Source organism: Olivibacter jilunii (genome assembly GCF_900607235.1).
In the GTDB taxonomy this organism is placed as follows: Bacteria; Bacteroidota; Bacteroidia; order Sphingobacteriales; family Sphingobacteriaceae; genus Olivibacter; species Olivibacter oleidegradans.
In genome coordinates, this window is the sequence record NZ_LR027852.1 from 57,672 (window position 1) to 288,357 (window position 230,686).

Below are 230,686 nucleotides of genomic sequence, written 5' to 3' on the forward strand. Positions count from 1 at the left end.
GGTGAAAGTAATTTTCCGGTGATGTTCGCCGGGCATACTGAGGTACAACGACCGCATTCGGTACAAGTATACGCATCCAGTAAATTTTTCCAGGTGAGATCCGTAATGTCTTTTACACCAAAGCGTGCAGGTTGATCACTTACCGGCGGCGCATAGGAAGGATCGAGCATCGCTTTAACTTCGTGCGTCACAGCGTCCATATTTGTAAATTGACCCTTCGGTTTTAGGTTGGAAAAGTAAGTATTCGGGAAGGCCAATACAATATGTAAATGCTTTGAATAGGGAAGATAATTCAAGAAAACCAATACACCCACGATGTGAAACCACCAGCAACTGCGCTCAATGACCCGAAGCGAATCCGGATTTTCAGGCAATAAAGGAAGCAGCAGAGAACTCATCGGGAAAGAGCCGGTGATCGATGTGCTATGAATTTGCAATTGCAATTTATAATCAGCGGCATTCATAGACAAGAATGCCGTCATTAAAGCTATCTCTGCAAGCAAAATAAGATTGGCATCGGTTCTTGGCCAACGGGTCATCTCCACTCCGAAGAAACGTTTTACATGTATAATGTTTCTTCGGATTAAGAAGATCACGCAGCCGAGTAGTACAGAGAGAGCCAACCACTCGAAGCATGCTATCAGTAAATTGTACAGAGCGCCCAAACCGGAAAAAGCACGATGGGTGCCCGCTAAGCCGTCAATAACGATCTCCAACATTTCTATATTGATGATGATAAAACCTAAGTAAACAAAAAGATGCAATACGAAGGGAATGGGGCGCTTGGCCATTTTGCTTTGGCCGAAGGCAACACGAAGCATGGTTCGCCATCGCACACCAGGCTGATCACTCCTATCTGTCGGTTTTCCTAACTTGATATTCCGGATAATCTTGCGCGCGTTATAAGTTACTAAAGCAATTGCCGTCAATAAAATGATCGCAAAGATAATTTGGCCTATCATAACAATATGGTTTTTTACGAAGTTACATAAAACTATTTATTATGCTTGCATAATAAATAAAATTTAGAAAAGATTTAAATTGCCAGATATGATGCTAAAGGTGTTGCTTAGTACGCGATAAAAGAGGTCATGATTTTTTAAAACCACTCATGCAATACGGTACGATTTTGTAAAAAAACCAGGTACATGTCATGTTTTTTGCCTTTTTTATTTATTTTCCTCAAGTAATTCATTCGATTATGGTTAAAAGACTACTCCTGCTTAAATTATCTGTTTTTATCAGCTGTGCGGTAACGGCGCAGCAGTCTACCGAATCTATTCAGGTTACAGATATGCTTAACATACAACGTATCAATCAGCTTGAAATTTCGCCAGATAAAAAACTGATCCTGTTTAATGTTCAAAAAATAAAGGGGCGAGAAAGTGACGTAGATAATTATGAATATGATAACCAGCTTTGGATGGCGAACAGGGAAGAACAATATAAGCTAAGGCAACTTACCTATAGTGAGCAGAATCCAAGTCAGCCTTCTTTCAGCCCGAAGGGAAGCGATATTCTTTTTGTTAGGACGATAAAAGGTAAACCGCAGCTGTTTTTAATGTCGTTATCCGGAGGAGAGCCGATGCAGCTTACCGATTTTAAATATGGTGCAAGCTCACCAAAATGGAGCCCTGACGGAAAGAAAATAGTATTTAGTGCCACCTTGAAATTGGAAGAGCTCCTGCAGGATTCGCTATTAAATCCGAAGCAACAATTGCCTTTATGGTTGAGTGAAAAACCCGGTTATCGAGATAATCATTATCTCGGAAAGTCGGATGCAAAAGCTAATCCAAATGGAAATCTTGCAGAAGTCAGGGCCTATCTGGCTCAGAATGAAAGGGAATATAAGGCAAAAGTAATCAATAAGCTACAGTTTCAGGGAGAAGCTGCTACCTCGAGTGAAATGCGCTTTACCCATTTATTCGTCATTGCGGTTTCAGATGGTGCACCGCAGACCGCGCCAAGGGCAATCACGACGGGTTTTAACAGTTATAGTGATCCTTATTTTTGCAACAACGACCAAATCGTCGTTAATGGGAGGCTTTCGGATACAATATTTCCGGATCGTGCATTAGAAAGCGCTGTCTATAAAATAAGCTTGAGTAGTCCTCTTCCTCAAAAAATATTGGGAAAAAAAGAGCTGTCTTATAGAATCAACACGGTATCTCCATTCGGGAGCTATCTGATATATAGCGAATCCATGGTCGCTACACCGAATGTACCAAGTGTGCATGTGATGGATTTAACGGAATCTAAACACTTGTATCCAATTGACTTGGATCGAAATATGGGAAACTTCAAATGGGCTGAAAAAGAAGATCAGGTTTATTTTACCGCTCAAAGCAACGGAGGGATTCCACTTTATCGATTTTCATTAAGGGGAGCCAAGCTGGAGAAATTATCGAGTGAACATGTAGGAATTGAAGACTACGTGATTGGAAAAAAAGTATTAGTTTATACCAAGACGAGTGTAAACAACCCGTGCGAACTGGAAATAGCCGATATGGATATGAAGCAAACCCAGAGAATCAGTTCTTTCAATGCAAGCTGGTTGAAGAACAGGAAACTCAGTTTGCCGGAAAAGCATGTTTTCAAGAACGAGGAGGGAATGGAAGTGGAGTATTGGGTAATGAAGCCCATTGGTTTTCAAGAGGGGAAGAAATATCCTTTATTGCTGGAGATTCATGGTGGACCGAGTGCCATGTGGGGACCGGGCGAGAATAGTATGTGGCATGAATATCAGTTTTTCTGTGCAAAAGGTTATGGTATTGTCTATTGTAATCCGCGAGGATCGGGAGGGTATGGTGAAAGGTTCCTTCGGGCAAATATGGATAATTGGGGAAAGGGACCTGCCAAAGATGTTTTGGAGGCTTTGGATCGAACAGTAGCGGAAGGTTGGGCTGATACGAGTAGACTGTTGCTGACAGGCGGTTCTTATGCCGGTTATCTGGTAAGTTGGATTATTGGGCACGACCAACGTTTTAAGGCAGCGTGTAGTCAACGAGGTGTGTATGATCTAAAGACCTTTTTTGGAGAAGGAAACGCGTGGCGGCTGGTGCCGAACTATTTCGGTGGTTATCCTTGGGAAGAGAAAACCAGACAAACGATCGAACGGGAATCGCCTATTAATTATGTGTCAAATATAAAAACTCCGTATATCATCTTTCACGGTGAGAATGATCTACGTACGGGTGTTATACAGAGCGAAATGCTATATAAAAGCTTAAAGATATTAGGAAGGCCGGTTGAATATGTGAGGCATCCCGGTGCTACCCACGAAATTACACGTAGTGGAGATAATAGGCAACGTATAGACCAGATGTTGCGTACTTACGAGTTTTTTGAGCGTTTTATTAACTGATTTTGTCCTTAGCTTTACCGCCCTCAGACGACATAGTAAAAAAGAGGGCGGTAAAGCTAAGGATTTTATATAACCAGGATGGTTTGTAAAAATAATTTTTGAAAGAATAGGCCGTACAATTGTTCTAAATTTATTATATTAAATTCAGCTTTGGAAAAAATAACGCCACCTTGGCAAAGGTAGAGAGATGAATGGTGACAAACAATCCCTGTTTTTCGGTATTTTTATTCTCTTTCATTAAAACCGATTTCCCATTTCCAAAGTTCAGAAGCCGGGACGCAAAATGCAAAAATATTCGACCAAATAACTATCTAATACGACAAAATGAGGTTGTATTGATATGCGTATTGGTTTGGTTCGTCACTTCGAGAATTGTGTAACAAAAAAGCCTCAGTGTTATCTGAGGCTTTCTGTGGTACCAACTGGATTCGAACCAGTGACACAAGGATTTTCAGTCCTTTGCTCTACCAACTGAGCTATGGTACCGTCAAACGTTGGTTTTTTTATTTCCGTTCGTTTGTTTTGGGACTGCAAATGTAGTGTCTTTTTTGAATTCACCAAAGTTTTCTTAAAAAAAAGATGCGTTTTTTTTAAGAATATGGTGCATAGGCCTGATTCACAGCTACAAAATTTTAAATGTAATTTAGGCTTACTTGAGTAGCCCCTTTTCTTTTAGATCTTCAAATATAATCTTATCAACCTCGGAAACTCTTGGCTTGTCATTGTACGATAGCCAAACGACTTCTTCAATTTCAGCCGACGCTTGCAAAATACCGTGAAAGGATGCTGTGTAGCAGCGCATGTTAACCATAATTCCTACTGGATGATCATGAGCTTGGGCGGAGAATTCTCCATAAAATCTGATCGATTCAGGAATTATAGTCACTGTCAACTCTTCTGCGATCTCTCTAATTAGAGCTTCTATATCTGATTCGCCTGCCTCACGCTTACCGCCGGGAAGATAATAGGTGTCTTTCCCTCTGCTGCGTGTCGATAGGATTCGGCCGTCTTTAATTTCAATGAGTGCAAGTTTGTCGATCATTCCCTTTATTATGATTGATAGCCTAAGGCATGTTTGCTCATGGCGATATTAAGTGTTATGTTTAGTGTTTTGTTCAATTTCGGAAAGCGTTAATTCATTCTTTCTTTGAGCCCAAAAGCCAATGATTATCAAAATCATTCCTGTCATAATCGATACATCCGCCATATTAAAAATACCTGTTTTAATGAAAAGGTAATCAATGTGCATAAAATCCGTGACCGATCCATAGAGAATTCTGTCGTAAAGATTGCCTATTCCGCCACCAAGCGCAAAGGCAATACCTACCGATAGCCAGGCTGAGTTTTTGTCTTGCTGTATTAAGTAATAAAGGCCGAATAGTAAAATTAGGGCAGGAAGTATGGATAGAAATATGATTTTTACGATTCCGGGCAGGTTGTTGCCCAAGCTTAAAAAAGCACCGCTATTTTCTACTTTAGTTAAGACAAAATACCTGTCGACAATCTTAATCTCTTCATAGTAATCAATTTTTTCACGAACGATGCGTTTTGATACTTGATCGCAGCCCACATTTATTAGTACCAATAGTAGGAGTAATATAGTTCTCATCTTCTCAATAACCTGTTGACCCTTTTTTTTTCGAAGTTCGGGCAATACCGATTTGCAAGATAATACTAAAACTTCCATTTAGCAAGACCATTCGTAGAAGAGAAGTATATTAGTTTAGGCGATGGTTGCGCTTTTATTGATACCATCTGGCAGCCTTTGCCTGCCAGATGGTTAGTAAATGACTTTGGCTAGGCGTTTAAACCGCCATCAATGGTAAGTGAAGTGCCGGTGATATACTTGCTTTCTTCACTTGCCAAGAACGCCACTAAATTGGCAATATCACTCCCGGTACCATAATCTGATAAAGCCATTCTGCTTCGTAAAAAATCTGCCAACTCGGTGTTTGCAGGATTCATATCTGTATCAATTGGACCTGGTTGCACAACATTAACGGTGATGTTTTTTGGTCCTAGGTCCCGAGCCAGCCCTCTAGTAAAACCGGTTAATGCAGATTTACTCATTGTATAAAGTGTTGTTTGTGCACTCAGTGCATTCTCCGCCATATTGCTTCCAATATTAATAATCCGACCACCGTTGGGCATACTTTTTACTGTTTCCAATGCTGCTATAAACAAGGCCCGAACGTTAATATTCATAATTTGTTCATAATCTTCCAATGTATGCTCTTCAAAGGGCCTACCAATATAAATACCGGCATTGTTAACAAGAATATCAATAGGACCAAAGGCAGATACAACCTGTTGAATAGCGCTTTGTATTGCCTGCGGATCCGCGCTATCTGCTTGTATGGCATTCACTTGTTTGCCCGCTTTTTGAAGCCTATCACGGAGCTGTTCAGCTTTTTCCGGCGATTTTGCATAGGTAAATGAAACATGCGCTCCTTCTGTAGCGAGTTTTTCTACAATGGCGGCACCAATTCCTCTGCTGCCACCTGTAACCAAGACTATCTTGTTTTTCAATCTTTCCATTGGTAATTTTTTTTACCAAAAGTAGGTTCTTAACTTTATATTTGTAAGTACAGATTAAATTGTTAGGTACTAACAAAAACGTAAGAAATGAGAAAAGAAACATCTACCAATGCTTTGAATGAGAAGCAAATTAATGATACTTGCGGTATGGCATATTCATTATCTATTATTGGAGGCAGGTGGAAACCGGCCATACTTTGTCGACTTGCTTATGGGAAAATGCGTTATAGTGATCTGAAGAACTCAATTGACGGCATTTCTGAGCGAATGTTGGTGGCTCAACTCCGAGAGTTGGAAAAGGATTATATTGTAAAACGTAATGTCTATGCTGTGGTGCCACCTCGCGTTGAGTACGAATTGACAGACCTTGGCCTAACGATGCGGCCTATGTTGCAGGCAATGTCCGACTGGGGGAATATGCATCGTAAAACAACGGTCAGAAAAAAGGATGACACTGCTGTTGCTTAGTGTTTTAGAAGAGCGGGCAGATTATTGGGCAATAAAGACTGGAATATCGACGCGGTGTCTGAGCCTATTAACGGTTTCCCCATAAATAAAGTCCTTAAGACCGCGATGCCCATGGCTACCTACGATCAGGAGGTCTGCTTGGTAATAGTTGCATACCTTGGCAATGAATTTCACCCGGTTTTTATGGCCCACCTCAAAGCTTGTTTCAAAGCCTTGGTCTTTAAAAAGCTGAATATAACGGGACATTCTTGCTTCGTCGTGACGTTTCTCGTAATCATCTGTGTCTTCTTCCATCATTCGGGAAGATGCGCTTTCCGCCACATGGATTAGAATAAACTGCGTGCCGGGTTTGGCAAGCTTAAGTGCATATGAAACCACTAAGGGATCAGATGAAGAATAGTCTAGTGCTAGCGCGATACGGTTGAAAGCGGGTGTTTCCAATACAGAATCTTGAAAAGGCGGATGGACTTCCATATTCACTTTTTTCTTAAGTTTAATTATAGGGTAAAGGACCGTTAGTAGCAACAGTACAAATAATCCCACGCCACCTATAATCAGTAGTGCCGTCAGCCAAGGGTTGTTAAATACTTTAATCCAGTTTGTGATTTCTTCGTATACCAACTGAAAGTTTAGGAAGGATATAATGACTGCGATTGTCCATGCAATTATTTTAAGACCCGTTGAAATAGCAAAGACCCCCATCCGTTTCCGATCGCTGACAAAATGGATAAGCGGAATAACTGCAAAAGCTAACTGCATGCTTAATAAAACCTGACTAAAAACAAGCATTGGTCCCACTTCGTCATCACCGGCAATATAAATTACTAGAATAGCAGGAACAATGGCCAATAAGCGTGTCAACATGCGTCGTAAAGCTGGGCTAATACGCAAGCGTAGATAGCCCTCCATCACAATTTGCCCAGCCAATGTTCCGGTAACAGTTGAGCTTTGACCGGCCAGAATCAGTGCGACGGCAAATAGTCTGGGGGCCCATTCACTGCCCAATGTTGGTGCTAATAATTTATGCGCGTCCTGTAATTCGGCAACGTTATTCATGCCGTTTTTGTGAAACACGGAAGCAGCCAGAATCAAGATCGCGGCATTGACGAAAAACGCAAGATTGAGGGCAATTGCCGTGTCCCAAAAATTATACTTCAGTGCTTTTCTAATAGAAGATTCATCTCGATTGATTTTGCGGGTTTGCACAAGAGCAGAATGCAGATAAAGATTATGAGGCATTACCGTTGCACCGATAATCCCGATACTAATATAGAGCGCGGCTGTGTTCGGGATGGATGGTATAAAACCGCTGGCGATAGAGGCCATATCCGGTTGCGCCAAAATCATTTCAACGAGAAAACACATGCCAATCATGAAAATCAAACCAATAATGAACATTTCCATCTTTCGCATTCCTAAGCGTTGAAGATAAAGTAGCAGAAAAGTGTCCAGGAAACTAATAGCAACACCCCATAAGAGATCCAATCCAAACAAAAGATTCAGTCCGATTGCCATACCTAACACTTCTGCTAAATCACAGGCAGCAATAGCTATCTCGGCAAGAATGTACAAAATGAAATTCATTTTTTTCGGATAGGTCTCCCGATTACACTGGGCTAAATCCTTGCCCCAAACTATGCCGAGTCGTGCCGTTAAGCTTTGTAACACCAGTGCCATCATGTTACTCATTAATAAGACCCAAATTAGTGTATAGCCAAACTGGCTACCTCCTGCTAGATCTGTCGCCCAGTTTCCCGGGTCCATATAGCCTACGCTTATTAGATAAGCAGGGCCAAAGAAACTCAAGATCTTTTTAAATCGCGACCCTTTTATATCGGTCTCAACGCTTTGATGTACTTCCTCTAACGATTTGTGTTGGTTGTTCAATGTTTTCGTCTAATAAAAATGTAATTCCTATCCTCAAACAGACAATATATTCAGAATGTTTTTAGTGTTGCTTAACTAAAAAGTTTTGCTTGGCTAACTTATGAATTTTATAGTAGAAAATCAATAGCCGTTCGCAAGTTCGTATACTGCTGCCTGATCGGTCTGTTTTCTTGAATTGTAGAATGGCCGTATCTCTTCATACGTCTTTGTTTGATAAAAATTTAAATTTTTCAATCAATTTGCAATGGTCACTGTTTTAATAAAGAAAGAAAGGAGTTTGTTATGACGATTACTGTTCGAGAGCCTGGTACCAAGGCATTTATAAATATTAATGCGTATCCTGAAGAATACCAAGACTCAACGGCGTGGCGGATACAATACCCAGGAATTAAACCCTTCCTAATGATCAAGCGAGACGGTGAATGGATAATGGTCGATCACGAAGCAATTAATATTGAAGTAGCCGAAGCTGTAATTGAGGCAATGAAACAAGTTGACAATTAATGTTTCGATTTGGTATCGCTTTTGCTAAATAGCAGTAAAAATAAAGCTATGATTAAAAGAATTTTGACTTACGTACTTGTCAGCGGCATATTTTGGAGCTGCAATAACGGAACAAAAGGCACCGGGGATATAAATACTACCGACACTACGACTGAGGAGTATGTACCAATCGATGCCACATCTGATACGGCGGATATGCATAACGCACAAAACTCATTGGATGTTATTGGAATTTATAAGGGTGTGCTACCCTGCGCCGATTGTGAAGGGATAAATACCGAGTTGGAATTGAAAGCAGACAGCACTTACACATTAAAAAATAGCTACTTGGGTAAAGGAGACAGTCAGTCCTTCGAAGAAGATGGCCGCTATGTTTGGATTGATGGGAGCACGATTGAGTTAAAAGGAGGCAGGGATGCACCTGGTAAGTACTTTGTAGGTGAAAACACCCTTACACAGCTCGATATGAACGGTGATAAAATAACCGGGGCGCTGGCTGACAAATACATTTTACGAAAATAAAGACCGTATACGGAAATTGAAGAACGTGTCGCAATGACACGTTTTTCAATCTTGTTCACTACCGTTCTTAGCAGACAGTCCTTTTTTTCGTTTATTTTTTTACGCAATCGGTTGATCCCCCTTTTCATTTTCTATCTTCTTTTATTTCGCGTAGTTTGCCATCAAAATCAATTATGATATGCAAGTAAAACGCGTCGTGCTTCTCTTTAGCAGTTTGTTAATTATCATTTATCAAAGTCTCGGACAAACCAAGCCCATTCCGGAAAACATTGTGAAAATACCGATTGGCGGAAATTCTTGGCAAACGGGTACGACTTCCGGAAAGGATAATCTAATTTCGAAAGCGGGTATCAAACAATGGGACGACCCGAAGAAAGGCTTCAAGACATTCGTACGGCTAGAAAAAGTAGGTACCTTAACAATTTGGTTAGATGCGAAAATTAATGAACCCAGTGCCTTGCAGGTTACGGTTGCAGGAGAGACGAAAACCGTAAATCTGAAGGCCCAGCATAAAAAAATGGTTTACCTGGGCGACTGGGTCATCCGTGATACAGGATATACAGTCATTAACATACATGGTCGACCAGTTAATTTGAGTAATATAGAATATTTAGGAATCCATGGCACTGCGGTTAATGATCGTGTTCATTTTGTCAAAAATGATGAAGGAAATTTTTTCTATTGGGGCAGACGTGGGCCCTCTACGCATCTGAATTATCAATTGCCTGAAAAGGATATCATGTATTATTATAATGAAGTAACAGTACCGGAAGGTAATGACCTTATTGGGTCTTATTTTATGGCCAATGGCTTTAGCGGTGGTTATTTTGGTATGCAGGTTAACTCAAAAAGTGAAAGACGTATTCTATTTTCCGTATGGAGCCCTTTCCAAACAGACGATCCGAAAACCATTCCACCGGATCATCAAATAAAACTATTAAAAAAAGGTGAAAGAGTACATACGGGTGAATTCGGTAATGAAGGAGCCGGTGGACAAAGTTATTATAAATTTAACTGGATAGCTGGTAACACTTATAGGTTTTTGTTAAAAGGCGAACCAGTAGCTAATAATTATACAAATTATACGGCGTGGTTCTACGCACCTGAAGTTGCTGAATGGAAATTAATTGCTAGTTTTAGTAGACCTCAAACATCAAGCTGGCTTAAAGGCTTTCATTCTTTCTTAGAGAATTTTTCACCTGAGGAGGGAATTTTCGAAAGAAAGGTTTATTTCGGAAACCAGTGGGTCATTGATAAAGAAGGGCGTTGGTATGAGGTGAAAAGAGCTAAATTTTCTGCTGATAATACAGCCCGCGTCGGATATCGGATGGATTACAGTGGTGGAAGTGAGCACGATAAATTTTTTCTGGATAATTTTGGTTTTTTTAGTCATTATACCCCCATTGGAGCACAATTTAGCAGATCGACGAACGGCGGCAAACCAACGATCGATTTCAATAAATTGCCATAAAAGGGAGAGGAAAGACTGATTATTATTAATATTTTAGGGAGCGCATAGATCTACAAAGATCTATGCGCTCTGATTGTTAACGATCTGTTAGTAACCTGGGTTTTGCGTTAGTTCGCCGTTTAGTACAATCTGACTGCTTGGTATAGGATAAAGATAGTAGTTGGGATCTTTTATAACAAGCATTCGATCCAATGCCAGGCCCGTTCTACAGAAATCGAACCAAGCTTCACCTTCAAACATGAGCTCGCGCTCTTTTTCTTCTTGCACCGCTGTGATGAAATTCTCTATACTGCCAAAAGAATTTATTGGGGGAGGGGTTAGGCCGGCCCGTTTTTGTACCTCTTGATAAGAATGATAGGCAGCATCGCTGACTGTGCCATCCACTCTCGCTTGTGCTTCAGCATGTATCAGAAAAATTTCAGCAATTCGAATAACCGGCAGATTTTGTGTCGCGGGACTTGCCTTGGGGAATTTGCCAATATAATAACGATCGCGCGATCCGAATTTGACCGTGAAGTCCCTTCTTTTATCTCCCTCGGCATATTTCTCATATACAGTAGTTCCCCTTGCATAAAAGAGCATACTTGGATTATCGTTGCTAACCGAGGCCAAGGGATTGGTTGCTTGATCATCAAATTGTAATTCGAAAATGGATTCTTGCGTATTCTCCGTTGTCCATATGGACGCGAAATCAGGTATCAGCGTGAAACGTTGACTATTAATAACTCCTTGCGCGAGGCTCGCAGCTTGGGAGTAATCACCTGTAATCTGACCGTTGTATAATTGCACTTTAGCGAGCAAAGCCTTCGCTGCAAGGCTCGTTGCTCGGCCTTTGGATGTGGCATCATCGCCATAACTGTCCGGAAGTGTGGCTGCGTCCTGTAGATCGGTAATAATTTGTTGATAAACTTGATCAATGGGTGTGCGTGGAATCGCTATGTTTTCCTCTTCTGTTGTGGCAGTTGTCTTTAAAGGTACAGCGCCGAATGCCCTTACTAGGAAAAAGTAATTGAGCGCCCGAACAAATTTAGCCTCTCCGACAAATTGCTGTCTCTTTTCAGTTGAGATGCTGCTCTCGGGCATTTCAGGAACCCTGGCTATAATATTGTTGGCTGCATTGATAGTGGTATAGGTTGCTTGCCACATATTATTGGTCCAAGGGTTGTTTACTTGGATATTATTTGTTCGGAAATTTTCGTATTCGGGATAGACCGAAGCATGACTTACATGACCTGCGGAAAATTCGGGAACGATAATGATGGACTGGCCAAAAGAAAAGGAGTTTAGCATTGTCCGGTACATGCCAATTACGGCTGAATTAGCGTTTGTTTCTGAATTAAAATACTCATCGGGTGTAATCTGGCTAATCGGTTCTTTATCAAGGAAGTCGTTACAAGCCGACAAGGAGGCTGCTAGCAACGTTATTATAACGATATTAAAGAATGTCTTCATTGTTTTCAAGTCTATTTTGAACTATTAAAAAGTTAAGTTTACACCAGCTGTAAATATGCGAGGCTGAGGATAACTGCCATAATCATAACCGTAAATGAGGCCGGTGTTAGCACCGCCATGACTGGATCCTACTTCCGGGTCGTATCCCCGATAATTGGTGAAAACGTAGGCATTTTGGACCGTTACGTAAACCCGCAGTCGACTTAAGTTGATATTTTCAATCATTTTAGTTGGGAAAGTATACCCTAGGGTGATGTTTCTCAATCTAAAGAAAGATCCATCTTGCACAAAACGGTCGGAAATAGCACCGTTATTCAGATCGCCTGGACTTGGTCGTGGAACATCCGTGATATCTCCAGGGTTCCTCCACCGACGGGTCCAATCGGTAAAGCCATTACTACTTGCGTTATACCCCTCTAAACCGGTTGCTAAATTATAGTTGAACACATCGTTTCCGTAGGAGAATTGTCCCATGATACTTAAATCAAAATTCTTGTACTGGAAAGTGTTCGTTATACCACCAAAGAAATCGGGATTTGGATCACCAATAATTTGTCGATCATCCGGATTAGTAGGCGTGGTTGGGTCGCCATTTTGGTCTTCAAAATCAATCAGTCCGGTTTCGGGGTTGACACCGATCATTTTCCATCCATAAAAGGTTCCGAGGGGAAGTCCCGGTTGTGCAATATTTAACTCACCTACTCCTCCAAGAATCCTGTTAACAGGTAAAGACACCACCTTGTTGCGGTTGAACGTCATGTTGAGTGTGGTATTCCATTTAAATTCCCCCACAAGGTTTTGCGTTGACAGCTCAAATTCAAACCCTTTATTTTGGATTTCGCCGAAATTGGTGAATCTGTTTTGAAAGCCCGAATTTGTGAGAACAGGTATTCCGATCAGCAAATCAGAGGTGTTTTTCAAATAGTAGTCTGCCAATAAGGAAATTCGATTACCGAAGAGACCTAAATCCAAGCCGATATCCCATTGTTTGGTGGTTTCCCATTTTAAGTTTTTATCTCCCAAAACATTAGGTATGAACCCAGGTAGGCCTAAATAATTCTGTCCACCTGTATAAAGCGAATAACTAGCATAGTTGCCGATATTCTGATTACCGGTAATCCCCCAGCTCGCCCTTAGTTTTAAATTGCTAATTGCTTTGATATCTTTAATAAAATCCTCGTCCGACAACCTCCATGCAGCGGCAAACGAAGGAAAATACCCCCACCGGTTATTTTCTCCAAATCTAGAGGAGCCGTCAGCGCGGAAATTTGCTGTAAATAAATATTTCCCTTTAAAACCATAATTTACCCGAGCGAATCCTGATGCAATAGCCCATTCTTCAGGATATGAATTAGCTCCCGTTATAACACCTCCTGAAGAAATGTACTCAATATCGTTTGAAGGAAAATTAGAGCGTTGTGCATCAACAAATTCCAATCGCGACTCTTGAACAGAAAAACCTGCCAGCGCATTAATACTGTGATCGCCGAAGGATTTGTCAAAACTTAATGTTGTTTCATTAATCCATAGTTGATCACGGGTGTTTCGTCTGGCACCTATTCCTCCCTGACTAGCAAAAGAACGCAATCCCTGCGGAGGCATAAAAAAAGTTTCATCAATAAAACTTAAATCGGTGCCGAAACTTGTTTTAAGTGCCAGTTCCGGTATAAAGCGATATTCAGCCGAAGCGTTTGCCAACACCCTAAATGTCTGTGCATTGTTGGTGGGAAGTTCTAGCATGGCTACTGGATTTTCCCGAGAAGTGCTTACTTCATCGAAGGCGTAGCTGCCATCCGGATTATAAACCGGAATATTTGGTGGCGCTACAATGCCGTTTTTTGTGGCTCCCTCTTTTGAGTTTTCTTCCTGAACGCGATCATTAATAGCCCTGGTTAGATTAATAGAAGTAGAGAAACGTAATTTTTCACTATGTTGATGGTCAAGATTAAGGCGGGCACTTAAACGGTTAAAATTTGAGTTTAACAGCACCCCGCCCTGTTTCATATAGCCGATTGAAGTATAATATTGTGTTTTTTCGCTGCCTCCGCTCGCTGACAATTCATAGTTACGTGTGGCGGCCGTACGGAAGATAGCATCTTGCCAGTCGGTGTTAATGTTGGGGTTTGCTAAGATCTGATCCGGGATGGCCGTGACGGTAGAATCCATTTCCATCCGATACTTATAATAATCCCGCATGTAATCTTGGTACTGTGCTGTGTTCATCATATCGTACCAACGTTCCTTCGGTACTTCAGAAAAACCTTCATACATATTGAAATTAAATGTACTTGTGCCCGCCTGTCCTTTTTTTGTGGTTATTAGTACAACACCGTTAGCCGCGCGTGCACCATATATAGAGGATGAGGCAGCATCTTTAAGTACTTCAACAGATTGTACATCCGACGGATTAATAGATGAAAGAATATTAATCCCCTGTGTACCGCCGCCAAAATTAAAATTCGTTCCACCTGTAAAATTTGTGGTACTATTTACGGGAATTCCATCTACTACATAAAGCGGGTCGGAGCTTGCATTGATTGAGGTCGTTCCGCGTACACGAATATTGAGGCCACCTCCAGGTGATCCCGATTTTTGCGTAACCTGAACACCGCCGGCTTTACCTTGAATAGCCTGTGTTACACTAGGCAATACATCATTTTCAATTTGATCACTTCCGATACTTGATACAGAGCTGGTTAATTTAGAGCGATCCATTGTTCCGTAACCGACAGCAACTACCTCCACTTCTTTTAAAGCTTGAGCCTCCTCACTAAGTGTTGTATTGACTACTTTTCTGTTGTTTACAAACTCCTCTTTCGTATCGTAGCCTAAAGAACTAAATACGAGTACAACATTGCCTGGTGCGGCTACACTGTATTTGCCCTGCTCATCCGTAATAACGCCTTCTTTTTTGCCTTTAATAGTTACGCTAACGCCCGGGATGGGGCCTTTTGTATCCCTTACAACACCGGTAATTTTTTCTTGTGTACTATCTGTTTTTGCAGTGTCCGGTTTTACTTGTGTGCTGTCACGGCGAAGCGAATCATTGGCTATCTTGTTTGTATCCGGTGTAACGTTAGCGGCAGGTTGAGACGAACTGGCCACAGGTTTTTCTATCAGTTGCAACTCGATATTAATCTCCTGCATTTTATTGACAGGTTCTTCTTTTGTTTGGTAACCGGAAGAGGCGAAAATTAACACGCCTATCGCTGGACTGTTGATAACATATTTTCCATCCTGGCCCGTTAGTACGCTGTCCCTTGAACCTTTAGGTTTTACAGAAACGTTAGCCAAAGGTTTGCCGGAAGAATCTGTGACCACGCCCTGTATCCGGATAGTATCGAGAACCGGTTTTTTCGTCGTGTCTTGCATGGTCGTGTCCTGATAGGAAAGAAGCAGATCCGATTTATTGCTTGCATGTGTGGTTTTTACGGTAGCGCCTTTTGAGTAATAGCCAAGGAGGATTAGGCTTAAGATAAATACAATTTGGGTGTAACGACTTCGTTTCATTCTTTGCTTTTTTACTATAATTGATTGTCTCGTCAGCAAGTGACGGGTTATCTTAACTGACGATCAAAAAGCTTAACAAAAGATGATTTAATAAAGTTTGCGGTATTGTTATACAGATTTTGTAACTATTATATTGATAATCAAAGGATTGCTGTGTGGAAAATCCGCTTTTTGTGGACTTTGGTACACATAATGTTGAAAAATTAAAAAAAAGTAAGGCTGTTCGATGGGCGAACAGCCTTAACTTAACCAATTATAAACCTAAATTATGAGAAGGATCTTTATATAAAAACCAATGTGATGGTTGTCTATTACTTCAAACAAAGATAGCCAAGAGAACAAAAAAATTCTAAAATATAGTGTTAAATTTATGTTAATATAAGGTCAAAAATGATGTAAATAAACTGTATACCAATTGGGTATATAGTTAAAAACGCAAAAAACAAATGAATATTGTGTGACTCTAGGCTATTTATTTCCTTGATAAAAACAATTTCTGCAACGAGGTTCGTAACTCTCCTTTTCTCCTATGAGCACTCTGGTATTGCCGGTCGAAATTCTATAGGAATAGTTGGCGGGGGCTCCGCAACATACGCACACGGCATGAACCTTGGTAACATGTTCGGCAATAGCCATTAGGTTTGGAATTGGGCCAAAGGGTCTACCCATATAATCCATGTCTAGCCCGGCGACAATAACCCTTATTCCTTTATTTGCCAGTATGTTACATACTTCGGGAAGATTGTCGTCAAAAAACTGCGCTTCATCGATGCCAACTACTTGAGTTTGTGTTCCCAATAATAAAATAGCAGAAGACATTTCCACAACCGTGGATTGAATACTATTCTTATCGTGTGAGACAATTTCCGTTGTCGCGTAACGCGTATCAACAGTTGGCTTAAAAATCTCAACTTCCAACTTTGCTATTTGTGCCCTTCTCAATCTTCTAATCAGTTCCTCGGTTTTTCCGGAGAACATAGAACCACATATCACTTCTATACTTCCTTTCGGGCCTGTTTTGTTTATGAAATTATGCTCACTGAACAGCATGGATTGTTGTTTTTATTCTTTAACACTAAAATCACCTTAGAAAAAGGGATGCTAATATCGGCATTTATTTCTGGTTTTGCCGCTTGGCTTCGCTATAAGAAAGCATGGTTGCTTAATAATAACCAATAGAGCAAGATAGCTCTTGCCAATCCATGCTATTTTATCTAAGTTTGACTAATATTCTTCAACATTTAGGATAAATAAGCGTTAATACATATTATGGTAACACAGAAAAGCATTTTTGAAAAGATAGGTGGTCTGTTGCAGGATTTGACTGAACAGTATGAGTTTCTAAAGGAAAATCCAAAGGAACAACAAGGTATTCATTTGGAACTTTTTGAGGCAAATATGACTTATCTAATGGGGCATGTAACGATATTAAAAAAACTCACCTCTTTGGATACCACAGAAAGTTATGCTAGCAATGTACAGGAGACAGGGCTCGATGCGAAAAAAGAGGAAAAGGCGGAGATTTCGATGCCTGAAATAAGTGCAGCGCAAGCAGTAGACGAAAAGGTAACCTTAAGGGAGGAAGAAGGCGAACAAACGTCTGCATTGAATTATGTAGATCAACAAGAAGTGAAAGAGACCTATTTTACGCCTGCCACAGCAAGTGAAGACGAAAAAGCCGAGGAATTTAAATTAGAGGATAAGCGCGATAAAAAAGAGGAGGAAAGAAGAGAACAGGGGGAATCAGGAGAACGGATCGATTATCCTATAAATGACAGAAAACAACCAGAAGATACGGCTGAAGAAACAGCGGTTGTAAAAAGCAGCGAAGAAGATGATCAACAAATTCATACTGAGCGTATGCTGGAGAAGGACCCTGATGAAGAAGAGAAGGAAGAAGTAGATAGAACCGGTGTAGGATTTATGGGGGAAAACGAAGTAGAAAAGGAAAAAACAGAGAAAGAGACTATGTCGGCGGGAGAAGGGGAGCCCGTATCAAAACAGGTTATAGAGGAGGCCAAATCAGTTGTTATTCCGAATGATCAAAACAAGGCTGAGCCAAAACAAGAAGAACCAAAGCGTCCAATGACCTTAAACGAATTGTTCTCTGCTCAACGTAAGCAAGAGCAAGGTATATTGAATGAACAGCAAGCGTCCGGTAATTTTGCCAAACAAGAATCCCCGACTACCACTAAACGGATTACGGATATAAAATCAGCTGTTAGTTTGAATGACAAGCTGCTATTTATCAAAGACTTGTTCAATGGTTATAGTTTAGCTTATACAGAGGCGATTGAGCTCTTAAGCCGTTATGATAATTTTGCCGATGCGGATACCTTCCTGCAGAGTAATTATGCTCAAAAGAATAACTGGGCAAATAAACAAGCCACAGTAGATAAATTATATGCCATATTGCGGCAAAGATTCGCTTAATAGTGTTTGACACGATTGTTCAATGAGATAATCCAGGTATCTTCGAGTGCCTGGATTTTTTATTAAACAACTCCTTTTCTGTTCGAGTCAAATTTCAGTAGGATAAAGAGCAGCAGGGTGAAACTCAGTAGAGAAGAGCCTCCATAGCTAAGGAAAGGTAGCGGGATACCAATGACAGGTACAATCCCTATTGTCATACCGATATTGATAAAAAAATGAAAAAAGAAAATGGAGGCAACACCATAGCCATATATTCTGGCAAATGCGGATCGCTGTCGTTCTGCCAGCTGGGTTATCCTCAGTAGTAAGGTCATATACAGCAATACAATAACCATTGAACCAACAAAACCCCATTCTTCACCTACTGTGCAAAAAATAAAATCCGTACTTTGTTCGGGAACGAAGTTATATTTTGTCTGGGTTCCCTGTAAATATCCCTTTCCAAAAAGCTGCCCCGACCCGATGGCTATTTTGGATTGATTCAGGTTGTAACCCTGTCCTCGGGGATCATCTACTTTTCCGAGAATTACATCAATCCGATTGCGTTGGTGCGACTGTAAAACATGTTCGTAAGCAAAATCAACCAGCAATACAAAAACAGCAGAGGCTATAAAAGCAATTACAATTGACTGAATTACTTTACGGCTTCTTTTAAACATATAGATTGACAATGCCGCTAATATAGCGAGTACGCCAATGATATACCACTGGGAGAAAAGTAGCGTAAGAATAAAGAGAATGATACAGATAAATGCGAATGCGAGGAATTGACCCGAGACATAGCCTTCACGATAAAAAACAAGCGTAAGTGCAAAGAAGGTAAGTGCAGAGCCCGTGTCCGGTTGAAGCATGATGAGAAGTACCGGTACAAAAAGGATGAGTGCCCCAAATACCAAAGTTTTAAGATTTGGCATTTTATTGCTATGTGAACTTAAATACCTTGCCAATAGTAAGCAAGAGCCCAATTTAGCAAATTCTGAAGGTTGCAACCTAAAGGTGCCGATTGGAATCCAAGCTTGGTTACCGCCCACGTTGCGTCCTACGATTAAAACGATGACCAAGAGAAGAAGAGTAATCCCGTACAGAATTGGGGATATATAATTGTAAAATTTACCATCGATAATCATCACTGCACAAGCAACTAACAAACACACTAAAATGTAAATGAACTGTTTACCATAATTGGTGCTCAGGCTTATTAAGCTGGCGTGTTGTGGGTCAAAGACGGCAGCACGAATATTAAACCAGCCGATAATACAAAGGGTCAACCAGATGAATACTGTTATCCAATCAATAGAGCCACCGTATATTTTTTTTGTTTGATTCATGAATGTTATCTTCCTTCGCTGTTTTTGTATTCGATGCGCCTTTTCAATTCATTAATAACTGCCACTTCATTATGTTTAACATAGCTTTCGCGCTTTCTTGATTGCGGTTTATTGCCGTTTGCTTTACTGATAACCGGTTCCGTAGTATTTTTAGGAGGCTCGGGCACGATTAAATTGCTTTCTTTCAATACTCTTTCTTGTACAGCTTTAGACATGCTGATGGTATCTTTTAGGTATTTTTCAACCATCATACTTGCTATTGGCGCTGCATAGGTTGCACCATAGCCTACATTTTCTACGAAAACAGCAATGGCAATTTTTGGATTTACCCTTGGAGCAAAAGCAAAGAAAACGGAGTGGTGTTTACCGTGAGGGTTTTGAGCTGTACCGGTTTTTCCACACATTTCTATATCCGGGATTCGAATATTGGCATTATATTTAACGACGCGGCTCATTCCTTCTATAACCGGCTCAAAGTATTTCTGGTCGATGCCAACAGGTATTTTCTCAATAAACTCCTTCTTTACTACTTTTTTTTCTCCGATGGATTTTATCAGGTGCGGTCGAAAGTAATACCCTCGGTTGGCAACGATTGCCATGATATTGGCCATTTGTAAAGTGGTAATTTCAACCTCTCCTTGTCCAATGGAGTTTGAGATATTGTATCCTGAACCCCATTTATCGTTTCCATAACGTTTGGAATAGAAGTCGGCCGTCGGAAGAAGTCCCTTTTTCTCATTTGGAAGATCGACGCCCAATTCCTGGGCGACACCAAATTTCATGATAGCATCTCGCCAAAGTGAATAGGCTTTAGTTGACTTCATTTTTCGTTGATCAATCATTCTTGCATATACATGGCCAAAATAAGTATTGCAAGAGCCTTGAATAGCTGCAGGAAGATCGATCGTGCCATGAACGTGGGTACAGCGCATAAAGCCTCTACCTCCTCCATAACTGTAACCACCGGGACAATTCCATCGGGTATGCTCATCGATCATGCCTGCCTGTTGCGCTACGAGTGCACTTACAACCTTAAACACTGATCCTGGAGGATATTGAGCCTGAATGGGGCGAATGAACATAGGTTTATTGGGATCATTCAGCAACTTCATGTAATTATTACCCCGTTCCCTCCCCACCATTAGATTCGGATCGTAGCTTGGGGTACTGGCAAAGGCCAAAATTTCTCCTGTTGAGGGTTCTATGGCAACTACCGAGCCACGCTTATTCTTCATGAACTTTTCAGCAAGTTTTTGCAATTCTAAATCAAGAGAAGAGACAAGGCCTTCTCCTGCGACCGCGAGGGTGTCGTACTTTCCATCCATAAAGTGTCCCTTTGGACGATTAAAGGCGTCAACCATTAAATTCTGTACTCCGCGTTGGCCTCTTAATAGTTCTTCATAAGCACGCTCCACCCCGCTTACTCCGATGTAATCACCAGGACGGTAAAAGTTATTGGATCGCTCAATATCTTTTTCCGTAACTTCATTGATATAGCCCAGAAATTGAGCGGCAACCGAATCCGGATAGCTTCGTACCGTTCGATTTTGAACGTAGAATCCCCTGAATTGGAATAATTTCTCCTGTAGTCTGGCGTACGTTTGCGCTGATAATTGTTTTTCAAATATGGATGCACGATAGGGAGAAAAGTTGACAGCTTTTTGATAACGCTTATCAAAGCCTTCTTTGTCAATACCGATCAGCTCGCAAAGTGCCAAGGTGTCAAAAGGCTTGACCTCTCTTGGAGTGACCATTAGATCGTAAACCGGTTCGTTTTGAACCAATATTTTGCCATTTCGATCTAAAATAACGCCTCTAGCGGGATAGATAACAACTTTTCTTAATACGTTATTGTTTGCAGAGAGTATATACGAATCGTCGATGATTTGTAGATAAAAAAGTCGACAAGCCAATAAAAAGGCAGCTATTATAAAGATTCCTTGAACGACGTACTTTCTTTCAAAAAAACTGTTATTCATGTGCTAGTAGAATATTGGCTTTTCAATGAAGGATACACCATATTAGCGTCTACTTCTTTGATAGAAAAGTAAAGAAAAAAGTAAAATTAATAGTACCGTAAATATACAACTTAAAACAGCACGAACGAGTGTATAATGAAAGTTGCTGAAGGTGAACGCTTCCAATAGTGTTAAAACGAAATGATGCGAAAGAGACAATACGAGACAATAAATGAAAAACCATCTAAAAGACATCTCACTGATGCTAGGGGTGGCGAATGTTTCGTGATTTTCCAATTGAACGGTGATGCTGATAAAAGTTGTACGTAAGAAGGCGAGTGCTACACACGCTGCCGCGTTTACACCCAACGTGTCATAAAAGCCGTCTACAATAAGACCGGTAAAAAAACAGATAACAAATAATAACCATTTAGGCATACCCAAAGGCAACATGAGTAAGAAAAGAATATACGGATAGGGTGTAGCCAAATTGTAGTATCCCATGTTCTTGAAAAGGAATACCTGCATAGTTATTAAAACTATAAATCGGATGATATTTAACAGTAAAATCCTACTCATTTGTTGCTATCGTGTCTCCTTCTAATTGCCGTTTTTCGCTTGCGAACTGATCTTTGATGATATAAACATATTGCAGTGTATTAAAATCGTTATTCAGCTTCACCTCAATATCCAAAAAACTGTCACCGCTTTTGCCCGTTTTTATCACTCTTCCGATAGAAATACCGGGAGGAAATAAAGAATAGCCGGAAGTTACTACCTCTTCACCAGGGCGCACTTTTACATGATTGGGAATGTCTTTTAAAATTGCTTTGCGCGAATCGAAATTTTCTGTGCCCCAAACCAAAGAGCCGAATGCGTTACTATTCGCTAAACTAGCGCTTACTCTCGTGTCAGCATGTAGTAGCGACTGAATGGTAGCAAAATGAGGAGAGACATTCAACACAATCCCGACAATGCCATGTGAAGAAATTACGCCCATTCCTTTAACGATTCCTTCTTCGCTACCCCGATTGATCGTTAGGTAATTGTTCTTCTGATGGATGCTATTATTGATAACCCTGGCTACGATGTAGGTATATTGTGTTTGACCTAGTGAATCCAATACAGAATCTTGTTCAATCAACTTGCTGTATAATGAGCTTTTTAATTGACTTCGTAAGTACGCGTTCTCCTCGGATAAGTCTTTATTGGTTTGTTTTAAATTTAAATATTGCGTGAAATTATCAATCTTTTGATAGATACCACCAATTACGGTATTAGAGGAGTTTAATGCACTGGCCCGCTGAAAGCCGTTGTTTTTTACAATAAGTGCAACGGCGGCGCTGAAAAAAAGGATAAACAAAAAGAAGTTATTATACTTACTAATGAATATCCAAAGGTTGCGCATATGTTGTTTTGGAATTTATAATAAGATGGCGTACCAAAAATAAATGAATGTACGCCATAGATGATCGATGCTATTATTGCATTAAAAATTTATAACCGCCGATGTTTTTAAGCGCGATGCCCGTGCCGCGTACTACAGCTCTTAGTGGATCTTCTGCTACATGGACAGGTAATTTGGTTTTGGCCTGAACGCGCTTATCCAAACCTCGGAGTAAGGCGCCGCCCCCTGTTAAATAAATGCCGGTTTGGTAAATGTCTGCAGACAATTCCGGTGGTGTAATCTCTAAGGCCTTTAAAATAGCCTCTTCAATTTTAGAAATAGACTTGTCTAAGCAATGGGCAATTTCTGTATAGGACACGGTTATCTGCTTGGGGACTCCGGTCATTAAATCGCGACCTTGAACGGCAAAATCAGGAGGTGGGTCTTGTAATTCCGGAAGCGCGGCTCCGACTTCTATTTTGATCTTTTCGGCAGTTCGTTCTCCGATCATGATATTATGCTGTCTGCGAATATACTGTACAATATCTGAATCGAAGTTATCACCGGCAACCCGAATAGATTGATCGCATACGATCCCTGAAAGAGCTATGACGGCAATTTCTGTTGTACCACCACCGATATCAATAATCATATTGCCCATTGGCTCCTCTACATCGATGCCAATTCCGACTGCGGCAGCCATAGGTTCGTGAATTAAATATACCTCTTTAGCTCCGGCAATCTCGGCTGAATCCCTTACGGCTCGTTTCTCTACTTCGGTAATGCCCGAAGGGATACAGATCACCATTCTTAAGGATGGGAAAAACCAACCTTTACCGTTGTTGATCATTTTTATCATGCCTCTGATCATATATTCAGCAGCATTGAAATCGGCTATTACACCGTCTTTTAATGGTCTTACTGTCCGTATATTGTCGTGGGTCTTACCCTCCATTTGCATGGCTTGCCTACCGATAGCAATCACCTTGTTCGTGGTGCGATCGAAAGCCACAATACTGGGCTCATCTACTACCACCTTGTCATTATGTATTATTAGGGTATTTGCCGTACCTAAATCTATGGCAACTTCTTGAGTAAACCAGTTAAATAGCCCCATTCGCTAATCTTTTAAATGTTTCTTGAATATAGTCCGCAAAATTAAAACAAAAATATCACAATATGAACCCGATATGCTACAATAGCGAGAAAAAAAAACAACGGTTCGGAAAGCTCTATTGAGGGTTAGCGAACGAACAATTCGGGAATATTCAGTAATGGGTTATTGTAAGCTTCTACAACTTTTTTGTTATTTTACTATATTTACTTCATTAACGATCTAAACCCTATTTCATGACCAGATTTTTTTTATCGATCTGCCTTTTGTTTCAGTTTTTTTCGGGAACAGCAGAGGATTTTTCTTTTGGACTGATAAGCGATACAGAAAGAGCCGTAAAGAGCTATCAACTGGATAGTATCTCAAATGCTGTTGTTCTTAACGAATATGGAACAGCGATGTTTGTTTTTGATGATCAGCGCGGTGAGTTGAATATCGCTTTCACACACCATGTAAGGTTAAAAATATTTAATAAAGATGATCCTAGTCAGGCAAATATCCAGATTCCTTTGCGTATAAGCGACGATAAAGCAGAATATCTGGAAGATCTTAAAGCAGTAACCTATAATTTTCGCGATGGTAGAAAAACAGAAACTTGGTTGAATACTAAAAATACGTATCAAGAAGAGTTAAGCAAATATGTCAAATTAACGAAGTTTAGCATGCCCGATATTCAAGATGGTAGCATTATTGAATACAGTTATCGGATCATGTCTCCTTTGATATATAACTTTAGAACCTGGCGATTTCAGGCAGACATTCCTAAAATCAGAAGTGAATTTGAAGCGATTATACCTGCCACATATACATATAATGTTATCATGAGAGGGCCGTATAAATTGAAAGAGCAAAAGTCTTCCATACTTCGGGAGGGATTCCGCTTGCCCGGTTGGCCGATTGACTGTTCGCGGATGGTCTATATCATGGAGAATATTCCGGCTTTTATCGAAGAAGACTATATGACGGCAGCGTCTAATTTTAAATCGGCCATTTATTTTGAACTGGCTACTGTTTATTTACGAAATGGTTCTAAACATCATTATACAAAGGAATGGAAAAATGTGGATAGGGAGCTGTTGACTGATAGAAGCTTGGGAGCGCAGATAAAACAAGAAGCAATATTCGAAAAACTGTTGGCGAATATAATATCCGCTGACATAAATGATCTTGCAAAAGCGAAGGCTATTTATACCTACATAAAAAATCAAATTAAATGGAATGCCTATTATGGCGTTTTCAGTGAACTTGGAATAAAAAGGGCTTTAGAACGACATGAGGGAAACATAGCTGATATAAATCTTGCACTGGTTGCCGCTCTGTCGGCTGCCGGACTGGATGCCAATGCAGTTATCCTTTCGACCAGAGAGCATGGAATAGTAAATAAGCTTAACCCGGTTATTTCGGAATTCAATTATGTTATTAGCCAATTAAATGTCGACGGAGAAAGTTATTTATTAGATGCGTCTGATCCTTTTTTACCTTTTGGTATGCTGCCGTTGCGCTGCCTAAACGATCAAGGACGAGTGTTGCCATTGGACAAACCCTCATACTGGATTGATATTAAGTCCAATATGAAACGTCATACGAATTATGTACTAACCGGCGAGCTATCGGATGATGGGATTTTGAGAGGCAAAATAAAAGTAGCGAGTTTTAATTACGCGGCCTATCTTAAAAGAAAAGAGATCGCTAGTTATCCAAATATTGATCAGTTTATTGAAAAGAAAAAGGAAGAAAGTGTAGGAATGGAAATCGTCGAAGCTAACGTAGCAGGTATTGATTCCACGGATGTTGGACTGATAGAAAATTATCAGGTAACTATTAAATTGTTTGATAGCTTGCCATCCGAAAATGCTTATTTCAATCCGTTCATTTTGAATAAGATAAGCAAAAATCCATTCACTCTTTCCGAAAGGACTTATCCCGTGGATTTTGGAAATTCATCAGAAGAGAGTTATGAATTGGATATCGCCTTACCTACAGTTTATGATTTAGTCTCGAAGCCCGCGGATGTCAATATAGTGCTCGCTGAAAGAGGAGGGCAGTTTTTTAACCGCATAAAGTTGGAAAATAATCGTTTGCGTTGTGAGCAAGTGCTGCGATTCAACAAAATGATTTTTGCACCTGATGAATATTTGAGTTTAAAGGAGTTTTTTAGTCGAATTATTCAACTGGAAAAGACGGATATCGTTCTAAAAAAGCGTATTTAATAAGAAGATCTTTAAGAAACCTTGTTTATGTTAAACAGATACTATGCGTGCATACTGTTTTTATTTTCAGTTGTACAAAGCATCGCACAAGACCGTTTCCCTGTGGATGAGATCCCCCAAAAGTTGACGGAGCGGGCAAATGCCGTTGTAAGGGATCAACAATGGACGGTCAATATACGATCATCCGATGACGTTATTTTACATGTTAAGCAAGTACTGACAATCCTCAACAGGGCTGGTTTGGAACATGCGAGGCTAGCAATACTATACGATAAAAGCACACAGATTAAATCGATTAGCGGCATACTTCAGGATCATAGCGGTGAAGTAATAAAAAAAATAAGCGTAAAAGATTTCATAGACGAGAGTGCGGTTAGTCATTTTTCCTTGTTTGAAGATAATCGTGTTAAACATTTTCTTCCAAATGCAATGCAGTATCCTTTTACAGTAAGTTATGAGTATGAACTGAAATTAAAACAAAACCTTGTTATTCCCGATTGGGTTCCTAAACCTTCCCGGGACTTATCCATTGAGCAAAGCAGTTATACGTTACGCTGTGGGTTATCGGACGGAATCAATATAAAGGAAATCAATTTTGAAGGGCAGAAACTGGAAGAGAAGAATGATAAGCAAAGAATCTATACATGGACAGTTCGGGGTATTCCGGCAAGTAAAAATGAGCCTCTCTCACCACCGAAAGAAAAGTACCAAATACGAGTGAAGGTTGCGGCTGAACAGTTTTATTATTATAGCAAGAAGGGTGCGTATAGTAATTGGGAAGAGTTAGGTGGATGGGTTTTTACCAATTTGTTAGCTGAACGACAAAAACCAACTCCGCAAATGGTCGGAAAAGTTCACGCTTTAACAATGAATATTCATGATGATATTGACAAAGTGAGGGTTTTATATAGGTATCTTCAAGAAAAAATGAGGTATGTAAGTGTTCAAATCGGAATAGGAGGATTTCAGCCTATGGCAGCCAGTCAGGTGGAGCAGTTGGGGTATGGCGATTGTAAGGCACTGGTCAACTATATGCAATCTCTTTTATCCATTGTTAATATACCATCTTACTATTGTGTTGTTAACGCTGGCGATATAAAACGCGATATGGATGAAAACTTTGCCAGCATGGACCAAGGGAATCATGTGATATTAGCAGTGCCCCTAAAAAAGGACACAATATGGTTGGAATGTACAAGCCAAAAAACGCCCTTTGGTTTTCTCGGCAGTTTTACAGACGATAGGATCGTTTTCGCTTGCACCGAGAAAGGTGGGAAACTAATGCGTACACCAAAGGTGTCTACAGAGGAAAGTTTACAAAAGAGGCATGGGCAGTTTCGTTTAAGTGAAGGGGGAGATATCGACGGCTTATTGTCCACCTCTTTCTATGGTAATCAGTTCGATAACCAACTAGCTATGTTAGGACTTCCGTTACAGGAGCAGGATAAAAGGCTAAAAGAACTGTATGCGGTGGATAATATCACTTTTAAAGATATAAACTATAAAGAAGACAACAGACTTAGTCCGCAGCTAATCGAACAGTTAAGCATTGTAATCCAAAAATATGCCCCTAAAAGTGGGACGAGAATCTACTTAATTCCAAATGTTTTTAACCGTAAGTCGTCCATTCCGATAACTCATGAACGAAAGATGCCATTTTTTATAAATCGTGGGTATAGAGATGTCGATTCGTTGGTCTTTGCCTTGCCTGAAAGTTATGTTATTGATCTAAAGCCAGCTGATGTGCAGCTTGATACGGAATTTGGTTCGTTTTCAATGAAGCTATACTTAAAGGGAAACAATTTGGTATTCTACAGGCAGTTAATACTCAGGGAGGGGCTGTTTGCGCCTGAAAAATACGCTACATTTGCGCAGTTCATAAATACCATCTACCAGACAGATTTAAGTAAAGTGGTATTTCTGAGGCGCTTATAAAAAAGACTAGCAATTGTTAGGTGCTAGTCTTTTTATTGTTGAAGCATTAATGCTTTAATGTTTAAAGTGTCGGATACCGGTTGTTACCATTGATATCCCTTTTTTATTAGCCATGTCAATAGAGTCCTTGTCCTTGATCGATCCACCCGGTTGAAGTACAGTTGCAATACCTGCCTCTGCGGCTATTTCCACACAATCGGGGAAAGGGAAAAAGGCGTCGGAGGCCATAGCCGCTCCATGTAAATCAAAACCAAATGATTTAGCCTTGTCAATAGCCTGCTTTAATGCATCTACACGAGACGTCTGACCAACCCCGCTAGCCAAGAGTTGGTTGTTTTTTGCGAATACGATGGTATTCGATTTGGTATGCTTTACGATTTTATTGGCGAAAAACAAGTTTGCGTAATCTTCTTCGGAAGGCGCGCGGTCAGTTACTGTTGTCATCCCTTCTTTGTTTTCAATAACCAGGTCCTTGTCTTGCTCGATGATGCCATTTAAAAGACTCTTAAATTGATTTTTAGGCAAATCAATATCATTTCTTTGAAGTAGAATCCGATTTTTTCGGCTCACTAATATCCGAAGTGCCTCTTCCGTGAACGAAGGCGCTATCAGCACTTCGAAAAATAATTTATTGATTTCTTCCGCTGCGTCCTGTTCGATCGGGCGGTTGCAAATCAGTACGCCACCGAAAGCGGAAATAGGATCACACGCTAAAGCATCTTTCCAGGCAGCTAGTATATTGTTTCTGCTGGCTACACCACAAGCATTTGTATGCTTTAAAATAGCAAAGGTAGGTTCTTCAAATTCGTCTATCAAAGCAACAGCTGCATCGATATCTACTAAATTGTTATAAGACAGTTCTTTTCCGTTTAATTTCCTGAACAGCGCATCGAGATCTCCATAAAAAGCTCCCTTTTGATGCGGGTTCTCCCCATAGCGCAATACTGTCTTTTTCTGCTCACTGTATTTGAACACTTCTAAAGGTTCTTCTCTATTGAAGTAGTTAAAAATTGCCGTATCGTAATGAGAAGATATATTGAAAGCTTTTTTAGCGAATGATTTCCGTTGCGCTAAAGAAGTGTAACCCTCGTTTTCCTTTAATATCTCCGCTAGTTCTCGATAGTCGTTTTTAGAAGATATGATAACGACGTCATTATAATTTTTGGCGGCGGCGCGAATTAAAGAAATACCACCGATATCGATTTTTTCTATGATTTCCTCTTCTGTTGCACCTGATGCAACAGTTTCTTCAAATGGATATAAATCGACAATTACTAAATCGATCTCTGGAATTTCATAAGTTTCAAGGGCCTCCTTATCTTCTTTTAGAGACCTTCTGCTTAAGATACCTCCAAAAACCTTCGGGTGCAAGGTTTTTACCCGTCCTCCGAGGATGGAAGGGTATCCGGTTAAATCTTCTACCGGTGTGACCGGAATATTAAGGTCACGAATAAATTTTTCAGTTCCTCCGGTTGAGTAAAAGTGCACTCCATAACTATGTAATAGTTTAACGAGAGGCTCCAAATTGTCCTTATAGTAAACAGAAATTAATGCGTTTTTGATTTTAACGGGATGACTCATTATTGATGCTTTAAAAAATGCAAAGTTAGCATTTTATATTGATTAGTTGCGACTCTCTTCTGAGTGCTTCCGAAGGGACTGCCATCCCGGGGTTATAAGTTCAGTGCCTTAATGATTTCCTCTGTTTTTTTTTCGCCATCCCAATATTTTTTAAGTTTTTTATCACCCCCATAAACAAAAGTTGCGGGATATTGGGTCGGTTTAAATCTGCCAATAAACTCATAATTTTTGTCATGCAAGAGCGTCACGTTTTTTTTATTTCGTAGCTGCCCTCCGTACATGGACATAAAAGCATTGATTAAATTTTTTTCCTGCATGGCCACCATGTAGAGATTGATATTCTTTATGCTATTATAGTTTTTGCCAAGCGCCAAGACTTCTTGCTGACAATGGCTGCAGCCGGGATCGAAAAAGAGAATAACGATGTTTTTCCCGTTGGAAGCAAGATTATTACGGGTGAAAGGAGCATCCTTATCAACAGTATAGAAGGTGAACTCAGGGATTTCTTTTGGAACCTGGTTGGTTTTTTGAGCGCAGGCGCTTGCGAAACAGAAAACGAAAGCTACGATAAGGTTAGCAGCGCAGGAATGGATATTGCTTTTCATATATAATATTATAATAAATTCAATGACAGCGTCTGTTTACATTCAAAAGCTTATGGTGTATGTTGGACTTATTGATTGCACCCATACGAATACATACTAATTTGAAGGGTAAAAATAAGTATTATGGTGGAAACCCGTAGAAGGTTGAACCAATTTTACGCTGAGATGTTGACCAAAAACTAAATAAATGCTGTATAATAATTAACTTTGCGGCAAAATACTTAGATAAAATTTAGCGATCCTTCGCAATAAGTAGAATCGGCGAGATTGATCGGTAAAGCGCATCGTATAAAAACAAAATACTTTATGAAAAAACGCATAGCTATTTTCGCGTCCGGCTCCGGCTCTAATGCTCAAAAGATCATGGAGCATTTTAAGTATAGCCACGACGCGGAAGTTTCTTTAATATTGACTAATAATCCCGAAGCTTACGTATTACAACGTGCCGATAACTTTGAAGTTCCCTCTCACGTATTTGACCGTCACGAGTTCTATAATACCGATAATATAGTTGAGTTGTTAAACCGGATGCAAATAGATTTAATTGTTCTTGCCGGTTTCTTATGGTTAGTTCCGGAAAATCTACTTAAATCGTTTCCGAATAAAATTATTAATATACATCCTGCCCTACTACCTGCCTACGGTGGAAAGGGAATGTATGGAGATCGTGTACATAAGGCTGTATTGGAAAATAAGGAGGAGGAGTCGGGCATCACTATCCATTATGTAAACGAACGCTTTGATGAGGGCGAGATCATTTATCAAGCGCGTTTCAAAATAGAAAAAGATGACAATTTAGAAATGGTAAAATTTAAGGGACAACAGTTGGAGCATCAATATTTCCCTAAAGTTATTGAAAACCTCTTGAAAAGAGTTGAGGGGCATAAGATAACTGATTAATTAGTCTTTTTCCCCGTTAAGGTTTCTCTTGCTGATGTTTCGGGTAAATCAGCGATTCGTGATAAGGTTATTTATTATAGAAAAACCTATACTATCTACCGATTTTGCCGCGTTTGCAAGTACCACAACGGCAACTTTCTTGCCTGGAACGAAAGCTAAAAAGCTACTGCTTCCAAAGGTTCCCCCATTTTGCCAGAAAATTTCCTGAAAGTTTTCAATATTAATATGCCATGACAAGCCGAGATCCTGAGTTTCCGAAACCAGCCAAGACGGTTTATGTGTCAACGCAATGGCTTTACCTAGTACAGTATTCGGGATGTTTATGTTGCTTTCGGCAAATTTAAGCAAATCCCTTATTGTGGATTTTAACGATCCCGCTCCGCTCAGAGCCAAAAAATGCCAATGCGGAGTCAGTTCTCCCTTATTATTATAAGTCGGAATAAATTTCGGTAATTTATCTCCACTCGGAAATTCGGTTGTGTTTTCTAATTCCAATGGGTCACAGATCGTTTTTTCTATTAATTCATTGTACGAAGAATTCTTTTTATAAGCCAATAAGTCTCCGATAATCCCGTATCCAAGATTGCTGTATTCATAAACGGAATCGGGTTTGTTTATTTGGCTATAACTCTTAAGATAGGAAAATAACGCTTTACGATCGTAATCTTTATAGGGGTCTAAGGGTTCGCTTGGAACTATATTGTCCGGTAAGCGTGGTAAACCGGATGTATGGGTCGCTAAATTTTGAAAGGTGATCTTCTCGAGTTCTTTGTTTTGAGCGATACTATCCGGGAGATACTTAACAATTGGATCATTTAGGTGGATACTATCTGTCAACGTTGCATTTGCTAGAAGGGTGGCAGTAAAAGCTTTGCTGATGGATCCAATTTCAAATAAAGTTTCCTGATCAGGGAGTGTTTTATTACCTCGTGTGGTTTCGCCGTAATAATAGTAACCCGCTTTACCATTATGAATAATACCGATGGCTAGACCACAAGTACTGGGGTCGTTCGTATACTGAAGCGCAAGTGAATCGACTAAATTATCAATGGTGCTTTCCATTGTTTTTGATTCGTCTGCTAGCCTATGTCCTGTTGTATCCTCTATGGGATCTTCTTTTTTCACAGATGGTATTGTATCTCTTTCATTGACGGATTCCTCAAAGGGTTGGAAAAGGAATGTTTCTATTTTTTCATTAGAATCAACCCGCAAAATGAGCTTCAAGGTCTTTTTAGAAAAGACGAGTTTAAAATGCTCGAGGTCATTCTCATTTTTTATAAATGAAGAAGTTTCTATAGTACCTAGTGGGTAAAGTTGCTTAATTAGCAGCGAGTCGAGCTGGGCTTTCGACACGGTCGTCTTTGCGTGCTGGTTCCACTGTTGATAAATGGAGTCAGCCTGATGTTTGTTGAAATAGTTTTTGAATCTGTTTACTATTTTACTGCTGTTTTCTTCTTGGGCTGAGCACAGATGACAAACAAAAAGAAAGAAAATAGCGATCAGCGAATATCGAAACATTAATGGTGAGTTTGAAAATATTTTAAATGTCTAAAACCTGTTTGAGTCTTGAATAGCCTGATTTACTTACATTTACCTTCATGTTGTTGTTTAGTATTGCGATGTGGCTTTCCTTTTCAAAAGGTTCAAGTCGCACAATGCTATCCACGCGTACTATATAAGAACGATGAATTCTTACAAATATGTTAGGATCGAGCTCTTTTTCGAAAAAAGCCATTGTTTTATTCTTTAAATAGGCTCCTGTTGTGGTATGTAGGCGTACATAGTCATCATCCGCTTCCAGACAAATCAAACTATCGGTGTTGATTACGTTGATTTTACTGCCGGTTTTTACTACAATGCGTTCCAAAGAAGGGGAGGGGCTCATGGTCTCCAGCATCTTTTTTGTTTGCTCCTGTTCAGTTGTGCTCTTTAAATTACGTTGCTGGAGAAATTTATTCATGGCCTGATCGAAACGCGGCTTGCTGATTGGTTTAAGCAGATAATCTATTGCATATTTTTCAAATGCTTTAATTGCGTATTCATCAAAAGCTGTTGTAAAAATGACAGGCGGTTGCTGGTCAATCAGCTCAAGCATTTCAAAACCATTGATTTTTGGCATTTGGATATCCAAAAAAACCAAGTCTGGCTGATATTGCATAATCGCTTTTGCTCCTTCAAACCCATCATTACATTCTGCAACGATTTGTACTTCCTTATAGTCGGCTAAATATTCACTTATTATGCTTCGCGCAAGTGGTTCATCGTCTATCAAAACAGCTTTAATCATTGTTGTGGTATTTTTATATTGCTTGTAAAGATATGCGCTGTATGATGAGTTTGCAACAAATCTGTGCGTCCAAACAATAAAAATAATCTCCGCTGTACACCACGTAGTCCAAAACCAGTACCCTTATGGGGGTTGCTGCTTTCTTTATCAAAAGGGTTTTGAATGGCCACCAATAAGTGGTTTTCATCTTTTTTTGCCCAAATGGCAATTTTTACCTGGCCCGTAGTGTCATACAAACCATATTTAATGGCATTTTCTACGAGAGGCTGTAAAATCATAGCAGGTAAGAGGCATTCTTCGCAGTCCTCCATAAGTATATCCGTATCTAGCCGATGGCCAAAGCGGACTTTCTCTATTTCTAGATAGAGTTTCAAATGTTCAATCTCGTCTTTCAGCGGAATAAGTTGTTGATCGTCTTTTCGAAGAGTTCCACGCAAAAAGTCAGATAATTGAAAAGTCATGTTTCTTGCCTCTTCGGGTTTTCGTCCAATAAGCGCAATGATGGAATTTAAACTATTAAAAAGAAAATGCGGTTGAAGCTGCTGTCGGAGATTATAGAGTTCCGCTTCGCGAGCCAGTTTCTCAGCATCTGCTTTTCGCTGTTCATTTTCCTTTTGATCATGTAGTGTGTTCCAAAGCACCTGCATAATTGCTACCCATGCGATTATCAAGCTATTGGTGCAATAGCGTATAGGAAGGGATAAATCAAGGAACGCTAAATAAGATTTGTCGCTTATAATATATTGCATCACATAGCGATTGATGGTTAGGCTGATCGCGGCCAAGCATAATCCCCAAATTATAATGTAAAAATAACGTTCCTTGCGAGGCTGATAATAATTTAAATTATTAGCAATGATATAACACGCCGCTGCGATGGTTGTGGCGCTGATTAAACTGTCAAGGAGCGTGAGTTCAACGTTAAAATCAAACCAAAGCAATAAGCCGGTTTGTATAATAAGCGTACCTACCCAAACGGATACACAGCTGACTGCAATGAGCTTTTGCTTTGACGTGATGAGCGGGGTTGACGCCATTGGATAAATGCTTAAAATGATAATGATTAGATACTTTTGATTGTAATACCGCCAAAAATTGAGGTGCCTTTTATAATCAAATTCTTGCGATTATCTACAGCTACATTATTAATAAATCGCTTGTCTTCCACTCCTCCAAAAATAGCCGTCATTTCCGGGTTTACTTTCCAGTGAGCAGGAACGAGAATGGTTGTACCTCCGAAAATCTGTACGACTTCCAAAATGACAGGATGTTGAATATCTGCTTGGATTAAATTAATATCGGCTCCTCCCATGATATTGACGATGTCTCCGCCTTTGAAATTCTTTGAATAAATATTCTTTTTTACCTGTCCGAAGATAGAAACGGAGTCGATATAATCTTCGTTAACTTTGCTCGATGACTGTTCAGCCTGTTCATAAAATGCATCAGGTTCGGCTTTCGGGGCCGAACCTTCTTGATTTTCATCTTCTGTTGAAATATCCGCTTCGCTGCTCACCCTTCTATCCCAATCAAGATCAGATTGATGTGGTGGGCTGTAATTCGAGAAAGGGCTTGTTTCTTTTGATGGTTCTCCGTAAGGACCCTTTTGGGGGTCAACGGGAGGGGGAGAGGAAAAGCGGCCCCTGTTTCTGCCTGCAATTAGCCAACAACCAAGGAGTATGATAAAAGCGGGCCAAAAAAACCTACCAAGACTTACATCGAACATCCGTTCTGTTAGGAAGAAACAACCGATAAGAATCAATATAAAAGATGAGGGCTTTTTGAAGTTATTTCGGGCTCCCAGTACCAAGCCGATAACAATTAACCACATAGGCCACGAGAATAGCCAGTTAGGAAAATCGAATATAAAGCCAAGTGTTTTTGATAACATGGAAAAACCGATGATAATAATAATAAGTCCTACCCACACTCTGCCGGAGTTTGACCTATGTTGAGGAGCTTTATAGTTATTCATATGTATAGTATTTATTGATGATCGTATGAGAAAAATCATGTATATTGCTGTTCTCTGCATAACATAGATTGTTCATACTTTATCTTTTTTTTGTAAATATAAATGAATATTTCACTTTAGTTTCATCAGAACTTGGCGGATGCACACAGTTTGTCGGTAAAAGACCTAATTTTATCGGTAAATGAGAAGAGAGATTCTTGAAAGCTGTCAAAGATGCCATGGCTTGGTTTTTGCTCCAATCTTTGACTGTTAAGATACGCTAATATGAACAAAATATACTTTTTCTTACTTGCTATTCTATTAAGCATTCAAGCTGAGGCCTCTAACTATCCGGAGGTGCTGTTCGAAAACAGTTTGATGCCAAAGAGTTACTACTATTCACAGTCGTCCTTTGCCGGTAACAGTTGGATCAACCACATGAATGGCCATCTACCGGTAGTGGATAGTGTTTTTTTTACTCCGGGAAATTCGCTTATGTTGAATTATATTTCCGGAAATGAGGGTGAGTGGAAATCGGTTATCCACTATAGCAGCGATTATGGTCATTTACCCAAAAACAACGACTTATTGATTTTTAAGATTTTTGTTTCAAGTGCTACTGCGAAAACAGAATTACCTAATATACAACTCGCTCAAGGTGAAAATATCTCCGAAGAGGTTAAAATTCAATCTTTTATAAAGAACTATCAGGATAATGCGTGGTTGTCGGTTGAAATTCCTTTGAAAGGCATCGGGAATTTAGACAACCAAGCACCGATAAGCAGTATAATTTTTAAGCAGGGAACGAATATGGATGGCAAGGAACATCGGTTATTTATTGATCAAATTGAATTCTTGCCTACTAAAACCCCCGATATGAAGCTTACCGGCAAGGCTGTACTCTCATCTGTAGAGGCTCATGAAAGACACGTTGATATTATGTGGCAGTTACCCCTCACGCCCAGTATTCGCTACATCAAAATATACCGATCTGAAGATAACCAAAACTTTGTCCCGGTTGCCGTTAGACCAATCTCATTTAACAAGTATACTGACTTCGTTCCGCGCACAAATGTGTCTTATTATTACAAAATCGCTTGGGTTGATTATCAGTATCGGGAATCACCCTTTTCGGAAATTAAAACAGCTGAAACTAAATTGGCGGGAGATGAAGACCTGTTAAATTCAATTGAGAAATCGCATATCGCCTATTTCACAAATGAAACGGAGTTCAATAGCGGCATGCATAAAATTTCTCCGTTGGTTAGTGATGCCAGTATTTCTGTGAAAGGGACGGGGATTGGCATTTTGGCTCAAGTAATTGGTGTAGAACGAAAATTTATTCCGCGGCAACTACTGTTGGATCGTTTAAAGAAAATCGTTAAATTTTTGGGAAGGGCAACTACTTATCATGGCGCTTTTCCGGAATTGCTTAACGGGAGATCCGGTAAGCCTATCATGACTGATTCTTGTGAAATAGCGGCCAATATTGAGTCTACGGCTTATTTAATGCAAGGTTTGCTGGTTGCTCGAAATTATTTTGATAAGGAGAGTGCTGACGAGAGTGAATTGAGAGACGCTATTTCCTCTCTATGGAACGGGGTGGATTGGACGAAATTTGTGAAGGAAGGAAATGGCTATCATCTATACAGTGTCTGGTCTCCTGCCTGCTCATTTACTAAGTCGGCGCCAATAGGAGGGTACAACGGTAGCTTGATCGCTTATCTATTAGCAATCGCTTCACCAAGTCACGCAATTACTCCCGCCTCCTATAAGCTTGGATTTAAACAGCCACTGAAGTATGTTGGTCCTGCTATTGGTAGATTGTCGACCTCTGTTAGTGATACGTTACTTTTTGGGAAAAATGGGGAAAAACCCGAGCTTTATAATCGTGAATCATTCATGATCGACAGTACCTATTACGGAATCCGATTGGTGGCGGGATCCGTACAAACTTCACTGATCGAACAGCAACTGCCTTTTTTGGCTATCAATCCGAGGAGCCCTATTGATAGCACGGTCAATTATTTTGATAATCAATGTGATTTGTCAATGATTTACTATCGGGCAGCTTTGGACAGCGGTGAACAGTTTGTGAGCATAACAAATTTACTGTGGCCTTATGTTGGGAAGGATTCGGCTTTTGTAAATCGTTTTAATCCTTCCGCAGCCATTGCGACTTATCCATATACACCCACGATCGCTATGGAAGCGCTCAAAAATTATTACAGAAACTTGGGAAGTTTTTTATGGACAGAATATGGGTTTAGGGATGAATTTAATTTTAAAGATAACTGGGTTTCCGGAAATTTTGACCCTATTCACCAAGGAATTGTTCCCATTATGTTGGAAAATGCACGCACCGGTTTAATATGGAATCTTTTTATGAAGGATCCGGATATTAAATTGCTTGTTGAAAAGATACGATAATGATTACAGTAGCCTTCTATAGTCGTGTATAGAAGGCAATCTGCGCTATATGATTTAGCAGATTTGGTTGGGTATTTCTTTTCGAAAATTGATTCATATAGCCTATTTCTAAATCATATTTTGGTGAAAATCGATAGCCGAAAGCTGCATAGGCTCTGTTTTGATCAAATAGGCTCCCGTTAACATTATCCTTATTTTGAATGTTAAAGAACAATTCGTTTTGAAGTGCGAGGAACCATCCCTTATTAAAGGGTTGTTGTAAAGGGCTATTGATAGGAATAATTCCCCTAATAAAATATCTCGCCCTCTGAGTAAAAACGCTTTCATCAGGACGCTTTAAAAAACGTTGCTCAAGTCTGAATCGATGTTGAACAGGGATATTTAGAAGCCTACCGGTGATGATATATTGCTCCCAAATTCTGTGTTCCGTTAATCGCGGCTGATCACCTGTTAATTTGTGTGTCACAAGAGTCGTTGCATACCCCGCTGAAGCGGTTTGATTGGCGCTGACGTAATAATTCACTCCAGGCCGGATTAAGATAAGTGAGTTTTCGTTCCAGTTCTTCCCTGCCCGAAATTGAATATCGTTATTCATTCCCCACTTGGCATTGAATTTAATATTATTAAACCATGCGTACCAGTTTCCGAATTGATTGTCCTGTGCTTTAATTGATGTTTGGGGAATCAGAAGGCATATTATAGCCATCAAGCCAAAGAGTGTGTTAACGAATTTGGATGCTGTTCTTTTCATCGAATGGTTAGTGTTTATATAGTGATTTGAAGGGCTTAAAATAAGAAAAAATCAATAAAATTTATAATTTGCCAGCTAAAGCAAGTACTGTTATCAATTATAAGCATATGTCAAGTACTATTTCAAGGAAACGTTTAAGAGCTATTATTGGAGGGTCTATCGGTAATTTAGTTGAATGGTACGATTGGTACGCCTATTCTGCATTTACCATTTATTTTTCTGCTTCTTTTTTTCCAGGAGACAACCGTACCCTGCAACTTTTAAATACAGCAGCTATATTTGCTGTTGGATTTCTAATGAGGCCGCTAGGCGGATATGTATTTGGCTTTATCGGGGACCGGTTTGGTCGGAAAAAATCAATGACTTTATCTGTTTTATTAATGTCTCTCGGTTCATTGATTATTGCCTGTTCGCCTACCTATAACCAGATTGGCGTGATTGCTCCTATTGTGTTGTTAATTGCAAGATTATTGCAGGGGTTGAGTGTAGGTGGAGAATATGGTGTATCGGCTACTTACCTTTCCGAGATGGCTACACCCGATAGGCGTGGTTTCTATTCGAGCTTTCAATATGTAACACTCATTGGAGGACAGTTAATCGCCTTGGGAATCCAGTTACTTTTACAGAAGCTTTTACTGAGCGAAGAGGATCTGTTTATGTGGGGATGGCGGATACCGTTTTTTATCGGAGCAGTTTTGGCGGTGGTGGCCCTGTATTTGAGACAGCATCTGGATGAAACGAGAGCTTTTAAACAACAGGAACTACTACAGGAAAAAAAGGTTCTTTACAGCTATTAATACAGCACCCTAAGGAGATATTGACGGTCATTGGTTTGACGTTAGGGGGAACCTTGGCTTTTTATACTTACTCCACGTACATGCAAAAGTTTCTTGTTAATACCGTTGGGCTTGTTAATGCAGATGCTACTTTAATCACGTTTCTTGCTTTATTGATTTTCGCGGGACTGCAACCGATTTTCGGTTTACTATCGGATAAAATCGGAAGAAAACCCCTGTTACTCGCTTTCGGTGCGCTGGGAACTCTTTTTACGGTGCCTTTATTGAATGCTTTACAATATGTCGAAGATAAATGGCAGGCTTTTTGGTTGATACTGCTAGCATTGATAATAGTTAGTGGGTATACGAGCATAAATGCTATTGTCAAAGCAGAGCTCTTTCCGGCAAAAATTAGGGCCTTGGGAGTTGGTTTACCTTATGCGTTAACTGTTGCAGTGTTTGGCGGATCAGCAGAATACATTGCCTTATGGTTTAAAAATATAGGACACGAAAATTACTTTTATTGGTATATCACGATATGCATTGCCTGCTCGTTATTCGTATATCTGGGAATGCAAGACACAATGCGCCGATCTCAATTAAATAATGAGCCGAATGGTTGATACAGAAGCGCAATACCAACTCCATAGGAAGGATTGGCTCAGATGTTAACAAGTTTAAATATGAACAAAGCTTTTACAACACTATTCTTAGGACTACTTTTGTTTTGCCTCTCAAGCTGCGAGCACGATAAAGTCTGTAACATAATGGACTATATCTATATCTTTCCCGAGCAGACCATTGAAGAGGTAGCCTATATAAAGGTATATACCAATGAACGCGATTTTACGGAAGGACAACATGCCGTTGAACCTGATAGCCTGTCGAAGAGTCAACTGGTTTTACCCACGGACCAAACCTCGATTCCCTTCATCGATATTCGGTATGCTGATGGAACTAACAGCTGGTCAAATCAGGCTGAGCTGGGGCGTTTGGCCCAAAAGTCTATTGAAAGCGCCGGCTGTAAGGCAATTTTTTCATATGCTGACAATACAACGCTGAAAAATACGATTAATAGTTCGGCCGTCTATCTGCATTTAGCCCTTCAACAACTTAATCAGAATGGCGGAGAGAAAACTTGGTTGATTGACCGTATCTACGATGAGGATAAATTGGATGTAACAGAAAGACCGGAATGGCAGTGTGTAAAAGGGTTAAAATTCACATTTTATAAGGGTGGAAAAGGGGCAAAAGTGAAAATTGATGCTCCAGTGGCAGAAGGTGTGTGTGGCGTCTTTGAAGAGCTTTTCGGAGAGAAATCAGAAGTGTTTGCCACCTATTCGCTAGAAGGGTCAAATCAAAAAGAATTGAGAATTACGGTTCCTGCTGTATCGGATGCATTAAAAGAGCAGCTAACTTTTCAAGTTCTTGAATCAGACTACGATTCTCTCAACATAAGTTTAACGAATGGTAGCTCTCAAATAGGATATGCTACTCTCATTCCTTCCAATCATGATTAAATTAAGGGTGTCCTATATTCCTAGGCTAATGAAGTGTAGCTGGCTTTTACTCGTTCTACTGATTAGCAATGTGGTGCAAGCCCAAACGTTGCAAGACTATGAAATGCAGGTGCGAGATATTGAACGTTTTGGTAACAGTTATTTTGCAGCGTATACCAATTTATTTTCTTCTAATTTTGGTTTTTCCCTCAATCAGGGCTGGCAAGGCGGGGCTATACCGAAGCAGGCAGGTCATTTGTCTTTTAGTTTAGTAGGATCCACCGCTATTATTCCTATCAATGACGGGAATCGTTATATTCGCATGGATCAATTATATCAAAGCGCAAACATAATCGCTGCCCCTTTAACCCCTGGTATGTTCACAGATGCCAAAGGAGGTGCTATCAGTGTTTTTCTATTAGACCCTGCCACAAACAATAGATTAGTTAATCCAGTTACGGGTGATTATCTGAGCGCAAATTTCAATATGATTGATGGGATCGGCACCGGCGTAGGAGTCACTCCCTTCGTTATGCCGCAACTGAGTGTGGGGCTCGGAAAAAGTACCGAATTGTCTTTGAGAGTAATGCCGTTTGCGATAGGATTAAATGAGGGTAAAGTGGATGTATCTGCATGGGGCGGGGCTATCCGACATAATATTTCTCAATGGTTTACTGACGATGAAGATCCTAACTTTACCGTTAACTTACTGCTTTCATATATGCGAAACAAGACGAGTTTTACACCGAACGGAGAACGTTTTTTAACCTTTAATAATGACTATTTTAGTACAGCGGGCACTTCCTTGGAGTTATCACATCACACTAAAACACAACAGGCTTTAGCTTTTTTTAACTATCGAGTAAACTCTTTTGTAGAGATTTATGGACATGGGGGAGTCGTTCATCAAACAAGTGATTTGGGAACTAATGGTGTTTTCAAACTGAAAATAAATGATGCGTATGTCCGGGATGTGGTGGAAGAAACAGGCTATGAATATAGAGACCTATTTAAATCGAGTATTAATGAAACCGTAGCAGCGGGTGGCTTTGGCCTTTTGCTAGGGAGCGGTTTTGTTAAAGCAGAGGTTCAATATACCTATGCCAATACACATATTGCGTCTTTAGCGTTGAGGGCCACCCTACTAAAAGGAGACTAAGAAATAAGCTGTTTTTACTGCATTGCCATCTAATATAAATAGGAGAGGAATTAAAAGTGAAAGAATGTTGAAAATCGCTTTTAATTTAACGGATTAATGTTTACCTTTGTTGTCCCAAATTTTGACAATAGAAAGGGGGTATAAAGAGCATGATTATCGTAAATGTAAAAGATGGCGAATCGTTAGATAAAGCCTTGAAGCGTTTTAAGAAAAAATTTGAAAAAACTGGAGTGTTAAGAGAGCTTCGTGCGCGCCAAGCATACGAAAAAAAATCTGTTACCCGCCGTACTCAAATTAAAAAAGCGATCTACAAACAATCATTGAACCAAGATACGGTTTAGAAAGTAGATGTCAATTATATAGGCCGTTCACAACAAGGTTCTGTGAACGGCTTTTTTGTTTAGTTTTCATCCCATCCTATACGATCTTCCTGAGGCCAGTGTGCGGTTTCTTGGTCTGCCAATTCCAGAAGTTCAAAAAATGTGTCCATATGAGCGGTGAAAGCTCGTAGTTCATGGTAATACCAGGGAGTGCCATTTGCAAATAAATGCTCGAGATATCCCATATAAATTCTCCGGAAATTTCGGCTAAGAAATTTAGGATGAAAAGATTCAAAATAGGACAGGAGTTCCTTTTCAAGTGTTTCTGTAAACATGACGGGCCCATATGAATGATTTCCATTGCTCTCTTCCAGATGACTCCAAAATTTTTCGAGATATTGTATCAGGTTATTGGTGAAGGTGTCGTCATCTAAAGACGGTACTTCTTGAATTGGGTTGGGTAAAGTGATTCCGTTGATTTGCGCAGTAGGGTTTAGGTTTGTTTCCTGATCACCTTTTGTTTGGATATCATCGGTTGATTTGTTGTATTTAAAGTTTAGATCTGCAATTAAGAAAATTGCTTCGACTGCTTTTTCCAGGTATTCGTAAATCGCAACAGATTCATACAATAATTCGGTACCATCGAAGATACTTTCGTTGGTATAAGCATACGTTAGCAGGTCATCCAAAATTTCTCGCCACTCATTGAGGTTACGATATAAAAAGAATTCTTCCAAAAAAAATCCGATATCGTTTATTTCCCGATTTTCCAGCTTCCTGAAATGTGCAGCGCCGCTATTTATTCTTTTTTCAATATCGATACGGTCTGTTGCCCAAGATGATTTTTGGTAAAGGGGATGGGTGTCCGGAATTCTTAGCTGAGGTATAGGTTGATGATACAGTACCCATAGCACCTCAATGACTGAAATTAGTTGTCGACAGTTATAAGCATAGTCTTCAGAATTGACATAAAACTTTCCGTTGAAATCTGATTTTCTTGTTGTAGCGGCATGAAGAAAAAAAAGGATGTCTTTCCTGAAAGTTTCCACCTCTGTTTCAAAATAGCAGAAGTTTTCGATAAAAGATAAGGGAGTTTGGATAGCATCTTCCGTTAGGTAACGAAAGTTGCTTGTTCGGATTGCTTCGTGAAGATTTTCCATAAATTAAAGTTTAAAAAAATTGTATTGATGGTTATTCATAATTGCGTACCTTAGAGGTATTCAAATATAGTATATTTTTATGTTATAAAAAATATTTTTTGATATTATGATAGATCACTTAGATAGAGCGGAATTAGGGCCTTTATTTAAAGAGGCACGATTGTTAAAAAAGATGACTTTAGAGCAGTTTTATGGTGGAATTGCCAAACATGTCAATAATTTTTCGTCGATTGAAAACGGTGGTAGGGTTGTAGGAAAACGGTTAGCAAAAGATATTATTGACTATCATAATATAAGTTTGAAGTGGCTTGAAAAGAAAGAGGGCGCGCCATTTTTATCAAATATACCCTATAAGCATAGACAAGGAGGGAAAGAAGTTCGCTCGGCAAATGAATCGTTAGAGAGAGAAGTACCTTTTTATAATATTCAGCCCGATATGGTATTTAACGGAGCGGATGTTTTTCAGGAAGTGCCCGAATTTTATGTCAATTTTCGTCCTTTTAATGATTGTACAGCCTATCTACCAATATACGGTGATAGCATGAACCCGAAATTTACCGGCGGGGATATAATCATCGTTAAGGAAGTGTCAAACTTGGAAGTGATCCTTTGGGGGGAAGCCTATCTGGTTGTTACCAATGAGCAAGCCAATAAATTGGTTACCGTAAAATTGCTGTTTCCGCACTCAGATCATACTAAGCTCGTATTGCGAGCGGCCAATCCGGAATATGCAGGAGACACCATTGTTGATAAGAAAGCCATTGTCAAACTTTTCATTGTAAAAGGTAAAGTGGCTAGGAAACAGCTATAATATGATCTGTTTTTACGATATTTAAGAACTGAAATGCAAAGCGGTATAAGCAGTTTTAAAGTAGGGTGTCCGTTTCGGATGAAATATTGGTAGAAACAAGTCAACACCAAAAAAAGAAGATATGTATGTAGAACGATTTATGTCCTTTCTGCGGTTTGAGAAACATTATTCCGAACATACGCTAAAGGCCTATGAAAAAGATGTCCGTAGTTATCTGCAGTTTTGGGTTGCCGAACAGATATCATTTGAGGAAGTGGGGCACAAGCAATTGCGGTACTATTTATCGATACTGATGGACAGCGGCCTAGAGGCGTCTTCCATTAATAGGATATTATCCTCATTACGTACCTATTATAAATTCTTACAAAGGGAAAGTCTTTACGGAGCAAATCCTACCTTATTGGTTAAAGCCTTAAAAAAGCCGAAAAAGTTACCTGTCGTTATCCAAGAAGATAAATTGAACCAGTTACTGGATCACGATCATATCTTTCAGGACAATTTTGAAGGACAACGGGATCGGCTCATTATCGAATTGCTTTTTGGAACCGGGATGCGTTTGACTGAATTGATACAATTACAGGAGAAAGATATCGACTATTATAATCAGACGATCCGCATTTTAGGCAAGCGAAATAAAGAAAGGATAGTGCCTATGCTGCCTCATTTAAAACTTTTAATCGAACAATATTTAAAATTAAAAAAAATTGAAAATTTAGATAACAATTCCTTAACTTTAGTCGTTACTATAAAAGGTAAACAAGCTTATCCAAAGCTTATTTATCAAGTAGTAATTCGTTATTTGTCACTGATAACCTCTCAGCAAAAAAAGAGCCCCCATGTGCTAAGGCATAGCTTCGCAACAGCGTTATTAAATAAAGGGGCAGATTTAAATGCTATTAAAGAGTTATTAGGTCATGCAAATCTAGTCGCAACACAGGTATATACGCACAATTCTGTGGAACGATTGAAATCTATTTACAAACAAGCTCATCCCAAAGCTTAAAAAAGGAGGATTTATGAACATTACCACGCAATCTATTCAATTTAAAGCAGACAGAAAATTGGTAGACTTTATTCAACGTCGTGTAGACAAGCTGGATCAGTTTTTTGATCAGATCATAGCAGGTGAATGTTATCTGAAGCTGGAAAACGTGGAAGACGAAGCTAATAAAATTACGGAGTTTAAGTTAAATATCCCAGGGAATCAGCTTTTTGCTAAAGGGCAGGCCAAAAGCTTTGAAGAAGCGACGGATTTGGCGATAGAGTCATTGCGTAGGCAAATAAATAAACACAAAACAAAGACAAGAACTAAAGTGACACATCATAAAGAAGTGCTGGCTGAAGTGCAGGAAGAAGAGCTCGGCTAGTCGTATTCAATTTTTATTGGAAGAATCCCTTAAGGAGAAAGTCCTTGAGGGATTTTTTTCGTTCATTACAACTGTAGCGAAGGGAAGTTGTCTGAAAGCGGAAAAATTTGGAAAAATATTTCCCTGATAATTAAGCTATTTGGTCAGGCGGGCATTTTTTTAGCATAAATATTTTCACTTTTTTTTTGAATTAATACTTTCTTGTCTATCTTTGCAGTCCCAAAGGGAACACAGGGGGTCAGATCAAGAAAAGAGGGTTCCAAAAAGGGTAGAAAGTTCTTAATAGTATTGCCTCCTTAGCTCAGCTGGTAGAGCAACTGACTTGTAATCAGTAGGTCGCTGGTTCGATCCCGGCAGGGGGCTCTAAGTTGGGGGGATTCCAGAGCGGTCAAATGGGACGGACTGTAAATCCGTTGCTTCGGCTTCGAAGGTTCGAATCCTTCTCCCCCCACCATTTAGATGTTGTTTGGTGTTTGTACTCATCGATCGGATTTTCTGATAAAATAGATGTTGTAATGACATACATCCGATAAAATCATCATAAATAAGCGGAAGTAGCTCAATTGGTAGAGCGATAGCCTTCCAAGCTATAGGTTGCGGGTTCGAGACCCGTCTTCCGCTCTTGAATCAAAGAGTTAAAACCGGTATCGGCTTTAGCTTTTTGTTGTTCAAACAAGCCGATGTAGCTCAGCGGTAGAGCACTTCCTTGGTAAGGAAGAGGTCATGGGTTCAAGTCCCATCATTGGCTCGTAAGTGTAAATAAAAAAGAACCAAAATAAAAATTAACTTACTAATACGCATAAAAAATGGCAAAAGAGAAATTTGACCGCAGTAAACCACACTTAAATATTGGTACAATCGGTCACGTTGACCACGGTAAAACCACTACAACTGCTGCTATTACTAAAGTTTTGGCAGATAAAGGTTTGTCAGAAGCTCGTTCATTTGATTCAATTGACTCGGCTCCTGAAGAAAAAGAGCGTGGTATTACAATCAACACCGCTCACGTAGAGTATCAAACTGCAAGCCGTCACTATGCTCACGTTGACTGTCCAGGTCACGCTGACTATGTAAAGAACATGGTTACAGGTGCTGCACAAATGGACGGTGCGATCATCGTTGTTGCTGCAACTGACGGTCCTATGCCTCAAACTCGCGAGCACATTCTATTAGCTCGTCAGGTAGGTGTACCTGCTCTTGTAGTATTTATGAATAAAACTGACTTAGTTGATGACCCTGAGTTGTTGGATTTGGTAGAGATGGAAGTTCGTGAACTATTGTCATTCTATGAATATCCAGGTGATGATATCCCCGTAATCAAAGGTTCTGCATTAGGTGCATTGAACGGTGAAGCTCAGTGGGTAGACAAAATCATGGAGTTAATGGATGCAGTTGATAACTACATTCCTATTCCTCCACGTTTGACAGACTTACCTTTCTTGATGCCTATCGAGGATGTGTTCTCAATCACAGGTCGTGGTACCGTTGCAACAGGACGTATCGAGCGTGGTGTAATCAATACCGGTGATCCAGTTGAGATCTTAGGTATGGGTGCTGAAAACTTGAAATCTACTGTAACAGGGGTGGAAATGTTCCGTAAAATCCTTGACTACGGTGAGGCTGGTGATAACGTAGGTTTATTATTACGTGGTATTGAAAAAACTGATATCCGTCGTGGTATGGTTATCTGTAAACCAGGTAGTGTAACTCCTCACACTGAATTCAAGGCAGAGGTTTACGTATTGTCAAAAGCAGAAGGTGGACGTCACACGCCATTCTTTAACAAATACCGTCCTCAGTTCTATTTCCGTACAACAGACGTTACTGGAGAAATTACGCTTCAAGAAGGTGTGGAAATGGTTATGCCTGGTGATAACGTTACAATCAACGTAAAATTGATTAACGCAATTGCTATGGAAAAAGGTCTACGTTTTGCTATCCGCGAAGGTGGTAGAACAGTAGGTGCTGGTCAGGTAACTGAAATTATCGCTTAATTAAGCATATAGGCATTAGCTAATTGGTGAAAAGCCAATTAGCTAATCGTTTTACGGGCATAGTTCAATGGTAGAATAGAGGTCTCCAAAACCTTTGATCAGGGTTCGAATCCTTGTGCCCGTGCTAAATAACAGTCGGTTTCGTTGGCGTAAAAATGTTAACAGTGAACCGTTAGCTAAAGTCTAAAGAACATATCTCTATCATACAATGGCAAATGTACTTGATTTTATAAAAGACTCCTATCATGAGATGACTCAGAAGGTGTCTTGGCCAACATGGTCGGAGTTGCAGAATTCAGCGGTGGTGGTGCTTGTTGCGTCAATCATCATAGCACTGATTGTACTAGCAATGGATCAATCATCAAGTGCAATATTGAAACTTTTTTACGGTACGACGGCCTAAAATCAAGGAGGATTATAGAATGGCAGATCAGCAATTGAAATGGTATGTTGTACGCGCGGTAAGCGGTAAAGAGAAGAAAGTAAAGCAATATATTGAGGCTGAGATTAATCGCTTAGGAATAAATCATTTGGTTCCTCAGGTTTTAATCCCGATGGAGAAATATTTTCAGATGCGCGAGGGAAAGAAGATCGCCAAAGAAAGAAATTATTATCCGGGATATGTTTTACTCGAAGCAGCTTTAGATGGAGAATTGGAGCATGTTATAAAGAATATCAATAGTGTCATCGGATTTTTAGGTGACAAAGCTGGTAATGCCATTCCGCTGAGACAAGCTGAGGTTAACCGCATACTGGGAACAGTAGATGAAATGAGTGAGCAGGGCGAGATGATGAATGTTCCTTACTATGTGGGAGAGTCTGTTAAAGTAACGGATGGACCATTTAATGGTTTCTCCGGAGAGATAGAAGAGGTGAACGAAGAGAAGAAGAAGTTGAAGGTGATGGTGAAAGTCTTTGGTAGAAAGACACCGCTGGAACTAAATTATATGCAAGTTGAAAAGGAGTAATCTTCTATTACTCGATCCCAACGAATATTTTTCGCCTTAATACAACAAAGTTCAGATTTTACAAAAAAATATTTTGTTATTCTCTGAATTTTGTTGTATTTTTGCGCACTCTAAAAAAGTGTAAGGGCTTCTCGTAATTTAGTCCACTTGAGTGAGAAAAAAACAAATGTTACGTTATATTGCTTCCAACTTACTAACAAACATTTAGTAATTTAAATTAAATCGAAAAATGGCAAAAGAAGTCAGTGCGTTAGTGAAATTACAGGTGAAGGGTGGCGCAGCTAATCCATCACCCCCTGTGGGACCTGCTTTAGGTGCAAAAGGGGTGAACATCATGGAATTTTGCAAGCAGTTCAATGCACGTACCCAAGACAAGCCAGGCAAAGTATTACCGGTTGTAATTACTGTGTATGCTGACAAGTCTTTCGATTTTATCATCAAGACTCCACCGGTTGCTGTTCAACTTATTGAAGTAGCAGGCATAAAGGGAGGCTCGGGCGAACCTAACCGTAAAAAGGTAGGTAAAGTTACTTGGGAACAAGTTGAAGCTATCGCCAAAGATAAAATGAGCGACTTAAACGCTTTTACAGTAGAGTCGGCCATGAAAATGGTGGCTGGTACAGCACGTAGTATGGGTATCACTGTAAGTGGTGATGCACCCTGGAACAATTAATTAACAGAAATCAGTTTAAGAAAGTGGCTAGATTAACAAAAAATCAAAAGGCGGCACTATCCAAAATTGAAGCTGGTAAAGCGTATACTTTGCAGGAGGCAGCAGCACTTGTAAAGGAGATTACCACTACCAAGTTTGATGCGTCCGTGGATATCGATGTTCGTTTGGGCGTAGATCCACGTAAAGCAAATCAGATGGTTCGTGGTATAGCTACCTTGCCTCATGGAACCGGTAAGACCGTACGTGTTTTAGTTTTGTGTACTCCGGATAAGGAGGAAGAAGCTAAAGCAGCGGGTGCGGATTATGTAGGTTTAGATGAGTATATCAGCAAAATTGAGGGTGGATGGACCGATGTTGATATCATTATTACCATGCCTAGCGTGATGGCTAAAGTAGGTAGATTGGGTCGTATTTTAGGCCCTAGAAACCTAATGCCTAACCCTAAGTCAGGAACGGTTACCCAAGATGTGGGTAAAGCAGTTACTGAAGTAAAAGGCGGTAAGATTGATTTCAAGGTTGACAAGACCGGTATCATTCATGCTTCAGTTGGTAAAGTGTCATTTGATGCAGACAAGATTTATGATAATGCGTTGGAAGTAATCCAAACAATTTCAAAATTGAAGCCGTCTGCAGCGAAAGGAACATATTTTAAGAGTATCCACCTCTCTTCAACAATGAGTCCGGGTATTCAAGTGGAAACTAAATCAGTAGCGGGGATTTAATCATGAGAAAAGAAGAAAAACAAGAAATTGTTCAAGCTTTAACTGATCAGATCAAATCTTACGGTAATTTCTATATTACTGATACTGCTGATTTGACTGTTGCAAAAGTTAACAATATCCGTCGCAAATGCTTTGAAAGAGGTATCAAAATTCAAGTAGCTAAGAATTCATTGATCGTTAAAGCTTTAGAAGCAGCCGGAGTTGATTCAGAAGAACTAAAAGGGGTGCTAAAAGGTGCTTCTACTATCCTTTTCTCTGAAACAGGTAATGCTCCTGCGAAATTGATCAAAGAACTCCGTAAAGAGGGTGATAAGCCGATCTTGAAGGGAGCTTATATTGATGCTTCGGTATTTGTTGGAGATGCCCAATTAGATTCGTTAGTTGCTCTGAAATCGAAAGAAGAGCTTATCGGCGATATCATTGGATTGCTTCAATCACCTGCTAAGAATGTTGTTTCTGCTCTTAAGTCGGGTGGAAGTACAATCGCAGGTTTGGTGAAAACTTTACAGGAAAGAGGTTAACGGAACCATTAAAACCGTTCAAGTAACAATAGTTTAATAGAAAAAAGTAAATTCAAAAATTTAAAATAAAATGGCAGATTTAAAAGCGTTTGCTGAGCAGTTAGTAAACTTAACAGTAAAAGAAGTTAACGAGTTAGCTCAAATCTTAAAAGATGAGTATGGTATTGAGCCAGCTGCTGCAGCTGTAGCTGTTGCTGGCCCTGCTGCAGGTGGTGATGCTCCTGCTGCTGCTGAAGAGAAAACATCTTTTGATGTAATCTTGAAAGAAGCCGGTGGTCAGAAATTGGCTGTTGTTAAATTAGTGAAAGATTTAACTGGTTTAGGCCTTAAAGAAGCTAAAGATTTAGTTGACGGCGCTCCTAAAGAATTAAAAGCTGGTGTTGCTAAAGATGAAGCTGAAGCTTTGAAAAAACAACTGGAAGAAGCAGGAGCTGTTGTTGAGATTAAGTAATTCTCATCTAAAGAGATCCTAAATGGTTTTAGACTCCGGTATTTCTACTGGGGTCTATTGCCGTTTATATTATCCCAAAAATACTGTTGGACTGTACAGAACCATCTTTCGGTTAAAACATGTCGCGTGAAGTTTAATTTAAACTAAAATATAATTCCCTTGGCAAACAAAGATATTCGTAACGAAAGAGTAAACTTTGCAACCAGCAAAAGAGTCATCGACTATCCCGACTTTCTGGATGTGCAATTGCAGTCTTTCAAGGAGTTTTTCCAATTGGAAACAACTTCTGATAACCGCCACCAGGAAGGGCTGTTCAAAGTTTTTTCTGAAAACTTCCCTATTTCTGATTCAAGAAACATTTTTGTGCTTGAATTTTTGGATTATTTCATCGATCCGCCACGTTATGATATTCAGGAATGTATCGAACGCGGCTTAACTTATAGCGTTCCGCTAAAAGCTAAGTTACGTTTATCATGTAATGATGAAGAACACGAAGATTTCGAAACCATAGTACAAGATGTGTATTTGGGAACTATCCCTTATATGACACCCAAAGGTACTTTCGTTATCAATGGCGCAGAGCGGGTAATCGTATCGCAACTTCACCGTTCGCCCGGTGTATTCTTTGGCCAAAGCCGCCATACCAATGGCACCAAACTATACTCTGCGAGGGTGATTCCTTTCAAAGGGTCTTGGATCGAATTTGCTACTGATGTTAATAATGTCATGTACGCTTATATCGACCGTAAAAAGAAATTCCCGGTAACGACTCTTTTGCGTGCTATTGGTTATGACTCGGATAAAGATATCCTTGAGTTATTCGAATTGGCCGACGAAGTCAAAGTTAGCAAATCCGGCTTGAAGAAATTAGTTGGCCGTAAATTGGCTGCTAGAGTTCTGAAAAGATGGGTTGAAGACTTTGTAGATGAAGATACCGGAGAAGTTGTATCGATTGATCGTAACGAAATTATCCTGGAACGTGAAACGATTCTGGAAGACGATCATATCGACATGATTATAGATGCCGGTGTTAAGTCTATCATTCTCACTAAAGAAGATAGCTCAAATAACGCTGATTATTCTATCATCTATAACACTTTACAGAAAGATACTTCCAACTCAGAGAAAGAAGCGGTAGAGCACATTTACCGTCAGTTAAGAAATGCGGAACCACCTGATGAAGAAACAGCTCGTGGTATTATTGAGCGCTTATTCTTCTCTGATAAACGATATGACTTGGGTGATGTGGGACGTTACCGCATTAACCGTAAATTGCAATTGGATACGCCTGATGAGATCAAAGTATTAACGAAGCAAGATATCATTGCCATTGTTAAGTACTTGATAAATCTGATCAATTCGAAGGCGGAAGTGGATGATATTGATCACTTGTCTAATCGACGTGTGCGCACCGTAGGCGAGCAGTTATATGCCCAATTTGGGGTAGGACTTTCTCGTATGGCACGTACAATTCGCGAGCGAATGAATATTCGAGATAACGAGGTGTTTACTCCAACTGATTTGATCAATGCACGTACTTTATCGTCTGTTATCAATTCATTCTTCGGAACCAACCAGTTATCGCAGTTTATGGATCAAACCAATCCATTAGCTGAAATCACACATAAGCGTCGTCTTTCTGCCCTCGGACCGGGGGGGCTTTCGCGAGAGCGTGCCGGTTTTGAGGTTCGTGACGTTCACTATACGCACTACGGCCGCCTATGTACGATTGAAACACCGGAAGGTCCGAACATCGGTTTGATTTCTTCCTTATGTGTACACGCAAAAATCAATAACCTCGGTTTTATCGAAACTCCTTATCGAAAAGTTCAAGATGGTAGGGTAGTGGTGGAAGAGCCCGTCGTTTATTTATCGGCAGAGGACGAAGATGGCAAAACCATCGCACAGGCCAATGCAGAATATGACGAAAAAGGTAATTTCACTACACCGAAAGTGAAAGCCCGCTTCGAAGGTGACTTCCCAATCATCGAACCGGAACGTTTAGATTTAATGGACATTGCACCGAACCAAATTACTTCGATTGCAGCTTCATTGATTCCGTTCTTGGAACACGATGATGCGAACCGTGCATTAATGGGATCAAACATGCAACGTCAAGCAGTTCCATTATTGCGTCCACAAGCGCCTATTGTGGGTACTGGATTGGAAGGCCGTGTAGCGAGTGACTCCCGTACCTTAATTAATGCGGAAGGCAACGGAGTGGTTGAGTACGTTGATGCGAACGAGATAAAAATTCGCTATGATCGGAACGAAGATGAGAAATTAGTTTCTTTCGACGATGATATTAAAACATATCGCTTAATCAAGTTCAAGAAAACAAACCAGAGCACCTGTATTAACTTGAAGCCTATTGTTCGTAAAGGACAACGTGTGGTTGAAGGACAAGTGTTATGCGAGGGCTATGCGACCGAAAACGGTGAACTCGCTTTGGGGCGTAACCTGAAAGTTGCTTTCATGCCATGGCAAGGATATAACTTCGAGGATGCGATCGTTATTTCTGAACGAGTGGTAAGCCAAGATATATTCACTTCTTTACATATCGAAGAATTTGAATTGGAGGTGCGTGATACTAAACGCGGGGAAGAAGAGCTTACTTCTGATATTCCCAACGTTTCTGAAGAAGCAACCAAAGATTTAGATGAAAACGGTATTATCCGTATTGGGGCAGAAGTGCGCGAAGGAGATATTCTGATTGGTAAAATTACACCTAAGGGTGAATCCGATCCTTCTCCCGAAGAAAAGCTCTTACGTGCAATCTTTGGTGATAAAGCAGGCGATGTAAAAGATGCATCTTTAAAAACACCTCCGTCAATCCGTGGGGTGGTAATTGATACAAAGCTCTTTTCGCGTGCTAAAAAAGCTGACAAGAAAGAGGAAAAAGCTGCTTTGGAACGTTTGGATCTTAATCATGAGCGTGCCGTTCGTCAATTAAGAGAACGCCTGATCGATAAATTATTTGCTATTGTAAATGGCAAAACATCACAAGGTGTGTATAACGTATACAAAGAGCTTTTGATTCCTAAGGGAGCTAAATTTACGCAGAAGATGTTGGCTGAACTTGACTTTGCTAATATCAACCCTTCTAAATGGACCACAGACGACGACAAGAACGAGCTGGTAAAACAGGCTTTACACTTCTATAATATCAAATTGAATGAGGAGCTTGGAGCTTATCGTCGTGATAAATTTGCCATTACAGTAGGTGATGAACTACCATCCGGTATTGTGCAGATGGCTAAAGTTTACGTCGCGAAGAAACGCAAGCTTAAAGTAGGTGATAAGATGGCGGGTCGTCACGGAAATAAGGGTATCGTAGCGCGTATTGTACGTGATGAGGATATGCCTTTCTTAGAAGACGGAACACCTGTAGATATTGTATTAAACCCACTTGGGGTACCTTCTCGTATGAACCTTGGACAGATTTATGAAACCGTTCTTGGTTGGGCAGGACAAAAACTAGGTGTGAAGTTTGCAACACCGATATTTGATGGAGCTTCCACTGAAGAAGTGGAGGAGTGGGTCGCTAAAGCCGGTTTACCTGCTTCCGGAAGAACCTATTTATATAATGGTTTAACGGGTGAGCGATTTGACCAGCCAACTACTGTTGGTGTAATTTACATGCTTAAATTAGGTCACATGGTAGACGACAAGATGCACGCACGTTCTATTGGACCATACTCCCTTATTACGCAGCAACCGCTTGGTGGTAAAGCGCAATTTGGTGGCCAACGTTTTGGTGAGATGGAGGTATGGGCGCTGGAAGCATTTGGTGCATCCAACATTCTACAAGAGATTCTTACTGTTAAGTCAGATGATGTTATCGGTAGAGCCAAGACCTACGAAGCAATCGTTAAAGGCGATAATTTGCCTACGCCATCTGTACCTGAATCATTCAATGTATTGGTACATGAGCTTCGCGGCTTAGGTTTAGATATCACGTTAGAATAGAGTTTTAAATTTTAAGTTGTGCGTCCTAAGTATTTGTACGTACAACTTATTACGTATAACTCATAACTAAAAAGAGCTATGTCTTACAAGAAAGATAATAAAATAAAAAGCAACTTCACCTCGATTACGATCAGCTTGTCGTCTCCAGAAGCTATTTTGGAGCGTTCCAGCGGTGAAGTATTAAAACCGGAAACCATTAACTACCGTACTTATAAGCCGGAGCGTGATGGTCTGTTTTGTGAGCGTATCTTCGGTCCTGTAAAGGATTACGAATGCCATTGCGGTAAGTATAAGCGTATTCGTTATAAAGGTATCGTCTGCGATCGATGTGGCGTAGAAGTTACTGAAAAGAAGGTGCGTAGAGAGCGCATGGGACATATTAATTTGGTTGTTCCGGTAGCTCATATCTGGTATTTTCGTTCACTTCCAAATAAGATTGGATATTTACTAGGTTTGCCAACTAAGAAGTTGGATATGATTATCTACTATGAGCGATATGTCGTAATCCAGCCTGGTATAAAGGAAGAAGATGGCATCCAGTACATGGATTTCTTAACGGAGGAAGAGTATCTGGATATATTGGATACTTTACCAAAGGAGAATCAATATCTTGACGATAAGGATCCTCAGAAGTTTGTGGCGAAGATGGGGGCTGAAGCGTTGGAAGAATTATTGCAACGAATTGATTTAGATCAATTGTCATATGATTTACGTCACCAAGCCGCTAATGAGACTTCGCAACAACGTAAAAATGAAGCATTAAAACGCCTTCAAGTAGTTGAAGCTTTCCGCGGGTCACGCGAGCGTATTGAAAATCGTCCGGAGTGGATGATTGTTAAAATCGTTCCGGTTATTCCTCCCGAGTTACGTCCTTTAGTTCCTTTGGAAGGTGGGCGCTTTGCTACGTCAGATTTGAACGACTTATATCGCCGTGTTATTATTAGAAATAACCGTTTAAAACGTTTGATCGAAATCAAAGCACCTGAAGTAATTTTACGTAACGAAAAGCGTATGCTTCAGGAAGCTGTGGATTCATTATTCGATAACTCCCGTAAAGTGAATGCCGTGAAGACGGAAGGTAACCGTGCACTAAAATCACTTTCCGATATCCTAAAAGGTAAACAAGGGCGTTTCCGTCAGAACTTATTAGGTAAGCGTGTTGACTATTCGGCACGTTCCGTTATTGTGGTTGGACCAAACCTGAAACTGCATGAGTGCGGATTGCCTAAAGATATGGCTGCTGAATTATACAAACCGTTTATTATCCGTAAAATGATTGAACGCGGGGTTGTAAAAACAGTGAAATCAGCCAAAAAAATCGTTGACCGTAAAGATCCGATTGTTTGGGATATTTTGGAAAACGTATTGAAAGGACACCCTGTTCTTCTTAACCGTGCACCTACGTTGCACCGTTTAGGTATCCAGGCTTTTCAGCCGAAATTAGTGGAAGGAAAGGCGATTCAGCTTCACCCCTTAGTGTGTACAGCGTTCAACGCCGACTTTGACGGTGACCAGATGGCGGTGCATTTGCCTTTAGGAAATGCAGCTATTTTGGAGGCTCAAATACTAATGTTAGCCGCTCATAACATCTTGAACCCGGCGAATGGTACACCGATTACCGTACCTTCTCAGGACATGGTTTTGGGACTTTATTACATTACAAAGGGACGTAGAACAGATGATTCGCGTGTGGTAAAAGGCCAGGATATGACCTTCTACTCGCCGGAAGAAGTTATCATTGCTTATAACGAGAAGAAAATTGATTTACACGCCTTTATTAAGGTTAAAACTAATGTAAAGGATAAAGATGGTAATATCGTTAAGCAATTAATTGATACAACCGTTGGTAGGGTTTTATTCAATCAAGTAGTTCCGGAAGAGGTAGGTTATATCAATGAGCTACTTACGAAGAAGTCTTTACGTGATATCATCGGCGATGTGGTGAAAACCACTGGTATGGCCAGAGCAGCGAAGTTCTTGGATGATATTAAAGAACTTGGTTTCCAAATGGCGTTCCGTGGAGGTTTATCATTTAACTTACAAGATCTTAATATTCCGGATGCGAAAGCTGGTTTAATTGAGCAAGCAACACGTGAAGTAGAAGAAGTGATGAATAACTATAATATGGGATTCATTACCAATAACGAACGTTATAACCAAATTATCGATATCTGGACGCGTATTAACAACCGTTTGACTGCCAATGTGATGGATATTTTATCCAATGATAACCAAGGCTTTAATTCGGTTTATATGATGCTGGATTCAGGTGCCCGTGGTTCTAAGGAGCAGATTCGTCAGCTCTGTGGAATGCGGGGATTGATGGCGAAACCACAAAAATCCGGTTCGTCAGGAGGTGAAATTATCGAAAACCCAATTTTATCCAACTTTAAGGAAGGTTTATCGGTACTCGAGTACTTTATCTCAACGCACGGTGCTCGTAAAGGTCTTGCGGATACAGCATTAAAGACAGCTGACGCCGGGTACTTAACTCGTCGTTTGCACGATGTCGCGCAAGATATGATCGTTACCGAGGAGGATTGTGGTACATTGAGAGGTATTTTCACTACTGCTCTGAAAGATAACGAAGACATCGTTGAACCTTTATATGACCGTATACTAGGACGTACTTCGCTGCACGATGTGTATGATCCGGTAAGCAATGAACTATTGGTTAGTGCTGATCAAGATATTACGGAAGAGATTGCAGAGAAGATAGAGCGTTCTTCAGTAGAAGGTATAGAAATTCGTTCGGTATTAACTTGCGAAAGCAAGCGCGGTGTTTGTGCCTTGTGTTATGGACGTAACCTTGCGTCGGGTAAACGTGTTCAAATGGGAGAAGCGGTTGGTGTTATCGCCGCTCAGTCTATCGGTGAGCCAGGTACACAGCTTACACTTCGTACGTTCCACGTGGGTGGTACGGCTTCTAACATTGCTGCTGAGTCGCAAATCGTTGCTAAATTTGACGGTATCGTTGAATTCGAGAATATGCGTTCGGTAGAGCGCGAAACGGAAGAAGGTAAATTGCACATCGTATTGGGCCGCTCAGGTGAATTCCGCATTCTTGATCCGGAATCTAAGAAGGTACTGATGACCAATAACATTCCTTACGGTTCGTTCCTATACATTGCCGATGGTGATAAGGTAACGAAGGGCGATAGAATCTGTTCTTGGGATCCGTACAACGCGGTTATTATTTCTGAATTTGCAGGTACGGTTGAATTTGATGCGATCATAGAAGGTGTTACCTATCGTGAAGAGTCTGATGAACAAACCGGACACCGCGAGAAAGTAATCATCGATACGCGTGATAAAACGAAGAACCCGGCGATCAAAATTTTGGATAATGCAGGTGATGTAATCCGTACCTACAACTTACCGGTTGGTGCCCACATTGCTGTGGATAATGCCGGTAAAGCAAAAGTGGGGGAAATTATCGCGAAAATTCCTCGTTCAGCTGGGAAGACCCGCGATATTACGGGGGGTCTACCGCGTGTAACTGAATTGTTTGAAGCAAGAAACCCTTCTAATCCAGCTGTCGTAACAGAAATCGACGGGGTAGTAACGTTAGGGGGAGTTAAACGTGGTAACCGTGAAATTCAAATAGAATCACGTGATGGCCAAGTGAAGAAATACTTAGTGCCACTTTCTAAACACATTTTAGTACAAGATAATGACTTCGTGAAGGCAGGTATGCCGCTTTCTGACGGCTCTATTTCGCCGTCTGATATTTTAGCGATAAAGGGGCCAGCTGCTGTACAAGAGTATTTAGTAAACGGTATTCAGGAAGTTTACCGTCTGCAAGGTGTGAAAATTAATGATAAACACTTTGAGACAATTGTACATCAAATGATGCAAAAGGTCATGATCGAAGACCCAGGCGATACCCGCTTCTTGGAAAAGGATGCTGTTAACAAATGGGATTTTATCGAAGAGAACGACAGTATGTACGATAAGAAAGTGGTAACTGATCCAGGTGATTCAAATGTACTGAAAGCTGGTCAGATCGTGTCTCTACGTAAACTGCGAGAAGAGAATTCTAGTTTGAAACGTCGAGATCTAAAACTGGTACAGGTGCGTGATGCAATTGCTGCTACTTCCAGTCCAATGCTTCAAGGTATTACACGTGCATCATTGGGAACCAAATCGTTTATATCGGCAGCGTCTTTCCAGGAAACTACCAAAGTGTTAAACGAAGCGGCTATTAGTGGTAAACGCGATGATTTACTAGGATTGAAAGAGAATGTTATTGTCGGACACTTAATCCCTTCGGGTACCGGTTTACGTAATTATGACCGTATCATCGTTGGATCTAAAGAGGAATATGATCAGTTGTTGGCTTCTAAAGAAGAAGTTTAATAGTTGTTTATTCACTTTATATTATAAAACCCCGAAGGCTAGTGTTCTTCGGGGTTTTTTGTTTCCTATTTATTATCTTTACCGCTAGATATCATTTAGACATACATGCTTACCATTAAATCAATATGGAAGAACAGGATAATCAATTGAACATAGAACTTACCGAAGATATCGCCGAAGGCATATATTCAAATCTAGCAATCATAACGCACTCCCATACAGAATTTGTTGTCGACTTCATTCGCGTAATGCCAGGAATTCCAAAAGCGAAAGTAAAGTCGAGAATCGTCTTAACACCTGAGCATGCGAAACGATTAATGAAGGCTTTTCAAGATAATATCGCGAAGTATGAAGCCATGAATGGCAAAATTGATACGCATGAGGAACCCCCATTTCCAATGAACTTCGGAGGTCCAACAGCGCAAGCTTAAGCTTGGTTATGAGTTGTTCGTTGATGGTATTGATTTTAGCCTTGTGATATTTTTATGAAACGCATGGCGGAATCTGACCAACAGCCAATAATGAATAACGAATTGCAAGTACATGAAAAATCTAAATTTTAAGGATAAGTGGATATTGGTTACCGGCGCCTCATCGGGATTGGGAGAGGAGATGGCGAGGCAGTTAGCTGTTCAACATGGCGCGAATTTAATTTTGCTAGCTCGTCGTAAAGAGCGGTTGGAACAATTGAAGATTACCATAGAAAGTGAAACGGAATCAAGTGTTGATATTGTTGTTGCAGATTTATCCCAACCCGAGCAGATTGAAGAAATTCTGGAAACAATTATAAGCCGACGAGACTTGTATGCAGCTATCTTAAATGCGGGCGTTACCTATTTGGGGAAACACTTGGCGCTGCCAAAGGAACAATTTAACCAAATGATCCAAATCAATATCATTAGCGTTACCTATATGACAACCCAATTGGTCGCGTACTTTGAGAAAAAAAAATCTGTCGGTGGTATCATGATCGTCTCCAGTATGGCAGCAATTTTCCCAACGCCCTTCCAGGCAGCTTATGCAGGTACTAAGGGGTTTCTACTTAACTTCGCTTCGGCTCTTTCACAGGAGCTAGATAATAAAGAATTGTCGCTTACGATATTTTTACCGGGAGGTATTGCTACGGAAATGACGGCAGGCGACGGCTTTAATGAACTTCGCGGTTATCTGATGCCGGTACAACAGGTTGCAAAAGAAGGATTGCTGGCTTTCAAAAAAAGAAAATCGACTTATATTCCCGGATTTCTCAATCGTTTAAGTAGCAAATTGTCTTTTTTACTCCGGAAGGAGTTTATTATTAAGCAGACGGGTAAGACCTATAAGAAATCGTTGGATAGACATTCGGAGTTGTGAGTTGCCCGTTGTGGGTTATGAGCTTTTTAATTTACAAAACTCACAACTCGTAACCAACAACTCACAACTTTTATTTAAACCATTCCATCACCTCGTCCTTCGTAGGCATGGCAGATTCAATTTTCATTTTTTTCCGTAATCCGCCTAAATCATTGAAGACTTTGTTTGGATTGGCTGCTTTTAACGACTCAATGGTGATAAGTCCCATTTTCTGCAATGCAGGAACCCAAACAGCTGGAATTCCTTGAGCCTCGTAATCAGTCACAGAAGCGGTTTTGATAACTTTTTCAGGTCGCATCTGTGGGAAAAACAACACATCTTGTATACTTGCCTGATTTGTCATCAGCATTGCTAATCGATCAATACCAATACCGATTCCTGAGGTAGGAGGCATGCCATATTCCAACGCTCTTAGAAAGTCGTAATCAATAAACATCGCCTCATCATCACCCCGCTCCATTAACTTCAACTGATCCTCAAAACGCTTAAGCTGGTCTATTGGATCATTAAGTTCGGAATAAGCATTCGCTAATTCCTTTCCATTTACCATGAGTTCAAAACGTTCAACAAGTCCTTCCTTGCTGCGATGTTTCTTCGTTAAAGGACTCATCTCTACCGGATAATCAATAATAAATGTGGGTTGAATATAATGATGCTCACATTTTTCACCAAATATCTCGTCAATAAGCTTTCCCTTACCCATGCTTTCATCTACCGGGATATGAAGCTGCTTGCATACATCCCGTAATCCCACCTCATCTAAGCCTGAAACGTCAAAGCCTGTATGCTCTTTTATTGCATCATATATGCTGATCCGTTTATAGGGAGCTGCAAAGTTAATTTCCTTATCGCCAACCGTTATGGTGGTCTTTCCGTTTGTAGCTAGCGCCACCTTCTCGAAGAGCTGCTCTGTGATGTCCATCATCCATAGGTAATCTTTGTATGCCACATAGAATTCGAGTACCGTAAATTCAGGATTATGGGTTCGGTCCATTCCTTCATTGCGAAAGTTTCTGCTGAATTCATACACCCAATCGTAGCCGCCAACGATTAAGCGCTTTAAATACAGCTCATTGGCTATCCGTAAATATAACGGGATGTCAAGTGCGTTATGATGCGTAATAAACGGTCTTGCAGCAGCACCGCCCGGTATACTTTGTAATACCGGTGTGTCTACTTCAATGGCTCCCTGTTCATCCAAAAATTGCCTTATGGCAGATTTGATTTTAGTTACTTTGGTGAACGTTTCCCGAACGTGCGGATTTACTACTAAATCAACGTAACGTTGTCTATAGCGAAATTCAGGATCGGTTACGGCATCGAACACTTTTCCATCTGCTTCCTTAACTATCGGCAGAGGTTTCAGCGATTTTGCTAGCAATGTCAATTCAGTTGCATGGATGGATATTGTTCCGGTCTGCGTTGTAAAAACGTGTCCCTTTACACCAACGAAATCTCCAATATCCAATAATTTTTTAAAAACGGTGTTATATAATGTTTTATCCTCGGTGGGGCAAAGCTCATCTCTTGTCAGATAAACCTGAATACGACCTGTCGAATCTTGAAGTTCAAAGAAAGAAGCACTTCCCATCACTCGCCTACTCATCATACGACCTGCAATACTAATATTTTTATAATTCAGCTTGTCGCGATCATAATTTTCATGGATGTCCCGTGCGTTAGCATTAATGTCAAATGCCTCTGCAGGATAAGGTTCTATTCCTAATTGGATCAATTGATCTAAAGCCTGTCGGCGCAATACTTCCTGTTCTGATAAAATGCTGCTCATTTAGTTAAAATATGTACTCACTTGAAGGAGAAAGAACATGGGCTTCTGTATACTGATTTACGAAATAACCTCGGTTCTGATTTTTCGCAAACTTAGATAAAATTGGCCTGATATGCAAAGGAGTAAGGCGTAAAAAGGAGTGTATTTTAGCGGTTTTTAGTTATTTATCAATACGTGTGCTGTAGCGTTTTGTTGTTTTTATCGTTATACCGATGTATGGTTAAAAAGAACTACGAGACGGAATTGACAGCAGCTACAAGCTAATTTGAAAATAAAAAGGTGTATCAGGGAAATCCTTTGTGTACCAAAAATAAGAACATCTTTTTTAGCAGGTTTGCGTATTTTTGAATAAGCTTTGTTTATTTGCTAATTAAATAGATGGGGCTTTCCAATTAGTAGTATTGCTGTAGTGAATTACCGTTTAGGATTTTTAAGTAAAAAGAAGACATTAACACTAGAAAGTGCCTTGGATGCTTGTGTCCAAACGGATGCGGAACGGGCTAAAGAATTTATCTACAAAAAGTACTATGGATACGTGTTAGCAGTAGTGGCAAGGTATATAAAAAGCGAATACGATGCGGAAGAGCTGGTAAATGAAACATTTATTAAAGCGTTTAAAAATCTGCCTCGATTCAACAGAGTAGGTGAAGGAAATGTTCTTGAAAAATCATTTAGAGGTTGGCTAGCAAGAATAGCAGCAAATTTATCCATTGACTTATTACGATCTCAAAAAAATATGGTGGCAATGGAGGATGTAGGTGAGCAAGAAGTTAAACCGGTTTTGGTTAATGCTTCCGACAAGCTCTTTGCAGAAGATATCCTAAAGCTTTTAGAGAGATTACCCGAAATTCAACGGATCATTTTCAACTTATACGAAATCGAAGGATATGCACATGAAGAGATTGGAAAAATGTTAAATATACCTGACAGTACATCCAGAACATACTTAACCCGGGCAAAACAGCGGTTACGGAAGCTTTATATTGAGGAGTTCGCCATAGGAAAACAATAAAGTATAGAATTTACTATGAAAGAAAAAGATAATAAGGAACTGATCGATCGTATGGCTGAAGTCTTGCGAGAGCATTCAGCGCCTTATAGAGAAGGGGCATGGGAACGATTTGCAAGCACGCAAAAGCAAGGAAGAAAGGTTGTACCAATTTGGTACCTTGGGGGCGTGGCAGCTGCCGTTTTATTGGGGGTGGCGCTTTTTATGAATAGAAATAATGTTGACAAGCAAATTCCACCTGCAATAACTTATACACAAAATAACGGATCTGGGGAATCTAAAGGAGATTCTTTGCTGCAACAAGCCTCTCCGGTGATTACTGGGGAGACAAGTGCTGAGCATAATAACAAACGTAATGGGAGCCTACTGGCCCAGTCATCTAACAGAGGTTCTGAAGGAAAAAGCGCATCTACTTTCGCAGAAGTATTTAATAAGGAACAACCGACCAAAATTGATAATCGCATAGCGCAATTTGATCAAAAGAAAAATGAAGCTTTATCTTCTAATGGCTCTAGTATCGAAAGAGAGGAGCCGAATTCGGAGCAAGTGCAACAAAAAGGCAAAATTATCGAAGATACATCTAAAGAAAAGGAAGAAGCATTAATTAGCATGTTGAGGGAGAACAGCTCGTCGTCGAATTCTTCTGAACGTGCATTGATGAATAATGCCGACTATTCCGGAAATAAGCGCTGGAATGTAGGCGTTGTGTTTGCGCCCTCGCTAACAGAAGAACGTTTCAATATGGGAGGGGGGGTAACCGTAGCGTATAACATATCCAAAAAAGTATCTATTGGTTCTGGTGTTTCTTTGGTTGATTTAGGATTCCATCAGTCGTCACCCAACGCATCGAACGGAACCATGAATTCGCCCGTTTCAGCTTCACTAAGCGACGCATCTCCGACACTAAATGCAAAATCGCTTGAAACCAAAGAGCTAACGTCGATAAATACTAATTTGTTAGCTTTGGACATCCCAATTGATATTAAATATCAGGTGAGTAAACAATTTTATGCCAGTGCGGGTATTTCCTTTTTTGCGGTATTAAATGAAGATCGGACCAATAACTTTTTGACTCGGACACCAACAAATAGGACAATTCAAAACACGGAAGGCTATGCTTTCAGCCAGCCGGAATTCCAAGTGAATAACGTCAGTGAAAAAGCGGAAGAGACACCATTTCAAGGGAATGGCTATTCCGGGTTTCTCAACTTTTCAGTGGGAAGAAAAATGCCTATTTCGAGAAAAGTGGGTATCGCCGTTGAACCGTTTTTCAAGATTCCAATCGGTAGCTTATCCAATCAAAATATGAATCTTCGTTATGGCGGCATTCGTGTAATTACCAGTTTTTAGTAACTTAGGTGAGTTGATCGCGCATAAGGCTTATGAAGGTTTACTATATTATCCCGGCAAGCAGTAAAGTGCAAGCAATGGCTTTATGGCCTTTTGTCATTGCGAATACATCGCTGCGAAATCGAGGGGTTTCTATGCAGTTGTTAAGACATGAAAAAATTCATCTGAGGCAACAATTGGAATTGTTGATTTTACCCTTTTACATTTGGTATATTGGTGAGTGGCTGGTAAGATGGTGGATTTGTAAGGATCCGAATCGTGCTTATCGAACTATTTGTTTTGAGCGCGAAGCATATATTAACGATGAGCAAAAAAATTATCTGAAGGTTAGGAAGGCTTGGAGTTTCTTAAAATATCTAAAATAAAAAGGACATCTATTGATGTCCTTTTTATTTTAGATAACGATACTGTTCATTAATAAAGTGTGAATTCTACTCGACGATTAGCTTGTCGTCCTTCTGCTGTCGCATTCGTCGCAATTGGTTGAGTTGGTCCATAACCGGTTGCTTCAATACGTGATGGATTAGCTCCTTTACTTACTAAGTAAGCTTTAACAGCTTCCGCACGTTCTTTTGACAAACGCATATTCAATTTCATTGAACCTGTGTTATCGGTATGTCCTGCCAATTTAAGACTGAAATTCTTCTCTACTAATAACCTGGCCACCTTATCTAAGCTTGGATAAGATGTAGGACGAATCGTTGCTTTACTTAGATCAAACTCTAAGTTTTTAATAGCTTCATCTACTACCCGACGATCTTCTTCCGTTACGGTGATTTGTTGTACTACTTTTTTAGCTTCAGGAAGCGGGCAGCCCGATCCATCTACTTTTGCATCAGCTGCGGTGCCTGGGCACTTATCAAATTTATTCGCAACACCATCACCGTCATCATCTGCTAAATCAGTTGTTAATTGAGCTTTTAACGCTTCATTTTCCTCTTTTTGTGCTTTCAAAGCTGTCGCTAATTCGTCATAACTTGCCTGATATTCTTTACGCATATCGACTACAGGATTACGATTGCCTAGGAATGGTTTTGTAGCATCTCCCAAAGCGAATTCAAGACCGGCATGTACATAAGAGAACATATCTACTTTGTTGGTGCTTAAACCATCAAGCGTACCGGTATTTGCCAGATTGACTTGGTAACCTAAATCTATATTGATCCCATTAGCTACACCGAATTTGAAACCTAAGCCTGCAGGAATAAACGCTTTGGTGGTTGAGCCAAGCTCTTGTTCCACACCGCCCATTGTTATTGTTGGATTGTAATTGAGTGCTCCCAATCCTACTGTCAAATAAGGTTTAATTACACCCTGTTGATGTCTCCAACTAATATTCGCCAATGTAATGTCGGCACTTAAAGCGGCCGACCACGGAAGCTTAGTGGAAAATTTATCATTACTTCCTTCGGCGCTACCACTTAATTTTCCTCCTAAATATTCAGCTCTCAGTCCGAATGCAGGTGTAATTTGCTTTTTTACATAAAAATTATAACCCAATTGACTTTCTGATGAACCGAAGTCCTTTCTTAATCCGATAATGTTCCATTGATTAATCACCCCGGCTCCAACACCGATTGACCAGGTTCTAAATTCGCTCTCAGGAGCAAATGGCTTAACATCATTTACCTGGGTGGTTTGAGCAAATGCAGGCGCAGAAGCTAAAAGTGCTAAAGCGACTAAAGAGTTTGTTTTTTTTAGTCTAAAGTTCTTGATCATAAAATTTAATTTCGTGTCTAAATTGTTTTCTGAAATTTGATGCTGTATTACCAAAAATTAGACCATTTTCTGCTTGGTTGATGTAACGGATTGATTATTAGATGCTTTTATTTGGAAGGAGGAGCGGGAAATGTGCTAAAAAAAGGACGATTTCTCGCTCTTTTTCACACATTTCCTCAAAAAGATACAGTTATCGTAAACGATCTGCCGACTTGATAAGTTTGGTATCGTGATTAATGCCTTTAAGCGCTAAGAGTAGAAAAATAATATAGGGAGGGATAAGTAACGCACCGATACCGATATTATTTAGTTCGAGACTTTTGTTAACTGCTTCAACAGCACTATTAGCAGACAGAAACAGCCAAAAAGCAAAGAGAATGACCAATAAAAGAGTAACTAAGATCAGACTTACCTGTTTTTTTCTGTTTTTATATTTTAAAATGGTGATCAGCGGTAATACCGCCAATAAAATTGTTGCGATTGCCTGAAGGATAAAAGTGAAAGACGTGCTCAACTGATTACGGCCCCCGGTGTTATTTAAAACCCCTGTTACTTTTAATGCCATGGCAATCCCGCTGTTGTCAGAAAATTGTGCATATGGGAATAAAAATAAGACTAGGATAGTCACCGAAGCCAACAATAGCCAAACAGTTTGTATACGTTGTATCATGTAAAAAATATATATTGCTACAAAGATAATATATTCGTATCAACGCGCAAGGTATAAGTACACCTTGGATATGGAGAAAGTCTTTCTTATGGATGTCAAAAATCTACCTACTTTTATCTAAGTTTGCAGGTAGTGAAATCAGCAACGAAAAGATATTTTGTAGAACTTGCTTTCCATGGGGGAGCTTACCATGGCTGGCAAATACAGGAAAATGCAATTAGCGTGCAGGAGGTACTTAATAAAGCTTTGGGTACCCTATTACGGGTGCCAGTTAATACGGTTGGCTGCGGAAGAACGGATACCGGTGTACACGCAAAGCAGCTCTTTGCACACTTTGACGATGCGGTTGGTGCGATTGAAGGCAATGAAGAACGCATTGTGACAGGTTTGAACGCGCTATTACCGACAGATATTGCGGTAAAGCAACTTTTTGTTGTTGCTCCTAATGCGCACGCTCGTTTTGATGCGATCAAACGATCTTACGAGTATCATATACACTTCGGTAAGAATCCATTCCTGCATGGCTTTTCTTGGCAATTAAGGGATCGACCGGATGTGGAAGCGATGAACGAGGCCGCGCGACACATGATGAAATATAAGGATTTCAGCTGTTTCAGTAAATCACATACACAAGTTTTTACCAATAACTGTCAGCTTACGAAGGCAGAATGGCAATGGCTTGATGGAGGGCGTCTGGTTTTTTATATATCGGCTGATCGGTTTTTGAGGAATATGGTAAGGGCAATAGTTGGTACTTTAATGGAAATTGGAAACGGAAAACGCGATTTAAATTATATTCACGAAGTCATCAATAGCAAGAACAGAAGCATGGCAGGTGTTTCGGTGCCTGCTTGTGGATTATATCTTACCGAGGTTTTGTATCCCTGGGACGAAAAATAAAGTAAAAAGTTCCTTTAAAACGGACGGTGTATCAATAATTAAAAAGCTGTAGGCTGATATCTGAGGGCTGAACGCAGCGAATGTAAAAATGAGTGAAGCAAAGATAACAGGTAGAACATATGACACCCAACTGTTACGCAGACTGGGAAAATATTTAAGACCCTATCGAACCTATTTTGTTTGGTCGGTTATACTCACCCTTATTGTAGCAGGTATCTCTCCTCTTTTACCGATGTTGGTAGAATATACCCTTGATCAGTTTATTTTAAAGAACAACTATCAGGGACTGAATATCATGACCTTAATCATGTTCGGTTTGCTGATTTTTCAAACCGCTATCAGATATTATCACACCTTGCTGACCAATTCGTTGGGACAGTCTGTTATTCGCGATCTCCGAATTGAGACCTTTAATCATATCACGGATCTTCGGCTGAAGTATTTCGATAAGACTCCAATTGGTAGACTGATAACTCGTACAATATCGGACTTGGAAACCATTGCCGATATATTTTCTGAGGGATTAATACAAATCATTGGTGATATTTTGCAGTTGATTGTGATCATAGGTGTCATGTTCTATACTGATTGGGAGTTGACACTCATTGTATTAATACCGATGCCGTTGATGGTTATTGCTACTCATTTCTTTCAAGAAGCCATGAAGTCTGCCTTTCAGGATGTGAGGCATTGGGTATCCAATTTGAATACCTTCTTGCAAGAGCATATTTCAGGTGTCAGCATTATCCAATTCTTTGCTCGTGAGAAACAAGAAATGGATAAGTTTAAAGCGATTAACGCGGAACATCGAAATGCCCATATTCGTTCTAATTGGTATTTTTCCATTTTTTTTCCGGTTATCGAGATTATCATGGCCATCGCCTTGGGATTACTTGTTTGGTATGGTTCTAAATCTATTTTGGCAGGGCGTATCTCACCCGGTGTTGTGGTTGCCTTTATTATGTATATCAATATGATTTTTCGGCCTATCCGAGAATTAGTTGATAAATTTAACACACTCCAAATGGGAATGGTAGGGGCAGAGCGTATCTTTACTGTTTTAGATACGGATGAAAAGACTCCAAACGATGGAATTTTAAAACCGGAAAAAATAAAGGGAGATATCACCTTCGATCATGTTTGGTTTACCTATGACGATTATATTGAAACGAACAAGAAATTAAACTTACCGGATCCGATCGTTGACGATCACAGCGTAAAATGGGTGCTCAAGGATGTGAGCTTTACCGTAAAGGCCGGTGAAACGCTGGCCTTAGTCGGCGCAACCGGTGCGGGTAAGTCTTCCACCATCAATATTCTTAGTAGGTTTTATGAGATCAGTAAAGGATCGATCCGATTAGACGGTGTCGATATCCGGTCGTATGACATTAACTATCTGCGTAAAACAATTGCAACCGTCCTGCAGGACGTTTTTCTTTTTTCCGATACGGTAGCTAATAATATAAGTCTTTACGATGCAAGCATTACTCGGGAGGCCATGATAGAGGCAGCAAAGAGGGTGGGAGCACATGAATTTATTGAGCGCCTACCTGGCGGTTATGACTATCAGGTTAGGGAACGAGGATCCACTCTGTCGGCAGGGCAAGCCCAGTTAATATCCTTTATAAGAGCTTTGGTCCACGATCCCAAGATCCTCGTGCTTGACGAAGCGACTTCCTCCGTAGATACTGAAACAGAGTTGCTGATTCAGGCCGCTATTGACAAGCTGATGAAAAATCGAACCTCCATTGTCATTGCTCATCGTTTGTCTACTATTCAGAAAGCCGACAAAATCATTGTGCTCGACCATGGTGAAATAAAGGAGATAGGCAATCACCAGGAACTCCTTCATCTAAATGGCTATTATAAGCGCTTATATGATTTGCAGTTCCACTCTGCGGGCATTTAATGTGGCTGTTGGTAATTCGTTGCCGGTTATTCGTTGTTCGCCGGGATACCCTGCGGCTGGTTGCAGTGTACATAAATCTAGGGCCCTTGCAATCGAAACAAGTATCTTTAAGGATCGCAGCTTATAGCTTACAGCCTAAAGCTTACAGCCCAAAGCTTATGGCTTAAAACTTATAACCTAAAACGTACAATTGGCTGAAAGCTATTTTAAATCTCTTTCCCTTATTTTAAAATGAATTTAGTAAGTTTGCCATACAAAAATTCGACCAATGAGTGTACTTGTAAATAAAGATTCAAAAGTTATAGTTCAGGGCTTTACCGGCACTGAAGGTTCGTTCCATGCGTCACAAATGATCGAGTATGGTACCAATGTAGTAGGTGGTGTAACTCCTGGAAAAGGAGGGCAGACTCATTTAGACCGCCCTGTGTTTAATACGGTTCAAGACGCGGTAGATACTACGGGTGCTAACGTATCCATTATTTTCGTCCCCCCCGCGTTTGCTGCGGATGCAATCATGGAAGCTGCGAGTGCAGGAGTGGAAGTTATCGTTTGTATTACAGAAGGTATTCCTACAAAAGATATGATCCAGGTGAAGGAATATCTAAAAGATAAAAAATCTCGTTTAATCGGACCGAATTGTCCAGGTATTATTACTGCTGATGAAGCGAAAATCGGCATCATGCCTGGTTTTATCTTCAAAAAAGGTAATGTCGGAGTTGTTTCCAAATCGGGTACTTTAACATATGAAGCAGTAGACCAAACGGTAAAAGCCGGATTAGGAATTACAACAGCTATTGGTATTGGTGGAGACCCTATTATCGGCACCACTACAAAGGAGGCAGTAGAGTTATTGATGAACGATCCCGAGACAGAGGGTATTATTATGATTGGCGAAATCGGCGGCGGAATGGAAGCTGAAGCAGCCCGTTGGATCAAAGAGCATGGCACTAAACCAGTGGTTGGTTTCATTGCCGGACAGACTGCGCCTCCGGGACGCAGAATGGGACATGCCGGAGCGATCGTCGGTGGAGCTGACGACACCGCAGCAGCGAAAATGAAGATCATGCGTGAATGCGGAATCCGTGTAGTAGAATCTCCTGCCGAAATCGGTGTTGCTATCGCTGAAGAATTAGCGAAAGTACAAGCCTAAGCTTCATTAAAAAGATCATTGATATGGAAGCTGCAGGTTAAATGTTAAATTACGATCAGCTGACAACATAAATATAAAGCCCGAAAAAAAATCGGGCTTTTTTCGTATATTGTATTAATAGCTGAACAATATGAGGAACATTAGTGTTTTATTGCTGTGTTTAGGTTTGTTTTTTCAAGCCTGTGCACAAAACGCGTCGCGCGAAAATAAATCAACTCAAAAAAAAGTACAAATGGAATCAAAAGAGCAAATAGATACGACTATTAAGTCGGCCGGTAATTATAATAAATTAAGTGCAGAAGAAGCTTGGGTCATAGAACAAAAAGGTACAGAAAGACCTTTTACAGGTGCTTTACTAGACAATAAGGCTAAAGGCGTGTATGTTTGCCGCAAATGCAATGCACCCCTTTATCGCTCTGAAGATAAATTTGAATCGCATTGCGGGTGGCCGAGTTTTGATGATGAGATAAAAGGTGCCGTTAAACGGATTCCTGATCCGGATGGCATGCGAACGGAGATTGTGTGTGCTAATTGTGGCGGGCATCTTGGGCATGTGTTTTTAGGAGAAGGATTTACAACAAAAAATACCAGACATTGTGTCAACTCCATCTCTATGAAGTTTGTTCCGTTAGAAAAGTAACGGAAAGTATATCGTAAGCTCCAGACGATTGAGCAGTCCAACAAATAATTGTATGGGATAGTTATGATCTCGGAAAACACTACATTTAACTGGTCGAACAATAGTATTGTGCATTGCCTTGTTATTGGCCACTTGTAAGGCCATAAGCCATTAAATCGTTTTAGTACTGCTCTTTTCAAATATATTCTTTATTTTAGCCATCTTAACATCAGGCTAACATAAATACTTTAAAATGAATAAGAATATTTCTCGGTTCGTATGTAGTGCATTATTGAGTTTACCTTTGCTTGTAAGTGCACAAGAGAGAAAATTAGTTGATTATGTCGATCCTTTTATTGGCACAGGAGGACATGGCCACACTTTTCCCGGAGCAACTGTTCCATTTGGCATGGTACAATTGAGTCCGGACAACGGCCAGGCAGGTTGGGATTGGTGTAGCGGCTATCACTATAGCGAGAATCACATTGCGGGTTTTAGTCACACACATTTAAGTGGAACAGGTATTGGCGATTGGTTAGATATATCAGTAATGCCTTTACTATACCCCTTAAAAGATGAAACTGCAGACATCAGGGCGACCTTCAATCATCGTAACGAAAAAGCTTCGCCCGGGTATTACGAAGTTGAACTTGATAATAAGATAAAGGCAGCATTGACAGCTACAGAGAGGGTAGGATATCATCGTTATCAGTTCCCGAATCAGAGTATTCCTGTTTTGCGACTGGATTTGGGATTTCACCTCAATTGGGATTCACCCACTGAAACCTATGTGAAGGTTTTGGATGATTCCACATTGGTTGGTTACCGTTATTCTACCGGCTGGGCTAAGGTACAACGTGTATATTTTGCGCTAAGAACTTCTCAACCATTTAAGGAGGCTATCTTAGCGGGTCACGGCGTGCAGTCGGCACAAATTAAAGCGGCCAAAACCGAAGAAAAAGGAAAAGGAATCAGTGCTCAATTAGTATTTGATGAGCAGCAAAAGAATATTGAAATCAAGGTAGCCCTGTCTATGACGGACGAGAACAAGGCACTCCAGGCTCTCGGCGAGATAGGCGATTGGAACTTTGCGCGCGTAAAAAATGAAGCTGCCGATAAATGGGAACACGAGCTGCAAAAAGTGCAGGTTTCTTCTTCTGATGAAAAGTTAAAGCGTGTATTTTATACTGCACTTTATCATACCTGTATAGCTCCCTCTCTATTTTCGGATGCTGACGGGGCCTATAAAAATGCAAGTGGCAACGTACTAAAAATGACAAATAACAATCAAAGGTATACCGTTTATTCGTTGTGGGACACATTCAGAGCACTTAATCCGCTATTTACTATTACCCAACCTGAGAAGTATACGGCCCTGCTTAATAGTATGCTTGCTTTCTATGATGAAAACGGCTTGTTACCGGTTTGGGATTTAAGTACCTGGGAAACGAATACCATGACGGGATATCATGCTATACCCGTCATTGCGGATGCCATATTAAAAGATTGGCCCGGCATTGATAAAGAAAAAGCATACAAAGCGATGCTAGCCTCTGCCTTTCAAACGGGCCGGGGTGTACCTGAATATATTAAGTATGGATATATGCCACAGGATAAAATGGGGCACAGTGCAAGCGTAACGTTAGAATACGGTTATGATGATTGGTGTATTGCCCAGGTGGCGAAGAAACTTGGAAAGGAAGAAGACTACCGGAAATTCAGCAAGCGGGCCCAGGCTTATCAGCATATTTTTGATAAAAATACAGGCTTTATGCGAGCCAAAAACAGCAATGGTAAATTTGTGGTTCCTTTTGATCCTTACTTGTCAGAGCACGATGAAGTGAAAGCGCAGTATGTAGAAGGAAATGCTTGGCAACACTCGTTCTTTGTTCCGCACGATGTGCGCGGCTTGGCTAATTTATATGGCAGCCATAGTAAATTAAGTCAAAAATTAGATTCGCTGTTTTCGGTTAAATCGGAATTAACGGGAGGAAATACATCACCGGATGTGAGTGGTATGATTGGTCAGTATGCCCATGGTAATGAACCCAGTCATCATATAGCATACATGTATAGTTTCTTGGGAGAGCCTTGGAAGACGCAAGAACGGGTGCGGCAGATTGTCGACTCGATGTATCACGATCAACCGGACGGTTACGCAGGAAATGAAGACTGCGGGCAAATGAGTGCTTGGGCTGTATGGAGCATTGCCGGTATTTATCCAGCCAACCCTGCTAGCAGTGAATATGTAATAGGCAGCCCAGCTGCCGATGAGGTGATTTTTAGGCCCGGAGGAGGCAAAGAATTGTGTTTTAAAGCTATTAACAACAGTAAGAGAAATATATATGTGCAGGAAGTAAGATTTAATGGTAAAAAATACGATAAGACTTATTTTACACATGCTGATATAATAAATGGTGGGGAAATTGAGTTTATAATGGGAGAGAAGCCGAACAAGAAGTGGGGAAAGAAGAAGGATAGTTGGCCACAATCGGCAATAGATAGCGAATAATGAGATATTTTTGTGATATAGTTAAGCAGGCACTGATTTTCAGTGCCTGTTTATTTTTACTGGCGTCATGTACACCACGCTTGCACGAACGAGGAGGCGCTTCTTACTACGCTGATAAATTTAAGGGGAGACGCACGGCCAGTGGTGAGAAATTCAGACAATATAAGTTGACCGCAGCCCATAAGACGCTGCCTTTTGGTACAAAAGTTAAAGTAAAAAACCTAGACAACGGGCGAACTGTAAAAGTACGGATTAACGATAGAGGACCGTTCGTTTCGGGAAGGATTATCGATTTATCGAAAAAAGCAGCTCGTCGATTGGGAATCATTCAGTCGGGAACGGCGAAGGTCGAGATAAGTTATAAGAAAAAACGAAAATGAATTAGCTAATTAGTTAATTGGCTAATTAGCTAATGGGGTTAAAGAGGGGCTAAAGGCCGTCAATTGCCAAAAGGTATCTTAATTCCTAAATTAACACCTAAGCCGCCAATATTGATGTAAGAACGCAGTTCATCGGCCGGTTTATTAGAGTCAAATCCCTCCCATCCGGCAACATTGTCGCCTGCTGTGATGGTTTTATGATAGTTTACTAATTTACTACTTTCACTGGCGGCGTCTTTGCTAAGCGTACCGCTTGTTAACGGTTGCCCGCTCATAACAACATTGTATTCGCCGCTTAATTCATGTAATTCTTTCTTTTTACCTCCTACCGAAATGTTCCGATATTCAAGTTCAGCATATATACTGATGCGGTCGTTCAACATCCAGTCAAAGCCGACGGCGCTCTGAAAGCCTACTGTAGGATTTGCTTTGATCCGGTCAACCCGTTTTACATTATGTAAGGTCATTATTGCATTAGGAGGTAAACCGGATGTCATATGCATGCTTTCTGCCACGCTTCCTGTTTGGTCGTTTGCTGTCGTAGTAATTTCAAGATGTCCACCTATAGGAATAATTACGCCCGCCTTCATGTAAGGTTTTACACTGCTATTAGTGGGAATATGAGCTACTAATGCCGGCGCAACATCAAATGCCTTGACCTTGCCGCTATTATGCAAATTTAGTACTTCATTGCCGCCTAGGCTGCCTCTTTGACGCATCATATCTTGTGAACGACTGTTGTAATAATTCAGCCCCACTTCAACACCTAATATTCGACTAAAGCGATACCCGGGAGTTAAGCCGACCCGCCAGCCTTCGCCGAAAGAGCCTGTAATAGTACTTTCCGATACCGTTTGTTGCGTTGGTGGATTCCCTGGAATGATATTAAACACTCTATCTCTTGCCGGTTGACCACCGATGGCAGGAAATTCAACAGGGGTTACTTTTAAGAAGTAGGCGCCGCCAGCTTTGATATAGAAACCTTTGTTGTAATCATCTTGAGCTTTTGCAGAGTAGAAAAACGAACCGGCAAGTATGCTTGCCATTAAAATCATCTTCTTCATAATGTAAAGTTTAAATAGGTGTTCTTCAATTGGTTTATCGTTTTTATTATGCTTGCATAATAATTACAAACGAAAGTAATAAAGGTTTGTAGTAATTGCAAATTTTTTGATGCGTATCTGTACGTACAAAAAACTGACCTTACCCTTTAATTCGGAAAAACAACAATTGAAATCGGAAGCTTAAGAAAGTGTACCGGATTGATTTTTTATACTTTCAAGGGAGCAGCAGAATGCGCTCCCTTGAAAGTTCTAAGTTTATAATGTGTTAGCTGTTACTTTTACAAAGTGTTTCAAATGTAAAATTTTTATTTTTTTTGTGCAACAAAAATGTAATAAAAAAATGGCTTAAATTGATAAGTGTACTGAAGTCAAATTCAAAAGTAAAAACTCAAAAGATACAGCAAGCGTCTGCGTTGCTAATCGTATTAACTTTAACTTATTTAAGTGTATCTGTAAGGAAACTAATAATTTCAGTTGATTGGCTTGGTTCAAACCAATGTGTGTTACTATCTTTTTTGAACCAGGTGATCTGCCGTTTAGCAAATTGGCGTGTATGTTGTTTTATTTTATCGACAGCCGCCTCTAACGTATACTTACCATCTAAATAATCAAAGAGCTCTGCATAACCTACCGTAAGTAGTGGAGGCCGTTTTTTATACGGGATAAGCATTTTTACTTCTTCCAGTAAGCCTTGTTGCATCATCAGGTCTACGCGCTTATTAATACGATTGTATAGGACGCTCCTTTCCGTGTTGAGCCCAATCTTTAATATCTGAAAAGGTCTTGGATTAGATTTGTCTCTTCTAAAAAAAGAAAAAGGTTTACCGGTGCTTTCGTACACCTCTAGTGCACGTATAATACGCTGAGGATTATGTATATCAACCTCTTGATAATAATCCGGATCCTTACGTTTCAATTCTTCCTGTATGAATGTCAGACCCTTCTCTTTATATTGTTCGTTTAAACTTTCGCGAATCCCCGGTAGTGGGCGAGGAAGTTCATCTAGTCCCTCACATACGGCATTTATAAACAATCCACTTCCTCCCACCATCACCACTACATTTTTATAGCTGAATAAGTCATCCAATTTGGCCAAGGCTTCTCGTTCAAAATCCCCTGCACTATAATCATCCAATATACTAAGCGAATCAATAAAAAAATGAGGAGCAGCCTGAAGTTCCATTTTACTCGGTTTTGCTGTCCCAATCGCCATTTCACGATAAAATTGTCTTGAGTCGGCAGAAATAATAGCGGTGTCGTATGCTTTTGCTACTTCAATAGCTAAAGCCGTTTTACCGATTGCCGTAGGACCTACTATGGTGATGAGTGTCTTTATGATCGTTAAGTCGTTAAATTGTAGAGTAGTTGAGTGGTTAAATTGTCGAGTTAAGCTTTTATAAAAGCCTTACTATGGCGGTTACTATTCAACATCTATACTACTTGACTATTTACTAATTAGTAGTCGTCCTCATAATTCTCGTTGTCCGAAAATTCGCCGGAAAAATCATCTTTTTCTTCGGAGCCGTCTTGGGTTTCTTCGTCGTCCATCAGATCTAGATCCATATCCTCGGCTTCATCAATTCCGTATTCGGTTTCGTTGAGGAAGTCGTAATCTTCTTTGTCCTCTTTTTTCAAAGCCGAAGCTTCAGTAGGAATAACAGCGGCACCAAATGGTTTCGGAGCTAGGCCAACAGTTTTTACCGTGAGTGGATACGTTTTTCCGTTCTCTTCCTTTAATATTTTAATCAATTGAACGTGGAAATCAAAGGGCCTGTCAAAGTTGTAAGTATAGTAAAACTTTTGATGCGGATCGTCAATAAATTTATTCAATTTGGAATTTTCCATTAGCGCTATTCCGCGCTCTTCCTTGCGTTTACTTGGCAAGTAGGCAATCTCTTCACCTTTCATCCACTGATCGTTACTAATGTAAAAAGAAGAGGAGACTTCCGGGTTATATCCCGTGGATTGATGAATTGCATGATGCAAATCTAATAAGGTATGCGTTGAGAGCACATCAATTTCGCGGATAATATCGTCGTAATCTTCAAAAGTAACTCGAAACCTATAAATAGCCATGACAGAAAATCCTGTTTTTGTTTTAAAATGCTAATATCACTAAAAAAGTAAAAATTCAAAAGTAAAAAGTAAAAACCCCGAAGGGCTCATTGATGCCTTAAAAAAACAAACAAAACCTCAATAATTAAAAAACTTGCCTCTCGTAGGGAGAGTGAAAAAGTGAAAACCTTGCTGATGGCTCCAGGAGAAAAGGCCATTTTTTGGAGCACGAAGGAGTCGCAGTCCCATATTATGACGACTGTATGATAAGGCCGAGTTCCTTTCCTTTCTTTTCCATATAGGCAAGCGCCTCTTCCCGGTTATTTTTTATGTCGCCTTCCAAGATTGCTTCGCGAATTGCCTTTTTTATAATACCTACTTCCGGCCCCGGACGAAGGTTGAACGATCTCATAATATCCTCGCCACTCACCGGTGGTTGCCAGTTTCGTATCTGATCACGTTCCTCCACATCTTTAATACGTTGTTTTACCAGCTCAAAATTGTCTCGATACTTTTTGCGTTTGTATTCATTTTTGGTTGTTACATCCGCATGGCAGAGCTTCATTAAACTGTCAATGTCGTCCCCTGCTTCAAAAAGTAAACGTCTTACCGCAGAATCCGTTACGACATCTTTTGCCAGTACAATGGGACGAAGGTGGAGTAGCACTAATTTTTGCACAAACTTCATTCTGTCATTAAGAGGAAGCTTCAGATCAGCAAATATTTTCGGAACCATTCGAGCCCCTCGATCTTCATGGCCATGGAATGTCCATCCCTGTTTTTTGTCGAAACGCTTAGTGGCGGGTTTTGCAATATCATGCAGAATCGCGGCCCATCGCAACCATAAGTCGTCCGTCACTTCGGCGATGTTATCCAAGACCTCCAATGTATGATAAAAATTATCTTTATGTCCTTTGCCGTCAATAATTTCAACGCCATAAAGCTGGGTCATAAGGGGGAAAATGAGTTCCAGCAGACCGGTGTCGAAAAGATAATTAAAGCCAATACTCGGTTTTTTTGAGCAGATGATTTTATTGAGCTCATCGGTAATACGCTCCTTCGATATGATCTTGATACGCTCGCGCTGCGATTTAATCGCATTAAAGGTTGGAGAACTGATTTTAAATTGTAGCTGACTGGCAAAACGTATAGCCCGCATCATCCGTAGCGGATCGTCAGAAAAAGTAGCCTCCGGTTCCAAAGGTGTGCGAATGGTTCTGATCTGAATATCCTTCACGCCGTTAAAAGGATCTAACAATTCGCCAAAATTTTGTTTGTTCAGGCTTAAGGCCATTGCATTAACCGTAAAGTCGCGCCTCTTTTGGTCGTCTTCCAAGGATCCATTTTCCACAATCGGTTTGCGTGAGTCTCTACGATAAGATTCTTTCCTTGCACCCACAAATTCAATATCGATCTGATCATAGCGCAACATGGCTGTTCCAAAATTTTTAAAAACGGACACTTTGGTATTTAGGTGCTTGCCCACCTTTTCGGCAAATTCGATACCACTTCCAATAACCAGGATGTCAATGTCATTTTTGAAGGGTCTTTTCATCAATCGATCGCGCACGTATCCGCCAATTACATAAATTTCTGTATTGTATTGGTTGGCCAAATTGCTCAGCGTTTCAAAAACGGGAAGTTGCAAGTACTCTTTCATCAGTGGGGCAAAAATACGAAAAATTAGCTATTAGCCTTTAGGTTTAGTCATTAGGTATTAGCTTTTAGCCTGTCAGCTTACAGCTAAAAGCTAGTTGCTAACGTCTTATAAAGCTAAATGCACCGCTAGCATCCAACTTCATAATCGTTGACGCTTGCTTCGGGGTTAGGTCATCCTGTTCAAACTCAACAATATAATCGACGCCATTCTTTATTTCATCACTTATTTCTAGGAAATTTTTAGGGGATGGTTCGCCACTGATGTTCGCAGAGGTAGAAACAATGGGCTTCCGGAAACGTTGGATCAGTTGTTCGCAAAAGCGATGTTTCGCAATTCGGATTCCAATACTGCCATCTTCAGCCACCAAGTTTGGGGCAAGATTTTTCGCGCCATCATAGATAATGGTTAAGGGTTTTTCAGTGTATTCAATTAATTGATAAGCCACGTCAGGGATTTCCTGAACATAGCTGGCTAGTTTATGCTCATTATCAAGTAAAATGATCAAGCTTTTATCTTTCGAGCGTCCCTTTAGCTGATAAACCTTATCCACCGCCTCCGGGTTGGTGGCATCGCAGCCAATGCCCCAAATGGTATCGGTAGGGTAGAGGATAACGCCGCCGGATTTTAATACTTGAAGTGCTTGGTTAATATCATTGTTCATCATATACTCTTGTATAAATTGAATAAATCTTCCGCAAGGTTTTTTGGATTAAAACGTTGTACATACTCGTTGCCTTCCTTAATCATCGTCGATCTTAACACGTTATTCGTATTAATATCATTTATGGCAGATCCCATTCCCTCTACATCATCCGGATCAACATATCGGCTATTTGGCCCCCCTGCTTCCTCTAGGCAAGAACCCCTAGCTGCTATAACAGGTATCCCACTATGTAGGGCTTCAATTATAGGTATCCCGAAACCTTCGAAACGCGACGGATAGATAAAAATATGCGCCATTTGATAAATAGCCGGCAAATCGTCAAAGGGTACAGAATGCAATAAAAGAACCCGTTTTTGTAAGTTTCTCTTTGCAATTTCGTGTTGAATAAGCTGTAAATAAGCGGTCTCTTTGCCGATGACGACAAGATGAATATTGGTTGGAATACGGTCTAAAGCTCTGATCGTGAGTAATAGATTCTTTCGCGTTTCGATCGTGCCAACTTGTAATAAATAGGTTGTCGGTAGCTGATATTTCTTTTGCACGGCTCGCTTTTCCTCCTCATCCACTGTTTGGCTAAACTGCGGGTGACAGCTCTGGTACACAACTTCTATTTTTTGCGCTGCAATACCTAGAAATTCCATCAAATCCCGTTTCGTTTGTTCACTAATCGCAACGATCTTGTCCGCCTTTCGGCATGCTTTTTTTATTTTATAGGTATAGATACTCCGATCGATGGGTTTGAAATAATGAGGGTAGCGGATAAAGATCAAATCGTGCACGGTTAAAACCCATTTGGTTTTCCCTTTTTTAGAGCCAAAAGGTAATTCGTGGCTTAATCCATGATAAATGTCCAGATTATATTGATGTGCCAGCGAGTTTAGCGTAAATGTACGCCATAGAGAAGAAAACTTTTTGGCAAGCCCTTTCGAAGGGAGCACTTCCTGAACATGTAAGCCTTCAGCTTTGTATAAAACCGAAGGCTTACTATTAAATAAGAAATAGTGATTTTCAGAATAGAAACGGCACATGCCATCAATTAGAGATCGACTATAGTTGCCTAATCCCGTTTTATTATGAAAAGCCCGCTTCGCGTCATATCCTATTCTCATTTTATCAACAGCAGATTCGTTAGCTATACTGCTACGTTATGATCTCTTAAGGCGTTATTTAAAGAGGTCTTCTTATCCGTTGACTCCTTGCGTTGTCCGATAATAAGCGCACATGGTACTTGATATTCGCCTGCAGGGAATTTCTTTGTATAAGATCCGGGAATTACCACTGAGCGTGCAGGTACCACGCCTTTATACTCTTTCGGAATTTCGCCGGTCACATCAATAATTTTCGTAGATGCGGTCAGCACGACGTTTGCACCCAATACGGCTTCCTCTTCCACACGTACACCTTCTACCACAATGGCTCGTGAGCCCAAGAAACAATTGTCTTCAATAATAACCGGTGCAGCTTGTACCGGCTCTAACACGCCGCCGATACCGACGCCACCACTTAAGTGTACATTTTTCCCAATCTGTGCACAAGATCCTACAGTAGCCCAAGTATCCACCATGGTACCCTCATCTACGTAAGCACCAATGTTAACATAAGAAGGCATCATAATAACTCCTTTTGCTAAAAAGGCGCCATAACGGGCCAAACCGTGCGGTACTACCCGAACACCCGCTTCTTTATAGTTTGTTTTCAACTTCATTTTATCGTGGAAAACAAAAGGGCCCACGTGAATTTCGTTCATTTGACGGATGGGAAAGTATAAAATAACGGCCTTTTTAATCCAATCGTTAATATGCCATCTTCCCGCAACCTTTTCAGCAACACGCAAAGTTCCCTCATCCAAGTGAAGAATAGTGGTCTCAATCGCTTCTCTATATTCTTTAAATTCTATTAGGTGCCTTTCTTCCCAGGCTTCTTCAATTAGTTTTTTTAATTCTGCAGTCATTTCAATAAAAAAGTTTAACAAAGAAAGTAAAATTTATTGATATAGCGATAGGAAGCTTTAGGCGATTGGATGACTACTTACCTCAAGCACAAGCATAACATAAAACTTAAACCTTAAAACGTACAAATCATGCCTGGCTTTTCGCTTTTTAGGTGTTGTTATGTTGGTAAAATAGGTTTAAAGAAGGGCTTTTTGCAGATATCTTTACCTTATGGCACAGGTAAAAACCTTTCTTCACGAATATTTTGAGAATTTCCCTGGCCACAGGGTCAACCGGAATAAAAATCATCTGTTAATTACTAAAAGATCGAAAGCAGGATGAGACAACAATACCTACTTCAACTTTATTTGCCAATTTTAAATGCGTTTATCTGCAATTCTGACCGGATTTTTTAATTTTGAGTGTAGCTAATTAGGGAAGACTACAATACGATCAATATAGATGTAACACCAGGCAATAATGAAAAAAACGAATGCTGTTAGAAGAGCTGTAATGAGAAATCTTACCAAAGATATTGGGAAATCCCATGCTGTAGTAGATAAAAAAAAGGATGTTGTCATAAAAAAGATATTAATTACGAGGCCTAATCACCGGTTAGGAAATCTTTTGATAATTACACCCCTCGTTCAGGAAGTTATCAATGTTTTTCCGGATAGTAAAGTAGACCTTTTTGTGAAAGGCGGAGTGTCACCTTCAATTTTTAAGAACTATAAAAATATTGATAGAATAATTCAGCTTCCTAAAAAACCTTTCAGCGATTTATTCAAATACCTAAAAGGCTGGGCCCTTTTAAGAGCCAGAAAATACGATCTTGTGATCAACTCAACTGCGGGTTCTTCATCAGGTAGACTATCAACACTGTTTGCTCGTTCACGCTATAAGTTTTTTGGTGACTTTAGTGAAGAAATACAAGTTAGATACTCCGATTATAGACACTTGGCTAAAAATTCAATTTATAACCTAAGAGACTATTTATCAAAGTTAGGCTATAACGAAAATTCCGCCACCATTCCGAATCTCGATCTCAAATTAGACCAAACTGAAATTGCTTTGGGGAAAGAAAAATTGGAGAATTTAACGCGCAACCACAGGGATACTATTTGTCTTTTTACCAACGCAACGGGTGAAAAATGTTATCCTGAAGAGTGGTGGGCGAAATTTTATGAGATATTACAGCGAAATTTTCCGAATTATAATATTATTGAGTTGTTACCCGTTGAAAATATATCGAAGCTAAATTTTAAGATTCCTCATTTTTACAGTACGGATATTCGTGAAATGGGAGGCTTCATTGCAAATGTTGCACTCTTCATTGCAGCTGATAGCGGGGTAATGCATTTAGCAAGTGCTTCAGGCATACCTACGATTGGCTTGTTTTCTGTAAGTGATGAAGACGTCTATGCGCCATATAACGGCAAGAGTTTTGCAGTTAATACCAATCATATTGATAATGAAAAAATTATGCAGTTAATCTACAACGCTTTGAACAAAGATTAAACGGTGAAATAAGTGAAATGAAGGTGTTTTTTGCAGAAGATTTTTCTCAGTATAACGAGGAAATTATCCTTACTTTAAAAAAATTTAAAACAAGCGGGACAATCATTGGTAACGGAAATAGAAACGTTGTTAAAATTTTTGAAATTAGCGGGTTACTATTCAACTTTAAATCCTTCAAACAGCATAACATTATCAACCGACATGTTTATAAATTTTACCGAAAGTCTAAGGCAAGAAGGTCTTTTGAATACGCACAGTTACTTTTAGATAAAAATTTTTGCACGCCTAAACCTGTAGCCTATATCGAAAATCATGATTTCATTGGTTTAACTTCAAGTTATTACATAAGTGAACACCTCGAAAATACTTTTACTTTGGCGGACGTTCTTTTTAACAGAGATTTTCCCGGACGAACGGAGATTATTAAGGAATATACTGCATTAATCTATGCTCTACATGAAAACGGTATTCAGTTTATTGATAATACGGCCGGGAATTTTCTGATCAGACAAGAAAATGGCACCTATCGTTTTTATATGGTTGATTTGAATAGAATAAACGTTTATGCTCGTATCAAGATACCTAAAAGACTTAAAAATTTCGGAAAACTCACCCTTGATCTCACCTTTGATAAAGAAATTCTGAGGATTATCAGTGAGGAATATGCATCTTTGTCGGGACTGTCTTCGGAATACTGTTTCAGGGAAATAAGTAGAGCATTAAATAAAATGTTGATTAAACGCAAAGTAAAGAAAGTCCTGAAATTGTACAAATATCTCATCAGGATTTAATGTTTAACGGCTATTCTGAATACCATGGTCACGTCAGGTTAATATAGCAGTCAGTTATTGAAATAAAAAAACCATTTCAGACATTAACCTAAAACTTTATTAAATGAAATCAATGCTTGAAGATTTAAAACAGTTTGACACAGAATTATTCCTAGCAATCAACGGAAAGCACAATGCTTTCTTTGATACGATAATGTATTGGGCAAGTGATAAATTGTTCTGGATTCCGTTTTACGCTGTGATAGTGTTTTTTTTAGTTAGAATTTATAAGAAATTCACCATTTATATTCTACTCGCAATTACGGTAACTATTACTTTGTGTGATCAGACTGCTTCCGGACTTTTGAAAAATCTGGTGAAACGTTTTCGACCTTCTCACGAACCAACTTTAGCCGGCCTGGTTCATTTAAGCGAAGCGGGTCCAGGTGGTAAATATGGTTTTGTATCATCTCACAGTGCCAATGCATTTGGGCTTGTAACGTTTCTCTTCTTCTTACTGCCTGCAAAATATAATTGGTTGAAGATCATTTTATTGTTCTGGGCTTTGCTGGTTTCTTATAGCAGAATTTACAATGGCGTTCATTATCCGTTTGATATTCTTGGTGGTGCGTTAGTGGGTGTGCTCTCAGGTAGTCTTGTTTGGATTATATTTAGAGCTATTTTTAAAAAAAGCGATTTTAATAAGGATTAGGGGGGATTAGCGTATCAAATTTAAATGCCTTGCTTCTAAACAAGCTTTAACATATAGATGCAGGGTGTTTATATTATAAGAACGTTTATTTTAACTTCTTTCTTTCTTTTCATTAAGTTTTCGTTTTTTAAGGCATTCAAGCTTTCCCTAAGGGGAAGGTCCGCGAAAGAAAAGAAGCAAAGAGACGACCGTAGGGAGTCCATGAACACCTTTGAAAATAATGAAGTAGTGAATAAAATCGCCGCTTCCTGCCTACCGCAGGCAGGCAAAATTTACAGGAATGGTAGTGCCTCCCACTGCATGATGTAAATTTTGGAGGCGGCATTTTAGTAGAACGATGGACTTTTACTTTTAACCAAGCGTACCATATCTTCAGCCCTAAATATAGCCCCGTGAGTTGGTAAAACGGCCTTGGAGGATACCGAGGCAACGAGCCGCAAAGCATTTGCATGTCTGTTCATGTGGCAATATCTAAGCGGATTGAGGAAGTGAAACGGCTCCAATACGCGCCAGCGATGCTTTGCAATCAGTTGCAAGGTAGCCTGCACAGCCTTGGGTTTTGTTCAACTTTTTGCCAAGAAAAAGTTGATTAAGAAAAACGTTCTTTTTAAAAGTAACAAGAAAAAGCTCCATTTTGAGCTTTCCCCTTAAAAGGGTACATTTGTAAATTATGGCCAAAGAGTTAGAGAAGCTCCGCATTGATAAATATTTATGGGCGATCCGCATTTTTAAAACACGAAGTTTAGCAACAGAGGCCTGTAAAGCTGGTCGGGTGAAGTTAAACGGTCAAAATATTAAGCCTTCCTATGTCGTAAAAGTGGGTGAAACCTATCACATTCAAAAAGGTATTGAAAAAAAGGTAGTCAAAGTGCTTGATTTGTTAGATAAGCGTGTGGATGCAAAAACGGCGGTTACTTTTTATGAAGATTTAACGCCTGTAGAAGAAACATATGGTTATAAATCGATGTTCCACGCGCCGGTTTTAAAACGCGATCGGGGGACTGGTCGCCCTACTAAGAAAGATAGGAGAGAGATTGACGACTTGAAAGACGAATGGTTTGCTGAGGAAGACTAAACTTTTCGAACAAAATGTGGAGATATAGAATGTATCGTGGCAGGATTTTTGTATAGTAATATGGATTTTCAGAAGGTAAATGTTTTGCTTATTAATAGTTGAGTCACCTGCTCAATTAGCAAAAATAAGCGTGTTGAACGCAGTATTTATCGTTTATAAAAAAGCTTTTGATAGCAGTGTAGCAAATTGGCCGCATTTTCGTTTAGTACTTTAGCAAGAGCATTATACGTTAGATTATGGAGAAAAAAAAACCGACATCATCCCTAATAATATCAACATACAATTGGCCGGAGGCTTTAAGTTTGTCGCTTAAAAGCGTATTGACACAAAAGGTTTTACCGAATGAAGTCATTATCGCGGATGATGGCTCTACAGAAGAAACTAAATGCATTATCGACTCATTCAAAAGTATCTTCCCAGTTCCATTGAAACATGTCTGGCATGAGGATAAGGGGTTTAGATTAGCAGAAATTCGTAATAAAGCTATTTTGGCCGCGAGTGGAGATTATATTATACAGACGGATGGAGACATTGTTATGCACCCAAGTTTCGTAGCTGATCATCTAAGATTTGCAAAACGGAATACCTTGGTTCGAGCAAGTAGAATTTATATAAATAAAGGTAAATCGAATTCGATGTTAAGAAATGGAAGTTCCGCAATTAATGCTTTCAGTAGAGGGATAACTAATTTCTTTAGCGCCGTGAGAATCCCGTTTCTATGGCGTCTTTTCGAATATCGTTATAAAAACAAAGGTGATGAGATTTACGAAATTCACGGTTGCAATATGGCCTTTTGGAAGAGCGATGCGTTAGCCGTTAATGGATATAATGAATCATTTTGTGGTTGGGGTCCCGAAGATAAAGAATTTGTGGCGAGATTGCTTAACAGAGGTGTGAGAAAAAGATTTTTGAAATTAGGTGCCGTTGCTTTCCACATTCACCATAAGGAAAATTCCAAGCAATTTTTAGTTGCTAATGAGAACGCCTTTAAGCAGACAAGAGAAACAAAGCAGATATGGTGCGATACGGGGATTTTTTCTAATAGAATCTTAGACCTAGAGAAATCTTTCGTTTTCGATAATGCTTAAGGACGTTCGCGTTGCACTTGTTATTTCTACTTATAATTGGCCTGAGGCCCTTCACCAGGTGCTTGTGTCTGTCAGAAACCAATATATACTACCTGATGAAGTTCTTATAGCAGATGATGGGTCGGATAGTCGGACGAAAAACCTAATTAGTTCTTTTAAGCAAGAGTTTCCGGTTCCTATCAGACATTTCTGGCATCCAGATGAAGGATTCAGAAAAGCCATAATCATGAATGCAGCTATCGCTTCTTCCTCTTCTGATTATATTGTGCAAATTGATGGTGACATTATAGTACATCCAAATTTTATTAAGGATCATATCGAAGAAGCGGAAAAGGGCTGTTATATTAAAGGAAGCCGTGTGCTACTATCTTCTCTGAAAACAAGTCGAATTTTAGCTAGCAAAGAAAAAAGAGTAACTATAAAGCCATACTCGTGTGGTATAACCAATAGATTAAATGCTTGTCGACTACCCTCGTTATCTAAGCTTTTTATCAAAAAACACAAGCGATCTCACGATCTTAGAGGCTGTAACTGCGCCTATTGGAAAAAAGATTTTGTTGCTATAAACGGCTATAACAACGAGCTACAAGGCTGGGGTCATGAAGACATTGAGTTAGCTGCTAGGTTTATTAACTTGGGGTTATTGCAGAAAACCGTTAAGTTAAAAGCGATTTGTTATCATCTTGATCATCCCTATAACCCTCGATTAAGCGAACAGGCAAATTATCTAAAATACAAGGAAGTGGTAAAGGAAGGAAATATTAGATGCAAAGATGGACTTGAGGGAGCTGTATTAAATTTAGAGGTATAGAATTCTTTTTACTATCATAATGAAATAGCTGCAATAATGATGATAGCTATCAAAAGTAACTTAATAATTTTCCAACGATTTAACCTAAACCATGATGGTGAGGCCTTTTTAAAGCTCATGTCTATCCTTCTAGAAAATCCGTTAAGATGCCCCATACGTAGATTGCCCCACAATTGACCAATTTCGTAAATGTTTTTAATTGCCATTAGGCGCCAAGCTATATCAAAATTAATTGTTTTCGTGTCCTTTATTGTCCTGATGAAATTAGTGATAAACTCACTTAACACTATGGCTAGCATAAAGATTAGGATTATTTTTAAAAAGCCACAGATTGACGCTGGAATTGCCAGCAAAAGTAATAAGAGTAACGTCTCTGAAGAATTGGTGAAATCAATGTAGGTATAAGGTCTTATAGCAGGAAGATTTGCTATTTCTGCAGCGCCTATGCCATATCGAATCATTCGTCCAGTTTGCATTTTTCCGCTATTCCACCAAGGGTGGACAACAATGGCATCTGGAACCGAAATGTACTCATCGTTATTTACCAAGCTATTTCGGACAAGAAATTCGATATCTTCCCCTCCCTTTTTTAGGTTCTTATCAAACATAGGTGAAGTAAGTTTTTCCCTATTGAGCATTATGTTAGCTGTCGGAGCCCATTTCATTCTTGTCTTTTGTCTGGCGATATTGAAGTGGGCTGTGGATCCGTTTATCGTTAATGCCTTAGTCGCACTATTGAAAGGAGGAGGGAAGTCTGTTACACCAATAAACCCAATTGCGTTCGCATTTTTCTCGATTACATTTGTGTACGCATATAATAATTTTTCGTCAGGAACAATATCATCATCTAAGAGTAGTATCCATTTACTGTTTCCAGCTTGAATTCCTTTGTTTCTTGTTGCGGAAAAGCCTAAGTTTACATCGTTTATTATTAAATGGATTCGTCCTTGTTTTGATAACTCATTTATTTTTGATGGTATTGTAGCGTTTGGATTGTCAGCGACGATATAGATATGTATGTCATATTTTTCAGGTTTTTTAAGATCGATGATTGGTATTAAAATGTGTTCGTCCAATCTAAACGAAGGTATAACTACGTCGATCGCATGGGAGTTGTTCATATGGACAAATATACAAGTCTTATAATGGTTTTGTCGGTCTTTAAATCCACATTGTTGTGATATATTAACATTTTTTCTCTCAAAGTGACAAATTAAGAATGGTGAAAAAATTAGATCTAGGGGAAGTGATTATGTCAGGATATTATCGCCTAAGCATCGTAATAGTAACCTATAATGCAGAAAAACACATTACCAAATGTTTGCAAAGTATTGTAGATTATGGTGGAAGCAATTTACAGCTAATCTTAGTTGACGGGGGCAGTACCGACGAAACAATGGCTAGAGTGGGGGCTTTTGAAAATCATATAGATATAATGATCAGCGAACCTGATCAGGGAATTTATGATGCAATGAACAAAGCTCTAACCCTTCTAAAGGGAACCTGGGTGCTGTTTTTAGGAGCGGATGATAGACTCCTTCCTACGTTTCCTTCATTTGTGGAGAGTTTTGCAGATAAACGAAGTATATATTATGGAAATTGCATAAGCGATTTCGAGGTTTTAGGGGGAGTGTTTACAAAATATAAATTAGCTAAACGAAACCCTTGCCATCAAGCCATCGCTTACCCGTGTATTGTTTTTCACAAATACAAATACGATTTGAAATATAAGGTTTTTGCAGATTATTTGTTAAATATGCAATGTTGGGGCGACGGAACGTTTAAAAAAAGATATTTACCAATTGAGGTGTCCTATTATAATATGGATGGTTATTCTTCTTATACTCATGACGAGGATTTTAGAAGGGATAAGCCAAGGCTGGTAAAACAATATTTAGGTGTTTTAGTTTACCTGAGATATTGTTTAAAAAAATTGAGAGAGAGAAATAAAATTGACTCTAAGTTTTTCTGATAATATACCCCTTTTTGTTAATAGATTGAACTATATGGTGTGCGAGATTAAAATATAGGTAGATGAAGATACTTTTTGATCATCAGATTTTTTCACTTCAGAATTATGGCGGGATTTCCCGTTATTTTTCAGCACTTTCACAGGGTCTGAAATCTAACGAAGGGATTTCTAGTCATATAAAGTTACTTTACAGTAGGAATCACTACTTAGAGGCGAAGAATTCTGTGCTTAGTAAAACAATGGGTGAGTTGTTTTTAAAGAAGCAAAAGAAGATATATAAATGGAATGAGAAATATTCAAAATATTTGATAGGTAAAAATGATTTTGATGTTTTTCATCCTACTTACTATAATCCGTATTTCCTTGATAGTTTAAAAAGACCCTATGTTATTACGGTTCACGATATGATTCACGAATTGTTTCCTGAGTTTTTCGCCCCAAATGATGAAACCGTGCTTGTGAAAAAAAAAGCTATAAATAAGGCTAACCACATTATCGCCATCTCGGAATCAACTAAGAGAGATCTTCAACTGCTATTGAATATTCCAGAAGACAAGATCACTGTAATTCATCATAGTTTATTTGATAAGTTGGTCATTCATTCTGAACCCCAAGAACAGGGGAAAAGCAAGCATTCGGTTCCATATGTGCTATATGTGGGTTCTCGGGATGGTTATAAAAACTTTTATAAGTTTATTACTGCCACCGCTAATATTTTAAAAGGATATGATATTGCCTTACTTTGTGTTGGTGGCGGGAGTTTCGGTATAGCTGAAGTAGAACTGATTAATCGTCTTAATCTTGCTCAATACGTAAAGCAGGTGGATGCTCATGAAGAGGAGTTGAAGTTATATTATGCCAATGCTGTATGTTTTGTATACCCTTCGTTATATGAGGGATTTGGTTTGCCGATTCTGGAAGCTTTTAATAATAAATGTCCAGTAGTTTGTAGTAACACAAGTTGTTTTCCTGAAACCGCGGGAGATAGTGCTGTTTATTTTAATCCAAAGGATATAGATGATATTGCAGCGGCCGTGAATTTAGTTCTTACAGATGAAAAATTAAGATCAAATTTAATAGAGAACGGATTGAAAAGACTGCAAATGTTCTCTTTAACGAACTGTTTGCAAAAAACAATGGATTGTTATAATAAATTAATACAATAGTTTTAAATTTTTGGAAATGAATCGAATACTTTATTTCTTTCCTCACAATTTGATGAATGATAATATGGGGTGTATTAAAAGGGCGTGGATGTTGCTAGAATATTTTAAGGAGCGGCAATTTCAAGTTGATCTCGTATATAGTGATGATTTTTGGGAAGGCCCGGAAGATGAGGTACAATTGAAGGAATTAAAGGATAGAGGATCATTTAGAAATATTATTAAACTCAATAAGAAGCCTACTGTTACCGATATTAGAACCTATTTGAAATTTAAACTACTGAGAGTTTTTCAACGAACGAATAAAATATCGTTGCCAGATTTTACAACCACGTATAATAGATTCCAGTTCGAAATGCTAATAAAGTCTACTGAATATGACTATATTATTATAAACTACGCCTATTGGGCTAATTTTGTTAAGAAAGCGAAAAGATGGAAAGGACCAAGGCTTATTATTGATACACATGATTTTCTAACTTCACAAATTCAACATAATTCTCAAATAGATATAGGGAATACCTTTAAGGAGGAAATTGAGAGGCTCCAACACTTTCATGAAATTTGGGTCGTTTCTGTCGAAGAGCAATATTTATTTAGCCAATTTTGTGGAAATAAAGTGAGGCTTATACCGATTAGTTTTCCAGATAACTGTCAATATAACAATAGAAGTATAATATATGACCTAATTTATGTGGCTAGTGATAATAACCACAATATAGAATCGGCGAAGTGGTTTTTTGAAAAAGTATTTCCGTTATTGTCCCAAGGAATAAAAATTTGTGTAATTGGAAAAATAGTAGACCATATTCCTATCGATTGTAACATTCATAAAGTGAGGTTTGCAGGTGAGTTAGACAGTTTTTATAAAGAGTCGCGTTTAGCAATTTGTCCAATGCTTAGTGGTACGGGGGTCAAAGTTAAGGTATTGGAAGCCCTTTCCTTCGGACTGCCAGTCGTGGCTACACCGAGAGGTACGGATGGTCTTTTAAATAAAGTAGGTAACGGTTGTATGGTAGCAGAAACGCCTCGGGAATTTGCAGAAAGTATTAAGTCGCTTATTGAAAATCGAGATATGTATGTTGAAACTCGTGAAAAGGCGATTAATTTTTTTCGAGCAAACTACGCTAATCAGGCCTTTTTCGAACTGATGGATCATCAATTAATGAAAGTTTCTTAAGCAGATTTTATGTTTAACATCGATAGAAAAAAACATACGGCGGAGATTATTATTCCTTTATATAAGGAAGTTCCTTCGAATGATGACCTGTTATCTATTCGACAATGCTTCAATGTACTTTCTAATTACCCCATTGTTGTAGTAAAACCCGCAGGACTCCAATTAGATTATTATCCTTTTCATTTCGATCGCGTAGAAAATTTTGAGGCAAAATATTTTCAAGGGATAGCTGGTTACAATTCCCTCATGCTTTCCGAAGATTTTTACGTTAAGTTCTTACAGAGCTCGTATATTTTAATTTACCAAACAGATGCTTTTGTGTTTAGTGATCAACTTGACTATTGGTGCAAGCAAAACTATGACTATATTGGAGCGCCTTGGCTTTATAGAGACTATGTCGATAAAGCCAAGTTTATCAAAGAATCTATAAGAGGCTGGGCGCACAGGAGATTTAACATTAAAGACGCCGTAAGCGGACTGCCTGCAGAACTTCAATTCCACAACGTAGTGGGGAACGGAGGATTCTCTTTAAGAAAGGTCGAATTGTTCCATAGAATCTGCAAAAAATACAAATTTCTGATTGACTACTATCTTCAACATCCGGAGAAACAGTTTAATGAAGACGTGTTCTGGTCGATAGAAATAAACCGAAAAAAAAGACATTTAAGAGTTCCTGACTATAAAAAAGCATTAACTTTTTCTATAGAAAGTTATCCAGTACTAGCGTGGTCGTTGGTCAATCAGAAATTGCCTTTTGGATGTCATGGATGGGATAAGTGCCGGGACTTCTGGAAACCTATTTTTAAAAATCAAGGATATGATATATAGTCTGATGATCAATTGGTTTTTTATCTAATTCGAGCTCTGTATGGGCTACCTCTTTAACACTGAACCTATTTACATTTTTCTGTTTTGATATAAGATTTTTATGAATAACATTATTAAGGTTGGCTTTTTAGTTTCATATGACTTCAAATATTTGTATCGTTCTATTCCCTTGGTTTACGAAGCAGCAGATGCGGTATATTTAGCAATTGACGAAAATAATAGAACATGGTCAGGAGATGATTTTGTAGTTCCGAAAGAGTTTTTTGAATGGTTAAAAACTTTTGATATCGATAACAAAATTGTCATTTACAAAGATGATTTTTATGATCCCCATTTGTCGCCCATGGAAAACGATACACGTGAGCGAAATATGCTTGGAGAATTTATGGGAGAAGGTGGATGGCATATACAGATAGATGCTGATGAGTATTTTATTAATTTTGCTGGTTTTAAAGAGTTTTTGCTTAAAGAAATTAAGAATTATTTAATCGATCGGACTTTTACCGTTTGTGTATATGTTCAAGTATTAACGATTTATAAAGAACTTGAGGATGGATTTCTTGTAATAGATTCGGACGAGTATTTACCTGTAGCAACAAGGTATCCGAAATATGAACAAGCCAGAAGAACAGGGGAGGATAAGTTATTTGTAAGTTATAAAATGGTTCATCAAAGTTGGGGACGAGAAGAAACAGATTTACTTAAAAAGCTAAAAAGTTGGTCTCACAAAGACGATTTTAACGTAGATAGTTATTTTCGGTTATGGCAGGCATGCGATAAGTACAATTTTGTATATTACAATAATTTCCACCCCTTGATTCCAACTATATGGTCAAAGTTAAAATATTTACCGTCCCACACTATTGATCATTTAGTTTGTGACACTAGCAATGATCAGGAAGGGATACATGTTAAGTATTCTCCTACAGAGAAGGCTTTGGAAAAAGGGAAATCCCGTAAGGTTAAATGGTTAAATAAACTTGGAATACTAAAAAAACTCACCTGAGAGTGCCTCATTTATCAAAAAAAGGATTAGATAAGCCCGACATCTAGTATGTTTTATTAAAATACGTCCATTTCGTTGCATTATATATCCTTTTATAGAAAAAAGCTCGCTTGACGAGCTTGGTGTTGCTTGTGAATCTTTTCCATTTATTCAAACGATTTTGCCACGTTAAATAATCAGTCATAAGTAATAGATTACGGGCCATATCATGAGCATTTAAGGTTGATAAGGCGATTTCCCTAAGTCGTTCTCCGTCTTTGGGATCGTATTTCTCCATTTCCCGTATTAATTCTGTTTCTTTGTACTGCCTATTCAAATACCGACCAGAACAGTTCTTTGTTATATATTTCCAAAATTTTTCGGGACGTAAATAACCGTCTGCTCTATTTCCATTGTATCCTCTATTATCATATATTAGACAAGGTCTTCCACATGCCATGGCATCATAGATGGATCTTCCAATTCCTACGACTAAATCAAAGCGGTTAATTACTTTTTCCACTTCAATAATTGGATTTTTATGCTTATTATAGGAAGAAAAGTCTAAACCCTTAGACGCACAGATCTCCTTTAATGCGATGTTCGCTTTTTCACTTTGACATAATGAAAGTACTCTTTTTAACTTTTGGTTTGGCGAACTTGTTGGCTTCTTAGTTTGTATATCTATCCCATTTAATATCACCTCATTTTGATAACCTAATTCATTTAGATGTAATGATACCTCCTCGGAAATCGCCACATGAAAATCTGCAAGAGGAGAGGGTTGCTCAAGCTCAGGTAACACGCCATGACAGATTTGTATGATTGGAGCTCTCGAAAACAGTTCTCTTACAGTAGTGTTATGATTAGCAAAAATTAGATCGTATTTCTTTTTTGACATAAAAGGAACTTTTAACTCTCCTTCTATTTTGTCAGATATCAATCCCTTATCAAAAGTGAAATATTCTACCTCTATACCCAGTAACTCACTCAGCGCTTTAATTAAATCGTATGTATAAAGTTCAGACCCGCCTACGCCTTCCAAATGATTTGTTGCTACTAAGACTTTTTTTACTTCTTTTCCCATAAACTTTTGTTGGTATTAATAGGAAGTGTACTGCTGTTGCTATATCATGACTTAAGATAAAAACGAAGGAATATGTTCTATGATACAGTTTTAATGTAACTTTTTTGTTGTTTAGTTTGTTGTGGTTATGTATAATCGGATCAAATTATGCGTACTGTTCTAAATTATTTGTCTCTCTTTCTTCAAAAAAAGAGGGCGTTCGCACGATTTAAGAGATTCTAGTTGTGCCCTTTGCATGCTGACTTATAACAGTAAATGGTTATAATAATGATTTGAACGGATTGGACGATGAAGATATATCGCTAGCTGCCAGATTGGTTAAATACAGCGTATTAAAAAAAGTGTAAAGCTTAAAGCTGTTTGCTATTATTTAGATTACAAAATTAATGTAAGAAATAATGAACGAGGCAGTTACGCGGTTTATCTAATCGTTGTTGAGAATGGAATTGATGCTTGGCAAAATGGAATGGTAGTTTGTATCGTTGCAATAAAACGTGGTTATATTTTTAATAATTGCACATGCATTATAAATTTACCAAAACGCCTAAGAGAAAGCAGTTAACTTATATCCCAGGCGTTTTGTATTGAGAGCTTATCTCAAATTAACAACTACATCCCATGAGCCATAACCATTATTTGCATAGTCTATCCTCCAATATCCGTTTGCATCTTTTATGGCGAGGTCTGCTTTCCCATCTCCGTCATAGTCAGCGGGCGCTGGCACTGCATCGATTGAATTGCCATAGTTCGGAAATTTTAGGTCAAAAGAACCAAAACCTGTTGCGGCATAATCTATCCACCAATAACCATTGGTATCTTTGATTGCAAGGTCTGCTTTACCATCACCGTCGTAATCGGCTGGCGCTGGTATAGCATTTGAATATCCATAATTCGGTAACGAAACGTTAAAAGAACCAAATCCGTTTGCGGCATAATCTATCCACCAATATCCGTTTTTATCTTTAATAGCCAAATCTGCTTTGCCGTCACCATCGTAATCCGCTGGGACAGGAATGGCATCTGTCGAATTTCCGTAACCGGCGAATACAGCATCGATTGAACCGTAACCATTATTGGCATAATCTATCCGCCAATAGCCATTATCATCTTTGATTGCTAAGTCTGCTTTGCCGTCACCATCGTAGTCGGCTGGTACAGGTAAAGCTTTGGGAGAGTTTCCATAATTTGGCAAAGCTATATCAATGGAACCAAATCCATTGGCTGTATAGTCTATCCGCCAATAGCCGTTCGAATCCTTAATGGCTAAATCAGTTTTGCCATCCCCATCATAGTCAGCAGGTACTGGTACGGCCTCAATAGAATTGCCATAGTTGGCTAAAACCACATCCCAAACACCGAATCCGTTTTTTGCGTAGTCTATTCTCCAGTATCCGCTCGCGTCTTTGATAGATATATCCATTTTTCCATCTCCATCATAATCTGCTGGTACGGAAATTGAACCTGCGGGATAAGGTGTTTCTATATCGCCTGCGGAAATCGTTCCATACGTCTTACTTGCATAATAATACGAAGACCATTTTGGCGTTGTTCCGCTATAAGTATCCCAATAACGCCATTTGAGCTTCACAACTCCGGCCTTGTTATTTGGTTGCAGCTTTGCTGTTTTAGCAAACTCCTTACTCCAATAAGTACCGGTAGCTTGTGTAAAATCAGAGGTAGTTACAAAAATACTATCAGAAATTGCGGTTTCGAAGCCGTTGGCATCTAAAACATAGATCGCTTGCGCTTTAACTTGTGTGGAACCATCGTATCGTTGGAATTGCATGACGGTATTGAATGGAGTTTCGCCACTGTTGGACTCATACTTGATTTTCCCATCATGAAGATATATGTTTTGAACTCCCCACATCCCAATTTTTATATCTATCACTTGGCTCTTTGCCACATTGATTAAGGTAACAAAGGCTAATAACGTATATAGCAGCTTTTTCATTTTATTTCTTATCTAGGTTTTTGTCACGGTTATAAACATCAAGAACATCTTCATACTTAAGCTCACGATCGTAGTCCCCAGGTAGCTTAAACGCTTGGGTTTCTTTATTAAACACAATGGAAGAAACGTCCAAATGCATTTTTTCTGCTAGAAACTGCCGTAGGGTCTCAATTTGGGCTTTTTCTTTTGTCTCTTGTTGAACTGCATTATCCTTGTTACAGGCTGCGAAGGATAGGCTGAGCAGTACCATGGGCACTACTAATGATTTTTTGAAATACTTCATAAACATAAATATAAGTTTAGGAGGCAAGGCCTCGTTGAACGGCCGCAAAGCAAGTGATTAAAATCGGCTAAATCAAAAAAATTACACAGAATGCCATTTTATGAGGACGAAATTTGGTTTTGATTATATGAAATTAATTTTATGCTTGGTAGAGATAAACTCAAATTTGTTTTTATAAATTTGTTGCTCTCAAATTGCTGATTAGCTTCATGCGATTACCGGTGTTCTTGCTCAATATCCACCAACTCAAGAATCTATTCTTTCAGCACTCGCCCTTCTTCTTTGATAGTTAAGTTCCTTACCCTTATTTGGAGATCGATAATCGAAACAGATAAATAACCATTAATCCAGAGAACCTACCATAAAGACGATTGTCTTTATCATGGATCATATTGACTTTGTAACAAGGACTTTTGTATTCAACTTGCTCCCGGTCGTCTTTATCGTATTTCCGTATGGCTTTGTGCCAATTCCGATCGGGATGGTATTAAAGACGCGCGGAATTAAAGCAAACCGATATGACTTTGTTTCTAAGTCATACGGGTTTATAATAATGTCGGTCGACATTGTGTTGATGTCCGTTGCATTTATTATAAAATCAGACGGGTTTATAGTAAAGCCGTTTGTCTTTACTATAAAGACAGGTGGAATTGAGTTACTCCTGGTTGGAGTCAAGTTAATTCCGTATATCTTTAATATAAAGTTGTTTGGAATTGTGTTAAAGTTGATCACCTTTATAGTAAAGACAACTTACTTTGTTTTAAATGCAGTTGGATTTACTACCATGCTGTTCATGTTTGTTTCAATGTCAGTTGGAATTGGTTTAAAGTTGCTTGTATTTGCTGTGATGCTGTTGAAATAATACTAAAGTACGATGAAGATATTTATATTTTGCTCAGCGAAATAGCAAACGATTTTGGCAGACACGGTGCCGGATTTATTGCTATTTCTGCCAATTAAAAAGTTCAACCTACCTGGCTAGCAACTTTAACATATTTTAACAGCTGTAGCAGCCGTCTATAAACTGATGCACATCCTTACTATATTCGAGTCCGATAGTAGTCCGATAGGTATTGCTTAAAAAGCCGTGTTTTGGGCTTTTTTACGTACTGTATAGGGATATCACTGGGATATAGGGGGAATAGGACACGGATAGAGCACGGCTCAAGGTCGGATCAAGGACGCCTTTATGTAACGATTTAGCCTAAAGCCTATAGCTTATAGCCTACTGCCTTCTACTTTTGGCACGATATTTACATATAAGACATTGCTTATTGATAAATGAAAACAATTATGTACAAGAAAGTGTTTAGTTTGCCCCTTGCAGTTCTAGCCATAGCGCTACTTGCAAGTGCTTGTGTGGGCAACAAAAAGTATACAGCTTTGCAAAGCGATTATACCGAGTTGCAAACGAAGTATAAGGACTTGGATTTAAAGTTCCTGAATAGTCAGCATGAATTGACGAATGCCAAATCTCGCGTAACGGATCTAGAAGAACAGATCGCGCAGTACAAGTCGAATGTAAATTCGCTACAGGCGGCTTTGGATAAATGTTTAACCAACAGCGGCCAGGGCAATGCCAACATCGCCAAGTTAGTGGATGAAATTAATGCTTCTAACAAATACATCCAGCATTTGGTGAATACCAAGGCTAAAAGCGACTCGCTTAATATGGTGTTGACCAATAATCTGACGCGCTCCTTGAGCCGTGAAGAGATGCAGGATGTGGATGTTCAAGTGTTAAAAGGTGTGGTTTATATCTCGCTTTCGGATAACATGCTCTATAAATCGGGTAGTTATGAAATTTCTCCGGCTGCCGGCGAAACATTAGGTAAAATTGCTAAGATTATCATGGATTACAAGGAGTATGAAGTGTTAATTGAAGGTAATACGGACAATGTACCAATTTCGCAGAAGAACATCCGGAACAACTGGGATTTAAGTGCGCTGCGTGCTTCATCGGTGGTACAGGCCTTGCAAAACGACTACGGGGTAGATCCTAAGCGACTTACTGCTGGTGGACGTGGAGAATATAACCCAATTGCAAGCAATGATACGGAGGCTGGAAGAACGCGCAACAGACGTACCCAGATCATCATTACACCTAAGTTGGATCAATTTATGGAGCTGATTGATAAGGCGCCTGAAAGCTCGCAAGATGGCGATACAACAGTTACCGAGCAAGATACTACTACTTATTAAGCAAAAAAAGCTAAAAGAAAACCCCGGGCTGCATGCAGTGCCGGGGTTTTTTGTATTTGGATTTGTTTTTCCATGCCACGCCGTAAGCAGCCCTCGGGGAGAGGGCCGCAGGCGTGTGCCAAACAAACACAGAACAAAAACTTTTAAGCGAAAAGCCGTAAGCTAATCACCTAAGATCTTTTGAAGGCACAGCGCTTCGTTTAAAGCAGTGCCTATATGTTTAAGAACAATAAATCTTTCCCTCTCTATCTTTCTAGTCTGCGATTATATGTGTAAAGCCTAGAGGCTAAAGCGCCATAACGCAAAATAGAAGAAGCCTTTGTGATTTTTCCGATAACTGAGCCCTGCGTTTAGGAACAGGTTTAAGAAATTTAGGCTTCTTATCAGTACGTTGCAAGATAATAATTTTTTTTGTTAAAGAAAAAAATATCGAAATATTTTGTGTAATCCAAATAATAGGAATATCGAAAATTAGACTTTTTTCAAACGATAGAAAAGGTCTGAATAGTTAAATTATTCAGACCTTTTTAATGCTTAATTATTAAAAGGTTTTATCAGCAACGTCCCACCACAAACGGGTCCCGCCATTATCTTGCCCGCCTAGCATCTCAACAGCCTCGGCTACTGCCGCACTATTACTGTTATATTCACGTTGCGGATAGGGCATCCGTCTAACGCCGGGAATAGTAGGTATCGTTCCACCACTATAATTTACTACAACAGGAAATAGAATAGGATAACTGGTGCGCCGATATTCAGCCCAGGCTTCATCACCGTCCGGAAATATAGCAATCCACTTCTGGGTGATGATGCGTTCCAGCTTAGTCGCGCTGGTAGCAGCATCATCCCATTTGATTGTAATTTTACTCAGGTAAGGAGAAGAAGCAGCAACGTCATTTTCCCCGCTCTTAACAGCCTTCGGATCTACGTAAGGCATAGCCATGCTTGTTGCATCATTCTTATAAGCGCTTGCTTGAGCGGTTAAATTATACATCTCAAAAGACCGGTCGATGCCTGTCTCATAATTGGTTTTCGCATCTCCTGCATTGCTCCAACCTCTCAATGCCGCTTCGGCTTTCAAAAACCAGCTTTCGGGAGCTACCATTAATTGCATCTTCATAGCTTGTGGTTGCAATTTGGAGTAATTGTCGTACCGGCTTTTGGCATCAATGTTAATACCGGAACGGATCCCCTTATATTGTCCGGCGACAGCGGGATCCGTTGCGGTAAGGAATAGTTTGGGTAGACGAGGGTCGTTGTAACCGCGTAAAATAGATTCAAATGGAGCACCCAGTCGGGTATCACTCCAACTACTGGTGATGATGTTTAAGGGATGGTCTACACTTAAGGTGATGTAGCAGTTATCGACTACATTTTCCAATAAACCGCCATTTACAGGGTCCAGGGCTTTCTCGCCCTCGGTTTTAGCTAATGTAGGATTGACATAAGCGATGCGTAAAGCCAGTCGCAAACGCAATGTATTGGCAAATTTAAGCCAATGGCTATACCGTTTCGAGGTATAGGCAAGGTCGGCCTTCTGCATGGCCGGAGAATCCTCGTTGTTTTGAATCGTTTTAAGGATGTCAATCGCTTTATTTAAGTCCTCAAAAAATAGGGTATAGGCTTGTTCCTGCGAGTCATAAGAGATTCCGCCATCATCGTTGATCACATTATACTTACTATAAATAATCGGGCCGACCTTATCGCTAGTACGATGCATGGCCGCTACCTTTAGCACAAGGGAAAAAGCGTAAATATCCTGTAAATTTTGATCTTCTTTCGTCAATTCGATCACACGATATACCGGATTCATCGCTTTAATATAACGCTGCACCCAAATAGCCTGATACCAACCTTGCACTAGGCTATAGGTTAGATTATTGGCATTACCCACAAAAGGCGCCTGCGCACCAAAGTAACCGCCATAGGCGTCGCTGCACAAATTATTGGCTAGTTGGTATTCGCCCACATCCTCCGGAATAATGTCGCGTTGTGCCTGTGCTAGAAAGGATGCTATTAAAGCATAATCGGCGTTTGCCTGATCATCTGTAACGCCCACAGGGCTGGTGTTGATCTCTTCGAATTTGTCTGTACAACTCTGACCGACGGCTAATCCGATGAACGCAATGAAAAGTATGCTGTATTTTTTAAATTTATTGATCGTGTCCATAATGTTGTCAATTAGAAAGATGCTTTTAATGTTAAACCGAAACTTCTGGTAGTGGGTAAGCCAAAAATATCATAACCCTGGCCTCCGACACCGGTGGTTGTGTTAAGCTCCGGATCATATGGAGCATCGTTTTTAAAGAAAAACAGGTTCCTTCCGGAAAGACTGAGCGAAGCTTGTTGAACCGCGCGCCATTTGATCGGCAATTTATAACTGATAGAAAGCTCGCGTAGGCGAATATTGGTGGCATCGTAAATTTGCCCTTCAATAATTCCATCCCGGTTACCGATTGCACCATAATAAGCCTGTGCTGGTAATAGACCTTGCCACGGCGTGCCATCGGCTTGTACCGCCGGAACATCTACACCGCCCCGATCACGGGCATCAGCGCTTTCTTGGCTCACACCGAAAGAATTTAAATAACCTTGAGTAATGCTGATAACCTGGCCACCAAAACGGCCATCGATGGTAAGGCTCAGCGAGAAGTCTCCATAGCTTACCGTATTGTTCCATCCAATGATAGATTTGGGATTATTATTGCCAAGGTAGCCATCGGGCCCGCCTTGAGGTCTTCCGTTTTCGTCCACGATAAGAGTACCATTCGCATCACGTAAGAATGTGCGTCCCCAAAAGTCACCGAAAGATCCACCCAGGCGCAGAACATTGAAATTGCCACCAATACTATAGCGTTCGCCAAGGCCGGGCGCCAACTCCAATATTTTGTTGCGGTTTGCCGTAAAGTTCACGCCCGTATTCCATGTGAAACGCTCGGTTTTGATCGCGTCAACACCTAAGGCAAGCTCAATCCCTTTGTTTTCGACATTTCCGGCATTGAGAAACACGGTAGTATATACCGCGCCGACGGGGCCGTCATAAGAGAAATATTGATTCTTTGTATTGGTCTTATATAGTGCTAAATCTATGTTAACGCGGTCGTTAAAGAAGCGACCTTCATAACCAAGTTCAAAACTTCTGCTAATTTCGGGTTTAAGCGGAAGCCCTTTATACGGGCCAGAAACATTGGCCGTCAGTGTTCCGGTGGCTAGCGTATTTACCGGAAATGTTGAAAAGGCGGCTACATCGTTACCAACCTGTGCGTAAGAGAAGCGTAATTTACTATAATTGATAAAAGTTGGAAGTGTCATCAGTTCGGAAAGGATGGTGGTTAACCCGGCCGACCAATAAAAATACCCTTTGCTTTTGTTGGGCGTGAAAGCCAATGTTGAGGACCAGTCGTTCCGTGCGGTGAGATCGACGTAAACCTTCTCTTTGTAACCGATGTTGGCTGAGCCAAATAACGACTGAACCTGTCTTTTGTTGGCAGTTTCTGTTAGACTGGTGATGGGCGAATTTCGGTAGATATTACTTAATAGGAAAACATTGGCAATAGCTAATCGACGCTGATCCAATATCCAACCGCTTTCGCGTACATCATTAATGGACGTACCTGCCGTAAATGTCAGATTCCAATCGTCGAACTGCTTGTTTCCGTTGACTAATAAATCTCCATATAAGGCGGTACTTTCTCCTTCTTCGCGTTGATATCGACCATTATCATTCAGCACGCCCGCAATGGTTTCTCCGGAAATGACGCCTTGGGTACCGGCATAGGTTCGGCGTTGCCACTTATCCCAACGCTTGTTAAGGGTCCCTCGTGCCGTGACATTCAGCCAATCAGTTATATTGTAACGCAGTTGCGCCTGGCCGATAATGTTGTTGCGGTTCTGATCAGTCGGATTTCGATGCAATACCCAGAACGGGTTCTGCTGATGGTGCGTACCCGTAAGACCAGCATCGGCATTGATATTCCACCAGTCCTGTAAATATAGATTTCTTGACGACGAAAAGTATTCGAAGGTTTTATATTTTTCGAAATCCTGCCCGCGAGGAAACATATATAGGCCACTTAAGGGACTGAAATACAAACCGGAGGCAGGGCGATTATGTATCTTCTGATAGGAGTACATTAAGCTTCCATCGAAGGACAATTTATTGTCGAAGAAGTTGGATGTATTGCGAAGCGATACGGTATGCTGATCGAATGTGTTGGTTGGAAGTACCCCTTTATTCGTGGTGTTGCCATAAGAGAAATAATTCTGCATCTTTTCCGTGCCGCCACTAAAACTAACTGAATTAATAAAGGTGGTCCCTGTATCGAAGAAATCTTTTACAGGGTCTGAAAAGGAGCCTGCTTCACCCCAACTTTCTTCACTATCGGGCGTCGACTGGCCATATTTATATTGTAGCTTGGGTAAGTAAAAAGGTTTATCAATTGTCACGCCGGAGGATATATCCAGTCGCATACGCCCGGCCGCTCCTTTTTTAGTGGTAATCATAATGGCTCCGTTGGCTCCCTGACTGCCATAGAGTGCAGAAGCAGAGGCGCCTTTTAACACGTTGATACTAGCGATATCATCTGCATTCAGGGTACTGAGAATGTCGCCTTTGTCTGTTCCGCCACCAAAAGGCCCCTCAGAGCCACTGCCCGAAGTATTGGTAATCGGCAAACCGTCTACTACATAAAGCGGTTGATTACTGCGGTTCGATTTCATACCTCTTAAGACAATATTAACAGAACCGCCCATCCCGGACGAGCTGCGGTTAATCTGAAGTCCCGAAATTCTGCCGGTTAAGTTATTCATCGGGTTTACATCTTTAACACGCGTCAGTTCATCGCCCTTCACAGTCTGGGTAGAGTAAGTCAAGCTTTTAGCTTTGCGTTCAATCCCCAAAGCGGTAACTACCACCTCGTTCAGTTTATTGTCTGACGCAACCAAACGTATATTAAGAGGGGTGTTGTTATTGGCTGCGACGGTAACAGTTTGCGATTCGTAACCCAAAAATGAAACTTCAAGCGATAAGTTGTTTAAACTGGTTTGTAAATTGAATCGGCCCTCTTCGTCGGTGGAAGTGCCGATATTCGTTCCTTTTACTTTGATGGATACGCCAGGTAACGGTTGGCCATCCGTCTGATCGGATACTTTTCCGATGATACTTCTTGTCTGCGCTCCCAATAAGAGCCATTGACTAAAGAACATTAAGCATAGCAAAACTTTCTTCATGTTAAGTGATTTTGGTTATAAATTGTTGTTTAAGAACGGGTTGTGTTACATTAGGTTGGCCTGCAAATGCTTTCAAAAAGCACAATAATATCCCAGCGCACATTTTTTTGTTTCACAAATGTGATCGCCTGCTTCACAGCATCGAGTCCGTAAATAAATTGATAGGGTAAGTGCTTTACGATCGATTACACGATTAAGTTATTGAGAATAACAGAAAACCTCTAAGGATCTATTGCACAATAATGTTTAATAAACGAGGGATTAAGCTGGTTGATGGCTTACATTCTGTTCTCTGTTGCTATCAATAAAATGTATTGATCGGTTGCTTGTATTGTTCTTGTGTTTGTATTAGTCTGACTTTAATTGAATTTAGTCTCTCATAATTGTAACATTTCTGTGAATATAGATAATATTTTTAACAAAGCAATAGTATTTCAAAAAAAAAGTTTTTGATGGGTTCTTATTTATACCAAGTATAAAATGAAACATACTTTTGTGAAATAAAATAGAAGTTTAGCAGCTCGTGCCCACCTAACTTAAGCTTTCAAGTTTGCTGTGTAGACAGAAAACAAGCCCTATCCGGCTCTTCAAAAAAATAGCTGATTTCAGGGGCAGCCGATAGTGGCAAATTCGCTAGTTTTGTTCACATCCCATTAGAAATATGACAAACGACGAATTAAGAGCAATAGAGTCCGCCGCAAGGGCTAAAGATTCGGAACAACTCAAGGCGATAACCGAACAGGCTACAAGTGCTAAAGATTTTCAAGATTATGCACTTGGATCTGCCGTCACTCAGTTGATTAAATCGAGTCAATACGAAATAATCGACCTTTTTATTCGGAAAGGTTTGATCGAAACGGATCTTTATCTATACGACAAATTTGACAATAGTATTATTAACACATTCTTACGCATCGATAGTCTGCAATTGCAGGACTTAGCTGGTTATTTAGCTTGGTTTGAAACTTTTGCCACCCGGATCGATGAAATTGACGAAGAAGTAGGGGGGATTACTTTACTCAACTATGCGATTGAGGTGAATGCGCCCGTCTCCTTATTGAAAATATTAGTGGGTCAAGGGGCAGACATTCATCGGAAAGATAAATACGACCAAACGCTTCTTTACAAGATATGTAATTACGGGATGAAACCCGAAGCCTATCGAAGAGAGCTTGTAACATGGTTGATAGCAGAAGGCCTAGATATAAATGCTGCCAATGTTGAGGGGAATACACCCCTTCATGTTGCTGTTCGTTTGCGGAATATAGAGGTGATAAAAGCGTTGTTGGAAGCCGGTGCCTACCCCAATGTTGAAAATAAGCAGGGAGAGAGCGCCTTTTTTCATGCCGCTGTTTTTCAATTCGACGCAAAAATAATGGAGTTGTTTTTACATTATCAGACCCCGGATTTTTATGCTTTAACCAAACAAAAAGAGAATCTCTTAAATGGTTTTTTGCGCGCCATGGTATATGAGAATGATGATAATTATAAAATATTGGATATGTTGTTAGATCATGGAGGCGACCTTAAGGAGCCGTCGGACTATTACCATCGGCCAAAAACAGGAATTGACTGGGCTTTAGAGAAGTCATACAACTTACTGGAGCGCTTGGTACACAGAGGTGCTCTCGATCTCGACTATCGCGATAATGAAGGCAACACGTTATTGCATAAGGTATGTATGTTTAACTTGAATTATGATGAACCAAAGGCAAAAGAACTGTACCGAAAGGTGAAATTTCTATTACAACAAGGTGTAGATGCCAAATTAGAAAATATAGCCGATAAAAAAGCGGTAGATTATGCGTTGGGTGACAATCTGAAATCAAAAACAGTAGAATTATTATTAGCACAAGAATAAGTTGTATTATGTCTCAATCATTTATCATTGCCTGTGAAGGAGGTAAAAGGAAGATTGCTGAAATCCTTTTGGAAAAACAACAAGTTGATGTGGGTTATACTGACGAAAAAGGCCGTACAGCATTACATTATGCGGCGCATCGCGGTTATTTGGATCTAGTGAAGCAATTAGTTGAATCAGGTGCGGATCTGAATTATGAAGACCATCAGGGAGAAACGCCCCTGTACTTTGCCTTGTTGCAAAAACAGAAACAAACGGCCTTGTTTTTAATGAACCAGGGAGCTGATATACGAATAAACGACTTTCTGGGTAACAGCTTATTGCATATTGCCGCAAGAACCGGACAACAGGAGGTGGCCGAAAAATTGATCGCTGACGGACTCGATATTAACGCTTTAAACAATGAGGCAGAATCACCTTTATTGATTGCTGTGCAATATAAGTACCCGCCGATGGTGCAATTACTATTAGATAATGGAGCTGAAGCAAATGTAAGTGATAAGCAGGGAAATACGGCGTTAAATTTGGCTGTTGAACAGAACTCGGTACCGATCGTTAATAAGCTTTTAGACAATGGAGCGGCTGTCAATATAGTGAATGATCAGAGCGAAGGCCCTCTCCTTTTAGCAACGAAATTAGGTAACCGTTTAATTACGCAACGTTTAGTAGAACAGGGTGCTGATATTTTTGCCGAATCGGCCGAAGGTATATCGCCGGTATGGTACGTGTGTGGCAGTAATCAAAAGGAGCTATTGGCGCTATTTCTATCCAAAGGATTGTCTCCCGATTATGCAAGGCCGGTCGATTCTTTCGATGGCCGAGACGGGGATTATATTCGGAAATTGATTGCGCGAACCGGTACGCGTACTTTTATATTAGGCTTTGAACCGCATTATGCAGGCGAGACTTTGTTACAGACGGCCGCGAAATCCGGTTATCTTTCTTTAGTAAAACAACTGTTAGAGGCGGGAGCAGCGATTGATAAGCAAGACGCCGCAGGCAATACCGCGTTGCATTATGCAGCGGCTTATGGTAAGAAAGATGTTGTCCGGTTTTTGTTAACGCATGGCGCAACCACAGATTTAGCCAACGCGTTGGAGCAAAAGCCTATCGATTATGCTAATATGCAAGGTTTCAACGAGATAACCGCCCTATTAATCGATTTTGGTGCTCAATCAAATGATATAGTTGACGGGCCGATGCAGGCAGAAATGCCAAAGGTAGCCGTACAGGCGGGTATGGATATGGCACAAAAGAAACAGGCACTTTTTGATTTGAAGGATTTATTAGATGCAGGTATAATCAATCAAGAGGAATTTGATGCCGAGAAAAATAAAATTCTACAATCCTGAACTTGTTGAAATATAAAATAAGATAACTATGTTGATTTATCGAGGTTGGGGAATCTTAGCCATTTTAATACCCATTGTATGTATAATGATTGGCATATCGCTTTTTGGCGAAGCAGGAAATTCGACTTTACGTGGGTTTCTTTACAGTTTGTTAGTTTCCGGTATTATAATCGTTCCCTTGGGGCTTTATCTTAAACGTAAAGGTAGAAAGCACGATTTATATTTTATTCCGTTATTTGTTTGGGGAATCGTTTGGATCACTGTTGCGTTTGGGTTTTTACTCGGAAAAGGTCTTTTGTAAGTGAGTTTACCAAGCAATAGGTTAGCTTGTGTTTTATTGTCAATTTGGCTAAGTTTGTCTAGTAATGGTCAAACAGCTATGGTTTTCTGTTCTCTTTGTTGTTTTCATTAGCCTCGCACACGGTCAAACGCAGGATAGCACAAATTATTACGTCCAGTTCTCGTCCACGAATTCGATTAATAAAACAAATGACAAAAGCGCATTTCTATTGAACAACGCACTCCGTTTTTCCATCGCAAAAGAGCGGATTAAACTAAATTTCAACAATAACTGGCTCTATGGACGCCAGGATGGGAGCCAGTCAAATAACGATTTTTCAAGCTCACTTGATTTTAATATTTATCGGAAAGATCTTCGGTTTTTCTATTGGGGTTTAGCGAATTACAATACGAGCTTTTCTTTAAAGATTAGAAACCAACTATTGGCGGGAGCCGGCGTTGCTTATAACCTGATTGACAAAAACGAAGTTTTTCTTAACATAAGCGACGGCTTTCTCTATGACGCAAGCAGTATTCTTGAAAATGAGTTACCTATAGATTATCAAACGGTACGAAACTCTTTTAGACTCCTTTACAAATTTGTCTTTAAAGAGCTTATCATCATTCAGGGCAGTAATTTCTACCAACCTTCGCTCACCGATGCGGCAGACTTTAATATTAAATTAAACAACGATATTGCATTTAAACTAAATAAATGGCTTAGTTTAAAAGGCTCTTTGGTATATAACCGTATTAATCGTACAGATCGAGAAAACCTATTATTTACCTATGGAGTTGCTTTTGAAAAGTATTTTTAAGCTTTCGGTAGTTGCCCGAGCTACTTCACAAAAACGACGATAATGAAAACTTTTTTGGCACGTTATTACTTCTGTAAAAGAAGTAATTTGTCTTGCGAATGAAACCTTCCACTAATATGGCAGGGAAGCATAGGTCTAATTCATTAATTATTTTACGCTGATGAAGAAAGCAGTTGTATTTGGTGCCACCGGCCTTATAGGCTCGTATCTTTTAAAGGAATTACTCAATAGTACAGATTATGAAGTCGTAACGGTTGTTGTTCGGAGAAAATTGACTATTCATCATCCTAAGTTGAAACTGTTAATAGGCGACTATCATAGCTTACCTAGTCTGAAAGAAGATATTAAAGCCGATGAAGTTTATATAACCTTGGGAACTACGAAAAATAAAACACCTGATCAAAGGGTATATTACGAGATAGACCACGACTATCCGGTGCTGGCTGCAAAAATAGCCAAAGAACAAGGTGCAACAGCCGTTTTTTTAGTGACGGCCGTCGGTGCGAATCCTAGCTCCGGTGTGTTTTATTTAAGGACGAAGGGGGAAGTGGAAAGGGATCTCACAGCACAAGGGTTCGATCATACACATATTTTCAGACCTTCCATGTTAATGGGAAATCGGGACGAGAATAGGCCATTGGAAAAATTTTTTATGGCCATATGGTGGTTTATTGGACCGCTGTTAATAGGGAAGGGGCTTGAAAAATATCGAGGTATTGCCGGAGAGCGTGTGGCTAATGCCATGATAAAAGCTGCACAAAATCAAAACGAAAAAGTAAAAATTTATCATTGGCGAGAAATGCAGGATCTTTTAAAATGAGCCGAATTCGCTGCTTATGAAAAGAGCTCACATTTTGTTGCTATCAATAATTTTTTTTCCTTTGTGCAAAAGGAACCGGCATGAAAAAGGCGGAAGCAACTCGATTCAGTATTCTACGAAAAGCCTTTGAACTCATATACACGAAGGGATATCAAACAACGAGCATTGATGATATTCTTGCAACAACAAAAGTAACGAAAGGAGCCTTCTATTACCATTTCAAGAATAAAGATGAAATGGGACTGGCCATTATCAATGAAATTCTTAAACCTAATTTTGCCAAAAATTTCATTGATCCTTTAAAAAACGATCAGGACCCTATAGAACTCATATATAATATGATGTACCACCTCTTGATGGAAAACGAATTTCTAAAAGTAGAATATGGTTGCCCTGCCGCTAATCTAACGCAAGAAATGGCCCCTTGGAATGAGCGTTTTGCGAAAGCACTTGACGAACTCGTCAATCAATGGAATAAGTCTTTAATCGCAACGATCGAAAAAGGAAAGAAAGACGGACGTATACGACAGAACGTGGACGCAAAACAGGTTACTTTTTTTGTTATGTCGGGTTATTGGGGTATCCGTAATTTCGGCAAACTTGAAAATAATCGATCGGTATATGTTTCTTATTTAAAGGAACTTAAGAATTACTTGAACTCGCTGAGATAATTTTTTTATCTAAAAACATACTGAGTAGTATGTTTTGTTATATCTTTGCTTCGTTAATTAAAAAACGATGTACGTTACACTTATTTTTCTTCATTCTCTTTTCAGGTGGTTGGTGCTAGTCAGTCTAGTCGTCGCTATTGTTCGTGCCTATCTAGGTGTTAATCAGCTTAAGCCCTTTTCAAAAACGGATAATGCAATTAGGCATTGGACGGCCACCATTGCACACATACAGCTGGTGCTTGGAATTATCCTTTATACCAAAAGCCCTATTATAAAATATTTCTGGAAGGAAACCGAGGAGACCTCGTCGAATTGGGACGTAGCATTTTTTGCCCTGTTCCATGCCTTCTTGATGTTTAGCGCGGTGGTTGTCCTTACTGTTGGCTCTTCTTTAGCTAAGCGTAAATCGGAAGATGGAGAAAAGTTTAGGACCATGCTGATATGGTTTTCAATAGCCTTGTTTATTATTTTTATAGCCATTCCATGGCCATTTTCACCTTTATCTAGCAGACCTTATTTTAGATAATATGATACACTTGAAACAATCAAAAGTTGCTACGCTCCGTCTGATAGGTGTAGCCGAGGGAATATCGTTATTAATCCTCGTTTTTGTCGCGGTACCGATGAAATACTATTTCGATAACCCTTCTTTAACTAAATTAATGGGCCCTATTCATGGTGCGCTGTTTTTGCTATTTGTTTTTAATGCGCTTAGTGTAGGAATAGAGCAAAAATGGAAATTTAGAACCACCACATGGCAGGTTCTACTGGCTTGTATCGTGCCCTTTGGGACGTTCTATATCGATCGAAAGATTCTTCGGAAATTAGATTAAAAAAGTAAATGTGTCATTGTTGTTAAAAAACGGTGACAGCAATACGAAATAGTAGCGCTTTATCTCACCTTTACGTTACAAAGAAGCTTACATTTAATCTGTTCTTTATTCGTCTGAGCATAAAAAATATAGATTAGAAAAAATTAATTTCATATTATCAAAATGTTAAGCCAAATTTGCAAATGTTTTTTTGAGAGGAGATGCAACCTTTAATTCAAATGGAATACCCGGCAACCATTACCTGGAAACAGGCGATGCAAAGTTGGGCTTTTAAAAGCTGGCTGATCGCTGGCCATCTTTTGTTTATTGTACTTTTATTTGTGCTGCCCCAATTCTTTGATCATATCGAGCTGAGAGATGGAGTGCCTTTATATGATCCGTTGCTGAACCTTTTACCTACCATGGATTTATCAACGCCCATATTTGTATGTATATGGGGGATGGCAGCGTTGCTTTTGTATCGGTGTTTTTCTAGCCCTGCCATTATGATTACCGCATTATATGGCTTCTTGCTGGTTGTATTTATGCGGATGCTGACCATTTCGTTGGTCGCATTAGACCCTCCCACCGGATTAATTCCTCTAGTGGATCCGTTAAGCAATATTGCCTATGGAAAGGCCGGTTTTATTACCAAAGATCTTTTTTTTTCCGGTCATACCTCCACGATGTTTCTTATCTTTTTATGTTTACCAAATCGAGTGGATAAGCTATTAGCTTTAATAGCCACGCTATTGGTCGGAAGCATGGTGCTGATTCAGCATGTGCATTACAGTATCGATGTGCTGGCGGCTCCTTTATTTACCTGGTGTTGTTTTTGGTTGGGACGCGAAATCGCATTAAGCGGATGGTATAAGGCAGCCCATTTAGCTTTAGCAAAAGAAAAAGTGGGTGTGCGTGTGGTGACTACTGAGCTTCGTAAGCTATAATTTCTCTTCCAATAGCGTTAATTTCATCGTCCGCTTCAAAACGAGGTAGCTCGGTTTCCGAATCCAATTTAATCCAGCTATTCTCCGTGTCTTTCATGATTTTCATATATTCGACACCATCTTTATAAACGGTATAGATGTCCTCTTCTTCCGGGAAGATCGCATAATCAATCTCATTGAGAGTAATGTCAAAAGGCTCTTTCGTTTGCATAGTCATCTTTTGTTACAAAGTTAAGGAAATTCTATTATAGTAAATAAGGTAGATAGTTTGGGTTAGACTTATTGCACTTTACATGGAGTCATGCTCATTTTAAAAGAACGTTTATTTTATACATCCCACTTGCTGCGCCCATTGGGCCAAGGTGCTTTGGCTTGTCTATTCCGTTGCAACCCGTGGTCAGATGCCCATCCGTGAATCGGAGCCACCCTCTTGCGCAATGGCGTGCCCTTCGTTCGTCGATTCACTGATTACCGTCTGCTTCGCATAATAATGGTGAGGGGCATCTTTGACTGCCGGTTGCTGCCTCCATAGACTAGGCCATTATCGTCCTTTGGAACGATTTTGCAACGGGCTATAGCGCAGGGCATAACGGCCTTCCAGGGTGAGCGTAAAGAAAATTCGGTTAGCAGGGCGTGCTAAAGTGTTATGCGAAAAAGCGAAGGGAAGGAATTGTGAATAGGGGCGGCTCCGCAGAACAGAGGGATAGGAACCGAATTTTTAGTGAGCACTGGATAGCCTTGATTGTTTGGTTCTTTATGATCAAGCATAAAGAACATATATTAAAAAAGTTGAATAAAATAAACGTTCTTTTTATTATTACGCTCGATTGGATCATATGTTGAAAAAACTTTTTATAGTTAAACCTGTTGTGCTGAAAATAGTCTTATCGGTTGTAAATAATGATTATATGAGAAAAGTTTTTATACTAATCACGATGTTAACCATCGTCGTTGCTGCCTGTACAGCGAAAAAGGGGATGACGTCCAAAAAAGATGCATTGAACGGAACATGGGAATTGGACTATATCAGCGGTCCTCGCATTGCATTTGAAGGCTTGTATCCCAATAAAAAACCCTTTATAAAAATTGAAGTAGACAGTAACCGCGTGAGTGGCAATACCAGTTGCAATAACTTTTTCGGAAAACTGAATCGTGATGGTCATAATATAAGCTTTAAAGAAGGTTTAGGAATGACGAAAATGTTTTGCGAAGGGCTGGGAGAGCCGACCTTCATCAGTACGCTCGAAAAGGTAAATCGTTATGATATTACCGATGAAGGTAAAACGCTTCATTTTATTATGGGAGATATTGCTATGATGCGGTTCAGGCGGATTGACTAAATGCTGAAATCGGACCTCTGTTAAAGGTTTGTTTCTTACCCTGAAATTTTGTACTTTGGACTATCACTTTTATTAACTAAGTTTTTATTAAAAAAATAAACGATTCAGTATGGGAAAAGGAGATAAAAAAACCAAAAGAGGGAAGATCACGATGGGTTCATTCGGAAAAACGAGACCTCATAAGCAAAAAAAAATCGCAGCAGCAACGGCGGTTGTAGAAGAAAAGGCCACAGTAAGTGCTAAAAATAAAAAGGGTTGATATTCATCAACCCTTCCTTATAACCTATTTAAACGTTAATTATTTCTTTTCCTTTTTATAAGCAGCATTTAAGCCGTCTACCACTTCTTTGGTGATTTCAAGGCTCTCATCTGCGAACAGTACACCCGGGTTTCCTTTGGCATAAGTTAATACAAATTTATAGCCTTTCTCTTTCGCATGCGATTTAAGGTAATCGGCTACCTTGTTGTATAACTTTTCTTGTTCTTGGGCTTCATCATTGGCAAATGACTGATTCGCATTCTGGTTGAATTTGCCGAGCTCTTCCTGCTTACGTGCCAAACGTTCTTCTGTACTTTGGCGCTGTTCTGCACTCATGGTAGCAGCGTTTTTTTGGTACTCAGCCACTTCACGTTGAAAAGCATTGCCTTTCGCTTGTAGCTCGCTCTGTGTCTTTTTTGCTTTTTCCTGAAGCTTGGCTTGCATATCTTTAAAGTACTCATAATTGGCTAATAGCGAATCAGAGTTTACATATACGATCTGTCCTTCAGTGGCTGCGGCAGCAGTGCTGTCTTTGCCGGACTTAGCCGCCGGTTTATTTGCATTGTTATTACATGATACTGCAGCCACAGCCAGCATCAAGCCTAATGAAATTTTTGCTATAGAAGCGAATGGTTTGTTCATCTTATGTCTTTATTGTTTAATTTCTATGCAATCAAAACGCAAACCTAACATAAAAATCATATACTAAGCAATTTTTTTTTAAATGCGCGCGGGAATCATGCATATTGAGAAACCGATTTTATGAGGTGTATGTCAGCAAAAAATTGACTGGATAGGAAAGGAATTGTAGGCGTTCCCATCCTATTCTCTGTGTTTTTTTATCTAGAAAAAAAGAACATTAAATAGCTATTATATAAGGAGTAAATTACTCAAAGTCGGTAAAATTTCGTATTTTTGTGTTTTTGGAACTAAACTATACATGAGCGAAGAAAACAAAAACAAATCCAACTATTCCGCAGATAATATACAGGTATTAGAGGGCTTAGAAGCCGTAAGAAAAAGACCGTCAATGTATATCGGAGACGTTGGCGTGAAAGGTTTGCACCACTTGGTGTATGAAGTAGTTGATAACTCCATTGATGAAGCGCTAGCCGGTTACTGTACAGACATTCATGTAATCATTCATAAAGATAACTCCATAACAGTGGAGGATAACGGACGGGGTATCCCAACCGGAATCAATAAAAAAGAGAACAAATCAGCCTTGGAAATGGTCATGACTATGCTCCATGCCGGTGGTAAGTTCGATAAGGACACCTATAAGGTTTCCGGTGGTTTACATGGTGTTGGTGTTTCCTGTGTGAATGCACTCTCTACCTTGTTGATAGCTGAAGTACATCGGGAAGGTAAAATATTTAAACAAGAGTATGCGCAGGGAAAACCTCTGTATGATGTAAAAGTAATTGGTGAAACCGATCGTACCGGAACGAATGTTACTTTCCATCCGGATCCAAGTATTTTTACCATGACTACCACGTATAGTTATGATACGCTTGCCGGTAGATTGCGTGAGTTGGCTTATTTAAACAAAGGAATCAGACTTACCCTACTTGACGAACGCGAGGAGCAAGAAGATGGAGCATTACGTCATGAAGAGTTTTATTCTGAAGGTGGCCTGAGCGAGTTTGTTAAATTTTTGGATGGTAACCGTCAGCCTCTAATTCCTGACCCCATTCATGTGGAAGGAATAAAACAGGGTATACCGGTAGAGTTAGCTTTGCAATATAATGATACCTATTCCGAAAACGTGCACTCCTACGTGAACAATATCAATACCATTGAAGGGGGTACTCATGTTGCCGGATTTAGGAGAGGCTTAACCCGTACTTTGAAAGCTTATGCAGATAAATCGGGCCTGTTAAAGAACCTAAAGGTAGAAATTACAGGTGATGATTTTCGAGAAGGCTTAACGGCTGTTATTTCTGTAAAGGTCGCTGAGCCGCAGTTTGAAGGACAAACAAAAACCAAACTCGGGAACAACGAAGTAATGGGCGCCGTAGATGTCGCTGTAGGCGAGATTTTGGGTACTTACCTGGAAGAAAATCCACGCGAAGCAAAGGCAATTGTACAGAAGGTTATCATCGCGGCTCAAGCTCGCGCCGCTGCACGCAAAGCCCGTGATATGGTGCAGCGCAAAACGGTAATGGGAGGTAGCGGTTTGCCGGGTAAGTTGGCCGATTGCGCAAACAATGATCCTGCTAAATGTGAAATATACCTCGTAGAGGGAGACTCGGCGGGAGGAACCGCAAAACAGGGGAGAAACAGGGAATTTCAGGCAATCCTGCCTTTGCGTGGTAAAATCCTCAACGTAGAAAAAGCGATGGAGCATAAAATCTACGAGAACGAGGAAATTAAGAATATGTTTACCGCCCTAGGGGTGAGTATCGGTACTCCTGAAGATGCGAAGGCGCTGAATCTGGAAAAACTTCGTTATCATCGAATCATTATCATGACGGATGCCGATGTGGACGGTTCGCATATTACAACGTTGATTTTGACCTTCTATTTCCGTTATATGAAGGAATTAATAGAGCGAGGTTATGTCTACATTGCTACTCCTCCGTTGTACTTAGTAAAAAAAGGTAAAGAACATGAGTACGCGTGGAATGAAAATCAACGACTGGCAGCTATTCAACGGTTGAAAGGTGCCGGTAAAGAGGATAGCGTACATGTTCAGCGGTATAAAGGTTTGGGAGAGATGAACGCAGAGCAGTTGTGGGATACTACCATGAACCCCGAAACCCGCACCTTACGTCAGGTGAGTATAGAAAATGCGGCGGAGTGCGACCGTGTCTTTTCCATGTTAATGGGCGATGAAGTGGCACCTCGTCGGGAGTTTATTGAGCGTAACGCTAAATATGCGAAGATAGACGTGTAATAAAGGGCATAAGGTGATAGGGTATAGGGTGTAAGGCTTTCCTTAAACCTTATACCTTTCTACCTTCTCCCTCATCGAAGGAAATTAACCAAGCCTATTACTAAATCGCTGTTTAACGGGAGGTTTGGATTTGAATAAGTCTTCAAGTTAGCTTCTTTATTTGCAGGTGCTGTTTTTAGTGTATGGTTCATGTTTTTTATAAGTAAGAGCGTGGCTTTGGGATTCGCTGCTTTTAACTTTTCGGCGTGGCTGGTCGGTACTTGCAAATCCGTAGTGCCTCCCACAATCAGGATTGGTATTTTTAACTTCCTGATTTCTTCTTCGGGATTGATTTTGAAAGACGAAATAAGGAAGGGTTGTATAGCCGGGGCAAATAAACTATTGAGCTCGGTCGGAACATTATTTGTCATTTTTCCCTGTTTCAGCAGGTTGATAATTGACGTAGCTTCTTTAACTAAGGAAGGTTGTGTTAATAATTGATTTTCTAACACAGTAGCAAGATTTTCTCCCGGGCCGCATAAAGAAACAACGGCGTCCGGATTCAGCTGCTCCGATGCAATAATGCCGATGTTTGAACCTTCGCTATGACCTATAATAAACAGCTTTTGAAATTTTTTTTGATTTTTGAGAAATGTTCCAAGAATCACCGCGTCATCTACAAAGTCGTTAAACACCAAGTTATTTTGGCTTGTCTGAAAGTTTACACTTTCGCCGATCAAACGCTTATCGTATCGGAAACTGGCGATGCCGTTATCCGCTAACGCTTCCGCTAATAATAAGTAACTGTTGGCTTTCACACCATAAAGGTTGTTGCCATTGCGATCCGTAGGACCGCTACCCGCAATGATTAAAGCGACGGGAGTACCCGCTTGCGGATTTTTTGGTGTCATAAGAGTTCCGCTGATAATACCTCCATTTACTTTGATTTTTAACGCCTCTTCGGGGAAATTAGCCGGGCTCCTATTGGTGTTGGCCCTGATTTTGGGTTGTTGTTGCATTAAAAAAGCCGAAATATCTCCGCTCGTGTTAAAATGGAATGTTAAGGGAACAATATAATCTTTAAAAGTGGCTTGCAGTATCAACGAGTTGTTATTATTAGTAATGCTATCGAGTGGTTCTACCTGCTCAAAAGCACCAAATTGCTGGTTAATACCCTTCCATATCTTCGATAATGTTGCTGGGTTAACCTTCGCTTTAAAATCAGCTGAAGTAAGATCAAGTGCTTCCTTGTAGTTGGAATCAACCATGAGCGAGATGAATTTTGCCGCCTTATTGCCGTTTGTGTTTTGCGCTTTTCCGCTATAAATGCTCAAGAATAATAAGGTAAAGAGAATAAAAAGGTAACGCATAAAATGAAAAATTTTCCTTAAGATATAAAAATTATACGACTATCGGCTTTTCTCCCTAAAATAGGGATTACCTTCAGTGAACTCCCTTTGGTCGGTTTCGCCTTTAACATACAGATGAAGGTGTTTATATTAATTTGATCTCTCTTTACCTTGATGCAAAGAGAGGCAAACATCAAGGCTTTGTAGACTACCTTGCACCTGATGGCAAAGCATCACTGGCGCGTATTGGAGCCGTTTCACTTCCTCAATCCGCTTGGATACTACAATATGAGCAGAGGAGCAAATGCTTTGCTGCTCGTTGCGTCGGTATCCTCCAAGGCCATGTAAGTACTTCGGGACGGTTTTGCAAGGGGTTGGGAAGAACGGCCTCACAGCGTGAGCGTTAAAAAGATTTAGGATAGCCAAGGCAAAAAAATCATGTGAAAAAGTGAAGCGTGGCTTGGAGGGAGGAGCGGCTCCACATGATTTGAGCGATGGACCTAAATCTTTAGCGAAGGATGTGCAGCCTTGAACTTTTGGTTCTTTTCTTTCAAAGAGAAAAGAACAAATATTTTATAAAAAAACTGACTAAAAAATCCTTCCTTTTCTAAAAGCAAACACCTGTTGCTTTTAGGAGTTATATCCGACAGTTATAAAAATTATATGGTACTTGCTAGCGAAAATAGCTCATTGCTGAAAGCCGATCTCCATTTCCAAATAAGCGAATTTTATAGTAGGTTTGCACCTCTTTATATGTATACAATAGTATACTAAATGTTATTTATACCATGAGCATAGCGAAGACATACAACCCCAAAGAAACCGAAGATAAATGGTATGCCTATTGGCTGGAAAAGAAGTTTTTCCGTTCTATACCGGATGGTAGAGAACCCTATACGATTGTCATGCCTCCTCCTAACGTCACGGGCGTATTGCACATGGGACATATGCTAAATAATACGATTCAGGATGTATTAATTCGCCGTGCCCGGATGCAGGGTAAAAATGCCTGTTGGGTGCCCGGTACCGATCATGCGTCTATCGCAACCGAGGCAAAGGTAGTCGCTATGCTTAAAGAGCGCGGAATCAATAAAAGCGATATCACACGTGAAGAATTCTTGAAATACGCTTGGGAATGGAAGGAAAAATACGGCGGAATTATTCTCGATCAATTGCGAAAGCTGGGAGCCTCGTGCGATTGGGACCGGACGCGCTTCACTATGGAACCCGACTTGAGCGATGCGGTAATTGATACATTTATTCACCTTTATAAGAAGGGGTATATCTACCGAGGTATCCGCATGATTAACTGGGATCCGCAGGGTAAAACCGCTGTCTCAGATGAAGAAGTAATTCGCAAAGAGGTAAACCAGAAGCTGTATTATATCCAGTATCAAGTTGTAGACACCAACGAAGAACGAACAACGAATAACCAACAACGATCGTACATCACCATCGCAACAACCCGGCCGGAAACGATTATGGCTGACACGGCCGTTTGTATCAATCCGAATGACGAACGCTATCAGCATTTAAAAGGAAAGAAAGTACTGGTTCCTATAATAAACAGGGAAATACCCATCATTGAGGATGAGTATGTTGAGATGGAATTTGGTACAGGTTGTTTAAAAGTAACGCCGGCACATGATCTGAACGACTATGAGCTGGGCCTGAAGCATAAATTAGAGGTTGTCGACATCTTAAATGACGATGGAACGCTAAATGAAAAAGCGCAGATATTAGTAGGAGAGGATCGCTTTATCGCCCGTAAAAAAATTGCTAAAATGCTGGAAGAAGCAGGGCAATTGGAAAAGGTTGAAGATTATAAGTCGCAGGTTGGCTTTTCAGAGCGGACCGATGCAGCTATTGAACCAAAGCTATCTATGCAATGGTTTTGTAAGATGGAGCACCTTGCAAAGCCGGCACTGGATTACGTGCTTAGTGGTGAGGTTAAACTAATTCCTGACAAATTTATCAATAGCTATCGCCATTGGATGGAGCATGTTAAAGATTGGAATATATCGAGGCAACTCTGGTGGGGCCAACGAATCCCGGCTTGGTACAATGAAAATCAAGATTGGGTTGTAGCTAAAACTGAAGAGGAAGCGATAGTCGAGTTTGAGCGCTTGGGAAAAAGCACAAAGGGCATTTATCAGGAGGAGGACGTGCTAGATACTTGGTTTTCGTCAGGCTTATGGCCTATATCCGTTTTTGACGGATTTAAAGAGCCAAACGGAGCCGATATCAATTATTATTATCCTACAAATGATTTGGTAACAGCGCCTGAAATATTGTTTTTCTGGGTAGCGCGTATGATGATTGCAGGGCACGAATTTCGAGGAAAGGCACCATTTAAAAATGTCTACCTTACCGGTATCGTGCGCGACAAACTTGGACGGAAAATGTCTAAATCATTGGGGAATTCGCCGGATCCGATTGAGTTGATGGATCAATATGGTACGGATGGCGTGCGTGTTGGAATGTTGTTGTCGTCTCCTGCAGGTAATGACCTCATGTTTGATGTGGCCTACTGCGAGCAGGGCCGAAATTTTGCCAACAAGATTTGGAATGCCTTCCGATTAGTTAAAGGCTGGGAAACGGTTAACAAACCGGCAACAAAAGCAGAGCTTAAAACCGTGGAATGGTTTGAGAGCCGCTTTAGTGAAGCTGTGATCGAAGTAGAGGAGCATTTCGCCGCCTATAGACTTTCTGATGCGCTCATGACCATTTACAAGCTTATATGGGATGATTTCTGCTCCTGGTATCTTGAACTGGTAAAGCCGGCTTATCAACAGCCTATTGCTAAAGATCTATTGACCTTTACGATCGACTTTTTTGAGCAGGTATTGGCCCTTGCTCATCCTTTTATGCCATTTATCACGGAGGAGCTATGGCACGATGAATTGTTTGGAAGTCGGAGTGCGTTGGATTGCTGTATTGTGGCAGCCTATCCTAAGGCTTCAAAGATCGATCGGGAGCTTCTAAATGACTTTCAGGTGGTTCAGCAAGTTGTTTCTGAAATACGTAACGTGCGAAACACGAAACAAATTTCTCCTAAAGAGACACTTCCACTTGCTATCAAAGTGAATACCGATATTGCTTACGAAAACTATTTAGATAGTATCAGAAAATTGGCGAACATCAGCGACGTAAGCTTCGTTTCGGAGCAACAAGTGGGGACGGCAGCATTTATAGCAGGCAAGGATGAGTTTTTTGTAAGCATAGCTCAAAATATTGATGTGAAGGCCGAGCGTGAGCGAATAACAAATGAAATCACGTATTTACAAGGTTTCCTGAAATCGGTGAACGCAAAACTATCAAACGAGCGATTTGTACAAAACGCGAAGCCGGAGATCGTGCAGAATGAGCGTAATAAGCAAGCAGATGCACTTGCGAAGATTAAAATTTTAGAAGAAAGTTTGGCGTCACTTTAATGTTACTATTCCGTTTTCGATAGCTCAAAGCTTTTATTATCTTCGTGAGGATATTAAATTATAAAAACTTAAAGTTATTAACATGAAAAGAATTCTCAGTCTAGCACTTATCGGCTTTGTTCTAGCATCTTGCGGTGGTGCTTCCAAAAAGGAAGAGAAAGCGGCCGATCAGGACCCGAATTTAATCACTTGCGAGGGCATCGGTAAAGTAAAATTAAGCTATAGCCATGCGGATCTTGAAAAGGAATTTGGCGCCGATAAATTGGCTGATACAACGAAGGAAGTAGAAGGTAAGAAAGTGAGCGTTACTAAAGTATTCAAAGATACACCTGAAGAAGTAACAGTATTTTGGGCAGAAACGACTGCTCCTTTTACCAAGGCGGTGAAATTGAGCGTATCGGATGAAATGGGACCCTATCAATTGGAAGAAGGTATTCGAGTAGGTTCCACATTAAAAGATATGGTAAAAGCAAATAACTTTTTGCCGGTTACGTTTACTAACTTTTATGCTAATGTGGATGGTTTTGCTCGTATTGAGAGCTTCAATGACGGTGATTTAGGTCAGAAGTATCCTTGTTTAGGGGGTGTATTGGATATAGATAGAACCGATAACCTGGAAGTTACATTGCTGGATGAATTTAAAAAGGAGAATCCGGTCAAATCTAATCATAAGGCCATGAACTTTATCTATGCTAATGTGGTAGAATTAAGTGTTTCTGCCAAATAGATAGATCGCGATATATAATAGACATATCTTTGTTAAGCCGTTTGTTTACAAAAACAACGGCTTATTTTATTTCGTGGTAGAAAGGAATGTCTTCCAAGAAACGGTAACTTTCCTTTTCATGGTCAATGAGACAGTAATAGTGTTCTAAGCCGTTGCTCACAACCAGGTAAGGAACTTTATGAACCATATTGTATCGTGCGATCTGTTCGAATACGGCCTGCGTGATTTTTATTGAAGGAGCCTTTAGCTCTGCTATTAATAGGCGTTTACCCGAGGGATTAAAAACTACGATATCGGTGCGTTTCTGCAGTGAGTTTAATTTTAGTCCGCCTTCACTTTGAATCAATGCTTTAGGGAAACCCTTAGCTTGTATAAGATGTTGAATCCAATGTTGCCGTACCCATTCTTCGGGCGTTAATAAGAGATGTTTTTTTCTTAACTCATCATAAATGAACAGGCGATGTTCATCTTTGCTGAGTTTTAGCGGATAGGAGGGGAGATTAAGTGGAATGGGGCTTAACATAATGACCGTGTTTGCGGATGTCTTAAAGATACAAAGCTAGGGAGATTTTTTTAATTAGTTATAAGTTGTACGTTATATAGTTAGTAGGGAGTAGTTAATAGGGAGTAGTTAATAGGGAGTAGTTAATAGGGAGTAGTTAATAGGGAGTAGTTAGTAGGGAGTAGGAAGTATGACAGGTTCACAGCTAACAGGTTCCCTTGTTCACTAATAAGGGAGTTAGTAGGGAGTAGGAAGTAGTTAGTAGGAAGTATGACAGGTTCACAGCTAACAGGTTCCCTTGTTCACTAATAAGGGAGTTAGTAGTTAGTAGGGAGTAGTTAGTAGGGAGTAGTTAGTAGGGAGTATGACAGGTTCACTGCTAACAGGTTCCCTTGTTCACTAATAAGGGAGTTAGTAGTTAGTAGGGATTAGTTAATAGGGAAGTAGTTAGTAGGGAGTAGTTAGTAGGGGAGTAGGAAGTAGTTAGTAGGAAGTATGACAGGTTCACAGCTAACAGGTTCCCTTGTTCACTAATAAGGGAGTTAGTAGTTAGTAGTTAGTAGTTAGTAGGGAGTAGGAAGTAGTTAGTAGGAAGTATGACAGGTTCACTGCTAACAGGTTCCCTTGTTCACTAATAAGGGAGTTAGTAGTTAGTAGGGATTAGTTAATAGGGAAGTAGTTAGTAGGGAGTAGTTAGTAGGAAGTATGACAGGTTCACTGCTAACAGGTTCCCTTGTTCACTAATAAGGGAGTTAGTAGTTAGTAGTTAGTAGGAAGTATGACAGGTTCACTGCTAACAGGTTCCCTTGTTCACTAATAGCAGTCGCAGCGGCCGTAGCAAAAGCCTATGCTTATAGCTTACTGCTTATAGCTTAAAGCTTACCGCTGACAGTTGTCAAACCTTAAAAATTATTGTTATTTTGCAGCGTGGTCTAGCCTATACCTAGGCTAATTGATAGTTCCCTGTTAGCCCATTAGATTAATAAAAGAATATGAGTGCATCTAACATTTTAGCCGATATCAATAAGAGAAAGCTGAAACCGATTTATCTTTTGCATGGAGAAGAAGCATACTACATTGACTTGATAGTCCATGCTTTAGAGAATAAGGTGCTGAGTGAAGCTGAAAAGGGTTTTAATCAAACGATTCTATATGGAAAGGATACAGACTGGGTTACGATCTTGAATACAGCTAAACGATATCCGATGATGAGCGACTATCAAGTTGTCATTATAAAAGAGGCTCAGAATTTAAAATGGGATAAGGCAGATGAGTTTTTTCAAGCTTATGTGGAGAAACCTTTAACAACTACCGTATTAGCTTTTGCGTACAAATATAGCAAGTTTGATAAGCGGAAAAAGATATATAAGGCCATTGAAAAGAGCGGGGTTGTGCTTGAATCCGCTAAGATTTATGATAATAAATTAGCACCCTGGATTGATGAGTATGTAAAGGAGCGTGGGATGAAGATCCATCCACAAGCTGCAGCGATGATGGGTGAATATTTAGGTACAGAGCTTTCGAAAGTAGCAAATGAGTTAGACAAGATGATGCTCAATGTGCCAAAGGATAGGGAAATAGGTGTTACAGACGTTCAAAATAATATCGGGATAAGTAAAGATTTTAATATTTTCGAACTGAATACCGCCCTGGGAAAAAAGGATGTCTTAAAGGTAAATCAGATCATCGATTATTTTTCTGCTAATCCGAAATCCAATCCGATTCCCGTCGTGATGGGATCGCTATACGGTTATTTTTCAAAAATCTTGAAATTTCATTATTTGCCTGATAAAAGCCAGCAAAGCGCTGCCAAAGAATTAGGGGTTCATCCCTTTTTTGTGAAAGATTATGAGTTGGCAGCCCGGAATTATCCGATTATGAAACTGTTTCATATTATCGGCTATCTTCGGGAGTACGATTTAAAGTCGAAGGGAGTAGATGCCTTTAATCTCGAAGCCGAAGATTTGCTGAAGGAAATGATGTTTAAGGTTTTACATTAATAAGGCTCCATCAAGAAATAAATAGATGAAAAAAGAAAGAAAACGACCGCAAGGAGAAATTAGGGATAGAGAGCGGACTAAATTAAAGCTCTTAAGTGCAGTGGGTCAAATAATACGGACGGAAGGCTACCAAGGCTTGGGCGTTAATAAGATCGCTCAAATAGCCGGTGTAAACAAAAAATTGATTTATAGGTATTTTGATAGTGTCGACAACTTGGTGGAGAAATATGTTCGGGAAAAAGATTATTGGGTCAGTTTTGTTGATAAAATAAATGTTGCAGATTCGTTCCAGCAAGATTTTGGGCAAGTGGCTTTGCCAAATTTGTTGACACAGCAACTCGATTTTTTTTTCGGAGCAGACGAACTGCAAAATATCGTACTTTGGGAAATCAGTAAACAAAGCTCGTTAATGCGCGAAATCGCTAATGCCAGAGAAGAGTTGGGCAGTGACCTTTTTCGGTTAACGGATCCATTATTCAGTGACACAACGGTAGATTTAAGGGGAATTGTTGCGCTACAGGTTGCCGGTATTTATTATTTGGTACTACATGCGAAAAACAACGGAAGCACCTTTTGCGAAATTGATGTGAATACGTTAGAAGGACGGGAACGTATAAAACAGGCTGTGACTAAAATTAGTAGCTGGGCATTTGACGAAGCTAAGAAATGTAAAAACAGAAAATAAACAGAAGGGTGTCTGAAAGTTTTTCGGACACCCTATTTATTTATTTCAACATGCTTTCGCGTTGCTTCTTTATTTCCTCACTATTGATATACTCATCATAGGACATAAGTTTATCAATAACACCTTTGGGGGTCAGTTCAATAATTCTGTTGGCTACCGTTTGTGTTAACTCATGGTCGCGCGAAGTAAATAGTATCGGTCCTCTGAAATCTTTCATCCCATTATTTAAAGCTGTAATAGACTCCAAGTCGAGGTGATTAGTGGGTTCGTCAAAAAGTAAAAAATTCGCCTTTTGTAGCATCATTCGCGAGAACATGCAACGCATTTTTTCTCCTCCGGATAGTACGGAGCATTTTTTCAGCACTTCTTCTCCACTAAATAACATTTTCCCAAGGAAGCCCCGTACAAATTGGTCATCCTGATCTGTTGAAGAGTATTCCCTCAGCCAATCAATAAGGTTTTCATTTTTCCCTTCAAAATAGGCAGCGTTATCCATAGGAATATCAGCTGTACTGATGGTGACCCCCCATTTAAACGCGCCTTTATAATCTTTATCCCTTCCGGTAAGTACTTCGTAGAAGGCGGTAGTTGCTAAGCTGTTTTCGGATAATATGGCAATCTTATCACCTTTGTTCATCATAAAAGATACCTTATCGAATAAGACTTCACCATTCGATACCTTGCCTAAGTTTTCTACCTGTAGAATTTGATCGCCTGGTTCTCTGTTCATTTCATTGAACATAATGGCTGGGTATTTTCGACTAGAAGGCTTGATTTCATCTAAATTGATCTTATCCAAGGCCTTTTTTCTACTTGTTGCCTGTTTTGATTTAGAAGCATTTGCACTAAATCTGCGAATAAATTCCTGCAGTTCTTTAACTTTATCCTCCAGCTTTTTATTCTGTTCTGCGCGTTGTTTTAAGGCCAGCTGACTTGATTCATACCAGAAAGTATAGTTACCGGTATAGATCGTCATTTTACTAAAATCAATATCGACAATATGCGTACATACTGCATCCAAAAAGTGACGGTCGTGCGATACGACTAAAACTAAACCTTGATAATCTGCCAAAAAGTTTTCTAACCAAGCGATTGTATCGATATCTAAGTCGTTGGTAGGTTCGTCCAATACCAGTATGTCCGGATTTCCAAATAGTGCCTGCGCCAATAGCACCCTTACTTTTTGGTTACCATCTAAATCCTTTACCAGTTTATAATGTAGATCTTCTGAAATACCTAGATTGCTAAGTAGGGTAGCGGCATTATTTTCGGCACTCCAGCCATCCATTTCAGCAAATAAGTTCTCCAGCTCGCCTGCTCTTTCTCCGTCTGCATCGGTAAAATCTTCCTTGGCATAAATGGCGTCCTTTTCCTTCATGATGTTGTAGAGCTCTTTATGCCCCATCATAACCGTCTCTATAACGGAAAATTCATCAAAAGCATAGTGGTTCTGACTAAGAACGGCCATACGCTCTCCCGGCGTGATACTGACAGATCCGGTTGTTGGATCTACATCACCGGTAATAATTTTTAAAAAGGTCGATTTGCCGGCACCATTTGCGCCGATTATACCGTAACAGTTGCCCTGTGTAAATTTTAAATTAACTTCGTCAAATAAAACGCGTTTACCAAAGCGTAAAGAAAGATTTGAAACACTAATCATAGGGGGCAAAGATAGCGAATTGAAAGCGTAATGTGAAGAGGATAAGCTTAAAGGTGTACTCTATGATAATATTATCGCTGCACGGAATGACGAAAGAACAATTTCTGTTGGAAATATCCAAAAATGTGTCGAAGATGAAAGCCACAGTACTGGCACAGCTCGCCATATCAGATCATTATACCATGTCCGACCTCTTGTCGCTTTGTTATCATCCGCAGAAAGCCATTGCTTTTCGAGCGGCCTGGATACTGGAATTTGTCGAAAACAAATCGCCTGACCGATTTATCCCTTTATTAGTCGAGTTTATTGAGCAACTTACGCATCAACATAATGCAAGTTGTCAGCGGCATTTTACGAAGATTTTGATGAATTATACCAATAGAAAAGCTAAAACGATTCGTAAAGAAGCTTTCAGTCACTTGACAACAACACATAAAGAACAAGTGGTAGAGCGTGTATTCGAGTGGCTGATCAAATCTGAAACACCGGTTGCGGTAAGGGTCAACTGCATCGAAATACTTTATAACCTCGTTCCTTTATTTCCGTGGATTAAAGATGAGCTAAACGCGCAAATTACTTTTTATTTAAAAGATGGTAGCGCTGCGATGCAGAGTAGAGGAAAAAAATTACTGATGAAATTGCTGGAAGCATCTTGAAAAAAACTAAGATCTTTTTTCGATATCCTTATTTCAGTAGATTGACCTTATATAAATCTGTCCGTCTATCCTTCATGGTTTTTACCGTACCGTATTCATGCAGTTCTTTTAGTGCATAGAGATCCACGTCGGTTAATAAAACCATCTCTGCATTTGGTGTCGCTTCGGCTTTTACGCCATTGGTAGGGAAGGCAAAATCCGACGGAGTGAAGACGGCCGACTGCGCATATTGTATGTCCATATTGTTCACTTTTGGTAAATTGCCAACGGATCCGGCAATGGCCACATAACATTCGTTTTCGATCGCCCGTGCTTGTGCGCAGTTTCTTACCCGTGTATAGCCATTTTGTGTGTCGGTTAAAAACGGAACAAATAGGATTTTCATCCCCTGATCGGCCATGATCCTGCTTAGTTCAGGAAATTCGACGTCATAGCATATCTGAATGCCTATTTTACCGCAGTCTGTATCAAATACTTGTACTTTGTCTCCACCGTACATGCCGTAATATTTGAGCTCGTTAGGTGTAATATGGACTTTGTTGTAGGCGTCGACTTTACCGCTTCGATGACATAAGTAGGTTGTATTATACAGACGATCATTGGCCGAAAGAGAAGGCATAGATCCTGCGATAATATTTACGTTATAGGAAACCGCCAAGCGCTGAATTTTCTCTTTGATTTCTTCAGTGTGTTTGGCCAACATGCGCATCGCCTCCCGTTCGGGTAAGTGGTTATAAGGCTCCATTAGGGGAGTGTTGAAAAACTCCGGAAAAAGCGCAAAGTCCGCACCATATCCGCTAACAACATCCACGAAAAATTCAATCTGATCGTAAAAGGCCTCAACATTATTAAAAAGGCGCATTTGCCACTGGATAAGACCTAAGCGAATGGTTTGCTTGGTAGGTGAAATCGAACTGGTTTTCGGTTCGTAATAGATATTATTCCATTCAAGTAAAGTAGCATATTCCAATGATTCACGGTCTTCGGGAAGATAGTTTTTTAGGATCTTTTTTACGTGAAAATCATTAGATAACTGAAAGGTTAGGGTAGGGTCATAGAGTTCTTTTTGTTTAACCTTTTCAATATACTGTTTGGGTGTAAGTGTATCCGCATGCTCATGATATTTGGGAATCCGCCCGCCGGCAATGATGCTTTTCAGGTTGAGCTGTTCACAAAGTTCTTTTCTCGCATCATATAGGCGCCTGCCCAGACGTAAATCCCTATAGTCCGGGTGAACAAACAATTCGATACCATATAAAACATCGCCTTCAGGATCATGGGTGTTAAACGTGTATTTGCCCGTAATCTCTTCGTACGAATGCGTTCTATCTGTTTTTTCAGAATCGACAATAATCGATAAAGCGCATGCAACCACATGGTCGTCCACTTCGACACACAATTGCCCTTCGGGAAAGATGCTCAACAAATGTTTGATGCTTGATTTGGGCCATATACCGCCTGCTGTGCCGTGATAGGCTTCAACCATAGAGGTTTTTAAATCATTATAATCTGAAAGTCCAAGTGGTCTTATGATGATGTTCATTAGAAAAGTAAAAAATAAAAATTCAAAAGCCTGCCTCCCGGAGGGATGGTAAAAACCCCGAAGGGCTCATTGATAACTATCTTATGTCTTGATACTTATATCTTGCATTCCAACTAGCTAAAATAACGTATTTCCTTTGGGATAGTTTGCTTTTCCCAGATGCTTGTAGGCCAGTTCGGTACATTCGCGGCCTCTTGAAGTTCGCATAATATAGCCCTCCTGAATAAGAAAAGGTTCATATACCTCTTCGATCGTCCCTTCATCTTCTCCTACTGCAGTAGCGATGGTTTTCAGTCCTACCGGCCCTCCTTTGAATTTATCGATTATGGTCAATAAAATCCGATTATCCATTTCGTCCAATCCATGCTCATCAACATTGAGCGCGTTGAGCGCGTATTGGGCAATTTCCGTATCGATATTGCCATTTCCCTTGATTTGGGCGAAGTCACGGGTTCTTCGTAGCAAGGCATTGGCAATCCGTGGGGTGCCACGGCTTCTCCTGGCGATTTCATAGGCACCTTCTTCGCTGATTGGTGTCCGTAATATCCCGGCAGACCGAAGTACGATGGTTGTTAAGAGTTTGGCATCATAATATTGCAAACGCGCATTAATGCCAAAGCGGGCGCGAAGTGGCGCTGTTAACAAGCCTGATCGGGTTGTGGCCCCCACAAGGGTAAAAGGACTGAGGGATAATTGCACAGACCGGGCATTCGGTCCGGTTTCGAGCATGATGTCAATTTTGAAATCTTCCATCGCCGAATAAAGATACTCTTCTACTAAGGGGCTCAGGCGATGGATTTCATCAATGAACAGGATATCACCCACTTCTAAATTGGTAAGTAGGCCAGCTAGATCACCGGGTTTATCTAATACCGGTCCGGAAGTAATCTTAATGCCCACGCCCATTTCATTCGCAATAATATGTGAAAGTGTTGTCTTTCCTAATCCGGGAGGGCCGTGAAGGAGTACATGGTCTAACGCCTCGCCACGAAGTTTAGCTGCTTGAACGAAAATCCGTAAATTTTCCAATATTTTGTGTTGCCCGGTAAAATCTTCAAATGCCTGGGGGCGCAACACCTTTTCTACCTCTTTCTCCGTCTTGCTGAGGTGCTCTGCATTGGGATTTAAATGTTCGTTCATGTTGGAAGCTTTTAGCCGTCAGTTTTTAGTTATCAGCTGTCTGCTTTAAGCCGGTGGCCGATAACTGACAGCTGATTGCTGATAACAAAAATACTAAAAAAATTAGAGGTTTTAGGGCCTGTTGTATTTTCTAAACCAACTGTTAACTTTCATCTGTATAACACCGAAGAAGGCCTCCCGAAAGATTTTGGTACTCATTTTTGATGTACCTTCCGTTCTATCCGTAAAAATGATCGGAACTTCCACTACTTTAAACCCATACTTCAAGGTGGTGAATTTCATTTCTATCTGGAAGGCATAGCCCACAAATTTGATCTTGTCGAGCGGTATAGTTTCGAGTACCTTGCGTTTGTAACACACAAAACCGGCGGTGGCATCACGAATGTCGGTCCCGGTAATCAATCGTACGTACCCCGAAGCAAAATAAGATATTAACACCCTTTTCATAGGCCAGTTTACCACGTTTACCCCTTTGATGTAACGTGATCCAATGGCCAGGTCGGCTCCTTCGATACATGCCTGCCGTAGGCGGATAAGGTCATCCGGATTGTGTGAAAAATCAGCGTCCATCTCGAATATATACAGATAATCTCTTTCTAGACACCAATTAAATCCATGGATGTAAGCCGTACCCAGCCCGAGCTTTCCTCTCCGCTCTTCTAAATGTAGGGAACCGTTAAACACTGCTTGTAAACCCCTTACAATATCAGCCGTTCCATCAGGCGATCCATCGTCAATAACTAAAATGTGATAAGGAAAAGAAAGCGAAAACACTTTGCGGATAATCCTTTCTATATTCTCCTTTTCGTTGTAAGTGGGTATGATAACGATGCTGTCTGACACGGCTTCTTTCCAGTTTTGGTTTTCAAATTACGAAAATAAGGAAATATTATGAGCTATCAGTTTTCGGCTATTAGATTTCAGTAATGTCTCGTTTCTGTTGCTGATAGCCTATTTCCGATAGCTCATTCCAATTATTTTACACCGTGCATCATCTTTTTTAGAATTCCTGAAATAAGAAACAGTATAAGTGCAGCTGTGCCGGAAAGCGTTACGAAAACCATGAAAAATTCATATAGATTATGAACGGTGAAGCCTACAAAAGTTGGGTAAACAATATCAATTTTCTCTTGCGCTAATATAGCCACTTGCTCTGCCGTCGGTTTTACGGCTCCGTCCAATATTCCCTGTAGGTCAATCCCTTTAGACGCGGCAAATTCGAATTTATCCCCTGTAGGAGGAATCAACGCTCCCAAAGTACCTGCTAGGGCGTAACCTGCTGCATTGCCTATAAACCACACGCCCATCAGTAGGGATGAGAAACGTTTAGGTGCGAGCTTGGAAACCAGCGATAACCCGATTGGAGAGAGGCACAATTCACCTAGTGTATGGAATAAATACATAATGAATAGCCAATGAACAGCCAGCTTGCCGGTCAATCCAATCTTGGCAACTTGAACGGCAATGATGTAGTAACCAATGGCTAGTAACAAGAGTCCGATAGCCTGTTTAACAGGAGAAATTGGCTCCAGATTACGTTTTTGCAACTTTAGCCAAAGCCAGCTGAAAGGAAGGGCAAATATGATGATGAATATGGAATTGGCGTTTTGAATAAAACTAGGCGGAAGCTGATAGCCCAAGAAGTTTAAATCAGTCTGTTTATCGGCAACGAAGGTTAGCGATGAGCCCGCTTGTTCGAAAGCTGACCAAAAGAAAATGACGAAGAATGCGATGATGTACATCACTACAATACGATCGCGCTCTATTTTGGTAATGGTTTTATCCGTTAATATCAGAAAAGCTAAGCTTAAGGCCGAAGCGTATATAAAAGGGTAGACCCAGCTTTTAATGGGATTTGGATCGAGTGAAAGGAAGTGAAAAATAATATACAGAACTACCAATACCAACAGGGATGCCACAATTGAGCCTGTCGTAAATTTTGCCTTTTCCGATTCTTCTTCCGCTTGCTTATGATCGGGATGAAAAGAAGGTTTGGCACCAACAGGCTTTCCATCGGGTGACGTTACGTATTTGTTCTTCAGGAAAAAAAACATAACGGTACCCAAAAACATCGCTAAGCCGGCCGCCAGAAATCCCCATTTAAAGGCTTCGACCACACGCACGTCACCCACCTTAACGTCACCCAGGAAAGGGCATACAGACATCCCGAGAAATGCGCCTACATTGATACCCATGTAAAAAATGGTGAAAGCGGAGTCGAGCCTGTTATCTCCTTTATTGTAGAGTTGGCCTACCATCGAGGAAATATTGGGTTTAAAAAAACCATTTCCAACGATAATAATAGCTAAAGCAGTCCACATCACAAATTTTGCAAGATCGAGATTAGATGCATAGACTGATCCGCTAAAGAATAGGCACAACTGGCCAATACCCATAATTGCTCCACCTAGTAGGATACAGTTTCTGTTTCCCAGATAACGATCTGCAATATAGCCTCCAATCATGGGAGTCAAATAACTTAGACCGAGAAAACCGCCATAAACAATTGAGGCATCTTTGTCTGAAAAAGCAAGCGCGTTAACGAGAAATAATGTAAGTAACGCCCGCATCCCGTAAAAATTAAAGCGCTCCCACATTTCCGTGGTGAACAGTACATAAAGTCCTTTGGGATGACTTTGCTGGTTTGATTGTGGTTCTTGTGATAATGTTTTCGTTTGATTCATGTTGTTGATTTGTTTAAAGGTTGATTTTAAACTTATTACAATGTTGGTTTTTTGTTTTTTGTGTGACCTTAGTGTATTTAATAAATGGCGCAAGATAGCTAGACCGCCTCATTATAACAAAATTTATCTGCTAATAATGGAAAAAAACAGAATAGAAATTCTTTCGACCCTGCGCCATCTCGATCTTATATTTATAAGTTTTTCATTATAAAATCAGTCATTTTATTATATAGGTGAATGCTGGTGTTGCCACCGTGAATTCCATGGTTTTTATTAGGATAGTAAGCTTGTTCAAAGGGCTTATTAGCTTGTATTAGCGCTTCGGAGAACATAATGCTGTTTTGAAAATGCACATTGTCATCACCGGTACCGTGGATCAAAAGGAATTTGCCCTTTAAACGATCTGCGTAATTGATAGGAGAGTTGTCGTCATATCCTTGCGGATTTTCTTGTGGGGTACGTAGGTATCGTTCGGTATAAATGCTGTCATAATAGCGCCAGGTAGTGACGGGGGCAACCGCAATAGCGAGCTTGAAAATATCGGCACCTCTGGTAATACAGAGCGATGCCATATAACCACCATAGCTCCAACCCCAAATACCGATTCTTTCAGGATCAACATAAGGCTGTTTGGATAACCATTTCGCCCCTTCAATTTGGTCTTCCGTTTCAAGTCTGCCTAAATTGAGATAGGTTGATTTCTGAAATTCTTCACCTCTGAAACCGGTTCCCCGATTATCTATACAGGCCACAATGTAGCCTTTTTGTGCTAAGTAATAGAACCATAAACTTCTGGATCCGGTCCAGGAATCGGTTACATTTTGGCTCCCCGGGCCGCCATAGACATACATTAGGACCGGATATTTTTTACTTGGATCAAAATCAACCGGCTTAACGAGATAGCCATTTAAGTTGATGCCATTTGCGGTTGAAAATTGAAAGAACTCCGAACCTTTTATGCCGTATTGGTCAGCGATTTGTTTGGCTTTCTTATTATCTTCCAACACACGTACAAGACGGCCATCCTTGTCATTTAATGTGATATAGGCGGGCGAATGGGTATCGGAATGATTTAGAATATAATAACTAAAATCGGTACTAAAGGTGGCACTATTGGTGCCTGGGGAGTTACTAAGTTGTTTTTTGTTTTTACCGGTTACATCAATGGCGTAAATATCACGCTGAAGAGGTGATTTTTCGGTCGATTGATAATAAGCGGTTCCGGTTTTTTCGTTGACACCATATAATTTGGTAACAAGCCATGCGCCTGCCGTTATTTGACGTATCTTGTTTCCGTCCATATCATAAAGATAAAGATGGTTGTACCCGTCGTGTTCGCTTGTTAATAAGAATTGCTTGCCATTTTGTAGGAAAGTGAGGTCGTCATTGACATTAATATAGTATTTGTTTTCCTCCGTGAGTACCACTTTCGAAGTGCCGGTGGTTACATCCGCAAATAGGTAGTCGAGCTTATTTTGGTGCCGATTCATGCGCAACACGCAAAGCAAATTTGGGTTTTGCGTCCATTTTATGCGAGGAATATACTGGTTTTGCTCATTCCCAACTTCAATGCGTGTTGTCTTCCCATCTGCCAATTGATAACAATGTATGCTTACAAGCGAATTTTTCTCTCCTGCTTTTGGATATTTATATTGATACTCGCGTGGATACAATTGCTCGAATATCGTCATCGAGTATACCGGCACCTCGGTTTCATTGAATTTATAATAAGCAATTTTTTTGCTGTCAGAACTCCAGAAAAAGGCCTTTGCAAAAGCAAACTCTTCTTCATACACCCAGTCAGCCCCACCGTTTATTATCTTGTTGGAAGCCCCATCTTGGGTGATTTGCACTTCTTGTAGGTTAAGCAGGTCTTTAATAAAAATATTATTATCACGTACAAAGGCTACTTTACTACCATCCGGTGAAAAAGTGGCAAACTGCTGTTTTCCTTTTGAAGACACTTCCGTAATTTTCTTTGAAGCTAGATCAAAAACATAGTAATTGGCTTTTGATGATCGGCGATAAATCGGTTCACTATCGGCAGCAATAAGCACTTTCGTTTCATCCTGATTAAAATCTGTACTGAGTGGCAGCTTTTTGCCTTTAAATATAATATCCTTTTCGGTATAGATCGCTTCGACAATTTTACCGTCGCGGTAGTTGCTTTTGGCTACATAAGCGATTTTAGTTTCCGGATTGCTTTCTATCGATACATATGTTTTTCCATCTCGAAGTGAACGTAAGCCGCTCACCGTTTTGGTATCAAAGGTGCCCTTCTGAAAAATATCCTCAAGTGTTATGTTTTTAGGAGATTGGGCAAGCGCTGTACTTCCCATAAGCATCAATATGATTAAAGGTAGTTTCATTTTATGGTATTATAAATATGTAATTTGTCTTTGCAAGGTTTAGTATGCTATTCTGAGTTCTTTGCTATAGCGGTGTTATTAATAGATATTGTTTTAATGAGACAGCAAACATGGCGTCTAAATTACAAAATATCATAGGAAATCTAATTATTGTAATAGCATTGTTGAATTTATACCAATGCAAAGCGCTTAAAGAACGCTTAGTTTTCATTCTTCAGTGGTAAGTCCTCTTCCAATATCAGGTAATCGGTTTTGATCTTCCATGCATCGTAGCTCATGTCAGGGCCATAGTGCTCAAATTGCCCCTTCAAGGATGGTGTGGCTGGTGCTAGGTGATCCATTACGATCCGATCTTTGTCCTTTTCGTACTTCATTAACATCGTAGCACGGGCATTATAACTATAAATCAACCGGGAGGCCGTAGCAAATGCAGGGTCTTTGAAAATTTTCTTACCAAATGCAACGGAAGATTCAGTAAGATGAAGTACATCAATTACTTTCTGTGTCACCTTAGGTGTTGTGCCGCGCCAACCCAATAGTAGGTAATGCTGAGGTAAACCCTTCATGGGAATTATATCATAATATTGGGCCCCGTACCAATTGTTATTGTCTAGAGAGGCTTCCTCCGGTTTATCTATAAGAGGAGATCTGTCAACGAGTGCCTTTAAACTGAGCGATCCATCTTTTGTTCGCCATTGGATTGCTCCGTAATATCTATAGGAGCCGTCATTTAATCGGATATGCCATGAAAAAATGCGGAAATTGTTTTTCGGCTCTCTTCGAATGGCTATCATCTTTAAGGTATCCAGGTTGGTATCGTCGATCGAATGCGGACTTTTTAAGTATTGGACTAAGGTTTTAATGAATATGTAATTGGCTTGCAAACGCTCCGGTTCGTTGGTTTCGTTATACATTTTGTAACCCAAGTGGTTCAAGCTATCGAGTAACACATGATTGACTTCGATCGTTTGAGCCCTTAGACCTGATATGTAAATGATTGATATAAAAAATAAAAGTAGCGGTGCCCGTTTAGCATTTAGTTGCATATTTTCAATTTCAAGCTTTACTATTATGACAATCGTTCAATTACGAGTGCACTCGCACCGCCTCCGCCATTACAAATTCCTACAACGCCGAGGTCTCCGTCTTCCTGTCGCAGAACTGATAGCAGTGTTACCAAAATACGGGCACCGGAGGCACCCAGTGGGTGCCCGAGCGACACAGCACCTCCATAAATATTAACCTTTTCGGGATCAAGTTGAAGAAGCTGATTGTTTGCGATCGATACCACAGAAAAGGCTTCATTAATCTCATAATAATCAACTTCCTTTGCCGATACCCCGGCTCGTTCTAAAGCTAGTGGAATTGCCTGTGCCGGGGCGGTAGTAAACCATTCCGGATCTTGCTGTGCGTCCGCATAGCCTAAAATACGGGCCAGCGGTTTAACACCAAGCTGTTCGGCCTTTGCTTTGCTCATGAGCACCAGTGCCGCAGCGCCATCGTTTAGTGTAGAGGCATTGGCTGCCGTAACGGTGCCTTCCTTCTGAAAAACGGGTTTTAATGAAGGAATCTTGTCAAAAAAAACATTGTTTATTTCTTCATCGGTGTCAATAGTTGTTGAATTTCCTTTTTTATCGGTTACCTCAAGAGGTATGATCTCCTGTTTGAACTTGCCATTCCGTTCAGCTTTTTGAGCTCGTTTATAAGAACTAATAGCATATTGATCCTGTTCTTCTCGGGAAATTTTACAAGAAGAAGCACATAATTCGGCCGCTGACCCCATATGGTAATCATTATACACATCCCACAGACCATCTCTGATCAAGCCATCAATTGCCTGTTGATGGCCTAATCGATACCCTGTTCGAGCTTTATCTAGATAATAAGGTACATTGCTCATGCTCTCTGTACCGCCGGCAATGATGATATCTTGATGACCTAAAGCTATGTTCTGAGCAGCGAGCATTACTGCTTTTGTTCCGGATGCACAGACTTTGTTGACCGTTGTTGCAGGAATATTTCCCAGTCCAGCCAATTTAATGACCTGGGTAGCCGGAGCCTGCCCTAGATTGGCTGATAATACATTACCGATATAAGCTTCCTGTATGTCGTCGGCTAATAGGGAGGCTCTTTTTACCGCTTCTTTTACGGCAAGTCCCCCCAATTGTGTAGCTGTAAAGCCGGCAAGACTGCCTCCGAAACTACCAATAGGCGTTCGAGCAGCAGAAACAATGTATACTTCGTTTGTCATGTGGAATGTATTGGTTATGAAGACAAGATAGTCAAAATCTAAATTTTTTGCTAGTCATCCGAACTTTTATTGGTATCATTGGTTTTTCGCCGCATTTTTTTCCGCGTGCGGAGTGCTTCGTGTAATATATACTCGATTTGACCATTGGTGCTTCGAAATTCGTCGGCGGCCCAAGCTTCTAATTCTTTCAGCATATCCGAATTGATTCGTAAAGCAAATGCCTTTTTATCTCCCATAATACATCAGTTGGCGAATGTCTCGCTACTTTTAATTATAAAGTGTTCCGGTATTGACTACCGGAGAAACGCTCTTCTCTCCACATAATACAACCAGTAGATTGCTCACCATGGCTGCTTTACGTTCCTCATCAAGTTGCACGATATCTTTAGCAGATAATCTTTCCAATGCCATTTCAACCATTCCTACAGCGCCCTCTACGATTTGCTTTCGAGCAGCTACCACTGCGGTAGCCTGTTGTCTTTGTAGCATGGCACTGGCTATTTCGGGCGCATAAGCCAAGTGTGTTATCCTTGCTTCGATAACGTCTATACCGGCCCTTTCCAGTCGTTCGTTAAGTTCTCTTTCGAGCATTTGGCTAACCTGTTGTGCGCCATCTTTTAGCGTGATAGTTGCCTCTTCGTCTTCAAAGTTATCATATGCAAATAAATTGGCCAAATGTCGTACTGCAGCTTCGCTTTGCACTTGAACGTACTGAATGTAATCGTCAACTGCAAATAACGCTTTTGCGGTATCTTTTACCATCCATACTGTAACGGCTGCTATTTCTATCGGATTTCCCAATTTATCATTTACTTTCATTTTATGCCCGTTTAGGTTGCGCGCTTTTAGTGATACTCTCTTCCTGACCGCAAACGGATTGATCCAAAAGAAACCTTCCTTTTTCACTGTTCCGATATAATCTCCGAAGAGAATCAGCACGTTTGAGTCGTTCGGATTAATAACCGTAAGACCTTTAAGGATTGCCAACGAAATCGGAATGCCAAGAGCAACCATCCAAGTGTTATTGTACACGCCGCCGGCAAAGATCGCAATTGCAATAATCAAAAGCACAACAATAGCTATATAGCCTGATACCGCAGTAGTAGATTTTTCTTCTTTCATGATTTTCATATTTTATAATGATATCACAATGATATCAAAACAAAATGATAAAATCAAAAAAGAGCTCGCGTTAACAGGATAAAATATTCATAAGAATAGACCAAAAAAAACCTTCGTTAATATAAGTCTCTTGTTAAATGTCTTGTGTTTGGCGCGCAAAATTTTATGGGCAACGCCCTATATAAAACAATTTTCTATAAGTTTGTATTAGGTTTTAAAGAAATCAAATCAAAAAAGTGTCAAAAAATAGAAGGACTCCATCTGTATATTCAAATAATCCGGCCGTTTTTAAATATGGGATGATGGTGCTCAGCGTCATCGTTATCTGCATATTTTTACCAAAACAACCGCGGTTTAGGTTTGAGTACGAAAAGGGTAAAATATGGATGCACGAAGATTTAATCGCACCCTATAATTTTGCCATCCTTAAAACGCCGAACGAGATAAGGGCAGATCGAGAACAAGTGCTTGAATCTGTATATCCCGTTTACGATAACCATACAGAAACCAAGGGGGAGGAGACTGAACGCTTTTTAGCTGAATTTGAAGGAAAGTGGAAGGGAAGTGGGCAGGAAGATCGGGAGATGGGGCTCTATAGTCAAACAGTCACGCAAATTTTAGCACATATTTATGATCGTGGAGTTATTGGACTGACTAAAAAGTTCCAAACAAAAGGAGAGCATTATAATTTTAATCTGGTAACGAATAATATAACGGAAAAAAAGAACACAGCGGAAGTATATACCAGAGAAACTGCCTTAGCCTATGCCAACAGTATCATCGATTCTAAAAGCAGTATAACTGAAAAAGATTGGTTAAAAAGCTTAGTAAGCGATTATATACAGCCCAATTACGTTTACAATGAGCGTCTTACGGATAAACTGATTGCCGAGGCTATTAATAATATATCTACTACTCGGGGGATGGTTCAACGCGGAGAGTTGATAGTAGCAAACGGCAGTATGGTGAATAACGAAGTTTTTCAGAAGGTCGAATCGTTGCGAATGGCTTATGAAGAAGAAGCAAAGATAGGTGGGGATAGAAATGTGGTGGTGATCGGGCAATTTCTAGTAGTAGGATTGGTTGTCACCTTGTTAATGGTTTTTCTTTATCTCTTTAGGATTGACGTATTTTCCAATAATCGTCTATTGTCCTTAATTTTATTGGTGGTTACCGGAATGTTGATCGTTTTATCATGGTCCCTTAAATTAAAGCTGTCAAGTTTATACTACATTCCGTTCTGCATCGTGCCGATCATCGTTCGCATTTTATTTGACACGCGTTTGGCGCTCAATATTCATCTTCTCATGGTGTTGGTATCGGGTTTCTTTGTGCCTAACAGTTTTGAATTTGCCTTTTTACAAGTAACTGCCGGGATGGTAAGTATATATAGCATTAAGACATTGATTAAAAGAGAGCAATTTCTGATTTCATCGGTGATTATTTTGCTTACCTATTTTGTAGCGTATCTTGGTATAATCTTAATCCGGGATGGTTCGATCGAAGATGTAGGTTATGCTTCGTTTGTTCCATTTATTGTCAGCGTTGGCTTGACCTTGTTAGCGTATCCGCTTATTTATGCATTTGAGCGACTATTTGGTATCACATCGGACGTAACCCTTATGGAGCTCACCAATACCAATTCTTCCCTATTGCGTGAATTATCCTATAAGGCACCGGGTACTTTTCAACATTCATTACAAGTTGCCAATTTAGCCGAAGCGGCCATTTATAAAATTGGCGGAAACGCCTTGTTGGTAAGAGCAGGTGCCCTCTATCACGACATAGGTAAAATGCAAAATCCGCAATATTTCATTGAAAATCAGACAAAGGGATATAATCCCCACGATGGGCTAACCTTTGAGCAAAGTGCTCAGATCATTATTTCACACGTAAGTAAGGGCATCGATATGGCGCATAAACACCAACTGCCGGAGTCGATCATTAGCTTCATTCGGACACATCATGGAACTACCCGTACCGATTATTTCTATAATGCTTTTATTAAAGCGCATCCTGATAAAATCGTTGACGAGCAAGTTTTCCGTTACCCCGGGCCCATTCCTTTTTCAAAAGAAACTGCCGTTTTAATGATGGCTGATTCGGTAGAGGCGGCTTCCCGGAGTATTAAGGAGCCTGATGCAGAAAATATAAGTAACTTGGTCGATAAAATTATTGATGGTAAATTAGCGCAAGGACAGTTGCGAAACAGTAATATAACGCTACAGGAGGTAGAGGCCATTCGAGCCATATTTAAGCGAATGCTGATGAGTATTTACCATGTGCGGGTAGATTACGATGTGAAAAAGACTAGAGAAGTTGAATAAGTCGCTCGCAAGCAAACTTGGTAATAGCCATTAAACACAAAAACCCGACTTCATCGGGTTTGCTATTGTTTGGCGGTGAGGGCGGGATTCGAACCCGCGGTACCGTTTCCAGTACGACAGTTTAGCAAACTGTTCCTTTCGGCCTCTCAGGCACCTCACCTCCCTTTTGGGATTGCAAACCTAATACAAAAAATTATTATTTCAAATTTTCTGAATACCAAATCCAAACATTTTTTTTATCAATATGCTATCATTTTGGAGGTCAAGCTGATAAAAAAGGAAAAAGGAATGGCGCCGTGCTTTCAAAGTCAGGGGGAAAGCACTTTACTATCGTCTGTTGATCATATCCGACAACCAACTTGTTTACTTAACCTACATTTCGGTATAAAATTTATAATACAATTCTATTAGTTAACTAATTATATTGATAGAACGTTTCGCAGTAAATTTGTTTGTATTAATAAAGTTATTATGTCAATAAAGAAAATATTTATTACAGGTGCTACAGGCTATATTGGAGGATCAATAGCTAAGTTATTAGTAGATAAGGGATATAAGGTTTCGGGGTTGGTAAGAAAGGAAAGCGACACAGAGAAGCTAAAAGAGCTTGGCATAAATCCCGTATTGGGCACGCTACAAGATGCACCGCTGTTAAGAGAAGAGAGTAAAAAAGCAGATGCAATTATCCATGCTGCCGATGCTGATGATCCTTATGTCATCGATACTTTTTTACAGGCGCTTAAAGGAACGGATAAAACATTTATCCATACTTCTGGATCCAGTATATTGGGAAATAAGGAAAATGGAGAAAAAAGTAACTTCATATACACAGAAGATATTCCGTTGGATGCGCGCTTTGAAAAGGTACATCGCGTAATTATCAACAATCATATTATTAAATCGGCACAACAAAGAATTCGTAGTATTGTGATTGTACCAACTATGATCTATGGAGAGGGGTTGGGGCTAAAGAAAGAAAGTATACAGATCCCCATGTTGCTAAAGTTATCAAAAGAAAGAGGTGCCGGCGTTCACATTGAAAGTGGCGAGAATATTTGGTCTAATGTACATATTGAGGATTTGGCAGAACTTTATCTGAAAGTGCTTGAAAAAGCAAAAGCAGGCTCTTACTTCTATGCAGAAAATGGAGAGTCCTCATTGCGAGATATTGCGCTTTCTATTAGTAAGAGAATAGGTAGGGAGGGGCAGCTGAGTTCTATTAGTATAGATGAAGCTGTATCCCACTTTGGATCAGAAGGCGCTTACTTCGCGTTAGGATCAAATAGTAGATGCAGTTCCGATAAAGCTAGACAGTTATTGGGATGGACGCCAAACTATTCTTCGATACACGATTTTATTTAAAGGTTGAATGGGCTATTTTCTTCATTATTGTACAAAATGATTTGGTATCATCAGTAAATAAATTATTTTTGTGGCACATTCAGGGAAATTAGCTCAGTTGGTTCAGAGCACTGCCTCGACAAGGCAGGGGTCACAGGTTCGAGCCCTGTATTTCCCACTTATTATTATTTATCGTTCTCTTCTTTGTATCCTTCTTTCACTGAAAGTTATTGAACACATTTTTTGACTGCTATGCATGAATATGTTTTTTGCGATAGACTAGAAAAAGTGCTTTAATAAATGTTAAATAGACATCAAAAATAGTCGTTTCTATAAATTTAGCCTACCTTTGTGGCAACTAATCAAGAGAATGCATATGGATATAAGCCTTTCCCCAATTTATAAAAGCCTTTCGTTCGTTTTATTTTTATTAGCTCCCTTTATCGCTTTGGCCCAAGATACAGAAGGGAATCTCTTTCCTGATGGAACAAAAATTCCTAAATGGTTTTCTGATACTTCCAAGGTTCCGTTAGAAAAGTTGGGAAAGCCCTATGTGATCACAGATTTTGGTGTTTCTGCGGATAGCACGATTGTACAAACGAAAGCTATTCAGCAGGTGATAGATCGAGCAGCAGAAAACGGTGGCGGTGTTATTATAGTCCCTAAAGGAACGTTCATGAGCGGTGCTTTGTTCTTTAAGCCTAAAACCCATCTGTATGTTGCTGATCGTGCTGTTTTAAAAGGCTCTGATAATATTGCCGATTACCCTAAGATTCCCTCAAGAATGGAAGGACAAAACCTCGATTATTTCGCAGCGTTGATCAACGCTTATGGAGTAAACGGCTTTACTATATCCGGAAATGGGGTGATTGATGGGAATGGACTTAGGTATTGGGAAGCATTTTGGAAAAGAAGGGAAGAAAATCCAAAATGTACTAATTTAGAAGTTTCACGGCCTAGATTGGTATTTATTTGGAAGTGCAATGATGTGCAGGTACAAGATGTCAAACTGAGAAACGCCGGTTTTTGGAGCAGCCATTATTATCAATGCCATAATGTTAAAATTTTAAATGTACGTATTACTTCTCCGCATGCGCCGGTCAAAGCACCAAGTACGGATGCCATTGATTTAGATGTTTGCACCAATGTGCTAGTCAAAGGGTGTTATTTGTCGGTTAACGATGATGCCATTGCGCTGAAAGGAGGGAAGGGGCCTTGGGCTGATCGCGATCCCGGTAATGGCGGAAACTACAATATCCTTATTGAAGATTGCGAATTCGGTTTTTGCCACGCTGCTTTAACTTGTGGAAGTGAAGCTATTCACAATAAAAATATCCTGATGCGGAATTGCAGCGTGAACGATGCTAAAAGACTGTTATGGTTGAAAATGCGACCGGATACACCGCAAAAATACGAATTTGTGACAGTGGAGAATATAAAGGGAAATGCTTATAGTCTGATTTATGTAAAGCCTTGGACGCAGTTCTTCGATCTGCAAGGTAGAAAGGATGTACCGCTGTCATATTCGGAAAATATTACCTTACGGAATATAAATTTGACTTGTGAGGTCTTTTTTGATATAGACGTAAATGAATACGATAAATTATCAAAGTTTACCTTTGAACATCTCAATATCACAGCGAAGAATGCGAGCTATAACAAGGGCTTGGTTCAAGATCTTTCCTTAATCGATGTGAAAGTAAACGGGCAGACGATACGTTAATAGATAGTAGAGAAATTTAACCTTGCTAATAATGCCGGGGACTTGGGTGCGTCCAAGTGGGATGTATTTTAATACAACACCATAACGTGTAGTAAAGCAAAATCTCTGCTAATTAATGCTTATTTATATTGGATATTTCAAAGACTTTTGTAACTTTGTAATTCAAAGTACTTTTATGAAGGAAAAAGACCTGATGGCGGAATTAAGCTCCATCCGCAGCTTAATGGAACGTTCTGCCAAATTTATATCGCTCCATGGTTTATCCGGTGTGCTAGCGGGCATTTACGCGCTTATCGGTGCATATATCGGATACCGATTAGTTTATCGGACCGATAACGGCATGACTTATGACAATTATTCCCTACACGATCAGGAAACTATTAGCAAGCTTGTGGTAGTCGCCGTCTTGGTACTCATACTGTCAATTACCACCGCGGTCGTATTGAGCGCACGAAAAGCGCAACAACGTCATCAGAAGATCTGGAATACGGCAAGTAAGGCCTTATTGCTCAACGCAGGCATACCTTTATTAACGGGGGGGCTATTAATTCTGATTTTATTATATCGAGGCTATTTCGGAGTGATCGCGCCAGCTTGTCTTATTTTCTACGGCTTGGCATTGATTTCCGGTAGCCATTATACATTTAACGATGTGAAATGGTTGGGTATACTGCAAGTGATTTTAGGTCTTTTTGCAGCAATGATGCCTGGATATGGGTTATTATTCTGGGCAGGTGGCTTTGGGGTCCTTCATATAATTTATGGTTCGGTAATGTATGCTAAATACGATAGGGCAGAATAGTGTTAGAACAATTTAATAAAGCATTTGAAAGTCGTATACGCTTGCAGATCATGAGCGTATTAGCAGCAAATGAAAGTTACGACTTTAGTTCGCTCAAAGACTTATTAGAAGTAACAGATGGTAATCTTGCTTCGCATTTAAAGGCGTTGGAAAAGGAAGAATACATATCCGTTAATAAAAGCTTTATTGGGCGCAAACCCAATACTCGTTATGAGGCAACGCAAAAAGGGATAGAAGCCTTTAAAAAGCATCTGGAATCACTGGAAAAGCTTATTAAACAACAAAAATAATTTTTTTATCTATTCACTTTGAAACACAAAGTACTTTTAATCTAAAAAAATGGAAAATCAAAAAGAAAAAAATGGCTTACTAACTTGGTTAAGGAGGTCTGCAACAGCAAAATTAGCAATGGTTGGTTTTCTCAGTTTGCTATTACTTATCCCTTCTTCATGGGTAACTGATCTTATCCGTGAACGGCAAGGGAGGCAGAAGGAAGTCATGGACGAAATAGCAAAAAGCTGGTCAGGTAACCAAAATGTAATCGGTCCTATTTTGGTTATACCATATACGGCATTTCAACGGATTAAAGATGATAAAGGCAATATTACTATTGAAGAAGTTAAACAACATGTATTTCTAATGCCTAATAATCTCCACGTCCACGCAGACGCTCTACCGCAGCTTCTACATCGCGGAATATTTGACGCGGTCGTTTATAATGCGAAAGTATCGATTAAAGGCGACTTTGAAGAATTGGACTTAAAAAAATTAGGTATTGATCCGCAACATTTATTATGGGATAAAGCCCAGCTTCTGGTAAATGTACGAGATGTTAAAGGGCTTAAAGAGATTCCAAAGATTAATTTGGGCGATACAACGGTTGCAATGGAACCCAGCTTTTCTGATGTACGTGTCTTCAAAAATAGTCTCGCCAGCGCTATCGATTTAAGTAAAAAGAGAAGTACCCAACGTTCTTTTAGCTTTGAACTCCAGCTTAGAGGAAGCGAAGGGTTTTCTTTAACACCTATTGGAAAGAATACCCATTTTGAATTAACCGGGAAATGGAAAGACCCTAGCTTTATCGGTAGCTATTTGCCCGAAACACGGAATATTTCTGACTCTTCTTTTGCTTCCCAATGGAACATTCCTCATTTTAATCGTCCTTTCCCTCAGCAATGGGTGGATAATGATGGCGCTCGCTTAAGCGACGCTGAATCCGGAAATAGCTGTGGGGTAAATTTCCTGTTACCGGTAGACCAGTATCAGAAAAACATGCGTTCTGCAAAATATGCCATGTTAATTATTCTGCTTACGTTTGTATCGCTGCTATTTACCGAGTTTATAACAAAAAGCTTTGTGAATATTGTGCAATATGTGTTGATTGGCTTGGCGATGGTGGTTTATTATACATTGCTTTTATCTTTTAGCGAGCAGCTTGGTTTTACATGGGCCTATATCATTGCCTCTTTGGCTACTATTATATTAATTGGTTCTTTTATTTCCACTATTCTTAAAAAGGGGAAATCTGCTATGCTGTTAACCGGTATTCTTGCGGTTTTTTATATTTTCATATATGTTATAATTCAACTGCAGGAAATGGCTTTGTTGGTGGGGAGCATTGGCTTATTTATTGTAATAGCCATGCTCATGTATGCTTCCTCCAAGATTTCTTGGGAAAATAATGATTAGCGGTGTCTAAAGGTACCATCGAACCGTTCATTTCGATCATAGTGCCTGTCTGCTAAAGGTAGGCAGGCACTATGTTTTTCAACCCCATTCCGCAAGCTAGCAACCGCGGGATGATATGAAAGAAGATGACGTTTTAGCCCTTTTAATAGTTAAGCTTATGAATTGCCGTAATGGTTCCGCCCTCTACTTTTAAACCTTTTTTAGCCGTTGCCAGATTTGCGTCAAACACATATACGAAGCTGCCTTCACTCGCTGTAGTAATGCCAATATAACCCCGTATACCGTCTAAAGGGACAAAATTGTTAATGGTAGTTACACTGGTAATGTCTTCCGGTGTCCCTGTAACCCATTTAAAGGATTTATTGCTGACATCTGCAATGGCAAATTTTCTGGCTTGTCCGTCTGTGCTATTGGGTTCGGCATATAGGGTAAGTATGAATTTATTTTCGCCTAAATAGGTCCAAGCGGCAATGTGGTAGCCACCTGAAACTTCCTCCACATTGAAAAAGTAATTTTGGTCGAACTCTTCCGTGGTACGGTTAATTCGTACAATCGCGGAAGGATTCGTTGTTGTAAGCTGCGAATTGTTTGTAGCAGCGGCAGGGGAAAACGCATACACCTCACCTAACTCGGTTTCAACCAAACCATTTAGAAAGTAATCGCCAATGTAGCTGGTGCGATTATCTCGGATAACTTTTTCCACCTTTAACTCCGGGTAAGACAATACGGCTACCCAACTACTGTCGGGAAAAGCTGTTCCGAAAGCATCACCGCAACAACCCTTGATACTCATATACGGCGCGTATATTTTATTACCAACTTGGGTTGCCCAGGTAAAATGTGCCCGTTCGCCATTTCCAGCCAGTTGAACAATGTTTACCTGCTCTTCACCAACTACACGATATTGTCTGGCATCTACGCGATACATTTGCGAAAATTCATTACCGGATCGAGGCACTTTCATGAGGAGAATGTCGTTTTGTGCCGGTGCAAAAACCTGTACGGTTTCCGATTTAAAGTCGGAGACCTTAACTAATTTGCCCAATGAGTCGAGGCGGTACGTTGTTACGGCACCTGGATTCCCTTGTCCGTATAACAAGCTAAAAAATCGGTTTCGATGAGTTACATAATAACGATACGACCCATCCTGCTCTATACCATTTCCCTGCGTGGTTATCATGCCGTTCTCTAAATCATCCGCCAGCAATAGGTAATCAGCGACGCCTTGCGTGCCTACCGGGGTAGCAGTCACGACATATTTAGACTTGCCTGTCAGCACATCGTCCCCGTCATTTACATTAAAATATTCGAGCGGTTCATCACATGCCGCCAATTGCAAGGCAGCAAAAAAGAAAAGTAAAGATTTATAGCGTGTTTTCATCGTTTGATCAGTTTTAATATTTATTAATAAAATAACGCAGTTTAACATAGAAGGCCCGGCCTGGTTTCTGTAGCGAGAAGTTGTCGTATAATCGGTTGTTAACGATGTTTTTGCATTCTAAACCGATATTATATTTTCCATTCGCTAAGGTGTAGGTTACATTTACATCCTGATTCCATTGCCGCGGAATATCACGTTTTGTCTGGGTATCCCCCTGGCTTGGCCAGGATAAATAATAAGCGTGTACATAAAGGATATTATACCCTAAACTAAGCGTATTGCCTTGTTTTCCCACATTATTAAAGAATAAGGAGGCGTCGCCATTGCCAAAAAGATAAGGCATATTGGGAATTCTATCACGGTATAGCGGACTTTCCATGGTGTATCCGTCTTCATATTTTGTATTATTGCGTAAATTCTGATAAGTCATATTTACGCCCGCCGTAAAAATATTCTTAAATGAATAACGTACTTCACCATCAACGCCCAAATTGGTGACATCTGCCAGGTTTCCTAAGAGTTGCTTCGTTTCGTTCGGATTTAAACGTGGTCTGATAAAATCTTTCGCATTGCGATAAAGTAGATTTCCGTCGAAACTAAAACGATGAACTTGGTTGATATGCGTTTGGTAGCTGAAACCAACGTTGAAATTATCACTTTTCTCGGGTTTCAAGTCAATATTACCCTCTAAATTCAGTAAATCACCGAATAACTCTTCTGCTTCAGGTAGTCGATAACTGCGTTCGTAAGACGCCTTCAATTGTAGATTTGGAAGAATAAAATAGGTGCTGGCAATGCCATATCCTATTTTATTGATACTGTTGCTCAATTGATTATAGGCCACATCTCCCCAACCACCACTTGGCTTATAACTCTGAGAATAATCAGTACGTTGGTAAAAGTGCTTAGCAAATACAGAAGTATTCCATTTTTCGTTAGCAGCAAACCGATACCCAAAGCCAAGTACATTCTTTCGTGTCTTCCGTGGTTGATCATAATTCTCATCTTCCGGAAATAATTCATCCGAGCCTTTGCGATTAAAGGTGGTTACTACATTGTTTAGGTTGAAAGAATGTTGCTCGTTCAGTCTGTAGGCTAGATTCGCCGTTACGATCCCATTGTTGTTTTTATATTTATACATGGACCGTTGCCTTTCGCTGCCCTCCCCAGGGTATTCTTTAAACTGCCCAAACCAGTTATAACGACGATATGCCGTATCGATGTTCTGTTCTTCTCCGAGATTAATATTTCCGGTAATTCGTAAATCCAAACCTTTAAGAAACAGATCCTTTTTTATGTATTTAACGCTTGGCATTACAATGTTTCCTCGCCGATGCCAAGCACCGAAAACACTTTCCATGCGGGCTCCCGTCTGCACTTCGGAGAAGTTTTTACCTAGCGTCACGCCTAATAATAATTGATCAGCGAATGACTTGTTTTCCACACCTGCATTGGCAATGACTGTCTCATTGTGATAATTATCATGAAAACGTCTTACTTTAATGTTTTGGTAAATTTGTTGGGTATACAAATCCGTTTCGGTCACGGTTACTTTGTAGTCGTTATCTGAATAGTTCTGAAATGCATTTAAGCGAAAAGTAAAACCTTTAGGTGACGTATATGCCAAATTAACGGCAGATCGATGCGTATTGAAAGAGCCATACGAATAGGAGGCGTCTAGGTAGTTCTGCTTACTGTTGTCGGTCACGATGTTTACGGCTCCTCCTAAAGCATCAGATCCCAACCAAACAGGCACGACCCCTTTATAAACTTCCACGCGTTCAGCAAGGTTGATCGGGATATTGTTTATCTGAAAGGACGACCCGAAATTATCCATCGGTATGCCATCAATAAAAAACTTTACTTGTCTTCCGGTGAAGCCGTTAAGTGAAAAATTAAAGGTCGATCCTACGCCGCCGTTTTCCCGTACACGCACACCGGATACCCGATCCAATGCATGAGATAAATCTAACGTAGTATTGTGTAATTTGCTAGCATCCAAAGATGTCACATTGTAGGCCTGTCGATTGATCTCTTGATTGGAGGTGCGACCGATTACCGTAACTTCTTCCATTTGATTAATGTCTGGAGTTAAGCTAAAATCGACAACTAGATCGCTATTATTAAGTTGTATTGTTTTTTCTGCCTTTTTGAAACCAACTACCGATACAATTAAACGATGTTTTCCATTTGCTACTCGTTGAAGCAGGTAAATACCCTGTCCGTCGGTATGTGCAGCTGGACCATTAGTGATTTGAATGGAGGCGCCTACAACAGGAGCCCCGTGTTCATCCATGATTTTTCCCGAAATGGAAGGTGCCTTTTTTTGTTGGGAATAGGTTGAGAAAAACAGGAGGCATAAGCTTCCCATTAGCAAAATTTTCTTAATTTGCATTGCTTTTAATATTGACTAAGTGTTAAAAGTTACCTGACAAAATGTTAGGAGGCTATACAGGTGCGAACTGTATGGCCTTTATTTTTGCCAAAGATAGCATCTTATTTAGAATAATTAAAAATAAATAAAATCTTTAATCAGTCGCCATCAACAGCTGGTGTTCTTTTCCCCATTTTTCTAACATTCCAAGTATTGGCTTCAACCGCTGTCCGCTTTCGGTTAATTCATATTCAACACGAGGCGGGACCTCCGCGTAGACGGTACGTTTCACCAACTTATTTTCTTCCAGCTTTCGTAGTTGTAAAGTCAACATACGCTCGGTAATGTTCGGAAGTTTCTTTTTTAGCTCACCGAAGCGTAGTTTTCCATTAATTAGATAGCAGCATATCGCTAATGTCCATTGCCCACCAATAAGGTTTGCTGCATATACTTCCATGCATTCGGAGCTTAGTGCTTGTTTATTTTCGAAATTAGTTGAGCTTTCCTTTATTTTCGTCATACTTACATTTTTGTTGGTACCAAACAATGGGATGCTAATATACCAAATCGATAGTTACCACGCTATTTTTGTGTGAAAGATATACAAGCGATATGAAAACATTAATAATCGTAATTCATTCTGATCTTAAAAATTCGGTTATCAACAAACGCTGGTTGGAAGAATTAGCAAAGTATCCCGATCGGTATGTTGTGCATGACTTACACCAGGTCTATCCGGATGAAAAACTGGATATTATAAATGAGCAGCAGTTAGTGGAGGCCTATGATAAAATCGTATTCCAATTTCCGTTTTATTGGTTCAACTGTCCACCCCTTTTTAAGAAATGGTTAGACGAAGTGTTAACTCATGGATGGGCATACGGCAAAGGTAGTAGTTATAAATTACAAGGGAAGAAGCTGGCCATGGGCATTACGGCAGGTATTGAGGCGGAAGACTATCATCCTGCCGGAAGGTATAAATATACACTGGAACAGTTAGTCGCCCCGTTTGAGATAACGTTTGAATATGTACGGGCCGATTACCGATCTTTCTTTGCCTTTTATGGAGCAGAACATCGAGCCATCCCTCAACGAGTGGAACAAAGCGCCCTCGACTATCTTGCTTTTATTGATGCTTTGTAAAGAGAATACGTTGCTAATTAATAAAGTTTAACCAAGACAGGTTTGTGCGACCTGTCTTGGTTAAGTGAATAAAAAGCAGAACCCTCTTTATTTCCAATTAAGTCTGGATGTGATATGCCTCTTAATACTGCTAGAAGGCATAACGTAGTCCTAATTGCACTTGAAAAGGATTGCCATTTAAATTAGACACACCGGTCGTGCCATTCATGTTATAGACATACTGTAATGCATCCGGGTCGAAACTCTTAATGCTGTAAATGTTCTGTTTACCTAAGTTATGTCCTACGCCCCAGTTTTTATTGAACATATTGGCAATGTTGAAAATATCCACAGACACTTCCAGCCCATGTGTTTTATAGAAACGAAACATTTTGGCGAGGCGTAAATCGAAAACCCCATAAAAGTTATTGATACCACCATTACGTTCTGCAACTTTGCCTAGGTTTTTATTAATATAATCTTTTACGCTTTGTTCAGCTTCCGGATTATTTAAGATGGCATTGATACCGTCACGAATATATTCCGGTGTATTTGGGCTATTGGGATTATAAATAAAGGCAAGATCGTTCGATGAAACGAAATCGCCGTTCATGTTGCCGGCTACAGCAAGTGAATAACGTGTACCGCCAATGCCACTAAAACGTAGACCAATCGTGATGCCATGGATACTCGGCGCCGTACCGTAGAAGACGACCTTATGGCGGAATTGGTTGTCAGAATAGGCCATGCCACTTAGGTTTCGAGGATCGTCGCGCACCATCAGCGATAGCGTGGCGGTATTAGCAACATTACCATTATATGAAGTATTGTCTTTTGTATCGTTCCAAGTGTAGGAAACATTGATTTGCCCATCCTTATAGTAGCGATAGGTTCCGTCTACAACAAAGGTATAAGAGTTTACTTTGCCATCGCTATTCATTTCCAAAACGCGCCCTAATTTAGATGTTTTTCGGCTATTTACCCAGTTGGCAGCACCGTTGTCTTCCCGGATACTTTCTGCAGGTACATAAACCCCTCTATTATCCTCCGCAGCAATCCTAAAATAAGGTTGATCAACCATATTACGATCAACGTACATATAATTGTTCCGTGCCCATGTTCCATAGGCACTGATACCTATCCGCAGTGTCGGTGTGAAAAAATGGTTGATGGAGAGGTTTGCTTTATAAACTGTTGGTACTTTAACGTCTGCGCTGTTTGTGTTAATAGTGACAAGCTTTTCTATGCTAGAGTTGTTGATTAAATCACGTCCAGGGGCAGTGTTTGGATCATTACGGTAATTGGGGAAGTTTACCGTAGGCATCAAGCTTGGATCGGTAATGTCTACACCCGCTATACGAGTACCATCAAATAACATATTGTTCAACATGGAGTAAGGATTCAGGTTGGAACCGAAAATACCCGCCCCGAAACGAATAATGTCTTTTCCTTCATCGTTTATATTCCAATTGAATTGGATACGTGGTTGAATTTGAAACGTATTGATACCGTTGTCGGTAGCAATACTCAACTCATCGTAAACGAGCTGATTGAAATTGGCTTTTCGTAAGTAGCGGGTATTATCAAATCGGATACCTGCCACCAGATCCAAGCCCGTTGCTAGTCGGGTTTCCATCTGCCCGTATATCCCCGCGGCCAAATTGTTCACTTTTGTATTTTCATGATCGGTCATATACACATCGCGTGCATAGCGATAAGGCGCTAGGTCGTTGAAATTGTCAAGTCCGGTAAAATAGAAACGACCGTTCATTTCACTCCCGTACCTGAAATTCATGTCTGTGTACATAATGTCAGCACCGAATGTATATTTTATCTTCTCTGTGTTATAATATAGATTGTTCACTAATTGGAATACATTGCCTTTAAACCATTCGGGAGCAAAACGTTGTCCACCCATTTGAATGGAGTTATAATATTTCTTATCACCGTCGATGGATTCTACATTCTCAACAATAACTCGTGGGATACTTTGGTTTTTTCCTATACCATCCACATTATGCATAACCTCGGTACTCTCATAGAAGTGTTGTACTTTCAAATCATTTGTAAGCTTCGAGTTGACGGAGCTACGTAGCGAGGCCATCAAACTATTGTTGATGTTTTTACGATTTACGTAAGATTCGAAAGCGTTGATGCCCGAATTATCACCCTCTTGCTGATTATCCATATCATAGATAAAATTGTTTCGGATGGTCAGCAAGTTTTTTTCATTTAACTGCCAATCCACCCGCGCAAATGCCGCATCGGTGGTTTTACTCTTATCAAAGGAACCAAAAAGAGCATTGGAATTAAACCCATATTTTTCTCGGGCTATACGGGTAAATTCATCCAGCGTTGGCTGTGTCACTTTGTATCGACCGATATCTGCAGGATTTTGGATGTCCGCTATATAAAGTGGACGCGAATCCGCCTGATGATCCCAAGCAACAAAGAAGTGCGCTTTATCCTTAACGATCGGTCCTCCTAAAGAGAAACCATATTGATAAGTCGAAAATTTTTGGGAACGAGGGGTCCCATTTAAGTTGTACTTACTCGATAACCAGTCGGTACGTACAAAAGTAAACGCACTTCCCGAAAGCGTGTTAGTGCCTGATTTTGTAACGGTTGTAATACTTCCACCACCACTTCTTCCATTCGTTACGTCATATTCATTCGTAACCACTTTGAACTCCCTGATCGCTTCCATAGAAATAGAATAGGCTCCACCACTATTGCCGCCCGCAATGGTACTTCGGGATGTCATACCATCTACTGTATAGTTGGTTGAAGACGCAATCTGACCAGCCAATGTATTTCCGTTGCTTACAGGAGAAAGATCGATCAAGGACGAGAAATTACGTCCGTTTACCGGTAGTTTAGTCAGTTCGGTGGCGGTTACTGCCGTGGAAGCTCCTAAAGTTTTAATCGCATTTCTCATATCGTTACCTTGTACAACCACTTCGTCTAATTGGTTGGAGCTAGCGGCTAATTTGAAATCGACTACTAGCTCATCGCCATAATTGAGTGTATAACCCGTTTTTTTCTGCTCTGTATAACCAATGTAGGTTGCTGTAACTGTATAAGGAGACCCCAAGGGTAATTGTTGAAAGGTATAATTGCCTTTTTCATTCGTCATTGTCGTTACTTTAAAACCGGTCGATTCATTTTTTACAGTGATGGATACACCGGAGACGGGACCTTCAGTTTCGGATACGGTACCTAAAATAGTAGCTTCGGTTCCTTGCGACCAAGCGTGCATCATGGGTAATAAAAATAATGCTAACCATGTAAAAAATGGGATAGATTTTGCGTTCATTTGTCTGTCTTCGAGTTTACTTGCTAATAGTGGATAATTGAAAAATTGAGATGCGGATCATCGTTATGCATTTTTACCGATTGTGTTGCCGGCAAAACTAGTATGCAAATGTTTGGACTTCGTTAAGAAATGATTAACCTTTGTTGATCTTAAAGGTAATTGAAGACAGGGACTAATAGGTGAGGGGATTGAAAAGCTATTCGAGGAGAGCGGGTCGGACACCCGATTGAAGTGGGTGGATTAATTGGGTTTGGCTCGGCAAGCTTATCGCCTATTCTATCACTGTTCGGGAACCAATAGGTTTTTAAGTAAAGATAGAAAATGTTCATTGGCAGTATAAAAATATCGATAATTAATAATGAGATAAAGAATGCCGGCATAACCATATCTGATCCGAATAGGCTTCCAAAAAGCGCCAAAATTCTTTACTGATGCAGGTGTATAATGCTCATCAAAACCGTAATACAGTTCTTCAATATTACTTAATGGAATGCGCTTGTATTCACTCCCATCTAAAATTATATCTGCGTCAGTTAGGATGATATGTCCTTCATGTTTGGCAAGCGGAGGAGTAAATGAAAAATGTCGTATGGTAAATCGTTCGTTGTAGCCCATTTGTTGGATCTCAAAATCATGTATCCATAATGCACGCCCTTCGAAAAGTAGTCGTTGGTTCATATGTCGATAAAATTACAAATTAATATAGACGCCGTTCCATCATGTTTTCAGGATGGGCTAGTGGTTTAAAACCGTACTTTTTATATAAACCGTGAGCATCCTTGGTTCCCAAAGCCCATCGTTTTATCTGCTGAAGATCCGGATGTTCCATAATCGTAGTAATCAGTTTTTTACCTAAACCGAGGCCTCGATAATTGTCGAGAATGAAAACATCCAATAGCCAGGCGAAGACGGCATAATCTGTTATGACACGTGCAAAGCCAACTTGCTTATCTGTCGAGTCCAAAAGCGTGAAGCAGAGCGAGTTTGTCACGGATCGTTCGACAGTCTCCCGAGACCGGCCCTGTGCCCAATATGAATCGTTATGTAAAAAGTTAAAAACGATCTCCATATTTATGAGTGATTTATCCGTTGATATATAATAAAGCTCGTTTTTCATCAGAATATCTTCTTTAACTTCCTAAATATAATAAATTTACGCTTTTATCATTCGGGAAAAATCAAAAAAAGGTTGGCAGGAATAAACGTAGTTTAATCCTGTCAACCTGAACTTAAAATTGGAGCAATTTATTCTTTGGGTATCTTACAACATCATTCCTCCTGAAACCTCAATGCGTTGACCATTGATCCATTTAGCATCTTCAGTACATAAAAAGGCCACTACACCGCCGATATCGTCAGGTAAACCGACTCGTCCTAAGGCAGTAACACTAGCGACATGGTCATTGATTTCTTTATTATCCCGTACACGACCGCCACCAAAGTCCGTTTCGATGGCGCCTGGTGCCACAATATTGGCGGCAATACGGCGAGGACCCAGCTCTTTCGCCAAGTACCTCGTAAGCACTTCAATTGCTCCTTTCATAGAGCCGTAAGCCGAAGAACCGGGAAAAGAAACCCGGGCCAAACCAGATGAAATATTAATAATACGGCCGCCATCGTTAATAAATGGTAAAGCCTTTTGCGTTAAAAAAAAGACCCCTTTATAGTGGATATTCAACACCTCATCAAATTGCTCTTCTGTTGTTTCTGCAAAGGGAGCATAAAGTGCGGTTCCGGCATTATTAATAAGAAAATCGAAATGTTTGTTCCCGTTCTGTTCTGTCAAATAATTGCTTACACGCAGCAGAAAATCGTCAAAGGATTTGATGTTACTGGTGTCCAATTGAAAAGCGATTGCCTTTTGGCCAAGCGATTGAATTTCTGCTACCACATTGTTTGCCTCGCTTTGATTGCTGTTATAAGTAAGAATCACATCAATTCCTTTTTTAGCAAGATTAATGGCCATATTTTTGCCTAGTCCGCGACTGCCGCCGGTTACCAAGGCAATTTTACTTTTTGTTGTCATTGTTTATCTCTTTTTATTTGATAACACAAAGATCTAGCAAAACGTGAGGAGATGTTTGCAAACATCAATCGGCTCTTTGCAAAAATCAAATAAGATAATTACGATCGGAACGTCAATGGCGCTAAGGAAGTTTGCTTCTTAAAAAAGTTGGAAAAATGTGCCACCTCTTCAAAACCTAAGCTGTACGCAATTTCTGAAATGTTCCAGTCTGTTTGTTTGAGTAGTATTTTTGCCTCTTGTGCTATACGACTGCTTATAATGTCGGTTGTTGTTCTACCTGTATGTTCTTTCAGCACCTTATTTAAGTGATTTACATGAATGGCCAGCCTCTCTGCATATTCTTTCGCGGTGCGAAACATCAAACGCTGATGGGTCGAATCAATAGGAAATTGGCGTTCCAATAATTCAATAAACAAAGAAATAATACGCGTGGCAGCGTTTTGATGAGCTTGGAGGATAGTAGCGGGTTGTAATTTCTGTCCGTAATGAATCAATTCCAATACATAATTGCGGATTAAGTCATACTTATATGCGTAATCAGACGCAATTTCTTTTTGTATTTTTTTGAATATATAAGCTATCTCTTCAGCCTCTTCGTCCGTTATTTCAAAAACGGGATAACCTCCCACTTGAAAAATGGGTAATTCGTCTAGCACAACACCCGATTTGTTTTTTATAAGGAACTCGTCTGTAAATACGCAAAAAGATCCTCCCTGCTTTTCATCCAATGGAATCCAGTGATAAGGTACTTTGGGCGTCGCGAACAGTAAAGCATTTTTCTCGACGTTAATTACTTTATCTGCATATTCGGCCCGATTCTTACCTTTAATAAAGCTGATTTTATAATAAGCCCGACGATTATAGGGCATAACTTGTTTTTGTTTTACCTGTTGAATTGTTTCGGCGATATCAAACACATTAAAATGGCCTATTTCTTTATTGATGCCTCGAGGTAAAAGCGTTTGTATTTCCCTGCCGGTAAACTTGGCAGCCTCCCGATAAAATTCATCGAGCGATGTGCTTTTAATGTTCTTTGCCATAAGAAGGGATTTGCAAAATTCAAAGATAGCAAAGAAGAAGTTGGATTGCAATTTATTCCTTTATAAAGACACCTGCCTGCCGGTAGGCAGGTAGGTATTAAGAGATAGGTGTCAAGACGCAAGTATCAAGACAAGTAGTGCAGCCTTTGCTTGGAACGTATAACTAGAGCCTATAACTGAAAGAATAGTAAATAAATTAATGTAAACTTAATACGCTTTGCGTCAGCCAAAGCCTAGTTATTTTTTAGTTTTGTTGCCCGAGTGCAATATGGCATTAATACCATGGTCAACCCACCGTTTCAGGAGGACAAAAAGCTTCAAATCTCAGAGGAAAATTATACCTCTATTTTCAATGCACATTGGAAAAAGCTCTATATTATTGCTTACCGAAGATTACAAGATGTAGCGCTGGCTAAGGATATGGTGCAGGAAGTATTTGTTTATTGCTGGCAACAACGTGCAACTATCCAAATAAATACCAGTATTGATACCTATTTGCGAACGGCATTGCAATATCAGCTGATTGCTCATTTCAGGAAAATGGATATTCAGGATCGTGCATTCAGCTATCTTTATCAAAGGATGGTAGAAGTACATGGTCAAATGCCGGACCTTTTAACGCAACACGATCTACAGGCAGCCTTGAATCGTGAATTGCATCAAATGCCGGATACCATGCGCGAAATTTTTAAGCTTCGTATTCAGGATTATAGTGTTGACGAGATTGCAAACTCACTCAACCTCGCCGAAAAAACAGTCAGAAACAATATCAGCAAAGGCCTCCATCAATTACGAAAAGCACTTGCCAAGGACTTTCCGGAAGACCTATCCGCTATTTGTTTGGTTCTTTACATTTTATTAACCTAAAGCTAATTATTTATTAATCGATTTTATCGGGACGGATGAGCCCTAAGTGCTACTTACTGGTAGAACACGGGATTTACCCTGCTCTTATTTTCGCGTGGATAAAAATGAATTCAAACGGTTAATGGATGGTTATCTTCAGGGTAAGCTGTCTACCGAGAAGCGTGAACTCCTGCAACGCTGGTATGACTCTTTTGGAGAGTCGGAAGTGGGGGTGCCCGGTATGGAAGATCAGGAGGGCATGACTGCGTTAAAAGAGGAACTCTACGGACGTATTCATGGAGCTATTCAACCGAAAAAGATGCCCCTCCGAAAAATAGCTGTTTTTCGCTGGGCGGCCATCGCAGCGCTGTTCGTACTGGCATTGGGAACTATGGTTTGGCTTTATAGCCACCAAAACGATAAATTCGGCGAAACTTCCACTCATGTTGTAAGTGCATACCATAAAATCAGAACAGGAATCAAGCAAATAAAGAAAGTCGATTTACCGGATGGTAGCATGCTCTATGTCAACGCGAATTCTACAATTCGGATTCGTGAACCTTTGTTGGCGAATAAGCGAGAAATATTTCTTGACGAAGGTGAAGCTTATTTTGAAGTTGCACGAGACAGTCTCAGGCCTTTTATTGTTCACACACCAAGTTTAAAGATGGAGGTTCTTGGTACAGCCTTTAATGTGAAATCATATAAGACCTTGGACGATGTGACGATAGAAGTGCAGCATGGAAAAGTACGTGTAAGTGATTCGCAGCGAGTTCTTGATGAACTTACTGCTTTTAAGGGACTTAATTACCGAAAGGCGAATGGACAGACAGAACGTATCGGCTTAAATAACGATGAGGTTAATGCATGGGCAAGAGGAATTGTTGTCTTACAAAAAGCGGACTTTAATGAACTTGCACAGACCTTATACAATCTTTACGGTGTGCGTTTGGAACACGGGGAGGGAAGAACCGCGAATCATCATTACAATTTAACCATACATGCAGACCGATCTTTAGAGGAAACCATGGCCATCATCTGTGGTATCCATAACACCAAATATAGGAGGAAAGATAATGTAGTAACGATATATCCTTGAAGAAAACAGGCGTCAAAGTGGCGCCTGTTTAATGATCTACGCTATGCACTAGCTTGAGACCCTACGCATAGCTCCTTAGCCCTATTTTTTAACTAAGAAATACAAACTTATGAATAAAAACGCACTGTTCATACGGGAAGTTATGCGCATTACCATTTTAATTTATACCGTTATCATCTCGTTTTCGCAACTTTTGCTTGCGGAACCTTCTAATGGGCAGGTCCTGGAGAGGTCGGTAAATATCACCTTTAAGAATAGCACATTATATGCGGCGATTCAGCACCTTCAAATGCAAAGTCAAGTCGAATTTGCCTTCGATGAGAAATTGTTAAAACTGGAAAAAATCGATGTTAAAGCGAAGCATTTTCAGGCCCGGTCTGTAGCGCATGTATTGGACGTGTTATTAGAAGGTACACCCATTACTTACGAGGAGCGAGACCCTCATACGGTAGTCTTACGCAAAAAACAACAAAATGGCACTGTCAGCGGTCGCGTAATCGACGGTGAGGGATTGCCTTTGGCGGGCGCCAATATTCGAATCTTGGAATTGAATAAAAGTGTGAGCACAAATGAAGAGGGTCATTTCTCCCTCAGTATACCTCCAGGAGCCTATACCATCCAGGCATCCTATATAGCCTATCGGCCGCAGCAAAAAGCGCAAACAATCGTGGCGGCAACCAACGTGCTGGTAAATTTTACCTTAGCAGAAGATGTGGCTGCGTTGAATGAGGTGGTCGTGGTTGGATATGGAAAGCAACGAAAAGCAAATCTAACGGGTTCTGTATCGACTATTGACAGCGAACAGTTGGAGAGACGGCCAATTGTTTCAACTTCTACCGCATTACAGGGCTTGGCACCGGGTGTCACCGTCACTTCACAAACAGGCTCGCCGGGAGGAGATGGCGGACAGATACGCATACGTGGTGTCAACTCATTCGGCGGATCTGATAGCTCACCCTTGGTTTTAATCGATGGCATAGCCGGTTCCATTGATATGGTAGATGTCAATTTAATTGAATCTATTTCTGTATTGAAAGACGCCGCATCGGCCGCTATTTATGGTTCTCGCGCTGCAAATGGTGTCATCTTAATAACTACCAAGAGGGCTGCTGACGGCAAATTCTCACTTAATTATAAAGGATATGGCGGTTGGCAAAAGGCTACACGCATACCGGAAGTGACGGATGGCTTAACATTTATGAACGTTTTTAATGAAGCTAACATGAATGATAATGGCTACGAATTGTATAGTGAAGAGGCCATTGCAGCGTTTCAAGAACAATATACGGCTGACCCTGATAATTTTAATTGGCAAAAAGCTATTCTTAATGGTTCCGGTTTTACAAATAATCATTTTGTGTCATTATCGGCTAACGCCGGTAAAATTAGGGTTATGCCTTCGATAGCTTATGTAAACCAAGATGGGATTATTAAGAACACCGGGTTTAAACGTTATGTGGTACGGAATAATATGGACATTGAGCCTAATGATAAATTATCTGTTAAATTCGACATCTCGCTCACCAATAGTAATAGACTCCAAATTGCAGATGAAGGAGATATATGGAACTACCTTGGTCGAATGCCGACCAATATCCCAATCAGGAGAAACGGGTTGTGGTCAGAAGGTTGGGTAAACAAAAATCCCGTTGCTTTTATCGAAGAAGGAGGAAATAGAAAGGGAAACACGTTGGAGCTTATCGGAAATTTCAATATCAGCTACCGACCTGTAAAATGGCTCTCTTTAACGGGGATCGCAGCCCCGCGTTATCGAACAAGAAATTCGCATGTGTTTGTAAAGAGCGTGATGACCTACAATGACGACGGTACGGAAGCGGGTGCTGCCAATACCTTTACTTCCTTGACAGAAACTGCTTATCGCTACTTCTTCGGAAATTATCAATTTCTTGCCTCAGCAAATCATTCTTGGAACAATCATAACTTTAAACTCCTGATGGGAGCATCTCGTGAAACTTATGATGAGAAATATCTGATGGGCTACCGGCGGGATTTTACGTATGATACCTACGAAGTTTTAACGGCCGGTGCTGATAACGAAACAAAAGATAATAATGGTACCCATGACCAGTGGTTGTTGGTTTCTACCTTCGGAAGGTTCAACTATGATTATAAAGATCGTTATCTTTTTGAGGCGGATTTCCGTTACGACGGGACTTCACGCTTTATAAAGCGGAATCGCTGGGCCTTCTTTCCGTCATTTTCAGCGGGATGGAGGGTTTCAGAGGAGTCATTTATGGGAGATACAAAAAGTTTCCTTGATCAACTGAAACTACGGGCCTCCTGGGGGAAACTGGGTAACCAAAACATAGGTAGCTCCTATTACCCTTTTACCGAAACACTAGCCGTGGGCAGTATTTCCATGGCGGATAAGATTTATCAGCTTGTCACTTTGAATACCATGTCGAACCCAGACTTAAGATGGGAAGAAACAACGATGACAGGTGTCGGTTTGGATGCAACCTTGTGGAAACGCTTTTCATTTACTGCCGATTGGTACAAAAAAAATACGGACGGCATTCTGCTCACTTTGTATACTTCTCAGTTAACCGGATTAAATGCTCCTTATCAAAATGCGGCGAAGGTACGCAATACGGGTTGGGAATTCAGTAGCCGCTACGATAATCAATGGGGAGATTTCAGCTTGGGGGTCGGTTTAAATATCTCCGATGTTAAAAATGAGATCATGGATATGAAAGGTCAAACCTCTGGAACTTTGCTACGTCAGCAGGAAGGCTATGCCGTTAACTCCATCTATGGATATGTCGCTGACGGCCTTTACCAGTCGCAGGAAGAGATTGATGCCGGTCCCACACAGTTCGGAACCTTACATCCCGGTGATATCCGGTACAAGGATCTTGCCGGTGCATTCGACGAGCAAGGGAATCCCATTCCTGATGGCAAAATAACCGATGATGATAAGGTCGTTATCGGTAGTACTATTCCTCGGTATACCTATGGATTCAACTTGGATTTCGGTTGGAAAGGCCTCCGATTGAATGCCTTTTTTCAAGGGGTAGCTAAGGTGGATGGGTACCTCAATTCGCACTATGTTATACCTACTGTTAATTCAAGTGCTATTAAACCTTGGCAATTGGATTATTGGACGGAAGAAAATCGAGATGCGGCTTTTCCGCGCTTGTCCATTACATCGGCAAATAATACGCAGAATTCATCTTTTTGGATGCGAAGCGCTTCCTATTTGCGGTTGAAAAACATACAACTCGGTTATACGGTGCCTAAAAATTGGCTAAAAAGCATAGGCGTGAGCGACTTGTATATCTATGTAAATGGACAAAACCTGTTTACTTCAACAAATTTTTGGCAAGGATATGATCCGGAGATTGCATATGATGCCGGTGCGGCCGATGGTGTATCCCTAGGAGGGGCAGCCTATTATCCTCAGGTTAAAGTTTATTCATTTGGTATTGATGTCAAATTCTAAAAAAATGATTGCTATTAAAAAAATATTATCGACCGCGACATTAATAAGTGTTGTACTTTTTTCGGGCTGCGAACTGGATAAGTTCCCCTTAAATGGCCCAACAACAGGCACTTTTCCGGCGACGGAAGAAGAAGCAACAATGGGCTTATATGGTGCCTATAAAGGGTTGACCTTGTTGGATGCAGCCAGTACGCCCATCTGGCATGTGATGGATAATATAACCGATATCGGCTATGCGCGTCCGGGGAATAACTATACGTCGCCGATAACTAGTTCATTAACTACTGATAATGCCTTAGCCATCAAACCTTGGGAGGCGCATTATAAAACGATTGCCCGATGCCATTCGGTACTTGACAACTTAGAAAATATAAAAGTGGAAATGCCGGAAGATAGCTACTATCAACTGGATGCAGAGTTAAGGGTGATCCGCGCTTATTGTTATTCACAACTAATTGAATTATATGGGGATGTGCCACTTGTATTACATGCACTTGGCTTAAACGATACCAATCTGCCCCGCACCGCTAAAATGGAAATTCAGCAATGGATTATCGACGAAATGACAGCGGTGGCTGATCGTCTTCCGATAGCGCAAACGCAATATGGAAATGTACGGGTTGGAAGGGTAGCCGCTTATATGTTAAAAGCACGCGTGGCCTTGTATAGCGGCCAGTATACGGTTGCTGCTGAGGCTGCGGCCAAGGCCTTGGAACTGGCAGAAGGTGTTTATGAGCTTACGCCATTTGATGCTTCTTTGGATTATTGCAACAAAACCCATGCGGAAGGTGAGCCGGCTTGCTCCAATATTTTTGGATATGCAGGCTATCAATCCAGTAAAGAATGGATTTGGGTGGCCGAGTATAACCAAACCATCAGCGGTAATACCCATAATCAAGGGTATTATATGGCTTCGCGATTAGGAAAAGGCGCAAGTTATTGGGGGCCTACACAAAACCTGATCGACTCTTTTCAGGCAATCGATGGGCTTCCCATTGATGAATCTCCTTTGTATGATCCGGCCAATCCGTTTGTCAATCGAGATCCGCGACTGGATATGTACTGCGCTCGCCCTCATGCGCGCTTAATGGGAATACAGTATGAACCGAACGCAAACTTCGCGAAAGTGAATAACTATTGGCCCGTTATAGAGGGGCAAAGCAATACACCTGCGGTAGTGAACAATACCGATGCAACGAATGCTTATCGTTCCTTTAGCGGTTATTTATGGAGAAAGCATACAGATAACGCGGATTATGTGATCAACTCAGCATCCGGCGTGTCTGATTTGAATGTTGGTATTTTTCGCTACGCTGAATTGCTGTTGATTTATGCAGAAGCTAAAATAGAAGCGAATGACATAGACGAATCCGTTTATGAGGCTATCAATAAGATCCGTTCAAGGGCACACATGCCGCCGATTGCGTCAAATTTATCACAGTCTCAATTGCGTACGGCACTTCGTTACGAACGTAAAATTGAATTGTGTAACGACGGTCTTCGCTGGTATGACATCCGACGTTGGAACTTGGCTCCTCAAATCATGAACGGTTATCTTTATCTAAATCGATCCGCCAATACGTGGACGAAAGATGTTCTTGTGGATATTGACGAAAATTACTCACCCATATATAACCATGGTAAGGCCCCCCGGTATTTTAATACCCAGGAACTTGTTTATCGCGAAAATAAAGATGAACTATGGCCCATTCCACAAGCTGAAAGGGATGCGAATAAGAGTTTGACCCAAAATCCCGGTTATTAAACGATTACTAATTTTAAAACAAATAAAATGAAAAGAATTTTTTCTATACTGCTAGCCCTAAATCTGTTTTTTTTCATAAAGGTTGCTACAGCGCAAGAAGCTTACCGTAAACCTGCCTTGGAACAGAAGGATTCCTGGTCTATGATTATGATCCCCGATCCGCAAAACTATGTGAAATGGAGCAGAAATCAACCCATACTGGATTTAATGATGGCCTGGATCGAAGAAAATATCGATACCCTAAACATTAAAATGGTGATGTGCGTTGGCGATTTAGTCGAACAGAACGATATTATCAATAGAGGTGAAGACGGTAATCAATCTGCAGAACGGCAGTGGGAAGCAATCGCAAGATCATTCGGTAAATTGGATGGCAAAGTTCCATATATTACAGCAACAGGAAATCACGACTACAGCATTGACCGGGAAGGCAAACGTTCATCACAGTTCAATAAGTTTTTTAAAATTGATAAGAATTGGATGAACAGAAAGATCATAGCACAAAATGGTACAAATGAAATAGGCGAACCGACTTTGGAAAATTCAGCTTACGAGATGCGTTCACTGAATGGGAAAGACTATTTATTCCTAACTATCGAGTTTGCGCCACGGGATACCGTGCTGACATGGGCCAAAACGATTGCCAATATGGAACAATATAAGAATCATCGTATTGTATTGATGACGCATGCTTACCTGAACAACAAAGATGAGCGAACAACGGGCAAACCAAAATGGTTTGTCTATGAGCCTTATTCCATCCATAATCGCATACAAAAATCACCAACCATTGAGCTGCCTTCTGCCAATAATGGAAAGCAGATATGGGAGAAACTGGTACAGCCGGCATCAAATATTGAGCTTGTTTTATGTGGCCATATTTCGGGCGAAGGTTATCGGGCTGATAAGAACACAGCCGGTAAGAAGGTGCATCAGATGTTGTTTGATGCCCAGTCAATGGGAGGAGGCCATCGTAATGGAAATGGTGGAGATGGTTGGTTACGTATATTGGAATTTTTTCCTGATAATAAAACCGTAAAAGTGAAGACCTTCTCGCCATTTTTTGCCGCTTCACCAACCACACGGCAATTTGCCTGGAAAACTGATAGTCGGAATGAATTTATTATCGAATTTGATTAATAAACTTAAAGGGGGCGATCCCCCCTTTCCTGCTGCCATTTTTCACCGTTTTTAAAATTAACAATAGCTTAACCTTGTAAACATACCTTTGCCATGTCAATCTTAAACTATGGTGTATCAAACGCTCGAACTTCGATGGTGGGAGGCTGTTCAAAAACAGGACGACCGATCACTGTTTAATAGACTGTACCTCAAACACTGGGAGGCGCTTTACATTATTGCGTGGAACCGAACCAAAGATGAGGACGTAGCGAAAGATATTGTACAGGACGTCTTTATTAACTTTTGGGAGCGACGTAAACACATTGTCATTCGTACCAGCGTGATTCAATATCTAACGGGTGCTTTAAAAAATCGCCTTATTGACTACTTCCAATCGGAACAGGTTAAACGGCGGGTCTTTGAATATGTGCTGCAACAGATGGGTAAGGTGATATGGCAATCCGACAATGCTGCCGCCTACCAGGAGGTAGAGGACGCTTTTGATGAAACATTAAATGCTATGCCGGAAAACATGCGGAAATCACTTCTTTTGCGTTTGGAAAATCAGAGTATTTCAGATATTGCCAAGCAGCTGAACCTTGCCGAACAAACAGTAAGCAATTTGCATACAGAAGCAGGTAAACGCTTACGAAAAAAAATGCTGCTTCGATTAAAAGGCGCTGCATTGCCCATAACCATTGTTTTTCTTCAGGCGCTTAACGATTTGTTAATAAATAAATAACAATTTATAGAAGTAATTTGAGCCCTTTTTGTAGACGTATCGATAAAAGACGAATACGTGTACGCAAATCGATTTAGAAGACTATTACGGAAATACCATACAAAAAGGGCTACTCCCGAAGAGCGTCGGTTGGTAGACGATTGGTATAATTCTTTTGATGACTCCCCACGCTTAACTCACACACAGCGGAAGATACTCCGTAATGAGTTACACACCAATATACAAAAGCAGCTATTCCTCCATGAAGATCCAATCGTTAGAAAATTGCGATGGTCACCATTCCGCAAGCTAATTGCTGCCTCAATTCTATTATGCACAACCGGAATGATTGCATGGCTCTTCATTGTCCGAAACGGGGAGAAATTGCCTTCCGAAAAACGGGAATGGGTAGAGGTAGCGGCTGCTGCGGGAAGATTAAAAAAGGTGACCTTACCTGATAGCACCGAGGTGTGGTTGAATACCGATACCAAGATCGGGTTCTTTAAGCCCTTTGAGCATGGGGAGACGCGAGAAGTAACACTTTTGGAAGGTGAAGCGTTCTTTTCTGTGAGCCCGGACAAGACCAAACCTTTTATTGTTCACGCTCAGGGCATAGAAACACGTGTATTAGGAACATCGTTTACCGTACACGCCTATAAGGAGCTGGACGAACTACGTGTATCAGTTTCAACAGGGATGGTTCAGGTAAGGCGTGTTGACGGGTATTCATTGGGAACGCTAAGCAGGGGAGAGGAAGTCGTGTATAACAAAGTTGAAGGTACCAATTTTACACGGGAGGCCGACCCCGAGGTCCGCTCCGCTTGGACATCAGGTACTACCTATTTAAGTGAAGCATCCTTTGCCGAATTAGCGCTCGCTTTTCGTCATACCTATGGCTTGCATTTGAAAGCCCATAATGCAGCCATATTTCATCAACGATACAGCATCCAATTGGATAGACATACCAGATATGATGACTTTGTAAAAGCACTTTGTGCCATTCATAAAAACCGATATAGAAAGGAGGAAAATGCAATTATAATTTATTGATAAATAGCGGTTGACAAGGCAAGTCGTCAACCGCGTGATAAAAGACAGCATACCTTCGAACCGTTGCTGTCCTTATAAATAGCAATGATATCTAAACAAAGCTACTTTTCGTGATAAAAATACGAATTAACAATCTTTTGTCATTCTTTTTTATTCGGGAGTCGTAGCGCAGATTGTAATTAATGAAAATCGATAACGAGTACTTTAAACAAGTAATGAGAATATCTTACATAATTCTACTTAATGTACTACTGATCGCTCAGAGCCTATGGGCCAATGGAGCACTTGCACAATTATTGGAGAGGGAAGTAAACCTGACTTTAACGGGCGACAATGCTTGGTCGGCCATACAAAAACTGGAAAAGCAATCGATCCGATTTGCTTATCACGCAGAACAACTTGGATTGGGTAAAATACGCGTGCCCGATCAGACATTTGAGGGGGAAACGGTAGCACATATTTTACAATATCTCTTTCATGATTCACCGGTTAAATATACAGAGGCAAATGGCTATATCATCTTAAATAAGAGACAGCAAGCAGTCAAAGTTATCGGACAGGTAACCAATAAAGATGGTATGCCCTTGGCTGACGCAACAGTTCGTGCGATGGAAGCTAATCGCGCTGTGCTTACCGATACGGAAGGACGTTTTAGCCTATCCTTAGTACCTGGTAACTATCGCTTGGAAGTTAGTCACCTAGCCTTTGAAACCGAGCGACAAAATATGGTTGTTGAACCCGAGAAAAATAGTCCGATCAGCATCGCGCTTACAGCAAAAGTGGGCGAATTAAATGAAGTGGTTGTAACAGCTTTAGGGATCAAGCGCGAAGAAAAGGCTTTAGGCTATTCCACCACAACTGTCAAAGGTCAGCAGCTAACAGAAGCCTTATCGAGTAATTGGATGGACGCCTTATCAGGCAAAGTGGCAGGTTTAAATTTAATGCGCTCTAACGCTGGTCCGGTAGGGTCAACTAAAATTATTCTTCGCGGCGAAAACAACCTTACCGGCGAAAACGAAGCACTGATCGTTGTAGATGGAGTTGTCATCAACAATGGATCCGGTCGCCGTTCGGGAAACAGCTCCGATGCAATATATGGTACAGGAAGCGATAACATGCCGGCAGACTATGGTTCTGGCTTGGACGATATTAATCCGGAAGATATCGAAAGCGTCACGGTACTCAAGGGACCGGGAGCGGCCGCACTATACGGTCAAAGAGCAGCAAATGGCGCGGTAATCATCACCACAAAGTCGGGGAGACGTAAATCGAAGGGATTGGGTGTTACGGTTAATTCTAATTTTTCAATGGAAAGTGTGAATCGCTGGCCGGATCTACAATACGAATATGGGCAAGGTCTTGGAGGGGCGGCCTACTATTCTTACGGAGCATCGGTAGATGGATCAAGTACCAGTGGAACAAGTTCCGCGTATGGACCTAAATTTGACGGGCAATCCTTTTTCCAATATGATCCTATTAAACAGGCGGTGGGAGATCAACGAACGCCTTGGGTTCCTTATAACAATATAACCGATTTCTTCGAAACAGGTAAAACATTTACAAACAGCGTTACTATCGATGGGGGCACTGATAATACCACAGCACGCTTCTCGGCAACCAATGTAAATAATTCATGGATAACGCCCAATACAGGGTATAAACGGAACACCTTTGCTTTATCGGTAAATTCTAAAGTGAGCGAAAAACTAAGCATCAGCTCAAAAATTAATTACAACAACCGTTGGAGCGATAATTTACCGGGAGCCGGTTATGGAAACCAATCGCTCATGTATTGGTTTATTTTCTGGCAACCGAGTGCTGATTTAAATTGGCTGAGAAACTATTGGGTAAATGGCCAAGAAGGATTGGCTATTAGGTATCCTTTTAGCACCTATCCGGAAAACCCTTATGCGATATCGTATGAATTTATTAATAGCAATAATCGACATACTTTTACCGGTAATGCACAGGCTTCCTATCAATTCGACAAGCGTTTCAGTGTGCAGCTTCGTACAACGTTGGATTTTTCAAATGAAAACAGGACCCAAAATCGTCCGTATGACGCGGGTTCAAAATTACCTGAAGGAAGTCATCGCACGCAGCATATTTTTTCGAAAGAATCTTCAGCTGATTTCTTATTACGTTACAACACGAATTCAAAAGGGATCGTTGATTTCGGAGCAACACTTGGTGGAAGTACACTGCAAAACGAATATCGCCGTGAATCGCTTACTTCAGATGGCTTGAGCTATCCCGGGGTTTACAATCATAATAATTCGAAATATGGGGTGGCCACTAATCAGGTAATCGATCGCTTTGAAATTAACAGCTTTTACGGATTACTGACCAGCGGGTATCGTGATTATTTGTTCCTGGATGTTACGGGGCGTATTGACTGGACAAGCACACTCGCCACCCCACAATATCCTAATAAAAGTAAAGGCTTCTTTTACCCATCTGTTAATGGAAGTTTTATCCTGTCGGAGTTTTTCAGTTTACCGCATGTCATCAGCTTTGCTAAGCTTCGTGCTTCTTATGCTGAAGTTGGATCGGGTGTACAACGCCCTTATCAAACGCAATTTGTTTACACCTCACCTAATAGCCTTATCGGTGGTTCATTAGCGAATCCTACAACCTTAACTAATCCTTTTATAGAGCCGTTACGTACGCGTTCCATTGAATTGGGTACAGACGTTCGATTGTTTGACAGCCGATTTAATGTAGATGTGGCGGTCTACAAAGGGAATACGTTTAACCAACATCTTTATCGCGTTATCGATGCCGCCTCGGGGTATCGAAATTACCTGATGAATATTGGCGAAGTAAGCAACCGTGGAATAGAAGTGGCCGTCAATACCGATCAGATCAAGAACAAAGATGGGTTTAGCTGGTCGTCAATGATTACATTTAGTGCGAACCGGAATCGTATCGAAGAATTGGCTGATAGTTCGTTGGTTTTGCAACAACGTTCAGTCGGTTCGGGTCAACTGGTAGCCCATGTAGGTGGCAGTATGGGCGATCTTTATGGGATCGGGTATCTGCGCGCGCCGGATGGTCAAGTAATTTACGATGAAAAAACTGGCTACGCTCGATTAACCAATGATGTTGTTTATCTGGGTAACACCATTCCCAAAGGGAAAATCAGTTTTGGTAATACCTTTTCATATCGAAATCTTCGGTTAAATGTGCTTTTTGATGCGCAATGGGGCGCCGTAGCACACTCCCTCACGCATTATAAGCTGGCAGAACAGGGAAAAACCAAGAATACCTTGCAGGGGCGGTATAGTGGCATTATTGGCAATGGTGTGATACAGAACCCCGATGGTAGCTATCGGCCTAACGACGTGATCGCAACCAATATTGATGAATATTACCGATCGCACTACGGCGCTGATAATGCGGAGGGAAGCACTTATCCGACCGATTTTATCAAATTTCGAGAGGCAAGGCTTGATTACACATTACCTGCCAAATTAATATCCCGTTGGGGGGTAGAGCGTGTTACGCTTGGAGTATACGGACGGAATCTCTTTGTATGGACAAAATGGCCGGCATTTGATCCTGAGTTCGGTACCTTGGATCAGGGCGATATCGTAAAAGGCTTTGAAATTGCTCAGTTCCCCTCTACCAGAACATACGGACTTAATTTGATTGTTAGCTTCTAAAATATTAAAAAATGAAGAGAAATATTATTTATGGTCTTTTGCTCCTTGTCGCTGCATTACTTAGTAGCTGCGATAAAGGCTTTGAGGAATTAAATACAGATCCTACTAAAACAACGGAAGCTTATCCTTATCAGTTTATGGCTAATGCGCTCATCAATTCGGTGAGCTATAACATGGCGCGCAACCGCACCTTTAATAATGAACTGATGCAAGTAACAGTATCACTTGGTGACGGGGATGGAAAAGTGTTTCGTTATGACTTTCGGCGAAGCTGGGCCGACTATTTATGGAATAGCCACTATACGGAGCTTACTAACTACAAAGATCTCTATCTCAAAGCACTCGAAGGGATAAACTTTAATCGTTCGTATCAAGGAATTTCGCTGCTTTTGCAAACGTGGACTTACTCTATTCTGACAGACACCTATGGAGATATTCCTTATTCGCAATCGAACTTGGGACGCGATTCCCTGATCTTGGAACCTCGTTTCGATGCGCAAAAGGACATTTATTTAGATATGTATCAGAAGCTAGATTCTGCTAATACATTGCTAAGCAGTAACGATATTATTGAAGCCATACATGACCCTGTGTACGGTGGAGATGTTAGTAAATGGCGTAAATTGTGTAATTCGCTCTACTTAAGGTTGTTGTTGCGTGCGTCGCACAAGGCGGATGTGCAGGATATGGTGATCTCAAAAATACAGGAAATCTTAACCAATAGTTCAAAATATCCTGTATTTACAAATAACGATGATTCTGCCATTTTGCGATGGACAGGCGAAGGTGCCTATCGCTCACCCTATATGAACACCAGGGCACAAGATTTTAGGGGAGTAGGAATCTGTAGTTTTTTTATTGATTTCTTGCGTGATACGAATGATCCACGCATTAATATCCCCGAATACGGAACTTCAGGCATTAATCGTTGGGGAATCGCTCCGGTTTCGGGAAATTTTGTGGGGGTGCCATCGGGCTATGCAGCAGGGACTGAAGAATATACCCGGATGTCTTATTTCTATTCTTATGACCAAAATAGTGGGGTTAACAGTTTGCAGACAGAGCCGCTGACCGGTATAATTATGAATTTTGCTGAGCTGCAGCTTATCAAGGCAGAAGTCGTGCTTAGAGGTTGGGTGGCGGGTTCTGCCGAAGAGTACTTCTATAGCGGTGCGGAAAGTAGTATTAAACTTTGGTTACCCAATTGGGATGTGTCAATACGTGCACATTTGGCTGCATCAGATGTACAATGGGACGAATCGGCCGGTTTCGAGGAAAAGATGGCACGTATTCACCAACAAAAATATTATGCTTTGTTTTTGGTAGATCTTCAGCAGTGGTTTGAATACAGGCGAACCGGTTACCCCGTGCTACCTAAAGGTGAGGGATTAGCAAATAATGGCGAAATGCCGGCCCGCTTATTTTATCCGGTATATGTTCAGTCGTCAAATCCTACTAATTACAAACTGGCTATTGCGCAGCAGGGGCCTGATGAAATCAATACAAAAGTTTGGTGGCAAAAACCATAAATGCAATGAAGAAAACGAGTTTATATTTACTTATACTATTAGTGGTTGGTATGCTGTTGTCTGCGTGTACCAAGACAAATTACCCCGGGGGTGAGGTAAGTCCTTACATCGGTATTTATGACCTCCGGAGTCTCTATAAGGATAGTCCGGTGACGCTGACCGTCGAATCATTGGGCGGTTCAAGCAAAATTGCAGGATGGGTTATTTCCGATCATCGGGAAGGGAACTTGCCTGAAGGATTATTAATCATTCAAGATAAGCGCCGTTTAAACTTCCAAAGGGGTATCAGTATCGCTCTGGGGGCTGAAGCTGCGGATTACCTTCCAGGGGATTCCGTGGTGATCGACGTGGTGGGGGCTGAGATGAATCGCGTGGATGGCATCCTTCAACTAAGTGGTATCAGTACGGAGAAGGTTACCCGTGTAGCCAGTGGTTTGACGTTACCTGCTAATGTCGTGACTATCGACCAGATTTTGCTAAAACCGAATGATTATGAAAGTACACTTGTCGCCATTGTTAAGGGTGGTTTTAACCCGATACCAAAGACGGGAGAAACAGTTGGCGGCTCAAAAACGATCAACGACGGTTTCGGTAACTTAACATTGGAGACGGATAATCAAGCGGCCTTTGCAAATCAAGAAGTTTATAAAATGGCCAATTATTATGGAATCATTTTCAACCACATTACAGATAGCGGTACTTTAGTGCCTTATCATCGTCCTCGACGCGGTGCAGATATTGTCGCTTTAAATTCAGACTATGCGATTCCGAAGGTTATCATCACCGGGTTTGCGAGCGACCCTCGAGGTACGGACGCTAACAATGAATACATCCAGTTAATGGCTACGCAGGATATCGATTTCTCGAAGACACCTTTTTCTTTGGTCACCACCAATAATGCCAATGCTTCTACACCAACAGGTTTTCCCGCCAATGGTTGGGCCACGGGAGGAGTACGGACTTATAAATTTAACTTAAGTTCAGGATTTGCTCCTAAAGGAACCTATTTTTATGTAGGTGGAACCAATAAGCGGATTAACAGCACAAACTCCACCGATATATCGAGTGCAAACTGGATTACAGCCTACGCTTATAATAGCAATCCAGGTTTTGATTTTGGTAATCCCACAACTAATCTGCTGGCCAACTCCGGAAATGCATCTGGAATTGCCGTTTTTGAGGGTACCGAGGTTACAAAGGAATCAGTCCCGGTTGATGTTATCTTTGTTGGTACCGGAGGTAGCTTGTTTAACGGAAGCAATGTAGGCTATCCTATTACAAATACCGATTGGTATGATATTATCAATCCGCTTGATATGGCAGTACAAGCTTTTTATCGAGCCGGCACGAACACAAAAGCACTTACCTACCATACGCCATCGGATGCGGGTTACTTTTATATGTTAGGTGGCAAGTATAATCTCGCCCTTGGTAGGTGGACTAAAGCACGTAGCCAAGGCAGCTTTTTAATGACAAAAGAAACACAGTTAGAAGAAATAGAAGGAGAAGAGGCCACTAAGCTATTGGATAATTAACAGTCGGTCAGGTCGGTTGGATCTGTTATGAGTCAACCGACCTGTTTTTAGCTTAAGCAGATCGTAATTTATTCTTTTTTGCGTGCTGAATAGAAAGCGAAATTTGGAAGATCATACCAAGGATAATCACGAGCATACCACTAAAACCGTAGAGATTTGGTAGAGAAGCGTTGATTAACCAAATTTCACCGATTAATGTGAAAAATATTTCGAAGACCTGCGTAGCTTCTACAGTCGCTAATGCTATCGGATCGTGCTTCACCATCTGAGTAGCTTTATAAAAACCTACTCCACCCAGAAAACCGGAGAATATGGCTGAGTAAAAAGATGCCTGCAATTGGGGTCCGGGAGCCATACCTACTTGCGAAAAGGCATAGGTGGCAAGTACTAACCACAAGGGAAGAGAACCTACCGTTAAACCCAGCACTCTTTGCATGGCATTTAGCGGCACCTGTCGGCTATCCAGTTCTATTAATAATTTGCGATTGGCAAGTGGCCAGACAATGGCTCCTACGAGCACCAAAACGAAGCTGATCATCAAGGAGCGTCCGTCATGCAATTGTATAAGTTTATCAAGTTGCATGATCAGCACGCCGAATACAACTAATAAGGAAAGTGCCAAAGCTCTAACTGGAATTTTCTTTCGATGATCGTTATAAAGAAAGGGTGCTAAAAGCACGCCTGCTAAGATGTTAATCTGAAAGGTTGCTGCAACTAGCCAACCGGGAATAAGCAAAGAAGCCAATGCCATACAGGTATATAATCCCCCAAATCCGATGCTCCCCCATTTAAAAAATAAAAGAGGATAACGCTTTATGGCCTGCCAGAAAGTTTTGAATTTCTTTGTAACCAATAACGGGAGAAGCATTACAGGAATCATAAATAAGCTTCTTAAGCAAGCTGTCCATGCCCAATGACTACCGGTATGGGCTAATAAACTATTGATGGTAAATGTAGAGGATAAAAATAGCGCGGAGATAATGCCTATTATTATTGCCAAAATTGTATTCCGTTGTGCCTTCATAGGAAGGCAAAAATACAAGTCATGCGAACAGGGCTATAGTGATTTCCTGTTAATGTCCGGTACTTTTAGGCACTGTGTATCGCTCTATACTTAAGTGGTGTGAATCCGGTGACACGCTTAAAAAAGCGGCCGAAATAAGCGGGGTCATTGAATCCTAGATCAAAAGCAATCTCTTTTACGCTGTTCGAAGTGCTCAACAGCGCCATTTTTGCTTCTGTTAAGAGCTTATCTTCGAAAAGTTCATGAACCGTTTTCCCGGTTGCTTTCCGACAAATCCTATTGAGTGTTTTCGCTGGCACATGAAGCATATTAAGGTAAAAATTAATTCCATGTGCATCGCGGTAGTGCTTTTGGATCAATTTCCGCAAATCCAAGAGGACTTTACGCTCCGGATTCGATAAAATCACCGACTTTTTCTCAGAAGCATGTTTGGTGTTCAATAGTAATAAGAGGCTAGCTGTTAAATGAAAAAGCATATTCTTACCTAGCGGTTTTTGATTCTGCTCTAACAAAAGAAGCTGAATAATATGTCTAAGAAAGCGTATTGTATCTTCATCCATATCAACAAAAGGCTGCGTACTAAATGTATCAAAAAGGCCTTTGCCTTCTTCCTGTGGATGTAAGCTGAAAAAGTATTGCATTAATTCTTCACTGATCAGAAATATCCACCCTGAGCGTTCAAATTCCGGGAATTGGTGCACCTGCCCGAGCTGAAGGAAATATATACGATTCCGTTGAAGCGGATAGGGCTTAAAATTAATAAAGTGTTCACCATCCCCTAGGGCCCAAACCAGTTCGTAATGATCATGGCGATGCGGTGTGGCAGATAGATTTTGATAGTCTTTCTGTAAGCGTTCGATCCTCAGGTAATGTTCTCGAATAAGTGTCTGTACCGGTAATTTTTTGAATTTTTGCATGCAAACTGTTCCTGTATCATTGAAGTTTGATGTCAACGAAAATATGAAAGTCGACGAGTGAAAAAAAATCGGTTAGTAAAACAAATTTGATAAAAATGCGTTATTGAGATAAGGTTTAGGTTGATTATAATACACAAAGGCTGTCGTTACTCAAAACGCAGCCTTTGTGATTTCTCGATTTCTTCTAAATCGTTATTCTCCAAGCGCGTGTACAATGGCATTCCTTTGTACGGTGTCTTTTTCTTGAAATTGTATACTACGTTTATACGTATCAAAGGTGAAAAAAACCTCACCGGGGCTCGCTGAGTCATCATCAAAAAACAATTTAAAACTGTTCGTTGAAGGTTTGTTGGGATCAAAAGACTTTTTATTCGACGAAAACGCCAAGGGCTGAATAGGAGCTGCTTTCATTTTCCGAATGCCATCTACTTTCCATAAGCTCGCTAGCGCAGTTACAAATGCGTCACTCGGCGCTCCGGCACTTTTAAAGGTGATGCTTCCTTTTTTAAAGCCATCTTTCTGATTAACAGAACCATCTTTGTTAATGCCGGCAGGAATGTTTTTACTAATCTCAACTAAAAAACTGACGGTGTCGTTTTGATAAAGCCCTTTGGCGGTATACGCAATGGACGTATCACTATCTTTTTTGTCTGTTAAGCTGAGATAGATTACAGACGGATTATCTGGATTGCTGGCTATTGGAAACAATCTAACGGTTTCAGTTTTAGTCGCGTCTGCGCTTTTAGGCTTATTGTTGCAGGAAGTAAGCAAAGTAATTGCCGAGAGCATCACAAGGGGCCAACCCAATTTGTTATATGTATTCATTATATAAGCGTTTAGAAAGGTTTTATTCTATTTTTAGAAACGTTGCAAGTTACCTTTTGTTTTTGATTCTTACCCCGTTTTTAAAGCACCTGACGTGCAAGCTTTCAACGAGTTATTTCCATGTTATAAACAAAATATAAAATAAGCTATAATAAACATGAAACAGATCTTATATAAAGATTCAATTTTATCGTTTATTAACCGTTTTTTTATCGTAAAATCATCGTATCTTTTATAGTAAATTTACGATGAAAAAACGATGATATTACGATTATTTTGGATATTTAACCATTTTCATATTCTTTTTTCTATGTCTTTATAACCTAAGTTATGGTAAAGGACTGGTTACAGTGGGTGAAATAACATGAGACCCTGTTACCTATATCCGGTACGAGGTTAAAGATTCAAGGCGGTATAGATTCGAGAAAGGTATTAACGATTTTCAGGCTTTCTTTCCGATATCATTTTATAGTTGGCAATACTTTCTTTTAGCGCGCCGATTTTTTCATTTAATTCTTGATCAAAATCTTTATCGCGTCCCAACTGGGCTCTATGGGTTGGGTCTGTTAAAGTTTCCAATTCTGCGACTCGCTTGGATATCTGATCAAGCATTTTAACCGATAGTCCTTTTTCACTTAGCGTAAGTTCTGTTAAACGGGGCAATAAGGCAATCAATAAGGTAAATACAGAAGCTAAAATGAAGTAAGCGTAGGTCTGTCCCTCTGTGTGCTTATCATCGCGAATAAGGGCATAGACGAAAATGAATATAGGAAATATTAATAAAATCCGGTTATCAATTTTTTTCATGATCGATTATCTTTAAACCTCTCTTTTTAGTACCAGCTTTTCCGTACTGATTTCGCAGATGGTATATTGCTCTTTATTATCGGTATCAAAACGTAAAATGAGTTTATCTTGCTCCAGCTGCCACGATCCCGTGTCAGATCGGGGTACATCATCGCGGCCGGGATATGAATTGACCAACTTCCCGTCTTCTTCCAGGTTGATTTTATCACGTCCTCTAGCCAGGGGCAATGAAAACCCCTCAGGTCGATAAACCATTTCATCGCCGCTGTCCTCTTCAAAAGAGTGAACCCATTTCCCTTTTAAATATTCTTTATTCATTGTCTTCAATGGCTGGTTTTGTCGCGAGTAACGAGGCGCGCGGGCCGAGCAAAGTGGCTTTCATCCTAGCGGCTTGTCCCTTTGTGAACATAAACATACTGTCGTCATCCACATAATCCATGTAGTTCATAAACATGTCGCCATTGGGAGCATTGTTACAGGAAATTTTCGGAAAAGTAGGCTTTTCATAATTAGGTCCCAATTGGTTTGGCGTATCTTCTACATAATCGGTATCTTCACAGGAATTGCTTCTTCCGTCGCCGAAGATATGGGAAAGATTCAGGTAGTGCCCTACCTCATGCGTGGTAGTCCGCCCCAAATTGAAAGGTGCTTCGGCTGTACCCATGGTACCAAAGGCCCTGAAATTAATGACAACGCCATCTGTATCACTTGGACCGCCAGGAAATTGTGCATAACCTAGGAGACCTACCTGTAGGTTGCAAACCCAAATATTTAAGTATTTGTCGGTCGGCCAGGCGTCAATGCCACCCATCTCGGTGCTTTTCACTGCATTGTCGGTGCCAAAAGAGGCCACTTCGGTCTGTGTTCTCGTAATGCCGTCAGGAGTCAGTTCAAAATCAATAAAACAATCCGCGGCCAATTCTTCCCATACGGAGGGCACTTTTCCCTTATCCGTATTCTGTCGGCGAAAATCGGCGTTTAACACCTCTATTTGACTTCTTACTTGCTCATCCGAAATATTTTCCGTTGGTGTATGATAGACGATATGCACAACGACCTGAATCTTAGCGGGAGCAGCAAACCGTAAGGTCTTGCGTCCCTCTAAAACCTTGTCGATATCACTTTCAATAAGTGCTTGCGCCCGCATATACTCAGGAAAAATATCAGCTTGGCGATGAAAAACTTCCATCGTGGCGCAGTGCCGTCTTTTTTTGTCTTGCTTCATTTTAGGTCTTTTTTTATAAAACTTTTTTTTCTCGTTTTAGTTTCAACAATAGGTTTAAATTTTTGTTAAATGCAATGAGCCAATATCTCATGTATGAAAATGCTTTCTCTGTTCCTAGACCAAATTCAACGCGTTCGTGATCGGCAAAAAGATAAAAAGATCTCATCGGTTGAGAAATCTTCCGAGATAAAAAATAGGCCGTTAACAGCGGTCAATCCATTAGATCTAAGCAACTATTTAAAACAGCATGATCTTTCCGTCGAACAATTTATCAATGATCCGAATTTTCAGGAGCGGATCATCGGACGGAACGATTTATTGAATGTCCATTATTTACGCAAGGGAGCGAAAGCAGCGCAGTCGGTTTGTCGAATTCATATTACATCGGACGTCGGACCTGCAGGTTTTGGAACCGGGTTTTTAATTGCTCCGCAAATTCTGCTAACTAATCATCATGTTTTGCCTACAACCGAATGGGCGCGATATTCCAGTGCCGAGTTTAACTATGAGGAAAACGAAACAGGTGCAGTTTTACGAACAAGTCAGTATCGTTTTGATGCTGATAAGCTGTTCTATACCAATGAAGTCCTCGATTTTACAATTGTATGGGTGGATCACAACGATAGACAGGGAGTAGCCCTTTTACAGCAATTCGGTTTTCTACCTTTACGCAGTGATTTAGGCAAAATTAAGGAGGGTGATTATGTATCCATTATTCAACACGCTGACGGTTCCCCAAAACAAGTCGTGTTACGTGAAAACAGTGTGACGGATTTATCGCTCACTCAATTTGTTCGCTACGTTGCCGATACAAAAAGTGGTTCTTCCGGAGCCCCGGTTTTTAACGACGATTGGGAAGTGGTAGCCCTTCATCATGCGGGTGTTCCCCGTTATAATACAGCAGGTCAGATTTTGAACCTTGCCGGAACGGTATGGGACAGCGCGGAAGGAGAAATGCAGATCAATTGGCAAGAGAACGAAGGCGTACGCGTCAGTAGTATTATACATGACATCAGAAGCCATGCTATTAAGCAATTTTCCTTTTTAGCTGAATTTTTTGCGCCGCTTTCTGATCTATCTATTATAGAAAAAGAGTCGGGAATCCAACCGGCCGAGTTGACCGACGAACTTTATTATCCACAGGCTAACGATGAAGAAGACAAAAAGAGATATTATCAAGAAGTTGGTGATGTGGGGGAGGCGGATTATAACCGATTACAAAGACTGTTGGAAAGTAGTCATACGAATCCCTTATCCTATCAACCGTCTAAATATGTGTATCCAAAAGTAGATATATACCCTGATGGGCTGTTAAGAAGTATCTATTCGGGCAAATCCTTCACCATAGAGGAGTTGCAATTGGCTGATCAACGTATTGATATCGAACGTAAGCTTCGGTTTATAGAATGGAGTAAAAAAGCCGGCACAATGAACCGTGAGGATTATCGGAGCGAGCTTAAGACAATCGAGAAGGCCCTGCCCTATAATTGCGAACATGTTGTTTGCCAATCTTGGTTTGATGCACGTGAACCAATGAGGGGCGATTTACATCATCTGTTTGCCTGCGAACCTCGGTGCAATAGTTTTCGAAACAATCATCCCTATTATGATTTTGAGGGATACAAACCAATACCATCGCAAATGGAAAAAGAAATGGCCACTTGCGGCTATATGGAAGATGATCAGTTTGAACCCGAAAATAACAAAGGAATTGTGGCCCGGGCTACTTTATACTTCCTGTTGCGGTATCCGAATGCAATAAGTGTTTATAAAGACGAAGATATCGTGTTATTGAAGCGATGGGCAAAAGAACAAGCCGTTACGCTTTACGAGAAACATCGTAATCGGGAGATATTTTTGTTGCAAGGCAATAGGAATCCTTTTATTGACTTTCCGGAGCTGATAGATTCTATAGACTTTCAAGTGTCTGAAAAAATACTAGCGGCAGTACCTCACACTGCGAGAGAGGTAAAAAGTAGGAACTTGGCGGCGGATGTCAAACGAGCGGTTCTAATGCGTTATGGTTACGCCAATCCGGATCCCTCCGTTGTAGAAGACACGAAGGCAATGACCGATTTTGAATTCAGTGATAATCAATATTTGATGCTCTCCGCGTCATTTAACGATATAGCCGTCAGGTATAGCACCAAGCCTCGTAAAATTACCGTCAGCGAAGTACAGGCGTGTGGCAGTATAAAAGATTGTATTGATTTAGTGTATGCAGCAATTGCTTAATAAAACTTTGAATACGATGAGGAAAACAATCTTATATTACTTCTTACTATTTGGAAGTAACGTGGCCTTTTCACAATCTTTAGACCGGTCAAACTGGTTTGAAAGGAATATCAAAATTAGGCAGTCGATGGAAACCGCCGAATTTCGGGAAGTACCCGCGCAGTTTCAGATAACTTTGCCAAAAAGTGATAGCAGCTCTTGGTTGGTGAACGTAGGTGTATCGATGAACCTCAGCAGCAAAAGTACCCGTTGGATTTCCTCGCTGATTGCCGAATACCACAAAAATACACTCACAGCGGTCGAACAACACAATATGCAAGCTGCTTATGGCTTCTCGGGATTAATAAATCGGGGAGCAAAAAAATCATGGTTTCTCAACGGCAATGCCGGTTACACCTATGATGAGATAAGTCGTAGTCATTCATTGATGGGTAATTTTCTATTTACGTTTATGGGTGATCGTGGCCCAATTAACACCTATAAATTTGCCTCTGATACCGGCAGTCGTTTTTATATTTCCCCATTTTTAGGATTCCAGATACAGGAAACTATGCAAGCCTTTGATGAGGCTAGTCAAGGGTTACTTTTGCGTCCTTTATTTACCCTTTCCGCTTACTTCGATATTATCCGAAAGAAAACGCTTACACCGGATCCTTTGCTGCGTATTGCCGTTGATTATACCGGGCGTACCGATTTAGTTAATTCGACGAATATTGACGAGGGTTATACACAGTTATTGCAAAGTGGGATTGAGTGGTTTCTGGTTGATAAACCGATTAGAGTGAGCTTGGGTGGTTCTTTCAATTACGGTTCCGATCCACTAAGGGGCTTAGCGAAGCAACAATATTGGTTATTGTCTTTAAACCTCTATAAGTGACTTGCTGGCTACTCATCGCTTAAGGCTTGCATAAAAGCGACGATATCCCGAATTTCCTGCTCGGATAAATTCAATTTTTGATCCGAAAGTGTTTGGTTGTCTAAATGAATACCAATCCCGGCACCGCCTCCGCGGTTATAAAAGTCCACTACTTCTTCTAACGTTTTATAAACCCCGTTATGCATATACGGAGCCGTTTTCGCAATATTTCTCAGTGTCGGTGTCTTGAAAGCGTAAGCGTACTGTTCGTATGGATTTAACAAATACCGACCCATATCCTTATCTAAGGTTGCATGCAGTGTATCCGGTTTTTCCGGGACACCCAACACTTCTGCCTCTGTCTTATCGAATAGAGGTGCCGGGCTTCCGTTGAAAAGTGGTATAAAATGGCAAGTAGCACATTTGGCTTTTCCCATAAACAAGTTGGCACCTATTTTTTCTGATTCATTTAATTGTTTAAGGTCGCCTTCCATATATCGATCAAACTTTGAGGTAAAAGGCGCCAAAGAACGAATATACGCCGCAAGTGCATGTTGAATCTTCCATGGATTGATCTTTCCGGAACTAGTACCGTAAGCTCGGTCAAAAAATGCTACAAACGTGCTGTCTTTCTGCAGTTCCTCAGCGGTCATGGTCAATTCACCTTTCATTTCCATTTCATTGTGTACTACATCTAACGCTTGGTCCTCCAGTGTGCCTGCTTTATGATCGTAAAAAAATGCTCGTTGAAAACCGGCATAGGTAAGGGTGGGTGTATTGCGAAGTAAGCTCTTTTTAGTGTCAATTCCCCTTGCTTTTACCAGCCCATCTGTAAAGGCCTTATCAGCATGATGGCAACTGGCGCAACTTTTCCGGTTTCCGTTTGATAGACGGACATCGTTAAAGAGAGCTTTACCAAGTGTCGCCTTTTCGTTTGAAAAATAGTCGTTTTTATTGCTGACAAACTTGTTCACGTTTAAAGCTGAGCTTCCGAAAAGACTGTTGGCATCGTCATTCAGCGCAGAAAGACTCGGTACGGTAGGCAAGCTTAATTGTTTGCGTAATTTTTGTAGAGACGCATTGAGTGGGTTCAAGTAGTCCGTAATAAAGGTCAGACGATCAAAGCCATTAAAACTATTATGGTCTTCTAAATAGGAGATTGACCGGTCGATAGCTGTTAACACGTCATCATGTTTTGTATAAAGGAAGAGGGTGTTTCGTAAACCTTCCAGAGAGGCAGCGGCTTCGGGGAGAGACTCTAAAGATAAGGGAGCGTCAAATCCGGTAATGCCTAATGCGGTGATCCGGAAAATCTCCAAGCGCATCGCATCAAATACTTGCGCACTAGTAATGGTATAATCTAACTGATATTGCTGTATCCGTTTCAGTGCTACACTTAATTTTTTGATTTCATTAATCATTTCGGCACGAGCGGCGGTATCTAATTCATTATAGAGATAATCTTCAATGACCTGAAATCCTCCTGGAGGCTCTATTAAATTTTCACCAAGTTCAATCTCCGCTATGGGAGGGCCATTCAAGGCTTTCACCGTCGTGGGAAAAAAATACTCCAAGTAATATTCAATTTTCTTGAATTGCCTTCTACATGCCAAAAAAGATCTTTTAACAGCTGTTATGTCCTTGCCTTGTTGAGCTAAGGGCATCAATGAATCATTTACAAGAACGGTAAGCTTTTGTATCTCTATTGATGCATAATCCTTACTATTTGCAGCTGTATCTGTTGCATTGGGTGAACAAAGCGTTGCCAAAAAAATGAGTGCAACAAGCAAAGTCGATAGAATAAAATGCCGATGCGCCATAAGCGATATAAAAACTAAAATACCCTTGTAGCCTTGCTACAAGGGGAAAATAGGTAGATGTGATGAATTGGTTATTTAGCAATTCCTTGTACAATGACCACTTGTCCGCCTTCTTTGTTATCTGTCAATCGGGCATCGCCCCCATCTGCATTTAAGTATTTGTCATCTTTCCACGTGTGCGGGTGAATATTGACGACAAAGGTATTGGGTTTACCGATTAGATCAGATATATCATACATAGCCCCATACTCCCAAGTGCTCAACGTTTGAACGTTATCCGGATTGTATTTTGCGTTAAAAGCTGCTTCATTTCTTCGGTGGTTCATTTGAAGCATCGGTTTCAACTCTTTTGTTGCTATGGCGTATTGCCAAATCGTTCCATCATGTTTGTTTTCTTTATAGAAAGAGTCGCCGTCCTCCTGAATGTATACGAAATTCTCCGTTACGCACAGGTTATCTGGATTTACAATGCTCTCACCTGGGTTATCGATGCCGTCAACAGCTATTTCCAATTTTCCTTTCAGCGGGTTGTCTGCGTCTAAAACCAGTTTATAAACGCGGCCCCACATGGTTTTCCCTGTTACAGGTGTCAATTTATCAGACTGACTTACGCCGGTAGCGGTAAAGTAAACCTCCCTGCCATTGGCTCCTCCACCTTTTTTATAGTCGATATCCTCTACGCGGGCAAACATAATGGCGTTTTTTTCCACGGTTTGTTGTTGTAACTGCGCACCGGTGCTGGATTTTACGTTATCGAGTTCAACAAACTCTACATCATAGCTGTTCCCTTTCTCGATATCCGTTTCAACAGTGTTATTGTCACTTCTCTTTAGTACATATAGCTTGCCATCTTCCAGGTTGCCCTGATTATTCGATACGTACATGGCCACCTGTCCATCCCCTTCATCTTCGCCAATGAGGACCACGGTTTTTCCTGAATAGGCATCTTTAGGTAATGGTACAGCATTCTCAGCGCTCCAACGACCAAAGGCAAGATTTGTACGTTGCGTGTTTTTTTTATCAATCGGCCCTAATGGGTCAATCACATGGATTAAAGATTCAGCGCCGCTTTCCCCCGCAGTGAGGAATAACGGTTTTGAAAAGCCGTGCTCTTCCGGTGTTGCCAAGGTTGCCGAACATAAACGGGTCATGCCCCCATCCGAATCTACAATGTATTCGCCTTTGATCGGTTTTAATTCGTTGTTTAAGTATACTCTTGAAACCGATTGCAGTATCTCATGATTATTGATAAGAATGTAGCCGCTTCCATCCGGATTTTTAAGCATGCCTGCACCATCAGGTTGCGCACCAAAGATAAAGTCCGGTGATTCCGGTAACACGTCATCACTGCTAATGAGCGTAGTGATTTTTAGATTGTCGAAACCCGCAAGGGTTTTTATTAAGGAAGGATTAACCGACTGATCAACAATTTCCAATTCCGGATTTGTTTCATTGTCGTTTTTGTCGTCGTCTTTACTACATCCCCCTATCAATACGGTTGAAAGCACAAAGGATGTTATACCTAATCGTAAAGCATATTTAGCGTTTATGTTTAGCATAGTCTTCAATATTGATTTGCTATAAAAATAGTTGGTCAATATGAGCTAAGATTTAAGACTATGTTAATTCTTGGTTGGTAAAAAAATGGATTCTTTTGAAGAACGTTTATTCAACTACGCGTACAATTACCGGTTCCCCGTTAGCCATACCACTTACATTACCTGCATTATATTGAATCGTATAGGTGCCTGGTTGAGTAATGCCATATCCTTTCATGATCGAAAAGCGTATACTGTCCGATGTGGAAGGCGCCACCGTACAATAGCTCTCGGCGGGAGGAGGCATCACTCTTTTCGCCATAGCACCGAGATAAGGCACTTCTGTTCCTTGTGTATTGGTAATGGTGAGAAAATTGCTTATAAAGCCTTCAAACGGTGTATGGTATTGCGTAAAACGCAAGGTATCCTTTGTGGGGTTGTATACTTTGAACACGATGGGAAGGCTATCCGATAAACGGACAACGCTATCGATTTCCAATACGGCAACCAGCGTAGTGTCTCCATCCATCAGCGATTCCGCTTGTTTGGCCCGAAGGCTTTCAGGTTCTTCGCCCTGCTTAGTTGCATTTTGTTGGCACTGAGTGAAGGTGAGCAGTAAGCCGGTCACTAATAGGGAATAACAAATACTAAATTTCTTCATCATATACCACAAAGGTAAGTTTTTTAAATTAACTACAAGTTCCTGAACTAATACGTAAACAAAGTTATGGGTTAGCGGGAATGATGGTCTAATGACAATGCAGTCAGGTAACGATGCACTACTGTTTGTTAAGAAGTGCATCGCTAATTTTAGCATTAGGCTGCTGAAATTGAAGCAGGTCCAAATTCCTCGAAGTGTATCGAATCTTTTGAGATTCCGATAGACAAAAGGTAATTATAGTGTGTTTTTATGAATGGGCCAGGACCGCAGATATAATATTGGGCCTGCCGATACAAGAAGTCCTCTGGAATCTTATTAAGGGAAACCCATCCTGGCAGGATATCTCCTGTTTTCGAGTCGCTAACAACGTCGTAAAAGATATGCTGTTGTAGCTTACCGTGTTGTGATGAGATATGATGTAGATGTTGTTTAAAAGCGTGTACTTGCTCGTTACGACATCCATGAATCCACGTTATTGGTACCGGAGACTTCCGGTCGACTAAATGTTCTAGCATGGATAGGAGGGGTGTTTGACCAATTCCGCCACTAATAAACACTTGTGGAGACGTTTCTCCTTGCTTCAAAATAAAATTCCCCGAGGGTGCTGAAAGATCAATAATAGCACCTTCTTCAATATGTTGATGCAGACGATTACTGATCATGCCATCCGGTTGTTTTGCTCCAATTTCTTTTTTAACAGATATTCGATAATAGATACCATTTGGTTTGCAGGATATACTATATTGTCTGGGCTGCAATAACCCAAGTTCAGGAAGGAATAAACGTAAACTGACGTATTGGCCTGGAAGAAAATCTGCCACTGGTCCGTTGTCAGTTGGGTAAAGATAAAAGGAGGTGATTTCTGCAGATTCCTTTATTTTTTTCTCCACTCGGAAGGGACGCCAGCCAACCCAGCCACCGCTTTTTGTTGATTTTTCTTTATATAGTTTCTGTTCGTGTCCGGACATGAGCTGTGCAAGTTCATGATATGCCTGCTCCCAAGCTTTCAATAAATCTTCTGAAGCTGCATCTCCCAGCACTTCTGAAATAGATGCAATGAGGTGTCCACCCACAATGGCATATTGTTCCGGCCTTATGTCGAGACTGGTGTGTTTCTGTCCAATGCTATCAACGACTGGCATCAGTATACCGGGATTATCGATATGCTCGGCATAGGCGAGCACAGCCATCGCAAGAGCCGTTTGTTGTTTTTTATTTTGCTGATTCCCCATATTGAATACGTGTTTCAACTCGGGATTGTGCTTAAACATCCTTTCGTAAAAGTGAGTAGTTAGTAGTACTCCATTCTCTTTAAGTACCGGTACGGTACCTTTTACAAGTGCTTTCTGTTGTTCATTCATTTTTATTTCAGTTGTTAATAAAAGACTTTAAAGTCTTTTATTTGGGTAAAAAAACTATTTATTTAATGTAAGCTGCCCTTTGATAAGTTCTGCATTGAACTGACCAATGGTCGTGTTGCGTAACATCAGCGTGATCTGATTTCGAACTTTTTTAAATTCGCCATGTAAGGGACAAGGATATTCTTCCGAACAATAAGATAGACCCATTCCACAACCTTTAAAAATCGTGTCACCTTCTACCGCTATTACAATGTCTGCTAAAGGGCGACTAAAGCCTGAGGTATCAATATAAAAGCCCCCATTAGGGCCTTTAACCGATTGAATTAGCCCTACTTTGCTTAATTTTTGCAGTATTTTCGCTAAAAAAGCTTCCGGGGAATTTACAGCATCAGCTATCTCCTTGATACCTGTACGCTGCCCTTCGTGTGATCGTTGTGCAATGTAGAACACAGCACGCATTGCATATTCTGCCGTTTTAGAAAAAATTCCCATAGCTTTCGTGTTCTTACAGTTATCCTGTGACAAATATAATGCATGTAAAATAAAAGACAAAAATATCTTTTATTATTCCGCTAACTTTTAATATAAGTTCCAACCCGTTTTGCAAGATTGTTGTTTTCTGCATTACCTGTAGGCGTATAGGTTGATGAATAAAGATCAGCATAAAAAGCAAAGATGACTGACTAATAAATGCCGAATGGTGATTACCTTTGAGTTTCATCAAATAGGCCAGTTATGCAAAAATCAGGATGTATATTGTCTACACTTTTCGTCACTATATACGTTTGGATGGCGGGGATGGGTGTAATACGTGCTCAAGACGCTCCCTATCCATTAGAACACGCTAAGCGAATATTGTTTCTCGGCAATAGTATAACTTATGGTGGAGATTATGTTTCAATATTTGAAACATCATTAAGCGTTAGCTACCCAGCTAATAATCCCGAAGTTATTAATCTGGCTTTACCAAGTGAAACGGTTTCTGGTCTTAGCGAGCCTGATCATGCTGATGGAAAATTTCCGAGGCCCTGCCTTTTTAGCCGAGTAACCAGCGTGCTTCAGAAGAGCAAACCGATCGATATTGCGTTTGCCTGTTATGGAATGAACGATGGGATATACTTGCCTTTTGACATGAATCGCTTTGAAGCGTATAAACGAGGAATGATTAGATTACGTGATTCGTTAGAAGCGGCGGGGGTTAAACGTATCATTTTTATGACACCGCCCATACATGATGATAAAGATAAGGGTTTAGGAGGCTATAATCTTGTTTTGGATAAATATGCAGAATGGTTGTTAGCTCAGCGGAAAGCGAGAGGATGGGAGGTAATTGATGTACATTTTCCAATGCGTGCTTATTTGGAAAAAAAGCGTCAGAAAGATGCTGACTTCAAACTTGCTGAAGACGGCGTGCATCCGGGCAAAGAAGGACACTGGCTAATAGCAAAGGCTCTGTTACAATATTTTCATTTACAAGGAGGATTAGTTAAAACAACCTTAAACGATTTTCTGGAAAGTCAGCCTTATATTGTTAATTTATATACGTTGATAGGTAAACGGCAGTCGTTTATGAAAGACGCATGGCTTACCTATACAGGGCACGAACGGCCCGGGATGCCCATTGGCTTGCCGATGGAGGAAGCTGCGATTCAATATGAGCAGCTGGAAAGAGAAATATTTCAATTGAAACGTAATTAGTTTAGCTGATTACTATCCGGACTCCACGAGTTTTTTGTTATAGGAAGTATTTTTCCTTATGTTTGTTTTTTACCACGGCCTATCAATTGTAGACAGTATGAAGTGGACTTACTTTATTCGGCAAAAGCTTAAAGTTGCTTTTTTGTTGTTCTGTATTATGGCATGCTCGGTGTTAATCAGGGTATTAGAGGACAAGAATGTGAAAAGTATTAGCAATGCGCTTTTGTCGATGTATGATGACCGATTGGTGCCTGCATCCGATATTTTTTATATGACGGAACATCTTTACGCCAAGAAATTCCTGATGCTTCAATTCCTTAATGATACAACACCTTCCGCTGTCAGTATAGAGCAGTTAGCGGGACGGATGAAGTACCATAATCAATTTATCGACTCACTGCTAAATAAATACGAAAAAACCTATTTGGTTGATAAGGAAAAAATGTATCTAGAGGGATTCAAAAAGCAGCTTGCACACTATATGTCCTTAGAAAATCATTTATTGGGAGTTTCTGAGATCGGTTTGCAACAACGTGTAACAAAATACCGGGAAGGTGGCGAGGATGCGCTTGATAGAACCATTGCAGGGCTTTCCGCGCTAGAAAGGCTCCAAACTCAGGTAGGTCGCGAATTAATGGCGGATGCACAGTTTGTCATATCAGGTACCCGTTTCTTTTCCACATTGCAGATTATCTTATCTATCGTAATCGGAATAATGGTAGTGGTACTTGTGTTAGCATCCAAAAGTGTGATAAAGAAAAAACAACCGTTTAATTTAAACTAGCTTTTAATCAAGATACTTCCGATCATCTTCTGAAAGATTGGAACGGTAAGGGTCAGTTAACTCTTCTGATTTTGTATTCGTGCTTGTTTGAAAGTTTTGTGATGGGGGATTCAATTTTTCAGTTTTTCTCCTGGGTCGTCCTAAAAGGAAGCCAACAATAACGCCAAAAGCAAACATACTACCCAAGATAGCAAGTTTAGGAATGTAACGGTCACCGAAAATCCAAAAGATTACTTCATCCGTGTTTTTCATTAAAATAATGGTAACCAAAACCGTTAAAATAATAATGAAGATAGTTTTTGCGCTCATAAGCTTATTTTTTGAACTAAAATAACTCTTTTCATAATAAGATCAACTAATATGCCAACTTATGGAACATGTAAGTGTTCTATTTGTTTGTTTTTCAATAGGTATAGCTTACCCCGTACGTGAATACAATATTTTTTGGGCTTGCATCATTAACATAAATAGCGCGTACACCGGCATCGAAATTTGGTAAATAGAACCGGAGAATATTTAGGTCGGCACGTAATTCTATACCTAAAGTGCGGGGAGAGAATTGATTTTGTCGCCCAAAATTTTCGAAATCGGCAAATACTCCTGCTTTAAGTCGCTTAATAAAAGCAAGTGGACTAATGTCCCAATCAGGATAAGCAATAGGAAATCGATAGTCCAAAAATAAAGTATTATGTACGTCGGTAGTGAGAAGTTGATCATATCCGCTAACCATCGGAATATCGTTAGATAAACGGTAATCACCGTTCCTTTCCTGAAAATTAAAACGTGCCTGAAGCGAATGGTTGTTTACTAAACCGGGAAAGTAAAAAGTAGATTTCATGGAAAAAAGGTTTCCCGATAAACGTCGATCAAAAACCATACTTCTATAGATGAAATTCAGGTTCTGTCCCCATTTTGGCGCAAGATCCAGCAAACTCCTTCTGCTGTTTCTGTTGAAATAGTACTGCAGAAGAAGCGGAAATCGTACCTGGGAAAAATTCGGTAAAGAAATGTTCTTTAAACTGATGTCATAACGCCAAGTATAACTGGTCCCAATGGATACACCGGTGTTATAAAGCGTGTTCAGTCGGTTAAAAGTTAAAGGGATGGTGGTTTTAAGCTCGGTATGGTGTTCTCTCCATCGGAGAGGGACGCGCTCATTGGGGTTGTTCTGAAGCCTAACACTGCTTAACTGCGCTTGATTGCGATACTCAACGGTGAATTTGGGAAACCAGCGTTTCAAGGAAGCACTGACGTAGTAGTCGGTACGACTGGTATTCTGGTCATAATTAAATCCAATTCGAGTGGAAAGCGTGTTCAGTAAGTTGTCAGACATCAGTTGCAAGCCTAGATCAAAATTGTCTATACTGGAGATGTCATCGCCCACCGGAGAAATGCTGTGAAAATTAAAAAGGTGCTGAATGTCTTTATAAGGCCTTGAGGCAAAAGTTTTCGTCGGAATGAAGGTAGACGTGTCTGTTATATTTTCTTGCTGTATAAGCGGCTTAAAATAGCTTATAAAGGAATCTCCGCTAGGGGTGATAGACTGACGGAATGCTTCCTCCAAATTTAGCTTGCTAATCATATAGCCATTTACCTGATAATTATTGAAATAAATGCTTCCTGAAGATTCATCAAAGTAAGGGTTGGTTGCGCCAAATTTGATATTGGTGATTTGTTGGGGGGCTTCTCCTGAATAAGGTAACAGATAAAGGTTGTCGATACCATTGTAATGAGCTTTGAATAAGATGCCTTGCGGAATATAGATCGGTCTTTCTAACTGTTGCTTCTGCCACTCCATCAATAGTCGGCTTTCTCCCGTTTGGAGGTTAACTTCAAGCAACGTGGCACCCTGTTGTTGAACGGCGGTAGTAATGACCTTTGTTCCGCTGCTGTCAAAAGAAGGAGTTTGGACATTGAGGTTTGCAGGCAGAGCAATCCGCCTTTCCTCTGCACCGGTCGTGCTGTTTAAGATAAGTAGCGATGCCCTGTTTTCGAGATTGATTTCTATTGTGGCAATATGCATCCCATCGGCGCTCAAAGCAGGAGAGAACAGGCGTGTTTTAAAGGTCAGTTGTTTGTATTTTTTACTGGCTAGGTCATATACATTAATGACATGAAAATTTCTTTTCAAATACCGCTTATCATAGCGAAGCTCGTCCCAGGTAATCTTGTTGCCACCATAAGAAAAATGCGGCTCGGTTTGTATTCCGGTTTTTATGACCTCTTCTATCCGGTTATCTGCTGTGATCGAAACGATCTTTGGTACACTATGGTTGCTTCTTTGTAAGGCTAGTGTGTTACCATTTGGAAGTGCTTTTGGAAACAAAAAATCAATTATTTCAGACCGACTTCCCGGAAAAGATGTGTAGGTTAATGGGTTGGTTTTTTTCAACTGATCCCGCCATAAGCTATCAAGCTCTTCCACCGTTTTCTTATGCCAGGATTCCGTGTTGTAACCCGTTAATGTCTTTAAGCTGCTACTGAAATTGTAAGGTCTAATTGGGTTCTTGGCAATCCGTGTCATCAGGTCTTCTAGAAAATTTTCACCATAGTCTCTTCGCATCTTCGTCGTCATAAAATACCCAAGTTGATAATAACCCGGAGTGATATATTTTAGCGATCCTAAGAAGTCTTTTTGATAGCTATATTTTTTACCACTTAGTGTATTTGTTCTAAATGGAAGTTCCCATGAAGGCAAGCGACCTCGACCGGCGGTGCTGAGGGTTGTCTCGATTCCTACAGCGTCGCCCTCATAGAACCAAGGTGGGAGTGTGATGCCGAAAATAGCTAGGGCTAGTTGTTCAAAAAGTGGCGCTTTTAAATACCCGGAAATCTTATCGAATTGCACCACATGACGAAGCTCATGCACGGCCAAACTATTGAGCCAATCCTGGTAATCCATTTGCTGCGGTGGGGTAGTGCTGAATTCAGAACGGCGCGGCCCGAGTTGTACAAAACCATTGGAAACCACGTCTCGATTTTGCAAAATAATCGAAATTTTTCTTGGTTTTTTACCAATTGATTTGCTGACTTTGGCTAGGACTGATTCTAAGACATAGGTTAGACGCTGGGCCTGATTCTCAAATTCAGCAGGAAAAATAACTTGGAATTCGGGTGTTTGTATTTCTCTCCACTTTACACTTGGAGGGTTTTGGTAGTCGTCGAAAATCTGTGAAAATGCCAATGATGAATAAAAAAGTGATATTGTTAATGATAATGTATTGATAAGAAGTGTTTTATATTTATTTTTTTGAGTCATTACAACAGATTGCTAAAAATATTAGTTTTTTATTGGTTGGTTAATTGTTTGATATATTTATTTTTTGTTAATATAAAGTTTAAAACTAATTGATTTTTAATTTTTTATTATTTATTAAGATGTTTGAATAAGTGCTTTATGTCTTGTGTTTTTTTACGAATTTTAGCGAACAGTAGCCTCTTTGTGTGTATTTCGTAAATGTATTTAATTTTTTTTACAACGCTACACTATCTATGGTTTTTTTTTGCGTGTCTTCTCTTCAAATGTTTGATCTCGACTCTTCCAGGTTTTCGCATCATCGAGTTGTAGGCTTCCATTTGTTGCGTGTAGTTTCTTTCATAATCTTTGAAAAGTACTATTTATTTAAAGGCATGGTAAGCTGGAAAAAAATGCTCCTATATCGAAACAAAAAAAGATCTTATGGTGTGGGTGGGCCTTCTTTTTGTGGAGTGATCAATAGGGTTAATTGCCTGTTAAGAAGTTCATATCGAGTGCTGTTTTTTTTTCGAGAAGATCGGTTCCTTTTTTTCTCGCTCTTTTCAGCTTGTTTTAAAGTTACAGAAGTTTGTAATGTAGGTGCAGGAGGGTCGTTTTTTTAAAGTATAGCTATTGACCCGAGCGTGAATTGTAATCGTTTTTTTCTTTCTTTTTCTAATACTTAGTGTAATTTATGTCTTATTTTTTTGAGTGTTTTATTCGTATTCACATTGCTTGAATATACTGGCAGCTTCAAGAATCCTCAGCAAGATAATAAGCCAGCTATAACCTTAACTAGTAAATACAAAGTCATCTCTTTTCAGCGGAGCTTTTGTTGCCTATAAAAATTGCTTGGTCTATATGATTTTTTAATTCGGTTAGCCATTTTAAATAGCTCTGCCTCCCGTAATAGAAACCCAAATCAATTTTCTCTTTGGATCCATTTGTCTATGAGCGCTAAGTGGTATTATCTAATTTCTCCATTTTTATTTTCGAGCAATAATAAAGACGTACGCGGGCTATGTTTAGTGGTCGTTTTAGGATGGCATTGCGAAAATTTTAGCAAGCCAATAAAATACACTAAGCCTTGTCCGGCACAGATGGCACATGGAGTAAAAATCTGTCGATGCTGATCTTATACCCGTCGCCTTGTTGCCTTAAAATGCATACTTGACTTTCAATAGTTAGCGCGCTTTGCAATAAAGAGACTGCTTTTTAACGCTTTTAAGGGCCGAATAAGATTTTAACCTTCTTGGTGGCCGCTTTGGGTTTTGTTTCCTTAAAAGGTCTGAAAAGGGCTTAAAATCGAGTCTGTATTTTTCGGCTAAGGTCTTTTCCTTTTTTATACTTTCAAAAAGGCATAAAAATGTTACCTTTGCGCTCCCCCATTTTGCAATTAAATATGTTGAAATTGTCGAAAATCGTTTTCTCTTTTCTATTACTTTTTACGGTAGCTACCCACAAATCATGGGCCCAATTTCATCCCCGGTATTTGTCTCTATCAGATTCTTCATCAATAAATATTAGTGAAAAGAAGCATTTCGTGATTCAACTGGAACACGAAAATGGAGGCGTATTAACGGGTAATGAACGAGCGAAGGAATCCTTAAGGGATGCCTATTATAATGCTTTTAATTTGAAAATCGGTTGGCAAACCAAGCACGGAGGCGATGTTTACCACCAGCTTTACAATTACCCCGTATATGGTGTAGGGTTGTATTCCAGTACTTTTGGACTTGATCATGTTGGAGATCCCTATGCTGTTTATGGCTTTGTTTCCATCCCCATTAAACCGCGCGTAAACCGTCGGTGGAACTTCAATTATCGCATTTCCCTTGGTCTATCCGTTAGATTTAATCCCTATAGCGAGGACGAGAATCCCTTCAATTTAATTATTGGTACAAAAAACAATGTTTTTATTGATTTTGGTGGTCAAGTTAACTATACATTGAGTCGGCATTTTCAGATCGGAGCCGGTTTGGCCTTCCATCATTTTTCCAATGGGGCATTAAAACTACCTAACACAGGTATTAATCTGCTTCCTTTCACAGCTGCCGTGACTTATGTGCCCAATGCGAAAACCTTCGATTTTCGCAAGCAATATATTGTCCCGAACCCGAAAGAAGACGAACTTCAGTTTAGCTATGCATTTGGTTTTAAACAATTGGATGAGGATAATGAGCGAAAATACTTTAAATCGACTATCGGTGTCTTTTGGAGTCGCTATTTAGGATATAAATGGCGTCTAGGACTCGGCGCTAATATTTTTTATTCTGCCTCTGCCAACGATCCGGAAGTGGCGGGCGATAAAGAAAGCTCTTTTAATGCCTTGTTTTCGGGAGGGCCGGCATTCTATATCGACCATTTGTTGACATCCAAGTTGTATTTGAATGGGAACGTAGGTTACTATTTGCATCGAAATGAATTTAACCGGGAAACAAAGCCGATGTATCTGCGGATAGGTGGCCGATATTATGTTTATAAAGACTTCTTTGCTGGTGTATCTATTAAGGCACACGCAGGTAAGGCAGATTTTATCGAGTGGACCACCGGTTATACCTTGGATCTTCGTAAAAGGAAATAAGCCATAAATTGACGTCTGTTTTAGATCAAAATCGCCATCAATGAAAATAGAACCTATTTAGGTGCTTTATAAAGAAGATAGAGGCCCACACCGAGAAAGATCAGACTGGGGATAAAAGCCGCCAAAAGAGGAGGGAGGCCTCCCTTTAGTGAGAACATATTGGCAAACTGAATAAACAGAATATAGGTAAAACTAAGCGCTATTCCGACGCCGAGACTTAAACCGATTCCACCACGTACCTTTTTGGATGATAAGGAGACTCCCATCAAAGTAAGAATGTAAGCAGAGAACGGATAAATAAAACGCTTGTACTTCTCCAGCTTGAGGTCGGTCATTCTACCGGTACCTCGTATTTTCTCTTTCTCAATATTTTCATTTAACTCCTGGGTGGTCATGGCCATAAATACGTTGTCGCGAATTTCAAAATCTCTCGGTGACATATCCAAGGTGGTGTCCTTGGATGTACCCTTTATCATTTTTTCGTTTAAGCCATTTACTATACGAATTGTATAGTTCTCAATCTTCCAATTGTTTTTGACGGAGTCCCAGGTAATCCGGTCGGCAATCAATTTTTCCTGTAATTCTTGCCCTTTAAAGGTTTCCAAAATAAAATTGTAACCTACTTTGCGGTCGTTGTCAAAATTGTCGATATAAACAAAGCTGTTTTTGTCTATCTGCATATGGGTGGAACTCTTACTGTTATTGTCGATAGGTTTTACATAAATATTCTCAAAACCTATTTTCAGTTTGTTGGTTCGCGGAATAATATAGATGTTAAAAATCAGTGTGACTAGGCAGATTATCGAGGCTGCTATAAAATAAGGTCTCAAAAAACGTCGGAAACTCATACCACCATTTAAAATTGGCACGATTTCGGTTTGATCAGCCATTTTAGCGGTAAAGAAAATAACAGCAATAAAATTGATCAACGGACTGAGGAAATTGAGATAAAATGGAATGAAGCCGGCATAGTATTCGAAAACAATCTTAGAAAGCGGCGCATGGTTTTTGAGAAAGTCATCCATGCGTTCCGAGATATCAAAGATAACAGCCACAACAGTGAAAATAGCCATCGTAAACACAAAAGTGCCAAGGTATTTTTTTATTATGTATTTATCGATGATGTTCACTTGAAAATTGAAAAATCAAAATTAAAAATTAAAAAGCTCATTGGCTAATTAGCTAGATGGGGTTTGCGCTACTCGTAACCAAGCCAATAACGGACAACCAACAACCAACAACCAACAACCAACAACCAACAACCAACAACCAATAACCAATAACCAACAACCAATAACTAACAACTACTATAACCGTTCTCCCAACTGTTTAACCATTTTGTTTTTCCATTCGTAAAACGTTCCTTCCAGAATTTTAGTACGGGCCTCCTGTACTAACCAAAGGTAGAAATGCAGGTTATGTAAAGTAGCTATCTGAGCGCCTAAAAGTTCCTTCGAGTGAATTAAATGGCGTAAATAGGCCTTACTATAGAACAGGTCGGTATGCAAATCGCTATCCGGATCTATTGGCGAGAAATCTGCCTCCCATTTCTTGTTTTTGATATTGATAATGCCATTTCTTGTAAATAACATGCCATTTCGGGCGTTGCGTGTAGGCATAACACAATCAAACATGTCAATACCCAAAGCGATATTTTCTAAAATGTTAATAGGTGTACCCACTCCCATTAGATAGCGTGGTTTGTCAAAAGGTAAGATTGCGTTTACCACCTCTGTCATCGCATACATTTCCTCGGCTGGTTCTCCTACGGATAATCCTCCAATAGCATTTCCGTCACGACCGAATGAAGCGATCGTTTCCGCCGATTTTTCCCGAAGATCTCTATATACCGATCCTTGCACAATTGGAAAAAGTGTTTGCTCGTAACCATATAAGGGATCAGTGTTATCGAATCGATCGCAGCATCTTTTTAACCAGCGATGTGTCATATCAAGCGATCTTTTTGCATAGCGATAGTCGCAAGGGTAAGGAGTGCATTCGTCGAAAGCCATGATGATGTCAGCGCCGATAATGCGTTGCGTATCCATTACATTTTCAGGTGTAAAGAGGTGCTTCGATCCGTCAATATGAGAACGAAACGTGACGCCTTCTTCTTTGATTTTCCGCACCTCGGTAAGGGAATATACCTGATAACCTCCACTATCGGTTAATATGGGCTTGTCCCAACCATTAAATTTATGTAATCCACCGGCAGCCTGTATGACATCAAGACCTGGCCTTAAATACAAATGATAGGTGTTGCCCAAAATTATTTGCGCTTGTATATCTTGTTTCAGTTCGTGTTGATGGACACCTTTTACTGAACCGGCCGTGCCGACGGGCATGAAGATAGGTGTTTGAATCGTACCATGTGCGGTGACTAATTCGCCGGCGCGAGCCTTTGAATTTTTATCAGTGGATTGTAGTGTAAATTTCATTTAAGGAATTGCCCTTAGCAAAAAATATTTAGTTTGCAAACTTAGACAAAATGCAATGATTATGCAATCTCTTCGCGCAGGTCATTTTTTGCTTGAGTTCATTTGATTGCGTATGCTACCAATTTTATCTAAGTTTGCAGCCACATACTACTATAATCAGATACTTTGGAACAATATTTACACCTTGTTTTACCGGCGTTGTTGAGCGCTTCCTTGATTATTCAACTGTACTACACATTCTTTGTTCAGGGACTTTTAGGGCGTTATCCCGTGGATGATTTAAAAAGAGATACAATATATCCCCCTTTGTCCGTTATCATTTGCGCGCGGAATGAGGAAAGTAATCTGCGTCTATATCTTTCGGAAGTATTGGAGCAAGATTATCCGCAATTCGAAGTAATTGTTGTAAATGATGGATCAAGTGATGATTCTAACTGGGTTTTAAAAGAATTTCAGGCCCGTTACCCATACCTACGTACCGTGGAGATCCGCGACCAAGGTCGAAATCGACAAGGAAAGAAATTTGCCGTCACCTTAGGCGTCAAGGGCGCTCAGTATGAACACTTGGTATTGACGGATGCCGATTGTTTTCCGCAAACTGATCAATGGCTAAAATGTATGGCCCGGCAGTTTAGGCCCGGTGTAGAGATTGTGTTGGGATATTCACCCTATACACGTGCTTCCGGTTTTTTAAATAAGTACGTCCGATTTGAAACTTACCAAACGGCATTGAATTATTTGTCGAACGCGTTAAGAAAGAATGCTTATATGGGAGTTGGAAGAAACCTTGCCTATACAAAATCCCTGTTTTTTAAAAAGAAAGGCTTCGCTTCTCATATGCATATTCCTTCAGGAGATGATGACCTCTTTGTGAATCAAAATGCTACGAAAAGTAACGTGGCCATCTGCGTAGCACAGGAGGCGCATGTTTGGAGCACACCTAAGAGCACTTACAAAGACTACCAGCGTCAGAAAAACAGACATTTCGGTGCTGGAAAAGCTTATAAGGGCAAACATAAATTGATGCTTACTTTCCAAGCTTTCAACGCGGTAGCGTTTTATTTGCTTATAATCCTTATATTGGTTTTACAGCCTCGCTTTTGGCCTCTTGCCGTAAGCGTCTATTGTTTCCGCTTACTATGCCAATTGCTCGTTAATATCCCAATCATGAAACGTTTGCAGGTAAAAGACCTCATATGGTGGTATCCGCTAATGGATCTTTTACATTTTATATACATCTCTGTCATGGGCGTTTTTGCTCTATTCAGGAAAAATGTTCAGTGGAAATAAGGCTCTAAAAAACGACGAATATGGAAAATACATCTCCCGCAATCATCTATAAATACTTCAAAGAACTAACAGCTATTCAAAAAGAGCAAATTGATCGTTTACAGGATTTATATGCCTTTTGGAATGCGCAGATTAATGTAATTTCCAGAAAAGACATCGATAGTTTGTATGAACGACATGTGCTACATTCCCTAGCTATTGCGAAATTGGTTTCTTTCAAGGCTGGAGCAACCATTCTAGATGTAGGCACGGGAGGAGGCTTTCCGGGTATACCTTTGGCTATACTGTTTCCGCAAACACAGTTTCTTCTAGTGGATTCGATTGGAAAAAAAATTAAGGTGGTGAAAGAAGTGGCGAATGCTTTGGGGCTCACGAATATACAAACGAGTCATTCACGCGCTGAGCAAACTCCGGGTAAGTTCGACTTTGTCATTTCGAGGGCAGTTACCCGCTTAGGCGAATTTTATCCATGGGTGCGGAATAAATTTAAAAAAGATTCATTACATGCCTTTCCCAATGGAATTCTGTATCTAAAAGGAGGAGATTTAACAGAAGAAATTGCCGAGTCAAAATTACATACTGAATTGTTCCCAATCGCTGACTTTTTTGATGAGGAATTTTTTGAAACGAAATATGTGGTTTATATAGAAGGTTGATTTTTAAGAGTTTCACGTGGAATGTTTGATGTTCAAGCCTTTTTTTCTATTTTAGGCTTTTACTAAAAACCTATCAATTCATGAAACTCGTTTATCAGTTGGCACTGACCCAAATTAAAGGGGTTGGAAATACCCTAGCTAAGCAATTAATCGATCATTGTGGAAGTGCAGAGGAAGTGTTCCGATCATCTAAAAAACAGCTGATGCTTATTCCCGGGATTGGAGAGCGAGTCGCTGGGAATATTCTTCATAAAGAGGTGATGAACGCAATAGAGAAGGAAGTTGCTTTCATTGATAAACATAAAATCAAGGTTTTGTTTTGGTCAGAACCGGAATACCCGGTCAAACTAAAGCAATGCATTGATGCACCGGTCTTACTATATTTTAAGGGGAATGCCAATCTTCAAACCAAAAAAGTAATAAGCATTGTAGGTACCCGTAATGCAAGCGATTATGGCAAAAGCATCTGTGAAGAATTTGTGGCATCTTTTAGACAAGAAGAGGTACTTGTCGTAAGTGGCCTAGCGCACGGCATTGATAGCTTCGCTCATGAAGCTTGTCTAAAAAACCAGATTGCCACCGTTGGGGTACTTGGGCATGGCTTGGATCGTATCTACCCCGCAATTAATCGGACCTTAGCTACTGACATGTTAAAAAATGGAGGATTATTAACAGAATATCCTTCAGGCACCAATCCAGATAGACAAAACTTTCCCTCGCGCAATCGAATTATCGCGGGATTGGCAGACGTCACGGTGGTTGTTGAGGCAACCATTAAGGGAGGGGCATTGATTACTGCGGAGATTGCGAATGCCTATAATCGTGACGTATGTGCATTTCCAGGAGATATCAAACGGCAATCTTCCTCGGGTTGTAACCATCTCATCAAAACCCATCGTGCACATCTCATCAGTTCGGCGAAAGATTTAGCTTATTTAATGAATTGGGACCTCACTAGCGAAAAAAAAGAAGAGAAGCAGCTAAGTCTTGAAATAATCCTGAACCCGGAAGAAAAACACGTATTCGATATTGTGAAAGAAAGTGGGTCGATAGGGATCGATGCGCTAGCCTATAAAACAAATCTTACACAGAGTAAGCTGGCGATTCTTCTATTAGAACTGGAAATGAAAGGGGTCTTAATCGCTTTGCCGGGAAAGATGTATAGAACTCCCTAGTCTGATAAGGACGTTTTACAATGAATTAATCAGCGTCCAATAACGCCAACCTAAAATGGCCTTTTGAATCTTATTCAATTGACCGGGATCTTTATGAACCAAACTCGGTAAGATCAATTTATTGACACCAACCAGTACTTTAAATATTCTTTTTCTGAGTCCCATACTGAATAAACAAGTTGACTGGTACATTGTTTCCAGATCAACACTTTACTTGGATATGCTTAAAGTGCAAAGGAATCTCCTTTTGACGGTATCTCAACCTGATAGCCTTTTCCAACGAGATCCGCCTCCAGTGCTTGCATACTGCTCAAATCGCCGTGTACCAAAAAAATCTTCTTCAAACTCTGATTATCGTGTGCTGAAATCGTATTCACCAGATCATGATGATCCGCATGTCCGCTTAAACAATCTGTTTGTTTGATCGATGCAAAAACGGAAAGTTCCCGACTTCTTATCTTTACAATGGAATCACCTCGAAGCAAGCGATGTCCTAAGGTCCCTTTGGCGCAGTATCCTATAAAAAGGATAGTACAATAAAAATTTTGAATATTTTCGTATAGGTGATCCTGTATTCTTCCTCCTTCCAGCATACCCGCAGATGAAACGATAATACAAGGATCGTAATAATTCGAGATATCCTTGCTTTCATCCAGGTTTTCAACATATTTTAGATTTTCAAAAGAGAATTGGTCGCCTTCTCTTGCATAAAAACGCTGTGCCTCTTCATTTAAAAGGTGGTAGTATTTTCGATAAACTTCTGTCGCATAATTGGCAAGCGGACTATCCACAAAGATCTGTACGGGAGGTAAAAGTCCTTCTGAAAAAATGCGATTAAGACTGTATACCAATGCTTGTGTCCGACCTACACTAAATGCGGGTATAATCAATTTACCGGGTGTTTTAATACAGGTCTCTTTTATTGTATTGATTAAAACTTCTGTGAAATCCTGATCGGTATGGTGGCGTCCGCCATAGGTAGACTCGCACACTAAATAATCAACTGGCGGAAGGGGTTGGGGATCCGGCAATATGGGATAGTTTTTTCGACCCAAGTCTCCTGAAAAAGCTATTTTCTTTGTCTGCCCGTTTTCCTCAATCTCTAGAATTGCCGCCGCCGCGCCTAATAGGTGCCCCACAGGAATCAGGGTTAATGTAATGTTGCCTGTTATTCGAAACGGTTTATGAAAAGGAATCGTCACAAAACGTTCGACAGCATCCATTACATGCTTTTGTAAATACAACGGCTTATTATACCTTGTAAAGGTTTTCTTTCCTCGTTTTACTTTTCTCTTTTCTTGTTTAAGAAAGATATTTACGGAATCCAGCATAAGTAATTCGCTTAGTGCTGCGGTAGGAGAGGTGCTTAGAATCTGTCCTTGAAATCCCGAACGGATAAGTGTAGGAATATTTCCCGAATGATCAATGTGCGCATGTGTTAATATAAGGACATCAATTTCGGACGGATGGAAAGGAAAGTGCTCGTTATCTTCCAAACTGACAGAAGGTTCGTAATTCAAACCGCAATCAATCAGTATTTTATAACCTTCTATTTCTAAGAGGTGCATGCTTCCCGTTACTTGTTGAGCCGCACCCCAAAACGTTAAATTCATATTTTTAGCAGTTCAGACTATCCGTTCACTTTTTCTTGTTGAAGATGGCTAAGATAACGATATAATCCTGTTTCACGTTGAATAAGTTCGCTGTGCGTACCGCATTCAATTACCCGGCCCTTTTCGATAACAATAATCTTGTTCGCTTCCCGTATGGTGGAAAGACGGTGAGCAATAATGATCGAGGTACGGTTTTTCATCAGTTCTTCTAAGGCGTTCTGAACTAAGCGTTCTGATTCGGAATCGAGCGATGAAGTGGCTTCATCCAATATAAGAATGGCGGGATCTTTCAACAGTGCCCGCGCAATGGCTATACGCTGGCGCTGCCCACCGGATAGCTTCACACCCCTTTCTCCCACCAAGGTATCATAACCTTCCGGGAAACCCATAATAAAATCGTGTGCATTGGCACGTTTGGCTGCGGCGATTACTTCTTCTGCGTCAGCCTCTAACTTACCATAGGCAATATTTTCACGTATAGATCCTCCAAAAAGCAAAACATCTTGTGGTACAATGGCTACTTGATTTCTTATATCGGTTAACCGATAACTTTCTGCTTTTTTTCCATCAAACAAAATATCGCCTTCCTGTGGTTGGTAAAATCCAAGGATAAGTGATGCCAACGTAGATTTACCGGTACCGCTTGGGCCCACTATGGCTATTTTTTCACCGGCATGGGCGCTGAAAGATATATCTTTTAGAACCGTAATTTCGCTTCTTGAGGGGTAGGCGAACTGTACATGGTGAAACGCGAGATCACCTTTTATACGTTGTTTTATCTCGTTTTCCTCTGGAATTATAGAAACGTTTTCCCTCTTTTCTTCTAACAATTCGATAACGCGCTCTGTGCTGCCTACGGCTTTTTGTACATTGGCGTACAATTCAGGAAAGCTGCCCATAGAACCTGCTACAAATAAAGAAGAGATAATATAGGTAGTAAGGTTTCCAACCGAGAGTTCGCCGGTAGCGATGAGCGAAGAGCCATACCAGATAACACTTACGACTGCACCGAAAATACAAAAAAGAATAAAGGAGGCAAATAAACCGCGATAACTTGCTCCTCGTAGGGCTAATTGCACAACGGCTTTCAGCGAATTCTGATAACGATTCGCTTCATAAGCCTCATTGACAAAAGCTTTTACATTGCTGATACCCTGGAGTGTTTCTTGAACGATGGTGTTCGATTCGGCCAGCTTGTCTTGTGCCTTCCGTGATAAATTACGGATAAATTTACCGAAAAAAACTGCGATGATGACGATAACAGGTAAAATGGATAGGTTGAGCAAGGTGAGCTTGACCGATACAATAAATAAAAAGCTTACGCCGCCAACCAAGAGAATGCTTTGTCGGATCATCTCTGCAAAGGTGGTGGTCATGGTATCCTGTATCTGTGACAGATCAGCTGATAATCGACTATTCAATTCGCCTACTCTTCTATTGGCAAAAAAATCCATCGGAAGCGTAATCAGATTAAAATAAGTATCACGCCTGATATCGGCCAAGGTCTTTTCGGCAACTTCTACAAAGAGCCGGATACGAAAGAAAGATACAAAAGATTGAAAGAACAAAATGGCGAATGCAATAAGACCGATCACTTTAATACTTGCAGGAATAAAGGCTAAACCCTGTTTTCCCTGAGCCGCATCTACCATACCGCCCATGAGCGCCGGGAATGCCAACAAGGAGATACTGGACAAAAATAGAAAAAACAAACCCAGAATAAACTTCAAACGATAAGGTCTAAGGTATCTTAAAAGTTTCTTTACGTTGCGGAGTGATGTTTTGTTGATTTTTGTTTTAGGTAGTTCATCGGTAATTCCGTTTCCACTATTTAATCGAGCACGTGCCATTAATCGAATTATCGGTTTTAAAATAACTTAACATGCAAAGGTAGTGACATAAAAGGGCATGCCTATCACTGTAAAGTCAATTTTTTTTTCGCTTAACTAATAAAAATGATACCGTTGCCAGTGCTAAAAAAGCAATGATGAGCACATTGAGATAGACACTGTTCTGTCTTTTTAAAACATTTACTTCTTCCAGGAGCTGTTCTTGGCTTTTCCGGAGTTTACTGATGGTATTGATATAGCCGGTAATGCGAGAGCCGGATTCCAATGCTTTATTTTCTACTGTTTGCTTTTCAATATCTTTGAAATCCAGTAATGCTTTGGTTTCTTTAAATATATTGTTATCCGTCTTTACAATTTCTTTGAGTATATCAATGGATGCTTGCATATCTTTCTTGGTTTTCAATCCAAAAATGCCTGATCGGGCCCGTAGGCTAGCATCAAATTCACCAAAGCGTTGGCTTCGTTGATCCAATAATCGATTTACCTTTGCCCTTTGTCTTTCATAGGCTGTGCTATCTTCTTGAAAGGACGCAAAGCAATCGTTCATGCTGAGCGTAAATACTAAAATTGTGATTAATTTGTATTTCATTTTCGTTAAAGTATATCAGGAAGTCGGAATAAACTCATACCAGATTAATCTATATGTCTTTTAGCTTATCACGTAAAGCCTATTGCCTTACCGGCTTAAACTCTATGCGAATAATGTCTCCCACCTGTAGACCGAGAAGGCCGCTAGCATTTCCTTTATTAATTGCGATTTCAAGATGATTGCTAATTCCAAAAAGACATAATTTTTCACCCTCCGGTACCTCGTTATAATGCCAGCTTAAGTGTTTTATGGATTCATTGCGACGAAAAAATAGCTCAAAATCCCGATTTTGCTGTATTTGGTTGAAAAGCTCTTTACTGATATTGGTAATAACATTTTGAAAAGAATCGACATAAATAACACTTCCTCTAATGGTGTCGCCGTCTATAATGGGTTGAATAATAACTCTTTTGACAAGCGAATTCACAGGATCTCCGATGTCTTCCATAGTTCCGCCCTTGGCTAAATGGGTTGCCGCTTTGGCGAAGATATCGGTAAGAGGAAAATGTAGAAACTTTAAATCCTGCATGATATTAAGTTCAACGGCCTTCTCCGGATCACCGTCGAGTAGCAAAGAAAATATACCGTTATCAGCCCCCACAAAGTAGTGGCCTTTATACTTGACGGCTAAATATCGTGTATCTTTATTAAAGACGGAGTCAATACCGATTAAGTGAACGGTGTCTTTTGGGAAATATCGGTATGCATTTTTTAAAACAAAGGCGGCTTGTTGTATATTGAAGGGAGCGATATCATGGGACACATCTACCAACCTGACAGTGGGGTATAAACTGATAATACTCCCTTTTAGTGCAGCTTGGTAAAAGTCTTTATGTCCTAAATCTGTGGTTAACGTAATGATGCCCATATCTAAATCTCAGTCCGCTGATAAAATCCCATTTTGCTCCGGAAGGGAGTATTTTAGTACGATTACTATTGATGCAAATACTTTTTTTTATGCACTATAATTAGTAATCTTGCGTAGGGATTTTAAGGTGCAAACCTAGCATGAATTTTTCATATTTAGTTGTGAATATTTCCAAAAATATAAAAAATCCGGTAAGCAGTTATCCGCTAGCATAAAAAGAAAGAGCGCTTAGGAAAAAGCATAAAAAACAAATAAGGCAAAATTTGAACGAATTACGAATTACATTGGAACAGGTGGATCCAGCATTGTTATGGGGCCCCCAGAACGAGCATTTTGAATTGATACGCAAGTACTTTCCGAAATTGAAATTGATAGCTCGTGGCACTGAACTGAAGGTTCTTGGCGATCCGGAAGAGATTAATATCTTTAAAAATAAGTTTGAAGCGATCATCGGACATCTGGAAAAATATAACCATATCAATTACAACGATATCGAGACGGTGTTGGGTGCGACGCCGGCTGTGGTAGAGAAGGAGAGTATCGTAGAGAAAGCAGCTGCTCCTTTTGGAGGAGAACCCATTGTATTCGGTCCCAACGGTATTGTTGTCAAAGCTCGGACCGCCAATCAGCGTAAAATGGTAGATAGTATCCTCAAAAACGACATCCTTTTTGCCATTGGTCCTGCCGGAACGGGAAAGACCTACACCGCAGTGGCCTTGGCTGTGCGGGCGTTGAGAAATAAAGAGGTGAAGCGCATTATATTAACACGTCCTGCCGTTGAAGCCGGCGAAAATCTGGGCTTCTTGCCGGGCGATCTAAAAGAAAAGGTGGATCCTTATTTGCGGCCGCTTTACGATGCGTTAGATGATATGATCCCGGCCGAAAAACTCAAGATGTACTTGGAAAATCGAACAATAGAAGTTGCGCCATTGGCATTTATGCGTGGAAGAACCTTGGACAATTGCTTTGTGATTTTGGATGAAGCTCAAAACACAACGGAAATGCAATTGAAAATGTTCTTGACCCGAATGGGCCCGACGGCTAAATTCATCGTAACGGGCGATGTGACGCAAATCGATTTACCAAAAAAGCAACAGTCGGGTTTGCATAATGCCCTAAAGCTTTTAGATGATATAGAAGGTATTGATATCATCCATTTAAGTGGGGGAGACGTGGTTAGGCATAAACTGGTGAAACGTATTCTGGAAGCTTACGGAGATATTTAGGGCAGAGTTGCCAGTTGTTAGTTGCCAGTTGCCAGTTGCGGGTTGTGAGCTGTAAGCGGTAAGCTATAGGCTGTAAATACATAGAACCTAAGACACAAGACACAAGACGGGAAGTCTTGATACTTATGTCTTGATACTTTTGTCTGCCCGTCGGGGTTTTGATTTTTTACTTTTGAATTTTTACTTTTTAATTGAATAACAGTGAATGCGATAAAGGAAACTCATTTTACTTTTCCAAAACAAACGGCTTTCTACAAAGGGAAAGTTAGGGACGTTTATACGATAGATAATCAATATTTAGCCATGGTAGTATCCGATCGGATATCTGCCTTTGACGTTGTATTACCGAGAGCGATTCCGTATAAAGGGCAAGTGCTCAATCAGATTGCCGCTAAATTTCTGAAAGCCACCGAGGATATTTTGCCGAACTGGGTAATTGACGTACCGGATCCGAGTGTTACCATTGGAAAAATCGCGGAACCCTTTAAAGTGGAGATGGTTATTCGTGGTTATTTATCCGGGCATGCTTGGCGTGAGTATGCGGCGGGGAGACGATCTGTTTGCGGGGAATCATTGCCGGAAGGATTGAAAGAGAATGATAAACTTCCGAAGCCAATTATTACGCCAACCACCAAGGCGACCGTAGGGCACGATGAAGATATTTCTCGGACCGAAATTTTAAAGCAAGGCATTGTAAGTGAGGGGGATTACGTGAAATTGGAGAAATATACCCGCGCTCTTTTCGAAAGAGGCACAGAAATTGCAGCTGCTCAAGGACTGATTTTAGTAGACACTAAATATGAATTCGGGAAAATCGGAGATCAAATCATTTTAATTGATGAAATCCACACACCTGATTCCTCACGGTATTTTTATAAAGAAGGCTATGATGAGCTGCAGAAGGAAGGAAAGCCCCAACGCCAACTTTCGAAAGAATTTGTAAGGAAGTGGCTTATTGAAAATGGCTTTCAAGGGAAAGAAGGGCAATCTGTTCCCATGATGGATGATGAACTCGTGGCATCGATATCCGAACGGTATATCGAATTGTACGAACATATTACCGGTGAAAAATTTATTCGATACGAGATACAGCATATCGAAGAACGTGTAGAAAATAATATTAATAAAGCCCTCGACAGGTTATTGGAAAGGGGATAAAACCAATAGGTATGAAGTTTACAATTGATAAACATGAGCGTTATGTAGTAATTACCCCTCATGAGGAAGTGTTGGATGGTGTTACGGCACCTAAAATTAAGTCGGAATTTGTATTGTTGAATACTGACGGACAACGGAATATTGTGTTGGATTTAACCCATGCGAAAAGCGCTGATACATCTGGCTTACGTTGTGCGCTGACAGCACATAGGCTGTGTCATGCCGCGGGGGGTGTTTTTGTAATCTGCTGCGCGAATAAGGAAATTATGCAGCTTATCGAACTGTCTAACTTGAAAGAAGTGCTAAATGTGGTGCCTTCTTCTAATGAAGCAGAAGATCTCATCTTTATGGAAGAATTGGAAAGAGAGTTTAGGGGACAAGTGGCGACCGATGAAGAATGAGATTTGAGGTAACAATTCTTGGAAGCAATTCAGCTACACCTCTGTTTGGGCGCCATCACACGGCACAGATTCTGAACTGCAACGAGATTGTCAGTTTAATCGATTGCGGTGAAGGTACCCAATTGCAGCTCCAGCGATATGGGATCAAAGCCAACCGTATCAAGTATATTTTTATTTCGCATCTACACGGGGATCATTATCTGGGGCTTGTAGGTTTGATATCTTCCATGCATTTAAATGGAAGAAAGGAAGATTTGCATGTTTTCGGCCCGGAGGGGCTTAAAGAGATAATTGATCTCCAACTTCATTATTCTGAGACTTCTCTGCGATACAAGCTCGTTGTTCAGACGACCAGTCCGCATACGGCGGAAACGATTCTGTCTGATGCGAATTTTGATGTGATGACTTTTCCTCTGAGTCATCGAATTAATTGCACTGGATTTTTATTTCGTGAAAAACAGCGGCTTCCACGTATAAACAAAGACGCCATTGCCGCATTGAACATCCCTACTCCTTATTATCCCTTATTAAAACGAGGTATTGATTATACCGATAATGAAGGTAAGGTTCACCGCGCCGCAGACCTTACCACGCCTGCTCCTGTACCGCGTAGTTACGCATTCTGTTCAGATACGGTGAATATAAAAAGCTATTGGCCTTATATCGAAAAAGTTGATCTTTTATATCATGAAGCTACCTTTTTGCATGATATGTTAGAAAGAGCCGTAGAGACCTTTCATACTACCGCCTTACAGGCCGCAGAAATTGCAAAAGCCGTAGGTGCACGAAAGCTGGTTATTGGACATTTTTCTGCAAGGTATAAAGATTTACAACCGCTTTTAGATGAAAGCCGTACCGTATTTTCCAATACAGAATTGGCTATAGAAGGTGAAACTTTTGAAATTTAGCCCTTATTTCTTTTTTGATTCTTCCTTACCGTCTTTGTCCTTTTTTCCGAACACAGAAAAATGAACATACCTACTGGGATGCTCCCGCAGGTCAATCATCAAACAATCCAGATTTTTGGATGCATTATTTAGATTGTTGTAAAGCTCCTCGTCATTCAACAGCAAACCAACGGATCCTTTGCCGTTATTGATATTGTCAACAATATGTTGTAAATCAGCCACTGCTGCATTTGCATTTTGGATAGTTTGTTGAAAATTTGCTTTAGCCACTTGATCCGTGACACTTTCCATATTCGTTAGAATAGAAGTTATGCGCTCTCCATTATTTTTAAAATTAGCGGAGATGGATTCCACATTGCTTAAAATATTCGAGAGTTTGGTACGCTGCGTGCCAACGATCGCATCTACTTGTGCAGTTGTATGTTCTAACGTATTCAAGGTGTTAGCAATACTAGCAATGCTTCTGTTAAAGTTGCGTTGGAAATCCGCATTTATTGTGTTGTTTATCGAACTCAATACCGAATCCAAAACGGCAACCACTGCCTCTGCTTTTTTTTGTACCGGTTCCACCTGTTCCAAAATATTACGCTGAATGTTTGCCCGGAGCGTATCCCCGTCTTGGGCGTAATCCTTACTGTCTCCGAGTTCAAACACAATGGCTTTACCTCCCAAAAGGTCCGTGCTGGCAATCCTAGCTATCGTATTGGCCGGAATGGCGTAATCTTGATTGATCTTAAATTCAGTCAAGATCTCTCCGTTGGGTTGGAGACTCATCTTTGACACCCGGCCGATTTGATATCCATTTACCATAACCGGTTTGGAAACGCTCAATCCGTCTACTCGGTCATAGGAAGCATAAAATTTATTTTCACTGGTAAAAACATCATTGCCTTTTAGAAAACTGTATCCAATAATTAATACAGCAATGGCTACGGTAGCTAAAATGCCTACTTTGGTTTCGTTAGATATTTTCATTCAAATAATCTTTTTAAGGCAATGAAGCTGAGATGAGCTTTTGATTTTTTACTGTAGCTCATGCAGTTTTCATTGGGTAATGGTCTTTTTCGTTTTATATTTCGTGCCGCTCAATCATGTTTAACCGGCCAGGCTTAAAGCGACGAAAATTGTACACACTCTACCATGAACAACAATCCCTACCAATTTGTTTAGTTTTCTGCCTGCCTCTTATAGCTTTTTATAGCGTTTAGTAAATTCGCTACGATTTCCGATTGACCTTGCGCAGAATTTAAATAGCGCTCTTCATCCGGATTACTGATAAAACCTACTTCGGTTAAGACCGCCGGCATACCAGCTCTTGCTAAAACGGCCAAGCTTAATTCTTTTACGCCTCTGCTGCCCCTACCTGATTTCACATATTCTCCTTCGATAAATGAAGCTAATTTAATACTTTGATCCCGATAAGCATTCTTCATAAGTGAAAAAATAATATAGCTCTCCGGATCCTTCGGGTCGAAGCCGTCATAATTTTCCTGATAGTTTTCTTCCAACAACATAGATGCATTTTCACGAATTGCGGCGTCTTGCTCAGCCAATCGACCGGATCCCGATACAAAGGTTTCCGTCCCGCGGGTAGTGGTATTGGGAGTGCTCACGGTTTTGTAGATAGGCACCCTTTTACCGTTCCTTCTACGATAACCCGTCACGATTCGTTTTTTAATCGAAGGCATGGAATTGCAATGAATGGAAATGAACAAGTCGGCCTTTTTCTCATTGGCTAATCCGATTCGCTCATAGAGAGGGATAAAAACGTCCGAAGTACGGGTATAGATCACTTTCACATCTTTTAGCTCGCTTTGAATGGAACGTCCTAGTTTTAGCGCAATCTGGAGTGCAATATCCTTTTCCACCGAGGTTCTGCCTCGTGCGCCTATATCGTGTGCTCCATGACCCGCATCAATGACAATGGTCTTGATCCGAAAATCTTGATTTTCCGTGTTTTGCTGTAGGTCGCCAAGATAAAATTCAGCAGACCGCACGTTGAAGACGATAAAAAATGTGAAAAGGATAATGGATAATAGCTTTCTATACATTAGTTTTCAATCTGTTTTTTATAGTTTTTTATTGCGTTAACTAGGTTTTCGACAATTTCGGCTTGCCCTTCAGCCGAATTCATATAGTGTTCTTCTTCCGGATTACTTATAAAGCCCATTTCCGTTAAAACCGCAGGCATTCCTGCACGGGCAAGCACTGCCAAACTTTGCTCCTTAACACCGCGATCCAATCGCCCGGCCTTAATGTACTCATTTTGAATGAAAGTTGCCAGTTTTATACTCAAATCTCGGTACTGATTTTTCATTAAGGAAAATATAATATAACTTTCAGGATCTTTTGGGTCAAATCCGTCGTAGTTTTCCTGGTAGTTTTCCTCCAATAACATGGAGGCATTCTCCCGCATGGCAACATCCTGTTCGTCCAATCGTCCGTAACCGGAAACAAAGGTTTCTACACCGCTCACGGAAGTGTTTTGCGAACTAATCGTCTTATATACCGGTACACGTCTGCCCCGCTTATTTCTAACATATCGGGAAACCACTCGTCTGCTGGTATGTGGCATGGAATTACAATGAAGTGAAATAAAAAGGTCCGCCTTATTACGATTGGCAATACCGATGCGTTCATATAATTCTATAAAACTATCATCCGTTCGGGTATAAACGACCTTTACACCCTCAATCTCTTTTTCTATCGCTTTTCCCAATTTCAGGGCAACGGCTAAGGTGATATCCTTTTCCTTTGAAAAGGAACCATGTGTGTTTCCATCCCTCCCTCCATGACCGGCATCAATGACAATTGTTTTTATTTTATAGGTGTTATCATACTTATTTGTCGAACTTTGCGTTGGTATGTGTAATGAGAGTATTAAACAAATGGTTGCCGCAAATCTTGTTACAAACGTAATCATCCAAATCCGTAATCTTGTTTAAAATATATAATGCTATAAAGTTAATCTTATTGTATTAAATTGCTAATAAATGCTTTTATTGAAAACAATTGTAGCAATCGTAAATAAAAAACTGTTAAGTGAAGGAATAGCTATTGCAAGCTGCTATTGCTTTCACTAATTTTGGGCGCCTTAATTTTTTTATACTGCAAAAATAATATTCGTTGTCAAATTTGAAGTCTGTTAGCATCTTTTTTAAAGTTATTTTATTCCTCGCAGGCACAGCGATGCCATTATGGGCATCCGGACAGCAATTTATTGTGCAGGACAGCTTAGGCAGACCGCTAAATTTAACGCAAGATTCTGTTCGCCAAGACAGCATAAAACAAGACTCAACGCGGCAAGATACGGTAAAAAAAGATGGTGAAGCAGGCGGACTCACTTCCGTGGTTTTGAGTAACGCCGAGGATTCCACTCGAACCGATCGAAAAAATAACCAACTTCATTTATATGGCAATGCGAAAATAAAGTATGAAGACATGGAGCTTACAGCTGACTACATCCGGATAGACAATAATACGCGTACGATGTTTGCCAGTGGTATGATCGATCATAATGGAAAATATAAAGGACGGCCTATTTTTAAAACGGCTACGGATCCACCCGTTACCGTCGATTCGTTAATCTTTAATTTCGATAGTAAAAAAGGTAAAACGTATGGGGTCTTTACCGAAATGGACGGCGCGTCCATTCAGGCAAAAGAAATAAAGAAGAATGAATATAATGAGCAGTTTATCAGACATGGCTTTTATAGTACCTGTAATTTGCCCTTTCCACACACGCACTTCGGTATTCAAATGAGTAAGGTTATCCTCACGGAGAACCAGGTAGTCTCAAAAAGTGCCTATATGGTGGTAGAGCAGGTCCCACTACGTTTTATCATGATCCCTTTCGGCTTTTTTCCAAAAACCAATAAAAGACAGTCGGGCATTTTGTTCCCAACTTTTGGAGAGGATTTCAGCAGGGGTTTTTTTATGCGCGATGCCGGATATTATATAGGAATAAATGATTATTGGGATGCTGAGCTACGAGGGAACCTGTACTCAAAGGGATCCTGGGAAGCTAACGCCCGTGTGCGCTATAAGAAAAACTATAAATACGATGGGGGATTTTCACTGCGCTACGCTTACACAAAAAACGGGGAAGAAAATACGCCTGGCTTTTCTCGTGCTAAAGACTTCAATATCACCTGGAACCACTCGCAAAGGCAGGAAGCTAATCCGGGTACAACTTTCAGTGCCAGTGTAAATGCCGGAACCGGTAGTTACTTTTCGAATACGGCTGCTGGCGGATCATATGATTACAATCAGATCACGCGGAATAACATGTCTTCCAGTATCGCTTACGGAAAGACTTTCGCCGATGGAAAAGTGAATTTCACTTCGTCCTTAAGCCATCGACAGGATATCAGTACCGGTGCTGTCAATCTCGAACTGCCAACTTTCAACTTAAATGTGGCTACCTTTAATCCTTTTGATTCAAAGGATCGAGTGGGAGAACAGAAGTGGTATCAGCGTATTACCATGGGCTATAGTATGCAGGGAAAAAACTCGATTAATGCGGGGGATAGTGTTCTGTTCACAAAAGAAACCTTGAAAAAAATGCAAAACGGAATACAGCATAATATTCCTATCAGCATGTCGCTCAATGTCGCCAAGTACTTTCAATTTAACACCAGCGTGAACTATACTGAACGTTGGTATTTCCAATCCATCCGTAAGTTCTATGATAATACGCCACAAGGTTATGAAGAAGTTACCGATACGGTGCAGGGCTTCAACAGAGCTTATGATTATAGCTTTTCCAGTGGATTTTCTACCAAGGTATACGGCCAAAAGAATTTTAAAGGAAAGCTGGCAGCCATTCGCCATGTAATTACACCTTCGATCAATTTTAACTATCGTCCCGACTTTTCTGAATCGAAATATGGCTTCTATCGTGAACAGCGTTATGCTGATGGTACACCCGTCTTGGATAATCAAGGTAGAATTCAAAAATATTCTATTTTCCAGAATGCAATTTACGGAACTCCTAGTGCGGGTCGATCAATGGGTATTGGTTTTTCAGTGGACAATAATATCGAAGCTAAAGTACGTAGTGAAGATGACACCACCGGGACGGGGTTTAAAAAGATCCGGATTTTACAAGGTTTGACCTTTAGTGGAAATTACAATTTTGTGGCCGATTCATTTAAGTTGTCTAATATCAGTTTTTCGGGTAGAACTGCACTTTTTGATGATAAACTGGGGCTGAATTTTAACGGTAGTTTTGATCCTTATCGCTATGAAACATACACAACGCCTGGGAGCTCAACAGTGAGTTATCGAAGGATAAATGAATATGCCATTAAAGGTGGACAGCTGGCAAGGCTTACTCAGTTTGGTTTATCGATGGACTTTAGTTTTAATCCGGCAGCTGCGAAAAGCAGAAATAACAACTTGGATGAAATGAATAAAAATAAAACCAATATGACGCCTGAACAACAACAGGAGTTGGCCCGAATCAGTTCTGATCCAAACGCTTTCGTCGATTTTAACATTCCCTGGAATATTGCGGCTTCTTTTAGTTTCCAATACAGCAAGCCTTTTGCGGAATCGCGTATAACCAGTACCATCAATCTGCATGGTGATTTTTCCATTACTCCGAAATGGAAGGTGCAATATAATACCGGTTATGATTTTCAAATGAAAAAACTTGCTTTAACCCAATTTAATATTTACCGGGATTTGCACTGTTGGGATATGTCTTTTGGCTGGGTGCCATTCGGTACTTATCGAAGCTATACTTTTAATATCCGGGTAAAAGCATCTATTTTACAAGATCTAAAATTGACCAAACGTAACGACTATTATAATAGCTTTTAGGTGTTAGCTGTTAGGATTTAGGCAATAAGCTCTAGGCTGTAAGCGATAGGCGGCTAATTAGGTGTTAGTTAGCTGGAAGTAAATATTGGTTAGTAGGGAGTGAAAGTTGTCAGTTGCAAGTCCCCTTTTTTTAATTTTGACTTTTTAATTTTTAATTTTCGAATTACGTCATGACAGCAGAGATTATAACCATAGGCGATGAAATACTGATTGGTCAAATCGTGGATACCAATTCCGCCTGGATTGCCCAACAATTAAACCATATCGGAATCGCACTGGTGCAAATCACTTCCATCGCAGATCAAGGGGATGCGATTAGGCAAGCGTTAAGTTCGGCTACCTCACGTGCCGATATTATACTATGTACAGGCGGTTTAGGCCCCACAAAGGACGATGTTACCAAGCAAACGTTGGCGACTTATTTTAATACTACCTTGGTTCGCGATGTTGACGTTCTTGCCCATGTCGAATCTATATTTAAGAAGTTCAATAGGCCAATGCTGGAAGTCAATAACAGGCAAGCAGATGTTTTGGCCAACGCCCGGGTTTTGCATAATGAAACGGGCACGGCTCCGGGTATGTGGATTGAGGAGAACGAAAAAATATACATCATTATGCCTGGGGTGCCTACCGAAATGAAGTACCTGATGCAAAACGAGGTGCTACCCAAGTTGCAAGGATTACCTAACCAGTATGCTATTTCCCATCGCTCTATATTAACTGCGGGAATCGGCGAATCTTTCCTTGCGGAGAAATTGCATTCATTTGAAGAAGATTTACCACCACATATCCATTTGGCATACTTACCTAAATTCGGACAGGTGCGTTTACGGCTAACGGGCAGTAGCTTAATGGAGCAGGCTCTCGAAAAAGAAATGGAGGCTTATAGCAGTACACTAATGGAGCTTGTAAAGCCTTATTTCGTTGGAGAAGGCGATGTCTTATTGGAACAACAGTTATTAACGCGTTTAAAAAATCATCAATTAAGCTTATCTACCGCGGAAAGTTGCACCGGTGGCTACTTAAGTCACCTGATTACTAGCCTGCCCGGGAGTAGTGCGGTTTTTAAAGGAGGCGTGGTATCTTATAGCAATGAGTTAAAGGAACAGGTTCTTGGAGTACGGGCTAGCACCTTAGCTGCCTATGGCGCTGTAAGTGAGCAAGTAGCTTTGGAAATGGCGTTAGGAGCTCAAAAAAACTTCAAAACCGATTATAGTATGGCTATTACCGGAATTGCAGGGCCGGACGGTGGAACGGATGATAAGCCGGTTGGGACTGTTTGGATTGCCGTTGCAGGCAAAGAAGGGGCCAAAGCAAAATTATTTAACTTTGGGAAAATACGGTTGCCTAATATTGAACGTTCAGCCGCAAATGCCCTGGTTATGCTTTTTTATCTGCTGAAAGAAGAACTTGTTGACTAGTTATTTGGTTGAGTAGTTAAATAGGTAAGTTGTTGATACCAGTATGATAACCGAACAAAGTGAGTTCATGAACACTTTGGAAATAAGCAGCTAGTGAATAAGCATTGAGGCCGGTACTCGCAGCCGGCAGGCAGGTGTCCTGTGCTCGCAATGGCAACTCAGCGCAATGGGAACCGGTGCAACTGATAGTTGATTTCTGAAGCCCAATAGCTTAAAAACAAATAACGAGTAACTAATGGCTGTTTTTAACGAATTTTATTCTGTTCTGTTTTATTTTTTTAGATATTGTTGTAACTTACGACGCTTAATGCAAATTAATTAGATATCACATTATGGCTAGATATAATTTACTCCTTCCGGCGATGGGCGAAAGTGTGTCTGAAGCAACTATAATAAATTGGGTAAAACAACCTGGTGATATAGTAAATGTCGACGATATCATCGTAGAAATTGCAACAGACAAGGTCGACTCTGAAGTGCCATCACCCGTAGCCGGGAAATTGATTGAGCAGCGCTTTCAACATGACGAAGTGGTTCAAGTTGGAGAAGTCCTTGCCGTTTTGGAGATGGAGGGGGATGATGAAGAATTGGCGATGAGTGCAGCCACATTAAATGAGCCTTTGATAGAAGAGAAAATTCCTTCTACTAGCACGGAAATTCCGGGGCTGCAGCAATTGGTAACGGATGATCGGGTGAAGGAAGAGGAACCGGTAGGGGATGCGGGTCGTTTTTACTCACCCTTAGTTCGCAATATTGCCCAGGAGGAAGGCATATCAACAGACGAACTTGAGCGTATTCAAGGTACGGGATTGGATGGTCGTGTCACTAAGCAAGATTTACTGGATTATCTGGCCAGGCGGGCTAGTCAAACTGATCAAGGGGGGCAGGTTTCCGATGAGGGAGTAGGTTCTCCTAATCCGCCCGAGCCTGTGAAAAATATCGAACCGGCAGCGGTGAGCGTTTCGGGAAAGGATGAGATTATTGAAATGGATAGAATGAGGCGGCTTATTGCTGAGCATATGGTTCATAGCGTACAAACAGCTCCGCATGTTTGCTCATTTGTAGAAGCAGATGTTACCAATTTGGTGAATTGGCGAAATAAGATCAAAGATAGTTTTCAACAGAGAGAAAATGAAAAGCTCACTTTTACGCCTATCTTTATCGAAGCTGTCGTAAAAGCAATTAAAGATTTTCCCATGATTAATATTTCGGTGAAAGGTACTCAGATTATTAAAAAGCATGATATCAATATCGGTATGGCGACAGCCCTGCCAAATGGCAACCTGATTGTACCTGTCATTAAAAATGCGAAGGATTTAAGTTTGGTGGGAATCACGAAATCGGTTAATGATCTGGCTTTTCGCGCTAGAAATAATAAATTAAAACCTGACGAGACCCAAGGAGGTACTTTCACCTTAACTAACATAGGTTCTTTCGGAAATGTAATGGGAACGCCTATTATTAATCAGCCACAAGTGGCTATTTTAGCTGTAGGGACGATCACGAAAAAGCCGGCAGTTATTGAAACTGAATTTGGGGATGTCATAGGCATTCGGCACATGATGTTTTTATCTTTGTCTTATGATCACCGCGTGGTGGATGGTGCCCTGGGCGGCATGTTTGTACGGCGTGTAGCGGACTATCTGGAGAAATGGGATATGAGTAGAACGGTTTGATTCGTTGCTTGTTAATCGTTGTTGGTTGTTCGTTCTAGCAGGAACAACCAGTAACCAATAACGAGTAACCGGTAATTAACAACTAGTAACAAATAACTAGTAACGAATAACTAGTAACGAATAACTAGTAACAAATAACTAGTAACAAATAACTAAATAAAGCATTAGATTTTTCTAATATTTTATTCATTCCGACAAAATTTTAATAGCTTTGATAATTGATTTGTGCAAACGGACTTAAATTTTATTAGGTTTGTTTGGCTGAAATAGAGACTATGATGTTAAGTTCAATTTTATTATTTCTCAATATAGGTGGATCTGAAATGATGCTGATTTTATTGGTGGCATTGTTTCTGTTTGGAGGTAGAAAACTTCCGGAATTGGCAAGAGGCTTAGGCAGAGGGATTCGAGAGTTTAAAGATGCTTCCGAATCTATCAAAAAAGATATTAACGATCAGATTAATAATTTCGGAAAAGATCTGGATGTTTCGGATACCGGCAGCCAACAGGAAACTACCCGGACGAAGGCGCCAACCGAACAAGTGGATGATTATAGTGATGGGGGGCATCGTCAACCCGAATACTATGGCAGTCAAACCAATTATTACGGCGGTACCTCTGCCGATCCAAGTCCATCGGGAAATTATAGTCCCATAGCTTCCCCTTCAGAGGATACTTCAGCAAAGCCTGAAGAAAATGAAAATAAAAATAAGGATCAACAAGCATAAAGCCCTACATAAGGGCTTTTTTTATATCCTCTTTCTTTCCACCTCCCTTGCTTCTTAAAGTAAAATACCTCAATTTCGCAGCAGTAAAAAACCGAGCCTAATAAAGGTAAGGTAAAACAAAATATCTATTAATCATGCTAACACACGAACAGCGTATTGCCAGCGATCTGTCTTTAAATGATAGACAGGTGCGGACTACCATTCAACTTTTGGACGAAGGGGCTACCGTTCCATTTATTTCGCGTTATCGGAAGGAATTGACAGGTAGCTTGGACGAAATACAGGTGGCAGCCATAAGAGATCGAATAGGGCAGCTACGCGATCTTGATAAGAGACGTGAAGCGATTATCAAATCACTTACCGAATTAGGCAAGCTAAGCCCCGAGCTGCAAAGCAAGCTGGAAGAAGCAGAAACGATGGCTGTATTGGAAGATATCTATTTGCCGTACAAGCCAAAACGAAAAACCAGAGCTTCTGTAGCTAGAGAGAAAGGCTTAGAACCATTGGCGGATTGGTTGCTGAAACAGGAACAAAGTAGCGTCGAAGATTTTGCTGCAACTTTTGTTAATGACGAGAAAGGCGTAAGCTCTGTAGAGGAAGCTTTAGCGGGGGCACGTGATATATTGGCGGAAACAATTGCCGAACATGCGGAAACGCGCGCTCAAATGCGTGATTTTTTCATGGAAAACGGCTCTTTTGCTTCTAGAGTAGTGCCCGGTAAGGAGGAAGAGGCCATCAAATATAAAGACTATTACGAGTGGACAGAACCTCTAAAAGCGGCCCCTTCTCATCGCATATTGGCTATGCGACGTGGAGAGAAGGAACAAATGCTGTATTTGGATGTTGAAGTACCGGATGATGAGGCAATCGCGCTTATCGATAATCGTTTCGTTAAGAATGCAAGTCCTGCCGCTTTACAAATCCGTTTAGCCGTTCAAGATAGCTTTAAGCGTTTGCTTAAACCATCTATGGAAACAGAAGTTCGTTTAATTACCCGCAAGCGCGCAGATGAGGAAGCGATTCGTGTTTTCGCCGAAAACGCCCGCCAATTATTGTTAGCGGCTCCTATGGGAAGTAAACGGACATTAGCTATTGACCCTGGTTTTCGGACGGGTTGTAAAGTCGTCTGCCTGGATGAACAAGGGAAATTGCTTACCAATACTACGGTTTATCCGCATAATGGCACTGCAAAAGAAGCTGAAGCTGCTCACCAAATCCAGCTGCTCGTAAAACAATATCAAATTGAAGCGATTGCTATTGGAAATGGTACGGCTGGTAGGGAAACGGAAGATTTTGTTCGAAAATTGCAAATACCGGATGTGATCGTCGTGATGGTCAATGAAAGCGGAGCGTCCATTTACTCAGCCTCCGAAGTAGCGCGAGAAGAGTTTCCGGATTATGATATTACCGTTAGGGGAGCCGTCTCCATTGGCCGCCGATTGATGGATCCTTTGGCAGAATTAGTGAAAATCGACCCCAAATCAATTGGCGTTGGTCAATACCAACACGACGTTGATCAAAATAAATTACAGGAATCGCTTGCAGATACCGTTATAAGCTGTGTAAATGCGGTTGGAGTGGAACTGAATACCGCTTCAAAGCAAATCTTAGCTTATGTTTCCGGATTAGGTCCGGCACTGGCCCAGAGCATTGTTGAATACCGGAATCAACATGGCGCTTTTAGAAGGCGCGCTGATTTGAAAAAAGTGCCGCGACTGGGTGAAAAAGCCTTCGAACAAGCAGCTGGGTTTTTACGTATCAGAGGAGCAGAGAATCCCTTGGATGCAAGTGCAGTTCACCCCGAACGTTATGCATTGGTAGAAGAGATGGCTAAAGACTTGGGGCATGAGGTGAACAGCTTATTAAAGGACGAGAAGCTAAGAAAAAGTATTCCCCTGAATAAATACGTGTCAGAAGAAGTCGGTCTACCAACGTTGAATGATATTTTAGCCGAGCTTTCTAAACCGGGCCTCGATCCGCGTGAAAAGTTTGAAACGTTCTCCTTTACAGAAGGCGTTAATACGGTAAATGACTTAAAAGTAGGGATGAAACTTCCGGGAATCGTTACCAATATTACCAACTTCGGGGCTTTTGTCGATATCGGTGTGCATCAAGACGGCTTAGTGCATTTAAGTCAAATGGCTAATCGCTTTATCAAGGATCCAAATGAAGTAGTAAAAGTACATCAGCAGGTAGAAGTGACGGTTATCGAAGTGGATGCAAATAGAAATCGGATTTCTTTAAGTATGAAGACCGAAGAAAAAGCACCGCAAGCTAAAAAGCACGACCGCAAGGGCGTCAAGCCGGAAAAACGTCAGTCGCCTGAAACGGATATGGCTGCTAAGCTAGCTGCACTGAAAAGCAAATTTTCTTAATAATGTTTGGAAAAACCACTACTTTCGTGTTGCATGAACATACAAAGTAGTGGTTTTTTTAAAAACTATAGCAATATCCTTTTATTGCTATTAGGCATCATTATAGGAAGCCTGGTTGGGCTTTTTTCTCCCGACTTTGTTGTTCACCTAAAACCTATCGGTGATATTTTTCTTAACCTACTTTTTACAGCAGTCATTCCGCTTATCTTTTTTGCGATTGCATCGGCCGTGGCGAGTATCGATCAAGGGCAAAAACTCGGACGTATTTTGTCGACCATGATGCTTGTCTTTTTGATGACGATTATCATTGCAGCGGTTTTCACTATCTTTTGTGTCTGGCTGTTCCCCCTAGGCAACCAACTTGCTGATACAACACATGCCAATGTATCCCTCAACAAGGGAGACCAAGAAAGTTGGGGAGAACGCGCCGTTTCTTTTGTGACGGTAAACGAATTTAACCAATTACTTTCGCGTGAGCACATGCTCGCGTTTATCATCTTCTCTTTTTTAGTGGGTATAGCTGCATTGCGATCGGGAGCCCCGGGCGAGCCGTTTCGTCGGTTCCTTTCTTCCGGCAATGAAGTAATGAAAAACCTGTTGGTTTATGTGATGAAATTGGCTCCTGTGGGTTTGGGTGCCTATTTTGCTTATCAAGTAGGTACTGTTGGGCCGCAACTGTTCGGACTGTATGCGAAGCCTATGGCTGTTTATTATGCCGGCGGACTGGTTTATTTCTTCGTTTTCTTTAGCATTTATGCATTTATAGGAGGAGGAGGCCGCGGTATTAAACTTTTCTGGCGGAATAATATTTTGCCATCGCTTACTGCAATTAGCACCTGCAGCAGTATTGCTGTGATTCCACCGAATTTGGATGCAGCCAAACGGATTGGCATACAAGAGCCTGTGGCAAATGTAGTGATACCGCTCGGGGCGTCATTGCATAAAAATGGCTCGTCCATGTCCTCCATTATTAAAATTGCGGTAGCTTTTGCGTTGATGGGTAAGCCTTTTATGGAACCGGGAACTTTATTGTTAGCGATTGGCCTAACGGTTTTGGTCAGCATCGTTGCCGGCGGCATCCCCAATGGCGGATATATTGGAGAGATGCTCATGATTTCAGCCTATCATTTACCGATCGAGGCAGTGCCGGCTGTAATGATTATTGGCACATTAGTTGACCCAATGGCTACCTTGCTGAATGCTACGGGGGATACCGTCGCGGCGATGATCGTAGATCGATGGGTCAAACAATAGGCTGTTGACTTAGGACGATGATACTTACGTCCTATACCTTAGCCCTGTATTAAAATCTGTTCACTTTGTTCATTTTCAGTCTTTTTGTTGTTGCTGGTAGTTTAATCTCTATTTTTAAGTAGACCTAAATGATTTTTGAAGATGGAATTTTCAGAAGATGTGCTTCACTATATCTGGAAGTATCGTTTGTATAAACACATTAACCTAACAACAAAAAGTGGTAAGCCGTTGATTGTTCTATCTCCCGGAATACTCAATAAAAATGCAGGACCCGATTTCGAACATAGTCGATTGATTATCGACAAAACCGAATGGGCCGGCACCATAGAGTTGCATCGAAGATCGTCTGATTGGTATGTGCATCAACACCAACAGGACGGTGCTTATAATAATGTTATTTTGCACGTTGTATACGAACATGATAAAGAAATCAGACTACCGGATGGCACCATTCCCGAGACTTTGGAATTGAAACCCATTATAAATAATGAACTATTGGCCAAATACAACGCACTCATGCAGAGTACAGCTTGGATCCCCTGTCAGCAATATATGCCCAACATTGACTCTTTCATAATAGAACAGTGGCTGGAACGATTGCTGACCGAACGTTTGCAAGAAAAATCCGATGATCTGCGTAAACTTTTGATAGAGAAGAAAGACGATTGGGAAGAAGTAACTTATGTTTTATTGGCACGGAACTTTGGTTTCAAAGTGAACGCAATGCCTTTTGAACTTTTAGCAAAAAATACTCCTTATAAGCTTATTAATAAAAACCGGCACCAGCCAAAAATGATTGAAGCACTTTTATTTGGTCAAGCCGGTTTATTAGAAAAAGACCATTTTAATGATCCTTATCCCAATGCTTTAAAACAAAATTATAGCTATTTACAACGTCAGTATTCATTAACTCCTCTTCCTGTTTCTGTATGGAAATTTCTCCGTATGCGGCCTGCTAATTTTCCGACGATTCGCTTAGCTCAATTTGCCGCATGGTGTGCTCGCGAGAAGCACTTATTTTCAAAAATCCTTACATTGAAAAGTGTTGAGCAGTTTCGGTGTCTTTTTCAGGAGTTGCCTATTCACGATTACTGGTGCGAACATTATATCTTCGATAAGATAACCAAGAAGCATAATCCAAGCCTAGGATTGAATTCTGTTGATAATATTATTGTGAACACAGTCGTAACAATTTTGGTCGGCTATGGCAAATATGTTGGAAAAGAGACGTATCTTTACCGAGCAATTGGTTTATTGGAGCAGCTTGCAGGTGAAAGAAATCGTGTCATGAACCAATTTGAAGAGTTAGGGCTTCAAGTTAAAACCGCAGCGGTTTCGCAAGCTTTGCTGCAATTGAAGCATAAATACTGCGATCGATATAGATGTTTGGATTGTGGAATCGGGTTACAAGTATTTAAACAAAACAGGACGTTATGATACAGCGCATAATGGTTTTTTTTGAACAACGCTCTTTTGGGGTATGTGCATACCTGGGAGAGAAGTTAGGTGTTTCTATCTCGAAAATTCGCCTTTTCTTTATTTACTCTTCATTTTTAGCCGTGGGATTTCCTATCATCTTTTACTTTCTAGCAGGAGTTGTACTGGATGTGCGCAATTTTGTTAAGCGCATGAGGCATCGGCTGTGGGATTTTTAAAAGACCGTTTTCGTTCCGCTTTTTCCTCTTCTTAGCTTAGTATCTTCGCTATTTCTATATAACCCTTATCAGCGGCTAGGTCAGCTGCCGTTTTTCCAAAGTCGTTTTTGATATCCACCAAAGCACCGTTCTCCAGCAGTAAGATGAGCATTTCAATATTTCCGTTCTGAGCGGCAATATGCAATGGTGTAGTTCTGGCTGCCTGTAATACGTTTACCTCTGCGCCGGCTTCCACCAGCATTTTGGCAATGTCATCAAAATTAGCGCTTATGGCAGCATGAAGCGGATAAACTTGATAACCGTTTTGCGATGCTAGATTTGGGTCAGCTCCCTTTAAGAGCAAATAACGAACAATTTCTATGTTACCGAAATGCGTAGCCATACCTAAAGCCGTAAAACCGTGTTCGGAAAATGCGTCTAACAAGCCAGGAGATTCCTCCAATAACTCATTTACCACCTCCGTTAAACCGGCGGCAGCAGCTTCCCAGATCGTGATTTCCTGAATATGCTGCAAGATAATTTTTACAATCTGACTTTTATTGTAATAGCAGGCCAATAGGAGGGGCGATATCTCATGGCTGGTTTTTTGCTGACATAGGGCCGGATTGGTATGCAGTAAATTATCTATAGCTGCAGCGTTTCCTGATTCTATATATTCTTCTAATAGCGTTAGGCTCATCTTGTTCCCCTTAAATTATTCTATTTTGCAAACCTAATATAAAAATCATTATTACAAAACTTCAAAAAGCTAAAATTATTTTCGCTAGAACGTAAGTTTTTGTTTGTGATGTAAATATAATGCGTTATTTTTGTACTGCCTTGCTTAAGGCATGTTTTTCATAGGTAGATGTAGGGTCGGATACTTGTATCCGGCCCTTTTTAAGACTTACACGGATTTTTACCTTTCATTCCGATATGTTTAATCGAAAAGGAATTCTGCTTTCAGTCATTGCAAAGTTCATGCTTTTGTACTTTGTACTAGCTGTTGTTCCTTTAGATTTCTATCATCACCACGACTTATCGCTGTCGCCAAAGCCAAAAAGCGCAACTTTTAGGATTAACCATCATACGGAGCACACGGCGAGTCTTTCTTCTTATTGTTTGATATGTAACTTACATATCAATCAAAAGTACGATGTGCCTATATTTAGTTTTAGATTCATACTCTTTGCTAAGTCGACTTATCAGTCATTCGGTCTTATACATTTTTCTCATCAACAGTCCATTCAGGACATTACCTCAAGAGGGCCTCCTTTGCTTACTTAACAGGTGCAATATAAAAGAGTACTTTCTCTATAGGTTAATTTTTTCATTATCATGACTATTGTCATGCATTCCATTTTTATGTATAAGTTCATCACCATGCTGTTTGCATGTTTAATGCTCAGCAGTTATAAAAGTTATTCGACGGAAACAATAGCCGTTGGTGGAAAAGTAATAGATGCGACAAGCAAACAGCCTTTGTCGGGTGCGACTATTACGATTCCCGATTTACGAATTTCTGTGCTCACTGATCAATCCGGTATGTTCAGTTTACGAAATGTTCCGGCGAGGGGTAGTTTTTTAATAGAGCTTAGATTTATTGGCTATGAGACGCTTACGCGTGTTATTGACCTTTCTAAAGAAAACGATTGGCAATTTGAGTTAAAGCCAACACTTATAGAAACGCAGGAGGTGGTTGTTACCGGTACCCTTTCTTCCGGTAGCAATAAAAGAAATAGTACAACAGTGAACATCCTCAATAAAGATAAGTTGCTGCTTCCATCGAGCAACATTATCGATGCAATTGCCAAAAGTCCGGGTGTATCGCAGGTAAGCACCGGCCCCTCGATTTCAAAACCCGTCATAAGGGGTTTAAGTTATAATCGCGTAGTGACCATTGACAACGGTATCAAACAGGAAGGACAGCAATGGGGCGATGAACACGGAATCGAGATTGACCAATTCAAAGCAAATCGGGTGGAAGTATTAAAAGGGGCAGCCTCTTTGATTTACGGTTCAGATGCCTTAGGAGGTGTTATTAATCTTTTGGAGCCCATTCCTGTTCCTGAAGGAGAAATAAGTGGAGAATTTCTAACAAACTACTCCACAAACAATGGTCTTGTCGGATCATCAGTTATGTTGACGGGTAATCAGAACGGTTTCGTTTGGAGAGGTAGAGGCACTTATAAAAATGCTTATTCATTTAAAACACCTGTGGGCTATTTTCCCAATTCCGGTTTTAATGAGACAGATTTCAGTGGTATGCTGGGCCTGAATAAGTCGTGGGGATATACCCACCTCAACTTTTCGAGTTTCCGGAATAATATAGGTTTTTATGAGCCTGCGTTCGATTCAGAAGGCAATTATGTGGACGAAGAAGGAAACCGCTTCTTTCATGACGACTTTAAGAGCAGGACTTTACAGTATCCTAAACAAGATATTCGCCATTACAAAATATCATTGAATAATAACTTACTCATCGGAACAGGTAACTTAAAACTGAATCTGGGTTTTCAACGAAACCAACGACGGGAGTTAGAGGACGGGCCCGACCCTTCCCTTTATTTTAATTTGGACACCTATACCGGTGATGCGCGCTATTATATTGGGCAGAAAAATGGTTGGGAACCGGTTTTTGGCTTCAGTACGGAAATTGGACATAGCGAAAACCGAGGGGAGGAATTTTTAATCCCTGCTTATGACACGTATGGCGTAGGAACCTTTGCCTATATTAAAAAGAACTGGGAAAATAGTACTTTTAATGTAGGCGTTCGTTACGATTTCCGTAAAAATATAGGAAAGCCGTTAGAGCAAAATGGAGAATCGCTGTTTCAACGTTTCAGTAATCAATTTTCTAATGTGAGCGGAGCCATCGGCTTTACGCATCAATTTACAGAGAGACTCAATTTCAAAGCCAATGCGGGTTCTGCTTTTAGAGCGCCTAATCCAGCCGAATTGGGATCAAATGGCGAACATGAGGGCACTTTCCGTTACGAAATTGGAAATCCGGATTTGCAACCAGAGAGGAGCTACCAGGTAGACGCAGAATTATCTTACGACGGGGATTTTGTGAATGCCAGCGCCACGCTATACAATAATTATATACACGACTTTATTTATGCTGCCCACCATGGCGAATTCATTGATAATTTGCCTGTTTATCAATATGGACAGGTCAATGCTAATTTGTATGGAGCGGAAGCAAGTCTGATCTTGCATCCCGTTCATTTCATCCATTTTGAGAATACTTTTGGCTATACACATGCGCAGAATACAAGCATGAACAGGCCCTTGCCATTTATTCCCGCTGGAGTATTGCGAAATGAGTTACGATATGAACCGGAGATTAAGCATTTGCAGGAACCTTTTCTTTCGGTTGGCATGGCTAACTATTTTGCACAGAATCGCGTAGATGAAGAGTTTGAGACACCTACAGCAGGTTATACCTTGGTAAATGCAAGTGTAGGAGCCACCTTTTTTGCCGGAAAGCAGCCAATCAAATTTTATGTATCGGCTAATAATTTGCTGAATAAGAAGTATTATGATGCTTTAAGCAGGTATAAACCAGGGCGATTAGATCAAAGTGATTTGAACTTAGGTGTTTATAATCCGGGCAGAAATATTACATTTGGCGTGTATCTGCCCTTTGTGCTTAAACATAGTAATTAACGATCAAATGGATAGATGGATAGAAGGAGCTCGAGAGCTTTATACGAGCTCCTTCTATGAAAATCAATTAATGATCGTGCCCCACAGCATGAAGCTCAAAGGTCAATTTTAACACATCCTCTCCGGCAAATCTGCTAGCATAATCGTCATGATTCCAGTCAATGCGTTCAATCTTTCCTTTAGTTGTATTGTCTGAGAGTTTTCGCAGTACATAAGATACATCGGTATCTGCGCCTTCATTCGCTTCGCCCAAAGTAAAATAGGCAAGAATACCGGTTGTTTCGTATTTACCGTTTACTTTGGTGCCGTCACCGTACGTTTGTTCCCTTGGTTGAAAAAGTGCCCCATTTTCGGCCTCACCCGTTTCCGGATTTAAGGTGAAATTACCACCGACTATAAAAGCTTTGTAAAAGTCGGCTACTGTTTTGCTTGTAAGAAATTCCTCCTGTACTTCCTTGCCTTCGCGATTATAGGCATAAAGTTGCAAACGATAGACTTTGTGGGGGTCTAAATGAATATGGCCACTTTTGGCAACACCAAACTGATCAAACTCGATGGCAACACTATCTTTTTCCCCGGTGATTTCTGCGAGATCATGAAAGTGATCACCATGAGCATGTCCACTAACTTCAATGAAATCCAGACGAGCGGATACAATCGCGTTGGGATCTTCCGGAATCACGGGGTCATCATCTTTACTACAGGCATTGAAAATAAGTGCAAAGGCGACAAGCAAATACGATAAGTTTCTTAATTTGTTCATAAATTGTTTTTTTATTTAAAAATATTAGTAAAAAAGAAATATAGAGTGCATAAAATAGCCCTCCCTTTAAAAAGGGCTATCTTGTTTTCAATCTTTTTAGTTCAACCGGTTTATTTACTCATGGTCGTGTCCTTCATCTACCGGATGCAATTCAAAGCTTTTATTGAAATCGTCCGATCCGCCCGCTTCACGATAGTTGGGACTGTTCCAGCTTTGTGCGGCAGGCTGCGACTTGTCCAAGCCATGTCGCAACACAAGTTGCAAATCAAAGCCCTCTGATGCCTTGTTAACCGTGAAAACACCTTTAAATCCTACTCGGTTATCAGTGTAGGTATAGTCGAGCACGTCAGCGGGTGCTCCGAGGAAAAACCACTGATGTTCATTTTCGCCGAATTCGGCCGTTGTATTTTGCCCATTTTTGAACATGGCAATATCCAATTGGTATTGCTCGCCGGCATGTAGATGCACATGTGACGGGTAAGGCCGGTCGCTACCTCTTATAAAACGTACCTGCAGGGTGTCGCCTTCGGCATGGAATTCATCATCATGATAATGGCCCTCGGTAAAT

The 230,686-nt window shown here is 40.4% G+C and carries 190 protein-coding genes and 8 tRNA genes (2 of these 198 only partly in view); 111 read left to right on the forward strand and 87 right to left on the reverse strand.

The features are described 5' to 3' along the window. Nucleotides 1–962, reverse strand: the 5' portion of a protein-coding gene (locus tag E0E36_RS16435) for a 4Fe-4S dicluster domain-containing protein (RefSeq protein ID WP_130856864.1). 334 nt of this gene lie to the left of the window's left edge; the window shows 962 of its 1,296 coding nt (coding positions 1–962); its start codon is at nucleotides 960–962; the stop codon falls past the left edge of the window. A gap of 239 nt (nucleotides 963–1,201) precedes the next feature. Here E0E36_RS16435 and E0E36_RS16440 point away from each other — a divergent pair, with 239 nt between their 5' ends. Further along, nucleotides 1,202–3,364 carry a S9 family peptidase gene (locus tag E0E36_RS16440; RefSeq protein ID WP_242627273.1) on the forward strand — a complete coding sequence of 721 codons (2,163 nt, stop codon included), beginning with the start codon at nucleotides 1,202–1,204 and terminating at the stop codon, nucleotides 3,362–3,364. A gap of 413 nt (nucleotides 3,365–3,777) precedes the next feature. Here E0E36_RS16440 and E0E36_RS16445 read toward each other — a convergent pair. The 4 genes from E0E36_RS16445 to E0E36_RS16460 all read right to left on the reverse strand — a co-directional run bounded on the left by E0E36_RS16445 (nucleotide 3,778) and on the right by E0E36_RS16460 (nucleotide 5,902). Further along, nucleotides 3,778–3,850: transfer RNA gene (locus E0E36_RS16445), tRNA-Phe, on the reverse strand. A 163-nt stretch (nucleotides 3,851–4,013) separates the two neighbouring features. Further along, nucleotides 4,014–4,406, reverse strand: a complete 393-nt coding sequence (locus E0E36_RS16450; RefSeq protein ID WP_013665638.1) for an NUDIX hydrolase — start codon at nucleotides 4,404–4,406, stop codon at nucleotides 4,014–4,016. Nucleotides 4,407–4,454: 48 nt separating this feature from the next. After that, the gene (gene lspA / locus E0E36_RS16455) at nucleotides 4,455–4,973 is read right to left on the reverse strand and encodes a signal peptidase II (protein ID WP_041388171.1); all 519 of its coding nucleotides are present in this window, start codon (nucleotides 4,971–4,973) and stop codon (nucleotides 4,455–4,457) included. 188 nt (nucleotides 4,974–5,161) lie between these two features. Continuing rightward, the gene (locus tag E0E36_RS16460) at nucleotides 5,162–5,902 is read right to left on the reverse strand and encodes an SDR family NAD(P)-dependent oxidoreductase (protein WP_013665640.1); all 741 of its coding nucleotides are present in this window, start codon (nucleotides 5,900–5,902) and stop codon (nucleotides 5,162–5,164) included. Between the two features lie 87 nt (nucleotides 5,903–5,989). Between E0E36_RS16460 and E0E36_RS16465 the strand changes: the two genes are divergently transcribed. Next, a complete protein-coding gene (locus tag E0E36_RS16465) occupies nucleotides 5,990–6,370 on the forward strand; it encodes a winged helix-turn-helix transcriptional regulator (protein ID WP_013665641.1) in 381 nt (126 codons plus the stop codon). 21 nt (nucleotides 6,371–6,391) lie between these two features. On the opposite strand, the gene E0E36_RS16470 is transcribed toward E0E36_RS16465, so the two are convergent. Further along, nucleotides 6,392–8,257 (reverse strand): Nramp family divalent metal transporter, encoded by a 1,866-nt coding sequence (locus E0E36_RS16470; RefSeq protein ID WP_130856866.1) that lies wholly within the window; start codon nucleotides 8,255–8,257, stop codon nucleotides 6,392–6,394. Between the two features lie 552 nt (nucleotides 8,258–8,809). Here E0E36_RS16470 and E0E36_RS16475 point away from each other — a divergent pair. Then, entirely contained in the window at nucleotides 8,810–9,283 is a 474-nt protein-coding gene (locus E0E36_RS16475; protein WP_130856867.1) for a copper resistance protein NlpE, read from the forward strand. A gap of 178 nt (nucleotides 9,284–9,461) precedes the next feature. Then, nucleotides 9,462–10,754 (forward strand): DUF3472 domain-containing protein, encoded by a 1,293-nt coding sequence (locus E0E36_RS16480; RefSeq protein WP_130856868.1) that lies wholly within the window; start codon nucleotides 9,462–9,464, stop codon nucleotides 10,752–10,754. 87 nt (nucleotides 10,755–10,841) lie between these two features. Here the strand turns inward: E0E36_RS16480 and E0E36_RS16485 are convergent, their stop codons facing one another. The 3 genes from E0E36_RS16485 to E0E36_RS16495 form a co-directional block, all read right to left on the reverse strand. Then, complete coding sequence (locus E0E36_RS16485) at nucleotides 10,842–12,206, reverse strand: RagB/SusD family nutrient uptake outer membrane protein (RefSeq protein ID WP_130856869.1); 1,365 nt, start codon at nucleotides 12,204–12,206, stop codon at nucleotides 10,842–10,844. Between the two features lie 24 nt (nucleotides 12,207–12,230). Beyond that, entirely contained in the window at nucleotides 12,231–15,716 is a 3,486-nt protein-coding gene (locus tag E0E36_RS16490) for a SusC/RagA family TonB-linked outer membrane protein (protein ID WP_130856870.1), read from the reverse strand. A 468-nt stretch (nucleotides 15,717–16,184) separates the two neighbouring features. Continuing rightward, the gene (locus E0E36_RS16495; protein WP_013665648.1) at nucleotides 16,185–16,766 is read right to left on the reverse strand and encodes a thymidine kinase; all 582 of its coding nucleotides are present in this window, start codon (nucleotides 16,764–16,766) and stop codon (nucleotides 16,185–16,187) included. Between the two features lie 219 nt (nucleotides 16,767–16,985). Between E0E36_RS16495 and E0E36_RS16500 the strand changes: the two genes are divergently transcribed. Beyond that, nucleotides 16,986–18,149: a hypothetical protein gene (locus E0E36_RS16500; protein WP_130856871.1), complete on the forward strand. Its 1,164-nt coding sequence runs from the start codon at nucleotides 16,986–16,988 to the stop codon at nucleotides 18,147–18,149. Nucleotides 18,150–18,211: 62 nt separating this feature from the next. Here E0E36_RS16500 and rodA read toward each other — a convergent pair whose 3' ends face one another. From rodA to E0E36_RS16525, 5 genes are all read right to left on the reverse strand, one after another. After that, complete coding sequence (gene rodA, locus E0E36_RS16505) at nucleotides 18,212–19,477, reverse strand: rod shape-determining protein RodA (protein WP_130856872.1); 1,266 nt, start codon at nucleotides 19,475–19,477, stop codon at nucleotides 18,212–18,214. 5 nt (nucleotides 19,478–19,482) lie between these two features. Then, nucleotides 19,483–21,456 carry a penicillin-binding protein 2 gene (gene mrdA / locus E0E36_RS16510; RefSeq protein ID WP_130856873.1) on the reverse strand — a complete coding sequence of 658 codons (1,974 nt, stop codon included), beginning with the start codon at nucleotides 21,454–21,456 and terminating at the stop codon, nucleotides 19,483–19,485. A gap of 42 nt (nucleotides 21,457–21,498) precedes the next feature. Beyond that, entirely contained in the window at nucleotides 21,499–21,939 is a 441-nt protein-coding gene (locus E0E36_RS16515; protein ID WP_242627275.1) for a rod shape-determining protein MreD, read from the reverse strand. Nucleotides 21,940–22,006: 67 nt separating this feature from the next. Then, entirely contained in the window at nucleotides 22,007–22,843 is an 837-nt protein-coding gene (gene mreC / locus E0E36_RS16520) for a rod shape-determining protein MreC (RefSeq protein ID WP_130856874.1), read from the reverse strand. 73 nt (nucleotides 22,844–22,916) lie between these two features. Beyond that, nucleotides 22,917–23,939: a rod shape-determining protein gene (locus E0E36_RS16525; protein WP_013665654.1), complete on the reverse strand. Its 1,023-nt coding sequence runs from the start codon at nucleotides 23,937–23,939 to the stop codon at nucleotides 22,917–22,919. Nucleotides 23,940–24,172: 233 nt separating this feature from the next. Here E0E36_RS16525 and E0E36_RS16530 point away from each other — a divergent pair, with 233 nt between their 5' ends. Further along, on the forward strand, nucleotides 24,173–26,146 hold the full coding sequence (locus tag E0E36_RS16530) for a DUF3857 domain-containing protein (RefSeq protein WP_130856875.1): 1,974 nt from the start codon (nucleotides 24,173–24,175) through the stop codon (nucleotides 26,144–26,146). Between the two features lie 27 nt (nucleotides 26,147–26,173). Continuing rightward, nucleotides 26,174–28,081, forward strand: coding sequence for a DUF3857 domain-containing protein (locus E0E36_RS16535; protein ID WP_130856876.1), 1,908 nt, complete (start codon nucleotides 26,174–26,176; stop codon nucleotides 28,079–28,081). A 54-nt stretch (nucleotides 28,082–28,135) separates the two neighbouring features. Here the strand turns inward: E0E36_RS16535 and purH are convergent, their stop codons facing one another. Next, entirely contained in the window at nucleotides 28,136–29,662 is a 1,527-nt protein-coding gene (gene purH / locus E0E36_RS16540; RefSeq protein WP_130856877.1) for a bifunctional phosphoribosylaminoimidazolecarboxamide formyltransferase/IMP cyclohydrolase, read from the reverse strand. A gap of 92 nt (nucleotides 29,663–29,754) precedes the next feature. After that, nucleotides 29,755–30,267 carry a peroxiredoxin family protein gene (locus E0E36_RS16545; RefSeq protein ID WP_013665658.1) on the reverse strand — a complete coding sequence of 171 codons (513 nt, stop codon included), beginning with the start codon at nucleotides 30,265–30,267 and terminating at the stop codon, nucleotides 29,755–29,757. Nucleotides 30,268–30,573: 306 nt separating this feature from the next. On the opposite strand from E0E36_RS16545, the gene purN reads away from it, so the two are divergent. Then, complete coding sequence (purN, locus tag E0E36_RS16550) at nucleotides 30,574–31,167, forward strand: phosphoribosylglycinamide formyltransferase (protein WP_130856878.1); 594 nt, start codon at nucleotides 30,574–30,576, stop codon at nucleotides 31,165–31,167. A 48-nt stretch (nucleotides 31,168–31,215) separates the two neighbouring features. On the opposite strand, the gene E0E36_RS16555 is transcribed toward purN, so the two are convergent. Genes E0E36_RS16555 through E0E36_RS16570 form a run of 4 tightly spaced genes read right to left on the reverse strand, consistent with a single transcriptional unit; the run spans nucleotide 31,216 to nucleotide 35,429 of the window. After that, nucleotides 31,216–32,685 carry a serine hydrolase domain-containing protein gene (locus E0E36_RS16555; protein ID WP_130856879.1) on the reverse strand — a complete coding sequence of 490 codons (1,470 nt, stop codon included), beginning with the start codon at nucleotides 32,683–32,685 and terminating at the stop codon, nucleotides 31,216–31,218. A gap of 22 nt (nucleotides 32,686–32,707) precedes the next feature. Then, nucleotides 32,708–33,454, reverse strand: coding sequence for a LytR/AlgR family response regulator transcription factor (locus E0E36_RS16560; RefSeq protein WP_013665661.1), 747 nt, complete (start codon nucleotides 33,452–33,454; stop codon nucleotides 32,708–32,710). Continuing rightward, nucleotides 33,451–34,491 carry a sensor histidine kinase gene (locus E0E36_RS16565; protein WP_130856880.1) on the reverse strand — a complete coding sequence of 347 codons (1,041 nt, stop codon included), beginning with the start codon at nucleotides 34,489–34,491 and terminating at the stop codon, nucleotides 33,451–33,453. Before E0E36_RS16565 ends, E0E36_RS16560 begins: the two co-directional genes overlap by 4 nt. A gap of 26 nt (nucleotides 34,492–34,517) precedes the next feature. Further along, nucleotides 34,518–35,429, reverse strand: coding sequence for a LiaF transmembrane domain-containing protein (locus E0E36_RS16570; protein WP_165447018.1), 912 nt, complete (start codon nucleotides 35,427–35,429; stop codon nucleotides 34,518–34,520). 264 nt (nucleotides 35,430–35,693) lie between these two features. Here E0E36_RS16570 and E0E36_RS16575 point away from each other — a divergent pair, with 264 nt between their 5' ends. Next, nucleotides 35,694–37,838, forward strand: a complete 2,145-nt coding sequence (locus E0E36_RS16575) for a glucoamylase family protein (protein ID WP_130856882.1) — start codon at nucleotides 35,694–35,696, stop codon at nucleotides 37,836–37,838. A 16-nt stretch (nucleotides 37,839–37,854) separates the two neighbouring features. On the opposite strand, the gene E0E36_RS16580 is transcribed toward E0E36_RS16575, so the two are convergent. Further along, nucleotides 37,855–38,589 (reverse strand): DUF2490 domain-containing protein, encoded by a 735-nt coding sequence (locus tag E0E36_RS16580; RefSeq protein WP_130856883.1) that lies wholly within the window; start codon nucleotides 38,587–38,589, stop codon nucleotides 37,855–37,857. Nucleotides 38,590–38,696: 107 nt separating this feature from the next. Here E0E36_RS16580 and E0E36_RS28190 point away from each other — a divergent pair, with 107 nt between their 5' ends. The 5 genes from E0E36_RS28190 to rpsU all read left to right on the forward strand — a co-directional run bounded on the left by E0E36_RS28190 (nucleotide 38,697) and on the right by rpsU (nucleotide 42,364). Continuing rightward, nucleotides 38,697–39,386: an MFS transporter gene (locus E0E36_RS28190; protein WP_256377658.1), complete on the forward strand. Its 690-nt coding sequence runs from the start codon at nucleotides 38,697–38,699 to the stop codon at nucleotides 39,384–39,386. 35 nt (nucleotides 39,387–39,421) lie between these two features. Beyond that, nucleotides 39,422–39,988, forward strand: coding sequence for an MFS transporter (locus E0E36_RS28195; RefSeq protein WP_256377673.1), 567 nt, complete (start codon nucleotides 39,422–39,424; stop codon nucleotides 39,986–39,988). Nucleotides 39,989–40,132: 144 nt separating this feature from the next. Further along, entirely contained in the window at nucleotides 40,133–40,885 is a 753-nt protein-coding gene (locus tag E0E36_RS16590) for a hypothetical protein (protein ID WP_130856885.1), read from the forward strand. 28 nt (nucleotides 40,886–40,913) lie between these two features. After that, nucleotides 40,914–42,023 carry a DUF6588 family protein gene (locus E0E36_RS16595; protein WP_130856886.1) on the forward strand — a complete coding sequence of 370 codons (1,110 nt, stop codon included), beginning with the start codon at nucleotides 40,914–40,916 and terminating at the stop codon, nucleotides 42,021–42,023. A 149-nt stretch (nucleotides 42,024–42,172) separates the two neighbouring features. Then, a complete protein-coding gene (rpsU, locus tag E0E36_RS16600) occupies nucleotides 42,173–42,364 on the forward strand; it encodes a 30S ribosomal protein S21 (RefSeq protein ID WP_013665669.1) in 192 nt (63 codons plus the stop codon). A gap of 59 nt (nucleotides 42,365–42,423) precedes the next feature. On the opposite strand, the gene E0E36_RS16605 is transcribed toward rpsU, so the two are convergent. Then, nucleotides 42,424–43,503, reverse strand: coding sequence for a hypothetical protein (locus E0E36_RS16605; protein ID WP_130856887.1), 1,080 nt, complete (start codon nucleotides 43,501–43,503; stop codon nucleotides 42,424–42,426). A gap of 106 nt (nucleotides 43,504–43,609) precedes the next feature. Between E0E36_RS16605 and E0E36_RS16610 the strand changes: the two genes are divergently transcribed. The 19 genes from E0E36_RS16610 to E0E36_RS16700 all read left to right on the forward strand — a co-directional run bounded on the left by E0E36_RS16610 (nucleotide 43,610) and on the right by E0E36_RS16700 (nucleotide 60,691). Continuing rightward, nucleotides 43,610–44,314, forward strand: coding sequence for a LexA family transcriptional regulator (locus E0E36_RS16610; RefSeq protein WP_130856888.1), 705 nt, complete (start codon nucleotides 43,610–43,612; stop codon nucleotides 44,312–44,314). 121 nt (nucleotides 44,315–44,435) lie between these two features. Continuing rightward, nucleotides 44,436–45,317, forward strand: coding sequence for a tyrosine-type recombinase/integrase (locus E0E36_RS16615; protein WP_013665672.1), 882 nt, complete (start codon nucleotides 44,436–44,438; stop codon nucleotides 45,315–45,317). 13 nt (nucleotides 45,318–45,330) lie between these two features. Further along, nucleotides 45,331–45,681, forward strand: coding sequence for a ribosome hibernation-promoting factor, HPF/YfiA family (hpf, locus tag E0E36_RS16620; RefSeq protein WP_013665673.1), 351 nt, complete (start codon nucleotides 45,331–45,333; stop codon nucleotides 45,679–45,681). Between the two features lie 290 nt (nucleotides 45,682–45,971). Beyond that, a tRNA-Thr gene (locus E0E36_RS16625) sits at nucleotides 45,972–46,044 on the forward strand. Nucleotides 46,045–46,051: 7 nt separating this feature from the next. Continuing rightward, nucleotides 46,052–46,135 (forward strand) — tRNA-Tyr (locus E0E36_RS16630). 94 nt (nucleotides 46,136–46,229) lie between these two features. Then, nucleotides 46,230–46,302 (forward strand) — tRNA-Gly (locus E0E36_RS16635). Between the two features lie 55 nt (nucleotides 46,303–46,357). Next, a tRNA-Thr gene (locus tag E0E36_RS16640) sits at nucleotides 46,358–46,429 on the forward strand. A 58-nt stretch (nucleotides 46,430–46,487) separates the two neighbouring features. Next, nucleotides 46,488–47,675, forward strand: a complete 1,188-nt coding sequence (gene tuf / locus E0E36_RS16645) for an elongation factor Tu (protein ID WP_013665674.1) — start codon at nucleotides 46,488–46,490, stop codon at nucleotides 47,673–47,675. 53 nt (nucleotides 47,676–47,728) lie between these two features. Next, nucleotides 47,729–47,799: transfer RNA gene (locus E0E36_RS16650), tRNA-Trp, on the forward strand. An 84-nt stretch (nucleotides 47,800–47,883) separates the two neighbouring features. Further along, complete coding sequence (secE, locus tag E0E36_RS16655; RefSeq protein ID WP_013665675.1) at nucleotides 47,884–48,078, forward strand: preprotein translocase subunit SecE; 195 nt, start codon at nucleotides 47,884–47,886, stop codon at nucleotides 48,076–48,078. A gap of 19 nt (nucleotides 48,079–48,097) precedes the next feature. After that, the gene (gene nusG, locus E0E36_RS16660) at nucleotides 48,098–48,643 is read left to right on the forward strand and encodes a transcription termination/antitermination protein NusG (protein WP_013665676.1); all 546 of its coding nucleotides are present in this window, start codon (nucleotides 48,098–48,100) and stop codon (nucleotides 48,641–48,643) included. 229 nt (nucleotides 48,644–48,872) lie between these two features. Next, nucleotides 48,873–49,316, forward strand: coding sequence for a 50S ribosomal protein L11 (rplK, locus tag E0E36_RS16665; RefSeq protein WP_013665677.1), 444 nt, complete (start codon nucleotides 48,873–48,875; stop codon nucleotides 49,314–49,316). Nucleotides 49,317–49,339: 23 nt separating this feature from the next. Continuing rightward, the gene (gene rplA, locus E0E36_RS16670; RefSeq protein WP_013665678.1) at nucleotides 49,340–50,038 is read left to right on the forward strand and encodes a 50S ribosomal protein L1; all 699 of its coding nucleotides are present in this window, start codon (nucleotides 49,340–49,342) and stop codon (nucleotides 50,036–50,038) included. A 2-nt stretch (nucleotides 50,039–50,040) separates the two neighbouring features. Further along, the gene (gene rplJ, locus E0E36_RS16675) at nucleotides 50,041–50,559 is read left to right on the forward strand and encodes a 50S ribosomal protein L10 (protein WP_013665679.1); all 519 of its coding nucleotides are present in this window, start codon (nucleotides 50,041–50,043) and stop codon (nucleotides 50,557–50,559) included. Between the two features lie 70 nt (nucleotides 50,560–50,629). Further along, a complete protein-coding gene (rplL, locus tag E0E36_RS16680) occupies nucleotides 50,630–51,010 on the forward strand; it encodes a 50S ribosomal protein L7/L12 (protein ID WP_130856890.1) in 381 nt (126 codons plus the stop codon). A gap of 159 nt (nucleotides 51,011–51,169) precedes the next feature. Then, nucleotides 51,170–54,979 carry a DNA-directed RNA polymerase subunit beta gene (rpoB, locus tag E0E36_RS16685; protein WP_013665681.1) on the forward strand — a complete coding sequence of 1,270 codons (3,810 nt, stop codon included), beginning with the start codon at nucleotides 51,170–51,172 and terminating at the stop codon, nucleotides 54,977–54,979. 78 nt (nucleotides 54,980–55,057) lie between these two features. Then, nucleotides 55,058–59,338 (forward strand): DNA-directed RNA polymerase subunit beta', encoded by a 4,281-nt coding sequence (gene rpoC / locus E0E36_RS16690; protein ID WP_130856891.1) that lies wholly within the window; start codon nucleotides 55,058–55,060, stop codon nucleotides 59,336–59,338. A gap of 125 nt (nucleotides 59,339–59,463) precedes the next feature. Then, on the forward strand, nucleotides 59,464–59,769 hold the full coding sequence (locus E0E36_RS16695; RefSeq protein ID WP_013665683.1) for a DUF3467 domain-containing protein: 306 nt from the start codon (nucleotides 59,464–59,466) through the stop codon (nucleotides 59,767–59,769). Nucleotides 59,770–59,881: 112 nt separating this feature from the next. After that, nucleotides 59,882–60,691 (forward strand): SDR family NAD(P)-dependent oxidoreductase, encoded by an 810-nt coding sequence (locus tag E0E36_RS16700; RefSeq protein ID WP_013665684.1) that lies wholly within the window; start codon nucleotides 59,882–59,884, stop codon nucleotides 60,689–60,691. A 70-nt stretch (nucleotides 60,692–60,761) separates the two neighbouring features. On the opposite strand, the gene lysS is transcribed toward E0E36_RS16700, so the two are convergent. Continuing rightward, a complete protein-coding gene (lysS, locus tag E0E36_RS16705) occupies nucleotides 60,762–62,480 on the reverse strand; it encodes a lysine--tRNA ligase (RefSeq protein ID WP_130856893.1) in 1,719 nt (572 codons plus the stop codon). A gap of 409 nt (nucleotides 62,481–62,889) precedes the next feature. Between lysS and E0E36_RS16710 the strand changes: the two genes are divergently transcribed. Genes E0E36_RS16710 through E0E36_RS16720 form a run of 3 tightly spaced genes read left to right on the forward strand, consistent with a single transcriptional unit; the run spans nucleotide 62,890 to nucleotide 65,204 of the window. Further along, a complete protein-coding gene (locus E0E36_RS16710; RefSeq protein ID WP_130856895.1) occupies nucleotides 62,890–63,492 on the forward strand; it encodes an RNA polymerase sigma factor in 603 nt (200 codons plus the stop codon). Nucleotides 63,493–63,507: 15 nt separating this feature from the next. After that, complete coding sequence (locus E0E36_RS16715) at nucleotides 63,508–64,839, forward strand: hypothetical protein (protein ID WP_130856896.1); 1,332 nt, start codon at nucleotides 63,508–63,510, stop codon at nucleotides 64,837–64,839. Nucleotides 64,840–64,871: 32 nt separating this feature from the next. Beyond that, on the forward strand, nucleotides 64,872–65,204 hold the full coding sequence (locus E0E36_RS16720) for a hypothetical protein (RefSeq protein WP_013665688.1): 333 nt from the start codon (nucleotides 64,872–64,874) through the stop codon (nucleotides 65,202–65,204). 49 nt (nucleotides 65,205–65,253) lie between these two features. Here the strand turns inward: E0E36_RS16720 and E0E36_RS16725 are convergent, their stop codons facing one another. Both E0E36_RS16725 and E0E36_RS16730 read right to left on the reverse strand, forming a co-directional pair. Then, nucleotides 65,254–66,558: an OmpA family protein gene (locus tag E0E36_RS16725; protein ID WP_130856898.1), complete on the reverse strand. Its 1,305-nt coding sequence runs from the start codon at nucleotides 66,556–66,558 to the stop codon at nucleotides 65,254–65,256. A 190-nt stretch (nucleotides 66,559–66,748) separates the two neighbouring features. Beyond that, nucleotides 66,749–67,228: a DUF4293 domain-containing protein gene (locus E0E36_RS16730; RefSeq protein WP_013665690.1), complete on the reverse strand. Its 480-nt coding sequence runs from the start codon at nucleotides 67,226–67,228 to the stop codon at nucleotides 66,749–66,751. Between the two features lie 132 nt (nucleotides 67,229–67,360). On the opposite strand from E0E36_RS16730, the gene truA reads away from it, so the two are divergent. The 6 genes from truA (at nucleotide 67,361) to E0E36_RS16760 (ending at nucleotide 74,698) form a co-directional block, all read left to right on the forward strand. Continuing rightward, a complete protein-coding gene (gene truA, locus E0E36_RS16735) occupies nucleotides 67,361–68,128 on the forward strand; it encodes a tRNA pseudouridine(38-40) synthase TruA (protein WP_013665691.1) in 768 nt (255 codons plus the stop codon). Between the two features lie 88 nt (nucleotides 68,129–68,216). After that, nucleotides 68,217–70,037, forward strand: a complete 1,821-nt coding sequence (locus E0E36_RS16740; RefSeq protein ID WP_130856900.1) for an ABC transporter ATP-binding protein — start codon at nucleotides 68,217–68,219, stop codon at nucleotides 70,035–70,037. Between the two features lie 268 nt (nucleotides 70,038–70,305). Further along, nucleotides 70,306–71,187, forward strand: coding sequence for a succinate--CoA ligase subunit alpha (gene sucD / locus E0E36_RS16745; protein WP_013665693.1), 882 nt, complete (start codon nucleotides 70,306–70,308; stop codon nucleotides 71,185–71,187). A gap of 232 nt (nucleotides 71,188–71,419) precedes the next feature. Further along, entirely contained in the window at nucleotides 71,420–71,827 is a 408-nt protein-coding gene (locus E0E36_RS16750; RefSeq protein WP_198140337.1) for a methionine-R-sulfoxide reductase, read from the forward strand. A gap of 232 nt (nucleotides 71,828–72,059) precedes the next feature. Further along, on the forward strand, nucleotides 72,060–74,318 hold the full coding sequence (locus E0E36_RS16755; protein WP_130856902.1) for a GH92 family glycosyl hydrolase: 2,259 nt from the start codon (nucleotides 72,060–72,062) through the stop codon (nucleotides 74,316–74,318). Beyond that, nucleotides 74,318–74,698 (forward strand): septal ring lytic transglycosylase RlpA family protein, encoded by a 381-nt coding sequence (locus tag E0E36_RS16760; RefSeq protein WP_130856903.1) that lies wholly within the window; start codon nucleotides 74,318–74,320, stop codon nucleotides 74,696–74,698. The genes E0E36_RS16755 and E0E36_RS16760 overlap by 1 nt, the downstream gene beginning before the upstream one ends. Before the next feature lie 59 nt (nucleotides 74,699–74,757). Here the strand turns inward: E0E36_RS16760 and E0E36_RS16765 are convergent, their stop codons facing one another. From E0E36_RS16765 to E0E36_RS16795, 7 genes are all read right to left on the reverse strand, one after another. Beyond that, a complete protein-coding gene (locus tag E0E36_RS16765) occupies nucleotides 74,758–75,762 on the reverse strand; it encodes an outer membrane beta-barrel protein (protein ID WP_013665697.1) in 1,005 nt (334 codons plus the stop codon). A 436-nt stretch (nucleotides 75,763–76,198) separates the two neighbouring features. Next, a complete protein-coding gene (gene miaA / locus E0E36_RS16770) occupies nucleotides 76,199–77,101 on the reverse strand; it encodes a tRNA (adenosine(37)-N6)-dimethylallyltransferase MiaA (RefSeq protein ID WP_130856905.1) in 903 nt (300 codons plus the stop codon). 116 nt (nucleotides 77,102–77,217) lie between these two features. Further along, nucleotides 77,218–77,838: an IS1096 element passenger TnpR family protein gene (locus E0E36_RS16775; RefSeq protein ID WP_130856907.1), complete on the reverse strand. Its 621-nt coding sequence runs from the start codon at nucleotides 77,836–77,838 to the stop codon at nucleotides 77,218–77,220. A 229-nt stretch (nucleotides 77,839–78,067) separates the two neighbouring features. Beyond that, nucleotides 78,068–79,477: a CCA tRNA nucleotidyltransferase gene (locus E0E36_RS16780; protein WP_130856909.1), complete on the reverse strand. Its 1,410-nt coding sequence runs from the start codon at nucleotides 79,475–79,477 to the stop codon at nucleotides 78,068–78,070. A 97-nt stretch (nucleotides 79,478–79,574) separates the two neighbouring features. After that, nucleotides 79,575–80,141, reverse strand: a complete 567-nt coding sequence (locus E0E36_RS16785) for an L-threonylcarbamoyladenylate synthase (RefSeq protein WP_013665701.1) — start codon at nucleotides 80,139–80,141, stop codon at nucleotides 79,575–79,577. After that, a complete protein-coding gene (locus E0E36_RS16790; RefSeq protein ID WP_013665702.1) occupies nucleotides 80,138–81,250 on the reverse strand; it encodes a glycosyltransferase family 4 protein in 1,113 nt (370 codons plus the stop codon). Before E0E36_RS16790 ends, E0E36_RS16785 begins: the two co-directional genes overlap by 4 nt. 23 nt (nucleotides 81,251–81,273) lie before the next feature. Then, nucleotides 81,274–82,092 (reverse strand): 2,3,4,5-tetrahydropyridine-2,6-dicarboxylate N-succinyltransferase, encoded by an 819-nt coding sequence (locus tag E0E36_RS16795; protein ID WP_013665703.1) that lies wholly within the window; start codon nucleotides 82,090–82,092, stop codon nucleotides 81,274–81,276. A gap of 460 nt (nucleotides 82,093–82,552) precedes the next feature. On the opposite strand from E0E36_RS16795, the gene E0E36_RS16800 reads away from it, so the two are divergent. From E0E36_RS16800 to E0E36_RS16825, 6 genes are all read left to right on the forward strand, one after another. Continuing rightward, nucleotides 82,553–83,590, forward strand: a complete 1,038-nt coding sequence (locus tag E0E36_RS16800) for a glycosyltransferase family 9 protein (protein WP_130856911.1) — start codon at nucleotides 82,553–82,555, stop codon at nucleotides 83,588–83,590. Nucleotides 83,591–83,607: 17 nt separating this feature from the next. Beyond that, complete coding sequence (locus E0E36_RS16805; RefSeq protein WP_130856913.1) at nucleotides 83,608–84,381, forward strand: lipopolysaccharide kinase InaA family protein; 774 nt, start codon at nucleotides 83,608–83,610, stop codon at nucleotides 84,379–84,381. A 103-nt stretch (nucleotides 84,382–84,484) separates the two neighbouring features. Then, nucleotides 84,485–85,072: a phosphatase PAP2 family protein gene (locus tag E0E36_RS16810; RefSeq protein WP_013665706.1), complete on the forward strand. Its 588-nt coding sequence runs from the start codon at nucleotides 84,485–84,487 to the stop codon at nucleotides 85,070–85,072. Between the two features lie 670 nt (nucleotides 85,073–85,742). After that, nucleotides 85,743–86,147, forward strand: coding sequence for an RNA-binding S4 domain-containing protein (locus E0E36_RS16815; RefSeq protein ID WP_013665707.1), 405 nt, complete (start codon nucleotides 85,743–85,745; stop codon nucleotides 86,145–86,147). Nucleotides 86,148–86,383: 236 nt separating this feature from the next. Next, complete coding sequence (locus E0E36_RS16820) at nucleotides 86,384–87,235, forward strand: glycosyltransferase family 2 protein (protein WP_130856915.1); 852 nt, start codon at nucleotides 86,384–86,386, stop codon at nucleotides 87,233–87,235. Beyond that, nucleotides 87,228–88,046: a glycosyltransferase family 2 protein gene (locus E0E36_RS16825; protein WP_130856917.1), complete on the forward strand. Its 819-nt coding sequence runs from the start codon at nucleotides 87,228–87,230 to the stop codon at nucleotides 88,044–88,046. The genes E0E36_RS16820 and E0E36_RS16825 overlap by 8 nt, the downstream gene beginning before the upstream one ends. Nucleotides 88,047–88,060: 14 nt before the next feature. Here the strand turns inward: E0E36_RS16825 and E0E36_RS16830 are convergent, their stop codons facing one another. Continuing rightward, nucleotides 88,061–89,167 (reverse strand): glycosyltransferase family 2 protein, encoded by a 1,107-nt coding sequence (locus E0E36_RS16830; RefSeq protein ID WP_130856919.1) that lies wholly within the window; start codon nucleotides 89,165–89,167, stop codon nucleotides 88,061–88,063. Between the two features lie 98 nt (nucleotides 89,168–89,265). Here E0E36_RS16830 and E0E36_RS16835 point away from each other — a divergent pair, with 98 nt between their 5' ends. The 5 genes from E0E36_RS16835 to E0E36_RS16855 all read left to right on the forward strand — a co-directional run bounded on the left by E0E36_RS16835 (nucleotide 89,266) and on the right by E0E36_RS16855 (nucleotide 94,195). After that, on the forward strand, nucleotides 89,266–90,018 hold the full coding sequence (locus tag E0E36_RS16835) for a glycosyltransferase family 2 protein (protein ID WP_130856920.1): 753 nt from the start codon (nucleotides 89,266–89,268) through the stop codon (nucleotides 90,016–90,018). A gap of 62 nt (nucleotides 90,019–90,080) precedes the next feature. Beyond that, nucleotides 90,081–91,184: a glycosyltransferase family 4 protein gene (locus E0E36_RS16840; protein ID WP_130856922.1), complete on the forward strand. Its 1,104-nt coding sequence runs from the start codon at nucleotides 90,081–90,083 to the stop codon at nucleotides 91,182–91,184. 16 nt (nucleotides 91,185–91,200) lie between these two features. Further along, nucleotides 91,201–92,361 (forward strand): glycosyltransferase, encoded by a 1,161-nt coding sequence (locus tag E0E36_RS16845; RefSeq protein WP_130856924.1) that lies wholly within the window; start codon nucleotides 91,201–91,203, stop codon nucleotides 92,359–92,361. 9 nt (nucleotides 92,362–92,370) lie between these two features. Next, nucleotides 92,371–93,189, forward strand: coding sequence for a DUF5672 family protein (locus E0E36_RS16850; protein WP_130856926.1), 819 nt, complete (start codon nucleotides 92,371–92,373; stop codon nucleotides 93,187–93,189). Nucleotides 93,190–93,289: 100 nt separating this feature from the next. Then, complete coding sequence (locus E0E36_RS16855; RefSeq protein WP_130856928.1) at nucleotides 93,290–94,195, forward strand: hypothetical protein; 906 nt, start codon at nucleotides 93,290–93,292, stop codon at nucleotides 94,193–94,195. A 43-nt stretch (nucleotides 94,196–94,238) separates the two neighbouring features. Here E0E36_RS16855 and E0E36_RS16860 read toward each other — a convergent pair whose 3' ends face one another. The 3 genes from E0E36_RS16860 to E0E36_RS16870 all read right to left on the reverse strand — a co-directional run bounded on the left by E0E36_RS16860 (nucleotide 94,239) and on the right by E0E36_RS16870 (nucleotide 97,498). Beyond that, nucleotides 94,239–95,261 (reverse strand): glycosyltransferase family protein, encoded by a 1,023-nt coding sequence (locus E0E36_RS16860; RefSeq protein ID WP_130856930.1) that lies wholly within the window; start codon nucleotides 95,259–95,261, stop codon nucleotides 94,239–94,241. Nucleotides 95,262–95,853: 592 nt separating this feature from the next. Further along, nucleotides 95,854–97,215, reverse strand: coding sequence for an FG-GAP repeat domain-containing protein (locus tag E0E36_RS16865; RefSeq protein ID WP_130856932.1), 1,362 nt, complete (start codon nucleotides 97,213–97,215; stop codon nucleotides 95,854–95,856). 1 nt (nucleotide 97,216) lies between these two features. Beyond that, the gene (locus E0E36_RS16870; protein ID WP_130856934.1) at nucleotides 97,217–97,498 is read right to left on the reverse strand and encodes a hypothetical protein; all 282 of its coding nucleotides are present in this window, start codon (nucleotides 97,496–97,498) and stop codon (nucleotides 97,217–97,219) included. Nucleotides 97,499–98,791: 1,293 nt separating this feature from the next. On the opposite strand from E0E36_RS16870, the gene E0E36_RS16875 reads away from it, so the two are divergent. Then, complete coding sequence (locus tag E0E36_RS16875; RefSeq protein WP_013665719.1) at nucleotides 98,792–99,700, forward strand: OmpA/MotB family protein; 909 nt, start codon at nucleotides 98,792–98,794, stop codon at nucleotides 99,698–99,700. 541 nt (nucleotides 99,701–100,241) lie between these two features. Here E0E36_RS16875 and E0E36_RS16880 read toward each other — a convergent pair. Next, a complete protein-coding gene (locus E0E36_RS16880) occupies nucleotides 100,242–101,870 on the reverse strand; it encodes a SusD/RagB family nutrient-binding outer membrane lipoprotein (RefSeq protein WP_130856936.1) in 1,629 nt (542 codons plus the stop codon). A gap of 11 nt (nucleotides 101,871–101,881) precedes the next feature. Then, nucleotides 101,882–104,929, reverse strand: a complete 3,048-nt coding sequence (locus E0E36_RS16885; protein ID WP_130856937.1) for a SusC/RagA family TonB-linked outer membrane protein — start codon at nucleotides 104,927–104,929, stop codon at nucleotides 101,882–101,884. 661 nt (nucleotides 104,930–105,590) lie between these two features. Here E0E36_RS16885 and E0E36_RS16890 point away from each other — a divergent pair. The 9 genes from E0E36_RS16890 to E0E36_RS16930 all read left to right on the forward strand — a co-directional run bounded on the left by E0E36_RS16890 (nucleotide 105,591) and on the right by E0E36_RS16930 (nucleotide 112,489). Next, nucleotides 105,591–106,790, forward strand: coding sequence for an ankyrin repeat domain-containing protein (locus tag E0E36_RS16890; RefSeq protein ID WP_130856939.1), 1,200 nt, complete (start codon nucleotides 105,591–105,593; stop codon nucleotides 106,788–106,790). A gap of 8 nt (nucleotides 106,791–106,798) precedes the next feature. Further along, nucleotides 106,799–108,142 carry an ankyrin repeat domain-containing protein gene (locus E0E36_RS16895; RefSeq protein WP_130856941.1) on the forward strand — a complete coding sequence of 448 codons (1,344 nt, stop codon included), beginning with the start codon at nucleotides 106,799–106,801 and terminating at the stop codon, nucleotides 108,140–108,142. 28 nt (nucleotides 108,143–108,170) lie between these two features. Further along, nucleotides 108,171–108,443, forward strand: a complete 273-nt coding sequence (locus E0E36_RS16900; RefSeq protein ID WP_013665724.1) for a hypothetical protein — start codon at nucleotides 108,171–108,173, stop codon at nucleotides 108,441–108,443. 64 nt (nucleotides 108,444–108,507) lie between these two features. Further along, nucleotides 108,508–109,239 (forward strand): DUF481 domain-containing protein, encoded by a 732-nt coding sequence (locus tag E0E36_RS16905; RefSeq protein ID WP_013665725.1) that lies wholly within the window; start codon nucleotides 108,508–108,510, stop codon nucleotides 109,237–109,239. Between the two features lie 160 nt (nucleotides 109,240–109,399). Beyond that, nucleotides 109,400–110,059, forward strand: a complete 660-nt coding sequence (locus E0E36_RS16910; protein ID WP_130856943.1) for an NAD(P)H-binding protein — start codon at nucleotides 109,400–109,402, stop codon at nucleotides 110,057–110,059. A gap of 80 nt (nucleotides 110,060–110,139) precedes the next feature. Then, entirely contained in the window at nucleotides 110,140–110,730 is a 591-nt protein-coding gene (locus E0E36_RS16915) for a TetR/AcrR family transcriptional regulator (protein ID WP_130856945.1), read from the forward strand. A 67-nt stretch (nucleotides 110,731–110,797) separates the two neighbouring features. Then, nucleotides 110,798–111,256: a hypothetical protein gene (locus E0E36_RS16920; protein ID WP_013665728.1), complete on the forward strand. Its 459-nt coding sequence runs from the start codon at nucleotides 110,798–110,800 to the stop codon at nucleotides 111,254–111,256. Between the two features lies 1 nt (nucleotide 111,257). Further along, entirely contained in the window at nucleotides 111,258–111,563 is a 306-nt protein-coding gene (locus E0E36_RS16925; RefSeq protein WP_130856946.1) for a DUF3817 domain-containing protein, read from the forward strand. Between the two features lie 218 nt (nucleotides 111,564–111,781). Further along, nucleotides 111,782–112,489: a phosphatase PAP2-related protein gene (locus tag E0E36_RS16930; protein WP_013665730.1), complete on the forward strand. Its 708-nt coding sequence runs from the start codon at nucleotides 111,782–111,784 to the stop codon at nucleotides 112,487–112,489. Here the strand turns inward: E0E36_RS16930 and E0E36_RS16935 are convergent. Beyond that, a complete protein-coding gene (locus E0E36_RS16935; RefSeq protein WP_013665731.1) occupies nucleotides 112,467–112,700 on the reverse strand; it encodes a hypothetical protein in 234 nt (77 codons plus the stop codon). The two genes, E0E36_RS16930 and E0E36_RS16935, sit on opposite strands and share 23 nt — an antisense overlap. 697 nt (nucleotides 112,701–113,397) lie before the next feature. Between E0E36_RS16935 and E0E36_RS16940 the strand changes: the two genes are divergently transcribed. Further along, the gene (locus E0E36_RS16940) at nucleotides 113,398–113,829 is read left to right on the forward strand and encodes an META domain-containing protein (protein ID WP_242627277.1); all 432 of its coding nucleotides are present in this window, start codon (nucleotides 113,398–113,400) and stop codon (nucleotides 113,827–113,829) included. Nucleotides 113,830–113,938: 109 nt separating this feature from the next. Then, nucleotides 113,939–114,088, forward strand: a complete 150-nt coding sequence (locus E0E36_RS16945) for a 30S ribosomal protein THX (protein ID WP_130856950.1) — start codon at nucleotides 113,939–113,941, stop codon at nucleotides 114,086–114,088. Between the two features lie 39 nt (nucleotides 114,089–114,127). Here the strand turns inward: E0E36_RS16945 and E0E36_RS16950 are convergent, their stop codons facing one another. Beyond that, nucleotides 114,128–114,730, reverse strand: a complete 603-nt coding sequence (locus tag E0E36_RS16950; protein WP_130856952.1) for an OmpH/Skp family outer membrane protein — start codon at nucleotides 114,728–114,730, stop codon at nucleotides 114,128–114,130. Between the two features lie 298 nt (nucleotides 114,731–115,028). Between E0E36_RS16950 and gyrB the strand changes: the two genes are divergently transcribed. Further along, nucleotides 115,029–116,987 carry a DNA topoisomerase (ATP-hydrolyzing) subunit B gene (gyrB, locus tag E0E36_RS16955; RefSeq protein WP_013665735.1) on the forward strand — a complete coding sequence of 653 codons (1,959 nt, stop codon included), beginning with the start codon at nucleotides 115,029–115,031 and terminating at the stop codon, nucleotides 116,985–116,987. A 71-nt stretch (nucleotides 116,988–117,058) separates the two neighbouring features. Here the strand turns inward: gyrB and E0E36_RS16960 are convergent, their stop codons facing one another. Next, the gene (locus tag E0E36_RS16960) at nucleotides 117,059–118,336 is read right to left on the reverse strand and encodes a DUF3887 domain-containing protein (RefSeq protein WP_130856953.1); all 1,278 of its coding nucleotides are present in this window, start codon (nucleotides 118,334–118,336) and stop codon (nucleotides 117,059–117,061) included. 201 nt (nucleotides 118,337–118,537) lie between these two features. Between E0E36_RS16960 and E0E36_RS28200 the strand changes: the two genes are divergently transcribed. The 3 genes from E0E36_RS28200 (at nucleotide 118,538) to E0E36_RS16970 (ending at nucleotide 122,476) form a co-directional block, all read left to right on the forward strand. Continuing rightward, nucleotides 118,538–118,663, forward strand: a complete 126-nt coding sequence (locus E0E36_RS28200; protein WP_278045570.1) for a hypothetical protein — start codon at nucleotides 118,538–118,540, stop codon at nucleotides 118,661–118,663. A gap of 440 nt (nucleotides 118,664–119,103) precedes the next feature. Beyond that, nucleotides 119,104–121,749: a valine--tRNA ligase gene (locus E0E36_RS16965; RefSeq protein ID WP_130856955.1), complete on the forward strand. Its 2,646-nt coding sequence runs from the start codon at nucleotides 119,104–119,106 to the stop codon at nucleotides 121,747–121,749. Between the two features lie 82 nt (nucleotides 121,750–121,831). Further along, complete coding sequence (locus tag E0E36_RS16970) at nucleotides 121,832–122,476, forward strand: hypothetical protein (RefSeq protein WP_013665738.1); 645 nt, start codon at nucleotides 121,832–121,834, stop codon at nucleotides 122,474–122,476. A 61-nt stretch (nucleotides 122,477–122,537) separates the two neighbouring features. Here E0E36_RS16970 and E0E36_RS16975 read toward each other — a convergent pair whose 3' ends face one another. After that, nucleotides 122,538–122,999: a type I restriction enzyme HsdR N-terminal domain-containing protein gene (locus E0E36_RS16975; RefSeq protein WP_130856957.1), complete on the reverse strand. Its 462-nt coding sequence runs from the start codon at nucleotides 122,997–122,999 to the stop codon at nucleotides 122,538–122,540. 971 nt (nucleotides 123,000–123,970) lie between these two features. On the opposite strand from E0E36_RS16975, the gene holA reads away from it, so the two are divergent. Both holA and E0E36_RS16985 read left to right on the forward strand, forming a co-directional pair. Next, nucleotides 123,971–124,978: a DNA polymerase III subunit delta gene (gene holA / locus E0E36_RS16980; protein WP_013665740.1), complete on the forward strand. Its 1,008-nt coding sequence runs from the start codon at nucleotides 123,971–123,973 to the stop codon at nucleotides 124,976–124,978. Nucleotides 124,979–125,003: 25 nt separating this feature from the next. After that, nucleotides 125,004–125,663: a TetR/AcrR family transcriptional regulator gene (locus tag E0E36_RS16985; RefSeq protein WP_013665741.1), complete on the forward strand. Its 660-nt coding sequence runs from the start codon at nucleotides 125,004–125,006 to the stop codon at nucleotides 125,661–125,663. A gap of 40 nt (nucleotides 125,664–125,703) precedes the next feature. On the opposite strand, the gene E0E36_RS16990 is transcribed toward E0E36_RS16985, so the two are convergent. After that, nucleotides 125,704–127,326, reverse strand: coding sequence for an ABC-F family ATP-binding cassette domain-containing protein (locus tag E0E36_RS16990; protein ID WP_130856959.1), 1,623 nt, complete (start codon nucleotides 127,324–127,326; stop codon nucleotides 125,704–125,706). 62 nt (nucleotides 127,327–127,388) lie between these two features. On the opposite strand from E0E36_RS16990, the gene E0E36_RS16995 reads away from it, so the two are divergent. Further along, on the forward strand, nucleotides 127,389–127,982 hold the full coding sequence (locus tag E0E36_RS16995; RefSeq protein WP_130856961.1) for a hypothetical protein: 594 nt from the start codon (nucleotides 127,389–127,391) through the stop codon (nucleotides 127,980–127,982). 28 nt (nucleotides 127,983–128,010) lie between these two features. Here E0E36_RS16995 and E0E36_RS17000 read toward each other — a convergent pair whose 3' ends face one another. The 9 genes from E0E36_RS17000 to E0E36_RS17040 all read right to left on the reverse strand — a co-directional run bounded on the left by E0E36_RS17000 (nucleotide 128,011) and on the right by E0E36_RS17040 (nucleotide 139,091). Next, a complete protein-coding gene (locus E0E36_RS17000; RefSeq protein WP_130856963.1) occupies nucleotides 128,011–129,525 on the reverse strand; it encodes a carbon-nitrogen hydrolase family protein in 1,515 nt (504 codons plus the stop codon). 117 nt (nucleotides 129,526–129,642) lie between these two features. After that, nucleotides 129,643–130,665 (reverse strand): Holliday junction branch migration DNA helicase RuvB, encoded by a 1,023-nt coding sequence (ruvB, locus tag E0E36_RS17005; protein WP_130856965.1) that lies wholly within the window; start codon nucleotides 130,663–130,665, stop codon nucleotides 129,643–129,645. A gap of 111 nt (nucleotides 130,666–130,776) precedes the next feature. Next, the gene (locus E0E36_RS17010; protein ID WP_130856966.1) at nucleotides 130,777–131,508 is read right to left on the reverse strand and encodes a polyprenol monophosphomannose synthase; all 732 of its coding nucleotides are present in this window, start codon (nucleotides 131,506–131,508) and stop codon (nucleotides 130,777–130,779) included. Nucleotides 131,509–131,639: 131 nt separating this feature from the next. Further along, entirely contained in the window at nucleotides 131,640–133,349 is a 1,710-nt protein-coding gene (locus tag E0E36_RS17015) for a peptide MFS transporter (protein WP_130856968.1), read from the reverse strand. 191 nt (nucleotides 133,350–133,540) lie between these two features. Then, a complete protein-coding gene (locus E0E36_RS17020) occupies nucleotides 133,541–135,718 on the reverse strand; it encodes a S9 family peptidase (protein WP_130856969.1) in 2,178 nt (725 codons plus the stop codon). Nucleotides 135,719–135,918: 200 nt separating this feature from the next. Next, the gene (locus tag E0E36_RS17025) at nucleotides 135,919–136,764 is read right to left on the reverse strand and encodes a hypothetical protein (protein ID WP_130856970.1); all 846 of its coding nucleotides are present in this window, start codon (nucleotides 136,762–136,764) and stop codon (nucleotides 135,919–135,921) included. A 23-nt stretch (nucleotides 136,765–136,787) separates the two neighbouring features. Further along, nucleotides 136,788–137,969, reverse strand: coding sequence for an acetyl-CoA C-acyltransferase (locus E0E36_RS17030; protein WP_130856972.1), 1,182 nt, complete (start codon nucleotides 137,967–137,969; stop codon nucleotides 136,788–136,790). A 50-nt stretch (nucleotides 137,970–138,019) separates the two neighbouring features. After that, nucleotides 138,020–138,205 carry a type II toxin-antitoxin system antitoxin gene (locus E0E36_RS17035; protein ID WP_013665751.1) on the reverse strand — a complete coding sequence of 62 codons (186 nt, stop codon included), beginning with the start codon at nucleotides 138,203–138,205 and terminating at the stop codon, nucleotides 138,020–138,022. A 31-nt stretch (nucleotides 138,206–138,236) separates the two neighbouring features. Beyond that, nucleotides 138,237–139,091, reverse strand: coding sequence for an SPFH domain-containing protein (locus tag E0E36_RS17040; protein ID WP_130856974.1), 855 nt, complete (start codon nucleotides 139,089–139,091; stop codon nucleotides 138,237–138,239). 236 nt (nucleotides 139,092–139,327) lie between these two features. Between E0E36_RS17040 and E0E36_RS17045 the strand changes: the two genes are divergently transcribed. Next, nucleotides 139,328–141,418: an HD family phosphohydrolase gene (locus E0E36_RS17045; RefSeq protein WP_130856975.1), complete on the forward strand. Its 2,091-nt coding sequence runs from the start codon at nucleotides 139,328–139,330 to the stop codon at nucleotides 141,416–141,418. Nucleotides 141,419–141,488: 70 nt separating this feature from the next. Here the strand turns inward: E0E36_RS17045 and E0E36_RS17050 are convergent. Then, a tRNA-Ser gene (locus tag E0E36_RS17050) sits at nucleotides 141,489–141,578 on the reverse strand. Nucleotides 141,579–141,889: 311 nt separating this feature from the next. On the opposite strand from E0E36_RS17050, the gene E0E36_RS17055 reads away from it, so the two are divergent. From E0E36_RS17055 to creD, 6 genes are all read left to right on the forward strand, one after another. Next, nucleotides 141,890–142,780 (forward strand): NAD-dependent epimerase/dehydratase family protein, encoded by an 891-nt coding sequence (locus E0E36_RS17055; RefSeq protein WP_130856977.1) that lies wholly within the window; start codon nucleotides 141,890–141,892, stop codon nucleotides 142,778–142,780. 82 nt (nucleotides 142,781–142,862) lie between these two features. Further along, a tRNA-Val gene (locus E0E36_RS17060) sits at nucleotides 142,863–142,937 on the forward strand. Nucleotides 142,938–143,135: 198 nt separating this feature from the next. Beyond that, on the forward strand, nucleotides 143,136–144,482 hold the full coding sequence (locus E0E36_RS17065; RefSeq protein WP_242627279.1) for a rhamnogalacturonidase: 1,347 nt from the start codon (nucleotides 143,136–143,138) through the stop codon (nucleotides 144,480–144,482). 175 nt (nucleotides 144,483–144,657) lie between these two features. Continuing rightward, nucleotides 144,658–145,284, forward strand: coding sequence for a hypothetical protein (locus E0E36_RS17070; RefSeq protein WP_242627281.1), 627 nt, complete (start codon nucleotides 144,658–144,660; stop codon nucleotides 145,282–145,284). After that, nucleotides 145,284–145,574 carry a winged helix-turn-helix domain-containing protein gene (locus E0E36_RS17075; protein WP_130856982.1) on the forward strand — a complete coding sequence of 97 codons (291 nt, stop codon included), beginning with the start codon at nucleotides 145,284–145,286 and terminating at the stop codon, nucleotides 145,572–145,574. Before E0E36_RS17070 ends, E0E36_RS17075 begins: the two co-directional genes overlap by 1 nt. A 49-nt stretch (nucleotides 145,575–145,623) precedes the next feature. Further along, nucleotides 145,624–146,973 carry a cell envelope integrity protein CreD gene (gene creD / locus E0E36_RS17080; RefSeq protein WP_013665758.1) on the forward strand — a complete coding sequence of 450 codons (1,350 nt, stop codon included), beginning with the start codon at nucleotides 145,624–145,626 and terminating at the stop codon, nucleotides 146,971–146,973. A 142-nt stretch (nucleotides 146,974–147,115) separates the two neighbouring features. Here creD and E0E36_RS17085 read toward each other — a convergent pair whose 3' ends face one another. The 3 genes from E0E36_RS17085 to E0E36_RS17095 form a co-directional block, all read right to left on the reverse strand. After that, the gene (locus E0E36_RS17085) at nucleotides 147,116–148,354 is read right to left on the reverse strand and encodes a DUF4374 domain-containing protein (RefSeq protein WP_130856984.1); all 1,239 of its coding nucleotides are present in this window, start codon (nucleotides 148,352–148,354) and stop codon (nucleotides 147,116–147,118) included. A gap of 13 nt (nucleotides 148,355–148,367) precedes the next feature. Further along, complete coding sequence (locus E0E36_RS17090; protein ID WP_130856985.1) at nucleotides 148,368–150,749, reverse strand: TonB-dependent receptor; 2,382 nt, start codon at nucleotides 150,747–150,749, stop codon at nucleotides 148,368–148,370. Between the two features lie 133 nt (nucleotides 150,750–150,882). After that, nucleotides 150,883–151,248 carry a winged helix-turn-helix transcriptional regulator gene (locus E0E36_RS17095; RefSeq protein ID WP_013665761.1) on the reverse strand — a complete coding sequence of 122 codons (366 nt, stop codon included), beginning with the start codon at nucleotides 151,246–151,248 and terminating at the stop codon, nucleotides 150,883–150,885. A 92-nt stretch (nucleotides 151,249–151,340) separates the two neighbouring features. On the opposite strand from E0E36_RS17095, the gene E0E36_RS17100 reads away from it, so the two are divergent. Beyond that, complete coding sequence (locus E0E36_RS17100) at nucleotides 151,341–151,871, forward strand: NAD(P)H-dependent oxidoreductase (protein ID WP_013665762.1); 531 nt, start codon at nucleotides 151,341–151,343, stop codon at nucleotides 151,869–151,871. Between the two features lie 130 nt (nucleotides 151,872–152,001). Here the strand turns inward: E0E36_RS17100 and E0E36_RS17105 are convergent, their stop codons facing one another. The 5 genes from E0E36_RS17105 to E0E36_RS17125 form a co-directional block, all read right to left on the reverse strand. Continuing rightward, nucleotides 152,002–155,166 carry a TonB-dependent receptor gene (locus tag E0E36_RS17105; RefSeq protein WP_130856987.1) on the reverse strand — a complete coding sequence of 1,055 codons (3,165 nt, stop codon included), beginning with the start codon at nucleotides 155,164–155,166 and terminating at the stop codon, nucleotides 152,002–152,004. A 279-nt stretch (nucleotides 155,167–155,445) separates the two neighbouring features. Further along, complete coding sequence (locus E0E36_RS17110; protein ID WP_130856989.1) at nucleotides 155,446–155,844, reverse strand: hypothetical protein; 399 nt, start codon at nucleotides 155,842–155,844, stop codon at nucleotides 155,446–155,448. Between the two features lie 19 nt (nucleotides 155,845–155,863). After that, nucleotides 155,864–156,283 (reverse strand): GNAT family N-acetyltransferase, encoded by a 420-nt coding sequence (locus E0E36_RS17115; RefSeq protein ID WP_130856991.1) that lies wholly within the window; start codon nucleotides 156,281–156,283, stop codon nucleotides 155,864–155,866. 144 nt (nucleotides 156,284–156,427) lie between these two features. Beyond that, nucleotides 156,428–157,192, reverse strand: coding sequence for an SDR family NAD(P)-dependent oxidoreductase (locus tag E0E36_RS17120; RefSeq protein WP_013665765.1), 765 nt, complete (start codon nucleotides 157,190–157,192; stop codon nucleotides 156,428–156,430). A gap of 98 nt (nucleotides 157,193–157,290) precedes the next feature. Beyond that, the gene (locus E0E36_RS17125) at nucleotides 157,291–158,232 is read right to left on the reverse strand and encodes a helix-turn-helix domain-containing protein (protein WP_130856993.1); all 942 of its coding nucleotides are present in this window, start codon (nucleotides 158,230–158,232) and stop codon (nucleotides 157,291–157,293) included. Nucleotides 158,233–158,514: 282 nt separating this feature from the next. Between E0E36_RS17125 and E0E36_RS17130 the strand changes: the two genes are divergently transcribed. The 10 genes from E0E36_RS17130 to E0E36_RS17175 all read left to right on the forward strand — a co-directional run bounded on the left by E0E36_RS17130 (nucleotide 158,515) and on the right by E0E36_RS17175 (nucleotide 175,027). Further along, a complete protein-coding gene (locus E0E36_RS17130; protein ID WP_013665767.1) occupies nucleotides 158,515–159,099 on the forward strand; it encodes an RNA polymerase sigma factor in 585 nt (194 codons plus the stop codon). A gap of 121 nt (nucleotides 159,100–159,220) precedes the next feature. Next, nucleotides 159,221–160,177, forward strand: a complete 957-nt coding sequence (locus E0E36_RS17135; protein ID WP_130856994.1) for a FecR family protein — start codon at nucleotides 159,221–159,223, stop codon at nucleotides 160,175–160,177. Nucleotides 160,178–160,286: 109 nt separating this feature from the next. After that, complete coding sequence (locus E0E36_RS17140) at nucleotides 160,287–163,640, forward strand: SusC/RagA family TonB-linked outer membrane protein (RefSeq protein ID WP_130856996.1); 3,354 nt, start codon at nucleotides 160,287–160,289, stop codon at nucleotides 163,638–163,640. A gap of 4 nt (nucleotides 163,641–163,644) precedes the next feature. After that, entirely contained in the window at nucleotides 163,645–165,405 is a 1,761-nt protein-coding gene (locus E0E36_RS17145; RefSeq protein WP_130856998.1) for a RagB/SusD family nutrient uptake outer membrane protein, read from the forward strand. A gap of 27 nt (nucleotides 165,406–165,432) precedes the next feature. Continuing rightward, a complete protein-coding gene (locus E0E36_RS17150) occupies nucleotides 165,433–166,545 on the forward strand; it encodes a metallophosphoesterase (protein WP_130856999.1) in 1,113 nt (370 codons plus the stop codon). Nucleotides 166,546–166,654: 109 nt separating this feature from the next. Continuing rightward, nucleotides 166,655–167,269 carry an RNA polymerase sigma factor gene (locus E0E36_RS17155; protein WP_013665772.1) on the forward strand — a complete coding sequence of 205 codons (615 nt, stop codon included), beginning with the start codon at nucleotides 166,655–166,657 and terminating at the stop codon, nucleotides 167,267–167,269. A gap of 57 nt (nucleotides 167,270–167,326) precedes the next feature. Beyond that, the gene (locus E0E36_RS17160) at nucleotides 167,327–168,298 is read left to right on the forward strand and encodes a FecR family protein (protein ID WP_130857001.1); all 972 of its coding nucleotides are present in this window, start codon (nucleotides 167,327–167,329) and stop codon (nucleotides 168,296–168,298) included. 215 nt (nucleotides 168,299–168,513) lie between these two features. Further along, nucleotides 168,514–171,963 (forward strand): SusC/RagA family TonB-linked outer membrane protein, encoded by a 3,450-nt coding sequence (locus E0E36_RS17165; protein WP_242627285.1) that lies wholly within the window; start codon nucleotides 168,514–168,516, stop codon nucleotides 171,961–171,963. Nucleotides 171,964–171,974: 11 nt separating this feature from the next. Continuing rightward, complete coding sequence (locus E0E36_RS17170; protein WP_013665775.1) at nucleotides 171,975–173,492, forward strand: SusD/RagB family nutrient-binding outer membrane lipoprotein; 1,518 nt, start codon at nucleotides 171,975–171,977, stop codon at nucleotides 173,490–173,492. 5 nt (nucleotides 173,493–173,497) lie between these two features. Continuing rightward, complete coding sequence (locus tag E0E36_RS17175) at nucleotides 173,498–175,027, forward strand: DUF5689 domain-containing protein (protein ID WP_130857005.1); 1,530 nt, start codon at nucleotides 173,498–173,500, stop codon at nucleotides 175,025–175,027. A 52-nt stretch (nucleotides 175,028–175,079) separates the two neighbouring features. On the opposite strand, the gene E0E36_RS17180 is transcribed toward E0E36_RS17175, so the two are convergent. From E0E36_RS17180 to E0E36_RS17205, 6 genes are all read right to left on the reverse strand, one after another. Then, the gene (locus tag E0E36_RS17180; protein ID WP_242627287.1) at nucleotides 175,080–176,051 is read right to left on the reverse strand and encodes a DMT family transporter; all 972 of its coding nucleotides are present in this window, start codon (nucleotides 176,049–176,051) and stop codon (nucleotides 175,080–175,082) included. A 65-nt stretch (nucleotides 176,052–176,116) separates the two neighbouring features. Continuing rightward, complete coding sequence (locus E0E36_RS17185; RefSeq protein ID WP_013665778.1) at nucleotides 176,117–176,968, reverse strand: helix-turn-helix domain-containing protein; 852 nt, start codon at nucleotides 176,966–176,968, stop codon at nucleotides 176,117–176,119. Nucleotides 176,969–177,160: 192 nt separating this feature from the next. Further along, nucleotides 177,161–177,793 carry a hypothetical protein gene (locus tag E0E36_RS17190; RefSeq protein WP_130857007.1) on the reverse strand — a complete coding sequence of 211 codons (633 nt, stop codon included), beginning with the start codon at nucleotides 177,791–177,793 and terminating at the stop codon, nucleotides 177,161–177,163. A gap of 432 nt (nucleotides 177,794–178,225) precedes the next feature. Then, nucleotides 178,226–178,600: a hypothetical protein gene (locus E0E36_RS17195; protein WP_130857008.1), complete on the reverse strand. Its 375-nt coding sequence runs from the start codon at nucleotides 178,598–178,600 to the stop codon at nucleotides 178,226–178,228. A gap of 12 nt (nucleotides 178,601–178,612) precedes the next feature. Then, nucleotides 178,613–178,918 carry a lipocalin-like domain-containing protein gene (locus E0E36_RS17200; RefSeq protein WP_130857010.1) on the reverse strand — a complete coding sequence of 102 codons (306 nt, stop codon included), beginning with the start codon at nucleotides 178,916–178,918 and terminating at the stop codon, nucleotides 178,613–178,615. Continuing rightward, nucleotides 178,911–179,825 carry a zinc metalloprotease gene (locus E0E36_RS17205; RefSeq protein WP_130857012.1) on the reverse strand — a complete coding sequence of 305 codons (915 nt, stop codon included), beginning with the start codon at nucleotides 179,823–179,825 and terminating at the stop codon, nucleotides 178,911–178,913. The genes E0E36_RS17200 and E0E36_RS17205 overlap by 8 nt, the downstream gene beginning before the upstream one ends. 93 nt (nucleotides 179,826–179,918) lie before the next feature. Here E0E36_RS17205 and E0E36_RS17210 point away from each other — a divergent pair, with 93 nt between their 5' ends. Together E0E36_RS17210 and E0E36_RS17215 are read left to right on the forward strand one after the other, a co-directional pair. Then, nucleotides 179,919–182,060 carry an endonuclease gene (locus tag E0E36_RS17210; RefSeq protein ID WP_130857014.1) on the forward strand — a complete coding sequence of 714 codons (2,142 nt, stop codon included), beginning with the start codon at nucleotides 179,919–179,921 and terminating at the stop codon, nucleotides 182,058–182,060. Between the two features lie 16 nt (nucleotides 182,061–182,076). After that, nucleotides 182,077–182,937, forward strand: coding sequence for a hypothetical protein (locus tag E0E36_RS17215; RefSeq protein WP_130857015.1), 861 nt, complete (start codon nucleotides 182,077–182,079; stop codon nucleotides 182,935–182,937). Nucleotides 182,938–182,945: 8 nt separating this feature from the next. Here the strand turns inward: E0E36_RS17215 and E0E36_RS17220 are convergent, their stop codons facing one another. The 5 genes from E0E36_RS17220 to E0E36_RS17240 all read right to left on the reverse strand — a co-directional run bounded on the left by E0E36_RS17220 (nucleotide 182,946) and on the right by E0E36_RS17240 (nucleotide 188,788). After that, complete coding sequence (locus E0E36_RS17220) at nucleotides 182,946–184,736, reverse strand: cytochrome-c peroxidase (protein WP_130857017.1); 1,791 nt, start codon at nucleotides 184,734–184,736, stop codon at nucleotides 182,946–182,948. Nucleotides 184,737–184,807: 71 nt separating this feature from the next. Continuing rightward, the gene (locus E0E36_RS17225) at nucleotides 184,808–186,295 is read right to left on the reverse strand and encodes an alkaline phosphatase PhoX (protein ID WP_207303776.1); all 1,488 of its coding nucleotides are present in this window, start codon (nucleotides 186,293–186,295) and stop codon (nucleotides 184,808–184,810) included. Nucleotides 186,296–186,401: 106 nt separating this feature from the next. Next, a complete protein-coding gene (locus E0E36_RS17230; RefSeq protein ID WP_130857019.1) occupies nucleotides 186,402–186,938 on the reverse strand; it encodes a hypothetical protein in 537 nt (178 codons plus the stop codon). Between the two features lie 152 nt (nucleotides 186,939–187,090). Then, a complete protein-coding gene (hmpA, locus tag E0E36_RS17235; protein WP_130857020.1) occupies nucleotides 187,091–188,296 on the reverse strand; it encodes an NO-inducible flavohemoprotein in 1,206 nt (401 codons plus the stop codon). Between the two features lie 54 nt (nucleotides 188,297–188,350). Further along, nucleotides 188,351–188,788 (reverse strand): RrF2 family transcriptional regulator, encoded by a 438-nt coding sequence (locus tag E0E36_RS17240; RefSeq protein ID WP_013665785.1) that lies wholly within the window; start codon nucleotides 188,786–188,788, stop codon nucleotides 188,351–188,353. Nucleotides 188,789–189,031: 243 nt separating this feature from the next. On the opposite strand from E0E36_RS17240, the gene E0E36_RS17245 reads away from it, so the two are divergent. Together E0E36_RS17245 and E0E36_RS17250 are read left to right on the forward strand one after the other, a co-directional pair. Then, nucleotides 189,032–189,994: an SGNH/GDSL hydrolase family protein gene (locus tag E0E36_RS17245; protein WP_130857022.1), complete on the forward strand. Its 963-nt coding sequence runs from the start codon at nucleotides 189,032–189,034 to the stop codon at nucleotides 189,992–189,994. Nucleotides 189,995–190,091: 97 nt separating this feature from the next. Then, a complete protein-coding gene (locus tag E0E36_RS17250) occupies nucleotides 190,092–190,778 on the forward strand; it encodes an MCP four helix bundle domain-containing protein (RefSeq protein ID WP_165447020.1) in 687 nt (228 codons plus the stop codon). A 3-nt stretch (nucleotides 190,779–190,781) separates the two neighbouring features. On the opposite strand, the gene E0E36_RS17255 is transcribed toward E0E36_RS17250, so the two are convergent. After that, nucleotides 190,782–191,087 (reverse strand): hypothetical protein, encoded by a 306-nt coding sequence (locus E0E36_RS17255; protein ID WP_013665789.1) that lies wholly within the window; start codon nucleotides 191,085–191,087, stop codon nucleotides 190,782–190,784. A 94-nt stretch (nucleotides 191,088–191,181) separates the two neighbouring features. Further along, the gene (locus E0E36_RS17260) at nucleotides 191,182–194,037 is read right to left on the reverse strand and encodes a TolB-like translocation protein (protein WP_130857025.1); all 2,856 of its coding nucleotides are present in this window, start codon (nucleotides 194,035–194,037) and stop codon (nucleotides 191,182–191,184) included. 1,342 nt (nucleotides 194,038–195,379) lie between these two features. Between E0E36_RS17260 and E0E36_RS17265 the strand changes: the two genes are divergently transcribed. Next, nucleotides 195,380–196,597 carry an acyloxyacyl hydrolase gene (locus E0E36_RS17265; protein WP_130857027.1) on the forward strand — a complete coding sequence of 406 codons (1,218 nt, stop codon included), beginning with the start codon at nucleotides 195,380–195,382 and terminating at the stop codon, nucleotides 196,595–196,597. Nucleotides 196,598–196,650: 53 nt separating this feature from the next. Here E0E36_RS17265 and E0E36_RS17270 read toward each other — a convergent pair whose 3' ends face one another. Beyond that, nucleotides 196,651–197,727 (reverse strand): LptF/LptG family permease, encoded by a 1,077-nt coding sequence (locus E0E36_RS17270; RefSeq protein ID WP_013665792.1) that lies wholly within the window; start codon nucleotides 197,725–197,727, stop codon nucleotides 196,651–196,653. 177 nt (nucleotides 197,728–197,904) lie between these two features. Then, complete coding sequence (tgt, locus tag E0E36_RS17275; protein ID WP_130857029.1) at nucleotides 197,905–199,035, reverse strand: tRNA guanosine(34) transglycosylase Tgt; 1,131 nt, start codon at nucleotides 199,033–199,035, stop codon at nucleotides 197,905–197,907. A 165-nt stretch (nucleotides 199,036–199,200) separates the two neighbouring features. Here tgt and E0E36_RS17280 point away from each other — a divergent pair, with 165 nt between their 5' ends. From E0E36_RS17280 to dprA, 3 genes are all read left to right on the forward strand, one after another. Then, a complete protein-coding gene (locus tag E0E36_RS17280; RefSeq protein ID WP_130857031.1) occupies nucleotides 199,201–200,325 on the forward strand; it encodes a glycosyltransferase in 1,125 nt (374 codons plus the stop codon). A gap of 20 nt (nucleotides 200,326–200,345) precedes the next feature. Continuing rightward, nucleotides 200,346–200,981, forward strand: coding sequence for a 16S rRNA (guanine(527)-N(7))-methyltransferase RsmG (gene rsmG, locus E0E36_RS17285; protein WP_013665795.1), 636 nt, complete (start codon nucleotides 200,346–200,348; stop codon nucleotides 200,979–200,981). Nucleotides 200,982–201,061: 80 nt separating this feature from the next. Continuing rightward, nucleotides 201,062–202,156 carry a DNA-processing protein DprA gene (gene dprA / locus E0E36_RS17290; protein ID WP_130857032.1) on the forward strand — a complete coding sequence of 365 codons (1,095 nt, stop codon included), beginning with the start codon at nucleotides 201,062–201,064 and terminating at the stop codon, nucleotides 202,154–202,156. Between the two features lie 15 nt (nucleotides 202,157–202,171). Here the strand turns inward: dprA and E0E36_RS27810 are convergent, their stop codons facing one another. The 5 genes from E0E36_RS27810 to E0E36_RS17310 form a co-directional block, all read right to left on the reverse strand. Then, a complete protein-coding gene (locus E0E36_RS27810; protein WP_165447021.1) occupies nucleotides 202,172–202,321 on the reverse strand; it encodes a hypothetical protein in 150 nt (49 codons plus the stop codon). A 59-nt stretch (nucleotides 202,322–202,380) separates the two neighbouring features. Continuing rightward, nucleotides 202,381–203,769: an MBL fold metallo-hydrolase gene (locus E0E36_RS17295; RefSeq protein WP_013665798.1), complete on the reverse strand. Its 1,389-nt coding sequence runs from the start codon at nucleotides 203,767–203,769 to the stop codon at nucleotides 202,381–202,383. A 17-nt stretch (nucleotides 203,770–203,786) separates the two neighbouring features. Beyond that, a complete protein-coding gene (locus E0E36_RS17300; protein ID WP_130857034.1) occupies nucleotides 203,787–205,619 on the reverse strand; it encodes an ABC transporter ATP-binding protein in 1,833 nt (610 codons plus the stop codon). Between the two features lie 76 nt (nucleotides 205,620–205,695). Continuing rightward, nucleotides 205,696–206,208 carry a hypothetical protein gene (locus E0E36_RS17305; protein ID WP_013665800.1) on the reverse strand — a complete coding sequence of 171 codons (513 nt, stop codon included), beginning with the start codon at nucleotides 206,206–206,208 and terminating at the stop codon, nucleotides 205,696–205,698. A gap of 79 nt (nucleotides 206,209–206,287) precedes the next feature. Continuing rightward, nucleotides 206,288–207,076, reverse strand: coding sequence for an SAM hydrolase/SAM-dependent halogenase family protein (locus E0E36_RS17310; protein ID WP_130857036.1), 789 nt, complete (start codon nucleotides 207,074–207,076; stop codon nucleotides 206,288–206,290). 263 nt (nucleotides 207,077–207,339) lie between these two features. Here E0E36_RS17310 and E0E36_RS17315 point away from each other — a divergent pair, with 263 nt between their 5' ends. The 4 genes from E0E36_RS17315 (at nucleotide 207,340) to E0E36_RS17330 (ending at nucleotide 210,769) form a co-directional block, all read left to right on the forward strand. Next, complete coding sequence (locus tag E0E36_RS17315) at nucleotides 207,340–208,302, forward strand: PhoH family protein (protein WP_013665802.1); 963 nt, start codon at nucleotides 207,340–207,342, stop codon at nucleotides 208,300–208,302. Nucleotides 208,303–208,503: 201 nt separating this feature from the next. Then, nucleotides 208,504–209,460 (forward strand): phosphoribosylaminoimidazolesuccinocarboxamide synthase, encoded by a 957-nt coding sequence (locus E0E36_RS17320; RefSeq protein WP_130857038.1) that lies wholly within the window; start codon nucleotides 208,504–208,506, stop codon nucleotides 209,458–209,460. Between the two features lie 11 nt (nucleotides 209,461–209,471). Then, nucleotides 209,472–209,861, forward strand: coding sequence for an STAS domain-containing protein (locus tag E0E36_RS17325; RefSeq protein WP_013665804.1), 390 nt, complete (start codon nucleotides 209,472–209,474; stop codon nucleotides 209,859–209,861). Next, on the forward strand, nucleotides 209,858–210,769 hold the full coding sequence (locus tag E0E36_RS17330; RefSeq protein WP_130857040.1) for a ribonuclease Z: 912 nt from the start codon (nucleotides 209,858–209,860) through the stop codon (nucleotides 210,767–210,769). The genes E0E36_RS17325 and E0E36_RS17330 overlap by 4 nt, the downstream gene beginning before the upstream one ends. 3 nt (nucleotides 210,770–210,772) lie before the next feature. Here E0E36_RS17330 and E0E36_RS17335 read toward each other — a convergent pair whose 3' ends face one another. The 3 genes from E0E36_RS17335 to E0E36_RS17345 all read right to left on the reverse strand — a co-directional run bounded on the left by E0E36_RS17335 (nucleotide 210,773) and on the right by E0E36_RS17345 (nucleotide 213,692). Continuing rightward, nucleotides 210,773–211,744 carry an MlaD family protein gene (locus E0E36_RS17335; RefSeq protein WP_013665806.1) on the reverse strand — a complete coding sequence of 324 codons (972 nt, stop codon included), beginning with the start codon at nucleotides 211,742–211,744 and terminating at the stop codon, nucleotides 210,773–210,775. A 191-nt stretch (nucleotides 211,745–211,935) separates the two neighbouring features. After that, the gene (locus E0E36_RS17340; RefSeq protein ID WP_013665807.1) at nucleotides 211,936–212,820 is read right to left on the reverse strand and encodes an N-acetylmuramoyl-L-alanine amidase family protein; all 885 of its coding nucleotides are present in this window, start codon (nucleotides 212,818–212,820) and stop codon (nucleotides 211,936–211,938) included. Then, complete coding sequence (locus E0E36_RS17345; protein WP_013665808.1) at nucleotides 212,820–213,692, reverse strand: N-acetylmuramoyl-L-alanine amidase family protein; 873 nt, start codon at nucleotides 213,690–213,692, stop codon at nucleotides 212,820–212,822. The genes E0E36_RS17340 and E0E36_RS17345 overlap by 1 nt, the downstream gene beginning before the upstream one ends. Before the next feature lie 203 nt (nucleotides 213,693–213,895). Here E0E36_RS17345 and E0E36_RS17350 point away from each other — a divergent pair, with 203 nt between their 5' ends. The 8 genes from E0E36_RS17350 to E0E36_RS17385 all read left to right on the forward strand — a co-directional run bounded on the left by E0E36_RS17350 (nucleotide 213,896) and on the right by E0E36_RS17385 (nucleotide 225,704). Further along, nucleotides 213,896–216,595: a putative LPS assembly protein LptD gene (locus E0E36_RS17350; RefSeq protein WP_242627289.1), complete on the forward strand. Its 2,700-nt coding sequence runs from the start codon at nucleotides 213,896–213,898 to the stop codon at nucleotides 216,593–216,595. Between the two features lie 170 nt (nucleotides 216,596–216,765). Continuing rightward, entirely contained in the window at nucleotides 216,766–218,016 is a 1,251-nt protein-coding gene (locus E0E36_RS17355; protein WP_130857042.1) for a competence/damage-inducible protein A, read from the forward strand. A gap of 332 nt (nucleotides 218,017–218,348) precedes the next feature. Beyond that, complete coding sequence (locus E0E36_RS17360; protein WP_130857044.1) at nucleotides 218,349–219,692, forward strand: dihydrolipoamide acetyltransferase family protein; 1,344 nt, start codon at nucleotides 218,349–218,351, stop codon at nucleotides 219,690–219,692. A gap of 275 nt (nucleotides 219,693–219,967) precedes the next feature. Continuing rightward, nucleotides 219,968–220,420 carry a Sec-independent protein translocase subunit TatA/TatB gene (locus E0E36_RS17365; protein ID WP_165447022.1) on the forward strand — a complete coding sequence of 151 codons (453 nt, stop codon included), beginning with the start codon at nucleotides 219,968–219,970 and terminating at the stop codon, nucleotides 220,418–220,420. A gap of 134 nt (nucleotides 220,421–220,554) precedes the next feature. Further along, nucleotides 220,555–222,795, forward strand: coding sequence for a Tex family protein (locus E0E36_RS17370; RefSeq protein WP_130857045.1), 2,241 nt, complete (start codon nucleotides 220,555–220,557; stop codon nucleotides 222,793–222,795). Nucleotides 222,796–222,828: 33 nt separating this feature from the next. After that, nucleotides 222,829–224,049, forward strand: a complete 1,221-nt coding sequence (locus E0E36_RS17375) for a dicarboxylate/amino acid:cation symporter (RefSeq protein ID WP_130857047.1) — start codon at nucleotides 222,829–222,831, stop codon at nucleotides 224,047–224,049. Between the two features lie 141 nt (nucleotides 224,050–224,190). Continuing rightward, nucleotides 224,191–225,486, forward strand: a complete 1,296-nt coding sequence (locus E0E36_RS17380; protein WP_130857048.1) for a DUF2851 family protein — start codon at nucleotides 224,191–224,193, stop codon at nucleotides 225,484–225,486. Further along, on the forward strand, nucleotides 225,483–225,704 hold the full coding sequence (locus E0E36_RS17385) for a PspC domain-containing protein (RefSeq protein ID WP_013665816.1): 222 nt from the start codon (nucleotides 225,483–225,485) through the stop codon (nucleotides 225,702–225,704). The genes E0E36_RS17380 and E0E36_RS17385 overlap by 4 nt, the downstream gene beginning before the upstream one ends. A gap of 31 nt (nucleotides 225,705–225,735) precedes the next feature. Here the strand turns inward: E0E36_RS17385 and E0E36_RS17390 are convergent, their stop codons facing one another. Beyond that, entirely contained in the window at nucleotides 225,736–226,383 is a 648-nt protein-coding gene (locus E0E36_RS17390; RefSeq protein WP_013665817.1) for an ankyrin repeat domain-containing protein, read from the reverse strand. Between the two features lie 638 nt (nucleotides 226,384–227,021). Here E0E36_RS17390 and E0E36_RS17395 point away from each other — a divergent pair. Next, nucleotides 227,022–229,355, forward strand: a complete 2,334-nt coding sequence (locus E0E36_RS17395) for a TonB-dependent receptor (protein ID WP_130857050.1) — start codon at nucleotides 227,022–227,024, stop codon at nucleotides 229,353–229,355. Nucleotides 229,356–229,422: 67 nt separating this feature from the next. Here E0E36_RS17395 and E0E36_RS17400 read toward each other — a convergent pair whose 3' ends face one another. Both E0E36_RS17400 and E0E36_RS17405 read right to left on the reverse strand, forming a co-directional pair. Further along, nucleotides 229,423–230,118: a hypothetical protein gene (locus E0E36_RS17400; protein ID WP_130857051.1), complete on the reverse strand. Its 696-nt coding sequence runs from the start codon at nucleotides 230,116–230,118 to the stop codon at nucleotides 229,423–229,425. A 114-nt stretch (nucleotides 230,119–230,232) separates the two neighbouring features. After that, nucleotides 230,233–230,686, reverse strand: partial view of a hypothetical protein gene (locus E0E36_RS17405; protein WP_130857053.1) — the 3' portion only. 128 nt of this gene lie beyond the right edge of the window; the window shows 454 of its 582 coding nt (coding positions 129–582); its start codon lies off the right edge, out of view; its stop codon occupies nucleotides 230,233–230,235.

Bases quoted from the DNA above. Each gene is read 5' to 3' on its own strand.
- E0E36_RS16440 (WP_242627273.1), top strand. From the start codon at position 1,202: ATGGTTAAAAGACTACTCCTGCTTAAATTATCTGTTTTTATCAGCTGT.
- E0E36_RS16450 (WP_013665638.1), bottom strand. From the start codon at position 4,406: ATGATCGACAAACTTGCACTCATTGAAATTAAAGACGGCCGAATCCTA.
- lspA (WP_041388171.1), bottom strand. From the start codon at position 4,973: ATGAGAACTATATTACTCCTACTATTGGTACTAATAAATGTGGGCTGC.
- E0E36_RS16460 (WP_013665640.1), bottom strand. From the start codon at position 5,902: ATGGAAAGATTGAAAAACAAGATAGTCTTGGTTACAGGTGGCAGCAGA.
- E0E36_RS16465 (WP_013665641.1), top strand. From the start codon at position 5,990: ATGAGAAAAGAAACATCTACCAATGCTTTGAATGAGAAGCAAATTAAT.
- E0E36_RS16475 (WP_130856867.1), top strand. From the start codon at position 8,810: ATGATTAAAAGAATTTTGACTTACGTACTTGTCAGCGGCATATTTTGG.
- E0E36_RS16480 (WP_130856868.1), top strand. From the start codon at position 9,462: ATGCAAGTAAAACGCGTCGTGCTTCTCTTTAGCAGTTTGTTAATTATC.
- E0E36_RS16485 (WP_130856869.1), bottom strand. From the start codon at position 12,206: ATGAAGACATTCTTTAATATCGTTATAATAACGTTGCTAGCAGCCTCC.
- E0E36_RS16490 (WP_130856870.1), bottom strand. From the start codon at position 15,716: ATGAAACGAAGTCGTTACACCCAAATTGTATTTATCTTAAGCCTAATC.
- E0E36_RS16495 (WP_013665648.1), bottom strand. From the start codon at position 16,766: ATGCTGTTCAGTGAGCATAATTTCATAAACAAAACAGGCCCGAAAGGA.
- E0E36_RS16500 (WP_130856871.1), top strand. From the start codon at position 16,986: ATGGTAACACAGAAAAGCATTTTTGAAAAGATAGGTGGTCTGTTGCAG.
- rodA (WP_130856872.1), bottom strand. From the start codon at position 19,477: ATGAATCAAACAAAAAAAATATACGGTGGCTCTATTGATTGGATAACA.
- mrdA (WP_130856873.1), bottom strand. From the start codon at position 21,456: ATGAATAACAGTTTTTTTGAAAGAAAGTACGTCGTTCAAGGAATCTTT.
- E0E36_RS16515 (WP_242627275.1), bottom strand. From the start codon at position 21,939: ATGGGATACTACAATTTGGCTACACCCTATCCGTATATTCTTTTCTTA.
- mreC (WP_130856874.1), bottom strand. From the start codon at position 22,843: ATGCGCAACCTTTGGATATTCATTAGTAAGTATAATAACTTCTTTTTG.
- E0E36_RS16525 (WP_013665654.1), bottom strand. From the start codon at position 23,939: ATGGGGCTATTTAACTGGTTTACTCAAGAAGTTGCCATAGATTTAGGT.
- E0E36_RS16530 (WP_130856875.1), top strand. From the start codon at position 24,173: ATGACCAGATTTTTTTTATCGATCTGCCTTTTGTTTCAGTTTTTTTCG.
- E0E36_RS16535 (WP_130856876.1), top strand. From the start codon at position 26,174: ATGTTAAACAGATACTATGCGTGCATACTGTTTTTATTTTCAGTTGTA.
- purH (WP_130856877.1), bottom strand. From the start codon at position 29,662: ATGAGTCATCCCGTTAAAATCAAAAACGCATTAATTTCTGTTTACTAT.
- E0E36_RS16545 (WP_013665658.1), bottom strand. From the start codon at position 30,267: ATGAAAAGCAATATCCATTCCTGCGCTGCTAACCTTATCGTAGCTTTC.
- purN (WP_130856878.1), top strand. From the start codon at position 30,574: ATGAAAAAACGCATAGCTATTTTCGCGTCCGGCTCCGGCTCTAATGCT.
- E0E36_RS16555 (WP_130856879.1), bottom strand. From the start codon at position 32,685: ATGTTTCGATATTCGCTGATCGCTATTTTCTTTCTTTTTGTTTGTCAT.
- E0E36_RS16560 (WP_013665661.1), bottom strand. From the start codon at position 33,454: ATGATTAAAGCTGTTTTGATAGACGATGAACCACTTGCGCGAAGCATA.
- E0E36_RS16565 (WP_130856880.1), bottom strand. From the start codon at position 34,491: ATGGCGTCAACCCCGCTCATCACGTCAAAGCAAAAGCTCATTGCAGTC.
- E0E36_RS16570 (WP_165447018.1), bottom strand. From the start codon at position 35,429: ATGAATAACTATAAAGCTCCTCAACATAGGTCAAACTCCGGCAGAGTG.
- E0E36_RS16575 (WP_130856882.1), top strand. From the start codon at position 35,694: ATGAACAAAATATACTTTTTCTTACTTGCTATTCTATTAAGCATTCAA.
- E0E36_RS16580 (WP_130856883.1), bottom strand. From the start codon at position 38,589: ATGAAAAGAACAGCATCCAAATTCGTTAACACACTCTTTGGCTTGATG.
- E0E36_RS28190 (WP_256377658.1), top strand. From the start codon at position 38,697: ATGTCAAGTACTATTTCAAGGAAACGTTTAAGAGCTATTATTGGAGGG.
- E0E36_RS16590 (WP_130856885.1), top strand. From the start codon at position 40,133: ATGGACTATATCTATATCTTTCCCGAGCAGACCATTGAAGAGGTAGCC.
- E0E36_RS16595 (WP_130856886.1), top strand. From the start codon at position 40,914: ATGAAGTGTAGCTGGCTTTTACTCGTTCTACTGATTAGCAATGTGGTG.
- rpsU (WP_013665669.1), top strand. From the start codon at position 42,173: ATGATTATCGTAAATGTAAAAGATGGCGAATCGTTAGATAAAGCCTTG.
- E0E36_RS16605 (WP_130856887.1), bottom strand. From the start codon at position 43,503: ATGGAAAATCTTCACGAAGCAATCCGAACAAGCAACTTTCGTTACCTA.
- E0E36_RS16610 (WP_130856888.1), top strand. From the start codon at position 43,610: ATGATAGATCACTTAGATAGAGCGGAATTAGGGCCTTTATTTAAAGAG.
- E0E36_RS16615 (WP_013665672.1), top strand. From the start codon at position 44,436: ATGTATGTAGAACGATTTATGTCCTTTCTGCGGTTTGAGAAACATTAT.
- hpf (WP_013665673.1), top strand. From the start codon at position 45,331: ATGAACATTACCACGCAATCTATTCAATTTAAAGCAGACAGAAAATTG.
- tuf (WP_013665674.1), top strand. From the start codon at position 46,488: ATGGCAAAAGAGAAATTTGACCGCAGTAAACCACACTTAAATATTGGT.
- secE (WP_013665675.1), top strand. From the start codon at position 47,884: ATGGCAAATGTACTTGATTTTATAAAAGACTCCTATCATGAGATGACT.
- nusG (WP_013665676.1), top strand. From the start codon at position 48,098: ATGGCAGATCAGCAATTGAAATGGTATGTTGTACGCGCGGTAAGCGGT.
- rplK (WP_013665677.1), top strand. From the start codon at position 48,873: ATGGCAAAAGAAGTCAGTGCGTTAGTGAAATTACAGGTGAAGGGTGGC.
- rplJ (WP_013665679.1), top strand. From the start codon at position 50,041: ATGAGAAAAGAAGAAAAACAAGAAATTGTTCAAGCTTTAACTGATCAG.
- rplL (WP_130856890.1), top strand. From the start codon at position 50,630: ATGGCAGATTTAAAAGCGTTTGCTGAGCAGTTAGTAAACTTAACAGTA.
- rpoC (WP_130856891.1), top strand. From the start codon at position 55,058: ATGTCTTACAAGAAAGATAATAAAATAAAAAGCAACTTCACCTCGATT.
- E0E36_RS16695 (WP_013665683.1), top strand. From the start codon at position 59,464: ATGGAAGAACAGGATAATCAATTGAACATAGAACTTACCGAAGATATC.
- E0E36_RS16700 (WP_013665684.1), top strand. From the start codon at position 59,882: ATGAAAAATCTAAATTTTAAGGATAAGTGGATATTGGTTACCGGCGCC.
- lysS (WP_130856893.1), bottom strand. From the start codon at position 62,480: ATGAGCAGCATTTTATCAGAACAGGAAGTATTGCGCCGACAGGCTTTA.
- E0E36_RS16715 (WP_130856896.1), top strand. From the start codon at position 63,508: ATGAAAGAAAAAGATAATAAGGAACTGATCGATCGTATGGCTGAAGTC.
- E0E36_RS16720 (WP_013665688.1), top strand. From the start codon at position 64,872: ATGAAGGTTTACTATATTATCCCGGCAAGCAGTAAAGTGCAAGCAATG.
- E0E36_RS16725 (WP_130856898.1), bottom strand. From the start codon at position 66,558: ATGATCAAGAACTTTAGACTAAAAAAAACAAACTCTTTAGTCGCTTTA.
- E0E36_RS16730 (WP_013665690.1), bottom strand. From the start codon at position 67,228: ATGATACAACGTATACAAACTGTTTGGCTATTGTTGGCTTCGGTGACT.
- E0E36_RS16740 (WP_130856900.1), top strand. From the start codon at position 68,217: ATGAGTGAAGCAAAGATAACAGGTAGAACATATGACACCCAACTGTTA.
- sucD (WP_013665693.1), top strand. From the start codon at position 70,306: ATGAGTGTACTTGTAAATAAAGATTCAAAAGTTATAGTTCAGGGCTTT.
- E0E36_RS16750 (WP_198140337.1), top strand. From the start codon at position 71,420: ATGGAATCAAAAGAGCAAATAGATACGACTATTAAGTCGGCCGGTAAT.
- E0E36_RS16755 (WP_130856902.1), top strand. From the start codon at position 72,060: ATGAATAAGAATATTTCTCGGTTCGTATGTAGTGCATTATTGAGTTTA.
- E0E36_RS16760 (WP_130856903.1), top strand. From the start codon at position 74,318: ATGAGATATTTTTGTGATATAGTTAAGCAGGCACTGATTTTCAGTGCC.
- E0E36_RS16765 (WP_013665697.1), bottom strand. From the start codon at position 75,762: ATGAAGAAGATGATTTTAATGGCAAGCATACTTGCCGGTTCGTTTTTC.
- E0E36_RS16775 (WP_130856907.1), bottom strand. From the start codon at position 77,838: ATGGCTATTTATAGGTTTCGAGTTACTTTTGAAGATTACGACGATATT.
- E0E36_RS16780 (WP_130856909.1), bottom strand. From the start codon at position 79,477: ATGAAAGAGTACTTGCAACTTCCCGTTTTTGAAACGCTGAGCAATTTG.
- E0E36_RS16785 (WP_013665701.1), bottom strand. From the start codon at position 80,141: ATGATGAACAATGATATTAACCAAGCACTTCAAGTATTAAAATCCGGC.
- E0E36_RS16790 (WP_013665702.1), bottom strand. From the start codon at position 81,250: ATGAGAATAGGATATGACGCGAAGCGGGCTTTTCATAATAAAACGGGA.
- E0E36_RS16795 (WP_013665703.1), bottom strand. From the start codon at position 82,092: ATGACTGCAGAATTAAAAAAACTAATTGAAGAAGCCTGGGAAGAAAGG.
- E0E36_RS16800 (WP_130856911.1), top strand. From the start codon at position 82,553: ATGAAAAAAACGAATGCTGTTAGAAGAGCTGTAATGAGAAATCTTACC.
- E0E36_RS16805 (WP_130856913.1), top strand. From the start codon at position 83,608: ATGAAGGTGTTTTTTGCAGAAGATTTTTCTCAGTATAACGAGGAAATT.
- E0E36_RS16810 (WP_013665706.1), top strand. From the start codon at position 84,485: ATGAAATCAATGCTTGAAGATTTAAAACAGTTTGACACAGAATTATTC.
- E0E36_RS16815 (WP_013665707.1), top strand. From the start codon at position 85,743: ATGGCCAAAGAGTTAGAGAAGCTCCGCATTGATAAATATTTATGGGCG.
- E0E36_RS16820 (WP_130856915.1), top strand. From the start codon at position 86,384: ATGGAGAAAAAAAAACCGACATCATCCCTAATAATATCAACATACAAT.
- E0E36_RS16825 (WP_130856917.1), top strand. From the start codon at position 87,228: ATGCTTAAGGACGTTCGCGTTGCACTTGTTATTTCTACTTATAATTGG.
- E0E36_RS16830 (WP_130856919.1), bottom strand. From the start codon at position 89,167: ATGAACAACTCCCATGCGATCGACGTAGTTATACCTTCGTTTAGATTG.
- E0E36_RS16835 (WP_130856920.1), top strand. From the start codon at position 89,266: ATGGTGAAAAAATTAGATCTAGGGGAAGTGATTATGTCAGGATATTAT.
- E0E36_RS16840 (WP_130856922.1), top strand. From the start codon at position 90,081: ATGAAGATACTTTTTGATCATCAGATTTTTTCACTTCAGAATTATGGC.
- E0E36_RS16845 (WP_130856924.1), top strand. From the start codon at position 91,201: ATGAATCGAATACTTTATTTCTTTCCTCACAATTTGATGAATGATAAT.
- E0E36_RS16850 (WP_130856926.1), top strand. From the start codon at position 92,371: ATGTTTAACATCGATAGAAAAAAACATACGGCGGAGATTATTATTCCT.
- E0E36_RS16855 (WP_130856928.1), top strand. From the start codon at position 93,290: ATGAATAACATTATTAAGGTTGGCTTTTTAGTTTCATATGACTTCAAA.
- E0E36_RS16860 (WP_130856930.1), bottom strand. From the start codon at position 95,261: ATGGGAAAAGAAGTAAAAAAAGTCTTAGTAGCAACAAATCATTTGGAA.
- E0E36_RS16865 (WP_130856932.1), bottom strand. From the start codon at position 97,215: ATGAAAAAGCTGCTATATACGTTATTAGCCTTTGTTACCTTAATCAAT.
- E0E36_RS16870 (WP_130856934.1), bottom strand. From the start codon at position 97,498: ATGAAGTATTTCAAAAAATCATTAGTAGTGCCCATGGTACTGCTCAGC.
- E0E36_RS16875 (WP_013665719.1), top strand. From the start codon at position 98,792: ATGTACAAGAAAGTGTTTAGTTTGCCCCTTGCAGTTCTAGCCATAGCG.
- E0E36_RS16880 (WP_130856936.1), bottom strand. From the start codon at position 101,870: ATGGACACGATCAATAAATTTAAAAAATACAGCATACTTTTCATTGCG.
- E0E36_RS16885 (WP_130856937.1), bottom strand. From the start codon at position 104,929: ATGAAGAAAGTTTTGCTATGCTTAATGTTCTTTAGTCAATGGCTCTTA.
- E0E36_RS16890 (WP_130856939.1), top strand. From the start codon at position 105,591: ATGACAAACGACGAATTAAGAGCAATAGAGTCCGCCGCAAGGGCTAAA.
- E0E36_RS16895 (WP_130856941.1), top strand. From the start codon at position 106,799: ATGTCTCAATCATTTATCATTGCCTGTGAAGGAGGTAAAAGGAAGATT.
- E0E36_RS16900 (WP_013665724.1), top strand. From the start codon at position 108,171: ATGTTGATTTATCGAGGTTGGGGAATCTTAGCCATTTTAATACCCATT.
- E0E36_RS16905 (WP_013665725.1), top strand. From the start codon at position 108,508: ATGGTCAAACAGCTATGGTTTTCTGTTCTCTTTGTTGTTTTCATTAGC.
- E0E36_RS16910 (WP_130856943.1), top strand. From the start codon at position 109,400: ATGAAGAAAGCAGTTGTATTTGGTGCCACCGGCCTTATAGGCTCGTAT.
- E0E36_RS16915 (WP_130856945.1), top strand. From the start codon at position 110,140: ATGAAAAAGGCGGAAGCAACTCGATTCAGTATTCTACGAAAAGCCTTT.
- E0E36_RS16920 (WP_013665728.1), top strand. From the start codon at position 110,798: ATGTACGTTACACTTATTTTTCTTCATTCTCTTTTCAGGTGGTTGGTG.
- E0E36_RS16925 (WP_130856946.1), top strand. From the start codon at position 111,258: ATGATACACTTGAAACAATCAAAAGTTGCTACGCTCCGTCTGATAGGT.
- E0E36_RS16930 (WP_013665730.1), top strand. From the start codon at position 111,782: ATGGAATACCCGGCAACCATTACCTGGAAACAGGCGATGCAAAGTTGG.
- E0E36_RS16935 (WP_013665731.1), bottom strand. From the start codon at position 112,700: ATGCAAACGAAAGAGCCTTTTGACATTACTCTCAATGAGATTGATTAT.
- E0E36_RS16940 (WP_242627277.1), top strand. From the start codon at position 113,398: ATGAGAAAAGTTTTTATACTAATCACGATGTTAACCATCGTCGTTGCT.
- E0E36_RS16945 (WP_130856950.1), top strand. From the start codon at position 113,939: ATGGGAAAAGGAGATAAAAAAACCAAAAGAGGGAAGATCACGATGGGT.
- E0E36_RS16950 (WP_130856952.1), bottom strand. From the start codon at position 114,730: ATGAACAAACCATTCGCTTCTATAGCAAAAATTTCATTAGGCTTGATG.
- gyrB (WP_013665735.1), top strand. From the start codon at position 115,029: ATGAGCGAAGAAAACAAAAACAAATCCAACTATTCCGCAGATAATATA.
- E0E36_RS16960 (WP_130856953.1), bottom strand. From the start codon at position 118,336: ATGCGTTACCTTTTTATTCTCTTTACCTTATTATTCTTGAGCATTTAT.
- E0E36_RS28200 (WP_278045570.1), top strand. From the start codon at position 118,538: ATGGCAAAGCATCACTGGCGCGTATTGGAGCCGTTTCACTTCCTCAAT.
- E0E36_RS16965 (WP_130856955.1), top strand. From the start codon at position 119,104: ATGAGCATAGCGAAGACATACAACCCCAAAGAAACCGAAGATAAATGG.
- E0E36_RS16970 (WP_013665738.1), top strand. From the start codon at position 121,832: ATGAAAAGAATTCTCAGTCTAGCACTTATCGGCTTTGTTCTAGCATCT.
- E0E36_RS16975 (WP_130856957.1), bottom strand. From the start codon at position 122,999: ATGTTAAGCCCCATTCCACTTAATCTCCCCTCCTATCCGCTAAAACTC.
- holA (WP_013665740.1), top strand. From the start codon at position 123,971: ATGAGTGCATCTAACATTTTAGCCGATATCAATAAGAGAAAGCTGAAA.
- E0E36_RS16985 (WP_013665741.1), top strand. From the start codon at position 125,004: ATGAAAAAAGAAAGAAAACGACCGCAAGGAGAAATTAGGGATAGAGAG.
- E0E36_RS16990 (WP_130856959.1), bottom strand. From the start codon at position 127,326: ATGATTAGTGTTTCAAATCTTTCTTTACGCTTTGGTAAACGCGTTTTA.
- E0E36_RS16995 (WP_130856961.1), top strand. From the start codon at position 127,389: ATGATAATATTATCGCTGCACGGAATGACGAAAGAACAATTTCTGTTG.
- E0E36_RS17000 (WP_130856963.1), bottom strand. From the start codon at position 129,525: ATGAACATCATCATAAGACCACTTGGACTTTCAGATTATAATGATTTA.
- ruvB (WP_130856965.1), bottom strand. From the start codon at position 130,665: ATGAACGAACATTTAAATCCCAATGCAGAGCACCTCAGCAAGACGGAG.
- E0E36_RS17015 (WP_130856968.1), bottom strand. From the start codon at position 133,349: ATGAATCAAACGAAAACATTATCACAAGAACCACAATCAAACCAGCAA.
- E0E36_RS17020 (WP_130856969.1), bottom strand. From the start codon at position 135,718: ATGAAACTACCTTTAATCATATTGATGCTTATGGGAAGTACAGCGCTT.
- E0E36_RS17025 (WP_130856970.1), bottom strand. From the start codon at position 136,764: ATGCAACTAAATGCTAAACGGGCACCGCTACTTTTATTTTTTATATCA.
- E0E36_RS17030 (WP_130856972.1), bottom strand. From the start codon at position 137,969: ATGACAAACGAAGTATACATTGTTTCTGCTGCTCGAACGCCTATTGGT.
- E0E36_RS17035 (WP_013665751.1), bottom strand. From the start codon at position 138,205: ATGGGAGATAAAAAGGCATTTGCTTTACGAATCAATTCGGATATGCTG.
- E0E36_RS17040 (WP_130856974.1), bottom strand. From the start codon at position 139,091: ATGAAAGAAGAAAAATCTACTACTGCGGTATCAGGCTATATAGCTATT.
- E0E36_RS17055 (WP_130856977.1), top strand. From the start codon at position 141,890: ATGTCAATAAAGAAAATATTTATTACAGGTGCTACAGGCTATATTGGA.
- E0E36_RS17065 (WP_242627279.1), top strand. From the start codon at position 143,136: ATGGATATAAGCCTTTCCCCAATTTATAAAAGCCTTTCGTTCGTTTTA.
- E0E36_RS17070 (WP_242627281.1), top strand. From the start codon at position 144,658: ATGAAGGAAAAAGACCTGATGGCGGAATTAAGCTCCATCCGCAGCTTA.
- creD (WP_013665758.1), top strand. From the start codon at position 145,624: ATGGAAAATCAAAAAGAAAAAAATGGCTTACTAACTTGGTTAAGGAGG.
- E0E36_RS17085 (WP_130856984.1), bottom strand. From the start codon at position 148,354: ATGAAAACACGCTATAAATCTTTACTTTTCTTTTTTGCTGCCTTGCAA.
- E0E36_RS17090 (WP_130856985.1), bottom strand. From the start codon at position 150,749: ATGCAAATTAAGAAAATTTTGCTAATGGGAAGCTTATGCCTCCTGTTT.
- E0E36_RS17095 (WP_013665761.1), bottom strand. From the start codon at position 151,248: ATGACGAAAATAAAGGAAAGCTCAACTAATTTCGAAAATAAACAAGCA.
- E0E36_RS17100 (WP_013665762.1), top strand. From the start codon at position 151,341: ATGAAAACATTAATAATCGTAATTCATTCTGATCTTAAAAATTCGGTT.
- E0E36_RS17105 (WP_130856987.1), bottom strand. From the start codon at position 155,166: ATGAACGCAAAATCTATCCCATTTTTTACATGGTTAGCATTATTTTTA.
- E0E36_RS17110 (WP_130856989.1), bottom strand. From the start codon at position 155,844: ATGAACCAACGACTACTTTTCGAAGGGCGTGCATTATGGATACATGAT.
- E0E36_RS17115 (WP_130856991.1), bottom strand. From the start codon at position 156,283: ATGAAAAACGAGCTTTATTATATATCAACGGATAAATCACTCATAAAT.
- E0E36_RS17120 (WP_013665765.1), bottom strand. From the start codon at position 157,192: ATGACAACAAAAAGTAAAATTGCCTTGGTAACCGGCGGCAGTCGCGGA.
- E0E36_RS17125 (WP_130856993.1), bottom strand. From the start codon at position 158,232: ATGGCAAAGAACATTAAAAGCACATCGCTCGATGAATTTTATCGGGAG.
- E0E36_RS17130 (WP_013665767.1), top strand. From the start codon at position 158,515: ATGGTCAACCCACCGTTTCAGGAGGACAAAAAGCTTCAAATCTCAGAG.
- E0E36_RS17135 (WP_130856994.1), top strand. From the start codon at position 159,221: ATGGATGGTTATCTTCAGGGTAAGCTGTCTACCGAGAAGCGTGAACTC.
- E0E36_RS17140 (WP_130856996.1), top strand. From the start codon at position 160,287: ATGAATAAAAACGCACTGTTCATACGGGAAGTTATGCGCATTACCATT.
- E0E36_RS17145 (WP_130856998.1), top strand. From the start codon at position 163,645: ATGATTGCTATTAAAAAAATATTATCGACCGCGACATTAATAAGTGTT.
- E0E36_RS17150 (WP_130856999.1), top strand. From the start codon at position 165,433: ATGAAAAGAATTTTTTCTATACTGCTAGCCCTAAATCTGTTTTTTTTC.
- E0E36_RS17155 (WP_013665772.1), top strand. From the start codon at position 166,655: ATGGTGTATCAAACGCTCGAACTTCGATGGTGGGAGGCTGTTCAAAAA.
- E0E36_RS17165 (WP_242627285.1), top strand. From the start codon at position 168,514: ATGAGAATATCTTACATAATTCTACTTAATGTACTACTGATCGCTCAG.
- E0E36_RS17170 (WP_013665775.1), top strand. From the start codon at position 171,975: ATGAAGAGAAATATTATTTATGGTCTTTTGCTCCTTGTCGCTGCATTA.
- E0E36_RS17175 (WP_130857005.1), top strand. From the start codon at position 173,498: ATGAAGAAAACGAGTTTATATTTACTTATACTATTAGTGGTTGGTATG.
- E0E36_RS17180 (WP_242627287.1), bottom strand. From the start codon at position 176,051: ATGAAGGCACAACGGAATACAATTTTGGCAATAATAATAGGCATTATC.
- E0E36_RS17185 (WP_013665778.1), bottom strand. From the start codon at position 176,968: ATGCAAAAATTCAAAAAATTACCGGTACAGACACTTATTCGAGAACAT.
- E0E36_RS17190 (WP_130857007.1), bottom strand. From the start codon at position 177,793: ATGAATACATATAACAAATTGGGTTGGCCCCTTGTGATGCTCTCGGCA.
- E0E36_RS17195 (WP_130857008.1), bottom strand. From the start codon at position 178,600: ATGAAAAAAATTGATAACCGGATTTTATTAATATTTCCTATATTCATT.
- E0E36_RS17200 (WP_130857010.1), bottom strand. From the start codon at position 178,918: ATGAATAAAGAATATTTAAAAGGGAAATGGGTTCACTCTTTTGAAGAG.
- E0E36_RS17205 (WP_130857012.1), bottom strand. From the start codon at position 179,825: ATGAAGCAAGACAAAAAAAGACGGCACTGCGCCACGATGGAAGTTTTT.
- E0E36_RS17210 (WP_130857014.1), top strand. From the start codon at position 179,919: ATGAAAATGCTTTCTCTGTTCCTAGACCAAATTCAACGCGTTCGTGAT.
- E0E36_RS17215 (WP_130857015.1), top strand. From the start codon at position 182,077: ATGAGGAAAACAATCTTATATTACTTCTTACTATTTGGAAGTAACGTG.
- E0E36_RS17220 (WP_130857017.1), bottom strand. From the start codon at position 184,736: ATGGCGCATCGGCATTTTATTCTATCGACTTTGCTTGTTGCACTCATT.
- E0E36_RS17225 (WP_207303776.1), bottom strand. From the start codon at position 186,295: ATGCTAAACATAAACGCTAAATATGCTTTACGATTAGGTATAACATCC.
- E0E36_RS17230 (WP_130857019.1), bottom strand. From the start codon at position 186,938: ATGATGAAGAAATTTAGTATTTGTTATTCCCTATTAGTGACCGGCTTA.
- hmpA (WP_130857020.1), bottom strand. From the start codon at position 188,296: ATGAATGAACAACAGAAAGCACTTGTAAAAGGTACCGTACCGGTACTT.
- E0E36_RS17240 (WP_013665785.1), bottom strand. From the start codon at position 188,788: ATGGGAATTTTTTCTAAAACGGCAGAATATGCAATGCGTGCTGTGTTC.
- E0E36_RS17245 (WP_130857022.1), top strand. From the start codon at position 189,032: ATGCAAAAATCAGGATGTATATTGTCTACACTTTTCGTCACTATATAC.
- E0E36_RS17250 (WP_165447020.1), top strand. From the start codon at position 190,092: ATGAAGTGGACTTACTTTATTCGGCAAAAGCTTAAAGTTGCTTTTTTG.
- E0E36_RS17255 (WP_013665789.1), bottom strand. From the start codon at position 191,087: ATGAGCGCAAAAACTATCTTCATTATTATTTTAACGGTTTTGGTTACC.
- E0E36_RS17260 (WP_130857025.1), bottom strand. From the start codon at position 194,037: ATGACTCAAAAAAATAAATATAAAACACTTCTTATCAATACATTATCA.
- E0E36_RS17265 (WP_130857027.1), top strand. From the start codon at position 195,380: ATGTTACCTTTGCGCTCCCCCATTTTGCAATTAAATATGTTGAAATTG.
- tgt (WP_130857029.1), bottom strand. From the start codon at position 199,035: ATGAAATTTACACTACAATCCACTGATAAAAATTCAAAGGCTCGCGCC.
- rsmG (WP_013665795.1), top strand. From the start codon at position 200,346: ATGGAAAATACATCTCCCGCAATCATCTATAAATACTTCAAAGAACTA.
- dprA (WP_130857032.1), top strand. From the start codon at position 201,062: ATGAAACTCGTTTATCAGTTGGCACTGACCCAAATTAAAGGGGTTGGA.
- E0E36_RS27810 (WP_165447021.1), bottom strand. From the start codon at position 202,321: ATGGGACTCAGAAAAAGAATATTTAAAGTACTGGTTGGTGTCAATAAA.
- E0E36_RS17295 (WP_013665798.1), bottom strand. From the start codon at position 203,769: ATGAATTTAACGTTTTGGGGTGCGGCTCAACAAGTAACGGGAAGCATG.
- E0E36_RS17300 (WP_130857034.1), bottom strand. From the start codon at position 205,619: ATGGCACGTGCTCGATTAAATAGTGGAAACGGAATTACCGATGAACTA.
- E0E36_RS17305 (WP_013665800.1), bottom strand. From the start codon at position 206,208: ATGAAATACAAATTAATCACAATTTTAGTATTTACGCTCAGCATGAAC.
- E0E36_RS17310 (WP_130857036.1), bottom strand. From the start codon at position 207,076: ATGGGCATCATTACGTTAACCACAGATTTAGGACATAAAGACTTTTAC.
- E0E36_RS17325 (WP_013665804.1), top strand. From the start codon at position 209,472: ATGAAGTTTACAATTGATAAACATGAGCGTTATGTAGTAATTACCCCT.
- E0E36_RS17330 (WP_130857040.1), top strand. From the start codon at position 209,858: ATGAGATTTGAGGTAACAATTCTTGGAAGCAATTCAGCTACACCTCTG.
- E0E36_RS17335 (WP_013665806.1), bottom strand. From the start codon at position 211,744: ATGAAAATATCTAACGAAACCAAAGTAGGCATTTTAGCTACCGTAGCC.
- E0E36_RS17340 (WP_013665807.1), bottom strand. From the start codon at position 212,820: ATGTATAGAAAGCTATTATCCATTATCCTTTTCACATTTTTTATCGTC.
- E0E36_RS17345 (WP_013665808.1), bottom strand. From the start codon at position 213,692: ATGATTACGTTTGTAACAAGATTTGCGGCAACCATTTGTTTAATACTC.
- E0E36_RS17355 (WP_130857042.1), top strand. From the start codon at position 216,766: ATGACAGCAGAGATTATAACCATAGGCGATGAAATACTGATTGGTCAA.
- E0E36_RS17360 (WP_130857044.1), top strand. From the start codon at position 218,349: ATGGCTAGATATAATTTACTCCTTCCGGCGATGGGCGAAAGTGTGTCT.
- E0E36_RS17365 (WP_165447022.1), top strand. From the start codon at position 219,968: ATGATGTTAAGTTCAATTTTATTATTTCTCAATATAGGTGGATCTGAA.
- E0E36_RS17370 (WP_130857045.1), top strand. From the start codon at position 220,555: ATGCTAACACACGAACAGCGTATTGCCAGCGATCTGTCTTTAAATGAT.
- E0E36_RS17375 (WP_130857047.1), top strand. From the start codon at position 222,829: ATGAACATACAAAGTAGTGGTTTTTTTAAAAACTATAGCAATATCCTT.
- E0E36_RS17380 (WP_130857048.1), top strand. From the start codon at position 224,191: ATGGAATTTTCAGAAGATGTGCTTCACTATATCTGGAAGTATCGTTTG.
- E0E36_RS17385 (WP_013665816.1), top strand. From the start codon at position 225,483: ATGATACAGCGCATAATGGTTTTTTTTGAACAACGCTCTTTTGGGGTA.
- E0E36_RS17390 (WP_013665817.1), bottom strand. From the start codon at position 226,383: ATGAGCCTAACGCTATTAGAAGAATATATAGAATCAGGAAACGCTGCA.
- E0E36_RS17395 (WP_130857050.1), top strand. From the start codon at position 227,022: ATGACTATTGTCATGCATTCCATTTTTATGTATAAGTTCATCACCATG.
- E0E36_RS17400 (WP_130857051.1), bottom strand. From the start codon at position 230,118: ATGAACAAATTAAGAAACTTATCGTATTTGCTTGTCGCCTTTGCACTT.